Raw genomic sequence first — 224,081 nt, forward strand, 5'->3', positions numbered from 1 at the left:
GTCCTGGCGGCCAAGAGCCTGAGCGATATTGGCCGCCATATCGGGTTCGTCCTCAACCAGCAAAATCCGCACGGCCCCCCTCCTGTGTTCCTGTATGGCTTGCGACGCGGACATTGCCGCAATGTTGCGGAATCTGCGGGTAGGGCGCTGTCTTTGTAAGGTTCCTACAAAGTGATCGGACAGGCATCTGGATCGCGCAAGCCCGCCTTCAAAGCGGCCCTAATCGCCGGTTCTCGGCAACTGCCCGGACTCTGGCTCCATGCACAAGCTCGCGACTGGCGCCACGATCTCGTAGATCACGCCGCTTGGACGGAAGTCGATCCTCGTTGTCGCTCGTAACTCTAGCTGGACAAGCTCTCCGAGTATACGTGAGCCAAATCCACTTCGGACCGGAAAGACTACCTCCGGGCCACCGGCTTCGATCCAGCGGAAGCGCAGCATCAGAGTATCCTGCTGTTCAATGGTCCAGAACACCTCGACCGATCCGCCCGGGGCCGAAAGTGCGCCGTATTTGGTGGAATTGGTCGCAAGCTCATGGAGGGCCAGCGACAGAGTTGAAACAACTTTGGGGCCGAGTAGAACGTGCGGGCCGGCCGTATGGATGTTGTCCGCCTGGAACGGCAAGACGCTTTTCTCGACGACGTCAGCCAGATCCGCGCAACCCCAACCGAGGTCGGGAATAAGATCCTGAGCGCTGGCCAAGGCTTGCAGTCTACCCATGGAGCGAGCCTGGGCATCCTGCAGGGAAACGGCTGTCCTTATCGACTGAGCGACAACTGCTTGTGCAAGCGCGAAAAAGTTTTTAGCCCGGTGTCTGGCTTCGTTTGATAGCAGCTTTCGATGCTCGTCGGCTTCGCGACGGGTGGTGATATCGAGCAAGACCCCGGTGATGATGGGCGCGGTCTTGATCAAGGCGCCACTGACCTTTCCTCTGAGCTCGATCCAGCGAACCTGGTGCAAAGGGGTTTGCAGTTTTACCTCTACAACCAATTCCTCGCCGGTCTCGATGGCCTTGTCGAGGGCTTCGCGCCAGGTTCTGCGATGTTGACCATCAAGCGCATAGAGCATGTCGTCATAACTGAACGGGCTTTCCGGCCGGCGCCCGAACATGAGCTTGCATAGCTCTGAGGCAATGAGAGTTTCGGTGGCGACATCGAGGGCCCAGACTCCCACTCCAGCATCTTGCAAGACGGACTGAAGTACCGATCCCGCCGCAGCGGCGGTCCAGCCGCCAGTGTTCGGACTGGCGAAGTCGTAGTTATCGTTCATGTTCGCTCCATATGGGGCCGTAATGTGGAGGCATCTGACAGCTGCGGATCGCTGTAATCGTGTGTCGAACAGCAGATCGCCGGAGACGACTCCCCAGTTGGAAGAAGTGTGGCGGAGGCATCGCGCCTTATCGCGCTGCACTGGACAAGCTAGTCCTGGAACCGGCGGGGATGCCGTTTGTAGGCACCGCCTGGCGCCCGATGGGGCGGCTGCTGCATCAACGCTCTTTATTCGGACAGTCAGCTGGCCAGTGGCACCCCTGATCGCGGGGGACATCGTTCCTGAGCCTTTCCACGGGACGCGATTGCCAAGAGGTGGGAAGGCGCTCAGGTGGGCTGCAGCAGGGCAGGGCACTTGAGCGCTGGAACCCATTAATTCTCTTGTTCCTGGCCGACCAAGGATTCAGCGGTTGCGGCCGGGATTGGGGACCATTTGAAACCGGCGACCGGGCTCGTATGTTCTACGGCTGAGCGCTTGGGCGAGTTGCTCACCGGGCGAAGGGTGTCCTTCTCGAGCATGACGACGTAGCGCTCGCCATTGTCCTTGATCGCGTCGACACGAATGGAGTCGCCCCAGGCTTCGACGTGCTCGGCATCGATCCCACGGCTGTGCAACGTCGAAGTAAGATCAAGGACAGTTCTTCCATGAACCTCGCGGTCGGAGAGAAGGGATTCTGCTGCATTTGCGGAAGCCGTGGCCAGGAAGATTGCTGCAACGGCAGTGATGAACTTGGTGTGCATAGGATGTTCCTTTCTGTTTTGAACATCCCCATCATCTCGCTCGAGCATTGCGTCCAGATTGCGTGATTTCCACTTTCGCATTATCAGTGGAATTCTTTCCGCCGGGCGTCTCGGCCCCAACGCTGCACCGACGTGAGCCTTAGGGCGAGCTCAGGGCTGGCTGATTAGCGACGTCGACAGCCACCTTGCCGTCGAGAGCTTCCCCGGAGGGCTGCGCCCGTTGACGTCGCCCGAACTTGCCGTTTGGAAACCGATCTATTCGTCCCGTTTGTCGAAGTCGGCCTGGGCCTGCTGGAGTTCGGGACCACGCTCGAGCGCCCATGCGTAAAGCGCCTGGAACGGCTCCCGCAGTGAACGACCAAGCGGGGTGATCGTGTATTCGACGCCGACAGGCGTCGTTGGCAGAACTGTGCGCTTGACGAGCCCGTTTCGCTCCAGCCGCTTCAGGGCATCCGCCAGCGCCTTGTGGGTGATGCCCTCGAGACGTCGCATGATCTCGTTGAAGCGCGAGGGGCGCGTGCATAGGACGGTCAGGATCAGCACCGACCACTTGTTGGCGATCTGCTCCAGGATCGGCCGCGTCGTGCGCGCGTCGATCAGAGCTTCGTCGGGCACCTGCCGAGCAGGCGCACGGGGTTGTCGTTGGGAGCTGCGCATCTCCGTCGGGGCTTTGGACAAAGGTATACTCCGCGATATCTACGCTAAAGACAGTGCGTAATTGACCGTAGATATAGGATCTATATTGCTGCGTCCATCAACATCAGATGGATGAGACATGACGAAGCTCCAAGACAAGACAGTCCTCATCATTGGTGGCTCGGGAGGTATTGGTGGCGCGATCGCCCATCGCTTCGCGCAGGAAGGGGCAAACGTCTATGCCACCAGCCGATCGGCCAAGACTGAAGGGACCACCACGTCGGTGGAGACAGGCTCGATTCGATCCGTGTCGGCCGACGCCTCCCAGCCGGCCGATCTCGAAGCGGCGATCGCCCGGATCTACGGGGACGCCGGGCGTATCGACATCCTTGTGGTCAACGCGGGCCTTTCGGAGTTCGCGACCCTGGACGGCCTCACCGAGGAACACTTCGACCGCACCTTCGGGCTCAATGTCCGCTCACTTGTCTTCGCCGCCAAGGGCGCTGCAGGTTACATGGGCGCTGGGGGCTCAATCGTTCTGGTGGGCTCCATCGCCGGAGACATTGGCACCAAAGGCTATGGGGCTTACGGAGCGACGAAGGCGGCGGTCCGGTCCTTCGCCCGAACCTGGGCCAACGAGCTCGCACCGCGAGGCATTCGCGTGAACGTCGTCAGCCCCGGCCCGACCGACACGGCGATGTTTGCGTCCGCCTCCGACGAGATGCGGGCGATCCTGACGGGCATGATCCCGCTGGGACGCATGGGACGTGCGGACGAGGTCGCCGCCGCCGCTCTCTTCCTCGCCAGCGCCGAGGCGAGTTTCGTCACGGGAGCCGAGCTGCCAGTCGACGGCGGCATGGCACAGGTTTGAGGTTTATCACGATGTGCGGTTCTACGTTTCGCTGCCTCATCATAACCCTTGCGCGAGGCAGCGCAGTACGGATGCGCGGTTCGGCGAGCCGAGGCGGCCGCCGAAGACTGTGCATTTAAGCGCCGCGGCGGCATTGGCGAAGGCAACAGCCTCTGGAATGCTGCGGCTTTCGGCGAGGGCCAGCGTAAAGGCGCCGTGAAAAACGTCGCCCGCCGCCAGCGTATCGACAACATCCACCGCAGGGGGCAGCAGGTTGTGCAGGCTGCCGTTCTCCAGCCAAAAGCAACCTTGGGCACCGTCCGTAACTCCGACAAAGCCGGCAAAGCGGCCGGTCAACTCGCGTGTGGCCGCTGCAACGGAGTCGGTGCCAGAAACCAGCATTGCCGCTGGAGCCGAGAAAACCGTGTGGCTCGCCAAGGCAGCCAGAGCAAGGATCACCTCGGGCGGCCCGGTATCGGCGTCCAGCACGGCGATCTTGCCGGCTCCCCGCGCAAGGGAAAGCACTTTCGTGGCGGCTTCTGGCCAGCGGATGTCGACCTGGACGGCATCTGCCGACTGAATGAGAGTCTCGGGGATCCAATCCGGATCAACCCTGAGACCCTTGTCATAGTAGGGCAGGATCAATCGCTCGCCGCTGCGGTCGACAATGACCGCGCTGAGGGGCGTGGGAACGCCCTCAAAGCGCCGGATGTGTTCGCAATCGACGCCCTCTGCTGTGACTTGGGCAACGAACTGGTCGCCCATGCTGTCATCGCCGATCCGGGTGATGAGCGAAGTTCTTGCCCCAAGGCGAGTCGCAGCAATCGCGGCGCTCGTTGCCATGCCGTGTGCCGCCTGGATCATCGCCTTTGGCAGCACCTTGCCCGGCGCGGTGGGCAGGGCGTCGACAGCAAAGATCATGTCCATGGTTGCCGCGCCGGCGAAAACAATGTGGGGAACCTTGGTCATCAAGGGCAACTCAGGACCCGACGTTTGACACAGGATGGACCACCGGCCCCGAAGGGCCGGCGACCGAATTGCCGGTCATCATGCATGGAGCAGTTCAGGCACGGTTTGACTTTGCCATCGCACTGGCTGCCTGGGCGATGAGGTCGGAATCGTTAGCTGAAATGACAAAGCTCACCCCTTGGTCGCGCCAGTAGTGGGCCTGTTCGGGCCCGCCGCAATCGATGCCGACAATTTTGCCGGCAGCACGGCCGCGGGCAATCACATGCAGGATGGTTTCGCGCAATTTGTCGGACTCGAGATAGCCCTTTCGCTCGAGGCCGATGCTGAGGGAAAGGTCGTTGGGGCCGATATAGATGCCGTCGACCCCGTCGACCGCGAGGATCGCATCGACATTGGCGAGGCCCTCGGCCGTCTCGATCATAACGAGGCAAGTGGCGGCGGCATCGCCTTCGGGTGCCTGGGGTATGCTCGCGCGCACATTGCGCCAGATCGGCCCCCAACTGCGGTTGCCAGCGGGGGCATAGCGGCAGGCATTCGCGGCTGAACGAGCCTCCTCGGCATTATTGACCAAGGGCACAATGATCGCCTCGGCCCCCAGATCGAGCGAGCGCATGATGAGGTCCGGCGTGTTCCACGGCACGCGCACAACAGCAGGTGAGCCAGCCTTGTGCAAAGCGTCGAGCAAAGGGCTGAGCTGGGACATGGAAACGAAGCTGTGTTGTAGATCGACACAGATGAAGTCGAACCCGGCGCGCCCCATGATCTGCGCGACCTGCGGGTCGGCAAATCCGGTCCAGGCGCCATAGCTCATCTCGCCGCTGGTGAAGCGTTGCTTGAGGCTCATTGTGCGGGTGTCCCGAACCTGGTGTGGAGGGCCTCGATGGTGGCGAGGGCCTCGGCATCCGGCAGGCCGACAGCCATGCGCGCCCGGCCGGCCGGAATGCCTTGCAGGCGCAAGCCAGTCTTGAGCCGTTCGATGTCGCCGAGCAAACCATCCACAGCTGCCTCAACATCGGCCTGCAATTCCGCCCGGTCCGTTTCGCCGCGGGCAACCGCGCCCGCCATGGCGACGAAAGGTTCGGGATAGACCGAGGCAATGCCCGAGATCACGCCATCGGCCCCGACTTGGTCGAGATTGCCGATCTCGCGATCCGACCCGGTCAGCACCAGAAACTCGGGTGGCAAGAGCTGCCGATAGGTGCCGACCGTTTCGAGGGATTCGCCGCTGATCTTGACACCGATGATGTTGGGAAGCTTCGCAAGCTCGGCCATGAGCTGGGGTGACACGGTGATGCCGGTGCGGGCCTTGAAAATGTAGACAAATACGCCAATCCCGTCCGAAACCTCCGAAATGCGCGCATAGAATTGGCGCAAGGCCTCGTCTGTCGAGGGCAGGAAATAGGGTGTGATGGCGGCGACATACTTTGCGCCTTCGGCGCGCGCTTGCTGGATCAGCCGCTCGACCTGGTAAAGACTGGCGGCACCGACATGGACCACCACCTGCTTGTCGCCCAGAATGTCGAGGCTGAGGCGGGTGAGCGCCTGGCGCTCGTCTTCGCTGAGCGAGGGAAATTCACCCGTGGTGCCAAGTACAAAGGCGCCGTCCACGCCAGAGGCCGCGCATTTACGCAGAATGGCGGCGTTGCCTTCAGGCGATACCGAACCGTCTTCGGCAAAAGCGACAGGGAGCGCCGTCAGGATAATGGGCTTTTTGGGCATGGAGATACTTTCAGGTAAAATCAGGACGGATTGGTTTTGGCCCGCTTGGCCTTGCGGCGGGCCAGGAGTGGGGAGCCGAGAGCGGCGATAACGGCAATGATGGCGAGACCGATCAGCGTGGCCGAAATAGGCTTGTCGATGAGGCCCGTCGGGCCGTCGATCAGCAGCGAGCGCCGCAGATTGGATTCTGCGAGGGGGCCGAGGATAAGGCCGAGCACAATGGGGCCCGCGGGAATACCACAGCGCTTGAGGATCAGCCCGACTACACCGAAGAACAGCATCACCCAGACGGTGAACAGGTTGTTGGTCGTGGCGTAGGTGCCGACGATGCAAAAGACCAAGACCGTCGCCCAGATATAGGGTTTGGGCATGTCGAGCAGTTTCACCATCATGGGCATGCGCACCAGATTGATGGCGAGCGTGATGAAGGTGGCGAGAACCATGATGGCCGTGATGGTCGCGACCAGGGCCGGTTCATTGACGAAAAGGCTAGGACCCGGCTGGATGCCCCAGACGATCATCGAGCCGATCATCACTGCCATGACCGAGTCGCCCGGAATGCCGAGGGCCATCGTGGTGGTGAGCGAGCCGCCCAGCGTCGCGCTGGAGGCGGTATCGGCAGCCGCGACGCCCTCGATATTTCCCTTGCCGAAGGTTGCCTTGGTGCTGGAGGCAGCCTTGGCACGGTCCCAGCCGAGCAAGCCGGCAATATCACCGCCTGCTCCGGGAATGATGCCGACCACGAGGCCAACCAGACCCGATATGGCGGTGGGCTTGGCGATGCGCTTGTATTCGGCTTTGGTTGGCCACCACCGGCCCAGCGCCGAGATCGGCTTCACTTCATGATTGCGGTGAGTGAGCAATTGATCAAGCAGTTCGGCAATACCGAACAGGCCAATGATGACAGCGATGAAATCGAGCCCACCATTGAGTTCGCGGATGCCGAAGGTGAAGCGGGCGTCGCCAGTGATCGGGTCGCGTCCGATCGTGGCGATGAACAGGCCGATAATGCCCGCGAGCAAGCCCTTGGTGATCGATTTGGAGGAAATCGAGATCATGATGGTCATGGCCAGCACCACGACCGCGAACATTTCGCTCGGGCCGAACCGGAGGGCCAACTGCGCCAAGGGCACTGCAGCGCCGGCGAAGAGCACCATGCTGGCCACAATGCCGACGGCGGAAACCAGCGCTGAAACGATCAGCGCCAGGCCGGCCTGACCGTTCTTGGCCATGGGATAGCCATCGAAGGTGGTCGCTATGGAGGCGGGCGTGCCGGGCGTGTTGATGAGGATGGAGGGGATGCGATCCCCGAAATTCGCCGCCACGTAGATGGTGAGGAGGACGGCCAGCCCCTGCACGGGCTCCAGCGTCATGGTGAAGCCGCTGGCCAAGGCCACGGCCATCGTCGCCGTGATGCCGGGGAACATACCCACCAGCATGCCAACCACCACGCCGATGCTCAGGCACAGCATGACGCTTGGCTCAAAGACTGCAAGCACGCCGTCAAGAAGGGCGCTCATAGGGGAACTTTCAGCAGATAATGGAACAGGCCGTAAATGAACGCGGTCGTTGCCAGGGAAAAGATCACCAGCCCCTTCCAGCTGCGCAGCCCGAACAGGAACAACAGGGCGGCGGTGAACACGAGGGTCGGAATGACATAGCCGATGGCTGACCAGGCAAAGACGTAGATGGCGCTCAGGGTCAGAGCGACCAGCATCCGGATCCAGCCGTCTTTTTCGGTGGCTTCAACCTCGCCCCGGCTCATCGGCGGCGCGAATAATGACATGCCCACCAGGATGGCTGACAGGCCCGCGGCGAGCACGGACAACAGTGTCGGCCACCATTTGGGGTCGACCCCGCCGCTGCCCATCCGCAAATAGATATTGCGCGATAGCCACAGCGCCAGCAGCGACAACATCAGCGCCGCTACGGCGATGGCGATCTCAAGGCGCCGGGAAGGAGCGGCAGAGTAATCTGGCTCGGCAATTGTTTCGTCCAGCGGCGGGGTGCCGCCGGACAAAGTTGCGAGCTGTTCAAGCTCGGCCACGATCAGGGCGCCAGAACTTCGGCATAGCGAGCAGCTTCAGCGTCAACGAACGCCTTCCACTCATCACCAGTCTTGTAAACAGGCAGGATGCCGGCAGGCGTGATCGCATCGAGGAAAGTCTGCGAGGAGGCCGCTTTCTTGATGGATTCCTCGAGGATTGCCTTCACGTCGTCCGGAATCCCCGCCGGTCCATATACGCCGCCCCAAGCGCCGAACGTAAGATCGTAACCCTGCTCCTTGGCGGTGGGCACTCCTGGAAAGGCGGGATGCGCTTCCTCGGCAAAGATCGCCAGGACCTTGAGCGAGCCATCGGCAAAGGCGCTTGCGGTTTCGCCGGCACCGGCGGTTACTGCGTTGACATGGCCGCCAAGAGCGGCGGCCACGGCTGGTGCGCCGCCGTCAAAAGGTACGCCCACGAGCTTGGCTTCGGTCAGCTTGGCCAATGTGAAGGTCGTCGCAGCGAAGGAGGACGCGGCGCCTGAGTTGGATACCGACATTTCCGTGGTCTTGGCCGCTTCGATGAACTCGCTCAGCGTGTTGTAAGGGCTGTTAGCGGGCACTGCGAGAACTACCGGGCTGTTCATGACCTGAGCAAGGTACGTGTAGTCGGCGCGGTCGAAGTCATAGCCGAGGTGCTCGGCAATGGCGAATTCCACCGGACCGAAGCCAATCGTGTATCCGTCAGCCGGCTGCTCGGCCACATGGGCGAAGGCCACCGTGCCGGTCGCGCCGGGGCGGTTCTCGACGATGACGCTAACGCCAAGGTCCTTCTCAAGCTCTGCGGCGATGGCGCGCGAGGTCCGGTCAGAGGCGCCGCCGGCGGCAGCCTGAACGACAAACGTGATGTCTTTGGACGGAAAGCTGTCCTGCGCCCAGGCCGGAGCCGAAAAGGCGACGCCCATCAGCGCGGTGGCGGCAAGGGCCTTGATGATCAAACGACGGGTATTCATGGTTCTCTCCCTAGATAGAATTTTTGGATTTGTTGCCCTGACGGGTTCTCGCTTACGCTTGGGTGCCCCGATGCCTTTGCAGGGCGCGCTCCCATACCTTGACCATCCGCTCGCGTGAGCCGTCGAGATGGATGGCGAGTTCGGCTTCCGCCGGATCTGGATCACCGGCTTCAATAAGATTGAGCAGCTTGCGGTGCTTGTCCGTGCTGGCGTGAAGATTTTGGTCGAGGGATATCGTGAGGCGCAGAAGCGTCATCATGATTGCCTCGTATTGCTGCCAGACATCCGTCAGGCGCTTGTGTCCCGATAACAGGCAGATGGCGTTGTGAAAGGCAATATCGGCTTGCGCGAAGGCCGCCGCATCATTGACGTCCGCAGCGGCCTGCATGCCGTCCACATATCTGCGCAATTCGCTAAATCCCTCCTGCGGGCCACGACGAACAGCCAGGCGCACGGCAAGCCCTTCGAGGGCTCCTCGAAGGGAATAGAGTTCGCTGATTGCATCCTGATCGATGCCGATCACGGTCACACCGCGCTGTTGGCTTTCAACCAAGCCTTCGAGTTGAAGAATGCGAAAGGCATCGCGAATGGGACCCCGGCTAACGCCGTAAGCTTCGGCGAGCTCGGCCTCGATCAACCGCTCGCCACGGGCATATTGCCCAGCCGCAATGGCTTCGCGGAGCGCGGAGGCAACCTGCGATCCAAGCGCATCACGATTGATAACGAAGGCTGGCGCGTTGGCCACTATCCCGATCTCCCCCTCAGGCTTGTTAACGGTAAACCGTCAACCGAAAACAAGTCAACGACTTTAATGCCTGTGGGCTCCGGCTGAGGACGTCCCAACCAGTTGACGGTGAATCCCTAAGCAAACCGAATGATGTGCGGCGGCAAAGGGCGGCGCTTAGGGGAATGGGAGGTGGTGCTGCAACAAGCCTGTTGCGTTTGGAAGTAACTGCCAGGGGACCTTTGATAGGGCACCCAGTCCAGCATTGGCCGGGCTTACCTCAAGCCCCAGGACGTTGAGTCGGAGGGGCGATGCCGGCTTCGTTCGGTCCGACCACGCTGTCCTCCCTTGAGGAGGAGGGGCAGCGTGGTCGAGCAGAGGGTCTTAGCTGCGCGCCGCGAGCACGGCCAGCTTGGCGGGGATCGAAAGCACTTCGCGGATGGTCTGGAGGCGCTCGGGAGTGTAGTGGCCCGCGACGTCCAGCAGGTTCATGCAGCCGACCAGTTCGTCCTTGATGATGATGGGGACGTTGACGACGGACTGGCAGCCCAGCTGGTTGATCAGCTCATGGTCGAACAGGACCTTGGCGATGTCCTCGATGGTGTTGGCGACGAAATATTCGCGCTTGCCATGAACGATGTCGAACCAGGGGCCGTAGTTGAGCGGCTTGGTGGCCGAGGTCGGGTAGCTGACGGGATCGCTGGTATAGGCGCGGCGCGACAGCTCGGCTTCCATATCCACCAGCATGATGGTGAAGAGCTTGGCGCCCACGGTGGCGCGGGCGAGGTCCTGCAGGGCGGTGAAGGCCGCTTCGGCGGTGGTCGCCTTGGCAATGGCGGCGTCAAAGGCGAGCAGGGCCTGGGTGTGGTCAGTCATGGTTGGGTCCTTGGGGTCTTGGACGAGGCGCGGCGGCTAGCCTTCGGTTGCCGCCAAAAGTTCGCGCGAACAGGGCTCGCTGAGGTGGCGGGCCTTGAGATTGGCGACGTCAGCGATTTCCACGATGCGGCCACGTTGCATGACGGCAAGGCGATCGCAGAGGAAACTCACCACGGGCAGGTTGTGGGTGACGAGGAGATAGGTCAGTCCCTGTTCGCGGCGCAGGCGCTTCAAAAGATTGAGGATTTCAGCCTGCACCGACACGTCGAGCGCCGAGGTCGGCTCATCGAGCAGCATGACCTTGGGCTTGAGCATCAGGGCGCGGGCAATGGCGACGCGCTGGCGCTGGCCGCCCGAAAGCTGGTGGGGAAAGCGGAAGCGGAAGCGCTGGTCGAGCCCGACATCGCGCAACACCGCTTCCACCCGCTCGCCGCGATTGCCGAGGCCGTGGATGGCGAGGGGTTCGCTGAGCGCGGCGTCGATGGTCTTGCGCGGATGGAGCGAGCCATAGGGGTCCTGGAACACCATCTGCACCTGGCTCGAGACGGCGCGATCGACGCCATGGCTGCGCGGCTTGCCAATGACGGAGATGGCGCCGGTCCAGTCGGGGGCAAGCCCGGCAATGGCGCGCAGGATCGTTGACTTGCCCGAGCCGGATTCCCCCACGAGGGCAAAGCTCTCGCCTTCCGCAATGGCGAGATTGACGGCATGGACGACCTTGGTGTCGCCATAGGAGATGTCGAGGTTCTGCAGGTCGATGGCGTTCATGTGCCGGCCCATTGCGTGCGGTCGAGCACCGGGAGTTCGTCGCGGTTCTCATCGATAGTCGGCATGGCTGCAAGCAGGCCACGCGTATAGGGGTGGGTGGCGTTTTCGAGTTGCCCCGCGGCGCATTCTTCGACCACCCGCCCGGCATTCATGACGAGGATGCGGTCGCAATAGCGGCTGACGAGCGCGAGGTCATGGCTGATCAGGATCAGGCCCATGCCCTTGTCGCGCACGAGGGTGTCGATAATGTCCAGCACTTGCGCCTGCACCGACACGTCGAGCGCGGAGGTCGGCTCGTCGGCGATCAGCAGTTCGGGTTCGGGGATCAGCATCATGGCGATCATGATGCGCTGGCCCATGCCGCCCGACACTTCATGGGGATAGAGTTTGACCACCCGTTCGGGCTCGTTGATGCGCACGGCGTGCAGCATCTCGATAATGCGGGCCTGGACGGCGCTGCGCGTCAGTTTCTGGTGGGTGACGAGGGCCTCGGCGATCTGGTCGCCAATGGTCATCACCGGGTTGAGCGAGAATTTGGGATCCTGCATCACCATGGAGATGCGGGCGCCGCGGATGTCGCGCATCTGCCGCTCGCTTTGGGCTGTGATGTCGATGCCGGCAAAATGCAGCTTGTCGGCGGTGACTTCGCCCGGTTTGCGGATGAGTTTGAGGATCGAGCGGCCGGTCATGGACTTGCCCGAGCCGCTTTCCCCCACAATGCCGAGGCGCTCGCGCCCGAGGGTGAAGCTGAGGCCTTTGACGACCTCGACGCGACCCGAATTGGTAGGGAAGGAAACGCGCAGGTTTTCCACTTCGAGCAGGGGAGTGGTCATTGTGTGCCTCCCAAACTGCGGAGCCCGTGGAGGGACACCCCCCGCCTGGCCTCCCCCACAAGGGGGGAGGTAGGTATCGTGCGGAGGAGAGAATGTGCCAGCGAAGTCGCAGCCAACCTCCCCGTTGTGGGGTGGGGAGGGGAGCTTGGCCAGAGCCCTAGCGGAGCTGGAGTGGGGGTGGTGCGGTGGGTCGCTGAGGGACCCCCACCCTCGGTCAAGCCATTCGGCATAGCCTCATGGCCTTGTTCGCTCAAATCGCTCCACCGGAGCGATTTGTCCCGTTGGGCCGCTCGCAAGCCCCTCAAGGGGGAGGGAGGCAATAGAGCCGAGGCGTCGGTGCATGTTGCAAGCATAGGCATCAACTCTTGCCCTCGCTTTTGGGGTCGAGGACGTCGCGGAGGCCATCGCCGAGGAAGCAGAAGCCGAGGGAGACGATGATGATGGCAAAGCCGGGCATGGTGGCGACCCACCATTGATCGAGAATGAAGGTGCGCCCGCGCGAGATCATGGCGCCCCATTCCGGCAAAGGCGGCTGGGCGCCGAGGCCAATAAAGCCAAGGCCCGCTGCAGTGAGGATGACACCGGCCATGTCGAGGGTGACGCGGATGATCATGGAAGAGGTGCAGAGCGGCAGGATGTGCTGGACGATGATGCGGATCGGCCCGCCGCCGGCCAGCTGCACGGCGGAGATGTATTCGGCGTTCCGGACGGTCAGGGTTTCGGCGCGGGCGATACGGGCATAGGCCGGCCAGGAGGTGATGGCGATGGCGATGATGGCATTGTTGATGCCGGGGCCAAGCGCAGCGACGAAAGCCAGCGCCAGGATCAGCTTGGGCAGCGACAGGAAGATGTCGGTAAAGCCCATGAGGATGCGGTCGACCCAGCCGCCGAAATAGCCCGCGATGGCGCCGACCAGCAGGCCCAGTGGCGCCGAGATCAGCGCGACGAGCCCGACAATGGTGAGGGTGATCTGGGAGCCCCAGATCACGCGCGAAAAGATGTCGCGCCCCAGCTCATCGGTGCCCATCCAGTATTGGGAGGATGGGGGGAGCAGGCGAGCCGACAGGTTCTGCCCGGTGGGGGAATAAGGGGCGATCCAGGGGGCGAAAATGGCGGTGAGGATCAGCACGAGGATGATGATGCCGCCAAGGGCGGAAAGCGGATTGCGCAGCAGCGCGGTCAGCACGCGATAGGCGCGGCCGGCATTGGCCTGCAGGCGTGAGGTGGGGCTATCGGCAAGGAGCCAGGCGCGGGTGGTCATTGTGCGATCTCCAAAGGCCCGAACCCCCACCCCAGCCCTCCCCTCAAGGGGGAGGGGGCTGCAGCGGTGGTGTTGGAGATTATTGCGAAAGCCCACAGGTCCAAAGGCGCTTCCCCTTGAGAAAAGCGGTTGGAGAAGAGGCGAAGGAACATGGGTCGTGTTGCCAAGTCGGTCATCAGCGGGCCCTCGGGTCGAGGACGCGGTAAAGGACGTCGGAGACCTTGTTGATGACGATGAAGACCGCCCCGATCACGAGGGTGGCGCCGAGGACGGCGTTCATGTCGGCGTTGAGGAGGGCGGTGGTGAGATAGTTTCCAAGGCCGGGCCAGGAGAACACGGTCTCGATCATCACCGAGCCTTCGAGGAGGCCGGCATAGGAGAGGCCGATAACGGTGATGAGCGGCACGCGGATGGGCTTGAAGGCGTGGCGCCAGACGACGACGCGTTCGGGCACGCCCTTGACGCGGGCGGTGGTGACGAATTCCTGGCTCAGCTGATCGAGCATGAAGGAGCGCGTCATGCGCGCGATATAGGCGAGGCTGAAAAAGCCGAGCACCGAGGCGGGCAGGATGATGTGGCTGACCGCGTTCCAGAAGATCTCGGTTTCGCCGCGCAAGAGGCTATCGATCAGGATCATGCCGGTGACGGGCTGGACAAGGCCATCATAGAAGATGTCGAGCCGGCCGGGGCCGCCGACCCAGCGCAGCCGGGCGTAAAACAGGGCGAGGCCCACCAGCCCGAGCCAGAAAGCGGGGACGGAATAGCCGAGCAGGCCCACAACGCGGATGGCCTGGTCGAGCCAGCTGCCCTGGCGGGCGGCGGCGATCACCCCGAGTGGCCCGCCCAGCGCGACCCCGATCAGGATGCCGAGGGTCGCCATTTCAAAGGTGGCCGGGAAAAAGCGGCTGAGATCTTCGGCCACGGGCCGGCCGGTGGAAATGGAGCGCCCGAGATCCCCCTGCAGCACATTGCCGACATAGGCGATGAATTGCTGCCAAAGGGGCTGATCGAGCCCCATGGCGGCGCGAGCGGCGTCATATTGGGCCTGGGTTGCGCGATCGCCCACCACGGAAAGCACCGGATCGATCGGGATCACCCGGCCGATAAAGAAGGTGATGGCCAGAAGCCCCAGAAAGGTGAGGAAAAACGCCAGCAGGAAGCCGCCAATGGTCAGCAGGTTGCGGCCGAGGCGCTTGTTGCGCATGCCTGGAGCGAGGGCGGGAGAGGCCAATTGCTGATCGAGCGCCACGCAGATTTCCTGTTTCAGAACAAACCAATAGCGCCGATGAAGCCATTCACCGCCGTGTTGCAGAAGCTGCATATTTCGCTTCCACCATATAGAATTGTTTGCTTATATCAAAAAAATTTTGGTGGAGACGGGTTTGGCCGAGGCGCTGGCAACACGGGAAACGGGGCACCCCAAAGTGGGTGCGCTGATCCGTGCGCGGCGCCGGCAACAGCAGCTGACCCTGGTGGCGCTCGGGGAAGCGGCCCAGCTTTCAGTGGGTTATCTCAGCCAGGTCGAGCGTGACCATGCCACGCCATCGCTCGGGACCCTCGCGCAGATCGCCCGGGCGCTCGGGGTTTCCATGGAGTATTTCGTCGCAGCGCCCGCGGCGCAGAATGCGCTGACGCGCGCGGGCGAGCGCAACCGGTTCTCGCTCGATGGCTCCTCGATACTTTACGAGCGGCTGGGCGCCGATTTTGCGGGCAATCAGCTGTCGAGCTTTTTGATGATCGTGCCGCCCGGTTATCGCTCCGAAACGGTGGCGCATGAGGGCGAAGAGATCCTTTATGTGCTCGAAGGCTCCATCACCCAGCGGCTCGATGGCGAGGAAATGGTGATGGAAGCGGGCGATAGCCTGCATTTCCGCGGCAATCGCCCCCATTCCTGGAGCAATCATACTGCGCTACCAGCGCGCCTCTTATGGACGGGGACGCTGGCGCTGTTCCGGTCCACGGCCCGGCCGCGGCCGGCCATCACCAAAGCCAAAGCCGGCGCCAACAAGCCGGTCCGCAAAAAACCCATCCCCAAGGAGAAACGCCCATGAAGCTCTTCCGCGCTGCCCTTTTGGCATCCGCGCTGGCCCTGCCGCTCGCGGCCGGCGCCGCCACTGCGGCCACCCCGGCCAATGCGTTGGTGATCGCCCAGAATATCGACGATATCGTCGCGCTCGACCCCGCACAGGCCTATGAATTCTCGGCCGGCGAGATCAACGCCAATCTCTACGACAAGCTCGTGCAGTATGATGCGGCCGACACGACGGTGCTCGCGCCGGGGCTGGCGAGCGAATGGGTGGCCGATGAAGCGGCGAAATCGCTGACCTTCACCATGCGCGAGGGCGCGACTTTCGCCTCGGGCAATCCGGTGCGGCCCGAGGACGTCAAGTTCTCGTTCAAGCGCGTCGTGACGCTCGACCTCACCCCCGCCTTTATCCTGACCCAGCTGGGCTGGACGCCGGAAAACATCGACGAGATGGTCACGGTCGAGGGCAACACGGTCACCGTCAAGTGGACGGGCGATTTCGCCTCGGCCTTCGTGCTCAACGTGCTGGCAGCGCGGCCGGGTGCGATCGTTGATGAAGTGCTGGTGATGGAAAACGAAGTGGATGGGGACTGGGGCAATGCCTGGCTCAACACCCATTCGGCCGGCTCGGGCCCGTTCGTTCTGACCGACTATCGCCCGGCGGAGCTGGTGCGCCTCACGGCCAACGAAAACTACTGGAACGGCGCGCCGGCGATGAGCCAGGTGCTGATCCGGCATGTCGCGGAAGCCGCAACCCAGCAGCTGCTCTTGACCTCGGGCGATGTCGATATCGCCAAGAACTTGACGCCCGACCAGATCGGGGGCCTGGGCGAAAACGTCAAGGTCGAAGCCTATCCGCAGGCGGCGGTGCATTTCCTGTCGTTCAACCAGAAGACCGATGAGTTGACCGACCCGGCGATCTGGGAAGCGGCGCGGTACCTCGTGGACTATGACGGGATGACGCAGAGCTTCCTCAAGGGGCAAATGGAAAAGCACCAGGCCTTCTGGCCCAAGGGTTTTCCGGGCTCCTATGACGAGACGCCCTTCACCTATGACGTGGAAAAGGCCAAGGCGATCCTTGAGGAAGCCGGGATCGAAACGCCGATCAATGTGACGCTCGACGTGATCAATTCGGCCCCGTTCACCGATATCGCCCAGTCGCTGCAGGCCGGGTTCTCGGAAGCCGGGATCAATTTCGAGATCCTGCCGGGCACCGGCGCGCAGGTGATCACCAAGTATCGCGAGCGCACGCACCAGGCGATGCTGCTGTATTGGGGCCCGGACTTCATGGATCCGCACTCCAATGCCAAGGCGTTTGCGTACAACTCCAACAATGCGGACGACAACTACACCGCCACGACCACCTGGCGGAATGCCTGGGAAGTGCCGGCCGAGATGAATGACGCGGTCAATGCGGCGCTGGCCGAACCCGACCAGGCCAAGCGCAACGAGATGTACACCGAGCTGCAAAAGCAGGTGCAGGCCGAAAGCCCCATCGTCATCATGTTCCAGGCCGCGCTGCAGATCGCCATGGCCAACAATGTCGAGGGCTATGTGAACGGCTCGAACTCGGACTTCGTCTACTACCGCCTCGTGACCAAGGACTAACATCGCTCATGCCTGCGACGGCCCTTCCGGGGCCGTCGCTCCTCACCCCATCGGCTTGCCGGCTCTCAGCGCACGCGTAGTGCTTCGATCAGCGCCCGCAAGGCCGGAGGGCTTTGCCGCCGGCTGGAGTGATAAAGGTAGCAGCCCGGAAAGGTCGGGCACCACTCGTCCAGCACCTGCACCAGACGGCCGGAAGCCAGGTCTTCGGCAACATCCTGCTCCATCATGTAGCCTAACCCCGCGCCGGCCCGGACAGCTGCCGCCACCAGGGCGCCTTCATTGACGATCAGGGGCCCGGAGGGCTTGATCTTGATGTCTTTACCCTCATGCCGAAACTCCCATGGCAGCAGCCCGCCAGACGTGCTCAGGCGGTAATTGATGCAGGCGTGACGCTCGAGATCATAAGGGGAAACAGGCGGTGGATTGCGGTTGAAATAGTCTGGCGTAGCCACAACAATGGTGCGCAAGTCCGGCCCCACCCGCACCGCGACCATGTCCTTTTCAACCGTTTCGCCAAAGCGAATGCCGGCATCGAACCCGCCCGCAACGATATCGACCAGCGAGTTCTCGATATTGACCTCGACCCGTATATCGGGATTGGCCAGCAGGAAAGCGGGGAGCTTGGGCTCAAGCACTGTCTGCGCCACCCAGGCGAAAGTGGTGATCCGCACCAGCCCCGATGGATGATCGCGCCATTCGCTGAGCCCGGCCAAGCCATTCTCGATGGCCGAAAGGGCAGGGCCAAGGGACGCCAAGAGCTGCTCGCCGGCGGGAGTGGGCGACACGCTGCGGGTGGTGCGTGACAGGAGCCGGACGCCAAGCCGCGTTTCAAGCCCGCGCATGGCGTGGCTCAAAGCCGAGGTCGAGAGGCCCAGCACAGATGCAGCACGGGTGAAGCTGCCCTCGCGGGCAATGGCAGCAAACATGGCAAGATCGTTGAGCGGCGTTCGTTCCATTGTTGCAGGGTGCTCACAAGCTCATGCCATGGGCAAGGGCTAATCGGGTGCCACTCTTGGCTCTACTTGTCAGGTGCAGCCTCAAGCCTTGAAGGATAAGCCTCATGAGTCTCACTCAATACCGCACCCTTGGTGCATCCGGCCTTGTCGTCAGCCCACTCGCGCTCGGTACCATGACCTTCGGCACCGGACGCTGGGGCACCGACGAAACAAGCTCCCGCGCCATCTTTGACACCTATGTCGCCGCGGGCGGCAACTTCGTTGACACAGCTGACATCTATTCAGGCGGGCAGAGCGAAGAAATGCTCGGCCGTTTCATTGCCCAGAGCGGCTTACGCGACAAACTTGTTGTCGCCACCAAGTTCGGCTTTTCGCGCCAGCAGGGCACTGCGCTTGCCGGTGGCAATGGCAAGAAGAACATCCGGGCCGGCATCGAGGGATCGCTCAAGCGCCTGCAAACAGATGTTATCGACATGTACTGGATGCATGTCTGGGACCGCACCACGCCGGCAGAAGAGGTTCTGGGCACCTTGAGCGACGCCGTTCGCGCGGGCAAAATCCTGCACTATGGCTTCTCCAATACGCCAGGCTGGTATGTCGCCAAAATCGCCACCCTGGCTGCCGCGCATGGGCTGCCCAAGCCGATTGGGCTGCAATATTCCTATTCGCTGATCGATCGTGGCGTCGAACTTGAACTTGCCCCAGCCGGAGCGGAATTCGGGTTGGGCCTCGTACCCTGGAGCCCTCTCGGCGGCGGGTTGCTAACCGGCAAATATGGTCGCGACATGCTTTCGCGTGCCGAGCAGGCGCCCGCTATGCCCGACAGCGCCGGCGATGGCGGCGAGCAGGGGAGCGATGGTCGGCTTAACGGTGACAATCCTTTCGGCGGCATGCTGTTCACGGAGCGGAACTTCGGGGTGGTGGACGCTGTGCGCGAAATTGCTCAGGAAGCGGGCAAGTCCATGGCCCAGGTCAGCCTGGCCTGGGTGGCGGCACGGCCGGGCGTTTCCTCCGTGCTGATCGGCGCCAGCCGCCCCGATCAGCTGGTGCAGAACATCGCCTCGCTTGAGGTGAGGCTGTCCGCTGATCAGTTGCAGCGCCTTGAAGCGGCTACCGCCCTGCCGCTCCCAAGCCCGTACTTCATCTTCCAGTTGCCGCGCGGCGCGTTCTTTGGCGGCAATGAGGTTGCGCCCTGGAACGCTTCGGCACACTGAACAGCACGAGGGGAGCCATGGCTCCCCTCGGCGTATCTCGGTTCGAATTACCAGGGATAGGTCTCGTTGACCGATCCGGTGAAGGTGCCGGTTGGGCCCTCGCTGCCGAGGAGAGCGACGCGCACGGCTTCGGCCGCACCCTGCTCGACGGTTTCGTTGCCTTCGTAGTTGTTAAGCGCAGTGCTGGTATAGCCGGGGGTCACCGCATTGACCTTGATCCCTTCCGCTTCAAGATCGATGGCAAAGGCTAGCGTAATGGCATTGAGCGCGGTCTTGGACGCGCCATAGCCGGGGTTGAACGTTGCCCTATAGGGACCGGGTTTGGAGTTGATGGTGAGTGAGCCAAGGCTGCTCGACACATTGACGATGCTGGCATCTTTCGATTTGCGCAGCAGGGGCACAAATGCCTGGGTGACGGCGAGCACGCCGAAAACATTGGTTTCCCAGATGGAGCGCACTTCATCGACCGAAATCAGCGTTGCCCGTGAGCGCTTGATATAGTCCTGCATGGTCTCGGTTTCCTGGCCGTTGGCCCGGGAAATCGCGGCATTGTTGACGAGAACATCGAGGCGCCCGAACTGCTGTTCGACTTGCGCCGCGGCGGCGCGGATCGAAGCCTCGTCGGTGACGTCGAGCTGGATAGGATGCACATCGCCGGCAATAGTTTGCGCGGCTGCCTTGCCCCGTTCGAGATTGCGCGAGGCGAGCAGCACCGTCACGCCATTGGCGGCGAGATCGGTTGCGATCTGGAGGCCGATGCCCTGATTGGCGCCGGTAACGAGTGCGATGCGGGTATTTTCGGTCATGGCTTGATCCTGTTCTTGATTGGCCGAACAGGAGGTGGTCATCGGCTGGTGGACGTTCTATCTTCAAACGTCCAAGATTATTTCGATTGAGTCCAGAATGGCTGATCCCCTCGCGCAGATCGTTGGCTTGCTGCAACCGGGCGCACCTTTTTCCAAATGCGTCACCGGATCAGGACCATGGCGGGTGAGGCGGACCCAATCGCCCAATCCCTATTATGTCGCGATCCTCAAGGGGAGCCTGCGCTACCGGGATCACCAAAGCGGGGAGATCCTCGTCAATGCGGGGGACTTCATCCTGATCCCCTTTGCGCACGACTTCAGCATGTGGAGCGAAGCGCCAAGCAGCGACACCAATCTGGTGATCGATCCCGTTATCCTGCCCGGCGGTGGCTACCGCCTCGGCAGCATTGATGGCCCGACCGATATGCGGGCACTGGTGGGCTACTGCATATTCCAGTCGGACGATGCGAGCTTGTTGTCCTCGCTGCTGCCCGAAGTGGTTGTGGTGCGCAGCGAATATCGGCTGGCGATGCTGATGCAGTTGCTCGGCGATGAGGCTGTGGGCACCAAGCCGGGACGAGAAGTGGTGTTGCAGCATCTGCTCGAAGTGCTGCTGATCGAAGCGCTCCGCTCCACTGCCGATCTGGGAGATTCACCGGGATTGCTGCGCGGCTTGGCGGACGAGCGGCTCGCGGTGGCGCTCAGGGGCATGCATGCAAGACCGGAGCGCGGCTGGACCGTGGCCGAGCTGGCGCGAGAAGCCGCTTTGTCCCGGTCAGGTTTCCATGATCGGTTTCAAGGCGCTGTGGGCATGGCACCGATGGAATATCTCAAGTCCTGGCGACTGGCTCTGGCCAAGGACCTGCTGCGCAAGCGGGAAGCGAGCGTAAGCGAGATTGCCCGCCAGGTTGGATATCGCTCGGCCAGCGCCTTCAGCGTGGCCTTTATGCGCGAAGTCGGCGTATCGCCGGTGCGTTATGCGCGCGAGGTCGCTGCTGCGTCATCCGGCATGGCGGCAGAAGAATTCGAAGGCGCTATCGCCTGACGGAGAAGCTCAGGGAAACCTGGTCCGCGCTCAAAGGCGGCGTTGTGGAAGTGCCCTTCGTGCCCGAGTATGATGATGTCACCAGCAGCTATCGGCGGTATTTCCCGAGGCCATTGCTGGAGAACTCAAGCGGAAAGAACACTCATGCGCCGCTGGATAATCCTTCTTGCTACCATGGCGGTGTTGGTCGCGGGCTTCCTGGGCGTGCTGGAGTTGAGCAATGCGAGAGGTTTCCAGCTTTTTGGCGATATCGTCGCGCGCGTCGAGACTGATGCGCCCGTCGTGGCGCTCACTTTGGATGACGGCCCCACGCCGGCCTATACCCAAACGGTGCTCGACATTCTCAACGAACGCGACGTCAAGGCGACCTTCTTTCTCACTGGCCGGGAAAGCGCTGAGCATCCGCAGCAGGTTCAAGCCATCGCCGCGGCCGGTCACGAGATCGGCAATCATTCCTGGTCGCACAGGCGCATGGTCTTCATGTCGCCCGCAAGTATTGCCGAGGAAATCGAAAGCACCGATGTCGCCATCCGAAAGACCGGCTATGCGGGCCCGCTGCACTTCCGCCCGCCCTATGGCAAGAAACTCGTCGCCCTGCCTTGGTACCTCGCCCAACACGGTCGCACCACGATTATGTGGGACGTAGAACCTGAAGCTGATGCGGTTGATGCGGCCAGCTCCCGTAGCCTAGCCGACCATGCGATTGCCAAGGCGACAAACGGCTCCATCATTATCATGCACGTCATGTATGAGAGCCGAGCAGCAAGTAGACTGGCATTGCCTGCTATCATCGATGGCCTCAAGGCCCGTGGTTTCAAATTTGTTACGGTTTCCCAATTGCTGGCCGGCAGATAACAAAGCTCTGCAGCCAATTGATGGGCGTCTGGTCGGCGCATGGACCGGGAAAGCCGGGCGGTGTTTCGCGACGCCATCGAGGCCAGCGAGCTGGAGTGGCAGCGTGGCGCCGCTTGGGCGTTCCAGCAGGCCATGGGCCTCGTATGGTATTATCGGCAGTCCAATCCCACGATGAGCGCGCTCTGGCGGAGCACCATTTCGCGTCTCGTCGAACACTTAGCGCCCTAGTCCGACGATTCACGACGCTGCAGCGGGGTGGATCACGGCCATGATGTGGGTGTCGATCTCCTGGTTGTCGATCATGGCCCCCAACCGCCGGGTGCCCTCCAGGGCAAAGCCGTGCTTTCGATAAAGGGCGATGGCCCCGCTGTTGTTGGCGAAAACCTCGAGTTCCACCCGGCGAAAGCGCCTTGATCGCGCGGTTTCGAGCGTGGCAGCGAGCAGCCGGGACCCAATGCCCTGGCCGCGGAACTGCGTTACGAGGCCCATCCCCAGCACGCCGGAATGCTCAAATACGGGTTTGCTCTGCCGGCAAATGTCACACCAGCCAATGATTTGAGCACCCGCCAAGGCGACGAACTGTGGATTGCCGTTTTTGATGTTGCCGGCAACAAAGCTCGCTGTGCTCTCGATCGGCGGTGCCTGATGCGAGGACAAAAAGCGACGCTCCCGGGCTACGCTGTCGAGAGCAGCGTAGAAGCCGTCGAAATCACTCATTACGATAGGCCTGATCTCGACCTTCATGCTGCCCATCAGTCGCTCTTGTTGTTCTTAATTTCCGTTCAGCTGGGGTAGAACGCAAGCAAGCGTACCCAAGGCGTATCCCCCGGCCTTGCCAGGCTAAGCCGGCGCGACTGCACTTCGTTTTTCCAGCCGGATCATGCACAGGGCAGCCATCAGCCCGAAGGCGCAAAGAGCGCTGGCAAACAGGAAAACGCTGCCGCTGCCGGAGGCGTAGAGCTGCCCGCCCACAAGGATAAAGACGCTGCCGAGGAGCCCCCCTGCTGCCGCATAGGAGCCGGTAGCGCTGGCAAGAAAGTGCGGGGCAACATGTCGGCGCATATAGGCGGCGACGCCAACTTGGGTAAGGCCTAGTGTCGCGCCTTGCAGTAACTGCATCAACAGGGTGGGCAAGATGTCGGTCGAGTAGCCGAAGGTACCCCAGCGCAACACGCCGGCAAGACACCCGATGCTGATGATCATGCCGGGCGTCAGCCGCGTCGTGATGCGGCTGGCAAACGCGAAGGCAATTATTTCGGCGGCGACGCCGATGGTCCAGAAGATGCCGATTTCGAAGGTCGAATACCCAGCGCCCAGCCAGCGAAACGTGCTGTAGGCATAAAACAGGCCGTGGCAGGCCTGGGAAATGGCGGCACTGCCGATAAGCAGCAGGAAGCTGCGGTTGCGCAAGGCCTTGGCAATCGCCGCAGTCGAGATCGGGCCGATCGCTGCACCATCCCCGCGGCCGGGAAGGGCGCTTGAAAGCCCGGCCTGCAGTGCAAGAACCAGGATGAGCACGAGGACAATGACGGTGGGGCCCGACCAGTCGACCAGATAGCCGCAAAGCAGGGTCGTGACCACGACCGACGCCGAGCCCCAGGCTCGCACCCGGCCAAATTCCAGCCGGTATGTGGCAAGGTTGGCGATGAGGATCGACTCGCTGAGCGGAATGAGTGGCGCGCTGACGAACCGGAGGATGAGGTAAACGCCGGCCACGATGAGAGGGCCATCGGCGGCCAGCAAAGCGGCGGAAGCAAGCGTGGCGAGCACGACGAGGCCGAACAGGATCGCCTTGTTGCTCCGGGTGCGATCGGCCACACCGCCAACCACGGGATTGACCACGACCGCCAGCGCCGAGGCAAGCGCGAGGCAGACCCCGATCTCTTGTACCGAAAGGTCGCCTGATTTCAGCCAAAGCGGCATGAAGGTGATGCCGATCGCCACCTGCGCGTAAAGCGCAAAATAATACGCGTAGAACGCCATGCCCGAAACTGCCCACCCCGCTGCCACGTCAACGCGCTTGCGAGAGGCAACACCTTGTTGTCCCCCAACGGAGCGCGTCCTCCCCCCGGGCAGTCCGCCACTAGCCTTAAGCCGAGCGCCGCGGGATTTCTAGGAGCATCCAGCGGTTGGCACGCGCAAACGCATTACCTCCGTCGGGTGCACTGGGCGGCGATCATCCTCATCCCGTAACCCGGGATATCGCTGGGAAATCGTTGAGCGAGCGCAATCCACTTTCGCACGCGCATGAAGGCGGGGACTAACTCAACGCCGGCACGTTCGGCAAGCTCCACAAACTCCTGGTCGCCCGGAGCGGACAGCACCGCTTCCACACCGACCGCCTCGAGCGCGACTGCAAGCGCCACAATGGGTTCGACGTCACCCCGCGACCCATAGGTCGACAAAAGTACCCGCATCGATGCACTCCCTTTGCTTGGATACGGCAAGGGTTTTACGGCGGGTCCCTAGGCTTGAAGCAAGCCGCTTGTGATCTACATATCGAAGTGGGGGAGGGGTTGAAACCGATGTGTGTACCGAGGCCCAACTTAGCACGCCGAGGATCGACGTTCAGGCGGCCGCGGCAAACCCCAGTCGCCAAATGGCCGGCGCCGCCAGGGAAACACCTGATAGCAGCAGGAGCGAGAACGCCACGCGGCGCAGCGTGAGGACCGCAAATGGCGGCGGCCAGCGTTTTGCGGCATAGGTGGTGGCGGTAACCACGGGCGCCGCCAACAGCGCCCACCAACTTGCCTCATAGGGGAAGCTGCCGGTCAAGCCGACCAAGGACAGCCGGAACAAGGCGTTGACGCCAAAGATCAGCACCAAGGTGTCCCGGATGGCGGCCGCTGGCAGGGGTTGGCGATAGAAGTGATAGATCAAGGGCGGTCCGGCCGTGGAGAACATCCCGCCCAGAAAGCCGCCCAATGCACCCACCAGGACGAACGAACCCGAAGAAGACCGGTTGGGCAGCGGATGCGGCTGCAGGATCAACTGGATGCTGGCACCAACGATGACGGCGCCCAGCAGCAGGCGTAGTCCGTCCAGATTGGCGTCCGCAAGCCATTCGAGCATGAAATAACCCAGCACCACCAAAAGGAGGCTGGGGCCAATGGCGAGGCGAAACTCGCTCCAGGCCACGTTACGCCAGCCTCGGGCCAACACCTGAGTTGCATTGACCACCGTGAGGATGCTCACGATCACCGCGGCTTCGGGCAGGGGCAGCAGCCCGAGAATGCCGATACCGCCCATCATCAACAGGCCAAAGGCAAAGCCCGTCAGCGTCTGCACATAAGCGGCAGCGCCGGCAAGGACCAAGAGCATGGCGACATTCAACGGGTCCATTACCAGCCTGCAAACAGAATCAACGCCCGGGATAATAGCTGCATTCCCCGGGCGTGGCGCCGTGAGGCGGCGAATCACCGACTGATCGCTGCTCTCTGGACTTCGTTCTGCGCAACTGGGACGGCGAAGCGCCAGGCATTGTCAGCCAGATAATCGACGAGCCGCCGGCCCGGTCGCCCGGTGAGTTGGCTGAAATCGTCAGTGACCTGGCTGAAATGACCCGCGAGAGTGGCAGTAAAGATCGGCAGCATCTGTTCGACCAGAGCTGGCGCCAGTTTCATGCGCCCCGACTCGCGCTTGAACTGCGCCTCGTCGACACCATCGTAGGTGACGGTGCGGCCGCTGATCGCGGAAAGCGCCGCGGCGGCTTCGGCATAGCCCAGGCTGTCGGGGCCAGTCAGGTTGAAAGCCCGCCCATCCGCAACTGCCTGGGTCAAAGCGACAGCGGCAGCTTCGGCGATGTCGCGCGCATCAATCAAGCTGGTCGTGGCATCGCCCGCGGGAAGCGCAAGCCGGCCAAGCTCCATGATGCCGGCGTGCCAGCGCCCGTGGAAATTGTCGAGGAACCAGTTTGGGCGCAGGATCGCGTAGGGCGCGCCTGAGCTTTCGATCTGCCGCTCCAGTTGCCGCAGCGGAATGGCGTCATTGGCATCCACCCCCAGAGCTGATTGCAACACCAACTTAATGCCGCGCCGCGCTGCGGCCTCAACGAAGGGGCCAAGCAGTAAATGTGGTTCGGCCGAGGTCGGAACGACGAGGTAAGCCGCATCGGTGCCGGCAAGCGCCGCTTCAAAAGTCCGGGCCTGACTATAGTCCAGCAGCACTGTGTTGGCGTCACCTCCTCGCCTTGTGCCAATTTTGACGCTGTGCCCGGCGATCAGCAGCCGATTGGCCAGGTGCTGCCCAACTGTGCCGGTTCCGGCCGCAACAAGTATGGTCTTGAACATCACGTTCTCCTTTCTAACCAGGAGAAAGATGGCGCGCCCTGAGAGGACAAGCCATGTGAGCCGATCTCCCCTTTCTTGCAGATCGTCTTGAAAAGGTGCAGGAGAGCGGCATGAATGTGCTTGATCAATGGATCCGCATGTACGCCCGCAGCCGGATGACCCTCGTCCGCAGCCGGGTGGTTGAGCCTTGGGGCTTCCGGCTCGATCCGGGGGCAATGATCGCCTTTCACCTCGTCTGGCAGGGGACCGCTTGGCTTCGCCGGGCCGGCGAGGCGCCACTCCGGCTGGAAGAGGGTGATCTGGTGGTCCTGAGTGATGGAAAGGCCCACGATCTCGTGGCCAGCCCTAAGGGCGAGGCGCCCCCCGTCAGCCAGTTCGTGCAACAAGGATTTGATGTCACCAGCCAGTCTCCTGACGCGGTGATCTTTTGCGGGCGCTTCCAGGTGGATGGCACGCGGCGGCTGGGACAATCGGCGCTACCGCCCTGCATTCACCTGCCCGCGGCGGAGCTCCGCAAGGACCATGGCATTTTGCCGATCGTACTGCTGCTGGCCGAGGAACTGGAGCACCAGGGCTTGGGCAACGAAAGCCTGGTGGAAAGTCTTGCCGACAGTCTGCTGGTTTACGTGCTGCGCCGTGCAGCCGAGCGCGCCGGGCATTCCGCCGGATGGCTGCCGGCAATGAAGGATCCCAACCTTGCCAAGGTGTTCCGGGCGATCCATGCCGATCCCGCCGCCAAATGGACTGTCGAGGGCATGGCGAAGGTGGCGGGGCTGTCGCGCGCTGCCTTTGCCAGACGATTCCATGACCGGGCGGGAGAGCCGCCATTGACCTATCTCAAAGGTTGGAGGCTGACTCTGGCCGCCAGAAAGCTCGCCAGTGGCCCCACTTCGGTAGGGTCACTGGCGAGCGAAGCCGGCTACGCCTCGGAGGCGGCTTTCACGCGGGCGTTCAAGGACTATCACGGCCTCGCCCCCCGAGCTTATCTGCAGACGCTCCAAAGTGGCGCGCGCTTGCCTGATGGACAAGCAATCCAGGAACTGCGTCAAGCATCGCAAAGCGCCTGATAAAAGATCAACTCCGCCAATACAGACATGTGCTTGCATTTGCCGGCGATGCTGCCCTATGCTGGCCCTATCCACAGGGGTGCTCCGTATGGTCGGGGCTGAGATGAGGGCGGCAAGCCTTCGGACCCTATAGCTGATCTGGGTAATACCAGCGGAGCGAGGCGGGCCATGTTCTCAGGCGCACAGATTTCCCTTTATCCAATGACCGGCGACTTTGTCGGCGTGATCATGAACGCGCTGGGTGCGCTCGATCCCTATCGTGAACGCTTGCGCATCGAGACCGATGACATCTCGACCCTGTTGGTCGGTCCGCCCGAAGTGCTGTTTCCCGCCATGCGCGATCTGTTCAGTGCCGCCGCGCGCGCCGGCACCCATTGCGTGCTTTCGGCGACAATCTCGCGCGGCTGCCCGGGCGAGCCCGATGATGCCATCTGCCAGTCCAATTTGTTCGAGGGGCCGGTTGCGCCTCTTGAGGAGCGGCGCGCCAGTGCGCTTGCGGCAGTGCAGGATGCGCCCCACATCGGCGTCTTCGGGGTGGCCCAATTGTCTCTCTATGTGATGGGACAGGGCCATCACATAGACGAAATCTATGGCTGCATCGACTTCCTCAAACAGTCGGGCACCTTCGAAAAGTCCAAGCATTTCGCCACCAAGCTCAATGGCGACACCGGTGCGCTGTTCGCCACCATCGAGCAGGCCTTTTGCCGGTTTGGACCGCCCGAGGGACATGTCACCATCGACCTGACCGTGTCGGTTAACAGCCCCAGCGCGCGCTGAGCGGAAGGCCTGGGCATGGCGCAGTTGTTCTCCTTCGGGCGCCTTGTCGCCCGGTTTCTCAGTTACGCAGGGCCCGCCGTGTTTTCGGTGGTGACCCTGATCCTGGCCTGGGAAGCTTATGTGCAGCTTTCGGGCATCTCGCCCACGGCGTTGCCGGCGCCATCCCGCATTGTGGTCCAGGGCTACCAGAACCGGGACGCGCTGGCCGGGCACACATTAGCGACCTTGCAGGCCACCATTTTGGGTTTCGGCTGCTCGCTCTGCGCCGCATTGCTGTTTTCGGTCGTGGTGGACTTCTTTCGCCCGGTACGGCGGGCGTTGTTTCCGGTGTTCATTATCACGCAGACCCTGCCGCTGGTCGCCATCGCGCCGCTCATCGTGCTCTGGTTCGGCTTCGGGCTGACGCCCAAGATCGTGCTCGTGGCACTGGTGACCTTTTTCCCCATGCTGGTGGCGCTGGTGCAGGGCTATGACTCCACCGATCGCGATATCGAGGCGCTGCTGGCGTCCATGGGAGCCTCGCGCTGGCGCCGGTTCAGGATGTCGCGGCTGCCTTCGGCCTTGCCTTATTTCTTTGCCGGGCTGCGCATTTCCATCACCTATGCCGTAGTCGGGGCGATCTTTGCCGAATATGCCGGGGCGGTCCGCGGCTTGGGCATCTATATTCTCAATGCCAAGAACAATTTTCGCCCCGACCTGGTGCTGGCCGCCGTCGTCGTCAGCGCGACGCTGACCCTGCTCCTGTTTGGCGCTACCGTCTTGGTGCAGCGGCTGACGATGCCCTGGACCCGCTTGGCGCAGAGGCGCCCATGACCACGCCCAGGCTTGAACTGCGCAACTTGGGCAAGAGCTTTGGCGATTCCGAAGTTCTGGCCGACATCAACTTGAGCGTTGGAGCAGGAGAGTTCGTTTCGATCCTCGGCCCTTCCGGCGCTGGTAAATCCACCATCCTACAGCTGCTGACCGGAGCGGTGTCCACTGATGGTGGGGAAATGCTGTTTGATGGCACGCCACTCGCCCCAAAGAGCCACCCCTTTGCCTTCATGCCGCAACGCGATGCGCTGATGCCGTGGCGGCGGATCATCGACAATGCCACTCTGGGCCTTGAGGTGGCGGGCATGACGCGCAAGGCGGCGCGGGGGGCAGTCCAGCCGCTGTTCGCTGAGTTTGGTTTGGCCGGATTTGAAAACCATTACCCCGCGCAGCTTTCCGGCGGCATGCGGCAGCGTGCAGCGCTGCTGCGCACAGTGGTGCAGCATAAATCCATGCTGCTGCTCGACGAGCCTTTCGGAGCCCTGGATGCCCTGACCCGCACGCGAATGCAGCGCTGGCTCGCTGGGATGTGGACGCGCCATCGCTGGACCGTGTTGCTGATCACCCACGATGTCCGCGAAGCGGTGCTGTTGTCCGACCGGATCTACCTGTTGTCGCCGCGCCCAGCGCAGATCGTGCGCCGCATCGACGTGCCGCTTGAGCATCCGCGACCCCCAGCAGGGTCGGCGGTCATCGCCCAAATCGAAGCCGATATCCTGCAGACCTTGTTTGAACCGGAGGAATAATCATGCCGCTTTCGCGCCTGCTGCTGATCCTTGGCCTTGCCGCCGCCCTCGCCAGCCCACCCGCAATGGCTCAGCCGGTGCCGGTGACCATGGCGCTGGACTGGACGCCCAACACCAACCATGTCGGCCTCTTTGTTGCCCAGGCCAAGGGCTTTTATGAGGATGCGGGGGTCGCAGTTGAGATCCTGCCTTATTCCGACACTTCCGCTGGCACGCTCGTGGCCAATGGGGTGGCAGATTTCGGTATTCTTGGCTCCATCGGTCTGTTCACCCAGCGCACGGCCGGGGTTGATCTGGTCGCGACTTATGCACTGGTGCAGACCGAAACGGGGCGCCTTGTGTTCAACGGCGACCGGCAGGATATTCAAAGCCCCAAGGACCTCGACGGCAAGACCTATGCCGGCTTTGGCAGTGACTGGGAGAATGCCCTGATTGGCACGATCATCCGCGCCGATGGCGGCCGGGGGGAATTCGAGACGGTCACCTTGGGCACTTCGGCCTATGAAGCGCTGGCTAACGGCGCGGTGGATTTCACGCTCGAAGTTTATACCTGGGAAGGCGTCAAGGCGGAGCGAGACGGGCGCCCACAACGTGCCTTTCGCTATGCCGATTGGGGCGTGCCCGACCAGCACACCAACTTCATCGGCACCACTGGCGCCTTTCTGGCTGAGCACCCGGACACGGCCAAGGCGTTCCTTGGCGCGAGCCAGCGCGGTTACGCCTATGCCGTCGCCCATCCGGACGAGGCGACCGATATTCTGGTCGCAGCCAATAGCGACGCGCTGCTGGACCGGGACTTTGTGCGCGCATCGCTGCAGGCGCTGATCGATGGGCACTACCTGCAGGCCGAAAATGGGGCCGTGGGCGTCATCAACCCCGCCAAGATGGAGGCGATGGGCACGTTCCTGTTTGAAGCCGGCATCCTCAAGGATGGCGAAAGCAATCCTCTGGCCGCCAAGCCCGATTTCTCCGGCTACTACACCAGCGCCTATGTGGAAGCCGCGCCGTGACGGCAAGGCGGCGCATGGGGCTCAACGCGGTGATCTTTGGGCTGGGGAGTCACGAAGCAGGCTGGCGCATGCCTGAAAGCAATGCGTTGGCCTCGACCGATCTGGGCTATTGGACCGACATCGCTTGTCGGGCTGAAGCGGGTGGGTTCGATGCTTTGTTTCTGGGTGATGTGCTGGCGCTGCAGCAAAGCGCCGACCGGCACCTCTCGGACGCGATGGACCCCTTCATCATCCTTTCGGCGCTGGCGGCAGTGACCGAGCGGATCGGGCTAATCGGCACGGCCTCGACCAGCTTTGATCATCCCTTTCATCTCGCCCGCCGCTTTGCTTCCCTCGATCACCTCAGCGGTGGCCGGGCGGGCTGGAACATCGTCACCTCCTCCAATGCGCTTGAGGCCCACAATTTCGGGCTCGACGCCATGCCTGACCATGGCGAGCGCTATGCGCGGGCCGCAGATGTCACCGCGGCTGTGCTGGCACTTTGGAGTTCCTGGCAGGCCGATGCACGGATCGCGGACAAGCAGGCGGGCCGCTATCTTGATCTCGCAAAGGTTCGGACAGTAGATCATCACGGTCAGTTCGTGCGAACCCGCGGGCCGCTGAACGTGCCCCGCTCGCCGCAGGGCCGCCCTTTGCTGGCGCAGGCCGGCGCCTCCGAGGCCGGGCGTGATTTCGCGGCGCGCTATGCCGATCTGGTGTTCACTGTTCAGGCCGATCTTGCCGAGGCGCAACTGTTTTATCGCGACATAAAGGGAAGGGCTTCCCGCCACGGCCGGCCACCGGAAAGCCTGCTGATTTACCCTGGCATTGTGCCTATTGCTGCCCCGACGCGGGCGCAGGCGGAAGAGCGCTTGGTGCAGTTGAATGGGTTCATGGTGCCTGAGCACGCGCTGGCCAAGCTCTCCGAGTTCCTGGGCACCGACTTGTCTGCGGCACAGCTGGATGACCCCCTGCCTCCTTTTGTCGGGGCAGGGGCTCCCAGCCAGTCGAGCCAAAGCCGCGTGGCTGTTTTGGTTGGCATCGCCAAACGGGAGGGGCTCAGCCTGCGGCAGTTGCTGATGCGTCTTGCCAGCGGTCGAGGGCATCTGCTGGCGGTCGGAACGGGCGCCGAGATCGCGGCGACCATGCAAGAATGGTTCGACCAAGGGGCCGCGGACGGGTTCAACGTGATGGCACCGTTGATGCCGGCCGATCTGCAGAGCTTTGTGGATCTGGTGATACCAGAGCTCACCGCATCGGGCCTGTTTACCGCAAGCGGGGAAACGCTGCTGCGGCAGCGCGTCCAACTCGGTCCGGCATAGGTCAGTCCACGGCCTGCCGGTGCAGGCTCTTGGTGTAGAGCCGGTACATCGACAACGTTCCGGCGGCTTCAAGGTAAACCTTGGCCCGCAGGTCCCGCAATTGCCCGCCGCGTTGCAGCACCAGCCCCAGCGCCAGCCGCGCTGCTTCCTCGGGCGTCGCGGCGACCTGGATAAACTCTTCCGGTGCGCCTTCTGTCGGGGCGCAATCTACGACGCGATATTTCTTACTCAAACCGAGCACTCAGACGCATATCGGCGGCTCCCTTCGTATTGACCATTGCTGTTGGGACTGTCACCGAGGACCTGCTGACAAGCTCAAGGAAGCAACTTCCTGTTTGAGCCGCTCGATCTCCTGCTGGGCAGCTTCAAGCTGCCGCTCCAGGTCAGCGATCCTTATATCTGCCAGCTGGAGTTCGCTTTGCTCGGGCACCAGCTCACCATTGGGTACATCCTTGATCTTGTCGCTCATACCAGCTTTTCTTCGCACTTGGTGATTGCCGCTAGTCTAGCCCGTCCTATCCTCCCGGGACAATGGCATGGCGACCCTTATCGCCGCGCCGAAGCCAGGATGTGGAGAATGGACGCGAGCAGATGGCCCAGGGTGACCCGAATAAACCAACGGCGATGGGACGGATCGTCCCAATCACGGAACCGTGCGGAGGTCGAGGCGTTGGCCGCTAGCATGGTTAAATCGGAGGGGAACCATCGCCCCATGACCAGCCCACCCCGTCTGCCGCGATGGGATGCTCAGCTAAAGTCTTCAAGGCCGATGCCTCGGCAGGAGCTTCCTGGGAGGGTGTTCCGTGGATCCAGCAAGCGTTGAACCGCCTTTCAACCAAGGACATCAATGATTCCAGCGTCGTCCTTTTCCTTCGATATGAGCTTTTGCGGGCCGCCACCCACGCTGGCAACCCTGTGGGGGCGCTGGAACCTTGATCCCTTCATGTTGACCGCGCTGACGCTGGTTGCCGCTCTTGCAGCGATCAGCTTGCGGTCGGCGTCCCGGCCGCGCCAACTGGCAGCGGGCGCGAGTTGGACCCTGGTGGCAACGCTTTTCGTGTCGCCTTTATGCGCGCTGACCGTGGCACTGTTCTCGGCCCGGGTGGGGCACCACATCCTCCTCACCATGGTCGTGGCGCCCCTATTAGCGCTGGCGCTACCGCCTGAGTGGGGGCGGCGGGTGAAGCTTTTCCCGGCGCTGCTGGTGTCCACCGTGGCGCTCTGGCTCTGGCATGGGCCTGACTTCTATGCCGCGGCGTTCACCCATCCCGCGATTTATTGGGCCATGCAGGTGAGTTTGCTGTTGGCTTTCACCTGGCTATGGCTGGGCATGCTGCGGGCCGACAATGCCATGGCCGCCGGGCTGATGGCGCTGTCCGGCGCCATCCAGATGGGCTTTCTGGGTGCGCTGCTGGTGTTTGCCTCCGGCCCGCTCTACCTGCCGCATCTGGCCACGACCCTCGCCTTTGGCTTTTCGCCGATCGAAGACCAGCAATTGGGTGGGCTCATCATGTGGGTGCCTGCCAATCTGCCGCTGCTGGGCGTTGTGATCTGGCGACTGGTTGATGCGCTGCGGCCGGAACGCCGCCCGGCGGTGCAATGACCTGGGGTTTTGTCGTCGCCTGGCTCAAATTCATCCATGTTGGGGGGATCGCGCTCTGGTCGGCGGGGCTCCTGGCACTGCCGTTCCTTTACCGGCAGCGGCGGGGGCTGGAAGACGATGCGCTCCATCGGTTGCACGCCTTTACGCGCTTTTTGTACGTCAAGCTGGTGTCGCCCGGAGCTTTCGTAGCCATTGCTTCGGGAACTGCGCTGATCCTGATGCAGGGCACCTACCAGAACTGGTTTTCGGCCAAGCTGGTCGGGGTCGCAGTGCTGACAGGCATCCACATCTTTTCGGGTTTGGTGATCCTGCGCATTTTCGAGCGCAACGGCCACTATCCCACGGCGCGCTTCATGGTGATCGTGCCCCTGACCCTCACAGTTGTCTGCGCAATTCTGGCGCTTGTGCTGGGCAAGCCACGCCTGCAATGGCCACAAGGCCTGCAGGCGTTTTTCGCCCCCGGCGCCCTTTCCGAAATGGTCGGCCCCTTTATTGCCGGGTGGATATGATGAGGCCAACCCCATGATCGAACACCAGCTTGCCGCCATGCCAGCTTGCAAAAGCGGTGGCCATGCTCGCGAGCACCGAAAGCATCAGGCCGTTAGGCAGGATCTGTTCGGGGTAGAAAATGCGCAGGCCAGCATTGGCGCCGGCTATGGCGACCAGCACCATGGCGGCAACCGCATGGTTCCAGCTGGCGACGCGCACCCGAATGCCGGGCACGGCCAGAAGTTCGGCCGTGCCGGCAAGCGCCGCAAGGACGCCGAAGGCAAAGGCCGCGGAAGCCGACCAGGTGCCGACCTGCACCCAGAACGGATCAGCGCCCCACCAGTAGAAGATATCGATGCCCAAGGTTGCGATAATGAACGCGATCGGAAAGTGCACCATCATGGCGTGGATGGGATGGCCAGCCACAGCAATCGCAGAGCCGATATCCTTGTCGGCAATGGAGCGAATATAAGGATTGGGGTGATCGGAGCGGGCTTCTGGCGGGGTTTCTTCCCGCTGGGCTTCCTGTTCTTCTTCGCTCGATTGGCTCACCGCAGAGTTCCCTTGTTCAAGAGGCTGTTACTGGGGGCAACGCCAGCATTGCTGGCGGGTTGCAGCGGCGATTTGTCGGCGCTCGATCCAGCCGGGCCGCGCGCTGCCAATCTTGCCACCCTGTGGTGGGTGATGCTGATCGGCGCGGCGGTGTTGTTCGGGCTCGTCATGGCACTGTTCGCGCTGGCTTATCGCCGCCCTGCCTGGATCACGCGGGTGACGCCGGCGCAATGGATCGTGGGCGGGGGGCTCGTGCTGCCCATCCCCATCCTAATCGTGCTGACTGGAACCGCGCTGGTGCTCGGCGAGCAATTGCTGCCCAAGGGCGAGGCCCCGGTGCGGGTCGAGGGACGGGCGCAGCAATGGAGCTGGTACTTCACCCATCCCGAGAGCGCCCTTGCGCCCAGCGAGATCCTGCATATCCCCGCTGGAGAGCCGGTCGACATCGCCGTGACCTCCCTGGATGTTATCCATTCGCTCTGGGTGCCGCGGCTTGGGGGCAAAATCGACGCCATTCCCGGTAAGGTCAATGTCATCCGCCTCCAGGCCGATGAGCCCGGTGTCTATTGGGGACAATGCGCCGAATATTGTGGCGAGGGCCATGACGGCATGCGCTTCCGGGTGGAAGCGCATGAGCCAGAGGCATTTGCCGCCCTGCTGGAAGGGCGTGCGCCATGAACCATCATCAGCAGCAGAACCATCGGCATCAGCTCTCGCCCATCGCCCTCCATAAGGCCCTCGAGCGCATCTGGGGCACGCCACCCGGTTGGGGGCGCCTGTCCAGCGTCAACCACACTGTGCTGGGCAAGCGGTTCATGGTCGTGGCGCTGACCTTCTTCGCCATTGGCGGCCTCTTGTCCATGCTGATCCGCGCTCAGTTGGCGACGCCCAACAGCGCCTTTGTGGGCCCGGAAATCTACAATCAGATTTTCACCATGCATGGCACGGTGATGATGTTCCTGTTCGCCATTCCCATGTTCGAGGGCTTTGCGCTTTACATGCTGCCCAAGATGCTGGGGGCGCGGGACATGGCGTTTCCGCGCCTTACCGCCTATGGCTTCTGGTGCTACCTCTTTGGCGGCTCGATCCTGATCATCGCCATGTTACTGGGTGTGGCGCCCGATAGCGGCTGGTTCATGTATACGCCCCTATCGTCGCGCCCCTACACGCCCGGCATCAATGCCGATGTCTGGCTGCTGGGCATCACCTTTGTCGAAATCTCGGCGGTCACAGCCGCCATCGAGATGTTCGTTTCCATCCTCAAGATGCGCGCGCCCGGCATGTCGCTGGCGCGGATGCCGCTCTTTGGCTGGTATATGCTGGTGACGTCGGGGATGATGATCATCGGCTTTTCCCCGCTGATCCTGGGCTCGATCCTGCTCGAACTCGAACGCGCCTTCGACCTGCCGTTCTTTGATCCCACCCGCGGGGGCGATCCGCTGCTCTGGCAGCACCTGTTCTGGCTCTTCGGCCATCCCGAAGTCTACATCATCTTCCTGCCCGCTGCCGGGGCGCTGTCAACCATCATTCCCGTGTTTGCGCAGCGCCCGATCCTGGGCCATCGCGCCATCATCGCCGGCATTGTGGCCATGGCGTTCCTGAGCTTCGGGCTTTGGGTGCATCACATGTATACGGTGGGCATCCCCCATCTGGCGCTAGCCTTCTTTTCGGCCGCAAGCGCGCTGGTCGCGGTGCCGACGGCGATCCAGATCTTTGCCTGGATCGGCACGCTGGCCTCGGGCAAACCGCGCTGGGACGTGCCCATGCTTTATGTGGGCGGGTTCTTCTTCGTCTTCGTGATCGGCGGGCTGACGGGGGTCATGCTGGCCATGGTGCCGTTCAACACCCAGGCCCATGACAGCTATTTTGTGGTGGCGCATCTGCACTATGTGCTGGTGGGGGGCTTTGTGTTCCCTATGTTGGCCGCGCTCTACCACTGGCTGCCGCATTTGACCGGGCGAAAGAGCCTCTATGGGCTTTCGGTGCCCGCGTTCTGGCTGATCCTGATCGGCTTCAACCTCACCTTTTTCCTGATGCACCTGACGGGGCTGATGGGCATGCCGCGGCGCATCTCGACCTATCCCTCCAACTGGGGCTGGGATTGGCTGAACCTGCTGTCCTCGATCGGGGGCTTTATCCTCACCAGTGGCTTTATGCTGGTGCTGGCCGATCTCGTGCTGCAGTTCCGCTTCGGCAAGCGGTTCCGGCGTGACCCGTGGTCGGCTCAAACTCTGGAATGGGCGACCCCGACGCCGCCGCCGAGCTACAATTTTGCCTCGCTGCCGCAGATCGACCGGCGGGCGGACCTGCTTGAGCCGGCTTCGATCGGGCCGAAGCTGGCTGGTGGACACGGCTATCTCGGCTTTGTGCGCGACGATCACATGGAAACGCTCGGCGTCGATATCGTCACTGGGGCGGTCGAGCATGTGATGGTGCTGCCGCACCGATCCTTCCTGCCGCTCTGGACGGCGCTGGCGACCGGCAGCTTCTTTCTTGCGCTGCTGTTCGGGCAATATTGGCTGGCGCCGATCAGCGCGCTGCTGGTGGTGGGGCTGTTCCTCGTTTGGCCGATGAGCCTGGGGCAGAAGCGCGATCAGGGCCCGGTCGAGATCGGCATTAACGAGGCCGCGCCGTTCGATGGCGAAGTGGCAGCCAATGTCACCGTGCTCGCCAATGCCACCGGCCTTGTGACCAATGCGACGCTGTTTGCTTCCTTGCTGTTTGGCGGCCTGTTTCTTCTGGTGGTGGCGCCCAATTGGGAGACGGTCCCACCGCTTGTGCTGTCGCCCTTGCTGCTTGGGGTAGCGGGTGCGGGCGCCCTTCTAGCGGCAGGGCTAGCCTTTGCCGCGCAACGCCGTAACCGGGAGGGCCACAGTCCGGTCCCGCTGCAGGGCGGCGCCGTTGCGCTGCAACTTCTGGCCGGGGCGGCCCTCCTTGCCCTCATGGTTGGGGTGGGGGACGCAACCCTTCATGCCCGTTCGGCCGTGGTATTTGCCACGCTGGGCTATTGCGCACTGCATTGTGGGATCGCCGCGCTCATTGCCGGACACGCGATCTGGCGGCACGTGCAGGGCTTTGTCTCGGCCCGGCGGCAGACCGACCCCAACCTGGCGCTGCTGTGGAACCTTTATGCCGGCCTTGCCGCGGTGCCGGGGATCGGGCTTGCCCTCCTGCTTGCAGGTGCCGCATGAGCGCTTCCAACCGCCTCGCCTTGCTCCATCTCGTTGCCGGCTTTGTCGTCTGGTCGCTTGGCTTTGTGCTGCTCTATGGGCTTCAGGCGCTGGGCTGCGCCTATGGCTGGAGCCAGCACCGCTTGTGGCTGATATCAGCCTTTGTTGCCGTGCTGGTGCCGCTGGCCTGGCTGGCTTGGCGGCCCCTCCGCACCGGGCCGGAAGCGTCTAGTCTAGCAACGGCCGCGCTTTGGGTTAATCGGGCCGCGCTCGGGGCGGCAATATTGGTGTTCCTGCCCGTCACTTTCGCCTCCACCTGCATTTGAGTTAAAGCCTGCGCAAATATAACAGGCAGGCTGCTTGTTTTGTGTTCAACAGCATGCCGGGCTGGGCTAGAGCATTGCCCAGCTTTGTTTTGACTGTGAGGGGACTCCAATGATCGTCGAGAAGCTGCAACCTGTGCTTGATCAAGTGCTGCTGCGCAATGCAGGAGAGCCCGAGTTCCACCAAGCCGTTCGCGAAGTGCTGGAAAGCCTCGGGCCCGTCATTGCCAAGCATCCCGATTATCTCGAGCACGCGCTCATCGAGCGCATCTGCGAGCCCGAGCGGCAGATCATCTTCCGCGTGCCGTGGGTGGACGACAAGGGGCAGGTCCAGATCAATCGCGGCTTCCGGGTGCAGTTCAACTCCGCGCTCGGGCCCTATAAGGGCGGGCTGCGCTTCCATCCCTCGGTTAATGTCGGGATCATCAAGTTCCTCGGCTTCGAGCAGACCTTCAAGAATGCCTTGACCGGCATGCCGATCGGCGGCGGCAAGGGCGGCTCCGATTTCAACCCGCGCGGGCGCTCGGATGGCGAGATCATGCGCTTCTGCCAGTCGTTCATGACCGAGCTGTATCGGCATCTGGGCGAATATACCGACGTGCCGGCCGGCGATATCGGCGTTGGCGGCCGCGAGATCGGCTATATGTTCGGGCAATACAAGCGCCTGACCAACCGCTATGAGGCAGGCGTGCTGACGGGCAAGGCGCTGTTCTACGGCGGCTCGCGCGCCCGCACGGAAGCGACCGGCTACGGCAACACCTATTTCATCCAGTCCATGCTCGCCACCAAGGGGGAAAGCTTTGATGGCAAGCGAGTGGTGATTTCCGGCTCCGGCAATGTCGCCATCTATAGCGTCGAGAAGGTGCAGTCCTTTGGCGGCAAGGTTGTCGCCATGTCGGACAGCTCCGGTTATGTCGTTGATGAGCAGGGGATCGATCTCGAACTGCTCAAGCAGGTCAAGGAAGTGCGCCGCGGCCGCATCTCCGACTATCTCCAGCTCAAGGGTGGAGGGGGCGGCGCTTATTTCGTCGAGGCAGCCCAAGGCTCCATCTGGGATATTCCATGTGATGTCGCTATGCCATCAGCCACCCAGAACGAATTGACCGGCAAGGATGCCCGCGCGCTTGTCGCCAATGGGGTGATCGCCGTGGGCGAGGGGGCCAATATGCCCACGACGCCCGAAGCCATCGGCGTGTTCCGGCAAGCCAATGTGATGTTTGCGCCCGGCAAGGCAGCCAATGCCGGCGGTGTGGCCACCTCCGCGCTCGAAATGCAGCAGAACGCTTCGCGCGACAGCTGGAGCTTCGAGCAGACAGAAGCGCGCCTCGCCGAGATCATGCGTACGATCCACGATAATTGCGCCAGCACTGCCGACGAATTTGGCGCTCCGGGCGATTATGTGCTCGGCGCCAATATCGCGGGCTTTGTGCGGGTTGCCGAAGCCATGCGTGCCCTCGGCGTCGTCTGAGTCACAACAACCAGCAACGGAGTTGGACGCGCCCGGGCGCCTGACGCAAGGCGGCTCGGCAACGCGCTCAGTGCTGCCAGAGGACGAGGCCGGCGGCGGAGGCCATCATCAACCCGGCAGTCTTGTTGAGCCGGCGCAGCGCCGGCTCACTCTTGAAAAGGTCGCGCGCCGCCGAGGCCAGCAGCGCATAGCCGCAGCCCACGATCATCAGCACCACGACAACGATGGCCGTCAACTCGGCGAAAGCCAGCGGGTTCATCTGATCCAGCGGGATAACGGTGGGCAGGATTGCCAGATAGAACACAATGGTCTTGGGGTTGCCCATGGTTAGCGAGAAGCCGGCGAGAAAGGTCTTGAATGAAGCCTCGCTGCGCGGCTTCATTTGTTCGGCGCCCGGTGCGGCCGTCCAAAATTTGTAAGCGATGTAAAGCAGATAAGCCGCGCCAGCCCAGCGCACCAAGGTGAAAACCGGCCCGAGATAGGTGGCGACAGCGGCAAGGCCGAATACCGCAAAAATGAAATACACCATGTCGCCGGCGAGAATTCCCAGCACCATCGGGAAAGCTCCGCTAAAGCCCCCACCCAGTGCCCGGGCCACGACTGCGGCAACACCAGGTCCAGGCACCAGCACCGCGATGCCATAGGCGAGGGTAAAGGTGAGAAGGGTCCAAAGATCCATGATCACGCCCGGGGAAAGCCAGCAGGAAAGTCATCGGCCAGGGCGGTCTTATCGTCGCCCGTGGCCCTAGATGATGGCTATCTCGCACGAATTCCCACTTCGGCAAACCCTTCCCGGCTTGGCTGGTCGGATCAGGGGCTGGCCGGTTCGGGGGTCGTTGCGGCAAGGTCATCCGCGTCAGCTTCTGGACCCAGCAGCATGAGGCTGGGTTCAGTGGCAAAGATCTGCTGGGCCATGGCCTGCACATCCGCCGCTGTAACCGCTTCGATCAGCCCGGCGCGCTCCGTGATGTAGTCGACCGGCAGGTCGCGCAACTGCTGACCCACCATAGCCCGGGCAATAGATACCGACGAGCGGAGTTGGTTGATGGGGTAGGCGCCGATCAAATAGCGTTGGATACGTTCGAGTTCGACGGGGTCTGGGCCTTTTTCTGCGAAAGCCGCCAAGGTCGTCTTGATCACCTCGATGGTTTCATCCGCCTGATCGGAGCTGGTCGAGGTTCCGATGGTAATCGCGTGGGCATGGGCAAGATCGACCATGTTCCCCGAAACGCCATAGCTGAGCCCGCGTTTCTCGCGCACTTCCACATTAAGGAGCGACAGCAGGTTCCCTCCGGCGAGCAGTTCGGTCATCACATAGGCAGGGAAGAACTCCGGATCCTCCTGGGCAATGCCGGGAAAGGCCATGTTGATCGTGGTTTGTGGCAGGGGATAGCTGACCGCCAACTCCTGCCCAAAACTGAGTTGCGCGTCGGGGATCGGTATGAGCTCGGGTGCCTGAGGCAAGCCACCGAACACCACGTCGATCATCTCGCCAGCTTCTTGGGGAGTGATGGCCCCTACAATCCCGATCTTGAGGTTCTCGCGCGCAAAAACGGCATTGTGGAAGGCTCGCAGGTTTTCGATCGTGATCACGGGAAGGGTTTCAACCGTCCCCTCCACCGGGCGGCTATAGGGATGATCGCCAAACAAGGCTTCATTCCACATCAGCCTGGCGGCATAGCCAGGGTCCTGCGACTGGGCGACGAGCCCGGCCATGATCTGGGCGCGCATGCGGTCCACGGCGGGTTGGTCGAAGCGAGGCTCGTTAACCGCCAGCGCAAGAAGCTCGGTTCCGTCTTCTCGCGCTTCTGACAGCATTCGCGCAGCACCCGAGAAGTTATCCTGGTCGGCCGAGAACTGGATTTCGAGGCCCACCTCGTCCAACTGCGTCTGGAAGGCCTCGCTATCGAGATCGCCCGCGCCTTCGTCGAGCAGGGTCGACATCAAATTGGCCCGGCCGAGCTGGTCGTCCGGATCCTGCGTGGCACCGGCACCTTTGAAGGCAAAGCCAAGGGTGATGATCGGAATGGTGTGGTCTTCCACCATCCAGGCCGAGATGCCACCCGGCGAGGTGATGGGCACGAACTCGGTCTGTGCATTGGCTGGCAGGATCCAGGCAAGCAGCGCCAATGGCGCCAGCAGGAGGGTCAAGGCGCGGCGCTGAGGTCGAGGTGAAACGATCATGGTGCGGGTTCCTCGGCAGGGGGCAGCAGATAGCCGGTGACGGCATTGTCGGCGCCAAGATAGCGAGCAGCGACGTCCTGCACGGCTTGCGGGGTCACGGCGCGGATCCGATCTGGCCAGGTGTTGAGGCCCTCGATCGTGCCCCCATTGGCGAGCCACAGCCCGTAGCTCATCGCCAAATGTGTGGGGTCGTCGCGCTGGAATACGGTATCGCGCGCAAAACGGTCAGCCACGCGGTCCACGTCCTCCTGACTGACGCCATTGGTGATGATGTCCTCGATCTCGGCGGAGATCGCCGCAATCAATTCTTCAAGTGTTGCGTCCGGCCGTGGCGCGCCCGAGAGCGTGAAAGTGCCCATGTCAAAAGCGGCGCCATCATAGCTGGCATTGGCCTGGGCAGCGATGCCCAACTCCACCACAAGCTTTTGGTAAAGGATGCTCCTCGTGCCGTCGCTCAACAGCCCAGCCAGAACATCAAGAGCCTCGGCTTCGCCCGCCGCGCCGGTGCGATAGCTGGGCACGACCCAGCCGCGCGTGAAACTGGGCAGCGCCACCCGCGGGTCGGTCAGGGTGACGGTGCGGCTCGTGTCCTGCGGCGGCTCCTGGGGGCGGACGCGCTCAGGCAGATCGGGGCCGCGTGGAACTGCGCCATAGGTCTGCTCGGCGAGGGCGCGCACGGCTTCCGGTTCAACATCCCCTGCTACCACCACCAGCGCGTTGTTGGGCGCATAGTATTGGTTGTAGAAGCTGAGCGCGTCGTCGCGGCTGAGCTCTTCGATCTCATGGGCCCAGCCGATCACCGGCGAGCCGTAAGGGTGGTTCTGGAACTGGGTTGCAGCCAGTTCTTCCGCGAGCATCCCATCGGGGTTGGACTCGATGACCTGCCGGCGCTCTTCCATCACAACCGATCGCTCCGCATCGATTATCTCGGGCGGCAGCGCCACATTGCGCATGCGGTCCGCTTCGATCGCCATGATTTCTCCCAGTGCATCGGGGGGAATGGTCTCGAAATAGGCGGTTACGTCCCAACTGGTGAAGGCGTTCATGTTGCCGCCCAGCTCACTCACCAGGCGGTCGAGCGCACCGGCGGGATAAGTCTCGGTGCCGCGGAACATCAGGTGCTCAAGGAAATGGGCGACGCCCGATTGTCCAGGGGGCTCATCAGCAGCGCCCACGCGGTACCAGACGGTATGGGTCACGATCGGCGCCCTTGTGTCAGGCATCACCACCAACTGCATGCCATTGTCGAGGGTGAACTCGCTGATCACCGGCGGCGGAATCTCTTCCTGCGCCAAAGCCGGTGCCGCAAGCATTAGGCTTGTGAACAGCCCCAATGCGGATCGATGCATATTGCTGGTTCCCTTGGATAAAGGCGGGGTTTGGAGGTGAGGGGTACGCTTGCCTGCCGCGCGCATTCACACTGCAGCGCAGGAGCCGGACCGGCGGCGTCGAACAGATGCAACAGCTTGGTGGGCGGTTTGGTTGCCGGTAAATTCCCCGCTGTGGGGTTGCGGGAAACAAGAGTCCGGGAGGACGTGACCTAGTTCTCGAGCCAGTTATCCAGCAGGCCGGCAGCCACGACTTTGGCGCCTGCCAGGGTCAAGTGCGCGTTGTCGAACTGCATGGGTATGCCGTCCGGAGCAGTTTCGCGGCAGTTCCCGTCCGGGCAAATAATGCTGAGCGGTGAGCGGTAAGCAATTCCGGTCTTCACCAATCTTGCCGCAAGGGCATGGTCGACTGACACGGGCTCCGGCAGCATCGCGCGCGACAACACGCCGGCAGCCCCGCCCCAGACCTGTGCCCGCGCCAGAATATTGGGCACCGCACCGCCATATTCGGCGCTGGGCCCGACGATCATCACGGCCGGGCTGTGCTGGCCGGCAGAGTTGGCGAGGGCAACAATGCCGCCGACGTCTTCCTCGCGCCACCGGCCAGCGATGATGAGGCCGTCCAGGCGGGCATTTGGCAGAAACCGCTTGAGCACGAACTCGGTCAGATCAGCGCAACGCTTATCCTGCCAAGCCCCTTCAAGCGGTCGGCAGCCTGCCGCGGTGGCCTGCAGGAAATTGTAGTGCGGGTAGGCAGCGCGCAGCCCGCCGGACAGATGGGCGGCATGGCTATCGCCCAGCAGCAGGATATTGGGCCGCGTTGGATCAAGCCGTAGGCATGCTTCGCTATCCAGCACCGTGCCAGGCAAGTCGCGGTCGTCGAGAAAACAATGCCCCGCCTGGAAGTGCGCTCGATACTCTGCCGTCTGCGGATAGCGGGCATAATCTGCGAGTGCCAGGACTTCGCCGGAATAGTCGCGAGCCCCAAAGTCCATCCGTGTCAGGGTGAAGCCCGCGCCCGCAATGACCAGCAGTGCCGCAACCCCGCTCGCCAGCACGCGAGATGGCGGCATGTGCTGCAGTCCCTGGCGCGCCGGCATTTCGATCAAGGGACGTGACAGCGCCGCTAGCGCCAGCGACATCGCAACCACCCGCACCAGATCGAGGGCGTTCATGTCGGGCCCGGTGACGGCCCGATCGAACACGATCACCGGCCAATGCCAGAGATACAGCCCATAGGAGATGAGCCCGAGGTAAACCAGTGGCCGCCACTTGAGCATCGCTCCAACCGCGGTGCCCTCGCTCCAGGCAATCAAGAGGACAGCGCCGAGCACCGGGGGCAAGGCGTTGAGACCCGGGAACACACTGGTTTCCCTCAGGTACAACACGGGCGCGATTACAAGAGCGAGCCCAACCCAGCCCGCCGCTTCACGCCAGAGACGTGACGGGATGGGCGGTCCCGGTTTGAGCGCCAGCAGCGCGCCGGCGCCAAGTTCCCAGGCTCAGGTAGGCAGCAGGTAGAAGGTGAAGAAACGCGCCAGTTCGGCACCAAACAGGCTCAGCACAAAGGAGCTAAACATCAACGCCACCAGGATGGCGGCGAGATATCGCCGCGCCCAGCGATGCAGCGCCCATAGCAGCGCCGGAAAGGCGAGGTAGAACTGTTCTTCCACCGCCAGGGACCAGGTGTGGAGAAGCGGCACGCTGCGGGCCGGCGCGTCGAAATAGTCAGTGGTGAGATAGAAATAGATGTTGGACACGAACAGCGCTGCGGCAACCGCTGTTTCCCCAAGCGCCCGCAACTCGAAGGGAAACAAGACGAGTTGCGCGGCGACCAGCACCGCCAGGATAACAAAAAGGAGCAGCGGCCCGATGCGCAGAAAGCGGCGGCGGTAAAACTCCAGAAAAGAAAACTGGCCGCGTTCGAGATCGGCCGCAATAATCGAGGTGATCAGATAGCCCGAGATCACGAAAAATACGTCGACGCCAACAAAGCCGCCGCCCAGTGCAGTCACGCCGGAATGGCCCAACACCACCGGGACAATGGCGAGGGCCCGCAGTCCGTCGATATGGGGTTTGTACTGGATGGCCGCACCGGAATGGGCTGGATTGAGCTCCATTGTACTAGTCCATAAGCCCAGGGCCTTGTCCATCATCGGCGCCTTAGGCGGGCTGAACTTATCCCCGGGTGGTTTACGCGGGTGGATAACGCTCCTCTCGGCTTTCCTGGAGGATGTACATGACCGACCGCTTCGAACACCATGCCAAGGGCCTCGACAGCCCTGCCAGCCATGCCTTCACCATCACTCCCAACGACAGCGAGCCGCTGATCGAGGCTACCCGCGCCATCTATATCGGCGCTGGTGGAGCGCTCAGCGTCACGCTGTTATCGGGCGCACAGGTCGTCTTCGTTAATCTGTCCGGCGGGAGTGTGCTGCCCGTCCGGGTGGTTCAGGTGAAGGCGAGCGGCACCACCGCCAGTCAGATCCTGGGGCTCGTGTGATGCTTGGCATATCCCTCAGTGCAGCCATTCACCAGCGCACGGGTGCTGCGTTGCCGGTTCCCGTTCCGCCACCAGCGGGCCTGTCCTTCACGCCCGATATCGCGGTCTTTCGGGACCAATTCGGCGCCTATACTCACGATTTTGATGCCCAGGCCCGCAAGCCTGCGCCCACGCATACCGTTTATGTCGGCAAGGGCGGTGACAACACCGCTGACGGCCTGAGCTGGTCCAGCCGCGTTCGCTCCATCAAGCAGGGCCTGGTGCGCGCCGCAGGCCTGGGCAGTCCCGGCGCTTCGACGCGCGTCCGTCTGTTGGTCCAGGCCGGGGAGTATCGCTTTTCCGAACAGGACGTCAGTGGCATTCCCGATAGCTGGGCGGGCCAATCCTGCCAGCGCAATCTTATCATTGAACCCTGCGATGGGTTCGGATCGCCATCCATGATGGGCCGGATCCGTTCAGTCCATGATCAGGTGATGCCGCCATTCCTGCCCGTTGCCGGCTCCAGCACCGTTTACGCGTCCGTTTTCACCAGCGAACGCGTCACCTCCTGCGTTTGGGATCGGACTTATGCCGACGAGTGGGGCAATCCGCTTTGCGCCCACAATGCGCCGCCCCCTAGCGCCGCCTATGCCAATGAAGCGGCGGTTGTAGCGGGGCTCGAGGCCATGCATGCGGCCGAGGGCGAAGGCGCCTGCTGGCTCGATGCCACGGGAAAAAAGCTCTATGTGCGCCTGCGGGACGGCCGGGCCCCGGACGCCAACATGATCGTGGGCCGTGGCACCAATGACAGCGTAGCTAACCCTGCGGACTGGAACATCTATTACGGGGGCATCCATGGAACTCTGGCAACGCTTTGGGCAACGCGTCTCGATGCCTGGGGCGGCGGCGGTTTTTATCTGTATCCAGATTGGAGCGGCAACCGCCGCGCCAGTGTGGTCCTCGACCAGTGCGACGCACTTTACAGCGGCAATATGGGCTTTCTTGCCTACGACGCCACCAATGTGATCCTGCATCGCTGCCGGGCAGCCTACTGCCTCAATGATGGGGTGGCTTATGATCAGCCCGGCTTCGGCACCTACAACCCCGACGCGGCATTCACTGGCGCGATCATCGGCGCCAGCCTAACAGTTTCCGCCATGGCAGGGTCAGCCGCAGGGGTGCTCGGTATCGGCATGGTGATCGCGGGTGCGGGAGTCGCAGCCGGTACCCGGATCATCGGGAAAGGCAGCGGCACGGGTGGCGTTGGCACCTACCTCCTCGATCAAAGCCAAAGCGTTTCAAACACAGCCATGACCGGCACCGGTGGTTTGGGTGGCGCGCGCTTTCATGAACTCGATTGCCGCTTCCGCTGGTGCGGCAACAACAGCCAGTTCGACACCTCCCGCAATGCCAGTTCGGCCCATGTCAACTGCACCGGCCTGCGCATCAACAGCCATGCGCTGTCCACGCAGAACCGCGCCTTCCATGACATCCACAATGCCCGTTCGTGGAATTTGGGCTGTGTTGGAGAGAGTTGCCGCCAAAGCGGGGTGCAGAGCGCGGCCTTTACCGCCGGGCTGGAGCCGAACAGCAATGAAACCGCGCAGATGTGGCTGGATGGCTGCCAAAGCCTGGGCAACACCGCCGATCTGCAGGCGCACAAGGGAGCCGGACTCCGATTGCGCAATATGGGCGCGATCGCTGCCTTCCAAACGCTCGTCAGCGGTGGAGGCACGATCGCCCTTTATTGAACCACAAGGCTGCGGCAAGCCGATCATTGCCGCAGCCGAGCTGCCACCCCTTTGTCAAGGCAGCCACGAATCTGGCGGCGCCAGCCACGGGGAACACTCCAGATCGAAGCGTAGGCAAACAGCTGTCGCAGGGTCGGACTGCCATGGCGGAACGCGGCGGCAAGGAGCGGCAGGGCGGCCCGGTACGCCCCTTTGCCCTGAGCGTCGCGGGAAAGGTAACCGAGCAGGAAGCCGCTATGGGCGCGCCTTGTCAGCAGCGATCCCAAGCTCTGCGCCCATGTCACGGACTGTTGCCAGCGATATCGGCCCGAGAGCGAAGGGCGTGGATCATCGCGGTAATGCACCACCAGAGGCTGGGGAACAGTCAGCAACGGGTAGTTCAACTGCTTGGTCGCGCGCAGCACCAGTTCCCATTCTTCGTGCTGGCGCGCTGCAAAGCCAATATGCTCGAACACCGCCCGCGGCACCAGGAGCGAGGAGGTTTGGAGGAACCCCGCCCCGCGTCCCAGCCAGGTGTGCCGATCAAACAGCCATTCGTCAAAAGGCACTGCGCCATGATAAGGGCGCTCAGGCAGCAGAACGCTGGAGTGCGGGGTGACGACCCGGGACATGGTCATCACCACTGCCGGACGATTTGGGGCAAGTGCCAGTTGTTTTTCGAGCTTGTGGGGCAGCCATTCGTCGTCGTCATCGAGAAAAGCCAGCCAGTCACCGGTGCTCAGGGCTGCGCCACGATCCCGGGTTCGGGCCGCGCCCAGCTGTGCGGGGTTGGAGAAGACGCGCAGCCGCGGCTCCTTTATCGGCTCCAGAGCGGCAAGCGTCGCCCCGTCCTCCCCGTCGATCACGACCAGCAGTTCCAGATCAGCCATGGTCTGCGTCAAGACGCTCCGGACCGCCCGCAGCACCAGTTCGCTGCGCCCAAAGGTTGGAACAACCACGCTGACGGTCGGCATGTTGTCTCCATTTTGGCAAGCAGATGCGCTGGGCTGAGCCTAGCCAGCCGCTTGCCCCCGCGGCAACAGGCTTGTCGCTTCAGCCTTAACCGGGAAGCTGGCGCAGCAGCCCTTGTACCCGCATCCAGATGCCCATGGCGAACACCGCTTCCCCCAGTGCAATGCCGACGAGACTGAAGACCAGTTCACCCTGAGCCACGACGACGGCGACCACTGCAATGGAAATGGCGCAAGAAACCACGCTGGCGGCAGCGAGGGGGCGGAACTGCCCTGCTGCCTGCAGCAACACACTGTCGGGCATTCGCAGGCTGCGCAGCAGGGCAATGGCCAGCCATTGCAAGGCTCCCGCCCAGATGACAGGCAAACCATACTCGGGTGGAAACAAGAGGCGAGGCTGCCAAAGAAGAATGCTCAACCCGGCGCAGAGGCAGACGACCCAGATCAGCAGCAACGCCCGCCGGAAAAAACCCAAGGCGCCGCGCACCGCCCCAGTCTTGCCGCCTTGCGCCAGGATACGGGCGAGTTGCGGCCGCTCCAGATCACTCAGAGCATTCATCGCCAAGGCCATGGGGCGGATCAGCAGGGCGCTCGCCGCGAGGGGGGCAAAGCCGCTCGACCCTGCCACGAGCGTCACGATATAGGCGTGGGCATTGGCGGTGCCCTCCGTGGTGACAACCCCGAGCAGCGACCAGCGCGAATGGGCCTGCCAGATCTGTCGATAAGCAGGCATTGCGCGAAGCGAGAGCTGGGCCAATTGGCTGCGCAGGAAATCGGGCGCCAAGGCGAGCAGGCCAATGGTGGCGCTGCCGACGAGGGCCCAACCGGCGGCAAGCAGGCTTGCTGCATCCAGCAACTGGATCAGGACTATCCCACCGCCCAGGGCCAGCCCATAGGCCATGTCCGAAAGCACCACCCGACTTTGCTGCTGCTCATAGGCATGGGCGCGACCGAACCAGCGCAGGACGTTGATCGCGCCAAAGGCGGCAAACAGACCCGCTTCGAACGTCCCCAAGGCGAGCGACACGGCAATGACGCCCAGCGCCAGCCCAGTCGCAATCGCCAGCACCAGATTAACGGCAAACATCGAGGCCACCACTGTGGTCGTGGCGCCTCCCTGGCGCAGCAAAACCACAGGGTAGGGCGCACAAAGCAGTGCCACCGCAATCCCAAGGCTAAGCTGTGAGCACACCATTAAAAACGCAAAGCCGCCGAACTGCGCCGGTTCAACCGCGTGAAGCAGTTGCAGGGACAAAAGGAATTGCGCCCCCGCCGAGGCGATCGAGCCCATCGCGGCCAGGCCATAGGAGCGGGCGCGGGACGGAGTGCTATTCTGGCGGGTCTGGGGTGGAAGCAAGGCACGATTCAATTTGCTGCACACTCCGCGCGATGGCACACTCCATCCCGATCAACCCGAGCGCCTTGGCCCATGTACCTACGGCCTTTGACAGTTCAACCCTTAAGCGCTGCCGCTGCGCGCCCGGCTGGTCGCACCGGTTTTTGCGCGGCGGTGTGTCTTTTTACGGTGCTGCTGCTGGTCTGCATAGGGCTTCAGCCCCTCCCCCGCGGCGGGGATGCGGCGGGCGCGGAAGGCGATCTTATCCGGCAGGTCAGCTATCTCGCCCTTTTCGCGGCGACCATGGTGGTGACGCGCCGCCCAACCTGGTTCTCGATTGTGCCGTGGAGCTTTTTTCTCGTGTTCGGATGGTGCTGGCTCAGCCTGCTGTGGGCGATCGAGCCAAGCATCGCCCTGCGGCGGGTGGGCATAACCACGGTGCTTGCCGTGCTGGTCTTTGCCGCAGTGCATTGCGCTGGAGCGCGCCGCTCCTTTGCCGCCCTGTGGTGGGCGCTGGTGGGGGTTCTTGCCGTCAACTACGCGGCCGTCTTACTGAGCCCCGCCGGGGTCCACCACGCGGGCGAAACCGGCGATCTTGCCTTGGCCGGCAGTTGGCGCGGCGCGACGATGCACAAGAATTTTGCCGGTCCTATTTGTGCACTGACGGTTCTGGTGCTGCTGTTGGATCGCCGCCCGGTAAATGTCTGCCTGCGCTGGCCACTCCTCGCGGGCGCAGCATACTTTTTGTGGCGCACGCAGTCCAAAACCGCAATGGCACTGCTGCCCGCCGCCCTCCTTTGCGCGCTGGTTTACATGGCCCTGGGACGCCGGCAACGGGTCTGGATCCTACCTGCTGCCGGTTCTATCCTGTTGTTTTCGTTTCCATTTTGGGCTGAAATTCTTGGCGCCTTCAACCGATATTTGGCGCAACCTGAGGCCCTTACCGGCCGGACCCAGGTCTGGTCGCTGCTGCTGCGCTATGCGGGTGAGCACCCGTGGCTGGGCGCTGGATTTGGGTCGTTCTGGGGGGTGGGGGCGAGGGGGCCGGTGGGGGAGTTGGTGGAGGGGTGGGTGGCCGGGATATTCTCGGGGCACAATGGGTATCTGGATGTTCTGGTGCAGCTGGGGTGGCCGGGACTGGCCCTGGCGGTGCTGGCCTTTGCCATCGCGCCGCTCTCGCGCATCCTAGGGGCCAACGGAATTGCGAGGCGCGACGGGGGGTTAGTGGTGGGGGTGCTGGTTTTTACCCTGGGGCACAACCTGACGGAATCGAGTTTGCTGAACCGCGATCATCCCGGCTGGGTGTTGTTCCTTGTGGCGGTGGCGCTGGTCTGCCAGCTGCGATGGGAGCGCCAAACAGCCGCTTTGCCGGGTTTGCGCCATGTTGATGAACGGGTTCTGAACGGCTTCCCGGCCCTGGTTGCAGCGGGTGCGATGGCCTCGCGAGGAGCAGCCGCTACAGCATCAGTATTAATCCAGTAATTCTTATTCACCGGTTGAAATATCGTGCTAAGCTCACTCTGCGGTGCTGAAGAGTTCAAGCAGGATATAAGTTGTTGGGTGTGCCCGGCGGTTCTGGTTCGAGTTATCGCAGGTTAATTGCAGGTGCCGCTGCACAAGCATCTAGATGCTTGTCGCCGCATTCGAAAAATTCTACTGGAGCGTGCTCCCACGTAACTGCTGTCCGTCGTGGTGGTGCTGAAAAAGGCGTGTTGCTGCTGAGCGGGCATGACACGCAGGGCGGGATCACCAGTTTCATCGGATCGCTGCGGGCAGGGCTCGAGGGCGAGGGGCAGACTTGCCGCAGCGTGGCGCTCTACCAGGCGTTCATCTCGCAGCCGGGAGCTTATGAGCAGGTGCTCGTGCGCAAGCGGCAGATGTCGCCGCTCGATTATGCGGCGGCAGTGTTCCGATTGCTGCGGCTGGTGCTGCGCGAGCGCCCCGCTGCGGTGGTGACGGTGATGCCGCTGGCGGGGGTCGCGGCGGGGCTCGTAAGCCTGCTCACCGGCACGCCCGTGATCGCAACCAACCACAGCCCGTATCGGGAGAACGGGCGCATCGTGCGCTGGCTGGACCGGATGGTCGGGGGGCTGGGTGGCTACCGGCAGATCGTCTGTGTGTCCCAGGCGGTAGCGGATAGTTTTGCTGGGCATTCCAAGGCTTATCTCGCGCCGCTGCGGGTGATCGCCAACGGCGTGGCAGAGGTGCCGCCAGCGATGGGCCGAGCGCAGTGTTTTGCCCGGCTCTGCCTGCCGGCGGACCGACCGGTGCTGCTTATGGCGGGGCGGTTGGCGCGGCAGAAGAATGTGCTGACGGCCGTCAAGGCTGTAGCGAGACTTGAGGGCGTAGATCTGGCGCTGGCCGGTGATGGCCCCTTGCGCGAGGAGGTGCGGCGGCTTGCGCAGCAGCTGGGTGTGGCCGAGCGGGTGCATCTGCTGGGGCATCTGGGTCATCACGATGTGGTCGACCTGACCTTTGCTTGCGACGCGTTTGTGCAGATCAGTCTCTTTGAAGGGCAGAGCCTGGCGCTGCTGGATGCGGTGCGTGCCGGATCGCCGATTGTCGTCAGTGACATTGCGGTGCAACGAGAGGTGATCAAGACCCCGATCGGCGAACTGGCGGGTGTTACCTGCGATCCGCAGGACGCCGATGATGTGGCGCGCGCCATTGCCGAACTGTTGCGCGATCCCGCGCGACAGCAGCAGCTGCGGGCGCAGTTAGCGTCACGGGTGCGCAGCGAAGCGCAGATGGTGGCGGATTACCGTGAGTTGTTGCGGCCTTTACTCGGCCAAGAGGCGCATTCGTCCGTGGCCTGGGAAGGCGCGACCAGATGAGCGAGCCCGGCTCCCGCAAAAGGCTGCTGGCCGTATCGTCGAGCGGAGGCCATTGGCAGCAATTGCTGTTGCTTGGAGAGGCGTTTGCCGATTTCGACGTGGTTTATGCCAGCACAGTGGCCGAGAGCCGGCCGGCCGATGGCGGAACCAGCCTGAGGCTGCGCGAGGTCAACCGCACCCAGCCTTGGCTCGCCTTACCCGCCCTTTGGGAAGCGCTGCTGCTGGTGCGGGGGCTGCGGCCAGCGGTGATTGTCAGCACCGGAGCGGGGCCAGGCCTCCTGGTGCTGCTGGCGGGGCGACTGCTGGGCGTGCCCACTGTGTGGGTGGACAGTGTCGCCAATGCCGAGCGTCTGAGCATGAGCGGCTGGCTGGCGCGGCGCTTTGTGCAGCTCCATTGCAGCCAATGGGAGCACCTGGCAGACGGGGGCCGCACCAAGTTCCTGGGGCGAATGCTGTGATCCTCGTGACAGTTGGAACCCAGCTACCCTTTGACCGGCTGGTCGCGGCCGTGGACGAACTGGCGCCGAGCCTTGGCGTACCCGTGTTCGGGCAAGTCGGCCGGGGGGCGCACTTGCCCAGCAACATGGAATGGGCCCCTTTGCTTTCGACCGACGAGTTCGCACGCCATTTTGCTGCCGCGAGCACGATCGTGGCCCATGCCGGGATAGGCACGGTGCTGATGGCGCAGCGCTGGCGCAAGCCGATCATCCTCGTGCCCCGGCGCGCCGGGCTGGGTGAACATCGCAACGACCACCAGCTGGCAACCTGCTCCGAACTTGAAGGGCGGCCCGGCATCTATGTTGCGCGCCAAACAGCGGAACTGGCCGACTTGCTTGGCCAGCCATTGCTGCCATCGGGCAACGAGGACGACGCAGACAACCGGCAAGGCTTGATCGAGGGGCTGCGCCAGCAATTGCGCCGATGGAGTTAGCCCGCTGCACCTTTGTGGCGCAGGACCGCTCCCCCGCTTTGCCTAGCCCTAAGCCAAGCCGGGGCGGGGCCGGTTAACCTGCTATCAGCGACCCTGTGGCATGGTTGGAGAAGGCTTGGAGACCCCTGATGGGCGCAGCGGTTCGATTTGGGGTCACTTTGGCCTGCCTGGTGCTGCTTTATGCGCTGGCAGCCGGCGGCGGCTTGCGCTCCATCGATGCCGGCTTGCGCGATGTAAGGCTGGCGCTCAACGCCGTGCCGGCCAGCGGCAGCACGGTGGTGGTCGATATCGACAGCGAAAGCCTGGCCGAGATCGGCGTTTGGCCCTGGCCCCGCAGCCTTTATGCCCAGGCGCTGGATCGGCTGGTCGAGGCCGGAGCCGCCGAGGTGGCTTTCGATATCGATTTCAGCAGCGCCAGCACGCCGGCCGAGGATCAGCAACTGGCCCAAGCACTCGAGCGCGCTGGTGGCTATGCCTATCTTGCGGCGTTCCAGCAGTTGAGTGGGGCAGAGGGGGAACTCGCCCTGTCCATGCCCATGGCGCCCTTGCTGGAGCAAGCAAGCCCAGTGCTGGTCAACGTATTTCTTGATTCATCGGGGCAGGCCAAGTCATTCCTGTCGCGCGTCGAAACGGATCAGGGTGAGGTACGGGCGCTGCCGGTGGAACTGGTTCCGAGTGGGCAAGCCCTGCCGCGCAGCGTCAACATCGATTTCAGCATCGATGCGCGCACCATTCCGCGCATCCCCTTTGCCGATGTGCTGGCGGGACGGGCCGATCCAACACTGCTGCAGGGCAAGCAGGTGATCATCGGCGCCAGCGCCATTGAACTGCGCGACCTGTTTTCCATTCCCCGTTTCGGCATTGTCGCGGGGCCGGTGTTGCAGGCTGTTGCCGTCGAGACACTCAAATCGGGGCGCATCATCACCGATTTGCGGCTTGGCCCCTCTGCTATTGCGCTCGTCCTGATGGCGCTGGCCCTGCTGTTTCTGCGGTCGCGGTTGCGGTTGTGGCAGATCGGGCTCCTTGCGGCCGGGCTCGGTGCCGTTTGGGAAGTGGCGGCGCTCGTGACCTACCGCACCATGGCGGTGAGTTTTGATACCGGCTTTTTCCATGGCGGCATCGTGGTGTTGCTGGTGCTGGCTGTCGTGGACGAGGCCTTTATCCAATATCGGGGTCGCATCGCCGCCCTGCGCCGGCTGAGCCATCTGGCGCGCCATGACCAGACCACCGGGGCACTGTCGCGCGCCGGGCTGATCGAGGCGGCCGCGCCATGGGGCTTTGCGCCCAAGGCCGTGATCCTGGTGCGGGTGCAGCGCCTCAACCTGTTGCGCGCTTCGCTTGGGCACGAAGTGACCGACAGCCTGCTGCACGCCATCGGGGAGCGCCTGTCCGGCCAGGTGCCGGGGCTGGTCGGCTATGTGGCGGACGATAGTTTTGCCTGGGCCTACCGGCTGGAGCGCCCAGACATGGCGGTGATGGACGAGGCCTGCCGCAGCCTTTCCGCCCGGCTCGGCGGGATCTATGACACGATCGGTCACCGCATCCATGTCGAGGTCAGATGCGGTTATTCGGCTGGCCCGCTCAGCGTGGACGACCTGCTGAACCAGGCCGAAACAGCGCTGCTGCAAGCCGATGCCGAGCGCGCGCCATTTGTGGGCTATAGCCCGACCGACCAGCAGCGGCTCGAGGAGCGGCGCCAGCTCGATCTCGATCTGCGCCATGCCGTTGAAGACGGGCAGCTCGAAGTGGTGTTCCAGCCCCAGATCGACCTGCGCACCCGCACCATTGTAGGGGCTGAGGCGCTGCTGCGTTGGCGCCATCCGCAACTGGGGATGATTTCCCCGGCCCAGTTCATTCCCCTTGCCGAAGAAACCGGTCTCATCGTCGATCTGGGGCGCTGGATTCTCGAGGAAGCGTGCAGCCAGGCCATGGCCTGGCCCTGGGAAGGGCGGATGTCGGTCAATGTTTCGCCGGTGCAGCTGCAATTGTCGGATGTGCCGGCGATGGTGGCAGGCGCGCTGATCCTTTCGGGCCTGCCGCCGAAACGGCTTGATATCGAGATCACGGAAAGCAGTCTCGTTGCGGGGATCGGCGGGATCATCCGCACCTTTGCCGCGCTCAAGGGGATCGGGGTCGATGTGGCGCTGGATGACTTCGGTACCGGCTATAGTTCGCTGAGCTATCTCAAGGACCTGCCTTTCGACAAACTCAAGATCGACCAGAGCTTCGTGCGCGCCATGGGCGATGGGGCGGCGGGCGACGTGATCGTTGCCAGCATTATCGGGCTGGGGCGCAGCCTGGGCAAAACCACCGTGGCGGAGGGCATCGAGGACGAAGCCGCGGCCAGCGCGCTTGCGGCAATGGGTTGCTCGATCGGGCAGGGCTATTATTTCGGCCGGCCCGTCGACGGGCCGACCATGCGCGCATTGGTGGAAACAAACCTGCCTTTGCCGCAGGCCGCCAGCGCCTAGGCGCCGATCAGCACGGCAAAGCCGTGCGTCGCCAGCGAGCCGGCGGCCCCGACCGTGCCGGCTACGGGTTGGCCGGTCATGGCGTCGCGGTATTGACCGGGCGGCAGGGCCACCCCTGCGGCAGCCTGGCCGCCATGGCCCGGCGACAGATCGGCAATCACGACAAGGCGCTCGCTCCCATGGCTGCGGGCAAAGCCGAGCACCTGCTCGCTGCCGGTGGTTAGGGGCTCATAGTTGCCCCGGAGCATGAGCTCGGGATGGGCCTTGCGCAACTGCAGGAGCGCCCTTGTCAGCACGATCTTGTCGTCGCCCGCGGCGCCCGGGCCAGCGGCAACCCGCGTCAGCCGCTCGCGCAGTCCCGCAAAGTTGAGATCGCGCCGGTTGTCGGGGTCCACAAAGCTTTGCTCCCAATCTTCGGCGCCGCGATAGATATCGGGCACGCCGGGGACGGAAAGCTTGAGCGCCGCCTGGATGAGGCTTTTGCGCCGGCCGATATCTGCGAGCTGCTGCTGCACCTGCCGGAAGCTCGCAAGGAACGCCTCGTTGCGCAGCGCTGCCGCGACAAAGTCCTGAATGGCTTGCTCATAGGCCGGGTTGTTGACGCTCCAATCGCTGTGGAGCCGCGCTTCGCGCACCGATTTGAGCATGGCGGCCTGCAGGCGCTCGGTGAGGGTATCGAGCGATGGGGACTCGCTGCTATCGGCGGGGGGCCACCCGCCCAGCAGCAGTTGCAGGAAGAGGTAGATGTCGTTGTTGTCGATGGCCGGCTCGGTGCTGTTTACGAGCTGGTCGCGCCAGCCGAACACGGCCGCATCCCAGATTTCGGGGTGATCGGCGATGGCGCCAATATTGGCACGGGTGTCCTCGCCGCGCTTGGTGTCATGGGTCGAGGTGGTCAGCATGGTGGCGGGGTGATGCAGGAGGCGGCGCCGATTGGCATCGTGAAAGGCATCGATGCCGACTGAGAAATTTTGCGGATGGGCGCCCACTTCATTGAGCGAAACCAGCCGGTTGAAGCGATAAAGCGCCGTGTCTTCGAGGCCCTTGGCTATCACCGGGCCGGTATATTGCTGAAACTTGCCGAGCGCGCCCAGGGTCTCGGAGGGATCATACTGATGCGGCAGCCCGGCGGTGAGGAACTGGCCGAGAAAGTCAAAAAGCGAGGGATCGAAAAAGGGCTGCGACCGGCGCGCCTTCGCAACGGCATAGTTGATCTCGCGGATATCGCGCTCGTCGGCCTGGGGGCCATCGATATAGGTGCGGTAAACCTGCAGCCAGGCGATGATCTCGCGCAGGCCCTTGCGGATGGCGTTCTGCGTTAGGTCGCGGGTTTGCGGCACGGACTGGGCGACAAGAAAGACGCGGTGCGCCAGGCTGAAGAGCTCGGCGGCGAGCTCATTGTCCATGACGCGCAGCTTGCACTGATAAGCTTCGGTGACCGGGTCGACGACATCGCCCACGAAGCGCTCGTAGGTGGCGGAAAGCGGCGCTTCGGCGGCGGGATTGGTGAGGACGCGGGTAAGGAGGGCACCGAACTCGTAGCCCGTCGTGCCCTCGACGGGCCAATCGGCGCGCAGATCCTCGTGCGGGGCGAGGATCTTTTCGATCAGCAGATAGATCGGCCGCGGGGATGCGGCGCGCAGATCCTCGAGATAGCCCTTGGGATCAAGGAGGCCATCGACATGATCGATCCGCAAGCCATCGACGTGGCCTTCCGCGACGAGGCCAAAGATCAGGGCGTGGGCGTGGTCGAACACGTCTGGGCGGTCGATGCGGATGGCGCCGAGGTCGGAATTGATGAAAAAGCGGCGATAGTTGATGTCGTCGGCGGCGGCGAGATAATGGACGAGCCGCCAGTGCTGGGTGGCAATGAGGCTGTCGAGCGCCGCCCAGCTGCCGAAATGACCCGGCTCGCCGTTGAGGGCGGCGATGGCGGCCTGGGCGTCGCCGTAATGGGCGAGGAGCTGCCCCTCGTCCTCGGGGCGGAGGGGGAGCTTGTGGGTGCCGTGCGCCCAGACGGCAAGGCCATCGGCATCGGCTTTGAGCACGATCTCGCCGGCTTCAAGCGCCTGGGCGTAGGACGTGCTGAGGAACGGGATCATCAGCTTGCCCTCGAGCGCCGGATTGGCGGGGGCCCAGTTGATGTCGAACCAGTCGGCATAGCGGCTGCCGGGGCCGTGGCGCAGAACATCGAGCCAAAGCCAGTTATCGGCGCCACCCACGCCCATATGGTTGGGCACGAAATCGAGGAGGATGCCGAGGCCGGCGGCGCGCAGGGTTTGGGCGAGATCGCGGAACTCCTCGATCGTGCCGATCTCGGGATTGATCAGCGTGTGATCGACTGTGTCATAGCCGTGGGTGCTGCCCGGCTGCGCCTTGAGGATGGGGGAGAGATAGGCGTGGCTGACGCCCAGATCGGCGAGATAGGGCACGAGGGCCTTGGCGTGGGCGAAGGTGAAGCCCTTGTTCAACTGCAGCCGATAGGTGGAAAGAGGAATGGTGGAACTATCGCTCATGGGGCTCAACTGCTGGCGGCGCGGAGGGCGCGCGTCGGTGAAGGGGCCGCGGGGCCGGGAAAATGCCCCGGACAACGGTCCGTGCCAGCCTTTGTTCCCCGCTCAGGGATCGCGATAACCTAGCACTCTGAGCGTGAGATTGTCGGGGGTGACCGGGCGGTCAAACACCAGCGCCACCGGGCTTTGCGACTGGGCGGGGGCGTAATCAAGGGTCACGCTGCCGCTCACGGCGTCTTGCCCCGAACCCACAGTGCCTTCGATGCCCACTTCCGCAGCGGTGGCGTGGCCGAGATTGAGCACGGTGACATCAGCGACAAAGCCATCGGACGTTTGCCGAACGGCATCGAGCCGCAGCGTGAGCTCGGGATGGCTGCCGGTCTTGGTCAGGGCTTCCACCAGCAGAAAGCCGGCGAGCCCCAGGATCACGAGGGCGGAGATGGCGGCGAAAATCCACTCGATGGTGCCCGCTTTACGGCCGGCGGGGGATGGGGGCGGGTTGCTGGCTTGGTCGGACACGGCGGGAGCCCCTTACAAAATCAGCCGCGCGGCGGCGGCGCCAATGGCGGCAGGAAAGCCCAGCACCACCAGAACCCCCAGCGCCGTGCTGAAGGACAGGCCATCGAAACGGCCAAAGGTCCAGAGCACATAGCAGGAGATGGCGAGCGCGATGGCATAGCCTACGGTGGTGAAGCGCAAAAAGGCGCTCCACCAGGGGGTGTCGGGGGTCGCTTCGCTGCCCTTGAACTCGGATGCAAAAACAAAGCCGTGCATGAGCAGCAGCGACAGGGCGATCAGCGCCAGCGACTGCCAATCAGTCATGCGAAAGGCGATGAGGATCATTTCCTCGGTGGGGGCGACATTGAGCCCGAGATAGAGCGAGCCGGCGGCCATGATTCCCAGTTCGCTGCCATAACTCTGTTCACGCTCCTCCTCCTCGTCCTCGCTTTGCCCGAACTGGCTGCGGCCCAAAAGGGCGCCAAGAGCGGCAGGAATGGCGTGGATGACGATCTTGCCCACGAGTTCGGGCGGGTTCATGCCCGGCCCGATAACCCCGAGCACGGCGAGCAGGATGGCGGTGCTCACCAAACCAATGCCATAGGCAATGGCGACGTCGCGCAGATCCTCCTTCCAGCCCCAGGTGGCCTCAAAGCCGGAATAATGGGACAGGAACATCAGCATGGGCAGGCTGGAGGCCAGCAGGAGCAGCAAGCGCCAGCGATCCATGGCAAAGCCGAGCTCCCACATTTCCATGGTCATCAGCATGGGGAGCGAGAACACCAGCGCCCCGCCAAAGGCACGGCCAAGCCCGGTGACGAGATCGCGAAGCTCGTGGCCGCCCTCATCCGCCTTGTTGGCCGCTGCTGTGCTCATTCTGCTTACCCCGCGTCAGGCAGGCCGCCGCGGAAGCGGCGCTGGTAGTCGGCATCATAAAGGGCGCTGTCGCGGAAATCGTTGCTGGCAAGGGAGGGGCCGACAAAGATGATGGCAGTGCGCTCGATGGGATCGTCGGCCACTTGCGCGGCGATGGTGGACAGCGTGCCGCGCAGAATGCGTTCGCCCGGCCAGGATGCATGCACGACAATGGCGACGGGGCAGTCGGGCCCGTAAAGCGGGGTGAGTTCAGCGACCACCCGCTCGAGCGCATGGATGGCAAGGTGAATGGCTAGGGTCGCGCCCGTGGCGCCAAAGGCGGCCAAGGTTTCGCCCCCGGGCATGGGGGAGGCGCGGCCCGAAACGCGGGTCAGCACCAGGCTTTGCGCCTGGGCCGGAATGGTCAGCTCACGCCCAAGGCTCGCGGCTGCCGCGGCAAAGGCGGGCACGCCGGGGGTGAGCATATAGGGGATGGCGTGGCGATCGAGCCGACGCAACTGCTCGGCCACGGCGCTCCAGATGGAGAGGTCCCCCGAATGGAGCCGCGCCACATCAAGGCCCGCCGCGTGGGCGGTGATGTATTCGGCCTCGATGTCATCGAGGGAAAGGGATGCGGTGTCGACCAGCCGGGTGCCGGGGGTGCAGTAATCGAGCATCTCACGCGGCACGATGGAGCCGGCATAAAGGCAGACGGGGCAGCGGGCGAGGAGGTCGCGGCCGCGCACGGTGATGAGATCGGCAGCGCCGGGACCGGCGCCAATAAAGTGGACGGTCATGGCTTGCTCCAGCACCATTGCAGCAGCGGCATGGCCGGGCGCCAGCCGGTCATGGTGCCGATGGAAGACGCGCGGCTGAGCTCGATGCGGGTGAGCCTGCCGCCATGGGCGGCGTGATGGGCGAGCAGCACGGCTTCCATTTCGAGGGTGACGGCGTTGGCAACGAGCCGGCCACCGGAGCGGAGCGCCGCTCGAGCTGCATCCAGCACGCCCGGGTCGCTGCCGCCGCCGCCGACGAAGATGGCATGCGGAGGTTCGAGGCCGTCGAGCGCCGCGGGGGCGGTGCCTTCAATGAGCTGCAGGCCGGGCACGCCGAACTGGGCGGCGTTGCGAGTAATGCGGAGGGCGCGTTCGGGATGGCTTTCAATGGCAATGGCGCGGAGGCTCTGATGGGCCAGCATCCATTCGATGGCAATGGAGCCCGAACCCGCGCCGATATCCCAGAGCAATTCGCCCTGGCGGGGAGCGAGGGCGGCAAGGGTCAGGGCGCGCACTTCGCGCTTGGTGATCTGCCCGTCATGCTCGAAAAGGGCATCGTCGCGCCCGGGCGCCAGCGGCAGGACGCGCGCTTCGGGCAGGGCGACGACCGAGATGGCCACGACATTGAGCGGATTGATGTCGGCCAGGGTAAAGGCGCTGGCGGGCTGGGAGCGGACGCGCTCATCGGGGCCGCCCAGGGCTTCAAGCACGGTGAGAATGGAAAGGCCAAAGCCGCTGTCATGCAGCAGTTGAGCGAGCTGGAGAGGGGAATCTCCGTCGGAAGTCAGCGCGAGGATGCGTGCGCCGGGCTGCAGATGGGGGAGCAACAGATCCTGCGACCGCCCATGCAGCGACAGGGTGGTGATCTCACCCAAAGGCCAGCCGAGGCGCGCGGCGGCGAGGCTGAAGGCGGAAGGGTGCGGCAGGACCCGCATCTGGGCGGGATCGATGCGGCGGGCGAGGGTGGCGCCGACGCCGAACTGGAACGGATCGCCCGAGGCCAGCACGCAGACGGCGCGGCCGCGCGCGGCGACCACGGCATCAACGGAGCGCGAGAAGGGGCTGAGCCAGGGTTGCTGTTCGCCAGCGATCAAGGGGGCGGCAAGGCGCAGATGGCGTTCGCCGCCAAACACCAGTTCGGCCTGGCTGATGGCGGATTTCGCCGCATCGCCAAGGCCCGCGATGCCGTCTTCGCCGATGCCGACAATGGTCAGCCAGCTCATCGGGGTCCCCCGGCGGAACGGGGCGAATAAACGATCGGCGTGCGGCCGGGCCGTTCGATAACGCGGGTTTCGGGCGAGCCGATGATGACGCAAGTGGCCATATCGGCGGTGCTGGCATCGGCATCGGCGAGGGTGACGAGGCGCAACATCTCGTCAGGGCGACCAGCGGCGCGACCAAAGATCACCGGGGTGCTCCAGGGCAGAACTTCGCGCAGGATGGCAAAGGCGGTGCCGAGCTGCCAGGGGCGGGCGCGGCTGATGGGATTGTAAAGCGCGATCACGAGCCCCGCGCCGGCAACGGCACGCAGACGCTGCTCGATCAGCGTCCACGGCTTGAGATTGTCGGATAGCGAAATGGCGCAGAAATCATGGCCGAGCGGGGCGCCCATGCGGGCGGCAACGGCGAGCATGGCAGTGACACCGGGCACGACTTCGAGCTCGAGATGCCGCCAGGGCTCGGGGCCATCCTCGATGGCTTCGCAGACGGCGGCGGCCATGGCGAAAACGCCGGGATCGCCACCCGACACAACGCACACCGTCTCCCCCGCCGCAGCCGCCTGGAGCGCAGCGCGGCTGCGATCAAGCTCTTCGCGATTATCGGAGGCGACGCGCTGCTGGTCGGGGCGCAGCGCCAGGCGATCGAGATAAGGGCCATAGCCAAAGAACAGCCGGGCCTCGGCCACCGCCTTGAGGGCTTCGGGGGTGATCTGATCGGGATTGCCGGGCCCAAGGCCGACGACGCTGATCTTGCCAGTCATGGCCGCTCGCTCCAGCCGGGAACCAGAACGAGGGCAAAATAGGGGGCGGCGTCGTCGGGTTTGTCGCGCAGGCGCATGGACTGGCCGTTGCTCATGGTGCCGCGCTCCACATAAACGGCGGTTTCGAGCTTGCCGGCCGCGGCAATGGCGCGACGGATCTTGGGCAGGTTGCGCCCGACCTTCATGATCACGGCCCCTTGCGTGTCCCCTAGGCGGCGCTGCAGTTCGGCTTCCCCTAGCGTGCCGGGCAGGACCGCCAGCACATCATCGCCCTGCACCAGCGGCAGGCCGGCCATCGACCAGCAGCCCGACATCGCCGTGATGCCCGGCACGACCTCGGTAGGGTAGCGATGGGCGAGGCGCACATGCAGATGCATATAGGAACCGTAGAACAGCGGATCGCCTTCGCTCAGCACCGCAACCTTGCGCCCGGTATCGAGATGGGCGGCGATGCGCTCGGCCGCCTCGGCATAGAACTGCGCGGTGGCGGAGCGATAATAGGCGTGGTGGCGGTCGATCTCGGTGGTGACAGGATAAAGCAGGGCTTCCTCGTGCTGGGTGGGCGCAAGGAGATCGGCCACGATGGCGCGCGCATTGCTCCGATTGCCCGACTTCGCGAAATAGGCGACCACATCGGCGCCCTGGATGGCGCGCACGGCCTTGAGGGTCAGGAGCTCAGGATCGCCGGGGCCGGTGCCGACGCCGTAAAGGGTGCCGGTCATAGCCCGGGCCTTGCCAGCGCATTGAGCGCCGCGGCGGTGATGGCGCTGCCGCCGAGGCGGCCACGCACGATGGCATAGGGCACGCCATAGGAGTGTTCGGCGAGCGCGGCCTTGGATTCGGCGGCGCCCACAAAGCCGACGGGCATGCCCAGGATCGCGGCGGGGCGGGGGGCGCCGTCGCGCAGCATTTCAAGGAGGTGGAACAGCGCCGTCGGGGCATTGCCGATGGCGACCACGGCACCGGCCAGGCGCTCGCCCCAAAGATGGAGCGCAGCGGCCGAGCGAGTATTGCCGATTTCTTCTGCAATGGCGGGCGTCTGCGGATCGCGCAGGGTGCAGAGCACCGGATTGTTGGCGGGCAAACGGGCCGCAGTGACGCCGCGCACCACCATTTCGGCATCGCAAAGAATGGGGGCGCCAGCCTCGAGCGCTCCGCGGGCCGCCTGGACAAAGCCGGGGCCGAACTCGAAATGCTCGGCGGCTTCCACCATGCCGGCGGCATGGATCATGCGCACGGCGAGTTCCGCCTCATCGGGGGTGAAGCGGCGCAGATCCGCTTCGGCGCGGATGATGGCGAAGGACTGCCGGTAAATGGCGTCCCCCGCTTTGATGTAGTCGTATTCGATCATGGCAGGTGGGGTCCAAGAGCGGCGGCGATGCGCACCGGGCCAAGCGCGGCCAGAACCGCGGCGCTGGTTTGGCCAGGCGCGCGATGCGCATGGAGAAGGCCGGCTAGGCGGGCAAAGGCCGCGCTGGCATCGGCATGGGGAATGAGGAGCAGGGGTGCGTCGCTGGCGCGGCCCGATAGCACGAGGCCCCAGCCGCCGGGCTGGGCGACGAGGGTCAAATCGGCCGGCCGCGGATGGGCGCAACCCTTGGGGCAGCCGGAGACATGGAGAGTCGCGGTGCCATCAAAGAGGGTCGGGAACTCGTCGAGCAGCTGCGATGCCAAGGCGCGGCTGCCGGCAAAGCCCGAGGCGCAACCCTCATTGCCGATGCAGGCATGGGCACCAAGGCGCGGATCGGCGGGATTGGTGAGGAGGCCCAGCGCGGCGGCAGCGCGCCCGAAGGCGGCGAGCGCGGTGGGGGCGCCCAGGGCGAGGAGGGCGTGGCCGGGAGCAAGGCGCAGTTCGGTGATGCCGGCAGATGTGGCGTGCTGCGCGAGGGCGGCGAGCACGGGGGCGGCGATGCTGCCAAAGGGCAGGGCGACGGAGAGGGCCGCGCCATCGCGCACGGGAATGAGGCCGGCGAGCGGCGGGGGCGCGGGAAGGGTGGCGGGTGGAGACAGCCGGGTGGCGAGTTCGGCCTGGATCGCGGCGGGATCGAGATCGCGGGCGCGGGATGCGGGGCCGAGATCGGCGAGGCGGTGGAGGATCAGGCTGGCGGCAGGGAGTGCGGCGGGGGTCGGGAGGGTGCCGAGCGCGGTTTTGCCCAGCGTGAGGAGCCAGCGCTCGGCATCCAGGGCAGTGAGGCGCAGATCGGCGCCCAGCCGCGCCAGAGTGATGGCGCCACCGCCATCCACGACGACGGTGACCTTGGGGCCGAGGCGACGGGCGAGCGGGGCGGCCGCGATGCGGATGGCGGTTGCGAGGGGGCGCGGATCAACTGTTTCGAGCGGGTCGAGTCCGGCGAGCGGCGGGGTTTCCACGACGAGGCCGGTTTCGATGGGCAGGAACGCTTCGATGGCCTCGGCAAAGGGGGGGCCGGACTGCTCGGAGAGGCCCCGCACCTGCAGATTGCCGCGGGCGGTGATCTCGAGCTGGCCATTGCCGTGCCGGGCGGCGAGTTCGGCGATGCGGACCAGCTGAGCGGGACTGACACGCCGCTCGGGCAGGCGCAGGCGCGCGAGGAGCCCGTCGCCGGTCGCCATCGGCTCGCGCAGGCTCGGGCAGGCACCGCGGCGCGCGGGCGCTTGGGGGTCAGTGATGGGCAGCAGCTGGAGCAAGTTCGGGCTTCGTGTTGCGTGAAGCCCTGTCCTTATACGATCCCTCGGGCGGCACAAAGCGCTCTATGGTTCGCGTTGTCGCAGCAGGTAGATGTCCATGATCCAGCCATGGCGCGCGCGGGCGGCCTGGCGCGTCTCGATGATGGTGTCGCGCACATCCCCAAGGCGGCCGGCAATGGTGAGCTGGTCGGGGGTGCCGAGATAGGCGCCCCAGAAGATCTCGAGCTCTGGATCGGCATGGATAAAGGCGGTTTGCCCGTCGAGCATGACCACGCTGTCGTTCTGAAGGCCCGATTCGGCGAGGCGGCGGCCGGTGGTGATCTGGACGGGCTCGCCGATGCGATTAAGGGCAATGGCGTGGGCTGAGGTCAGCGCCTGGATGGAGGTGATGCCGGGGATGACTTCGACGTGGAAGGTTTCCGGCTGGGGCAATTGCGCGATGATGCGCAGGGTGCTGTCGTAGAGCCCCGGATCACCCCAGACGAGAAAGGCGCAGGAGCCGCCATCGGGCACACGGGTGGCGATGAGCTCGGCGAAGATGCCGGCGAGCGTGGCGTGCCATTCGGCCACGGTCTGGTTGTAATCGGGGCCGCTGCGGCGGGTGGGGACGCGATAGGGCACGAGATTGGGGGCCTCGAGATAGCGCTCGCAGATCTCGCGTCTGACCTGGGCGAGCTCGGCCTTGTCCTCGCCCTTGTCGGGGATGAAGAGGGTGCCGGCGCGCTGGAGGGCATTGATGGCCTGCACGGTCAGATGCTCGGGATTGCCGGTGCCGATGCCCACAAGGATGATGGTTTTCACGCGCGTTCTCCTGGCTGTGGGGGGAGATGGCATGAAGGGGCGGGGCGAACAAGCCACCGCGTCCGTGCGGACGGGGAACGGGGCTTGACCTTCCCATGTTGGAACGCCGCATAGCTCGTGCCCCGACCAATCAGGAGGTTTGAAAATGAAGTGTCTGGCTCTTTCCCTGTGCGTGGCTGCGGCCTTGAGCCTGCCGGTAGCGGCGCAGGATCATGCCGGCCATGGCATGGCTGGCGGCGACAGCCCGGCAACCGAAGCCTTCAAGGCGGCCAATATGCGCATGCACGAGGCGATGGACCTCGACTATAGCGGCGACGCCGATGTGGATTTCGTGCGCGGCATGATCCCACATCACCAAAGCGCGGTGGAGATGGCGCAGATCGTGCTCGAGCATGGCAGCGATCCCGAGATCAAGGCGCTGGCCGAAAAGATCATCGCCGACCAGGAAGGCGAGATCGCCCAGATGCAGGAATGGCTGGCCAAACACGGCCACTAAGGAAAGAGGGCCACGCTCGGAAAGGAGCGTGGCCCTTCGGGTTTATGCCGGCTCGGGGGTGTAGCCGGCTTCGCGGATGGCCGCTTCCGCCTTGGCGCGGTCGCCGGTGAAGCTGACGCGGTGGGTGTCGAGATCAACGGCGATCTCGGCGCCGGGGAGCGCTTCCTCGAGCGCCTTGCGCACGGTGCCCACGCAATGGGCGCAGCTCATATCCTCGACGCGCAGAGTGGTTGTTTGGCTCATTTCAATGTCCTTTCACGGGTTGCGGCCCGGCCAGATCATCGAGGATCGGGCAATTGGGCCGGTCGTCGCCGCCGCAGCAGTGAACGAGATGCTTGAGCGTCCCGACCATGCCCTGCAGTTCGGCAATCTTGGTTTCGAGGTCGGCGATATGGGCCGATGCCACCGCCTTGACCTCGGCGCTGGCGCGGCTCTTGTCCTGCCAGAGGCTGAGGAGGCGGCTGGTTTCCTCGACGGAAAAGCCCAGGGTGCGCGCCCGCTTGATGAAGCGCAGCACATGCACCTGATCGGGGTCGTAAACGCGGTAATTGCTGTCGGTGCGCGCGGGCGGCTCGATCAGGCCGATGGATTCGTAGTAGCGGATCATCTTGGCCGAAACGCCCGAGGCCTGGGCGGCCTCCCCGATATTCATGGGTTCACTCCTTGCAGGGTCGCGGGGCGCACGGTGCGCAGCCGCTGGGCGTTGCCGACCACGAACACGCTCGATAGGGCCATGGCGCCCGCCCCGATCATGGGGGACAGCAGGATGCCAAAGCTGGGATAGAGCACGCCTGCCGCCACCGGGATCAGGATGACGTTGTAGGCGAAGGCCCAGAAGAGGTTCTCGGCGATATTGCGCATGGTGGCGCGGCTGATGGTGAGGGCATTGAGCACCCCCTTGAGATCGCCGCCCAAGAGGACGACATCGGCGCTTTCGATGGCGACATCGGTGCCGGTGCCCACGGCAATGCCGATATCGGCGGCGGCCAGCGCGGGCGCATCATTGATGCCATCGCCGACAAAGGCGATCTTGCCTCCGCCGCGGCGTAGCGAATTGATGGCCTCGACCTTGCCGGCCGGCAGGATTTCGGCGCGCACTTCATCGATCCCGAGCTGGTCGGCAATGGCTTGGGCCGTGCGCTGGTTGTCGCCCGAGATCATGGCGGTGCGAATGCCTAAGCGGTGCAGTTCGGCGATCACCGCCTTGCTGGTGGGGCGGGCCCGATCGGCAACGGCGGCGACGGCGGCGAGCTTGCCATCGACACCCACCAGAATGGGTGTCTTGCCCTGGCTGGCGAGGGTGGCGAGCTGATCGGCAAACCGGGTTTGGTCGATCTCGGGCAGCTGGCCGGCATTGCCCACCAGCACCTGGCGACCGCCAACAACGCCGCTGATGCCGTGGCCGGCCGAGGAGGCGAACTGCTCGGCCTCGGCGATGGGCAGGCCGCGCTCGGTGGCGGCGGCAACGATGGCGGTGGCGATGGGATGTTCGGAGTAATGTTCCACCGCCGCCATCAGGGCAAGCACTTCGGGCTCGGCAAAGCCCTCGGCAACAACGAGATCGGTCAGCACGGGACGCCCTTCGGTCAGGGTGCCGGTCTTGTCAAAGGCGACGATATCGACGTCGCGCAGGCTTTGCAGGGCTTCGCTGCGGCGGAAGAGGACGCCCAGTTCCGCGGCACGGCCGGTGCCCACCATGATCGAGGTGGGGGTGGCCAGACCCATGGCGCAGGGGCAGGCGATGATGAGGACAGCCACGGCATTGACGAGCCCGAAGAGATAGCTGGGCTCAGGCCCCCAGAGCAGCCAGACCACAAAGGTGGCGAGGGCTGCCGCCATCACGGCGGGCACGAACCAGAAGGTGATGCGGTCCACCAGCGCCTGGATGGGGAGCTTGCCGCCCTGGGCGTCCTCGACCATGCGGATAATCTGGGCCAGCATGGTATCGGCCCCCACCTTGGTGGCGCGGAAGGTGAAACTGCCTTCGCCATTGACGGTGCCGCCGACCACACTGGCGCCTTCGGCCTTGCTCACCGGGATGGGCTCGCCCGAGATCATGGATTCATCGACATGGCTTTGCCCGCCCACGATCTCGCCATCGACAGCGATCTTTTCGCCGGGGCGCACCAGGAGGATATCGCCGACGACCACCTGATCGATGGGCACTTGCACAAAGCTGCCATTGCGCTGCACCTGGGCGGTCTTGGCCTGTTGCTGCACCAGCCGGGCAATGGCGGCGCCAGTGCGGCCCTTTGCCAGTGCTTCAAGGAGCCGGCCAAGCAGGATCAGCGTCACGATCACGGCCGCCGCTTCGAAATACACATAGCGGCTGGTGGCAGGCACGAGGTCGGGCGCGAAGGTAACGAGCGTTGAATAAAGATAGGCCGCGCCCGCGCCCAAGGCGACGAGCGAGTTCATCTCGGGGGCGCCGCGCAAGAGGGCCGGAATGCCATGCGCAAAAAAGCGGCGTCCGGGCACGAAGAGCACAATGGTCGTGATGACAAAATAGGCGATGTAAAGCCACTGAGTGGGCACCAAATGCATCACCGCCATATGCATGCCGGGGATCAGGTGGCTGCCCATTTCGAGCACGAACATCGGCCCCGTCAGAACCGCGGCAAGGATCACGTCGCGCCGGAGCACGGCGGCGTCCTCGTCATGGTGGTGGCCGGCATGGCTGCTGCGCTGTTCGGGCGCGGGCTGGCCGGAATAGCCGGCCTTGGTTATGGCGGCGAGAACGGGCTCGAGTTGCGCATCAGGAGTGAGCTCGACAGTGGCGCGCTCGGTGGCGAGATTGACGGAAGCCGCCTTGACGCCGGGGGTTTTGAGCAATGCGCGTTCCACCCTCGCCACGCAGGAAGCGCAGGTCATGCCTTCGATATCGATGGAAACGGGTCGGGTTTGGAGTGCCTGGTCAGTCATGATTTTCACCTCGTCCCACCCCATGTAGGGCTTCCCATCGTGGGAAGGTCAAGGGCTTCTGCCGCTTTCGCGCCATCAGAATGAATGGATTGTGAAGCCCGTGCTCATTTTGTTTGCACCTAGTGCATAAGAGGTGTGCAGCAAGGCGCGGTTCTCATCAGCCGGGGGTGCCACTACATAAGGCTCAGCAAAAGAGAGGACCCCAAGAAAATGAACATCCGTCAGTCGATCCGCAACTATGTCCAGTACCAGCGCACCCTGCGCGAACTGAACTCGCTTGACGCTCGCCAGCTCAATGATTTGGGCATTACCAAGGGCGACATCAAGAACATTGCGCAGGGCAAGGGCTTCTAAGCTCTTTCCAGCAGCATTCGAAGAAGAAGGCGTCCACTTGGGCGCCTTTTGTCTTTTCAGGAACTAACGGATGAGGTCGGCGGTCTTGCCGCCCAGGGCGCGGACGAGATCGTCGGGCGCCAGATTGATCTGCAGCCCGCGTTGGCCGCCATTGAGATAAACCCGGTCCTGCAAGGCGACGAGTTCTTCCACGCAAGTGGGCACGGCCTTGCGCTGCCCGAAGGGGCTGATGCCCCCGACCTTGTAGCCGGTGAGGCGCTCGGCGACGGCGGGCTTCATCATCTGCGCGGTCTTGCCGCCAAAGGCGGCGGCAAGCTTTTTCATGTTCACTTCCTCGTCCGACGGGACGACGACACAGACTGGCTTGCCATCCACCTCGGCCATCAGCGTCTTGAACACGCAGCCGGGATCAACGCCCATGGCTTCGGCAGCCTGCAGCCCCACCCGCTCGGCATCTGGATCGTAAGCGTAGGTCGCGAGCTCAAAGGGGATGCCGGCTTTGAGAAGGGCTGTGGTGGCAGGCGTGGTCTTGGACATGGAGCCGAGTTTACCGCTCCCATATTGGCTGGCAAGCGGGCCTAGCGCGGACAATGATCGCCCAGAATGGTTTCGGCGCCGATATCGCGCAGCAGATGGGGCGAGGCATGGAGCAGATCGAGGGTGACGCGGCGCCGGTGGCGACGGATCAGCCAGTTGCGCAGCGGATTCCACGGGCGGCGCGGGGCCGGATCGCGCGCTTCTTCGCAGCTTGAAACAACACTCATGGCATAACCAGCCTTATGCGGCTGCCTCCGGGGTGATCGGGATAGCCGCGATTATTGCTGGCGGGCCGGCGCGCTTCCAACTAAAGCTGCCAAGGCTCCCATAAGGAGGTTTGATGCATGAGCCCCTTGCCACCCCTGCCGGCGATCCGCGCCTTCGAAGCCGTGGCGCGTCATTTGAGCTTTACCCGTGCGGCCGAGGAACTGGGCATGACCCAGGCCGCTGTCAGCTACCAGATCCGCATTATCGAGGAGCGGGTGGGCACGCCATTATTCCTGCGCAAGCCGCGCCGCATTGAGCTCAGCCAGACTGGGGCGCAGCTGGCGCCTGAAGTTGCGAAGGGCTTTGCGGTGCTGCGGGCGGCTTTTGCCGAACTGGGCGGGCGGGTCGACGCCACGCTCGCGATCAGCGCGGTGCCCACTTTCGCCAGCCAGTGGCTGGCGGCCAACCTGGGGCTCTTTCAGGTCGGGCATCCCGATATTGCGGTGCGAATCGAAAGCGCGCCCGAGATCATCGATTTTGCCGGCACGGAGATCGATGTGGCGATCCGCGCCACGGGGCGGGTGGCGCCGGGACTGGTGGCGCATGGGCTGACCAAGGTGGAATATGCCCCCATGCTGCATCCGCGGCTGGTGGAGGAATATGGGGTGCGCGAACCCGCCGATCTGTTGCGGGTGCCCCAGATCACCCCCGATGATCCGTGGGTTGCGGCCTGGTTCAAGCGGGCAGGGGTGGCGGTGCCGCCCACGCCCGAGCGACCCTTCGCCCGGCTGGGCTTTCAATCCATGGAAGCGGTGGCCGTGATGGCCGGGCGGGGCGTCGCCATGCTGACGCCCCAGTTCTACCCCGAGGAAATCCGCGCCGGCCGTATGGTGCAGCCCTTTTCGACCGTGGGCTGGGACGGGCACTACTACTATCTCGTCTACCCCGAAGCGCGGCGCAACAACCCCAAGATCCGCGCCTTTCGCGACTGGATCCTCGAGGCGACTGCGCCGCTGCGGGCGCTGGAGCAGAGCTAGACAATACCGCCCGAGCCGCCTTCCACCGCCGGGCGGATGGCCGCGACCTTGGCGCGATAGCCAGAGGCCCGGTAGGCGCCGAGCAAGTCGATGGCGCCGCCCGCTTCGAGGCGCACCATGGCGAGGATCGGCTCCACATCGGTGCGATAGGCGAGGCGCAGGGCCTGGGTGGCGCCGAGGGCATCATTGCCCTGCTGCGCTGCTGCGAGCGCGGCGCGATCGACGAGGAGTGCTTGGGCATAGGCCCGCTGCACATCGGCGGCCGACAGCATCAGCGATTCGATGGGGTCGGTGACGTTGTGGGATTGGTCGAGCATATGGGCGGGGCGGAAGTCGGGGTAGCGGGCTTCGGCATCCACCAGCTCGTTGAAGACGAGGAACAGGCGGTAGGGATCGATCGAGCCGGCATCGAGGTCGTCGTCGCCATATTTGGAGTCGTTGAAGTGAAAGCCGCCGAGCTTGCCGAACTGGGCGAGGCGCGAAACGATCATTTCGATATTGGTGTTGGGCGCGTGGTGGCCGAGATCGACGAGGCAGAAGGCCTTGTCACCGAGCTCAGTGGCGATGAGGTAGTTGGTGCCCCAGTCCTGCACGACCGTTGAATAAAAGGCTGGCTCATACATCTTGTGTTCGGTGTAGACCCGCCAGTCAGCGGGGAGGGCGGCATAGATCGCCTTCATGGCGTCGAGATAATGCTCGAACTGGGTGGCGAAATTGACCTGGCCGGGGAAGTTGGAGCCGTCGCCGATCCAGACGGTGAGGGCCTTGGACCCCAGGGTCTGGCCGATCTCGATGCATTCGATGTTGTGCTCGATGGCCTGCTGGCGCGTCGCCGGGTCGGCAGCGGAGAGCGAACCGAACTTGTAGCTTTCCAGCTGGCCGCGGGCGTCCGAGAAGGTGTTGGAGTTCATCGCATCAAAGCCGAGGCCGAACCGCGAGGCAGCCTGCTTGAGGCGGTTGGGATCGGCCTTGTCCCAGGGGATATGGAGGGAAACGGTGCGGGTGGCTTGCGTCAGCTGGGCGATCACGGCGCAGTCTTCGAGCTTGTCGAAGATATCGCGCGGCTCGCCCTGGCCGGGGAAGCGGGCAAAGCGGGTGCCGCCGGTGCCGACGCCCCAGGAGGGGACGGCGATGTTGAAACTGGCGACCTTTTGTTTGATCGCCTCGATGGCGATGCCGCGCCGGTCGAGCCGCTCGCCGAGGGAGTCGTAGTCCGCCCGCAGATCGGCTTCGCGCTTGGCGTTGTCAGCTTCGATCGCGGTGGGGTCGATGATGTGATCGGTCATTTCTGGTGCCTCCCTCTGCGACCCTCTCCCTCGGTCCCTCCGCTCAAGGGGGAGGGAAGGGCAGGAGCCGCGTGTTTGTTGTTTTTGTTCTGCGTGAATCAGCGCGTAAAGGATTGGGCGTTGCCCGCGTCGACATTGAGGATGTTGCCGGTGGATTTGGCCGAGGCTTCGCTGGCAAAGAAATAGATGGCTTCGGCGATGTCCTCGGGGAACACGGAGCGCTTAAGCAGCGAGCGCTGGCGATACATGTCCTCCAGGCCCTCCTTGTCGGTCTTGTAGGTCGAGGCGCGCTGTTCGAGCCATTCGCCGGCCCAGATTTTAGAGCCGCGCAACACCGCATCGGGATTGACGACATTGACGCGGATCTGCGCTTCAGCGCCCTCGAGGGCCAGGCAGCGGGCGAGGTGGATCTCGGCGGCTTTCGCGGTGCAATAAGCGGCGGCATTGGGCGAAGCGGCAAGGCCGTTCTTGGAGGCGACAAAGACCACATTGCCGCCGATCTCTTGGGCGCGGAACAGGCGGAAAGCTTCGCGCGAGACGAGGAAATAGCCGGTGGACAGGATGTCCATGTTGCGGTTCCAGAGCTCGAGCGTCGTGTCCTCGATGGGCGCGGAGGAGGCGAGGCCCGCATTGGAGACAAGGATATCGAGCCCGCCGAACTCCACCACGGCCTGGGCGAAGCCGGAGATGACTTGTTCCTCGCGCGTGACGTTGATGTTGACGGGGCGTACAAAGTCGGCGCCGAACACGCCCGAGAGTTCGGCAGTGGCCGCGTCGAGCGCGGCCTGGTCGATATCGGCGAGGACCACGCAGGCGCCTTCGCGCAGCAGCCGGGCGGCAGTGGCCTTGCCGATGCCGCCGGCGCCGCCGGTGACGAGGGCGATTTTGCCGGCCAGGGACTTGGGCTTGGGCAAGCGCGCGAGCTTGGCTTCTTCGAGGAGCCAATATTCGATGTCGAAGGCCTCCTGCTCGGGCAGGCCCTGGTATTCGCTGACGGTCGAGGCGCCGCGCATCACATTGATGGCGTTGACATAGAACTCGCCCGAAATGCGGGCGGTCGCCTTGTCCTTGGCAAAGGTGAACATGCCGACACCAGGCATAAGGTAAACCACGGCATTGGGGTCGCGCATCGCCGGGGAATTGTCGTGCTTGCAGCGCTCGTAGTAGGCGGCGTAGTCGGCGCGATAGGCGGCGATCTGGTCGCCAAGGCCGGCGATAACGGCGTCGATATCGGGGTTGGTAGGATCGAAATCGATCACCAGAGGCCGAATTTTGGTGCGCAGAAAATGGTCGGGGCAGGAGGTGCCCAGCGCCGCGAGCGGGCGCAGATTGTTGGAGTTGACGAATTCCAGCACGGCCGGGGAATCGTCGAAATGGCCCAGCTTATGGCTGTCCTCGGAAATGAAGCCGCGGATTTTCGGCATCAGGCGGGCGGCGATGGCTCGGCGCTGTTCCGGCGGCAGCACCTGGACGGCCGCGCCACCAAAGATGGTCTTGCCCGCGGTTTGCGCTTCGAACCACTCGATGGCCTGGTTGATGATGGCGATGGTGGTTTCGTAGCACTCCCGAGGGGTGTCGCCCCAGGTAAAGAGGCCGTGGGATTCGAGGATCACTCCCTTGGCATTGGGGTTTTCTTCGCAGAACTTGCCCAGCCACAGGCCAAGCTCGAAGCCCGGCTTTTTCCAGGGCAGCCAGCCGATCGTGTCGCCGAAAATCTGGCGCGTGAGTTCGCGCGAGTTTTTCGAAGCCGCGATGGCGATGATGGCGTCGGGGTGCATGTGATCCACAAAGGGATGGTTCACATAGGCGTGGAGCGGAGTGTCGATCGAGGCGGCGCGCGGGTTGAGGTTGAAGGTGGCATGGGGGAGATAGCCCACCATCTCGTCTTCGAAGTCGACCCCGCGGTAGAGGTTCTTGAGAGCCCGCAGCTTGTCCATATACAGGGTGGCAAAACCATCGAGCTTGATCGAGGCGCTGTCCCCGCCCGAGCCCTTGACCCAAAGCACCTCGACCATCTCGCCGGTGAGGGGATCCTTTTGCATGATCTTGGAGGAGGTATTGCCGCCGCCATAGTTGGTGACCCGCTTGTCGCTGCCCAAAATGTTGGAGCGGTAAACCAGCCGCTCGGGCTCGCTCATGGCGGCGGCCTTGGCATCATCCCATAAATTCTGGAGGCGCTTGGGGGCGGGGGCGGACATGGGGTTCCTCTCAGATCGGGCAAAACTCCTGCCGAACTGGCCATGATTGAAATGCGCTGTCAATCACAAACGATCAACAGCAAGCAGAACTGCGCAATGCTGAGTAATTCAGGTGGGTCAATGATTGACACTGATTGAAAAGCGCGCAAGGAATGCTGACGGGAGGAGTGCTGCCGTGCATGAAACAGAGCGCCATAGAGTCATCGGGGCTGCGCTGCGGACGCGTTCCTTCGTGAGCGTGGCTGAACTCTGCGACGTCACCGGCGCTTCGGAAGCCACGATCCGCCGGGACATTGCGGCGCTGCATCTGAGCGGGCAGTTGCGGCGGGTGCGGGGTGGCGCGGAAGCGGTGAACCCGCCCGAAGAAGGCGCGCTGATGGGGCGGCCCTTCTCGGTCAATGAAACGCTCAATATCGCGCAAAAGCAGGCAATCGCCCGCGCTGCGGCGCAGCTTTGCCGCGACGGCGAGCCGATCATCATCAATGGCGGCACCACGACCTATCAGATGGTGCATCATCTGACGGGCAAGCGGCTGACCGTGTTCACCAACAGCTTCGCCATCGCCGAACACCTGATCCACAATTCGCGCAACAGCGTGGTTATTCCGGGCGGAACCATCTATCGCGACCAGAATGTAATCCTGTCGCCCTTTGGCGGGGTGGTGGCCTCGCATTTCTACGCCAAGCGCATGTTTATCGGCTGCCAGGGAATTGGCGAGCACGGGCTGATGGAAGCCGACCCGATGGTCGTGCAATCGGAACTGGCGCTGATCGGGCAGGCCGAGGAGCTGATCGTGCTCGCCGATTCATCGAAGTTTTCGGGCCGCTCGAGCCTGATCCTGTGTGAACTCAACAAGATCGCCGCGGTGATCACCGACAGCGGCATCCGTGACGAAGACCGCCAGATGCTCGAAACGGCAGGCGTGCGGTTGATCGTGGCCGAAACAACTACTCAGGTCCAAGCGCAATCCAGCAGGGCCTGAGCCAACAACTAGCTGATATCAAAGCATTCCAGGGAGGGAATACCGCATGAAACTGATCAAGATCCTGGCCGCATCCACGGCTGTCGCCGTGCTGCTCGCCGCACCAGCCTATGCCCAGACGCGCATTGCGCTGGTGGTCAAATCGCTGGGCAACGGCTTTTTCGATGCCGCCAACAAGGGCGCGCAGGAAGCGGCCGCCGAATTGGGCGATGTCGAGGTGATCTATACCGGCCCAACCGCCGCCACGGCCGAAGCGCAGATCGAAGTGGTCAATTCGCTGATTGCCCAGCAGGTCGACGCCATCGCCATCTCGGCCAATGACCCCGACGCGTTGGTGCCGGCACTGCAGCGCGCCATGCAGCGCGGCATCAAGGTGGTGAGCTTTGACTCAGGCGTTGCCGAGGAAGGCCGCCAGATCCACCTCAACCCATCCGACACCGCGCTGATCGGGGAAACCATCATCAAGCTGGCCGCAGACCACCTGCCTGAAGGCGGCGATGTGGCGATCCTGTCGGCCGCATCCACCGCCACCAACCAGAATGCCTGGATCGAGGCGGCCAAGGCGGCACTGCCCGAGAAATTCCCCAACATCAATCTCGTCGCGACGGTTTACGGCGATGATGACTCGGTCAAATCCACCGAGGAAGCCAAGGGCCTGATCGCCGCCCATCCCGACCTCAAGGCCATCATTGCCCCCACTACGGTGGGTGTTGTCGCGGCGGCCCAGGTGGTGACCGACCAGAACCTGATCGGCAAGATCAATGTGACGGGCCTCGCGCTCCCCTCCGAATTCAAGCAGTTCATCGACAATGGCGCGTCCCAGGCCGTGGCGCTGTGGAACCCCATCGATCTGGGCTATTCGGCGGTGATGCTGGCCGACCAGTTGATCGACGGCAAGGAAGCGGCGCCGGGTGAAACATTCTCCATCGGCCGGGTCGGCGAAGTGACGCTTGACGACACCAACGCGGCGGCAATGGCCGTGCCGTTCCAATTCGACAAGACCAATATCGAAGAGTTCTCCAAGATCTATTGAGCTCCGTGCGCGCAGGGCGATAGCACCCCGTCAAGGCAGGGTAGCTGCAGTCTGCCCTCCCTACCCCTTGAGGGGAGAGGAGGGCCGGGGTGGGGGTCCTTCAGTGATCACCAGCCGACCCCCTCCCTCGATCCCTACCCTCAAGGGGGAGGGAAGCACAAAAGCCGGTGGTTCCGCGCATGGCGGGTACCCCCGGCGCCACCATCGGGAACGTAGATGACGCAGCCCATCCTGACCCTTTCTGGCATCGGCAAGAGCTTTCCCGGCGTGCGGGCGCTCAATGGCGTGGCGCTGGAGCTTTATCCGGGCGAGGTGACGGCGCTGATCGGGGAGAACGGAGCCGGCAAATCCACCCTGGTCAAGATCCTGACCGGGATCTACCAGCCCGATGCGGGGGAAATTGCCATTGCGGGCAAGCCCGTGGTGCTGCCCACGGCACATGCCGCCTTTGCGGCGGGGGTGACGGCGATCCACCAGGAAACGGTGCTGTTCGACGAGCTGACCGTGGCCGAAAACATTTATCTGGGCCATGCGCCGCGCACGCGGCTGGGGCTGATCGACTGGCGCACCATGCGCAGTGAGGCCAAGGCGACGCTCGATGCCATGGCGGCCGGGATCGAACCCGATCTCAAGCTCAAGGAACTGGGGATCGCCAAAAAGCACCTGGTGGCGGTGGCGCGCGCGCTGTCGATCGACGCGCAGGTGGTGATCATGGATGAACCCACCGCCGCGCTCAGCCAAAAGGAGATCGAGGAGCTTTATGTGCTCATCGAGCTGCTTAAGGAAGACGGCAAGGCGATCCTCTTCATCTCCCACAAATTCGACGAGATCTATCGCATTGCCGACCGCTTCACCGTGTTTCGCGATGGCGAAATGGTGGGCAAGGGGCTGATCCGCGACACCAGCCAGAACCAGATCGTGCAGATGATGGTGGGCCGGGCGGTGGACCAGATCTTTCCCGCCCGCACGCCCGAGATCGGAGAGGTGGTGCTCGAGGCGAGGGGGCTGTCGCACCCCACCGAGTTCGAGGATGTGTCGTTCAGCCTGCGCCGGGGCGAAATCCTCGGGTTTTATGGCCTCGTGGGGGCGGGGCGCAGCGAGGTGATGCAAGCGGTGTTCGGCATGACGGCCCTATCGGGCGGTACGCTGAGGCTGAACGGCAAGCCGATCAAGCCGCGCTCGGCTGCCGATGCGGTGGAAGCGGGTATTGTTTATGTGCCCGAGGAACGCGGGCGGCAGGGGGTGATCACCAACCTGCCCATTTTCCAGAATGTGTCACTGCCCTCGCTGCGCCGCACGAGCAAGAGCCATGTGCTGCAGCTGGCTCAGGAATTTGCGCTGGCACGCTCGTTCACCGGGCGGCTCGATCTGCGCGCCTCCTCGCTCAGCCAGGATGTGTCGACCCTTTCGGGCGGCAACCAGCAAAAGGTGGTTATCGCCAAATGGCTGGCGACCGGGCCACGGGTGATCATTCTCGACGAGCCCACCAAGGGCATCGATATCGGCTCCAAGGCGGCGGTGCATGGCTTCATGGGCGAGTTGGTGAGCGGGGGACTGAGCGTGATCATGGTGTCGTCCGAGCTGCCTGAGGTACTGGGGATGAGCGACCGCATTGTGGTGATGCGCGAAGGGCGGGTGGTGGCCGTGCTCGACAACAAGGGGCTGCAGCCCGAAACCCTGGTGCGCCTTGCGGCGGGGATCGCGCCAGAGGAAGCGGCGGCATGAGGAGCATCGCCAAGCAGCGCGAGATCTGGCTGGCCGGCGCGATCGTGCTGGTGATTGTGCTGGTGACGCTGCGCTTTCCCCGCTTTGCCCTGCCGGGCAATCTGCTGACCATTTTCAACGACACCTCCATCCTGATCATGCTGGCGCTCGGGCAGATGGCGGTGATCCTGACCCGCTCCATCGACCTGTCGCAGGCCGCCAATTTGGCGCTAACCGGCATGATCGCGGCGATGTTCAATGCCGCGTTTCCGGGGGTGCCGATCCCCGCGGTGATGGCGATGTGCCTACTTGTGGGTGCAGTTTTGGGCGGGGTGAATGGGCTCCTGGTGTGGAAGCTCAATATCCCCTCCATCGTCGTGACCCTGGGGACGCTGACGATCTTTCGCGGGCTGGTGTTCGTGCTTTCGGGCGGGGCCTGGGTCAATGCCGCCCAGATGAGCCCCGATTTCATCAATCTGCAGCGCGCCGTGGTGCTGGGGCTGCCGGTGCTGAGCTGGATCGCCATTGCGGTGGCGGCGCTTTTTTACGTGCTGATGACGCGCACCCCGCTCGGGCGCGCGATCTATGCCATCGGGGTCAATCCGACCGCGGCGGTTTATACCGGCATCGATGTGGGGCGCACCAAGTTCCTCGCCTTCACCATTGCCGGCGCGGTTGCCGGGCTGTGCGGTTATCTCTGGGTGTCGCGCTATGTGATCGCCTCGACGGAGGTCGCGAGCGGCTATGAGCTGACTATCATCGCGGCTTGCGTGATCGGCGGCGTGTCGATTGCCGGTGGCATCGGCACCGTGGGCGGCACGTTGCTGGGGGCGTTGTTCTTGGGCGTGATCAACAATGCGCTGCCGGTGATCAATATTTCCCCGTTCTGGCAGATGGCGATCTCCGGTGGCGCGATCCTGTTGGCGGTGGTGCTCAATGCCCGGGGAGAGCGCTCGGCAGGGCGGGTGATCTTGCGAAAGGCGGAGGCGTGATGGCTTCCATGCCGGGTTCTGGCGCTCCCTCCCCCCTTGGGGAGGGTCGGGATGGGGGGTGGTGCAGTGGGTCGCTGGATCTGCAACTATCGGAAGCTATGAGATGACCGACACCGTAACAACCCGCCAATTGCCGGACCGGCTAGACCATCCCTTGCGCTCAGCGCTGCTGAGCTGGGAGTCGCTGCTGGTGCTGGTGGCGGTGGGGATTTTCATCGCCAATTCATTGGCTTCGCCTTACTTCCTCAATGAATGGTCGCTGTCGGACCTGACCTTCAACTTCACTGAAAAAGCGCTGATTGCGCTGGCCATGGCGCTGCTTATCATTTCGGGCGAGATCGATCTGTCGGTAGCGGCGATCATTGCCCTGGCCTCGACGTTGATGGGTTTGGCGCTGCAATGGGGCGTGGATACGCCCGGGCTGGTCGCGATCGGGGTTGGGGTGGGGCTTTTGTGCGGCGCCTTCAATGGGGCGCTGGTGACCGGGCTCAAACTGCCCTCGATCGTCGTTACCATCGGCACGATGAGCCTTTTCCGCGGCATCGCCTTCATCATCCTGGGGGATGGCAGCTTCAAGGGTTACCCCGCCAGCTTCAGCTTTTTCGGGCAGGGCTATGTGTGGTGGGTGATCTCGTTTGAACTGGTGCTGTTTGTTGTGGCGGCAGTGATCTTCTGGTTCATGCTGCACCGCACCACCTTTGGCCGCCAGATCTATGCCATCGGCAACAATGCCGTGGCGGCGCGCTTTACCGGCGTGCGGGTGGATCGCATCAAGTTCGTGCTGTTTTGCCTGACCGGGCTGATGAGCGGCATTGCCGCCGTGCTGCTGACGGCGCGGCTGGGCTCCACCCGGCCATCCATTGCCGAAGGCTTCGAGCTCGAGGCCATCACCATGGTGGTGCTGGGCGGGGTCAATATCCTGGGCGGCGGCGGCTCGATTATTGGCGTCGTACTGGCCGCCGTAATCATGGGGCTGGTGACCTTCGGGCTTGGGCTGCTCAATGTTCCGGGCATCGTCATGTCGATCTTTATCGGCACGCTGCTGATCGTGGTGATCGCGCTGCCCATCCTGTTCCGCCTGTGGAGAACGCGCAGCCAATGAGCGACTGGGAAAAACACGCCTTCAAGATGCAGCTCAATCCCGGCATGGCGGCCGAATACAAAAAGCGGCATGACGAGATTTTTCCCGAACTGGTTGACCTGCTCAAGCAGGCCGGCGTGCGCGATTATTCCATCCATCTCGATGAGGAAACCAATATCCTCTTTGGCGTGCTGTGGCGGCGCAAGGATCACACCATGGACGCGCTGCCCGACCATCCGGTGATGCAGCGCTGGTGGGCCCATATGGCCGATGTGATGGCCACCAATGAACGGAACGAGCCGGTTTCGGTCGACCTCAAGCCCATGTTCTGGATGGAGTAGCCGCGCGCCGTTTCAATGCAGCGAGGAGGGGGTGTGGGCTTTCCTGACCGCACGCGCCATCAGCCACACCGCCAAGACGACAAAGGGCGCTGCGATGGAGAGCGCCATGGTCTTGTGCAGGTGCAATTCCTCGAGCGGGCCGGCTAGCAGATAGCTCAGGATACCCAGCAGGTAATAGCTGATGGCGATGGTCGACAGCCCTTCAACCGTGCGCTGGAGCAGGAACTGGCTGCGCGAGGTCTGGGCGATGTTGTCGAGCACGGCGGCGTTTTGCACCTGCATGTCGACGCCGATGCGCACATTGAGCAGCCCGATGGCGCGTTCGAGCTTGGCCGACAGTACGGCGAGGCGCTTTTCCATTGCCGCGCAAGTGGCGAGACCCGGATCGACCCGGTTGCCAATATAGCTGCCCAGGGTCGAGCCGCGATCGGTGCCCGATTCCCGGATGCCCTGCACCCGCACGCGCAAGATGTCGCCATAGGCGTGTCCGGCGGCAAAACGATAGCCGAGGCGTTCCGACATCTGGCTGGAGCGCACCGAAAGCGCATGGAGGGCATCAAGGGCCGCCTGGACCGCAGCGGGCGTAGTCGCCTCGGAAAGCTCTTCCATCAGCGCGGTGAGTTCGGTTTCGATACGCCGCAATTCGGGCGCGGTGCTGCGCGCCAGGGGCAGGCCAAGCAGCGCCATGGTGCGATAGGTTTCGATCTCGAGAATGCGGCGCACGATGATGGAGCGGCGCAGCGGCGTCAGGCCGCCGGCCGCCAGCTCGAAACGGGTGAAGCGGTCCGCATCGGGCACGAAATCGGTGGCGATCTGGGCCTTGCCCGCTTCCACATTGGCAAGGCACAGGCTGGGCAGACTGAACCCGGGCACCAGGCGGTCGGGTATGGTGGTTTCGGCAATGACATCAAGCCGCATCGCCCCGATCAGGAGCCCATCGGCCAGAACCTCAAGGCCAAGCCCATCGGGACGATTGTCGTTGTCGTCCAGCTCGCTGCGCCAAGTGACGGTGACGAACTCGGTGTGGAACTCCCAGGTGACCTGCCGTCCGGCGCCGCCAAAGCTGTGCTGGCGCGTATCGGGCTGGGGCATCGGCAGGCCTTGTTCGGCGCAAAAGGCCGCGAAGCGCTCGAACACGGCCAGCATGGCGCCGGCCACGGGCGGCATCACCACGACGAGGCGGCGCAATCGGCAGGTCTCGGGCACGATCTCGACGGGACGGGCATGGACCTCCGCCATGATGGCGTCGCGGTAGGGGTGATCAGCAATGGTGGTTTGAACCATGAAAGGGCTCCGGCCCGGCCCGAATGCCGGTCGGCCATGTGGCGCTACCCGGCCGCGCTTGGCAATGAGGCGTTCGGGCGCGCTACTTTGGTCGAAGAGGCGGGAACGCTAGGGCGGGGTAGCGCTTATCATGGATAGAAGCGCGGCGCAGAGCCGTGTTTTCGCTCGCGCTCGGTTTGCCCGGATACGAGGAATATTGGGCGAGTTTTTCCGAGCTGTTTCCTTTGCCGCCAATTTCGCCCTAGCTCATTTTTGCAGGCGCGCTAGGTTAACCCGACTGGGTCGAGCGCCCGCACACACGGAGAATCGCCATGCGTCTTGCCGTTAAACTCCTGAGCGCCGTCGCCGCGCTTGCTGTTTCCATCACCGCCGCCCAGGCGCAGGTGGTGGTGTCCTCCAAGATCGACACCGAAGGGGGCGTGCTGGGGAACATCATTCTCCAGGTGCTGCAGAATAACGACATTGCCGTGGAAGATCGCACGCAGCTGGGCGGTACGCCGATCGTGCGCGAAGCCATCATTGCCGGCGAAATCGACATCTATCCCGAATATACCGGCAATGGCGCCTATTTCTTCGAGGGGACCGATCCCGCGCTCTGGAACGACGCGGCCAAGGCCTATGCCGAGGTCAAAAAGCTCGACTATGACGCCAACAAGATCGTCTGGCTGAGCCCGTCGCCGGCCAACAATACCTGGGCGGTGGCACTGCGGGGCGATCTGGCGGAAGCCAATAACCTCAAGACCTTCTCCGAGTTCGGGGAATGGGTGGCTGGTGGTGGCGAGGTCAAGCTCGCCGCTTCGGCCGAGTTCGTCAACTCGCCCGCGGCGCTGCCCAAGTTCCAGGAAGTCTATGGCTTTGCCCTGTCGCCTGACCAGCTGATTACCCTTTCGGGCGGTGACACGGCGGCCACCATCGCGGCGGCAGCCCAGCAGACCAATGGCGTCAACGCTGCCATGGTTTATGGCACCGATGGGGGCATCGCGCCTTCGGGCCTGGTGGTGCTGGAAGACGACAAGGGCGTGCAGCCCGTTTATCAGCCCGCCCCGATCATCCGCGAGGAAGTTCTGACCGAGTATCCACAGATCGAGGAACTGCTGACGCCGGTGTTTGAGGCGCTGACGCTCGAAACGCTACAGGAGCTTAATGGCCGCGTGCAGGTGGGCGGTGAAGCCGCGTCGGCGGTGGCCACCGACTTCCTGACGCAGGGCGGGTTCCTGAACTAGGCCCGTGCGCGAAGTGGGGATGCGCATGCACCCCACTTCTGGCCTGCCATGGCGCAAGGGAGCCGCATGAGCACTGCCACTGCCGCTCCAGCGAGCGGGCTCCGTTGGCTCGGCCTCGACAAGCTTGGCGTTCTCATCGCGGCGATCGCCGCGGCGGGGACGGTTTTGCCGTTTGCGCTGTTTCGCGCCAACCGCATTGTGCCGGGGGAGGCGCGCGGAATCCTCGAGGCCCTGCCGCCCGCCGAGGGCGCGGTGCTGCTCGCCGTGCTGGTGGGTGGGATCGTCGCGGCATTGCTGCGCCTGCCGCGCCGGATCAAGCTGGGAGCGGCGACGCTGGCGCTGGTAGCGCTGGCGGTGATGATCGGGCGCTCGGCGGAGTTTCTGACGCCGCCGGAGAACACTTTTGCCCGGGTGTCCCCGGGTGCCGGGTTCTGGCTGCTGGTGTTTGCTTTTGCCCTGCTGCTGGCCGATTGCCTGACGCGATTGCGCCTGGCGCCCTGGCTGCGCATCGCCGTGCTCGCCGGCGTGGCCTTGGCGATGGCGGCGTGGCTGTGGTCGGGCGCGTGGAACGACCTCGCCCTGCTCAAGGAATACAGCACCCGCGCCGCCGCGTTCTGGAACGAGGGGCGCACGCATCTGGCGCTGGCCTTCGGCTCGGTGGCGGCAGCGATTGCCGTGGGCGTGCCGCTGGGCGTGTTGTGCTTCAAGGTCAAGCCGCTGCGCGCGGGCGTGCTGGGCGTGCTCAACATCATCCAGACCATTCCATCCATTGCCCTTTTCGGCCTCCTGATTGCGCCGCTCGCCTGGGTGGCGGCAACAGTGCCAGGAGCGGCGCGGCTGGGGATTTCGGGCATTGGTGCGGCGCCGGCGCTGGTAGCGCTGTTTGCCTATGCGCTGCTGCCCATCGTTTCCAACACCGTGGTGGGGCTGGTCGGCGTGCCACCGGCGGCGGTGGATGCAGCGCGCGGCATGGGCATGACGGTAAGGCAGCGCCTGCTCGGTATTCAGTTTCCGCTGGCTTTCCCGGTTATTCTGACCGGGATCCGCATTGTGCTGGTGCAAAATATCGGCCTTGCGACTATCGCCGCGCTGATCGGGGGCGGGGGCTTTGGCGTCTTTGTGTTCCAGGGCATCGGACAAACCGCCATGGACCTGGTGCTGCTGGGCGCCATTCCAACCGTGGCGCTGGCCTTTGCGGCGGCAGTGGTGCTCGACGCGCTGATCGAAATGAGCGGAGGGCGGGGGCGGCCGGCATGATCGAGATCGACAATGTTTCCAAGATCTATGACGGCACCGCGGTGGTCGATGGGGTGACGCTGACCGTGGCGCCGCGCACGATCTGCGTGATCGTGGGCACATCGGGCTCGGGCAAGACGACGCTGCTGCGCATGATCAACCGGCTGGTGGAGCCCAGCGCCGGCACGATCCGCATCGATGGCGAGGATACGCGCAGCATCGAGGCCTATCAGCTGCGCCGGCGCATGGGCTACGCCATCCAGGGGCATGGGCTGTTTCCCCATCGCACGGTGGCGCAGAACATCGCCACCGTGCCCAAGCTCCTCGGCTGGGACAAGGCCCGCCGCAACGCGCGGGTCGATGAACTGCTCGAGCTGTTCCAGCTCGATCCCGGCCAATATCGCGACCGGCTGCCCCATGAACTGTCGGGTGGCCAGCAACAGCGCATCGGGGTGGCGCGGGCGCTGGCGGCCGAGCCCAATATCTTGCTGATGGACGAGCCCTATGGCGCGCTTGATCCCCTGATCCGCGCCAAGGCGCAGGAGGATCTGCTGGCGATCCAGCGGCGGTTCAAGACCACGATCGTGCTCGTGACCCATGACATGGAAGAAGCCATTCACCTGGGCGACACGATCGCGGTGATGGACAAGGGCCAGCTGTTGCAATGCGCCGCGCCCGCCGAGATCATCGCCCGTCCCGCGAGCCCCTTTGTAGCCGAGCTGATCGGCACCAGCGAGCGCCCGTTCCGCCTGCTGTCGCTCGAGCGGGTGGGCGATCATCTCGAGCCCGGCACCGGAACGGGCGAGCCGATCGAGGCCGGCGCTTCGCTGCGGGACGCCTTGGCTGAATTGCTATGGTCGGGGCGGGCGGCGCTGCCGGTGCGCCGGGACGGGCAGATCGTGGGGCAGGTGACGCGCGAGGCGCTGTCGCGGCTGGCGGCGCGACCGCAATGACAGCGGGCAATGGGGTGCGGCTGCTGGCGCTGGCGGTGCTGGTGCTGTTTTTGATCCAGCCTGAGCTGTTCAGCCCGTTTTTTGCGCTGTTCACCAAGCCGGGGCAGCCGGCGATCTACAACCAGGGCGGTCTGCTCGACATCACGTTCAACCATCTGGCGATCGTGCTGGCGGCCACCATAGCCGCCACCATTGCGGCGGCCGGGCTGGCGATCGTGGTGACCCGCCCGTTCGGGGCCGAGTTCCTGCCGCTTTGCCGTTCGCTGGCCAATATCGGCCAGACCTTTCCGCCGGTGGCGGTGCTGGCGCTGGCGGTGCCGGCGCTTAACAGTTTCGGCACGGCGCCGACGCTGCTGGCGCTGTTTTTGTATGGGCTGCTGCCCATCTTCGAAAATACCCTCACGGGTCTCACCAATCTGCCCGCCGCGGTGACCGATGCGGCCAAGGGCATGGGGATGACGGGCTGGCAGCGGCTCATGAAGGTCGAGCTGCCGCTGGCGCTGCCGGTGATCCTCGCGGGCATTCGGCTCTCGACAGTGATTTCGCTCTCGACAGCGACCATCGGCTCGACCGTGGCGGCGCGCACCCTGGGCGAAGTTATCATCGCCGGCCTATTAACGGGTAATACTGCCTTCGTGCTGCAGGGCGGGCTGATCGTGGCTGTTCTTGCGGTGCTGATTTATGATGGGCTTTCGGCGCTCGAGCGGATGCTGATGGTGCGGACGGGGCAGGCGGGCCGGGCGGAGGGGTGAAGGATGGCGCGCGATCACGAATTGGAGCAGCGGGTGCTCGACGATCTCGGCCCGCTGCCGGGGTTGAGTGAGAAAGCCATGTTTGGCGGGCTGGTCTGGCTACTCGATGGGCACATGTTGTGTGCGGCCACCGGCGAAGGTCTGATGGTGCGGCTGGGCAGGGGCAATGACGCCTGGGCGCTGCAAGAGCCTGATATTGCTGCCGTAGTGATGTCGGGCAAGCCGATGCCGGGCTGGGTGCGGGCGGGCACCGGGGCATGTGCCGACGAGCTATTGCGGCGGCGCCTGCTCGATGCGGCGGTTACTTTCGTGGGCGCGCTACCGCCTAAAAGCTGAGGGTTTTTGCCTTCGAGCGGACACAAAGATGAACCCCAGCTGAACGGGGTTTTAATCATGAGTTCAATGGTCTGCGCTAAAGTGCTCATGTCCAGCCAGTTGAAAGCCGAACCACCATGAACAAGCGACAGGAAAAGGTGTTGATCGCGACGCTGTGCGGCTTGGTCGTGACCGCAGCGGCAGGCTTTGTAATTCAGCCGGCCAATGCGGCCAGCACGCCGGTGCAGGTGACCGATCTTGCCGGCGAACCGGTGGCGCTGCCGAGAGCGCCAACGCTGCAGGTCCTGACGCAGCCGCTGGCGCCTCCCGGCCTCTGGCATTGACTTTTCCGGCTGGCTGCTATTCGCAAGAAGCGGTCAGTTGGAGTGCGTTGCGATGGATGCCAATCCCGTTCTTGCCGAAACCACCCGCGGCAACTGGATCGAGAACCGCCATCGTGGCGCCTTTGCCGTGGTGGATGCCAATGGCACGCTGATCGCCTCGGCCGGCGATATCGACTTTCCCATCTTTCCCCGCTCAGCCATTAAATCCATGCAGGCGCTGGCCATCTTTGGCAGCGACGCCATTGGCGAGTTCCATCACACCCCTCAGGAGCTGGCGCTGGCCTGCGCTTCCCACCATGGCGAGGAGCCGCATGTGGAAGGGGTCGCCCATCTGCTGGAGCGACTGGGGCTGTCTGTGGATGACCTGGAATGCGGCGCCCATCCGCCTACCAATCCCGCGGCGCGCGACGCGCTGCGCCAGGCGGGGCTCAAGCCCACGGCACTGCACAATAATTGTTCGGGCAAGCATGGCGGCATGCTGAGCGTGGCGCTGGCCATGGGCGTGCCGACCAAGGGCTATGTGGAGCGCGAGCACCAGGTGCAGCGCGCGGTGCGCGATGCCATCGAAATGGTGATTGGCGAACCGCTGAGCGAAGAGCGCTGCGGCACCGACGGCTGTTCCATCCCCACTTTTGCCGCGCCCTTGCGCGCCTTTGCCCGTGGATTTGCCGTCATGGCGACGGGCCAGGGGCTCCCGGCCGACATGGCGGCGGGCGCGCGGCGGCTGTTTGATGCGGCCACGCAGTATCCGCTGCTGGTGGCGGGAACGGGCCATGCCGATACGCGCATCATGGCCGCCTTTGGCGGGCGGGTGATGCAAAAGATCGGCGCCGAAGGGGTGCAGTGCGGCGCCATTCGCGACAAGGGCTGGGGCTATGCCCTCAAATGCGATGACGGCAACATGGCCGCGTCGCAATCCATGCTGGCAGGCCTGTTGCTGAACTATTCCGATCCCGAGGCCGACCAACTGGCCGTGCTGCAATCCATTGCCAACCGGCCGATCAACAGCGTCCGGGGTGCTCAGGTGGGGTGGCTGCGCCCGGCTGGTCCCCTGGCTTAAACCATGGCGCGGCTTGTCCCTGCCGCCCGCGCACCGCTATAAGGACCCTCCTTAGTCAAGGCGAGGCCGATGCGCGACAGTGATCAAATCTTTCTCGGGGCCAGCACGCAGCCCGAAACCCTGGCGCTGCGCTATGCCAATCGGCATGGGCTGATCACCGGGGCGACGGGCACCGGCAAGACGGTGACCCTCCAGGTGCTGGCGGAAGGATTTTCGCGCGCCGGGGTGCCGGTGTTCTGCGCCGATATCAAGGGCGATCTATCGGGGCTCGCCGTTGCGGGCGAGGCCAAGCCGGCGCTGATCGAGCGGGCCGACAAGATCGGGCTGCCTGGGGGACTGGTATTCGAGGGCTCGCCCACCATTTTCTGGGACCTGTTCGGCAAGCAGGGTCATCCCGTCCGCACCACGATTTCCGAAATCGGCCCGCTGCTGCTGAGCCGCCTGCTCGATCTCAACGACACCCAGGAAGGCGTACTCAACATCGCCTTCAAGGTGGCCGATGATGAAGGCCTGCTGCTGCTCGACCTCAAGGATTTGCGCGCGCTGCTGACTGATCTCGGGCAGCGCAGCAAGGAGATCTCGCTGCGCTATGGCAATGTGAGCTCGGCCAGTATCGGCGCGATCCAGCGCGACCTGCTGGTGCTCGAGCAGCAAGGGGCGGAAAGCTTTTTCGGCGAACGGGCGCTCGAGATCGCCGATCTCATGCGCACCGACCGCGACGGGCGCGGTTTTGTGTCGGTGCTGGCAGCCGACGAGCTGATGCGCTCGCCCCGGCTGTATTCAACCTTCCTCCTCTGGCTGTTGTCGGAGCTGTTCGAGGAACTGCCCGAAGTGGGCGACCCGGAAAAACCGCGGCTGGTGTTCTTTTTCGATGAAGCGCATTTGTTGTTCGACGATGCACCCAAGGCGCTGATCGACAAGGTGGAGCAGGTGGTCAAGCTCATTCGCTCCAAGGGCGTGGGCGTGTATTTCGTGACGCAGAATCCGGCCGATATCCCCGAAGCAGTGCTGGCGCAGCTGGGCAATCGCGTGCAGCACGCGCTGCGCGCCTATACGCCGCGCGAGCAAAAAGCTGTGCGGGTGGCGGCCGAGACCTTCCGGTCTAACCCGGCTTTTTCGACCGAAGAAGCCATTACCCAGCTGGGGACCGGCGAGGCGCTGGTCTCGACCCTGGGAGACAAAGGTGTGCCCTCGATGGTTGGGCGCACGATGATCCGCCCACCCGGCGGGCGCATCGGCCCGCTGACCTCAGCCGAGCGACAGGCGGTGATCGCCGATTCTCCCGTCGGCGGGCTTTATGATGCGGTGATCGATCGCGAGTCGGCCTTTGAAGTGCTGGCACGCCGGGCCGAGCAGCACCAGCGCGATGCCGCCCAACAGCAGGAAGCCGCCCGTCGCGATGCTCCGGCCCCCCGGCGTTCCTCACGCCAGACTCCGGCGGAAGCGGCGATGAATTCACTGGCCCGCACCGTGGCCAACCGGCTGGGCAGTGCGCTGGTGCGCGGCGTGCTTGGCAGCCTGAAGCGGGGATGGTGATGATGGCGGATTCGGTTTCCCCCACAGTGACATTGGCGGTTTTCGCGTCTGACCGGGGGCCGGGCGATCCCGAGCGCTCGAGCATCATGAGCCAGGCGGGAAGCCTGTTTGCCCGCAGGGGCGCCGCGATCGTGTGCCTGGCCGAGCAAGGCGTACTGCCGGTGCCGCTGATCACCGCGGCGCGCGCTGCTGGCGGGCGGGTGCAGATCATTGGGGACGACACCATTGTGCTGCCGCCAGCGCTTGACGGCGTGCCGCTTGAGATCATTGCCGATCGCAGCGAAAGGGCGGCCCGGGTCGGGGCGCTTGCCGATGCCTTCGTGGCGCTGCCGGGGTCGCTGGCTTCGATTTCGGCCCTTTTCACCACCTGGTCCGCCGCCAAGGAAAAGGGACTGGTGCGGCCCGTGGTCATGCTCAACCGGCACAAGGCCTTTGATGTGGTGCGCGGTTATGCGGCCGATGTGCTGTCGCACAGCCTGCAGGGCCATGATCGCCTGCTGCAGTTTTCCGACTCGGTCGAGGATGTCTGGACGCGGGCGAGCCGGCTGGTGGGCGAGCGCTAGTTCGGCGAGAGCTGGGGCGCGCTGGGCTGCGCTCGCTTGGGAAACAGCTGCACCACATTGTCCGAAGCGCGCCGGTTAAAAAGCGGCTGGGGCGAGATGCCGGGCAGGTTTTTACGGCGCTCCGGGCCGCGGTAGACAGGCACGGGGCTATAACCGGTGCCGGCGGCGGCCCGCAGGCGGGCCTGCACCCGCTGCAGCAGATGGCGGGGCGACATTGGCTTGATCACCACTTCATCAATTCCGGCGCTGATGGCCTGATGGCGCATGGGCGGGGTGATGGCACGGGTCAGCGCGATCACCGGCACCTCGCGGCAGAGAATGGTGAGGTCGAGCCGGATCGCTTCCACCATTTCATAGGCGGGGCGGCCTTCCCGGTCGAAATCGACGATCAAGACATCAATGGGGGCAAGGCGCATATAAGCAAAGAGCGCGGCTTCGCAATCGAACTGGCGCACGCGCAGCCGCAGGTCACCAGCCAGAACCATCGCCAGCAGGGATGACAGCGCGTCATTGGCTGCAAAAACGGCGACAAGTTTGCCTGATGAAGACACGCACACAACCCCCAATGGTAAACAAAGGGTTAGCAGGTGACATTGAGTCGGGCGAAGCAAAGCCGCAGCGCCCACAGCATTTCTTGTGGAAAGCACAGATGAAGGCTTGGGGGCGGGGCGAGGCCCAAAGCAAAAGGCCCGCCGCAATCAAGCGACGGGCCCACTGGCTGGAAGCGGAAGCGGAAGCGATCAGCCGCGCGCTTCGGTGAACATCTGCTCGACATGTTCCCAGTTCACGAGATTGTCGAACCAGGCTTCGAGATATTTCGGGCGGGCATTGCGGTAGTCGATGTAATAGGAGTGTTCCCACACATCGACGCCCAGGATCGGCTTGCCGCCATGCACGAGCGGGGACTCGCCATTGGCGGTCTTGGTGACTTCGAGCTTGCCGTTCTTGACCGACAGCCATGCCCAGCCCGAACCGAACTGGGTGGTGCCGGCATTGATGAAATCGGCACGGAACTTGTCAAAACCGCCCAGATCGGAGTCGATGGCTGCCTGCAGCGCGCCGGGCAGCTTGTTGCCGCCGCCATTGGGCTTCATCCACTGCCAGAAATGCACGTGGTTGTAGTGCTGGCCGGCATTGTTGAAGAGGCCCTGATTGGTGCCAAAGCTCGCCTGCACGATTTCTTCGAGGCTCTTGCCTTCCAGCCCCGAGCCTTCCAGCAGCTTGTTGCCGTTGGTCACGTAAGCCTGGTGGTGCTTGTCGTGGTGAAACTCCAGCGTTTCGGCCGACATATAGGGGCCAAGCGCGTCCTTGGAATAGGGCAGTTCGGGCAGTTCAAAAGCCATGAGTAGCCTCCTGTTGAATCGATAAGTCCGGGCCGGGTCCAAGCCTATAAGAGCTTGCCGGCATTGCTGCAATCAGCCCTGCGCTGATTGAGTTGATTGCGCCAGCCCGACGCAATCGAGCGCAAAGGCATAGCACATGGCGGTCTCCTTGATACGGTCGAACCGTCCCGAAGCGCCGCCATGCCCCGCGCCCATATTGGTCTTGAGGTAAAGCGGCGCCGCGCCGGTTTTGGTTGCACGCAATTTGGCGACCCATTTGGCGGGCTCCCAATAGGTGACGCGCGGATCGGTGAGGCCCGCAAGCGCAAAGATGGGCGGATAATCCTGGGCCGCGACCTGCTCATAGGGCGCGTAGCTGGCGATGCGCCGATAATCCTCGGCCGACAGCAGCGGATTGCCCCATTCGGGCCATTCTGGCGGGGTGAGGGGGAGGGTGTCGTCGAGCATGGTGTTGAGGACATCCACGAACGGCACCTGCGCGAGGATCCCGCCCCACAGATCGGGCCGCATATTGGCGACGGCACCCATCAGCATGCCGCCGGCCGAGCCGCCTTGCGCGACGATCCGGCCCTTGGCGGTATAGCCTTGCGCGATCAGCATTTCGGCGGCGGCGATGAAATCGGTGAAGGTATTGGTCTTGTGCTCGCGCCGGCCCTGGGCATACCAGCGATAGCCCTTTTCCATGCCGCCGCGGATATGGGCGGTGGCGTGAATGAAGCCGCGATCCACCAGCGACAGGGCGGATACGGAAAAGGCAGCGGGCATGGACATGCCATAGGCGCCATAGCCGTAAAGCAGGGCCGGGGCAGTGCCATCGAGCGGGGTGCACTGGCGATAAAGGACGGTGACCGGGACCTGCTCGCCATCGGGGGCGGTGGCAAACAGGCGCCGCGTCACGTAATCGGCGGGGTTGTGGCCCGAGGGCACTTCCTGCTCTTTCAGCAGCGTGCGCTCGCCGGTCTCGAGATCGAGATCATAGGTGCGCGAGGGGGTCGTGGGCGAGGAATAGGTGAGGCGGAAGGTCGAGGTATCGAACTCGTAGCCCACCGACATGCCCAGCGAATAGGCTTCCTCGTCGAACCCGACGGTGTCCTCGGCTGAGGTGCGCAGGTCGCGCACGATGATGCGGGGCAGGCCTTCGAAACGCTCGAGCCGCAGTAGGTGGTTCTTGATCACCGTGGTGTCGAGGATCAGCACCCCCTGCTGGTGGGGCACGAGATCGGTCCAGTGCTCGGGGCCCGGATTGTCGGCCGGGGCGGTGACGATCTTGAAGTCTTCCGCGCCATCGGCATTGGTGCGGATGTAAAGCACGCCGTCGCGCTCATCGACGTCATATTCGCGCTCGGTTACGCGCGGGGCAACGCAGCGGAGTTCGCCCGCGCCGGTGGCGTCGAGCAGCCAGACTTCGGAGGTCTGGTGGTCATGGGCATCAACGACGATGAACTTGCCGGACAAGGTGCGCCCGACCCCGACGAAAAAGCCGGGATCGCTTTCCTCGAAAACAATGCGATCGCTCTCCTGGGCCGTGCCGATGCGATGTTCGCGCACGCGGAAGGGGCGGTGGTTGTCGTCGTATTCGGTGTAGAAAATCGCCGTGCTGTCGTTGTTCCAGACATAGGAACCGGCGGTTTCGGCAATCACTTCCGGGCTGTCCGTGCCCGTATCGAGATCGCGCACCACGATGTCGTAATATTCCGAGCCGGCGCGGTCGGCGGCCCAGGCGAGATAGCGGTGGGAGGGGTCGTGCTCGGCCCCGGCAAAGCCAAAATAGCCGTCGCCTGCCTCGATATTGCAGTCGAGGAGCACGGTTTCGGGCCCGCCATCGCGCGGGGTGCGCACGACCTGCGGATATTGCTTGCCCTCGAGCATGCGCGAATTATAGGCGAAGGGGCCATCGGGGGAGGGGATGCCGCTGTCGTCTTCCTTGATGCGGCCGCGGATCTCGCGATAGATCGTTTCCTGCAGATCAGCGGTCGGGGCGCCGAATTCGGCCTCGAAAAAGCTGTTCTCGGCCTCGAGATAGTCGCGGATTTCCCCATCCAGCGTTTCGGGCTGCTGCATCACTTCCTGCCAGTTGGGTGCGCGCAGCCATTGATAGGGGTCCTCGCGCCGATCATTGTGATGCGTGGCGGAGAAGGGCTTGCGGGCGGCGACGGGTGGGGAAAGCTTGGGCATGAAAGTTCCAGATGGGGCGAAAGCATCGGCCAAGGTGGCGGCTGCCCTCGCAGGGAGATGAAGGCAAGGTAGGGCTCCCGCCCGGTGATTTCCAGAGCGCAGCGGCAAAGCTGCAGCAACTCTGCAGCCAATTGTCACGCTCCCGTGATTTTAACTTGTCCCAGCAAGTCCATCCGCTAAGGTCGCCGCCCAAACAAACCGCCGGAATCGGCACTCAACTGGGGCGGACACTTGGAGTTCTGGACACCGGCAAGCTTGTATCTGGCAGTTGGGGCGCCCGCCCTGGCCGCACTCCTGGCGCCGCTGCTCGTGCGCTGGATGGGGGGAGCGGCCGGCTGGCTGCTGGCCCTGGTGCCTGCCGGCGTGTTCGTGCTGCTGTTGGGCGGGCTCGAAGCCGTGGCGGCCGGTCTGCCACTGCGCCAAGGCTTTGACTGGGTGCCGACCCTGGGGCTGCGCCTGTCCTTTGCGCTGGATGGGCTGAGCCTGTTGTTCAGCCTCACCATTGCGGCGGTGGGCACGCTGGTGGTGCTGTATTCCGGCGCTTATCTCAACGGGCATCCCCATCAAGGGCGCTTTCTCGCCTTTATCCTTGTTTTCATGTCGGCCATGCTCGGCGTGGTGCTCGCGGATTCCACGCTGGCGCTGTTCGCCTTTTGGGAGCTGACCTCGGTCACCTCTTTCCTTTTGATCGGGTTCGATCATCGGCGCGAGGCGGCGCGGCGGGCGGCCATCCAGGCACTGGTGATCACCAATATTGGCGGGCTAGCGCTGCTGGTCGGCGTGCTGCTGCTGTGGCAGGCGACGGGCAGCTGGGAGCTGAGCGCGCTGGCCGGAACGGATATTCGCGGGCATGGGCTCTATGGCGCAATCCTGGGCTGTATCCTTCTGGCCGCCTTCACCAAATCGGCGCAGTTCCCGTTCCACTTCTGGCTGCCCAATGCCATGGAAGCGCCAACGCCGGTGTCGGCTTTCCTGCATTCGGCAACCATGGTCCAGGCCGGCGTTTATCTGCTGGCGCGCCTGTCCCCGACCTTGGGCGACACCCCGATCTGGACCTTGCTGCTGATCGTTTTTGGCGGCTTGACCCTGCTTTGGGGCGCTTTTGGCGCCTTGCGGCAAACCGATCTCAAGCAGATGCTGGCCCAATCCACCATCGCGTCGCTCGGGCTACTGGTGCTGTTGATCGGCATCGGCAACGAGGCGGCGATCTCAGCCATGGTGATCTATTTCTTCGCCCATGCCTGCTACAAGGCCGGCCTCTTCATGGTCGCCGGCGCGGTGGACCATGGCACCGGCACCCGCAATCTGCCCGCGCTAGGTGGCCTTGCCGACCAGATGCCGGTGAGCTTTATCGGCGCGGCGCTGGCGGCCCTGTCCATGATCGGCCTGCCGCTGACGCTGGGCTTTTTCGGCAAGGAAGAAATGTATCTGGCCCTGTTCACCCCACGGCTCGACTCGCTGCTGGTGTTGGTGGTGCTGATCCTGGGCAATGCACTGCTGGCCGGCGTCGCCATGGTGGTGATGATCAAGCCGTTTCTCGGGCCGCTCTTGCCCACGCCCAAATCGCCCCATGAGGCACCCATTGCCATGCTGGCTGGCCCCATTCTGCTGGGCGGGGTGGCCATTTTGGGCGCAGTGGCGGTGGAATGGCTGGGCCATGACATCGTCGCACCCGCGGCGAGCACTATCCTGGGCGAACCGGCGCTGAGCCATCTGGGGCTCGCCATCGATCTGCGCAGCCCCATCGTGTGGTTGTCCATCCTGACCTGGGGACTGGGCGTCGCCGTGTATTGGCAGGCCGCCACCATCCGAACCGTGCTGCGGCGCGGCGGGCGGGCGATGGGCTGGACCGCCGACCATGTGTTCGACCACGCCATGTTTGGCCTGATCCGCTTCGCGGCCGACGTCACCCGCTTCTTCCATCACGGCCGGCTTGAGGTTTACCTGCTGGTCGTGTTTGCCAGCCTGGCCCTCGTATTGCTGGTGCCGGTGATCGGCCTGGGTGGGCTCGATGTTCTGGGTTCATGGGCGCAGGGCAATTGGCCCGCCAATCTGCAGCCGACCATGCCCTATCTGCATGAATGGGTGGTGCTGGCGCTGGCGGTGACCGGGCTGGGCGCGGTGCTGCTCGCCCCCAGTCGGCTGGTCGCCATCCTGGCGCTGGGCATCCAGGGCACGGCCGTAGCGCTGCTTTATCTGCTGTTCGGCGCGCCCGACCTCGCCTTTACCCAATTCATGGTGGAAGTGCTTTCGGTCGTGATCCTCACCCTCGTGATGACGCGGCTGCGGCTCGATGAGCGCGATCACCGCCCGCTCGGGGAGGCGCTGCGCGATGGCGCGGTGGCGCTGGCCTGCGCTGTTGGCGTGAGCCTGACGCTGCTGTTGGTGCTGACCGGCACGCTCGACCCCACGCTCAGCGATTTCTTCACCGCCACCAGCGTGCCGATCGCGCATGGGCACAACATCGTCAACGTGATCCTGGTCGATTATCGCGGCTTTGATACGCTAGGCGAAATCTCGGTGCTGATGGCGACCGGCATTGCCATTCTGGCGCTGATCCGCGGCACGGCCAAGGCCGGCAGCGGCGCCAAGCGCCGGGCCGCCAAACCCGTTGAAGACGGCCTGGAGGGCGAGGCATGAACACCGTTATCTTCCGCACCACCGCCCCGGTGGTGATTGCCGTCATGCTGGTGTTTTCGGTGTTTATTTGCCTGCGCGGGCATAACGAGCCGGGCGGCGGCTTTATCGGTGGGCTGATCGCGGCTTCCGCCATCGCCATTTATGGCATGGCTGCGGGCGTGGACCGGGTGCGGCGCGCCATGCGGATCGATCCGCTGGCACTGGCGGGCGCTGGCGTTCTGCTTGCCGCGGGCACGGGCGTGCTGTCGCTGTTTACCGGTTCACCCTTCATGACCAGCATCTGGTACGAGCTCAACCTGGGGGAATCGTCCGTGGCTCTTTCCACCCCGATGTTCTTTGATATCGGCGTGTATCTGGTGGTTTTTGGCAGTGTTTCGGCCATCGCCCTGGCCCTGGAAGCCGGTCGGGAGGAGGACCTCTGATGAATTTCTTTCTTGCCGTGCTTGTTGGCGTTTTCGTCGGTTGCGGCGTTTATCTGCTGCTGTCCCAATCGGTGATCCGCATGCTGCTGGGCCTGACCGTGCTGGGGAACGGCATTAACCTCTTGATCTTCACCGCCGGCCGGCTGACCCGCGAAGTGGCGCCCATCGTGCCGCCCGGCCTCGATGTGCCGGTCGGGCCGATTGCCAATCCGCTGCCCCAGGCGCTGATCCTGACCGCCATTGTCATCAGCTTTGCCATGTTCAGCTTTCTTCTCGTGCTGGCTTTCCGCGCCTATCAGACGCTGGACGCGGACAACACCAACACCATGCGCCTGGCCGAACCGCCCGGGGCGCCCCAGCCGCCGTTGAGTTATTGAGATGGCAGAGCCTTTTTCCCTGATGATCGGGATGACGCCCGCCAGCGAATGGCTGGTGGTGCTGCCCCTGGTGCTGGCGCTGATGGGCTCGGCATTCCTGCTTGTGCTGCGCCGGGCACCCGGCGCGCCGGCGATTGCCGCCATGCTGGTGGTGATCGGCATCATAGTCTGCGAGATCACCTTGATCGCGCGCATCCTGCGCGAAGGGCCGGTCAGCATGACCATGGGTGGCTGGCAGCCCCCATTTGGCATCAGTTTTACCGCCGACCTGCTTGGTGCCGGCTTTGCCCTCGCAGCCGCGATCGTCGCCCTGATCGTGCTGGTTTATGCCGAAGCGGAGCGAGATCCCGGCGAAGGCGCTCGCGATGGCTTTCACGCTCTGGTGCTGTTGCTGCTTGGCGGGGTGACCGGTTCCTTCCTGACCGGGGACCTGTTCAATCTTTATGTGTGGTTCGAGGTGATGCTGATCGCATCCTTCGGGCTGCTGGTGCTGGGCGGCAAGCCGCTGCAGCTCGACGCCGCAGTGAAATACGGCTTTCTCAACATCATGGCGGCGAGCTTTTTCTTGCTCGCGCTGGGGCTGTTGAACGGCCTGCTCGGCACGCTCAACATGGCCGACATCATCGGCGAGGCGCCGGGCGCGAACCCGGCGGCGATGACGGCGGTGGCGGCCTTGCTGATGCTGGCCTTTGCCATCAAGGGCGCGGCCTTTCCGGTCAATGCCTGGTTGCCGGCGTCCTATCATGCGCCCTCGGCCGCAGTATCGGCGCTGTTGGGCGGCTTGTTGACCAAGGTGGGCGTTTTTGCCCTGTTGCGCACCATGATCGTGCTGCTGCCCGGCAGCTATGGCTTGCTGCAGCCCTTGCTTGCCACCGCGGCGATCGCGAGCCTGATCTTGGGGCCGCTTGGCGCCATTGCTGAAACCAATCTGCGCCGCGCCATCGGCTTCATGCTGATTGGTGGCATTGGCGCGGTGCTGGCCGGCATCGCCATGCCAACCCCCGAAGGCATTGCCGGTGCCGGGCTTTATATCTTCCACGCCATCTTCACCCTCACGGGACTGTACCTGGTGGCGGGCATGATCGAGCGCCGTACCGGGCAAACCGATACGCGCCAAATGGGTGGGCTTTATGCAGCCTCGACCCCCATGTCGATCCTGTTCTTATTGCTGGTGCTGGCCGTTGCCGGCGTGCCGCCGCTGCTGGGCTTCTGGCCCAAATTGCTGCTGCTGCAGGCCGCAACGGCGGGGTTCGAGGGCGGAGTTGATCCGGCGCGGCTGCTGTTGATGCTTGCCCTGCTGGGCAATGCGGTGCTGACGCTTATTGCGGGCACCCGGATCTGGGCGCATGTGTTCTGGCGCGGCGGCTGGGAAGGGGCGGGTTCCGAGCACCAGAATGCGCCGCTTGTGATAGTGCCTCGCCGCTCGAGCCTGCTGACCTTTGGAGCCACTGGCGCCCTGGTGGTGCTCGTGGTTGCGGCCGGGCTTTGGCCCAATCCACTGCTCGACGCGGCGCGGATCGGGGTAGCCGACATGATTGATCCGCAACGCTATATCGCGGCGGTGGAACTCGCGGGAGAAGCACCATGAAGCTGCCACTGCTGGTGATCGTCCTGGCGCTGCTTTGGCTGGCCATAACCGGCAATTTCAGTGGTGCCAATCTGGTGTTTGGCGCCCTGATTGCCGCGGGCGCCATGTTCCTGCTGCGCGACTCGGTGGCGCCGCCTCGCGCGCTCAAGCGCCTGCGGCGGATCGTCTCGCTGGCGGTCCTGTTCGTGTATGAACTCAATCTCAGCGCCATCCGCGTGGCTATTCTGGTGCTGACGCCTGACCTGAAATCGGCGCTCCGCCCGGCGGTGGTTGCGGTGCCGCTCAAGGTCAAGAGCGATGCCGAGATCACCCTTCTGGCCAATCTCATCACCCTGACGCCGGGCACGCTGAGCATCGATCTGTCGCCCGACCGCAGCCATCTCTATGTGCATGCGCTGTCGGTATCCGACCCGCAGGCAGTGATCGACGATATCGCTTCGGGCTTTGAAGCGCGCATCCGCAAGGTGTTCCAATGATGCCGGCAACCGAGTTCCTGGCCCATGCCACTACGGCGGCGCTGGTGCTGCAGGCTGCAGCCTTGTTGTTGTCGGTGGTGCGGATCATCATCGGGCCGACCCTGGCCGATCGGGTGCTGGCGCTTGATCTCTTGACGGTGGTGGCGCTGGGCTTTGTCAGCATCATTGCCATTCGCACAGGGCTGATGCTGTATCTCGATATTGCTATCGCTCTGGGGCTGCTGGGCTTTCTGGCAACCATCGCCCTGGCGCGCTATCTGCTGGCCCGCCGCAAGGCCACCACCATCGCCGCGGTGGAGAGCAAGCCATGATTGTTGAGCTGGCGCTTTATCTTGCGGCGTTGCTGATGCTGGTGGGGGCGGTGTTCAGCCTCCTCGCCACGATCGGCGTGCTGCGCTTTCCCGATCTGCTGACCCGCATGCATGCCGCCTCCAAGGCGGGGGCGGTTGGTGGTGGCTTGCTGCTGCTGGCCGTGGCGCTGGTGAGCCAGGATGCGGCAGTGGCGCTGCGGGCCATCCTGGGCATCCTGTTCCTGTTGCTGACCACCCCGGTTGCGGCCCATTTGCTGGCGCGCGTCACCTACCAGCCCGCCGAGGAAAGCGGGCAGCAGGTCACTCCTCCCCCGGAGTAGTATGGTAGTAATTGCTCCGAGGCCTTGAGACCGCCCAAATTGTCGCAACAGTTAGGCGGTAGGTATCATTGCGCCTGCGCCTAAAGACGCATAAGTAGACAGTACGGCGGTGAGTTAGGCTCACCCAAAAACAATAACAGAAAGGTTAACAAATGAACGATACCGCTGAGGCGGCGAGCGGCTACGAGACCGATCTAATCGAACTCAGTTCAGATATCGTATCGGCTTACGTCAGTCATAATGCCGTGAGTCCTACTGATCTGACGAAATTGATCTCGGAAGTTCATGGTGCCCTGCGCTTGTTGCAGAGCAACGAAGTACCCGCGCCCCCGCCCGAAGAACTTAAGCCTGCTGTGTCGGTCCGCAAGTCTGTGGCGCCTGACTACATTATTTGTCTTGAAGACGGCAAGAAGTTCAAGTCGCTCAAGCGCCATCTGCGTACCCACTACAATATGTCTCCCGAAGAATATCGCGAGAAGTGGGGTTTGCCTGCAGATTACCCAATGGTCGCGCCGAACTATTCTGCGACCCGCTCCAAGCTCGCCAAAGATAACGGGCTCGGCCGCAAGGCTGTCTAAGCCCAGCTAACCGCTACGACTGGTCGCGTTCGCATCGCTCACGAGCGATTCAGGACGGCGGCTATGATCTGCCCCTCAAACGGCCGCTCCTGGAGCGGCCGTTTGACTTTGGGGGGTTTGTGCGCCCAACTTATCCCCGCCCGGGCTTTACCGATGCAGTATCTAGGAATAAATTCCTTGATGCGCGGAGGTTGCAAGATGTCAGGGCAAACAGCACAACGGACTCAAGGCCGGCCCGACCCCGCGTGCGAGCAGGTGATTGCCTTGGTGGCGCGGCGGAAAAACGTGCCAGACGAACTGCTTACCAGCCGCTCGCGCTGTCGGTTCGCTGCGTCGCGGGCCCGGCAACTGGCCATGTATCTGGCGCATGTAAGCCTGGGGCGCAGTTTGACCCAAGTGGGCGCAGTGTTCGGACGCGATAGGACAACAGTCTCGTATGCTTGCGCGCTGATCGAAGATCTGCGCGATGATCCGCGTTTCGACGACGAGGTCTGCGACCTCGAGCAGCGAATCGCCGGCCTGGTGGTGGGAGCGTCCGCTCATGAGCACTAAGCCACGCGAGGCCAGCGCACCCCGATCGGCGGACCATCCCCTGCAGCGGCTGGGTGCGGGCAAGGATGGCGAAGCCTTTCTCCAGGCTCATCACCTGCTGGCCGCCGAGCGGCTGATGCGGCTGGTGGACCGGGCGCGGCTCACCCCGCGCGTGACCATGTCCTATGATCCGGCGCGAGTGGGTGGGGGCAGAGGTGGGGGCAACGCCGCGCTCGAGATGTCCGATGCGGCCGCGGACGCGCGCAAGCGCCTCGGGCAGATCGCCGGGGCCATGCCCGGCGATTGCTGGGGCGTGGTGATCGATGTGTGCGGCTTCAGCAAGGGGCTGCAAGCCGTGGAAACCGAGCGGCAATGGCCCCGGCGCAGCGCCAAGCTGGTGCTGCGGATTGGGCTCGAGCAGCTCGCGCGGTTGTGGGGCTTGTCGGGCAGTGCCAGCGGGACGGAGCAAAGTCCGGCGCGGGGATGGCTGGCGGAAAGGCTGCCGTTGATCGGGGAGGAGGAGGAGGATACGCCGGCGCGCTAGCTTGCGCTCAGCGCCCGCCCTTCGGAGCGGATGCGGTTGACCATGGCAACGAGCCCATTGGAGCGCTGCATCCCCAGATGCTCGCTCAGCCCGATCTTTTCGAACCAGGAGACCGCATCGGTTTGCGCGACCTCAGCGGCTGGACGGCCCGAATAAAGCGCGATCAGGATCGCCACCAAGCCTTTGGTGATGATGGCATCGGACTGGCCCTTGAAGGTCATGGTGGCAGAATCGCCCCCGCGATTGGCCTCCGACACCAGCCACACATTGGACGCGCAACCCTTGACCTTGTTTTCCGGGGTCTTGTCGGCGTCCGGCATGGGGGGCAGGGCTTGGCCAAGCTCGATAACGTAATTCAGCCGATCCTCCCAGTCGTCAAGGAAGGAAAGGTTTTCGGCAATGTCCTGGAAGGCTTGTGGCTCGCTCATGCCTTTTAACTAGGGTACCGCAAGCGCCTTTTCCAGATGCAATGCGCTAGCTGCGGCGCGGGCGTGGCCGCGGCAGGGGCACGGCGTCGGCCATCGACGGGGCAGGGGCCAGCGCGGGTGGCGTTGCTGGTGCAGAAGCCGCGAGGGCTCCCGACAGCAGTGACTTGCCGCCGGCGCATTCAAGGCTGGTGCAGGTGATTTGTGCGACGCCGTGGGAGGCGGCCTCGCGACCGGCCGCAACAGCCGTGGCTGACAGGTCCGAGCCCATGCGCGCGAGATCGGCACCGGGCTTGATCACCATATAGGCCAGACACAGCCAGAACATTGAGCGCAGCAAGAACATCATGTTTTCCGCGGTTGCCCGAAAGGGCCTGCCTCCGCGCGCCATTAAACCACAGCTGGGGTGATCGATAAGCTTTGATGCAAATGCTGCTTAACAGATTTCCCATGCACACACCTTGTTTACGCTACCGGGAGAAAGCCGCCCCGGATCGGCGCCAAAGCTCCGCGTCACACCGGTCATTTAAGGCGCTCTTAGCTCTTGGGTTGCAGGGTGCAGTCAGTATCCAAGCCAGTGGCGAGCTGCCCCGGCGCGGTGTCCCGGTACCCTTCCCCGGGACCTTAAGTGCGAGTGTAAGTATATGCGTAGCCTCTACTCTTTCGGCGCAAGCAAAGAGATGAGCCTGGCCGTTGCCGGATCCGGGCACCGCCCGGAAATGCTGCGCCGCAAGACCATTGGCGACAATGCCCGGCTGCTGCTGCTGGCCTCGGTGCTGGCCATGCCCTTCGCCGTGTTCTGGCTGGTCGGTGGGCAGGCGCTCCCCTTTGTCGTGGCCGCGATCGGCCTCGGCATTGGCATGGCAACCTTGGCCTTCCATGCCAGCCGCCAATATGAGCAGGCCGCTGCCGGCCAGGTATTCGGCATTCTGGGCGCTGGTCTGATCCTGACCCTGGTCGACCCGATGCTGGTCGATACGGGGCTCACCATTGCCTTGATCGCCCCGGTCCATGCTTCGCTGCTGGCGCGCTCTTCGCTGCGCAAGCTGAGCTGGCTGTTGCTGGCCGGCGTGCTGGCTTGCGGGATGGCGGCTTCAGTGGCCGGCTTTGGTGGCGCCGATGTGCCTCAAACCATGCTGGGGATCGTTTCGGGCCTCGCCTTCATCACTTGCGCCGGGATGGTTGCCTATACCGCCCACGGCATCGGGGCGGCATTCGAGGTTTACGACAAGGCCCAGGTCACTGCTTACCGGCACCTGATCGAGCATGTGCGTGATTCGGTGATTCGCTTTTCGAGCGAGGGCGACGTGCTGCTCGCTTCGCGCTCCTCGGAAACGCTGTTTGGTTGCCGGCGCTATGAACTGAGCGGCGCTTCGCTGAGCGAACGGCTTCATGTGCTGGACCGCCCGATCTACCTCACGGCATTTTCCGACGCCAACAAGGCCGGCAAGTCGCGCGTCGTGGAAGTGCGCATGCGCCAGGACGATCCGGTCGGTGGCACCAAGCTGCCCCGCTATATCTGGGTGGAAGCCAGCTTTTCGCCGGTGCGCGAGGATTTGCCTAGCGAAGGCGGCTATGAAGTTGTGGCGCTGTTCCGCGACATCACGGCTCGCAAGGACAATGAAGTAGCCATGCGCGAAGCCCAGCGAATCGCCGAGGAAGCCTCCACCGCCAAGTCGCGTTTCCTTGCCACGATCGGCCATGAGCTGCGCACGCCGCTCAATGCCGTGGTTGGTTTTTCCGAAATGATGACCAGCGGCATCGGCGGCGAATTGTCGCCTACGCATCGCGAATATGCCGGCCTGATCCACCAGGGCGCGCGGCATCTGCTCGAAGTGGTGCGTATGCTGCTCGACATGAGCAAGCTTGAGGCGGGCAAGTTCGAGCTGCAGACCGAGCCCTTCGTGGCGGCCGATATCATCGAACCCTGCATGCAAATGGTGGAAGCATCGGCGCGCCAGCGGGGCATCAAGATCGTCGCCGATATTGCGCCCAAGCTTCCCGCCCTGGTTGGCGATGAGCGCGCCTGCCGGCAGATCCTGCTGAACCTGCTGTCGAACGCCATCAAGTTCAGCCATGACGGCGGCACCGTCACCGTATCGCTCAAGCGCCAGGGCCAGTGCCTCAATTTGTCGGTCAGCGACACCGGCGTCGGTATGGCGCCCGAGGCCCTGAGCCGGCTGGGTGAAGCCTTCTTCCAGGCCCATGAAGGGCTGACCCGACGCTATGAGGGCACGGGGCTGGGGCTCTCCATCGTCAAGGGTTTGGTGGAATTGCATGAAGGCACGCTGCGGGCACTTTCCGAAATTGGAGCGGGGACAACCGTTACGGTCTTGCTGCCGGTAAACGGTCCGGCAATAAAGGTAGAGGACACTGCCGCCGTAACGCCCCTCCATCGTGAGCCGGTCTCTTCCCCAATCAGTTTATGGCAAGACGAAAAAAGAAAAGCGCAATGACGGCAACGACCATCTCGCGCCTGCCTCTCCTGGCGGGCAGCGCCGTGGCGACCAGTTTGGGTCGCGCGGGGCTCTGGACACTTTCTCGCTATATGCGCGCTCCGCTGGCCTCGACAGGCCTGTTGGCGCTGGTCACCCTGACGGCGCTGGCGGCCAGCAACGCGCTTTATTTCCAGACCAAGCACCATCCTGCGCCGTTCTTTGGCGAAGCGGGCGGCGAGCTGGCCGAGGAGGTGCCTGTGCCGGTGCCAGTCGCAGCACGACCCGAACCGCAACTGCGGGCGATACCCGAATCGGTGCCGCAAACCACGGGCACCGTGTCCCAGCGGGTGGCTGCACCCCAAGTGCCCGACCAGCCGGTGGGCAATGCCGAAGTGTTCGAGCTGCAAAAGCGGCTGGTCGAACTCAAGCTCTTTGACGGGATGGTCGACGGCTACTATGGCCCGCGCACGGCGCGGGCGATTCGCGCCTTTGAAGAACGCAACGGCATGACGCCGACCGGTGCCATGACCCGCGCGGTGATCGAGGCCATTCTCCAGTCCGACAGCAACGGCGTGGCCCCCAAGGTGCAGCCGGCGGCGCAGATGCAGCCCACGCCCGCGCCGGCACCATCGCCGGTGGCCCCCGTGCAGGTTGCTGCGGCACAGCCCCAGCCGCAAACCGGCTTGCCGCCGCTGGCGCCTGTTGCGCCGGTGACGCGGAAGGCCGATCCTGTGGTGACCGCCGCCGCGCAAAGCATCGATTCCATCGTTGCCGCCGCCGACGGTGGCAGCCAGCCTGCGCCCACCGCTGTTGCCGCACCCGCACAGGTGGCGGCCGCCGCCCCCGTGCAGGCCCCGCCCGCCCAGCCCATGCCCGAGCCGATCCAGGTCGCTTCGCTCGAAGAGATCGCGCCGCCTGCGCAATCGGGTTTGGCGGGCAGCGACCCGGCCGACCAGGTGATGGCGGCCACGAGCCTGCCACCAGCCAACAACAAGCAGCTGGTGAGCCAGATCCAGCGCGGGCTCGCGAGCCTTGGGTTTTTCCATGCCCCCATCGACGGGCACCCTGGCGCCGAAACGGCCAAGGCCATCCGCGAATTCGAGAATTTCCACAATTACCGCGTGACCGGACAGGTCAATCCCGACCTGCTCGGCCTGCTGCAAGAAGCGGGCGCTTCGATCTAAGTGGGACCGCTGCGCAGCGATCTATGGTGTGGAGCCTTTGTGCGCCGGCACAATGATCTGGGCCATATCTGCGTAGTGTCGCGCAGGGGCGACCCGATTGCCGGGCAGGTGTTCATCGAGGTGGATCATCTCGATGGCACCGGCTCGCTGTTTACCCCCGCGCCCATGGCCAGCAGAGGCGACGAGGCGGGGCTGGTGTTTCAACGTCGCTTCAGCCGCGTGGAGCCCGCCAAGATCCGCGAGCGCATCGCCCAGGAAGCTCGGTTCGATCCCGATCTGTGGGTGTTGAGCCTTGATCTGCGTGGCGATGATCCCGGGATCGAGATCGTCCCCTAGCTTGCCCGCTTGATGCCGAGGCGCGCGGCGCTTTCGACGGCGCCGTTGACCGCTGACGATTGGCTGGCCGACAGCAAGCGGCGCTGCGATTGCGGCTGGTATTGTGGCTTGTTGAGCTCGAGCAGGTTCACTTCACCGCGCCAGGCACTCATCAGATAAGCCATGGCGTCGGCCGGCACGGTGCTGAAAAGGGTGGCAAAATCACCCAGGGCGCGCGAGCGATCGCTGTCGTGGCTGGTGGCGTGGATGAGCACTTTGAGACCCTCATAGGCCGAGCAGCCGAAGGCACGCAGGATCACGAACAGCGATGCGCCCGTGACGTCATGGGCGATCTGGCCGCAGCGCACTTCATCGAGCCCGGTGATCTGGCTGAGGAGGCGCGTCACTTCCGGGCGGCGGTTTTCGGAAAACAGCTTCATCAGCGCCCGGGTCAGTTCCTGGTTGGCGACCGAGATCTGCTCGATGGTCTTCTTGATCGGCGCCAGCGGAGTGGGTCGGTTGGCAAAGGACTGGATGACCTTGATGCGGTCATCGTCCGACAGATCAAAGAAGGCCGGCGCCAAAAGGCCAGCATCGAAATCCTCGCGCTTGGCGAGGGTTTGGGCGACCACATGGTCCATTTGCGCCGAACGGGCCAGGGCGCTGAGATAAGCGCCGCGCGGCACAATGGCAGTGTTGGCGGCGAGGGCGCGGTAGACCTTGCGCGAATTGAGGCTAAAAAGCTTGGCGAGCGCGGCATTGGACAGATCGTCCCGGCCCGCAAGGATGGCGGCGGCGCCGACATCCCCGTCCGCGATGATCTCGAGAATGGTGTCTTCGGACAGCGCCGGCACCGCTTCGAGAAAGGCCTCCAGGTCGTCCCCGATATGGGCCGTCACGAGCCGCTCAAGGGCAGGGGACAGGAGATCGGCCTTGCCCAGGATGGCGGCGCCCTTGGCACGCGCCTGGGGGCTGGCTGCGGGGAAAAGGCGGCTTGCCAGCGCCTCGAACTGGTCCAGTTCCACCGGGGTGGGCTTGCCGCGGCGGGCATAAGCGTCGCAGGCGGCAATCAGCAGCGTATTGGTGCGCTCGATGCCGCCGTTTTCGACCAGGAGCTGAAAGGTTTCGTAGGGCTGGAAGCCAAGCATGTTCGCGGACCGTCAACTGCTGCTGCGCACAAATCGGGCGTGTTTCCACTTTTGCCCCCAATTCGTTAGCGGACTATTAACCATGATGTTCGCTAAGTGGGCCCAGGCGCGAGGGGCGTTTCGCCGATACAGATTTAGCCGTGCATGCTGCCCCCGCTAGGGACGGGGGAGCCGAACACATTGGAGGCTAGCTTGGGAAAGCTCGTCAAATTCGAACTGCGCGAACGACCAGCGGCGGCGGCGGGCAAACCCTGCGGCAACGCCCAGATTTTGCTGTTTACCGGCGTGCGCTATGAACGCGGCACCACCTGCCCGCCGGCGGACCTGCGCGATCCGTCCCGGCCCAAGCGCCGTCGTGGCTAGCAGCGCCATCGGCAAATTTGGTTGGTCCTGCCTCTTGGTTGCCGCGCTGCTGGGAGGCTGTGCGCCGCGGCCCACGGGCGATTTCGGTCGCGCACGCCCGAGCTATACCCATGACGTGTTGCTGCCCGAAGCGGGAAAGGTTTTGGCCGATGCCCGCGACGAGCCGGTCTCCAGCTTCAACCTTACGGACCAGGAAACGCAGATGCATAACCGCGTCTGGCGGTTCCTCGTGGCGCCCCATGCCAAGGACTGGTTCTTCGATTATGCCACCGAGCTGCAGCGCACGCGCATTGCGGTGGACCTCGACACCCGCTTCGACATCGATCGCTATTACAATTGGCTGCGCCGCACCGAGTACCAATCATCGCGCGTGCGCTACAGCACGGTGGGCCGGCATATCGAGGCCGATCTGGATACGGTGCCCGGCACATTCCTCGCGATCTGCGCGGTGATCGAGGTGGATCGCCAGCGCGCCATTGCTGCGGCGAGCTTGAGCAGTGTCGGGGCGGGGGAGCGGGCCGATGTAGCGGCGCGCAAGGCCGAGAACACGGCGCGGATCAACTGGTTCGTGCGCGCGCTCGATTACCGCTTCCAATCCTACAATTTCGCGCTCAACCAGTTGCTGGTGGAAACACCCCATGAGCAGTCAGTGGAAGTGGATGCGGTGCTGCGCCGGATGGCGGACTTTGTCAGCCGGGCCAAACGCTGGGATTTCTGCGGGGGCGCCGGAGCGCTGATTGTCGGCCGCAGCCAAGGCACGATCCCCTCGCGCTACCAGACCCAGCATATCGACCGGGAAGTGGTGCTGCCCAAATAGGCCAGCCTAGGACGGCGTGCCGCGATTGCCGCACTGCACCTTGGCGAGCTCGGCTTCAAAGCGCGGCCGCATCACGCCATGGGGTGGGGCGAGGCGAATAACGACGAAGAGCTGGTCGGAGGTGGCTTCCACCACCAGCAGCCCTTCGGCGATATCGAGCTGCTGCTGGGCAAGGAGGCGTGTTTGGGCGGCATTGAAGACGCCCAATTCGAGCGTTTGCCCGATGCCATCGCGATTGGTGGTGGCATAGGTCACGACACCAGCGGAATTGAAAATGGCCAGCGACCAGAAGGCGTCGGGCAGCAGGCCGCTCATATAGGCGGGGCCGTCAGCCAGATCGATGCGGCAGATGCCGTAAACCAGCTCGGGATCGAGTTCGAGCGGATTGGGCTGGCCGGCAACGACCGGGGGCAGGATGACGATGCGGTTTTCGGCGCCCAGCGCTTGGAGCCGCGTCCACAAGGTTTCCTCGGCGACAAGCGGCAGGGACAGGATCACCACGATATGGATGATGCCCCCCAGTAGCACGCCCGCTATGGCCCAGATCAGGGTGCGGATCATGTGCATGCCCCCCGCTGGATCGCGGGCATGGTATCGCCGGTGGCACCAAAGCCGGTGAACACGGCAGTGTCGTAGAGCGTCAGCCCCAGGGTGAACGGTCCTTCGCCCGCAAGTTCCAGCCAGTTGCCAGGGGCAAGCGTGGTGCCGACATGGATGCGGAACGAGCCGTCATTTTCGCGCACGATACCGGTGGAGCGCAGCGCCAGCGGGCCATCGGGCACGGCAACATTGATGCCGGCGGGGTCGGTCGCCACGAGGGTCCAGAACGTCGCCTGCGGCGTGCGTCCTTCAATGAGATAGCTGCAGTTGCGCCACAAGGGCTCGCCGGCGCTGTCGACATTGGCGACGAAGTGGAGGCCTTCTGCCTGGCCAAGCTGCAGGGCCGCTTCGCGGGTCAAATGGGCTCTGGTATAGGGATTGGGGTTGGGCGAGCCCACATCGGGCCAGGCCGTCCAGGGGCCGAGCTGGCTGACGGTGAACATGCGCCCATCGGTCAAGGCGTAATAGCTCAGCCCGAAGCCAACCCCCAGGGCGATGACGCACAACAGCAGCAAGCGAAACACAAAGCGCACGGGTCAGCGGCTCGGAACGGGACGTGACGGCATGGACGGCTGAACCTGTGCGGGTCGAAGGACCTGCATGGCTATAGCAATGAGGCCGGGGCGGCGAAAGCGCATAGTGTCGCGTTCCCGGCATTTGATTGCCGGCACCCGCCCGCTACAGCGCCTGGGTGGGAACAGTCGCTGGCGCGGCTGCCTGGTCCGTGACGGGCTGGTTGGCCCGCAGGGTGGAGCCCAGCCGGTCGGCCATATCGATCAGCTTGCGCGCAGCTTCGGGCGTGAGGCTTGGGGGGCGCTGCTCGGGCGGCTCTTCGAGCGCGGCATCGGCATCCGCGATCACCACGTTTTCGGGCGTGAAATCGACGCCAAATACCGGCAGCACCTCGATATTGGTGTGGGCATAAGCCATGAATTTTTGCCAGGCCATAGCGGGCAGGGTGCCGCCGGTGAGGTCATTGGTGGGCCGGTAGTCGTCATTGCCGAACCAGACAGCGGCAACGAAATTGCCGGTAAAGCCGCAGAACCAGGCATCGCGATAGGAGGATGTAGTGCCCGACTTGCCGACGGCGGGAACGCCGGGCACATCGGCGCGACGGCCGGTGCCGCCAGTGACCACGGTGCGCATCATGTGGTTCATGTTGGCCGCAGTGGTTTCGCTCAAGATGCGTTCGCGCGGCGCTTCGGGATCGGCCTCGAACACGACCTCGCCAGTCAGCGTCGACATGCGGGTGATGCCATAAGCGGGGGTCTTGAGCCCGCCGCTGGCCAGCACCGCATAAGAGGAGGTCATGTCGAGCACGGAAACCGAGGCCACGCCCAGGGCCAGCGATCGGGTCACGGGGTAATCGGCACGCAGGCCCATGCGGTGGGACAGGTCGGCAATAGGCTCGCGCCCGGTCTTGATCGAAAGCGTCACCGGCACCGTGTTGAGCGACTGGGCAAAGGCCGATTCCAGCGAGACATTGCCCTTGTAGTTGCGGCCATAATTCTGCGGGCACCAGTCGCCGATGCAGACGGGGCGGTCGGTGATCGTGTCCTTGGGCGTCAGGCCCAGCTGCTCGAAGGCCTCGGCATAAACAAAGATCTTGTAGGCGGAGCCGGGCTGGCGCGTGGAGACAATGGCGCGGTTGAACTGTGACTTGCCGTAATCGGTGCCGCCCACCATGGCGCGAATGGCGCCATTGGTGTCGGTAACGACCATCGCCGCCTGATCGACGTCATATTGCTCGCCATTTTCGCGCACCACCGAGGTGACCGCTTCCTCCGCGTATTTCTGCAAAGTGGTGTCGATCGTGGTGCGGACGATGAAATTGTTGGAGGTGTGGTTGGACGCTTCGATCAGGCGCTTGGCTTCTTCAAAGGCCCAATCGAGGAAGTAATTGGGCGAGTTGATGTCCTCGCTGCGATCGATCGGCGCGGCGGGGTGGCGGCGGGCCGCGGTGACCTGCCCTTCGGTCAGGAAACTGGAGGCCACGAGATTGGTCAGCACCAGATTGGCGCGACCGCGCGCGGCGGCCAAATCCACATGCGGGGCATAGCGGGTAGGAGCCTTGAACATGCCCGAAAGCATTGCGGCTTCGGCGAGGGTGATATCCTGCACCCGCTTGCCGAAATAATATTCGGAAGCCGCCGTCACGCCGAAATTGCCGCCGCCCATATAGGCGCGGTCGAAATAAAGCTTGAGGATCTCGTCCTTGGTATAGTGCCACTCGAGCCAGAGGGCGAGATAGGCCTCGATGATCTTGCGCTCGAGCGTGCGCTCAGAGGACAGGAACAGGTTCTTGGCGAGCTGCTGGGTGATGGACGAGCCGCCCTGGGTGGAGTTTTCGCCCGCGGCATTGCTGACCAGGGCGCGCAGTGTGCCCACGATATCTATGCCGAAATGCTCGTAAAAGCGCCGGTCCTCGGTCGCGAGGGTCGCCTTGATCAGATAGTCCGGCATATCAGCGAGAGCCACGGAATCGTCCGAGCGGATGCCGCGGCGACCGATTTCGTTGCCGAAACGGTCCTGGAAGATCACCGAGTAGTCCTCGGCCTTGTTGTATTCACCCGAAGCGGTGGCATTGAAGGCGGGCAGCGCGAGGGCTGTCATCAGCACGGCGCCAATGGCACCAAAACTGAAGGCGTCCGAAAGGATCTCGACAAAGAAGCGCTTGATGCCCGCGACATGGAAAATGGACATGAAGTCCTGGAAGCGCGTATAGCCGCGCCCCAGCCAGTGCCAGAATTCATAGAGCGAGGAATCCAGCCAAGCATCGGCGGCGAGCATGCCACCCTTGGTGCGACGCTTCTGCTTGGTGTAGAATGGATCGGACAAGAGGCAACCCCAACTGGCTCACGCAGTGTTGTCCGCCTTTGCACCGCAAGGCAACACAATCGCTGGAATATGATTGCGTCGCCGCGCCCGCAAGGGCAAACCCGCAACACGCTCAACCAAGCACTAGATCGCATGGCCTTCTGGGAAGAAAAAACGCTCGCAGAAATGAACGACGCCGAGTGGGAAGCCCTCTGCGACGGGTGCGGTCGTTGCTGTTTGATCAAGCTGGAGGATGAAGACAGCGGGCTGTTGATAACCTCCGATGTGCGCTGCCAGCTGCTCGATGGCGACAGCTGCGCCTGCACCAATTATCCCGGCCGGCAAGCCGTGGTGCCCGACTGCATCAAGCTGACGCCCACCAATGTCACCGAGATCAAGTGGATCCCCACGACCTGCGCTTATCGGCGGCTGGCCGAGGGCAAGGGTCTGGCCTGGTGGCATCCGCTGATTTCGGGCGATCCGCAGACCGTGGTGGATGTGGGCGTCTCAGTGAAGGGTCGCACCTTTGACGAGCGCTCGGTGGCGCCCGACGAATGGGAAGAACATGCGGTGGACTGGCCCGAATGGGAGCCGCCGGAAAGCCTTTAACGCTCTATTCACCATACTGGCTGACCCTGCCTTAACCATGACTGGTGCAACAAGGCGGCAGTTCAACTGGGTACGGAGCCGGGCATGACCGACCTTCTTTCTGGCGGGGATACAGGGTTTTACTGGGACCGCGTGCGCGTGGCCCTCGAGAGCCTGACGCGAGCATGGTCGCAAGCCTCGGCGAAACAAGGCAGCAAGCTCGTCACTTTGTCCCGCCCGGCGGTCGACCAGCAGGCCGAGGCGGCCCTGCACTGGGCCTGGCGATCCGCACAGCGTGCAGGCGGGCCGGTGAGCCTGCTCCTGCTGGCGATCGACCGCAAGGACGATTTTCTGGCCGCTTATGGCCCCGCAGCCGCCGAAAACTGTGCCTTGCTGGTGGGCGAGGCAATCAGCTCCGCCTTGCCGCAGGGCGAGATCGGTTTCCTGCGCTTTGGACCCAATGAATTTCTGGTGCTGCTGCCCGGCGTTGAGCGGCGCGCGGCCCGCAAGCTGGCGCGCCATCTGGTTGGTGCCGTGCGCGCCTGCCGGTTGAATCACAAGGAAAGCCATGCCGGCGTGGTGACCACCAGCGTCGGGCTGGTGAGTGCGGCGCCGGAGCATTGGCCGGCAAGCGAAGTGCTGCGCCGGGCCGCCAACGGCTTGCACAAGGCGCAACGCGGCGGCCTGGCGCGAATTGCGGTGGCCGAGTTGCGCGCTTTGTCGCGGCGTGCGGCATAGGGGAGGGTTCCCCTCGGCCCGCTAAGCCCTTAAGGAAGCCGTCCCCGCTTTTCCCCCCGCGCTCGGCTTTCGGTTATTTTCCAATGATACACGCTTGTGGCCTCGATTTTGGCACGTCCAACTCGACTTTTGCGCGGGTGGACGCGAACGGCGTGCCGCATCTGTTGCCGCTCGAAGGCGCCAACGAAACCATCCCCAGCGTGCTGTTCTTCCCGTTCGACGACGAGCCGGTGCAGTTCGGGCGGGCGGCAGTGGCGCAATATGTCTCGGGCGCCGAAGGGCGGCTGATGCGCTCGCTGAAGAGTGTGCTGGGCACCAGCCTTTTTGCCGAAAAAACGCGTATCAAGGCCCGCAGCATGGGGTTCGACGAGATCCTTGGGATCTTTATCGCCGAGCTCAAGCGGCGCGCCGAACTGGCGCTGGGCGAACCGGTCGAGCAGGTGGTGCTGGGCCGGCCGGTGCAGTTTGTCGATGACGATCCGGTGGCGGACCGCCAAGCGCAGGACCAGCTGGAAGCCGCCGCGCGGGCGCAGGGTTTTGCCGAGATCGCGTTCCAGTTCGAACCCATTGCCGCCGCCCTCGACTTTGAGCGCGGCGTCGTGCGCGAGCAGCTGGCGCTGATCGTCGATCTGGGCGGCGGTACCTCGGACTTTTCGCTGGTGCGGGTCGGGCCCGAACGGGCGCGGCGGGCCGAGCGGGGCGACGATATTCTGGCGACCGGCGGCGTGCATCTCGGCGGCACCGATTTCGACCGCTTGCTGGCCGTCGCCAAGGTCATGCCCCATCTGGGTTTGGGCACGCAAACCAAGGATGGCAAGCGCTTCCTGCCGGTGGCGCCCTATCATGAACTGGCGACCTGGCACCGGATCAACCGGCTGTACACCACCCAAAGCCTGCGCGACCTGCGCGGCACGGCCCGCGAAGCGCGCGAGCCAGAAAAGGTCGAGGCGCTGATCGGGGTGGTCGAGGACCGGCTGGGGCACCAATTGGTAGGGGCGGTGGAAGCGGCCAAGATCGCGCTCTCGAGCGAGCCCGAAACGCGGTTCAGCTTTCCCGTGCGCGACCGACGGATCGAAACCGAGATTGGTAGCAGTGAGCTATTCGATATTCTTAATGGTTCGGCTGAGCGGCTCGAAGCGGCGATTGCCGAAGTGCTGCGCCGCGCCGGTGTAGGGGCGAGGGCGATAGATAGTTTGATCCTGACGGGCGGCTCAACGCAGGTGCCCGCCATTGCCGGACGGCTGGAAGCGCTGTTTCCGGAGGCGGAACTGGTGCGCACCAATGTGCTGGGCAGTGTGGGACTGGGCCTGGCGCTCGATGCTGCGCGCCGGTTCGGCCCGGCGCGCTGACGCCTCACGCCAACAACTTATCCCCGCGTGACGGTGCCGTGCTATGTTTAGGGCATGATCAGAAAAGTGGGTGAAACGGAGGGCGGCGACGGCGGCTTCAGGCCGAACGGATCGCCTGCCAGCGCCGCATCCGCTTTTCACTGGAATCGACCAGGGCGGCAGGATAATGCCCGCGGATCTGGGTGTTGAAGAATTTTCCGCGCGAGGGGGCCTCGGCAAAGGCCGCGAAGACCTCAGCGGGCACATCGGCATATTTATAGCGCCGTCCCTCGGGGCCGAACCACACCGATAGCTCCCTCAGCTCGGGCTTGTAGTGGATATGGCGAATGGCGGACGACATCGGAGCCTCCCGGGGCCTGTGTGTTCCGCACGAGTGAATCCAGCGAGGATTCAAGCCGTTCCGCACAAAAGTTAAGATCGATTCACAAATGAGTCATTGATGGATGAACCAAGCACGGCAGCCCTGCCGGGCCTCGAGATCGACTGGCCGGCGGTGCGGATCGATTACGAGGAACTGGCGCTCACCCGCAACGCGATCTGCCGCAAGCATGGCGTGCCCATGGCGCAGCTTCTGGAGCGGGCCTGGAAGTCGCGCTGGGAGCGGCCCGATGGCGAGGTGACCGACCGCAATATCCTGATCAACAAGCTTCTGGCGCTGCTGGAAGCCCAACTCGACGGACTGGAGCAAAGCATAGGTGGCGGCGTGGACAAGGAAGTCAATGTGCTGGGCGGTCTCGCGAAAAACCTCAAGGAATTAATCGCCATGCAAAAGGCCGAACGCGCCGGCAAGGTGGACGACGCCGAAACGCGCGAAATGCAGGACCTCAGACGCAAGCTGGCCAAGCGCATCGATGCTCTCACCAAAGGCTGAGCTGCAAAAAGCCGCGGCCAAGCTGGGCGACGTTTCGACGAGGAAGCTGTTGCTGGACTGGCCGGCCTGGGCGCGGACGGCGCAATTGCCCCCTGATGGCGAATGGACGACCTGGCTGCTGCTGGGTGGGCGAGGTTCGGGCAAGACGCGGGCCGGCGCCGAATGGGTCAAGCAACTGGCGCAAAGTGGGGTGTCTCCCATTGCGCTGGTGGGTGAAACCATCACCGAAGCCATGGCGGTGATGGTGAAGGGGGAAAGTGGGCTCTTGGCCGTGCATGCCCGGGCCGAGCGGCCAACCCTCAAGGGCACGGTGCTCACTTGGCCCAATGGCAGCGAGGCACATCTGATGTCCGCCTCCGACCCTGATCGGTTTCGTGGGCCGCAATGGGCGGCGGCCTGGTGCGACGAGATCGCGAAATGGCCCGATGCGGAAGCGGCCTGGGACATGCTGCAGTTCGGCTTGCGGCTGGGCGACTGGCCGCGCCAATTGGCGACAACCACGCCCAAGCCGACGCGGCTGTTGAAACGCCTGCTGGCTGATCCGCTCACGGTGGTGACACGGATGCGGACCGCGGAAAATGCCCCGCACTTGGCCCCGCAATTCCTGAGCGCGGTGGTGGGGCGCTACGAAGGCTCGGTGCTGGGACGCCAGGAGCTGGATGGCGAGATGATCGAGGACTTGCCCGATGCGCTCTGGCAACGCAGCATGTTCCGCTCCTATGACGGGCAGCCACCCAGCCGCGTGATCGTGGCAGTGGATCCGCCGGTGACCGGCACGGCCCGCTCGGATGCCTGCGGCATCGTGGTGGCGGGGCAGGTGGGCGAGGGGGCGGTGGTGTTGGCCGACCATACAGTCAAGGCTGCGGCGCCCTTGGTCTGGGCCCGGCGGGCAGTGGCGGCCTACGAAGCCAGCCGAGCCGACGCCATCCTGGTCGAGGTCAACCAGGGCGGCGATCTCGTGCGCTCGGTGCTGGCGCAGGTCGACCCGCTGGTGCCGGTGCGCGAAGTGCGCGCGAGCCGGGGCAAGTGGCTGCGCGCGGAACCCGTGGCCGCGCTTTATGGAAGGGGGCTCGTCAGTCATGCCAAGGGGCTGGACGCGCTCGAGGACGAGATGTGTGCCTTTGGCGCCGATGGGCGCAGCAACGGCCATTCGCCCGATCGGGTGGATGCGCTGGTGTGGGCGCTCACCGAATTGCTGCTCGCCGAAGGGGTGCGGCCACGGATACGCGGTTTGTAGGTTGATTGTTGCGGACCATTAGCCAGCCCGCGCGGGAGGTACGACGCTGTGATTGCGTCGCCGCCCCGTTCGGGCAATCTGGGTAACGGGAGGAATCGCCTTGAGTTTGATCTTCAACGAGCGGACGAAATTGCTCGCCAATGCCATGGATCGGGCATCCACCGCATGCCTGACGGTCGGCGTATTTGCGCCCGTGGCGGCGATCGTTTATGGTGCGACCGGAACAGCGATGGCCAGTTGGGCGTTTGTTCTGGGCACGATCAGTTGGCTTTCTGCGGCAGCGATACTACATATTGTGGCGAGGCTAACTTTGGGACGGTTGAAGCCATGACATTTCTGGAAGTTTTTGCATTCCTGATCTTGCCGGCGCTGGTCGCGGGCATGGGCGGCGTGGCCTATTGGCTGCATGGCCGCGATGCAGACATGCACGAGCCGCGCCCGACCAAATAAACCACCAACTACCGCAGATCTAAGCCGACCCCGGAGCCCCGCTTCGGGGTTTTCTGTTTTCAAGGACATCCGATGGCCAACTGGTTCAACCGCCTCGCCGGCGGGCGCACAAACACGCCTCCTGAACGCAAGGAAAGCGGTGGGCACACCATGCTCAGTTTCAGCCAGCTTGGGGCCGCCAATTGGAGCGGGCGCGGCTTCGGTAGCCTCGTCAACCAGGGTTTTGCCCGCAATCCCGTCGTCTATCGCTGCATCCGGCTGATCGCCGAAGCGGCCAATCGCGTGCCGCTGGTGGTGAGCGAGGGCGGGCAAAAGCTCGACGACCATCCGTTGGCGCGATTGCTCGGGCGGCCCAATGGGCGCCAATCCGGCGGGGAGATGCTCGAAGCGGTTTATGCGTACCTCCAAACCGCGGGCAATGCCTATCTGCAGGCCGCGGTAGTGGAGGGGCAGGTGCGTGGACTGTTTTGCCTGCGGCCCGACCGCATGAAGGTGGTGGCGGGCAGCGATGGCTGGCCGGTGGCTTACGACTATACCGCCGGCGGGCGCACGGTGCGGCTGCGCCAGGATGGGGCGCCGCTGCCGGCCGTGTTGCATATGGCGCTGTTTCATCCCGCCGACGACCATTATGGGATGGCGCCTCTGGAGGCCGCGCAAACCAGCCTCGACATCCACAATGCCGCGGGGGAGTGGAACAAGGCGCTGCTCGACAATGCCGCTCGACCCTCCGGGGCGCTGGTGTATTCGAGCGCTGCCGGCAATCTGAGCCCCGACCAATTCGAGCGCCTCAAGGCCGAACTCGAGGCCGGGTTCGCGGGGGCTGCCAATGCCGGCCGCCCCATGGTGCTCGAAGGCGGGCTCGACTGGAAAACCATCGCCCTGTCGCCCCGCGACATGGACTTCATCGAGGCCAAGCACGCCGCGGCGCGCGACATTGCGCTCGCTTTTGGCGTGCCGCCCATGCTGCTCGGCATTCCGGGCGACAACACCTATGCGAACATGGCCGAAGCCAACCGCGCCTTGTGGCGGCAAACGCTGATCCCGCTCGTCGTGCGGGTGGCCGACGATCTCAGCAACTGGCTGGCGCCGGCCTTTGGCGGAGCGGTGATCACCCCCGATTTCGACGGGGTGGAAGCGCTGTCGGAAGACCGCAAGGCGCTGTGGGCGCGGGTCGGCGGCGCCGATTTTCTGAGCGCCGCGGAGAAGCGGGCAATGCTGGGCGTCGACTAGGCCCCCCTCAGCCAGACCCAACCTTTCCGATCCTCGGGAGACCGCAATGGACCTGACCAAAACCGTCGTGGAGCGGGGGGATCTGGCGCATTTGGCGCTGTTCCTGTGGGCGACCAGTTCCAGCACGCTGCTGGTGTGGACGCTCAAGGAACTGGCAGCGGCCAATCGCCGGTTCAACGACTTCGTCACCGAAATCGCCAACCTCAACCGCCTGTTCAAAAAGGGAGACTGACCCATGGCCACCAAACCAAGCCGCGGGCAAGCACAGCACACCTTCCGGCAATTTGCCTGGAACCTGGCGGGCACGCTCGCCACCGGCAAATCGGGCGAGCGCCCGGCCCAGCCCACACCGCGCAAGGATGCGGGCGGCGGCAAGCGCTGATGGCAGCCATTCCGATCGACGGTGATGGGCGTTTTTCCGGCTATGCCAGCCTCTTCGGCCGGCTCGATGGCGGGGGCGACATCGTCATGCCCGGCGCCTTTGCGCGCAGCCTCAAGCAGCGGCGCGAGCGCATCCGGCTGTTGTTCCAGCACGACCCAACCGAGCCCGTGGGCATCTGGGAAACCATTGGCGAGGACAGCCATGGCCTCTTTGTTGCCGGGCGTCTCGTGGGCGGGGTGCCGCGCGCTGACGCGCTGCGCCGGCTGATCGAGGCGCGGGCGCTCGATGGCCTGCTATCGGCTTTCGCACCGTCAAGGCCACCCGCGACCGACCGAGCGGACACCGCCGGCTCTGGCAGATCGAGCTGTTCGAAATCTCGATCGTCACCTTTCCCATGCTCGAGGAGGCGCGGATTGCGCGCTCGCACGAGCTGACCACCGGCGCGGCCATCATGGCGGCGACGCAAACCCTTCGCAGCAACTGAAAAGGACACGGCATGGACCGTATCGAGCAGCAGGCAATGGAAACCAAGGCGGGCACCGGCGGCGATGTCGCGGCCCTGTTCGCCGACTTCTCCTCGGCCTTCGAGGAATTCAAGCGCACCAATGACCAGCGCCTGGGCGAGCTGGAACAGCGCGGCGCGGCCGATGGCTTGCTCGAGGGCAAGCTCGACCGCCTCAATGCCGTGCTCGACGGGCAAAAGCAGGCCATGGACCGCGCCCTGGCCGAGCGGGCGCGACCGTTGCTCGACGGCCAGGCTGGCACGGAGGAGGGCGGCGAATACAAGCAGGCCTTTTCGGCCTATGTGAAGCGGGGCGAGGAAAAGGCGCTCTCGAGCGGCGTTGGCGCCGACGGCGGCTATATCGTGCCGACCCAGACCGAGATCGAGATCGGGCGGCTGATGACCGCCGTTTCGCCCATTCGCGCCATTGCCGGGGTGCGCCAGGTATCGAGCGCGGTTTACAAGCGGCCCATTTCGCTGACCGGGCCGACTGTGGGCTGGGTCGGTGAAACGGGGGCGCGGCCCACCACGGCGAGCCCGGTGCTGGCGGAGCTGAGCTACCCCACGATGGAGCTTTACGCCATGCCGGCCGCGACCGCATCGTTTCTGGACGATGCGGCAGTGGATGTGGGGCAGTGGATCGCCGAGGAGGTCAACGCCGCCTACGCCGCCCAGGAAGCCACGGCCTTCGTCAACGGCGATGGCGTCAACAAGCCCAAGGGCTTTCTCGCCGCGCCCACTGTGGCGAAAGCCAATTGGAGCTGGGGCAATCTAGGCTATCTCGCTACCGGCGTCGCCGGGGCGCTGCCGGCCAGCAATGCCAGCGACGTGCTGATTGACCTCGTTTATGCGCTCAAGGCCGGGTACCGCCAGAACGCCAGCTGGGTGATGAACCGCAAGGTGCAAGGCGCGCTGCGCAAGCTCAAGGATGCTGACGGCAACTATCTCTGGCAGCCCGCGGCATCGGCCGAAGGCAAGGCGCGGTTCATGGGCTTTGACCTGGTGGAAGCCGAGGACATGCCCAACATGGCGGCCAATTCGTTCTCGGTCGCCTTTGGCGATTTCCGCCGCGGCTATCTGATCGTTGATCGCCAGGGGGTGAGCGTCTTGCGCGACCCCTTCTCGAGCAAGCCCTATGTGCTGTTCTACACCACCAAACGTGTTGGCGGCGGGATTGCCGACTTTGACGCCATCAAGCTCCTGAAATTCGCCACCGCGTAAAGTCCGTGAGCCTGGCCAGCTAGGGCGGAGGCTCTGCGCTCCGGTGCTCACGTACTCAAGTACGCTGCGCGCCGGTGCTCGCGCCTCCACCCCATCTGACTCAGGCTGACGGACTTTAGGGTGCCGTACTGTTGGGGCCTGGATAGCCAAATTCAGTGTGAGGCAGATCGGTGCGCTGCCGGAGCACCCTCGCCCTCCACACCCCACCCTTGATCCCTCCCCCACAAGGGGGAGGGTGTCGACTGGCCATTCGGCAAACCAACCACAAGGCAATCAATGATGACGTCCTATCTTCTCGCGGGGCCCGCGGAGGAGCCGGTTTCGCTTGCCGAGGCCAAGGCTTTCCTGCGGGTCGACGATGGCGCCGAAGATGCGCTGATCACCACCCTGATCGGTGCGGCGCGCGTGCATCTGGAAGGGGTGACGGGGCGCGCGCTCCTCGCCCAGACCTGGCGCATTGTGCTCGACGACTGGCCGACAACCCGCTGCGTGCGGCTGCCGGTCACCCCCTTTATCAGCCTGCTCGACATCAATGCGGTCGATGATGTCGGCGGGTTGCATCCCATCGCGCTGGCGCAGTTTTTGAGCGAGCCCGACCGGCTGCTCCTGCCTGCCACCGTCAGCGGCATGCCCCGGCTGCGCGAGCAGCAGGGGCTCGAGATCGACTATGTCGCAGGCTTTGGCACCGAGCCGGAAGATGTACCCGCTGATATTCGCCAGGCGCTGCTGGTGCTGGTGGCCCACTGGTTCGAACATCGTGATGCGGTGATCATCGCGGGGTCCGGCGCCGTCGTGCCGAGCGGGTTCGACCGGCTGGTGCACCGACACAAACAGGTGCTGCTGTGAGCGAGCGGGTGCCACCGGTCGGCACGCTGACGGACCGGGTAACCCTCAAGCGCCGCGAACTAGTCGACGAAGGCGGGGGCGGGCATGCCAGCCTCCTCGTGCCGCTCGGCAATGCCTGGGCGCGGGTGCGCAGCCATGCCGGTCGGGAGGGCCAAAGCGCCGATGGGCGCGTCGTCGTCATCTCCCACACCGTGGTATTGCGCTTTCGCCGGGATCTGGGGCCGGGCGACCGCATCATCTATCGCGGCCAGCCGCTCGAAGTGGTGAGCGCGGGTGATCTCAATGGCAAGCGCGCTTTTCTCAGCTGCGCCTGCACGCAACTGGCCAGGGCGGGCTGAAACCATGCACCCGATCACGATCTTGCAGGGGGCGCTGGTGGCGGCCTGGCTCGCCGATCCCGCTTTGCTGGCGCAACTGGGACCTGACGGGGTGGTGGACGCGCCCCCCAAAGGCCGGGCGCCGCCCTTCATTGTCGTGCTGCGCCACGACCTGTTGGCGCGCGACGGGGATGCCGCGCCCGGCTTCGAACATCGGTTGCGGCTCCATATCTGGTGGGGCGAGCCGAGCCGGCGGGGCGTGCTGGCGCTGGCTGAACGCACGGTGGCGGTGGCACTGGGGGCAGCGCTGGAGAGCCCCGGCTTGCTGGTGACCCATCGCGCCCATCAGCGCACCGACAGCACCATCGACACCAAGACCGGCCAGGCCCGGGCAGCGATCACGCTGCGCTTTTTCACCGAGCCGACCGGCTGAGCCGGTCGCGGCCTTTTCACCATTTTCGGGGAGATTTTGCATGGCGGCCCAGAGCGGCAAGAACATGTTGCTGAAGCTCGACCAAACCGGGTCGGGCAGTTTTCTGACGGTGGCGGGACTACGCACCCGCCAGTTGGCGCTCAATGCCGCGGCGGTGGACACCACTGACAGCGAAAGCGCCGGACGCTGGCGCGAATTGCTCGCTGGCGGCGGGATCAAGCGCGCTTCCGTTTCGGGCTCGGGCATCTTCAAGGATGGCGCTTCGGACGCGCAGATCCGAACGCTGTTCTTTGGCGGCACCATCCGCAACTGGCAGCTGCTGATCCCCGATTTCGGCACCGTGACCGGCCCCTTCCAGATCGTGGCGCTGGAATGGGCGGGCGATCATGCGGGGGAAGTAACCTTCGAGCTGGCGCTGGAAAGCGCAGGCGAGCTCAGTTTTGCCGCGGTCTAGCTTGGGGGAGAGAGCAATGGCGATTGAGCAGCGGGGTGAGATTGACGCCACGATCGGCGGCGAGCGGCGGGTGCTGTGCCTGACGCTGGGGGCGCTGGCGGAACTCGAAGCGCGGCTGCAGGCCGGGGACCTCGTCGGGTTGGCCGAGCGCTTCGAGGCGGGGCGGGTTTCGGCACGCGATCTCCTCGCGATCCTGGGGGCAGGGCTGCGCGGTGGCGGCAATGCCGTCAGCGACGAGCAACTGTCCGGTATGCCCATTGAAGGCGGGCTCAAGGGCGCGGCCGAGATCGCGGCGCGCCTGCTGCGCGCGACTTTTGGGGACGCGACATGACGCCATTCCCATGGGAGGCAGCGATGGGCTTTGGCTTTGGCGTGCTGCGCCTGGCGCCGGCGCAATTCTGGGCCCTGACGCCGCGCGAACTTGCGGCCGCCTACAAGGCGCTGGTTGGCGAAGGGCGCTCGGCGCCAGGGCGCAATGAACTCGAGCAGATGATGGAGCGCTATCCCGATGGCCGATGAGCTTTTTTCCGATGGATTTGGCGACGAACTGGGCGCGGTGACGCTCGAGCTGGAGCGCATCGGCGCGCTGGCCGACGGGGTGGCGCGCTCGATCAGCACGGCGTTTCGGGGGGCGCTCAGCGATGGCAAGTCGTTCAAGAGCGTGTTGGGCGACATCGCCCGGGCCTTTGCCGATTTGGCGCTCAAGGCGGCGATCAAGCCGCTGGGCAGCATGCTAGGCGGCTTGGTCGAAAATCTCTTCACCGCCACCAACCCGGCGCTGGGCGGAGTGACGCCGTTTGCCAAGGGTGGGGTGATCGCGAGTCCGAGTTTTTTCCCCCTGCGCGGTGGACTGGGGCTGGCCGGAGAAGCGGGACCCGAAGCGATCATGCCTTTGCAGCGGGGCGCCGATGGACGGCTGGGGGTTGCGGCCGGTGCTGGCGGTGGGCCGGTGCAGGTGACGTTCAATGTTACGGCCAGCGATGCGCGCAGCTTTGTGCAAAGCGAGGCGGAGGTGAGCGCCATGCTGTTGCGCGCGGTGCGGCGGGGCAGCCGGGGGAGTTGAGGGGGCGTTTTGCTGAGGCATCCGGATGCCTGGTGGGGCCTGAACCCCACCCTGTCCCTCCCCTCAAGGGGGAGGGGCGCTCTCGGTCACCTTCGCCTTCCTATCTTCATCGATAGTGCGGCTCCGCCCGTTCCTCATCCTGAGGGCGGTGGGCTGTTGTCTTGTTCAAGGAGCCGTTCATGTCCTTTCACCCCGTTCGCTTTCCGCTCGATATTGCGCTGGGGGCGCGGGGTGGGCCGGAGCGCAGGACCGATGTGGTTCAGCTCGCCGGTGGCGGGGAAGCGCGCAATGGGCGCTGGGCGCAGTCCCGGCGGCGATACAATGCGGGCTATGGCGTCAAATCGCGCGCCGACATGCAGGCCGTGCTGCAGTTCTTCGAGGAACGGCGTGGACGCCTGCATGGCTTTTTGTGGCGGGACGGGCTCGATCATTCCTCGGGCGGCGACCCGCCAAGGCCGCTCGACCAGACCATCGGCACCGGCGACGGCGTGCGCACCAAGTTCGCCTTGTGCAAGCGCTATGGCGCCAATTTCGATCCCTATCTGCGCCCCATCACCAAGCCGGTGGCGGGCACGGTGCGGTTGTCGGTGGGCGGGGTGGAGCGCACCAGCGGCTGGAGCTGCGATGCAGCAACTGGCGTGGTGCAATTTGCCGTGGCCCCAGCCGCTGGGGCCGCGATCACGGCGGGGTTCCTGTTCGATGTGCCGGTGCGCTTCGACACCGATCGGCTCGATGTCGAGCTGACGAGCTTTGATGCCGCCTATCTGCCCGACATTCCCCTGGTGGAGATCTTGCCGTGAAAGTTCTGGATGCCGGACTGGCCGCCCATCTTGATGGGGGCGAAACCACGCTCGCCCACTGCTGGCGGATTACCCGAAGCGATGGGCTGGTGCTCGGCTTCACCGATCACGATCTGACCCTCGATATTGACGGCACCAAGTTTGTGCCCGCCCATGGGCTCGATGGCGGCGAAGCGCCGGCGCGGCTGGGGGCGGGAGTGGATACCAGCGAAGTGCTGGGTGTGCTCCATGCCGATGCGATCACCGAGGACGATATTCTGCTCGGGCGCTTTGATGGCGCCGAGGTCGAGACCTGGCGGGTGAACTGGACCGCACCCGAGCAGCGACTGCTGCTGCGGCGCGACACGATCGGGGAGATCGTGCGCGAGGATGGCGTGTTTCGCGCCGAACTGCGCTCACCCCAAAGCGGGCTCAACCGGATGGTGGGGCGCATCTATGGCGCGCTCTGCGATGCCGAACTGGGGGACGGCAGGTGCCGCGTCGATCTCGATGCGCCGGCCTTTCGCGCCGAGGCCACGGTGGTGAGGATCGAGGATGCCAACCGGCTGGTGGTAGCTGGGCTGGAAGGCTTTGCCGAGGGCTGGTTCGCCTTTGGCACGGCGCTGTGGGGCGGCGGCCCGCGCGTGGGCCTGCGCGATCGCGTCATTAGTCATGCGCGGGTGGGCAGCACGGATGTGCTGGGCTTTGCCGCGCCAGTCGGTGAATTGGTAGTGCCGGGCGAGGCGCTGGAGCTTTGGGCCGGGTGCGACCGGCGCCTGGCCAGCTGCCGGGACAAGTTCGGCAATTCAGCCAATTTCCGCGGCTTCCCGCATATTCCCGGCAGCGACTTCGTGCTCCGCCATCCCCGCTCGGGTGATGCGCTGGATGGCCGGGCGGTGGTGCGATGAACCCAAATCTGGTGGTCGGGGCGGCGCGGCTGTGGCTGGGCACGCCGGCAGAACATCGGCAAGGTATTGAACCAAGGCACCGCTGACCTATTCATGTGACATTCAGTTATATGTTTTTAAGGTGGCGTTATGAGAACCATGAGTCCCAAACCACCCATGTCCGCCGCCCTTGCTTTAGCTGTTGTGCTTGCGCTTGCCTGGGTGGGTCCGGCCAGCGCCCAGGCGTGCCTTGATAAGCGCGAGATCCAGGAGGCGGTTTCGAGCGGGCAGATCATGTCGCTCAATGCCGTGCTCGCCTCGGCCGGGGTTGACCGTAATGCCGAAATCCTGAGTGTGCAGGTCTGCGACCAGGGCGGCAGGCTGGTTTATGTCATCGGTGTGCTCAGTCCCGATGGCGCCGCGCAGAACCTGGTTGTATCAGCGCAGTAACGGCAGCATTAGGGGCACTCCATGCGAATTTTAGTGGTCGAGGACGACACCAGTCTCAATCGCCAGCTCAAGGAAGCGCTGACTGACGCAGGCTATGCGGTGGATGTCGCCTTTGACGGCGAGGAAGGTCATTATCTCGGCGATACCGAGCCATACGACGCCGTGTTACTCGATATCGGCCTGCCACAGATGGACGGACTCTCGGTGCTGGAAAGCTGGCGGCGCGGGGGCAAGACCATGCCGGTATTGCTGCTGACGGCGCGCGATCGCTGGAGCGACAAGGTGCAGGGCATCGATGCGGGTGCCGACGACTATGTGGCCAAGCCCTTCCATATGGAAGAAGTGCTGGCACGGCTGCGAGCGCTGGTGCGCCGGGCGGCCGGGCTGGCCTCAAACGAAATCACCGCCGGCCCCGTGCGGCTCGATGTGCGTTCAGGGCGGGTAACTGTGGATGGGCAGGCGGTCAAGCTCACCAGCCATGAATTGCGGCTGCTGAGCTATCTGATGCACCACAAGGGCAAGGTGATCTCGCGTACCGAATTGACCGAGCACCTCTATGATCAGGACTTCGACCGCGACAGCAACACGATCGAAGTGTTTGTGGGGCGGCTGCGCAAGAAGCTGCCGGAGGATTGCATCCAGACCGTGCGAGGACTGGGTTATCAGATCGCCGAGGACTAGTGGGTGAGCACTGCTGCGGCAACGCTGAAGCGCAAGGGCTCGATAACGGCGTCCTTGTTCTGGCTGTCGGCCGGCTGGCTGGTTGTGGCGCTGGTCGCAACGGGCTTTTTGCTGTCCGATCTGTATTCGCGCGCGCTCGACACTAGCCTATCGGACACGCTCGATTTCCATCTGGAGAGCCTGGCCGGCGCCTTGCTGGACTCAGGTGATCCGACCAGCAACGCCATTTCCCTGGCCGATCCCCGCTTTGATCGGCCCCGCTCGGGCTGGTACTGGGTAATTCGCGATGCCAACGGCACCCTGTACAATCTCTCGACCTCGGTCGTGGGTATTGATCTGCCGGTGATGATGGGCCCGCCCGATGCGCTGGGCCGCCGCACGGCGGTGATGGATGACGCCTTTGGCACCAATATGCGGGTGGTGGAGCGCACGATTACGCTTGCCCCGACCACTTACCAGGTGGTGGTGACCGGCAATCTCAGCGAAATTTTGCAGCTGGTGGATGAGTTTCGCGGCCAGGCCTTTGTGGTGCTGGGCGCGGTCGGAGTAATGCTGGCGATCATGAGCGCCATTGTGGCGCGCATTGCCATGCGCCCGATTGCTCGCCTGAGCCAGTCGATCGAGGCCGTGCGCTCTGGCGAGAGCGGAGCGGTGACCGGCACCTATCCGGTGGAAATCGCGCCGCTGGCCGAAGAGGTCAACGAATTGCTGCGCTCCAATACGCAGATCATCGAGCGCGCCCGCAATCAGGTGGGCAACCTAGCGCACGGGCTCAAGACCCCTATTGCCGTCTTGCGCAACGAGGCCGAAACTCGCCAAGGCGCGCTGGCCGATGTGGTGCTCGCCCAAACCGACAAGATGAGCGGCCTCGTGGCCACTTATCTCGACCGGGCGCGACTGGCGGCGCGCACCTCGGTGGTTGGCAAGCGGGCCGACCCGGCGGCCGTCCTGTTGCGGTTGACGCGGGTGATGGGCAAGATCCACCCCAATATCGATGTGCGCTACGATCCGCCCGGTGGGGCAGTCCCGTGGTTCCGCGGCGACGAAGCCGATCTCGAGGAGATCACGGGCAATCTACTGGATAATGCCTGCAAGTGGTCAAAGGGGGAGGTGCGGGTTCGGCTGGCCAGCGAGCAGGGCGACACCGCTACGAGCCTGTTGATCCGCATCGAGGACAACGGCCCCGGCCTGTCCGAGGAGGATGCTCAGAAAGTGTTGCGCCGCGGCGTCAGATTGGACGAGAAGACGCCGGGAAGCGGGCTAGGGCTGGATATCGTCAAGGAACTGGTTGATGTGTATGGCGGCAGCCTGCAGCTCAAGCGTTCGGCGCTGGGCGGGTTGCTGGCAGAACTGCGGTTGCCGACGGTGCGCTCCTCGAGTGCCGCCAAAGGCTGACGCATTTCCGCCACATTGCGTCCCAACAAGCACTTACCCCTTCGCGAGAGCCCGCAGATGAACCGTTTAGCATTCCTGGCACTGCCGTTATTGCTGTCGAGCCTTGCCGCTTGTTCAAGCACCGGAACCACGACCCAGGCGGTGCAAACAGCCCCCGTTGTCCAAGCGCCAGTAATCGCCGCGCCAACCACGCCAAGCCCGGCGCAGACTACCCAGCAGGCGATGCTAACCACCAGCATTGCCAATGGCTTTGTGGATCCGGCAGCGCTGGCCCTGATGTCCTCGAAGGATTCGGCAGAAGCCAACAGCGCCCAGTTCTATGCGCTACAGTTCGGGCGCCCTGGCGCACCGCGCCAGTGGGCGGGCGACAAGGGTGCAACCGGTGCGGTGAGCGTAGGCCCCTATGTGCGGGTCAACAACCTCGATTGCCGCGACTTCACTCACTCGGTCAAGATCGGTGGGCAGGACTATACCCGCAAGGGCACAGCCTGCCGCGAGCAGAACGGTAACTGGGTCGTCGAGCGCGGCGCGGCCTGATCGCGTCGGTGCAGCAGGGATTGTTTACCGAACGCGGTTAGCATTGGAGGGTCATTCCTCCAATGCACGCCCGTTTCATGGCCCAAGCTGCTTTGCGCACCGACCCCACGGCCCCGCCATCGCGATTGGGCGGCGACGCGGTCATGCCGGCGCCCGTTTTTGGCGGCCTGCTCGATCCGGTACTGGTTGAGCATCGGCTGGCCTTTGCGTCATCAAGTTGCATTGCGCGGCAAGACGCCAGCACAATATGGCGCTTTGTTGTTCGCGACCTTTGTCCCGACCTGATCCCGCTCGCTGCGCTTGATGGACAGCCCTACGGAGCTGACGAGTTCCTGGCTGTAGTGGCTGTGGTAGCTGACCGCATCCGCGCTGCGATGACGGCAGCGGCGCGCGACCCCGAAGCGGCCCGGCGCCTTGGAGCGCAGTTGGGCGGCGAGGCTGGTTTGGCGGCGCTGCCCCTGGTGCTGACAGGCTTGCGGGGCTGGCCGCTGCTCGGCAAGGCGCACGCGCTAGGTCAGGCGATCAACGCCATCAGCGATGATGGGGCGATGGAGAGGGCCCTTGGGGCGCTGCCGCTCGCCGATCCACCGCTTGCGGCGCTGCTGTTTCACGCCATCCTCACCGGGATCAGCAATCCAGCGCGAATGGTGTTGGCGGCGATCAAGGCCGCGGGCGGGGCAGGAGAGGCGCGTCACAGCCAGGCGGGGTTTGCCCCGCTGGTAGAAGCCTCGTTCGCCCATGCCCAGCAGCAGGCGCTGGGCCTGCTGCCGCAAAGCGGGTTCGCCGACATGGATCTGGCGTGTCAGCGTCTTGAGCGCTACCACCGCTTGCTCCGGGCCTTGACCGCCAATATCGAATTTGCCCGGGCCAGTCGCTGGAGCGGGATGCTGAACGGCATTGTCAAGCTAGCATCGGAGCGGGTCGAAGACCGGCTGCGCGACGTGGTGCCGGACCTGAATTCTGCCCTGCGACGCGCCCGGTCGGGGGCGGATCGCCTAGATGCCGATCGCATGCTGGCGGCGATCAATGGGATCTATCTCGTCGCGGCAATCCGCGCCTGTAGGGAGTCGCTGGCGGTCAACGCGCTTTTCGATCAGGTTTGGGCGCAATCGGGCGAAGCGCTTGAGCTGCACTGCAAGCACAATCTTGAACTGCTGCAGACAGATCCGCATGACCTCATCATTGCCGCGCGGCTGGATGGCGCCATCACCATGGCGCAGGTGCGTTTCAATCCCGCCTATGCCGAAACGCTACGCCGCGCCCGTGCCACGGCCGAGCGCCGCAGCTAGATCCATGTCGTCGCGATAGGGCGCGATAAGGCGGATGGGGATGGCCCCGCCATGATCGCGCAGGCTGGCCCACTCACCGACTTGCGCCCCCGGCTTGCCGATCAGGGCGATGGCGCCACCATCGAGTGCGGCCACGACAACCCCGATGGCGTTCCGCGGATCGCTCCGGTCCGAGGCGAGATGGATCAAGGCGCCCCGATCCAGCGCCCGAGCTTCGCCCGGCGCCACTAGCCAGAGCTTGGGGTCGTTGCCAAGGCGCCCGGCAAGGAATGGTGGTACCAGTCCAGCCTGGCTCTGCCGACCAGGTGGCACTGCTGGTGTGGCGTCCCCCAAAGGAATCACCGCCGCGCGCTCTTGGGCGACGTGGCCGGCGCTTTCGGCTGGAATTGTTCCGAGCTGAACCGCGGCCGCGACTTCCGCCACGCCAAGAGACTGGGCATCGGCCAAGCTCCCCTTAGGGCGGGGACGATGCAGGAGCCAGCCTCGCAAATTGTCAGTGGCGGAGTCAGCGGCAGGCGCAACCACATGCAGCCCACTTTCGCTCAAAAAAGCCTTGTCCGGCAGGGCTGCGGCTTGCAGCGAGATAGGCGTTGGCGCATCGGGGGTTTCATACAAGGGGTCGATCAGGCGCTCCTCCACCTTGGGGCGCTGCTGCCCGGTCAGCGCATAAACAGCATCGGCGCCACTCATCATGCAAGCCTGCCGGCTGAGATATGCGCCTGCCGCACCTGCAAGCGCGATGCCGGGCAAGGTGCCCTTGGGCACGAGGCGCGCGGTGGTTCCATCCCAGGTGCTGGCCCCGCCCGCCATGTGCCAAAGGCCCAGGTCTGGCTGGAAGCCGCCACAGACCAGGACGCGGTCAACGGCAAAAGGAGCCTCTTGCCGGCCCAAGTTGCCAAGTGCGAGTTGGGGAACGGCGCGCAAACCGCGCTCGCGTTCGCCCGGCTCAATGCTCCCGAGCAGGGTGCCCGGTGCCATGGTGATGCCATAGGCCTTGCAGAATTCAATGAAGCGCGATTGCGGCTGCGGGCGCGCGTCAAGCGTGCGGCGCACTGTTATGCCCGCATCGCTGGCCAGCATGGCCAAGCGATAAGCTGCATTGCTGACGGTCGCCACCAAGGCCGACTGGCCCGGCCAAACCCCGTAGCGGTACGCAAGTTCAAATGCGTCAAGCGTCGTCATGACGCCAGGCAGCCGGTTGCCCGAAAAGATCGGCAGGCGTTCAATTGTTCCGGTGGCCAGCACGATGTGCGGAGCCGCAAAATCCAGCACCTGGCTGGTCCAACTCCCCCCATCCTCCTCCACCACATGCGCCCGTACCAGGCCCGGTGCTGCGGCAAAGGCTTGGGCGCGTGTGACAATGCGGATTTTGCCGGTTTGCTGAATGGCCGCGACAAGCCGGGAAATGCTCTCGTCGGGAGTTTCCTCGCCCTCTTGCGTGCCAAACAGGCGCGCCGAACCGCCAAGACAAGGCGATGATTCCACCAAGGTGACGCCAAGGCCCAGAACCAGGCCCGTCAGTGCCGCCGTCATCCCCGCGACCCCACCGCCCACCACAAGGAGATCAGACGGGGCAGCAGGCGTGGGACCCTGATTGCGCCAGGCTTCGGGCAAGGCGTCCAGGCGATCCAGCTGCAGGTCCAGCGAGCGGGAAGGGCCGAGCAGGCGACGAACCCTGCCGAGCGGTGACGTGCCTGAGGGCCCTGCGGGATCGGTGACCATCTCGGCGCCATTGACCGCAGGCGCATGCTGCATCGGCACGGCCGGCCCGCGCGAGCCCGTGGAACTGATAACCGAAACGGCAGGAGCAAAGCGCGGGCCAAGCCCCAAAGGGCGTCCGCCCAAGCGGCCTATCGCCTCAATGCCACTCGCGAGGGCCGCGCTGAGCACAGTGTCGCCTTCAAAGCCCTCCACCTCATATCCGTTGAGCTGGAACTGCACAGGGCGGCTTCGATCGATCTGGGTGCCGGCAAAACTGTGGCCGCCTGCAGGGTCGAGCCTGTTGGGTTGTTGGCTCAAGACGTCGCCTCCAATGCAGCAGCACCTAACTCCGTTACAACTGAGCTTTGCGTCGGGCGCGCCGGGGTGCGGGCCTCGATCCAGCTTGCTTCCTGGGGCCTCGCCACGCCAGCTAGCCAGCGCGCGAACGCCGGAGCGAGGAACGCACCCGCCGTGCCAAGCCCTGCCAGGATGGTGGGTCCGGTTTGGCTGATGCGACCGAGCAGCGGAGCACTATCGGGGCCAGCGACAGCATGGTAGCGGGCCTGGCCTACCTGTACCCAGCCCGATTGTGGGCCGGTGACCTGGCGCAGGGACGGGGCAAGCTCATCAACCCCGCCGTCGCCTACTCCCGAAACGCCCCCACCGGCTGTTTGCACCACAACCATGTCTCGATCCAGTTGAAGCACCAGCGGCGCCGCAAGTTGCGGCAGCGCCCGGAGCAGCAGGGTAGCGCGCGGACGCAAAGCCGCGAAGGTCGCAAGCTCGGCAGGCGGCACATTGCCCAAAATGGCTTCATCATCGGCAAGGACAAGATGATTCGCCCGCGCCTGCCACTCCTCGCTCCACAGGGTGCCTCCGCCATCCCCGTCAACGGAGATATGCGCCAACGATGCCTCGAGATAGGTCACTCCTTGCGCGGCCCCCCAGCTCGCAAGGCCCGGCTGCAGCGCCGGCCGGTGCAGCAGGGCGACGTCGCGCAAGATCCAGCCTTGCTGGCTGCCACGCAAGCTCGAAAGGGGCACCGGCTCGACCTCGTGGCCAAAACCCTGCGCTATGTGCCGGATATGGTCGAGCGCCGCCACTCCTTCGGGCTCCTCGCTGATGAACAGCGGATTGGCGCGCGACCAGCTTTCGCGCCCGGCTGCCTTGCTGATCGTCCGAAGGGTTTCGGGCACGGTTTGGTCGAGCAGCGCCCATGTTTCTGGCCGGGTCAGGGCACCCGCCGAAAGGTCAAAGCCCCGCGGCAGGCGCAGGCCGGACTGTCGTTCGCCGACCTGGATCACGCGGCGCCGATGTTGACCCGCCAGCAGGCCGGCCAACAGCATGGCCAAAGGGGTCGAGCCCACGATGGCAATGTCGAATTGTGTAGCGATCATTGGCGGTCACCGACCAGGGCCTGTGGCAAACCGTCCCCCTCAAGCCTGCGTGTTTTGGTGGTTTTTCCCCACAGTGCGCTTATAGATGACTCTCCCGTGCCGCGTGCCGGCGCCAAGCATCCAGGGCCCATGCTTTTCTGGTTCATCGCCACTGCCGTTACTGCCATTGCCTGCGCTGCGCTGTTTTACGCAGGGGCAGGTCACAGGGTCAACGCGACGCGGCCCCAATTCGCCGCAGCCGATTCACACTTTGCTACAGTTCTGGCGCGCATCGAGGCCGATGAGGCTTCCGGTCTGCTCGGCGCTGCCGAAGCGGCAGGCGCCAGGGCGGAACTGGCGCGCGAAGTGCTGCGCGCAGAGAACGAGGCCCGCCGCCCTGCAGCTGGCAGGGGCGAGCTGACCCGCACTCCCTTGTTGCTCGGGCTCGGGGTAATCGCTGCAATTTCGCTGGGGACCTATGGATTTCTAGGGAGTCCCAACCTGCCGAGCCAGCCACTGGCTGGGCGCGCTGCGCCGGTAGCGGAGCCAGTCGATATCAACGCTGCAGTCGCGCGCATTGAAGCACAACTCGCCCAGCGGCCCGACGATCTGCGGGGCTGGACCGTGATTGCGCCCGCCTATGTTGATCTTGGCCGGTTGGAAGATGCGGAGCGGGCCTATCGGCGCGTTCTTGAGTTAGGCGGAGCAACGCCCGATGTGCAAACCAAGCTAGCCGAGGTGCTGATCCTGCAGGCTGACGGCGCGGGGTCGGCAGAATCGATGCAACTGCTACGAGCGGCCGCGGCGAGCGATCCCAACCATGTGCTGTCGCGCCTTTATCTGGCGGCCGAACTCACCCGCACGGCCAAGTACGAGGAAGCTGTGGCGGCTTGGCGCGAAGCGCTTGCATTGTCGCAAGGCGGCGAAGGGTGGCTGCCGGCGGCCCAGCAGGGGCTGGCAGTAGCGTTGAACGGCGGACAAGCTCCGGCCGAGGCCGCTCAATCGGAGATGATCGGGCAAATGGTTTCCGGCCTGGCCGCGCGACTGAACGCCGATGGCGGATCGCCCGAAGAGTGGACGCAGTTGGTGCGCGCCTATCTGGTGCTGGAGGACCGCGAGGCGGCTCAGAGCGCCTATGACGCGGCCGTAGCGGCTTATCCGCAAGCCTTTGATCGTGGCGAACTCGACACCATTGCCCTGGATGCCGGGCTGACAACACCGGGAGCCACGCGATGACAGTGTCCGCAACCCTGCGCAAAAAAGGCTGGAGTCGCAAGCAGAAGCGCCTCGCGGTGATTGGGGGGCTGGCTGTTGTGGTCGCGCTCGCAACCACCTTGGTGCTGGTCGCATTGCGCGACCAGATCGTGTTTTTCTATGCGCCGTCCGATATTGTTGCCCGGCAGGTGCAGCCCGGCCAGGCGATCCGCGTGGGTGGTCTAGTCAAGGAAGGCAGTTGGGTGCGGGACGGGCAGAACAATAGCTTTGTGGTAACCGATAACCAGAACGAGATTGCCGCCAACTATACTGGCATCTTGCCCGATCTGTTCCGGGAAGGGCAGGGCGTGGTCGCTGAGGGCAGCCTTGGACCCGATGGCACCTTCAAGGCCAGCAATGTTCTGGCCAAGCACGACGAGAATTATGTTCCCAAGGAGGTGGTCGAAGCGCTCAAAAAACAGGGCGAGTGGCGGCCCGAACCAGCGGTCGCAAACTGATGGCGATTGAACTCGGACATTTCGCGCTAATACTTGCCTTTGCCATCGCCACCGTTTCGGCGGTGGGCGGGTTCGCGTTGCGTCCGGGCGGAGAACGGCTGGCGCTGGTGTTGAGCCAGGGCGCCGTGCTGCAGTTCGTGCTGGTCGCGGTGGCCTTTGCAGCCCTGATCGAGGCCTTCGTCAGCTCCGATTTCTCGCTGGCACTGGCAGTCAACAACTCCCATTCGCTCAAGCCGCTCTTGTTCAAGATTTCAGGGGTTTGGGGCAATCATGAAGGCTCCATGGTCCTCTGGATCCTGATTCTTGTGCTGTTTGGCGCTCTCGTCGCTGCCTTCGGCCGGGGGTTGCCGCCCGACCTACTGGCGCTGGTGCTGGCTACGCAAAGCCTGTTGGCCGCCGCCTTCGGGGGCTTTACGCTCTTTACCTCCAACCCCTTCGCGCGGATGGTGCCCGCGCCGCTGCAGGGCCGCGACCTCAACCCGGTGCTGCAGGATATCGGGCTCGCCATTCATCCGCCGCTGCTCTACGCAGGCTATGTGGGCTTTTCGATCTGCTTTTCCTTTGCGGTTGCGGCGTTGATTTCGGGCCGCATCGACCAGGCCTGGGCCCGTTGGGTGCGGCCCTGGACCATGCTCAGCTGGACCTTTTTGACCTTGGGCATCGCTATGGGCTCCTACTGGGCCTATTACGAGCTGGGTTGGGGTGGCTGGTGGTTCTGGGACCCGGTGGAAAATGCCAGCTTCATGCCCTGGCTCGCGGGCACGGCGCTGCTGCATTCCGCGCTGGTGATGGAAAAGCGCAACGCGCTCAAGATCTGGACGATCTTTTTGTCCATCATCACCTTTTCCCTGTCACTGCTTGGCACCTTTCTGGTGCGCTCCGGCATTCTGACATCGGTGCATACCTTTGCCAGCGATCCGACCCGCGGGCTGGTGATCCTGACGCTGCTAGCTGTAGTGATCGGTGCCGCATTCACGCTCTTTGCGCTGCGCGCTTCGACGCTGCGCCAAGGTGGGCTGTTTGCGCCGGTCAGTCGCGAAGGCGCGCTGATCCTCAACAATCTGTTCCTTGCGACGGCAGTGGGTGCCATTCTCGTCGGCACGCTTTATCCATTGGTGCTTGATGCGCTTGGCGGCACAACCATTTCCGTGGGTGCCCCCTTCTTCAACCTGACCTTTGGTGCATTGATGTCGCCGCTCCTGCTGATCCTGCCTTTCGGGCCGCTGCTGGCCTGGAAACGGGCCGATGTGGTGAACGCCGCACAGCGCTTGCTGGGCGCCGGGGCACTAGCGATTTTCGTCACCATCCTGGTTGCTTCCCTGAGCGGCCGCTCGATCTCGCTAGCCCCGCTTGGGCTGCTGCTTGGCTTCTGGGTGGCTTTCGGGGCCGTCGCCGAGCTGGTCGACCGCGGGCGGATCGGACGCATCCCGCTGCGCGAAAGCGTACGGCGTCTGGTGGGACTGCCGCGTTCGGCCTGGTCAACAGCCATCGCGCATTTCGGGGTTGGCGTGACCGTGCTGGGCATCGTGGCGACATCCGCTTGGCAGACCGAACTCGTCACCACCCTTGACCCGGGCGAAACCGCCGAACTGTCCGGCTACAAGGTCGGGTTCGACGAGTTCGCCGTGCTAGCGGGTCCAAACTACCGCGCCGAGCAGGGGCATTTCACCATCACGGCACCCAATGGTGGCACCCGTCCGCTGGTGGCCGAACGGCGCATCTACAGCGCCAGTGGCATGACCACCACGGAAGCGGCGATCGGCACTTATGGGTTTTCCCAGCTCTATCTGCAGCTGGGTGAGCCGCTGGACAACACGCATGTGGTTCGGATCTGGCACAAGCCTTACATCACCCTGATCTGGCTGGGGGCCGTGCTGATGGCTGGGGCAGGGGTCTTGTCCTTGTCCGACCGCCGCCAGCGCATCGGGGCTCCACGCCGTACTGCCAAGGCAGTGCCGGAGCCAGCCGAATGAGTTGGTTGCGTGTGCTCATGGTGCTGTCTGGATTGCTGCTGGCACTGCCCGCAGCTGCGGTAGGGCCGGATGAGATTCTACCCGACCAGGCGCTGGAGAGCCGGGCCCGCGACATCTCGGGGGGCCTGCGGTGCCTCGTATGCCAGAACCAATCCATTGACGACAGCGATGCCGACCTCGCCCGGGACTTGCGGCTTCTCGTGCGTGAGCGTCTGGTGGCGGGGGACAGCGACGAGGCGGTGCGGCAGTTCGTTGTCGATCGCTATGGGGAGTATGTGCTACTGGCCCCGCGTTTTGGCGCCCATACGCTGCTGTTGTGGGCAGCCGGGCCGCTGCTGCTGCTGGTGGGCACGGCCGGAGTCTGGCTTGCCGCTCGCGGACACCGGGGTGCAGGGGAGGGCGGCGATCTTACTGATGACGAAGTGGCAGCACTGGAGCGGCTGCGGCAGTCCAAAGCTGACCGTTAGCGAGCTCTCACCTTACGAAAGTTTAATCCGAGCGCAACGTCGCCGAAAGGCGGTGCATTCCATATGTATCGCACAGGCTTATGAAACGGCCTTTCCATGGAGACGAATCCCAATGCGCTCAACTATTCTTACTCGGACGCGGCGTTGGCTCGGGGCCTCGGCCCTGGCACTGACGGTAGCTGTCGGCGGCGTATCCACCGCTTTCGTGATGACCGGCCAGGCAGCTAATGCCCAGGTTCAGAACAGTGCACAAATCATCGTACCACCCGTGGAGCAGCCGCAGCAGGGCTTTGCCGACCTGGTGGAAGCGGTCAAGCCAGCGGTGGTTTCGATTCTGGTTGAGGCCGAAGCGGCTGGCCAGGCAGCTCAGCGGGGCGGTCAGTTCAATTTCAACATGCCGGACCTGCCAGAAGGGCATCCATTCCGTGACTTCTTCGACCAGTTCAGCGACCGCTTCGGGTCTGATGGTCGAGGGCAGGGCTCCGAAAACATGCCGAGGCCGCGGCCCTATATGGCGGCGGGTTCTGGCTTTGTGATCTCGGGTGACGGCTATGTCGTTACCAACAATCACGTGGTCGAAAATGCCACCAAGGTGACCGTCGTTTTCGATGACGGCACCGAGCAAACGGCCGAGATCGTCGGCACCGATGAGCGCACCGACCTTGCCGTGCTCAAGATCGAGGGTACGGACCTGCCCTTCGTGAACTTCGAAGGCGAGCCGAGCCGCGTTGGCGACTGGGTGGTTGCTGTCGGCAATCCCTTTGGTCTGGGCGGCACCGTGACCGTTGGCGTGATCTCCGGTTCGGGCCGCAATATCGGCGGCTCCGGCTATGGCGATTTCCTGCAGATCGACGCGGCCGTCAACACCGGCAACTCGGGCGGCCCTGCCTTTAACACCAGGGGCGAAGTGGTGGGCGTCAACACCGCCATCTACTCCCCCAATGGCGGCAATGTCGGCATCGCCTTTGCCATTCCCGCAGCCACGGTCAAGACCATTGTCGGCCAACTGATCGAGGACGGTTCGGTGACCCGCGGTTATCTGGGCGTGTCCATTCAGGACGTGACCAAGGATATCGCCGACAGCGTGGGCCTGCCTAATGCTGCGGGGGCGATCGTGCGTGATGCCGCTCCCGATGGACCAGCCGCCCCCGCAGGCGTTCGCTCTGGCGACATCATCATCCAGGTGGATGGTGAGCCCATCGACGACGCACTGGACCTGAGCCGCACGATTGCGGGCAAGGCGCCGGACTCCACGGTTGAGCTGACGATTTGGCGCGATGGCGCTGAAACCAAGCTTTCCGTCCAGCTCGAGACCTTGACCGAGGAAACGGCCCAGAACGACACCGAACAGGCGCCAACCACTCCCGAGCAACAGCCAGCGCAATCGAGCGAGGGCCTGACCCTGGTGCCCAATGGTGACGGCTCGGGCGGTCTGCTGATCCAGGAGGTTGATCCCGAAAGCCCTGCGGCGGAACGTGGTTTTGCAGTTGGCGACGCAATCCTCGAAGTCGACAACAAGCCTGTCGAAACCGTTGAGGATTTCCAAGCCGCCATTGCCGGCGTCAAGGATCGCGGGCTCAATACTGCCCTGGTCAAGGCCAGCCGTGATGGTGAAGCCCGCTTCATCGGTCTGCCACTAAGCGAATAAACCCGCTACGGTCCCGGGGCAGCCGCTCCGGGACCCTTTTCTCAGCGCTGCGCCGGGAGCGTCACGGTGAAGATTTTGCTGATTGAAGACGATCGTGAGGCAGCAAGTTACCTGATCCAGGCGCTTGATGAATCCGGTCACGTGACCCACCACGCCCCCGATGGGGAAACCGGCCACGCCATGGCGTCGGATATGGAATATGACGTGCTGATCGTTGATCGCATGCTGCCTCGCCGGGACGGTCTTTCCATTGTCGAGTCGCTAAGGGCCAAGGGTGACAATACGCCCGTATTGATCTTGTCGGCACTCGGCGAGGTTGATGATCGTGTCACCGGGCTGCGCGCCGGCGGCGACGATTACCTGACCAAGCCTTATGCCTTCACCGAATTGCTGGCCCGGGTTGAGGTGCTTGCCCGCCGCTCGAGCCCCTCTGAAGCCGCCACGACCTATGAGGTTAGTGGCCTGACGCTGGACCGCCTGTCACGCAAGGTGGAACGGGATGGCGAATCTATCCTGCTCCAGCCGCGGGAATTCAGACTACTGGAATACCTGATGAGAAATGCCGGTAAGGTGGTGACCCGCACCATGCTGCTGGAAAATGTCTGGGATTATCATTTCGACCCCCAGACCAATGTCATCGATGTGCATATGTCGCGCCTGCGGGCCAAGATCGACAAAGGCTATGCCAATCCACTGCTCCACACGGTGCGGGGCGCCGGTTACATGATCCGCGAGTAGCGCGTGCACCGTCTTGCCCAACTCTGGCGCACCTCCACGGTCCGGCTGACCGCCGCGTTTATCCTGATCTTCATCCTGTTTGCCGTGCTGCTGCTGGGCTTTATTACCTGGCAGTCCAGCGTGCAGATCCAGCGCCAGCAGGCTGATGATATCGATCGCGAAGTGCGCTTGTTCCAGCGGATCGATGCGAACCAGGGGCTTCGTGGCCTCGCCATAGCCGTGGACCGGCTGTCGCGCCAGCCGGGCCCGGGCGTATACTTTCTGGGCGACGCATCCGGCCAGTACCTCTTGGGCAATGTCGTGCAAATTCCCGCGGGAGTGCTAGTGGAGCCTGGCGTTTATAGCTTCGACTATGAACGGGCCAGCCCATTGGGAGACGACGGCCAGTCCGATGCAGGTCCCCGTCGGGGCGTTGCCGTGGTGCGCTCCCTTGAACTCAGCAACGGGCTGCGGCTGGTGGTTGGCCGTGACGTGCTGGAACGGCGGGGCTACTCGGCCATCATTGTGCGAAGTTTCCTCGTGGGCGTCGCCGGAATCATCTTCTTTTCCATGGTGGCGGGGGGCCTCACCGCCAGAAGAGTGCTGCGGCGTATCGATTCCATCCGCGATACCTCGACCAAGATCATGTCGGGCAATCTCTCCGAGCGCGTGCCGATCACCCGGCGCAATGACGAATTCGATGGGCTGGCCACCAATCTCAACGCCATGCTCGACCGCATCGAACAGTTGCTGCAGGGCCTCAAGGAAGTCACCGACAACGTCGCGCACGACCTCAAAACCCCGCTGACTCGCCTGCGCAATCAGGCAGAAGCGGCACTGCGCCCCGGGGCAAGCGACATGACTCGCGAGCAGGCACTCGAAACCACCATTGCAGAAAGCGATCGCCTGATCCGGACCTTCAACGCTCTTCTGATGATCGCCAGAGCGGAGGCGGGTGCCCCATCGGGCGCATTCGCCGAGGTCGATGTCAGCGCCGTTGTGACCGATCTCGCCGAGCTCTATGGCCCAGTGGCCGAGGACGAGGGAATTGCCGTTGAAACCGCGATTGCCCCATCCGTTCACCTGAAGGGCAATCGCGAGCTGATTGGGCAAGCCATGGTCAACCTGCTCGAAAACGCTTTGAAATATGCCAAGCCCGAGCAGGGCGGGCAGGGGCGCATCACGATCAGTTTGCGCGAAGAGCGCGGTCGGGTCCTGATCGAGGTTGCCGATAATGGTCCCGGCATCGCAGAGGAAGATAGGCTGCGCGTTGTCGAGCGCTTTGTGCGACTGGAAAAAAGCCGGTCCGAACCGGGGTCAGGGCTTGGGCTTTCGCTGGTGGACGCGGTGGCGCGCCTGCATGGCGGCAGCTTCCGGCTCGCCGACAATGCTCCTGGGGCACGGGCGATCATCGACCTGCCCGCAGGGTAACGGGGACCGGCTTGCCGCGGCGAAACGTCCCATATATCACATAGGTTTATGGCTACTGCCCTCCAACAACTGCCCCCGACGCCAACGCCGCGCTTCGATGAATGGCTCGGCAGCCTTCCCGAGGCCGAGCGCGTTCCGCTGGCAGCAGCTGCCAGTGCCCTCGGCCCTTTGCTGGAAACAGCGCCATATCTCTTGGGCCTAGCCCAAGCCAATGCGGGATGGTTGGGTCAGGCGCTGGGGCAAGTGCCAAACTCAGTGTTTCATGCCATCCTCGATGATGTCGCTGAGGCCGGGCGAACCGCGGCTGACGAAGCGGCGCTGGCGCCCATACTGCGTCGCGCCAAGGCGCGCACCGCCTTGTGGGCGGCGGTCACCGAAACCGGGCGAGCTCTAAGCACCGCACAGACCACTGCTGCCCTGTCCGACCTTGCCGATGCTGCCCTTGAAGCCGCACTGGACCTCTTGATGCGCCAGGCTGCCGGCCGGGGCTTGCTGGCCATTCCAGTCGAAGAGGCCACGGCGGCCAATTCTGGCCTCGCCCTTTTCGCGCTGGGCAAGCATGGCGGACAGGAACTGAACTACTCTTCCGACATCGACATTGTCGCGTTTTTTGATCCGGAGAAAGGCGTGCTCGCTGAGCCGGCCGAAGCGACGAGGTTCTATTCACGCGTTGTGCAGCGGCTGATGGGACTGATCGAGGATCGCACGCCCGATGGTTATGTGTTCCGCACTGACCTGCGGCTGCGGCCCGATCCGGGTTCGACCCCGGTCGCGATCTCGGTTGATGCGGCCCTCGCCTATTATGAAAGCCGCGGGCAGAACTGGGAGCGGGCCGCCTGGATCAAGGCGCGAACTTGCGCCGGCGATGGGGAAGTTGGCGCCAGTTTCCTCAAGGAACTGGCGCCCTATATCTGGCGCAAGCATCTCGATTTCGCGACCATTGCCGATATCCAAGCCATGAAACGCCAGATCAACATTGCCAAGAACGTTGGCGAGATCCGCGTGGAAGGTCACAATGTCAAGCTCGGGCGGGGCGGCATTCGCGAGATCGAGTTCTTCACCCAGACCCAGCAGCTGATTGCCGGCGGCCGGGACAAAAGCCTGCGCGCCAAGCCCACGGTTCTCGCGCTGGCGGCGCTGGCCGACGCGAACTGGATCACGCTCACCGCCGCCTCGGAGCTAAGCCATACCTACTGGTTCTTGCGGGCGGTCGAGAACCGGCTGCAAATGCTCCGCGACGAACAAACCCACACCATGCCGACGAACGCCGAGGACCTGGCCAGCATTGCCCGCCTGATGGGCGAGGACAGCCTGTTGCGCTTCGAGGCTGAATACCGCTCCGCGCTCGAGCTTGTTTCGTCCTATTACGGCGAGTTGTTCACCGAAGGCGAAAGCCTGGGCAGTGCCGAAGGCAATCTGGTGTTTACCGGCAGCGATGATGATCCAGGTACGCTGGAGACCCTGTCCCAGATGGGCTTTGCCGATCCCCATCTCGCCATCGCCACTGTCCGCAAATGGCACTATGGCAGTTACCCAGCCACGCGCGCTGCGGCCGCTCGGGCGCATCTGACCGAATTGCTGCCGGCGCTGCTGTCGACGTTGGGCGCGGCTGGCAATGCCGATCTGGCGCTGGTGCGTTTCGACAATTTCCTCTCCCGCCTGCCGACGGGCGTGCAGCTCTTTGCGCTGCTGCGCACACATGCCGATCTTCGGACATTGCTGGTGCAATTGATGGCGTCGGCGCCGCGCATGGCCGAGGCGGTGATCCATCGCACCCATGTCATGGATGCGCTGATTGATCCCGCCTTCGCCAGCGAGGTGACGCATCGCGATGTCCTGATTTCCAAGGTCGACGCCTTCATGGCAGAGGCGCGCTCCTATGAGGAAAGCATCGATCGGGCCCGCATCATCGGGCAGGAACAACGCTTCCTGATTGCCGCGGGCCTGTTGTCCGGCACGGTGAGCGCCAAGGGGGCCGGCGAGCAGTTCACCGCGTTGGCCGAGACCTTGCTCAATCGCTTGTTCGCAACCGTCAAGGTCGAGTTCGAGCGCCGCCATGGCCGCATTCGTGATGGCCGTGTGGCGTTGCTCGCCTTTGGCAAGATGGCGAGCCGGGAGATGACGGCTACCTCCGACCTCGATTTCATTCTCCTCTATGATGCGCCAGACGTGGAATCCGATGGCGAAAAGCCGCTCAGCGCCAGCCACTACTATACAAGGCTAACCCAGCGCCTAGTGGCCGCCATCACTGCCCCGACCGCCGAAGGCGTGTTGTATCAGGCCGATATGAGGCTGCGGCCTTCGGGTAATGCCGGCCCGCTCGCAACGAGCCTACAGGGTTTTGTGGACTATCAGCTCGAACATGCCTGGACGTGGGAGCATCTGGCACTCAGCCGGGCGCGCATTGTGTTTGCCGATGGCACTTTTGGCGAACAGATGAACGCGGCCATTGCCCGCGTTCTCGCAACCCGGCGCGACAGCGCCAAGGTCATCGAGGATGTTCGTTCGATGCGGGCGTTGCTGGCCAAGGAACGGCCACCCCGCCACCCATTTGACCTTAAGCTCGCGGCGGGCGGACTGGTGGACCTGGAGTTCATCGCCCAGTCAGGGTTCCTGTCGGTCGGCTCCCAACTGGGCTTGCCGCAGGCGCTCACGGCGGAGGTGCTGACCCGGCTCGACGAGCTTGGCTTGCTGCCCAGCGGCACACGGCTCGCCCAGATCCATGGGCTTTATTCGGAAGTGATCCAGGTGATGAGCTCTGCCTTGCTCGACCCGTTCAAGGAGGAAGGCTGGAATGGGGCCTTCCGGGAATTGCTAGCGCAACTGACCCACTACCCCGATTTCAGCCGGCTTGAGCTGGATCTTGCTGAAATGCGCGCCGAGGTCTCGGCCGCAGCGCAGGCCTGGTACGAGCGAGCCGCAGCCCTATAGATGCCTATTCGGCCGCCCGAATGCCTTCTTCGCTGCGCAACGGCAGGGATATGGCCACCGTCGTGCCCAGGGAAGGGCTGGAGTCAATGGCCATGTGCCCGCCGCTGAGCTCGGCAATGGCGCGCGAAATCGAAATGCCAAGGCCGTGACCAACCCCTTCGCGAGTGAAGGTCGCGTCACCAAGGGCGAAAGGCTGGGAAAGACTGGCCAGCCGCTCCTCGTTCATGCCGAGCCCGGTATCGGTGATTTCAATAACAACGCCATCATGGGCAGCAAAGGCTGCCAGCGTGACTCGGCCCCCGCTCGGCGTGAAGCGGATCGCGTTCTCGACGATATTGCCGATCATGCGCAACAGCCCTAGGCGGTCGCCATGCACAACCGCGCCGCAACCTTCGCCGCGCACAAAGCTCAGCCCGGCTCGCGCAGTTTGTCCACGGAAGCGCTGCCCGACCTCGTCGAGGAGCTCGTCCACGCTGAGTGGATCGGAGCGCAGCATCTTCTGCCCGCCTTCAAGCTCCGCGAGATCAAGAATGGTCGCAAAGGAATCCAGCAGGTGTTCGCCAGAGGACTTGATCGACTGCACGTAATCCTTGTAGCGGCGATCGCCGAGCGGGCCATAAGCCTCATGCCGCATCAGTTCGGCAAAGCCGATGATGTGGTTGAGCGGCGTGCGTACGTCATGGCTGAGATGAGCCAGGAAATTGGTCTTGGAGCGGCTGGCGGCCTCGGCCTTGAGCTTTTCCTCATGATAGCGGCGGGCGAGCAGCCGCTGCTCCTCCCGGATGGAGTTCAGCAGTGAATCGGCTTTCTTGCGCTCGGTGACATCGGTCACGAGCGTAAGGAAATTGCCGTCGCCCAAGGGACGTTCCTCGATCAGCATGCAGCTGCCGTCTTCGCGATGCAGCTCCATCAAGCGGGTGTTGTCCGCGTCATTGACCAGCTTCATGTATCCGCCGGCAATCAGTCGCTTGACCATTTGGGGGTAGGTCACGCTTGTACCCTCCAGGTCCAGGCGCTCGCGGTACTGTTGATTGCAGACCACCAGCTGGCCCGATTTGGTCCAGCACGCCATCCCCATCGGCACAGCCGAAGCAAGGGTCTGGTAGGCAAAACGCTGCATGCGATCGGGCATTTCGTTGAAGTGGCTGCGGCGCCAGGAGAGGCCTGTCATCAGCGCAGCCACGGCAAGGGCGGCCAGGGCCCGGACCAGCAGGCCGGGCCATATCAGGTCCTCATTGGCTTCAAGCAACAAGATACCGTGCTGACCAACGGGGAACTGCTCGCTGACGAGCGTTCTCTGGGGAGCAGTGGAAGGATCGGCGTGTAGCCGCGCATGAACGACACCGCCCGACAGCCTTACCGCTTGTTGCAGCTGCGGCAACGGAGCGGTGGTTGCGGCAATCTCGTCTGCCATCAATGCGCCGATGGCGGTCAGGTCGCGACGGGCCTCATCAAGGGTCCTTGCCGTGTCATAGATAATGAAAAGCGTCGCGGCCAGGATGGCGGTGAGTGCGACGGTCCTCGTCACGGGCGAAACCTTGCGGAAAAGGGACCCTGTATGGGTGTTCTCGCCTTCTGGCCGATGAGCTGAATTCTGACCTTTGCCCACGCTGAATCCATCAGCGCCGACGCCGGATTGCTCCGCCGACCGCATGAATAACTCCGTAATGTGAGGCTAATTGCCCCGCCCGATACCCTTAACGAACAATGAATCAGGCGGTGGCAGCTTGTCCATACCTCTCCGGCCAGCGCTAAAGCGAGACCCGCCAAAAGGCGAGTCTCTTGAGTCACTTAGAGGCGGAGAAATATTCTTCCACAGGCACGCGCATTTAGCTTCCCAACATGCGTGAAAGTATGTCAGCCGTGTTGCGGCTCAGCTCGGTCGAGGCCTGCAACTGCCGGAGCGCCGCGTGTGCTGCCTCGCGCCGGTTTGGCTCCAGAATCTGCCAGATTCTGAAGCCTGTCAGCACCCGCGCAGCCACCTGCGGGTTGACCGAATCCACCTCCGCCACGAAGTCCGTCACGAAGCGGAAACCCGCGCCGTCGGCACGGGCAAACTGAGTCGGGTTGCCCATCGCAAATGTCCCCACAAGCGAGCGCAAGCGATTCGGATTGGTCTTGGGGAAGCCGGGATCGGCAAGGATGGCACGCATGCGCTCGATCACCCCATCGTCGGTGGCGCTGGCCGAAACACTGAGCCATTTGTCGAACACTAAGGGGTCCCCGGCAAAGCGCAGGCGGAAGTCAGCGAGAAGGGCAGGGGCGTCGGCGGTCCACTGCGCCCCACTGACCGCGAGCGCCGCCAGGCGATCGGTCATGTTGGTGGCTTCATGGTACTGCCGGGCTGCGAGCGCGGCCCCATCGGGGCTCGCTTGGACCAGGAGGGACAGCAGGCGATTGCGCAAGGAGCGCTGGCCGGACTGCGCCGTGGTGGGGGCATAAGTCTCCGTGATGGCGAGGCCCTCGTAGGCGGCCTGCAGCATTGCAGCAACCGGTCCGAAGACTGCGCCGATCAAAGCCTGGCGCACCTGATGGATGCGATCCGGATCGACATCCCGGCCGATGGCCCGGGCAACAAGCGACTCGACGGGCAGACCAAGTGCCTGCGCCTTGAAGGCATGGTCGAGCCCGGGGTCACCCAGCGTCTCCATCATGGCTTCGCGCAGTGCGGCGATCGCTTCATCGCGCCAGGTCGTGCCTAGGGCAGCTGCCACCATCAGCTCGGTGCTGACCGATTGCAGCGCTTCCCAGCGGTTAAACGGATCGCTGTCATGCCGGGCCAGGAACAGATTGTCCGCCGCGGACCAGTCGGCATGGACCTGCACCGGCGCCGAAAAACCACGGAACAAGGAAGGGGTGGGCTGGTTGGCAACCCCGCTGAACTCGATGACCGCTGTTTCGGTGTCGAGGATGATGAGGTCGTCGCGCACCGTTCCGCCAGCTACGCCCGTCCAGCTTAGTTCGCTGCCGTTGGGTCCGAGCAGGCCGAACTTGACCGGGATGACCAGCGGCGACTTCTCCGGTTGCCCCGGAGTTGGTGCGGTGTGCTGCTTGAGCGTCAGCCGATAGGTGCGACTGATGGGATCATAGCTGTCCGAAACCGTGACCTGAGGCGTGCCAGCCTGCAGATACCAGATCTTGAATTGCTCCAGATCGATATCGTTGGCTTCCGAGAAGACCGCGAGGAAAGCCTCGATGGTCGTGGCTTCACCATCGTGCCGCTGGAAATAAAGGTCCATGCCCTTGCGGAACCCGGCTTCGCCCAAGAGGGTCGCCAGCATCCGCACGATTTCGGCACCCTTCTCGTAGACGGTGGTCGTATAGAAGTTGTTGATTTCGCGATACTGGTCGGGACGGGGTGGATGGGCCAGCGGCCCACCATCTTCGGGGAACTGCGACACGCGCAAATTCTGCACGTCATGGATCCGCTGCACCGGACGGCTGCGCTCGTCCGAGGAAAACTCCTGATCTCGGTAAACCGTCAAGCCTTCCTTGAGGCAGAGCTGGAACCAGTCGCGGCAGGTGATGCGATTGCCCGTCCAGTTGTGGAAGTATTCGTGAGCGATGACGCGCTCGATCGAGGCGTAATTGGCGTCGCTGGCCGTGTCCGGCCGGGCAAACACCAGCCGATCGTTGAAGATGTTGAGGCCTTTATTTTCCATGGCGCCGAAGTTGAAATCCGACACCGCGACGATGTTGAAGATGTCGAGGTCGTATTCGCGCCCAAACCGCTTCTCGTCCCAGGCCATCGAGCGCTTGAGGCTGTCCATGGCCCAGCCGCACTGGTCTTCCTTGCCTGGCTCGCAATAGATCGCCAGTTCCACCTTGCGGCCGGACATGGTGGTGAAGCTGTCGCTGACCGAGGCGAGCTTGCCGGCAACAAGGGCAAAGAGGTAGGCCGGCTTGGGAAAGGGGTCCTCCCAAATTGCATAATGCAGGCCATCGCCAGCATCGCCGCGTTCCACCAGATTGCCATTGGAGAGCAGCACCGGCGCCACAGCCTCGGGCGCCGTCATGCGCACCTTGAATGTGGCGAGATTGTCGGGGCGATCGAGGTAATAGGTGATGCGCCGGAACCCCTCGGGCTCACATTGCGTGCACCAGGTGCCGTTAGAGCGATAAAGCCCCATCAGCTTGGTGTTGTTCTCGGGCTGCAGGGTAACCTCGGTTTCCAGCACGAACCGACGCAGTGGCGGCTCGACGAGAGTCATCCCGTTGGCATCGGCTGCATAAGCGGCCTCCACCAGCGGCAAGCCGTCGAGGGCCACCGACTGCAGGCGCAAACCATCGCCATCCAGCACCAGCGGCGTACCTGCAGCCGTATCCGGGCGCGGCTCGACCGTCAGCAGCGAGCGAACGCGTGTCCCCTCTTCGAGGATGCGAAAATCCAGGTCTACCGCCGTGATGCGATAAGGACTGGGCGCGTAATCTTTGAGATAGATGGTGTGCTCGGTTTCAGTACGCATGATTTCGGTCCAGGTGTGAACCTTAGTCTTCAATCGATTGTGGCCGTGCCGCAACAGCAGACTTCGGTTAGATATGCGATCAGTGCGGCTCGCGGCCGCCTCCCTCCTTCTACGTCAAATTGGACGTCAATGGGGAGGGAAACCAGTTATGTGGCTGGCGTCCCGCGCAAGATTTCCCCCGGTTGACGTTGCAGCGTCATCTATTTCTGGGACTCAGCGTCGTGACAGGGCGCTTTTGAACGTCTGTTGCTTGTTGAAGGGGTGACCGCATGTTGCGCTGGTTTGAACAACGTCTGAACCCATATCCTGCCGAAGAGCCCAGTGAACCACCCCGTGGCTTGCTCGCCTTTTGCCTCTATTACAGCCGCGGCGCCAAGAAGTGGCTTGCCCTGATGGCTGTGACCGCAGCGCTCATCGCAGCGGGCGAAATCTTGCTGTTCGGCTTTATTGGCGATGTGGTGAACTGGCTGGCCGATGCGGACCCCCAGACTTTCCTGGCCACGGATGGCTGGAAGCTGGCCATCATGGGCGCGATCGTCGTTCTCGTGCTGCCGGGGCTGGTGTTGCTCTCAACGCTCACGATGCACCAGACTCTTCTGGGCAATTTCCCGCAGCGCATTCGCTGGATGAGCCATCGCTATCTCATCCGCCAGTCGATGAGCTACTTCCAGGACGAATTTGCCGGCCGGATCGGTGCCAAGCTGATGCAGACCTCGCTCGCCGTGCGCGAAGTGGTCATGAAGCTGCTCGACATGCTGGTATATGTGAGCGTTTACTTCACCGGCGCGGTTGTGCTTGCCGCCTCGACCGACTGGCGGCTGGCACTGCCATTTCTGGCCTGGGTGGTCTGCTACATCCTGTTGATGTGGTACTTCATTCCGCGGCTCGGCAAGATCTCCGAGCAACAGGCCGATGCCCGCTCGACCATGACGGGCCGCATCGTCGATAGCTATACCAATATCGCGACGGTTAAGCTCTTCTCCCATTCCAATCGGGAGGAGCGTTATGCCCGCGAAGCCATGGATGGCTTTCTCGACACCGTTTATCGGCAGATGCGCATGTTCACCGTGCTCAACGTGGCCGTGAATTTCTCCAATGCGCTGCTGCTGTTTTTCGTTGGTGCCACGGGCATCTGGCTTTGGTTACAGGGGACGATGTCCCCAGGCGCCTTGGCGGTGTCGCTGGGGCTGGTGATGCGGTTCCAGGGCATGAGCCAGTGGGTCATGTGGGAAATGTCGGCGCTGTTCGAAAACATCGGCACGGTGCGCGACGGCATCGCCTCGATTTCGCTTCCGCGCGTTGTGTCCGATGCCGAGGGGGCGCAGCCAATCGGCAAGGTCACTGGCGACATCCGCTTTGAAAATGTCAGCTTCCATTATGGCAAGAACAGCGGTGTCATCGAGGGGCTCAACCTGCATATCCGTCCGGGCGAGAAGATTGGCCTGATCGGCCGGTCAGGCGCGGGCAAGTCCACCATCGTCAACCTGCTGCTCCGCTTCTATGATCGTCAGGGCGGCAGCATCCTCATCGATGGCAAGGATATCGCGACAGTTACCCAAGACTCCCTGCGCGCCAATATCGGCGTAGTGACCCAGGACACGTCCTTGCTGCACCGCTCCGTGCGCGACAACATCGCCTATGGCCGCCCCGATGCCACGGAAGCGGAGATCCGCCAGGCGGCCGAACTCGCAGAAGCCGCCGATTTCATCGAGACCCTGAGCGACGCCCAGGGCCGCAAGGGTTACGACGCCCATGTCGGGGAGCGTGGGGTAAAGCTCTCCGGCGGGCAGCGGCAGCGCATCGCCATTGCGCGGGTGCTGCTCAAAAACGCACCAATCCTGGTGCTCGATGAGGCCACCTCGGCTCTCGACAGCGAAGTGGAAGCGGCCATCCAGAGCCAGCTGCAACTGCTGATGCGCGGCAAGACCGTGATTGCCATTGCTCACCGGCTGTCGACCATCGCTGCCATGGATCGGCTGGTGGTGCTCGATCGCGGACGGGTGGTCGAGCAAGGCACCCATGCCGAGCTCCTCGCGCAGGGCGGGCTTTACGCTCAACTCTGGCAGCGGCAATCCGGCGGCTTCATCGAAGCCGACCAAAGCGAAGAGGCCGCTCAGTAGAGCGGCCTTTTTGACCGGCACGCCGGTGCCGGCGCTCCTGTGATCATTCTGCGCCTCGAGGCAAAAAGTCTTGCACAGCCAGACCACCCCCATTGGAGCTATCCGGCAGACTCTGTAGAAGGCTGAAATCGATTGCAGCGATGCTTACGCTGCTTTGAACGACGTCTACTGGGAGGAACCGGATGTCCACTGCCCCCGCTTATTCTGTGCTTGAACTTGGAGGGACATTCCGCCTTTCCTCGCCAACCTATCACACCTCGGCTCCCATCACCTTGCCTGGCGACGTGCATGGCGCACTGCTGGCGAATGGGGAGATTCCCGATCCGTATTTCGGGGAGAACGAGAAGGAGGTCATGTGGGTCAACCGCACCGAATGGTCAGTCGAGCGCAGCTTCGAAGCGAGTGCAGCCGATATCGATGGCTATTTAACTTTGACGCTGGCCGAGGTGGACTGCATCGCCACCATTTTCCTCAACGGTGAAGCGATCGCCTGCACCGACAATTCCTTTGTTCGCCACGATATCGATGTGACCGGCAAAGTCCGGGAAGGCAGCAACACGCTGCGCATTGAATTTGCCGTCACGCGCGATGTCGCCAAGGCGCGCGCCGAGGCCCATTCATTCCCGCTGCCTTTTACCAAGAACTACCAGACCAATGGTCTGGAGGGCATTCACCTCAATTTCGTGCGCAAGGCCCAGTGCCATGCCGGCTGGGACTGGGGCATTTGCCTGATGCCGATCGGCGTATATGGCAGGATGCAGCTGCGCCGCTCGCGTCTGACGCGCCAGGAAAGCGTGCAGGTCGATCAGCTGCACCGCGATGGCGCTGTTGAGCTGACCATCCGCACCCGCATCTTCGCCTTCGCGGCTGGAGAGGTGACCATCAGCCACGTGATCGACGGGCAGAGCGTTCGCGAAACCGTGCCCGTCCACCGCGGCGAAAACCTGCTTATCCATGGTGTTCGCATTGAAAACCCGCGCCTGTGGTGGCCGGCTGGGCAGGGCGAGCAGCCCCTTTATGAGCTGGAAACCGAACTCGATGGCGAGCGCACCACCCGCAAGCTTGGCTTGCGGCAGCTCGAATGGGTAGTAGAGCCCGACGAGATCGACCACACCTTCAAGTGCCGTACCAATGGGCGCGACATCACCATGATGGGGGCCAACTGGATCCCGGCGGATGCCATTCCGAGCCGCATTACGCCTGAGGTTATTCGCGATCTCCTGGGCAGCGCCAAGGCCGCGAATATGAATATGCTGCGGATCTGGGGCGGTGGGCAGTATGAGCCCGATTACTTCTATGATCTGTGCGATGAGCTTGGGATCCTCATCTGGCACGACTTCATGTTTGCCTGCATGAGCTATCCGTCCGATCGGGCGTTCCTTGCCAGCGTGCGCGAGGAGGTGACCCAGCAGGTGCGCCGGCTGTCCCATCACGCCTGTATTGCCTTGTGGTGCGGGGACAATGAGGTGATCGGCTCGCTGGGCTGGTACCCGGAAACGCGTGCCGCGCCAGAGCGTTACGTGGCGAACTATGACCGGCTCAACCACATGCTCGGCACCATTGTCGAGGACGAGGATCCGGCGCGGCGGTTCTGGCCCTCATCGCCCTCAATGGGTTATCTCGATTTCTCTGATGGCTGGCATGCCGATACGCGGGGCGACACGCATTACTGGGATGTCTGGCATTCGGCCAAGGCCTTCGAGGCCTATCGGACGGTCAATCCGCGGTTTGCTTCCGAGTTCGGCTTCCAGTCGTTCACCTCGATGAACGTCATTGAAACGTTCTCTGAACAGAAAGACAGGAATCCCTCTTCGCCCGTAATGGAGAACCATCAGCGCAATGACGGGGGCAATGCGCGTATCCTCGAGACCATGACGCGCTACTTCCGCTTCCCGCGCGATTTCGACCAGATGGTGTTCCTGTCCCAGATCCAGCAGGGCCTGGCGATGAAGACCGCCATCGAATACTGGCGCTCCACCAAGCCGCGCTGCATGGGCACGCTTTATTGGCAGATCAACGATATCTGGCCGGTCGCGAGCTGGGCGAGCCTTGATTACGGCGGGCAGTGGAAGCTGCTGCAGTATATGGCCAAGCGCTTCTTCTTGCCGGTCAAGGTCGTCGCGGTACCCCGGCAGGCGGAACTCAAGACCAATTCGCGCGGATTGCCGGTCGAGGGTGCGGCGCCAACCCAGATTGTGCTCAAGGCCGTCAATGATACTGGCGCCGAGGTGACGGTCAGCCTCGAGGTCCGGGCGGTCAAGGTCGGCGGGGGCGATCGAGTGGTGTTCTCCGGCAGTAGCGCCGTTGACCCGGCTGCTGCAATGGCCGTGGCGACCCTCGACGTTGCCGATCTCGCCGCCGACGAGTTCCTGTTGTTCACCTGGCGCGATGCAGCGGGCAAGGTGCTGGGTGAAAACGACTACTTCCCCAAGCCCTACAAGGCCTATGAGCTACCGCCCGTCACGGTGTCAGCCAGCTGGGCTGACGGACCCGATGGCCCCGTGCTGACCCTTGAGGCCGACAAGCCCGGCCTGTTCACCACCGTGACCGTCGATCAGCCCGGCTATTTCTCCGACAACGCGTTCACCCTGCTGCCGGGTCGGCCCGCTGTGCTGGGCTTTACGCCCCGCCATGGGGGCAAGTTCAGCGCCCAGGAACTTGCGGCCACGCTCAGCATCCGTACGCTGGCAGATACGTTCTAGCTCCGGCCAGCCCCTTGTCTCGTGGCAAGGGGCTGACTCTGCAGCCCTGTTCGCGCCCGGATCAATGGTTGACAGGGCGCGGTGGGTGCGGCCAACCTGCCGGTGCCGCGTTCTCCTGCGGCGCTCCGGATCCGCTTCATGTCGACGACTATTGCTCCCCTCGAGGAGCGCCGCCTGTTTGGCATCGGCCTCGTGCTGTGCGCCAATCTGCTGTTTACCTGCCTTGATGGCTCAGCCAAATGGCTCGGCCTGGTTGGCTTGCCAGCGATGCAGATCATCTTTGCCCGCTATTTCGTGCACCTCGTGATTGTTTCAGCGGTCAACCTGCCCAATGGTGGTCGCGATCTGGTGCGCACCGCCAATCTCCGGATCCAGATCGTGCGGGCACTCGCGCTGCTCGGATCGAGCCTGTGTAACTTCACGGCGGTGCGCTATCTGCCACTGACGGTCACCGGCGCTATCGGCTTTACAACACCGCTGATCATCTGCCTGCTCTCAGTCGTGTTTCTGCACGAGCAGGTGGGCTGGCGACGCTGGACCGCCATTGGCGTGGGGTTCATCGGCATCCTGATCATCGTCCATCCGGGCAGTGAAGCCTTCCAGCCGGCCACGCTGCTGTCGCTCGCCGGTGCTGGGTTCTACGGTGCCTATGTGCTGCTGACCCGGCGCCTGGCGGGGGTGGACTCGGCCGCAACCCAGCAGTTTTATACCGGCGCCGTGGCGGTGGTCTTGCTGTTGCCCTTCGCCTTTGCCGATTGGATCTGGCCAACGACAACGCTCGACTGGGTGGTTTTTGCCGCTGTCGGGGTGATCGGTTTTCTCGGCCATCAGTTTGTGACGGTGGCGCATCGCTTTGCGCCGGCCTCCACCCTCGCACCGTTCTCTTATGTGCAGATCATCTTCATCGCCGCGCTGAGCTGGATCGTCTTCAACCAGCCGCCTGACATCTGGTTCTTGCTTGGCGCGCCCATTGTTGTCGGCAGCGGCTTTTACATCTGGCTGCGCGAGCGCGCCTTGTCCAAGCCGGTGGGTCCCGTCACGGAGCAACGCTGACGGGGCGGGCCGCCATGGCTCGCTCACGCCAGGTGGCGGCATAGGTATCCAGTTGCGGCAGGGCCAAGGGCGCGATGGGCTTTCCACGGCTTGAGCCCGGCTTGGGGCCGCCAAACAACATGCTGGCTCCAAGACTGGTGCCGGTGCTGTCGGCCGAAGCGCTGACGGGCACGCCGGTGAGCTGGGCGAGCGCCGCCGCGAACAGCCCATTGCGCGCAAAGGGCCCCTCGATGATGATCTCCTCGCCCAGCCCGCAGAGTTCAAAGCAGGTCTGCGTCACCAGCGCGAGATAGAGCGCGGTGGCAGCCGATCGTTCGCCCGGCGACAATCGGTCGGGATCGGTTGTCCAGCGCCCCGTAGCCGCCGGGAAGGGGCCAACGCCGGGAGCAAAGCTGGGCAGGGCCTGTATGTCGCCGGCGATCACCGCAGGGAGCTCGGCGCTTGTGGGTTCGACATAGGTGCCGACAAGAGCGTCAAATTCCCGACCGCCCATAAAGCGGGCGGTGGGTACCGGCCGGCCGAACGCGTCCACATTGGCGAGGCTGTCGCGGCGCTCATCGAGCCGTTGGGTCTTGCCGCCGATTGTCATAGCGATCGTCCAGGTGCCGGTGGAAAGGATCGTGACCGGCGCCTGCTGCCGACCGAGATGCGGCAGCAGCGAAGCGTTGGAGTCGTGAATGCCTGAGGTGACCGGCGTGTCCGGGGGCAGTCCGGTCTGGGCGCTGATCTCTGCCTTGATCGTACCGATAATGCTCGCGGCAGGGCGGATGGGGGCGAAAAGTTTTTCCCAACCCTGGCTCGTCACCAGCGATGAGAACTTGCCCTGCGCCGGCGCCCACAGATCGGTGTGGCAGCCGAGCGAGGTGACCTCGCTGGCGAGAACCCCGGTGAGCCGCCAGGCCCAGTATTGCGGATAGGGTAGGATATGGGTCACGCCGGCAAACGCATCGGGGAATTTGCGGGCTTGCCAGAAGAGCTGCGCCCCCAGGTTCAGTCCACCGGGCAGACTGGGCGACAATGTCTCGGCAAAAACGGGGCGTACAGCCCGGTACTGGGTGGCGAGGGCATCGGGCCCGGCATATTCATAATCCAGTACAGGGAGGGCCAGCTCGTTCCCGGCCAGCAGGGCAGCCGTCGCGCCATGGGTGGTGATCGAAATGCCCTCGACGCCGTGCTCGGCATGCATTGCTTGAAGGCTCGCGAGGATAAAGGACCAAAGCCGGTCCAGATCGGCATGGGGGTAGGGCCCGCCGCGGACCACGCTGTTGGGCGTGCTGCGGCTCGCCACTTGTGCAGCGTTCACCGTATCGATCAGCACCAATTTGGCGTTGGTCTTGCCAATATCGATGACGGCTACCAGTCGAGGATCGGGCATTGCAGCAGTTCCAAGCAGACCCTCCTGCAGTACTGCAGAAGGTAGACGCGCGCTAGTTGGTGCGATCGGCAACGCAGTTTTGAGGGCCCGGTTTGCCCTTGGCGGTTGAAGAACGCGGGCAAGCGCGTAAATAGGGCCCATGAACACTGCCCCTTCGCCAGCCCAAGTCCCCACCGTACCCGTCTCGCTGCGCGAAGCCCGCCGCTTTTCCGTGGCACCGATGATGGAATGGACTGACCCCAGGTGTCGATATTTTCACCGCCTTCTGACCAAGCGCGCGCTGCTGTTCACCGAAATGGTGACGAGCGCGGCGCTGGTGCATGGCGATGCGAGCCGACACTTGCGGCTCGATCCGGTCGAGCAGCCGGTGGCCGTGCAACTGGGTGGGTCGGACCCGCACGAGCTTGCGGCCGCCACGCGCCTTGCGGATGCGGCAGGTTTCGCCGAGATCAATCTGAATGTGGGATGCCCCTCTGATCGGGTGCAATCGGGCCGGTTCGGCGCCTGCCTGATGGCCGAGCCGGAACTGGTGGCGCAATGCGTGCGGGCCATGCGCGATGCCACCGACCGGCCGGTGACGGTCAAGTGCCGCATCGGTATCGACGACCAGGACACCGAAACCGGTTTGGATCGCTTTGCCGATGCCATGGTGGAAGCGGGCGTTGACGCGCTTTACGTGCATGCCCGCAAGGCGTGGCTGAAGGGGCTGTCACCCAAGGAAAACCGTACCATTCCACCACTGGACTATGATCGGGTCTATCGGCTGCGGGCGCGCCTATCGCCGCTGCCGGTGATGATCAATGGTGGCATCGAGACCCTGGAACAGGCCGAGGCGCATCTGGCCCATACCGACGGGGTAATGCTGGGGCGGGCCGCTTATCATACGCCCATGCTGCTGGCCGAGGTGGATCGGCGCTTCTTTGGCGCAAGCGAACCGGCGCCCGGGCTGGCCGAGGTGATGCAGGCAATGGCCGACTATGCCGCCCGCGAGCGCCGCACTGGCATGCGGGTCAATGCGGTGACCCGGCATATGCTGGGCCTGGCAAATGGACTGCCCGGGGCGCGGCAGTTCCGGCAGATCCTGAGCGTTGATGCCTGCCGGGCAGGAGCGGACGAAGGCGTCATCCTGCGCGCGCTCGATGCCCTCGAAGCTTCGGCCCTGCGGATGGCTGGCTAGTCGACCAGTTCGAGCGAGTTCTGGGACACGCTGTAGCGGCTCAGGGTTTCGAGATAAGTCATGCCCAGTAGACTGGTCTCGAGCGCGTTGCGCTCGGCCACAAAGGCGGTGACCCCCTCGCGCACGATACCGCCCACTTCGATCTGATCGAGCCGCACCCGCGCCGCCTGGCCGGTGCCGTTGGCGGTGGCGACGGGGATCGAGTAGCGCAGCCTGCTGGTGTCGATGCCGGCGGCTTCCGCATCGGCCTCGGTCAAGACCACCGCGCTGGCGCCCGTATCGAAGATCATCGGGGTGGTGTGGCCGTTGATCGTGGCGGCGATTTCGAAATGCCCGCCCATGCCGCGCCGGAAGGTAGCGGTACCGCGCTCGGCATCTACGACGGCAACCCCCGGGCGCAACTCGCCGGCAACCCGCCCGGCAATGCCCACCAGTTCATCGCGGTAACTATAGGAGACGGCCGCTATCGCGAAGATCGCGACCCATAGACCAATGGCACCGAAGAGTTCGGACGCGCGCCGGCGCCGGCCAAAGGCGCCGCCGGCAAAAACAACGAGCAGGATCAGGAGCGGCAGGAGTTGGGCCGTTTGCGCCTGGGTGAGGCCCAGAAGGGCACCCGCATCACTGCTGACGAGAGCGGCCAGGCCAACAGCAACCAGAAGGGCGATGCCGATAAAGATCATGCCTGCGCCCTGTTCCTAGCTGTGCAAATCATCTCACAGCATAAAGGAAAACTCGGGGGCGATTTCAAGGCCCGGCGGCAAAGCACACGAGAACCGCGAGTGCGACAATCTCGAGAAGCGCGACGAGGCCACCAACCACGTCGCCGGTCTGGCCGCCCAGCGAACGCCGGCAAAGCCCCGCCCAAGCCAGCGTGGCTACGCCAGCAAGCGGCAGGGCGAGGAGCGGAGCGAGCCAGTTGCCCAAAGGCCAGGTGCTGAGGGTGAACAGCACTAGGGCGAGGGCCAGCCCAATGGCAAACGCCGCGCGGCTGAGGCTGCCCGCCGTGGCCGAGGCACCGTCGCGCCGGGCGGGTGGCAGGGCCACGGCGAGCCACAATGCTCCCGAACGGGCCAGCACTTGCGCCCCCAGCCAGAGGATGGCGGCCCCAAGCGGATCGACAGCCACAAGGCTCGCCAGCGCCGCGACCCGCATCAGGAGCAAAAGGCAAAGGCCAGCGACGCCATAGGTGCCGTGCCGGCTATCCTTCATGATTTCGAGCCGGCGCTCGACCGTGTGGCCGCCAAACAATCCGTCGGCGCTGTCAGCCAGCGCATCCTCGGCCATGGCGCCGCCGGCAATCACCAGCACGGCAACGGCAAGAGCGGCGGCAAGCAAGGGCGGCATGCCCAGATGCGGGGCGACAAGGAGGGTGAAAGCGGGTCCAAGCCCGATCAGGATGCTGGCGAGCGGCAGGACCGGGGCCATGCGATCGAGCTGTGGCAGCTCGTGGGGTGCAGATCCGGTGGGCAGGCGCGAAAAGAAGCGGATGGCCATCAGCAGATCGGCCCGCACCGTGGACCAGCGGCGCGGTCGCGCTCCGTTCAATTGCATTTCGCTCCCATCTGCGCCAGAAGTCCGGCCTTCCCTACCACTCGTTGTCCGGTTTCTCCATGCCCCTACACCCAGCCTATGCCGATGTGCTCGAACTGCTGACGATCCTGCCCGAAGGCGACGAGCAGGCAGTCAGCGCAGTGCGCGAGCGCGAGCGGCACCTGACCAAGCCCGCGGGCTCGATGGGCAAGCTCGAGGAGTTGGTGGAATTCCTGGCGCGCTGGCAGGGTCGGGCCAAGCCGCGGCTCGACAATCCCATGGTCACGATCTTTGCCGGCAATCATGGGGTGACCGACCAGGGCGTGTCGGCGTTTCCGCGCGAGGTGACCGCGCAGATGGTCGCCAATTTCACGGAAGGAGGGGCGGCGATCTCCCAGATCTGCGCCCTGCACGAGATCAATCTGCGCGTGTTCGAACTGGCGCTGGAACTGCCCACGGGCGACATCACGCAGACCGCGGCGCTTGACGACAAGATGTGCGCGGCAACCATCGCCTATGGCATGGAAGCAATCGCCGGCAAGCCCGACCTGATCTGCATCGGAGAAATGGGCATCGGCAATACCACGGTGGCGGCCGCGATCTATGCGGCGCTTTATGGCGGCAGCGGGCGCGACTGGGTGGGGCGCGGCACCGGCGTGGACGATGCGGGCCTGGCGCGCAAGGCGGATGCCGTGGACCGCGCGCTGGCTTTGCACAAGGGCGACCTGGATCATCCGCTGGCGATCCTTGCTCGGCTTGGCGGGCGCGAGATTGCGGCCATGCTGGGCGCGATCATTGCCGCGCGCCATCAAAAGGTGCCGGTGATCGTGGACGGCTTTGTGGCAACGTCAGCGGCGGCGATAGCCCATGCCGTGCATCCCAATGCCATCGATCATTGCCTCTTTGCCCATGTGTCGGCCGAGCCGGGGCACCGCCGGGCACTTGAGGCGATGGGGCAGACGGGGCTGCTCGATCTTGGCATGCGGCTGGGTGAGGGGAGTGGGGCCGCGCTGGCGGCAGTGCTGGTCAAGACCGCGCTGCACCTGCACAACAACATGGCAACCTTTGAAAGCGCGGCGGTTACCGACCGCTCCTGACGCGCAAGAACGCCGAAGCGGGTCAGCCCGCTTCGGAATAGATCTGCAGCCGGTCTTTTTTCTGCACCACGGGCGCCAGGGCATCCATGACCCGGGCGCGGGGGAAGGTCGCGATCACTTCGGTGCCAAAGCGCACCTTGGAGAAGAGATCAAAGCGCCCCTGGTGCAGTTCCATGATCTTCTGGACGATCGGCAGCCCAAGCCCCGCGCCTTGTTCGGCGGTCTTTTGGGCCAGCGAGCCCTGGCCGAACGAGGACAGCACGGTGGCAATCTCGTCCTCGGGAATGCCGGGGCCGTTGTCCTTGACCGAGATCAGCTGCCCGCCATCGCCGCTCCGCGTCACGACGAGAGTGATCTTGCCGTTCTGGGGCGTGAACTTGATGGCATTGCTGAGCAGGTTGAGGATCACCTGGCGGATGGCGCGCTCATCGCCCCATAGGCGGGGCAGGTTGTTGCCGACATTGAACACCAGCTCGATGCCCTTCGCCTTGGCGCGCAGCTCCATCATGCGGCGGCAATCCGCGGCAATATCGACGAGCGAGACGATCTCTTCGTTGAGCTCGTATTTGCCCGCCTCGATGCGGCTGAGATCGAGCAGTTCGTTTATGAGATTGAGCAGGTGCTGGCCGCTGGCGTGAATGTCCCCGGCATATTCCTTGTATTGCGGCACCTGATGGGGGCCAAGCAATTCGGACTGCAGCACTTCGGAAAAGCCGATGATCGCGTTGAGCGGGGTGCGCAGTTCGTGGCTCATGGTGGCAAGAAACTGCGACTTGGCGATATTGGCCTGCTCGGCATGGCGCCGGGCTTCATCGGACATATGCCGGGCTTCTTCGAGCTCGCCGATCAGCGTGTCTTTTTCCGCCTGGTGGGTGACGGTTTCGAGTTCGGACGCGTGCAGCTGACGCGCCAGGTAAACAAAGAAAACTTCGCCACAGACCGCAACGGCCGCCAGCATGAAGTTGAGCGTGCCGCCCAGGGCGATGAGGTTGATGGAGACGGTGAGCGTCACCGGCAGCGTGCTCATCAAGGTGGCGGGCGGCAGGGTGTGGGTGGCCACAGCATTGGCCGCCACGCTCACCAGCACCATGGCGAACATCACCGGCGTCAGGCTCTCGGGACTGGCTACCAAGGTAAAGAGGGCCAGCAGCGACCAGGCGAGACCATAAACAGTCTCGCAAGCGACAAAGCTTGCCGTCCACTGACCGGCATTGAACTTGGCGGGATCACTCGCTTTGAAGCGCCGCGCGACCAGCACGATCACGAGAAGGCTGAGCAGGACCGTCCCTGCCCAGAGGGTGGCAAAGAGCGGCGGCACCCAGAAACTGGAGACAAAGGACAGGATGACCACGATGGCGGCCATTGGCAATGCCGCAGCGAGCCGGGCGCTGGCATAGTCATGCAGCAGCTCGAAATCGAACGCTGCGCGGGTGCCCGAACTGGACGTCAGGCGTTGGCGCGCATCCAGCACGGTCTTTTGTGCGTTGCGCTTGGTGTCACGCCCCATAAGCGAGCGGACGTCAGCGTCGATCGTGGCCCAGGACGGCATTGAACTCTTACTCGGTACTAAGTGATGCGAACCAGAAACGCATTCGCTACGCTCACAGCTGAACACTAGCGATGGCGTAGTTAACGGGCGGTGAAGTCCTGAATCGATATCTAAGGCAAAGGCGAGTGTTCGCCGGACGACGCGGCTCGCTTGCGGCAATGATGATTCTCGCCCTCGTGGCGGGGTTGGCCGCATGGCTCGAGCCCGATCTCCCGCCGGTGGGCGGCGCCGGGCGCGCCAGCGATGGCGACAGCTTGCGCTTGGGCGAGCAACGTGTCCGTTTGCTCGGCCTCGACGCTCCCGAACTCAACCAGACCTGTCGCCGCGACGGAGCGAACTGGCCCTGCGGACAAGCGGCTCGCGACCGCATGGCGCAATTGCTGCGCTCGGGTGACCTCGACTGCCGCGCCGAAGGCCGGGACAAATATGATCGCTTGCTCGCGCGCTGCAGCATCGGATCCCAGGATCTTGGCGGCCGGATGGTCGCCGAGGGCTGGGCGCTTTCGTCGGGTGACTATGATCGCGAGCAAAGGGCCGCCCAGGCCGCCGGGCTGGATATCTGGAGCGGCTCCTTCGTGCCCCCGCGCGAATGGCGGGACCAGCAGGACCGTCCCGAGGCGGTCTGGGACTGGTTGCCGTTCTTCTAATCCGCGAGGCCAATCAGTCGTTGGCGCAAGATTATTGCGGCGCTCGCCGGAATGTGGCAGTTAACAACCTAAATCGAGCCGACAAACTGGCTTGAGACGGAATAGGTTTTCGCGGGGGCGAGATGGCGCTGGACAAGATCGATCGTAAAATACTGACCTTGCTGCAGAAAGACGCGACCATGCCGGTTGCTGAAATCGGCCGCAAAGTGGGTCTGTCAACGACCCCATGCTGGCGTCGCATCCAGAAAATGGAAGAAGAAGGCGTGATCAAGCGGCGCGTTGCCGTTCTGGATCCCGTCAAGGTCAATGCTGGGGTCACGGTGTTCGTGTCGGTCAAGACCAATGAGCACAGCGAAGGCTGGCTGCGCAAATTCGCAGCGGTGGTGGAAGATTTCGCCGAGGTGGTCGAGTTCTATCGCATGAGCGGAGACATCGATTATCTCCTGCGCATCGTGGTGCCCGATATTGCCGCCTACGACACCTTCTACAAAAAGCTCATCACCAAGATTGCCCTCACCGATGTGAGCTCGAGCTTTGCCATGGAGCAGATCAAGTACACGACCGCCTTGCCGCTGGACTTCGCCCTCGTTGTCGATGACGATAAATAGCCATGCTGCAGGGGTTCGAACATATCGGCATGACTTCGGGCGATCTTGATCGGACCATCTGGTTCTATTGCGATCTGCTGGGATTGCGCCTGCATCTGCGCAAGCCGGCATCCTCTGGCGAAGTGGCCTTCCTTGATGCCGGCGGCGGCATGCTCGAAATCTTCGCGCCGGCCGAGCCGGTGACCCGAGCCCAGGATGTGCCGCCGCAAACGGCGGGCATGCGCCACATGACCTTTGCCTTCTCCGACATCGACCCCGTGGTGCAACGGCTCGAGGAAGAGGGGCTCGAAATCATCGAGCGTCCACGTCTCGCGCATAACCAAGACGTGTTCAAGCGGGTGGCGTTCTGCCGTGATCCCGATGGGATCATCGTCGAACTCGCGGAACGGGCGGCTAGCCGCCCGTAACCGACATGTGCCGCCCCAGTGCCGGTGCAGGCCGCGCCCGGTCGATCACGAAGTCATGGCCCTTGGGCTTGATCAGCATGGCATGGTCCAGCGCCGCATCGAGCGCTTCAGCACCGCCCTCGCGCAGCGCGTCGCGGAGATTAACCTGATCTTCCTGCCCTAGGCAGAGGAAAAGCTGGCCAGTCGCGGTCAGGCGGACCCGGTTGCAGCTTTCGCAGAAATTGTGGCTCATCGGGGTGATGAAGCCCAGAACACCCCCAGTTTCAGCGACATGCAGATAGCGGGCGGGGCCACCGGTACGCTGGTCGAGCTTGCTCAAGGTCCAGCGGCGAGCCAGCCGGTCGCGTAGCTCACGCAGGGGCAGATAGCTGTCGACCCGGTCGAGCCCAACTTCCCCCAGTGGCATGCCTTCGATCAGTGTCAGCCCCATGCCCCGGCCATGCGCCCACTCCATCATGGGCTCGATCTCGTCTTCGTTGACGCCGCGCATCGCCACCATGTTGATCTTGATCTGCAGGCCCGCCGCTTGCGCGGTGTCAATGCCGGCCATCACATCGGTCATCCGGCCCCGGCGAGTGATTTGCGCAAAGCGGTCCGGATCGAGGGTATCGAGGGACACGTTGATCCGCCGCATGCCCGCCTTGAAGAGGTCGTCGGCAAAACGGCTGAGCTGACTGCCATTGGTGGTCATGGTCAGCTCTTCAAGGCCATGCTCGAGATGTCGGCCCAGGCTGCGCACCAGATCAAGAATGTCGCGCCGCACCAGGGGTTCGCCGCCCGTCAGGCGCAGCTTGGTGACGCCGCGTTGCACGAAAGCCGCGGCAATGGTCTCGATTTCCTCAAAGCTCAGTACTTCCCGCTTGGGCAGGAAGGTCATGTTTTCCGCCATGCAATAAACGCAGCGGAAATCGCACCGGTCCGTGACCGAAATGCGCAAATAGGAAATATGGCGGCCGAAGCGATCAACAAGCGGTCGCGCAACGGAGACGGGGCTGGTCATGGCGCCAACCTAATCGTCTTCGCGCTCATTTCAAAGCGTGCTCGCCCGGAATTGCTTGGGCCGCAGCATTGATCCCTCTGGCGACCTGCTTTGGTCTGGGTTGACACGGGGCAGTATTGCCCGGCATCACCGCCGCAAAAGCAGGGGATGTGCCGGTGAGCGATGATCTGAAACGAGAAGCGGCTCGCATGGCCTTGTTGCAGGTTCAACCCGGCATGCGGCTCGGCCTGGGCACCGGTTCGACCGCTTGGCACTTTGTTGATCTGCTCGGCGAGAAAGTGGCCCAGGGGTTCGAGTGCATCTGCGTGCCCACTTCGGAGCGCACCGCCGAGCAGGCGATGGGCCTCGGCATCGCGCTCAGCGACCTTGATCATCTCGATCGCCTTGACCTCACCGTCGACGGTGCCGACGAGATCGACCCCCACCTCAATTTGATCAAGGGCGCCGGCGGGGCCTTGCTGCGCGAAAAGATCGTAGCGGCGGCCTCGGATGCAATGATCGTAATTGCCGATGGCTCCAAGGTCGTGGAGCAATTGGGCAGGTTTGCACTTCCGGTGGAGGTCAACGCCTTTGGTTTTGGCGCCACCATGCGAGCCCTCAACGCAGTAATGACTGCCCATGGCGCCGAGGGCCAAGCCAAGCTGCGCCATATTGCCGACGGTCAGGCCTACCATACGGATGGCGGTCACCTGATCGTTGATGCTTGTTTTGGCCGCATTTCGACGCCAGAAGCGCTGTCGCGCGATCTCCTTGACATACCAGGGGTGGTGCAGCATGGGCTTTTTCTTAACATGTGCAAAACCGCTTATGTGGCGACGCCGGATGGCGTAAGAACCATGCAGCGCGGGGACTGACCAACAGCGAGGTTCGATCAGGATGGCATTTTCGACGAAACGGGGTTTGACTGGGCGCGCTAAAGCGCTGCTCGCGGTGACACTCAGCGCCGGGCTGTTTGCCCTGGCCGCTCCCGCCATGGCCCAGGAAGTGCCGCCTGAGCAACTGGCTCTGGCGCGCAAATATGTGGAACTGACGGACCGCTCTGCCATCTATGAAGTGACCCTGGTCGAAACTGGCGTGCAGACCATGCGCCAGATCATCCAGCAGAACCCCGAACTGGTCGACGCCACCGACAAGGCCATTTCCAAGGTGTTGGAAGAGTACAAGGGCCGCAAGGGCGAACTGATGGACCAGTTTGCCCGCGTTTATGCGGTGCGCTTCACCAACGAAGACTTGCAGCAGATCGTCGCCTTCTACGAATCGCCAGTCGGCCAGAAGCTGGCGCAAGCCAATTCAGAACTGAATACCGACCTACAACGGGTCTTGATGGTGTTCACCAACAATGTGCAGCGTGAGTTCTTCGCCAAGGTGCGAAGCGAGCTTCGCGCCAATGGCGTCGAGATCTGATCCAGACGCATATGACCCCGCCTTGTGCGGGGTCTTTTTGTATGCAATGCGCCGCTCCATATCTAGGGGCGGTACTTGTGGGGCGTTGCAATGAGCGAAGCATATGATCTGGTCGTGATCGGCGGGGGCTCCGGCGGTGTCCGCGCCGCACGGATGGCCGCCAGCTATGGCGCGCGAACCGCTATCATCGAAGAATTCCGCGTTGGCGGGACCTGCGTGATCCGGGGTTGCGTACCCAAAAAGCTCTATGTCTATGCCAGCCGCTTCAACGAGCTGTTCGACATCGCCTCCAGCTTTGGCTGGCAGGTGGATGCTTCCTTTGATTGGCCCACGCTTGTGGCTGCCAAGGAAAAGGAAATCAGCCGTCTCGAGCACGCCTACACCACCAATCTGGAAAACCCCGGCGTCGAGGTGATCAAGGATCGGGCGGTGGTGACCGGGCCCAATGGCGTGCATCTGCTGAGGTCCAATCGCGATCTGCAGGCGCACCATATCCTTGTGGCCACCGGCGGGCAGCCCATTGTTCCCGATATTCCGGGCGCCGAGCTTGCCATCACGTCCAACGAAGTCTTCGACCTGCCGCGCTTGCCCCATTCGATCCTGATTGCAGGCGGCGGCTATATCGCGGTGGAATTTGCCACCATCTTTGCCGGACTTGGCGTCAACACCAGCATCGTTTATCGCGGCGACTGCGTGATGCGCGGCTTCGACGACGACCTGCGGCGCGGCCTTGAGGCCGGACTGCAGGAACGCGGCATCCGGCTGATCTACCAGACCACGATCAAATCGCTGGTGCAGCAGGGGGATGATATCGCCGCGACCTTCAGCGACGGGGTCACGGCGCCCTTTGGCGCGGTGATGTTCGCTGTGGGGCGGCGGCCCAATGTCGAGGGGCTGGGTCTCGAAACGGCCGGTGTCGAGCTGACGGCCGGCGGCGCCATTGCGGTGGACGAATATTCGCGCTCGTCCTGCCCATCCATCTATGCTGTGGGCGACGTCACCGGGCGGGCGGCGCTTACCCCAGTGGCAATCCGGGAAGGCTGGTATTTCGCCGAAACGGTGTTCAACAACAATCCCATGGCCGTGGATCATTCCCTGATTCCGACGGCGGTTTTCAGCGAGCCGGAACTCGGCGCCATTGGCCTGACCGAGGCTGAAGCGGCGACCCATGGCGATATCGACGTTTATATCGCGCGCTTCCGCCCGATGATGAACAGTCTCTCGACGCGGACGGAGCGCATGATCCTCAAGCTTATCACCGAGGCCAATGGCGGCAAGGTGCTGGGCTGCCACATCCTCGGGCCGGGGGCAGGGGAGATGATCCAACTGGTCGCCATCCCGATGAGCATGGGTGCCAGCAAGGCCGATTTCGACCGGGCCATTGCCGTTCATCCCACCGCGGCCGAGGAACTGGTGACCTTCAAGGGCCCAACCTATGTTTACCGCGATGGCACCAAGGTCTGAGCCGATAAAGCTTGGCAGGCCCGCGCGGCCTTGGTAGACCGCGCCTGATCTGGATAGCGGGAAAGCGAGACAACCCATGACCACTTGGACCCCCGGCAGCTGGCGCGACAAGCCCATCCTGCAGGTGCCCGCTTATCCCGATCCCGTGGCGTTGGCAGAAGCCGAGCGCCAGTTGGCGACCTTTCCGCCGCTGGTATTTGCCGGCGAGGCACGGGACCTCAAGACCAAGCTCGCGGCAGTCGCGCGCGGCGAAGCCTTCCTGCTCCAAGGCGGGGACTGTGCCGAAAGCTTTGCCGAGCACGGCGCCGACCATATCCGCGATTTCTTCCGCGTGTTTCTCCAGATGGCCGTGGTGCTCACCCATGGCGCCTCCAAACCCGTGGTCAAGGTCGGGCGCGTTGCCGGCCAGTTCGCCAAGCCCCGCTCCGCTGATACGGAGGTCATTGATGGGGTGGAGCTGCCCTCCTATCGCGGCGATATCATCAACGCCATCGAGTTCACCGAAAACGCCCGTCTGCCCGACCCCGATCGCATGCTGCAGGCTTATCGGCAATCGGCGGCAACGCTGAACCTGCTGCGGGCCTTTGCCTCGGGCGGCTATGCCGAACTGACCCGCATCCATGAATGGACCGTCGGGTTCATGAAGGGCTCGAACTGGTATCCGCGCTACGAGGAAGTAGCGCGCAAGATCGACGACGCCATCACCTTCATGGCCGCGCTCGGCCTTAACCCGGACAATACCCCGGCCTTGCGTCAGACCAGTTTCTTCACCAGCCATGAAGCGCTTCTCCTTGGTTATGAAGAAGCGCTGACCCGCCGCGATTCCATTACCAATGACTGGTACGCCACGTCGGGTCACATGCTCTGGATCGGCGATCGCACCCGGCAGCCGGATGGCGCCCATGTGGAATATTTCGCCGGCATCCACAACCCGATCGGCATCAAGTGTGGCCCTTCGCTCTCGAACGAGGATTTGTTGCGGCTGTTGGATCGCCTGAACCCGACCGATGAGGCCGGCCGTATCACGCTGATCTGCCGCTTTGGCGCCGAAAAGGTGCATGAGCATCTGCCGCGGCTGATTGAAACCGTGCAGCGCGCCGGGCGTACCGTCGTTTGGTGCTGTGACCCGATGCACGGCAACACCATCAAGGCCTCCACGGGCTACAAGACGCGGCCCTTTGATCGCGTGTTGTCCGAAGTTCGCTCCTTTTTCGAAGTGCATCGGGAAATGGGCACTTACGCCGGCGGGGTCCATATCGAGATGACGGGCGATGATGTCACCGAATGCGTGGGTGGCGTTTCGGCAGTAACCGAGGCCTCGCTGTCAGATCGCTATCACACTTATTGCGACCCTCGCCTCAACGCCAGTCAGGCGCTGGAGCTGGCCTTCCTGGTCGCCGAAGAGGTGCATGCGCAAAAGCCGCCACGGCAGCACGCGCTGGCGGGCGAGTAACAGCCGCGTGATCTGCCGCGATCAACACTGACCGGGTGTTGATCGACGGGCGGGCTTGCTGTCCTATGCCAGCGCTTCGCTGACCCTGCTGAAAGTCGTTCATGCCAAGATCCCTGTTCCCTGCGGCATCGCCAGAGGTGCGCGCCCGCCTCGAACTGGACCCGACGATCAAACTGATCAATCATTATGATTGGGCTTCCAACCTGCTGGGTCCAATTCCAGCTTGGCCGGAAAGCCTCAAGGGCGCCGTCCGGGTCATGCTCGCGACCTCCACGCCAATGGCCATGCTGATCGGCTCTCAGGGCATCCTGATCTACAACAACGCCTATGCGGTCTTCGCCGGCGAACGGCACCCACACATCTTCGGACTTCCCGCCGAACAGGCCTGGCCCGAAATTGCCGAGTTCAACCGCCACAAGATTGACTTGGGACTGCGCGGGGAAACCCTGCATCTCGAGGAGCAGGAACTGCTCCTCAATCGCAACGGCACGCCTGAAGCGGTGTGGCTGGACCTGCATTATAGCCCTGTGCTGGCGGAAGACGGCACCCCTTTGGCGGTGCTTTGCATAGTTCAGGAAACGACCACCCGAGTGCTGGCCGAGCGTGCCGTGGCTCGCAGCGAGGAGCGACTGTCGCTTGCCTTGAACAGCTCAACCCTGGTGGGAACCTGGGATTGGGACATTGTGGCCAACAGCGTCACCGCAGACGAAAAATTCGCCACCATGTATAATCTCGATGCGCCCACGGCCAAGACCGGGATCGCGCTTGAAGGCTTCATGCAGGCCATTCACCCCGAGGACGTGGAACGGGTGGGCGTCGAGATCAGGGCCGCCTTGGCGGACGGCTCACCCTTCCGCTCGCAATATCGCCTGCTTGGACCTGATGGCACGATAAGGTGGGTTATCGCTTCGGGGCGTCCTCGTTTGGGCGACGATGGCAATGCCATCCGCTTCCCCGGGGTCGTGGTGGATGTCACCGAGCAGCGCCGTGCGTCGGATGCGCTGGCGGAAAGCGAGCTGCGCTTCCGCACCCTGACCAATGCCATGCCACAAATGGTGTGGTCGACCCTGCCTGACGGCTTTCACGACTATTACAATGACCGCTGGTACCAGTTCACTGGAGTGCCGCAAGGGTCCACTGATGGGGAAGGTTGGAACAACCTGTTTCACCCCGATGATCAGCAGCGAGCCTGGGCGATCTGGCGCAACTCCCTGGAAATGGGCGAGCCATACCAGATCGAGTACCGACTGCGGCATCATACCGGCGAGTACCGCTGGACCTTGGGTTTGGCGCTGCCGATCCGTGATAGCCAGGACCGTATCATACGCTGGTTCGGCACCCTCACCGATATCCATGAGACCAAGCTTGCAGCGACCGAGCGGGACCTGGTGGCGCAGGAGCTGAGCCATCGAATCAAGAACATCTTTGCGGTATTAACCGGCATCATCAGCCTGTCGGCGCGCAGCCAGCCGGAGATCAAGCCCTTTGCCGATCAGCTGCGCCAGCGCATCTTCGCTCTGAGCGAGGCGCATGATTTTGTCCGGCCCCATGCTGCCCGCTTACAGGACACCGAACACCAGGGCTCACTCTGGGCCTTGATCGAGCGCCTCCTGCAAGCCTACCACCGGGAGGGTACCGCGCGGGTCAGCTTCCGCGGTGAGGACGCTCCGATCGATGATGGCGCGGCTACTCCACTTGCACTCCTGTTCCATGAGCTGGGCACCAATGCCGCCAAATACGGCGCGCTGAGCGTTGCCGATGGGGAGGTGGTGCTGGAAGGCCGGGTAAGCGAGGATGGCTACCATCTCTCCTGGAAGGAGCGGGGCGGTCCGGTTCTTGATGGCGCGAGGCGACCGGAAGGTTTCGGCTCACGCCTCGTGAGCCTGAGCGTGGAAGGCCAGATGCGTGGCAAGGTCGAGCGGATCTGGGAAGCGGACGGGCTGAGGGTCGAGGTCGACCTTCCTGCTACGGCTCTGCGCCGCTCCGGGCGGTTGCAGAGCTAGAGCAACGGCTTGGTCAGCACTTCGTAGGCTCGGGCGTTGGGTCGAGCCAATCAAACAGCTGTAAACGACGGGGCGGGGCAGCTTCCTGCGCCTGGCGCCGAGCCACGGCATACCCGACAGCGTCCCGTAGTTCCTTATCCGTGACCGGCTTGGGCAATACGCCCAGAGTGCCGGGAATGCCGGTGCCAAGCTGCGAAGGGTTGGCCGTCATGAACAGTACGGTGACGCCATGAGTTTGGCTGAGAGCCCGGCCAATGGCCGCCCCGGTAGGACCATCCTCAAGATTGAGGTCCACGAGGGCAACGTCAGTCGTTGCCGCGAGGCTAAGGGCCGTACGCTGGTCGGCAGCAATGCCCACCGGCTGGTGCCCCATTTCCGCGATGACATGCTCGATTTCGGTGGCAACGAAGATCTCGTCTTCAACTACCAGTATTCTGCAACTCATCACGCAAACTCTCGTCGGGTACTGGAGGGCAACTCGCTCGACCGGCTTCGGTTGCGCCGTGATTGGTCGCCGCCAGCCCTATACCCGATTACACCTTAAGATAGTTAGCGAAAAGTCTCTGTCTTCACTTAGCGGACTGTTAACCCTAATGAGGCATCAATGTGGCGTTGGGCTGAACGGCCCGGGTCTCAGAGGTTCCGATGAAGCGCACCCTCACCATTGCCTCCCTGCTTGCCGGAAGCGTTGCTTTGCCGGCAACTGCGGCTGACTACGGCTATGGGGGAATGCGGACCGCCTATCCCACCAACTGGCAGATTGGCGAAGACAATCCGCTGCGTTTCGAAGCGGGCGTGCGCTACTGGTATTCGCTCGGCGAGCAATCCTTGTCCCTTCAGGGCTACGAGCAGGACATCAAAAGCACCTCCCATTCGGGGGAGGCCTTTGTCCGCATCGATGACGACAGCACGCGCTCCTTCTTGGAGGCCAATGTCGGTTACGCCTTTGCTACGAGCGGGGACTACTCCACGGATGGCATCGGGGGGACCTTCGATCTCCCTGGCGCGCGGTTGGGCTATGTCGGTGCTGACTTCGGCATGATGCCGTTCGGCAATGAGAGCTTTGGCGTCGGGGCTGTGATCGGCTACCAATACTTCAATGAATCGCCCGATACTGGCCGCGCTTCGTTCACTACGGCTCGTTCAGCCAGCGACATCGCCTGGTCCAGTTCCACTGGAGACTGGTCCATAGGGTTCGACAGCGAGCCCAACAACTTCGACATCCACGCGGCCAAGATCGGCCTGGTTAGCCGCTTCGAAGTGGCGGATGCTTTCGACATCACTGCAGAAGCTGCAGCATTGCCCTATGCATGGGTGGACGGTACTCTCGGGACTCTGGACCTGGTGCCCGAAGATTTCGGCGGCAACACTTTCCTCGCCTCGGCGGCCAGCGTCGGTGGCTACGCCTATGGCGCTGCGGGCAAGTTAATGGTTGGCTTTCACCCAACCGAGAACCTGACGGTTCGGATCGGCGGCCGGGCTTCCTATCTCCAAGGTGAGTACGACGCGACCTTCGAAACTGCAACGGTGACGCCGCCGCAACCGTCCTTCCAACCCGATGGCACGCCAGCGGACCCGGCATACACGGCGCCCAATCTTTCGCGGCAGTCCTATATCTCGACCAACAATCCCTTTTCATTCTTCCGCTACGGCGCCCTGTTTGAGCTGGCCGGCCGCTTCTGAACCATCGGCCGTGATCAGCCGTTACCGGCTTGTTCTGCCGGGGGCGAGTGGGTAAGGCTTGCGCGCGCTTCGTTCGCCCTGGAGGGAGCGTATCCGCGTCAGCTATAGGCCTATATCGTGACCGACCACCTGCGTATCGCGCTTGCTCAGCTCAATCCCAAAGTGGGCGATCTGGATGGAAACCTGGTGCTGGCGCGTGGCGCGCTGGCGCAGGCGGGGGCCGCAAAAGCCGATATCCTGCTGCTCTCCGAACTCTTCCTGACCGGCTATATTGCGGACGATCTTCTGTTCAAGCCGCAATTCGTGGCCGATGCCATCAAGGCGGCGCAGGATCTGGCAGCCGACACGGCCGGCACCGATGTGGCGCTGATCATTCCCACCATTTGGCAGGCGGCAACCGGCTTCCACAACGCGCTTATCGTCGCCGAAAAAGGCGAGATCACCGCCATCCGCTTCAAGCGCGAACTGCCGCGCAACGACGTTTTCTACGAGGAGCGCTACTTCACCTCCGGACCGCTCCCGCTACCAGTGACGATCAAGGGCGTGCCGATCGGGTTGCCGATCTGCGAAGACATCTGGCACCCTTGGGTGTGCCAGCATCTGATCCAGGCTGGCGCGGAATTGCTGCTTTGCCCCAACGGGTCGCCTTACTGGTCGCAGAAGCACGAAGTCAGGGACCGGCTGGTGCGCGCCCGTACCTCCGAAGACGATGTGCCCATGCTGTATCTCAACCAGATCGGCGGGCAGGACGAACTGGTTTATGATGGCGCTTCCTTTGGCATGGAGCCCGGGGACAAGCTGGTATTCCGCGGCGAAACCTTCGCGCCGGACTTTATCCTGTCCGATTGGGAACGCCGCGACGGGCGCTGGACCTGTGTGGAGGGTCAGATCAAGCCGCAGCTTTCCCCGGAGGAAGCGCCGTGGCGTGCCTGCGTGCTGGCACTGCGCGACTATGTCCGAAAGAACGGCTTCAAGCAGGTGGTGCTGGGGCTGTCCGGCGGCATCGACAGCGCGGTGGTGGCGGCGATGGCGGTGGATGCGCTTGGCGCCGAGAATGTCCACTGCATCATGCTGCCCTATCACTACACTTCCGAGGCAAGCCTTGTGGACGCCAAGCAATGCGCCGAACTGCTGGGCGTGCGCTATGACGTCGTTGCTATCGGCGGGCCGGTGGATCAGGCGCTCAAGGAACTCGAACCGATTTTTGCCGGCCGCCCCGCTGATCTTGCCGAAGAAAATATCCAGTCGCGCATGCGCGGCGTGATCCTGATGGCGGTGTCCAACAAGCTGGGCTCGATGCTCCTGAGCACGGGCAACAAGTCGGAAATGGCCGTGGGTTACGCCACCATCTATGGCGACATGAACGGGGGCTTCAACCCGCTCAAGGATATGCTCAAGATGCAGGTCTATAAGCTTGCGGATTGGCGCAACAAGCACCTGCCGGGCGATTGCCTCGGACCGGCGGGCCCGGTTATCCCGCAGAACATCATCGACAAGGCGCCAAGCGCAGAACTGCGTCCCGATCAGACCGACCAGGATAGCCTGCCGCCCTATCCGGCGCTCGATGCCATCATCGAGGGGCTGGTCGAGGATGAGCTGTCGATCGCCGAAGTTACAGCGAAGGGACATGATCTGGCGCTGGTGCAGCGCATCGACCGGCTCATCACCATCGCCGAATACAAGCGCCGGCAATCGCCGCCCGGACCCAAACTGACCTGGCGTGCCTTTGGCATGGGGCGCCGCTATCCCATCACCAATGGCTATCGCGATCGGACCGGCGCATGAGCGCACCTGTTGTACGCTGGGCCCCCTCACCCACGGGGCGCATTCACCTGGGCAATGCGCGGCCGGCGCTGCTGAACTGGTTCTTTGCTCGCCAGCATGGCGGTCGCTATGTGCTGCGCATGGACGACACCGATGCGGCGCGCTCCACCCGTGAGTTCGCCGACGGCATTGAGGTGGATCTGGCGTGGTTCGGCGTGAAGCCCGATCTGCTGGTGCGCCAATCGGAGCGGACGGCGCTTTACGAGGCGGCGCGCGAGCAGTTGATCGCCGCGGGTAGGTTGTATCCCTGCTACGAAACCGAGGACGAGCTAGATCGGCGGCGCAAGCGGGCTCGGGCCATGGGCAAGCCTCCCATCTATGATCGGGCGGCGCTAAAACTCACGGCCGAAGATCGCGCGCGGCTCGAGGCCGAAGGACGGCGCCCGCATTGGCGCTTCAAGCTCGATGGCAAGCCGGTTCAGTTCGATGACCTGATCAAGGGGCCGCAGACCGTCAACACCGCCTCCATGTCCGATCCGGTGCTGGTGCGCGAAGATGGCTCCTACCTTTATACGCTGCCCTCAGTCGTCGATGACATCGACCTGGGCATCACCCATGTGATTCGGGGTGAGGACCATGTGTCCAATACGGGCACGCAGATCGAGATCTTCGAAGCCTTGAGCGGGGCCGTGCCGCAGTTCGGGCACCACAATCTGCTGACCGATGCCGAAGGGCAGGGCTTTTCCAAGCGGCTTGGCTCCCAGTCGATCGCGGACTTCCGGCAGGAAGGCTATGAGCCCCTGGCGGTGGCCATCATGGCGACGCTGACCGGCACGAGCATTCCTGTGGAACCCTATGCCTCATTGGACGCCGTGGCGGAATTGCTCGACTTTGCGGCCATCTCGCATGGACCGGCCCGGTTCGATCCGGCTGAACTGGACACGCTCAATTCGCGTATCCTACACGCCATGCCTTATTCCGAAGCGCAGCCGCGCCTAGCGCAATTGGGTCTCGATAGCGAGCCGCTCTGGCTGGTGCTGCGCGAGAACCTGGCCAAGTTCGGTGATGTGGTGGAATGGGCCAAGCTGATCCGCGGCCCGGTGCAGCCGGTGATCGCCGATGAAGACCGCGACTTCCTCGTGGCCGCGCGCGAGTTGCTGCCAGCTGAGCCCTGGTCAATCGAGACCTGGGGCGAGTGGACGGGGGCCGTAAAGGCCCAGACCGGCCGCAAGGGCAAGGGCTTGTTCCTGCCCCTCCGCCTTGCACTGACCGGTCGCCACGATGGGCCCGAGCTTAAGAGCCTGCTGCCGCTGCTTGGGCGTAAGGCGTGTCTGGACCGACTACCCTGACCACCTTGTCGCCGAACTGAACCAGCCGCAGGCTTTTGTCTTCGGCGGTTTGCGGCGCAGGCCGGGTGACCGGGGTCTCGCCGGGGCCGGCAGGACGCGGCCGCGGCAGAGGAACATCGATCAGCGTGGCCGTTTGCAATGGCGCCTCGACCGGCGCGACGGCTGCTGGCATCTGCCGGCGGGGATCGCGCGGGGGCAGGGGGAAGCTCACGCCTGATACTTCAGCGATGGTCCGGTTCTGGCCGTCAGCTGATACGGCGTTCCGGATCGTGCCCCCGCCAGCCGGGGTAGCACGGCAGCTGCTTTGCATATCCACCGCCTCGCGATATTTAAACGCGTTGGGCAAGGCGGAATAAGGCTGGCCACTGACGTTGCGCATCTGCTCAACTTCCTGACCCGGATTGTCGTAGAAGTAGAGTTCCACCGGTGTGTTGGGACACATCGCCTGGCATTGCTGGGCGTCATTGCCGACATAATCGGTCAAAGTGGCGTAGCTGATTGGCCAGAAGTAACCATCGCTCAACCGCACGCAAAGCGTTCGCACAGTGTTGGAGCCCTGACTGCCCCAATAAGCGCCATCGTCGACCAGGTCGCCATCGGTGAAATCGCCCTGGGTGGTGGTGCCGAACACGCGATCAAAGATCGACTGCCGCTCGCGCGAGAAATCGGCGCTCGAGCCGCGGCCGGCGCCGCAACCAAAGCGGGCCAGTTCCTGCAGGATGGCTTCGCGCTGCTGGGCGACCGCACCGGCGCTATTCACCGACTGCGAGACCTGGGCATATTGTTCGCGTAAGTCCAGCACATCGCGTCCAATGCTCTGGCAGCGCGGTGACAGAGTGCGGCCAGCCCGCGCGTCATCATTGCAGCCTTCGCGGATGTAACGGCTTTCCGCGCTCTGCACCTGATCAGCGAGGCGACGGGCCGAGCGCGAATTGCCCTGCCGCTGCTGGAAGTCCGCGTTCCGATCGAATTGCCGCAGCGAGTCTTCCAGCCGGGCGCAAGCGGCGGCCTGAGCATGCGCGGTGCCAACATCGAGCAGCAGGCAGACAGCTGCCACGAGCAAAAGGAGAAACGGGCGCAGGGTTGTTCTGCTCAAAGTCAATGCGTGGTCCTTGCTTGCGGCTGGAAGCGGCGGCGTTGCAAAAGCCGCATAGGCCAGCGCCGATCTGGTGGCAACACTATAGTCCTCGGCCAGATGGCGTGATAGCGCTGGCGCAACACTCGAGCGGGAGATTGCGCCACGATGAAGCTTGCTACCCTTAGAAACGGTCGCCCCGATGGCCAGCTGGTGGTGGTTTCCGCAGATGGACAGCGCTGTGTTGCCGCAGGCCGCATTGCGCCCCATCTGCAGGCGGCGCTCGATGACTGGGACAACGCGGCTCCTCAGCTGGCGGCACTCGCGTCCGAGTTGAACGCGGGTGCGATTGCCGGTAAGGTGTTCGAGGCCATTCAAGCGCTCGCGCCGCTCCCACGCGCCTATCAGTGGATCGATGGCTCGGGCTATATGAGCCATCTCGAACGCGTCCGCACGCTGCGGGGCAGCAAGGACGCCGAACTGCAATCCACCCGGCCGCTGCTGTACCAGGGTGGTTCGGATACGCTGCTGGCGCCTACCGCCCCCATTCTCGTGCCCGAAGGCGATCTTGCGCTCGACTTTGAGGCCGAGATCGCGGTGATCATCGGGCCCGTGCCGATGCAGCCCTCGCGCGAGCAGGCTGCCTCTGCCATTCGTCTGGTCACGATCTGCAACGACGTGTCCCTGCGCCGCCTCGTCGCCGAGGACCTGCAGGGTGGGTTTGGCTTTTTCCACGCTAAGCCTTCCACCAGCTTTGGCCCGGTCGCGATAACGCCAGAAGCCTTGGGCGACACCTGGCGAGACAACCGGCTGCATTTGCCGCTGCGGGTGGAGGTCAACGGGAATTTGATCGGTCAGCCCAATGCAGGGCTGGACGTGGAGTTCGATTTTGCCGACCTGATCGTGGAGGCCGCCCGCACGCGCAGCCTGGCTGCTGGCACCATTGTCGGCTCGGGCACCGTGTCTAATAGGCATGACGAAACCCTGCCTACCAAGCGGGACGGGATCGGCTTTGCCTGCCTTGCCGAGTTGCGCACTGTCGAAAAAACCAAGTTCGGGCGGGCGCGCACGCCTTTCCTGCAACCCGGTGACGCCTTGCGCATCGCTGCGGTGGACACGGCAGGGCGGGCGCCGTTCGGCGAAATCAATCAACAAGTGGCCCTGCTCGAGCGTCAGGCTTGAGCGAATGTGCACGAAGGGCTTGATTTGGCGGCGGCTTGGGCCGAAAGTGGCGCCATGAAGATCGACGTTAATCCGATTAACGGCTGCGTTATTACCTGCTAACCACGATTTGGCAGCGCGGTCTTCTTTATCCAAAAAACCCGATACTCGAAGCGCCCGCAGCCAGTGCCCATCCGCATGGCCAGGACGTCAACATGAACTCGGGACTGCCGCCGCTTTCGCTCTACAACACACTGACGCGCCGGGAGGAGCTCTTCGAGCCTCTCGATAGCAGCAATGTGCGGCTCTATGTCTGCGGCCCCACCGTCTATGACTTCGCCCATATCGGCAATGCTCGGCCGGTGATCGTCTTTGATCTGCTGTTCCGCCTGCTGCGCCACATCTATGGCGCCGAGCACGTCACCTATGTCCGCAACATCACGGATGTCGACGACAAGATCAATGCGAGGGCGGCACGCGATTATCCCGACCTGCCGCTCAACGAGGCCATCCGGCAGGTGACGGAAAAAACCGCCGCGCAGTTCGCGGCCGATGTCGAGGAATTGGGCACGCTCGCCCCCACCTACCAGCCCCGCGCCACCGACTTTGTGCTGCCGCGGCCCGATGGCAAGCCCGATATGGTCAGCCTTATCGAAAAGCTCATCGCCAAGGGCCATGCCTATGACGCCGCCGGCGAGGTGCTGTTCGATACCACCTCCATGCCCGATTATGGCCGTCTCTCCGGGCGCAATCTGGAGGACAATCTCGCCGGCGCGCGCGTCGCCGTCGACACGCACAAGAAGAACCCGGCCGACTTCGTCCTTTGGAAGCAGTCGAGCGCCGATGAGCCGGGCTGGGAGAGCCCCTGGGGACGTGGGCGCCCGGGCTGGCATATTGAATGCTCGGCAATGAGCGCCGCTTATCTCGGCGAAGTCTTCGATATCCATGGCGGCGGACTAGACCTGATCTTCCCGCACCACGAGAACGAGATCGCTCAATCCCGCTGTGCTCACGGCACCCATCAAATGGCGCGGGTCTGGATGCATAACGGCTTTCTGCAGGTGGAAGGGCAGAAAATGTCCAAGAGCGTGGGCAATTTTGTCACCATTAACGAGTTGCTCGCCACCGACAAATTCGGCGGCCGGTGCTGGCCCGGCGAGGTGCTGCGCCTTGCCATGCTGATGACCCACTATCGCGAGCCGATCGATTTCAGCGTGCGGCGCCTGGAAGAAGCCGAAACCAAGCTGCGCGACTGGCAGCGCGCCACCGGGGGCGTGGCGGTGGAGGATGGTGCGGCGCCGGATGCGAGCGTTGTCGGCGAACTGGCCAAGGACCTCAACTTCCATCGCGCTTCGGTGGCGCTCGATTTCATCGCCAAGCGTGCGAACCGGGGAGAGGGCGAGGCCCGGCACTGCCTGGCGGCAACGCTGCGCTTCCTCGGCTTCAGCCTTGATGGGTTGCTGGCCGGGAGCAGCGAGGAGGAACCCGCCCATATCGCGACCGCCGTTGCTGCACGTCTTGCCGCCCTCAACAGCAAGGACTTTGCCGAGGCCGACCGCATCCGCACCGAACTGGCCCAGCAGGGCATTGCGCTGATGGACTACAAGGACCCACAAAGCGGCGAGCGTCGCACCAAATGGGAGCTCAAGCGATGATCAGCTCGGAAGGCAATATCGAGGCGCATGCCGGAGGTTGCCAGTGTGGCGCGGTGCGGTTCCGCGTCAAGCTGCTGGGGCGACCGTCCATTTGTCACTGCCGCATGTGCCAGAAGGCCTTTGGTGGTTTTTTCGGGCCCTTGGTCACCGCCCATGATGCGGTCTGGAGCCGCGGTGAGCCGAAATGGTACCAGAGCTCCAACGCGGCACGGCGCGCCTTTTGCGGCGATTGCGGCACTCCGCTCGCTTATGAAACCCGGTTTGGCCTTGAATTGGCGATCGGTGCTTTCGATGACCCGACGGTTGCTACCCCGGCGTTGCAGGTCAACCTCCATGACAAGTTGCCCTTCTTTGATGATCTGACTAGCCTCCCCGTGCGCACCGAAGACAGCGACGAGTGGCGCGACTTCCTGGCCGGCATCCACTCCAACCAGCATCCGGACCACGACACTTCGGATTGGCCACCGCGGGAGAGTTCACATGAGTGAAAGCTGGAGCGGCGGCTGCCAATGTGGCGCAGTGCGTTATCGGTTCACCGAGCGCCCGAGCAATGCCCATATCTGCCATTGCCGCATGTGCCAGAAGGCCTTTGGCGCGTTTTATGCGCCACTCGTGGGCGGCGCCCGCTCGACCTGGGAGCTGACGCGGGGGACACTCGCCACCTTCATGTCCTCCGATCGCGCCGAGCGTGGCTTTTGTGCCCGTTGCGGCACGCCGCTGACTTTCCGCTACACCGAGGGCGACCGCATTGCCGTGTCGATTGGCTCGCTGGACCATCCAGAAGCCTTCCCGCCGCTTGACCAGCACGGCATTGAAAGCCGCATCAGTTGGGTGCCTGCGCTTGGCGGCCTGCCTGATTGCCCGCCCAGCGAAGCGGAGGACGCCGAAGGCGCTGCAAGGATTGCCGCCAGCAATCACCAGCACCCCGATCACGACACCGCCACCTGGCCCGAACAGCACTAGAGTTCCATGTCCAAAGACCGCCTCTTTCTCTACGACACCACCCTGCGGGATGGCGCCCAGACCGCGGGCATCGAGTTCTCGCTGGAGGACAAGATTTCCATTGCGGCCCTGCTGGAGGAGCTTGGCGTCGACTACATCGAGGGCGGCTATCCCGGCGCGAACCCGGTGGACACAGAGTTCTTTGGCGAACAGCGCACCAACAAGGCCCGGTTCACCGCCTTTGGCATGACCAAGCGGGCCGGGCGCTCCGTTGCCAACGATCCAGGGGTACAGGGTTTGCTGCAGTCGCGCGCCGAAGCTGCGTGCTTTGTCGCCAAGGCCTGGGATCGGCAGGTGGAAACGGCGCTGGAAATCACGCTGGAGGAAAACCTCGCCAATCTGAGCGAAACCGTGGTGGCAACTGTTGCGGCCGGCAAGGAAGCTCTGGTTGACTGCGAGCACTTCTTTGATGGCTTTAAGTCCAACCCGGACTATGCGCTGTCTTGCGTGCGCACCGCGCTCGAGGCTGGCGCCCGGTGGGTAGTGCTGTGCGACACCAATGGCGGCACCATGCCCGCCGAAATCCGCGAGATTGTTACAGCGGTTCTTGGGGTGGCCCCAGGCGACAAGCTCGGCATCCACGCCCATGACGATACCGGCCAGGCCGTGGCGAACACATTAGCCGCCGTGGAAGCGGGCGTTCGCCAAATCCAGGGCACGCTCAACGGCATCGGGGAGCGCTGTGGCAACGCCAATCTCGTCACCATCATCCCTACGCTCTTACTGAAGTCCCATTACGCGGAGCGGTTCGCAACGGGCATCGATGCGGGCCGCCTTGAGCGCCTGACTCAGCTTTCCCGGGCGTTCGATGATCGGCTCAACCGCGCACCGGCCCGGCAGGCGCCCTATGTCGGCGCCTCCGCCTTTGCAACCAAGGCCGGCATTCACGCTTCGGCGCTCGCCAAGGACTTTTCCAGCTACGAGCACGTTCCACCCGAGAGTGTGGGCAATGAGCGCTCGATCATGGTGAGCCAGCAGGCGGGCCGCTCCAATCTGCTGACGGCGCTTGCCCGTCACGGCATCGCCATCTCCAAGGATGACCCGCGCCTCGAGCGGCTATTGGCCACCGTCAAGGAACGCGAGGCGCGTGGTTATTCCTATGACGGCGCCGATGCATCCTTTGCCGTGCTGGCGCGAGAAGTATTGGGCACCTTGCCCAACTTCTTTGCTGTCGAAAACTATCGCGCCAGTGTCGAGCGGCGCCATAATGCGCAGGGCGAAGAGGTCACGGTCACCGAAGCGGTGGTCAAGATCCGGGTCGATGGCGAATTGTTGATGTCGGTGGCCGAGGGCAATGGCCCTGTCAACGCGCTTGACCTCGCCCTGCGCAAGGATCTTGGCAAATTCTCCAGCCGGATCGAGGACTTGGTGCTCGTTGATTTCAAGGTTCGTATTCTGGACGGGGGCACGGGCGCGGTCACCCGTGTGCTGGTGGAAAGCCGCGATGGCACGGGCGAACGGTGGCACACTATTGGCGTGTCGCCCAATATCATTGATGCTTCTTTTGAAGCGTTGTATGAATCTATTACCTATAAGCTCTTGAAAACTGAGGCCACAGCCGCCAAGGCCGTCAAGACTGCCTAACCGGGCTGCCCATAGAGCGGCGCAGCTCCAATCGTCCTGGAGGACAAACTGGCCGACCCCGTCCCGAACAAGCCACTCGCGCTCACCATTGGCGCCGCTGCGCTCACGCTCGTAGTTGTTGTCGGTGTCCTTTCGGGGCCCTCGCTGGTTGCTTGTTTCAACAGCAGCGATGGAATGGGCCATTGTCTTCGCGGCAAGATGAGCGATGCCGGCATTCTGCCTGCCCCAGCCGTGGCCGCCACCGATGTTTCCGCCCCCGCGTCTGCCACGGAGGCGGTCGCGCTCGCTCCGGCTCAGTCCACTCCAGCAACAGAGACGTTAGCAGAACCTAATGCGTCTAGCCAAACGCCCCCGGCCCCGGCCGACAGCGTGGTTGCCGCGAACTTTGGTTTGCTTCGCGCGGAGCCCGATGGTTCGGTGGTGATCGCTGGCAGCGGCAAGCCTGGCAGCGAAGTTGAAGTGTTTTCCGATGGCGCGTCGATTGGCCGGACCAACGTTGAGGCAAGCGGCGATTGGGTGCTGGTGCCTGAAGCGCCGCTGCCTCCAGGCGGAACTGAGCTCACCCTCGCCGAAGTTGGCGAGAAGGGGCAGTCGGGCCAGTCCTTTGTGGTTGTCATTGACGAGGCCCGCACGGCTGAGCCCTTGGTCGTAGCCAGTACACCAGGTCAAGCTAGCGAAGTATTGCAGGGCCTTGAACGCCCCATTGCGGGCGCCGAGACTACAACCGCTGCGGCCCAGTCCGTGACAGAGCCGGCGGCCGCCACTCCGGAAACGCCTGCCGCGGCGACATCATCCAGTCCATCTGCCGCCGTCTCTCGGGCAGAAGCTCAAGCTGCGCCGGCCGATGCTCAGCCGGAAGCTCAAGCCGCGACCGCTGCCACGCCCGGCACCTTGCCCATTGGTGCGAGCACGACCGCACCGCCTGTCGAGATCGCTGCCGCTCCAGAACAAGAACCCACCGCCCAACTGCCGGCTCAGCCCAAGTCCGTGGCGGCTCCGGCGCAAAACTCAGACCGACTTGCTGGAGCCCCGCCATTGCCGAGTGGGAGCACGGATCCCGGTTCGCCGGGAGCAACGGTTCCGACGGCGGTACCCTTCGCTGCGCAGGCGCCAGCTAACCCACATGTCGCCGCCGTCCCGGGGTCGACAGCACCATTTGGGGCCGCTGCGCCAGAGGCATTTGTGGCGGCAACGCCCTCCGTTCCATCTGTTCAGCCGGGCGAGGAACCGTCATCCCTTTCTGCACCAACGCAGCCAAGCATTGATGCCATCGAAGTCGAAGGGGAGCGGGCATTTTTCGCCGGCGCTGGCCCGGAGGGTGGCACGGTGCGGCTTTATGTTGATGACGTCTTCATTGCCGACGCCATAGTTTCGGACGGCCGCTGGTTGGTGGAGGGCGGCAATGTACTGACCAAGCCCAATCAACGCATTCGCGTTGATCTCCTCGACCCCGCCGATGCGAGTGTTTCGGCCCGAGCAGAAGTGAATTTCGTTCTCGAGGTCCCCACCGCCGACGCGCCGGCGGCAGTAGCCCAGGCGCCTCTTTCGTCGTCAGCACGCCCGGCCGCAGCGCCAACACCTTCAGCGGGCGCAACAGGACAACAGGCACCCGTCAATACGCAGCAGCCTGGGCCGGTAGCAGAAGCAGGCTCCTCGGCCCCGCAGGTCGCCAACCCTCCTGCCAGTGAGCGGCCCCCCACAACCGCTTCATCAAGTGCTGCCGCTGTAAACCCTCAACCGGCGGCGGCTGAGGCTCCGACCGCGGCTGGCTCCGTTGCCTCAGCAAGAAGCGCGGCGGAATCAGGTCCCGCAGATGCGGCGGTACGCCCCGATACCACTCTGGCGACAAAGCCAATGGCTGACCAGGTGTCGGCGGCCAACCCTGCGGCGCCTTCTGCTGCGTCCCCAACGGTGGAGACGCCCGTATCCGCTCCGGCCGTCGCTGCCTCTCCCCGGCCTTCGAAGGTGGCGCCCGGCCCGGCCGCACCAGACGAGGTGCCAACTATGGTTGGGGTCCAGGTCGGCAATGCCGAAGAGCAGCGTTTTGCCTCTGGCAAGGCCATAATCCGGCGCGGTGATAACCTTTGGACCATCGCGCGGCGCGTCTACGGTGCCGGGATCAAGTACACGACGATCTACCAGGCCAATAATGGTCAGATTCGCGATCCCAACCGGATCTATCCAGGCCAGGTGTTTGATCTGCCCGCCGGGGAGCAGTAGCGGACAGGGCCGCTTCTGCTCGGTAAGCCGCAGGCAATTGCCCTTGCGCCGTAGCACACCATCTTCTATCGCTTGTTGACGATCAAAGAAGTGGCCTTCATGCAAGACGACGATTTCGCGACCATCATGCGGGCGCTCGGCCATCCGGTCCGCCTCAGCATATTGCGTATCCTGGCACGGGAGCAGCAGCGGGAATGCTGCTGCGCCGATGTCACAGAATCCTTGCCGCTGGCACAGTCCACCGTCTCCCAGCACATCAAGGTATTGCTTGATGCCGGGCTGATCGAACGCAAGCCACGTGGCACCCGGAACTGCTATGTGGTGCAGCATGATCGCCTGCAGGCGCTTGGAAGCGCTTATGCAAGCATGCTGGAGGGTCTTGCGCCCGTGGTCCCAGCTATCCGGAAAACGGAACCAGTCTGATGTCAGTTGATCAAAGCCGGAAGGCAAAATCGTCCGTAAACGCGGACGAGGGTTCTGTGTTCGCCACAGTGCGCAATCTGTGGACCTATATGTGGCCAGCGGATCGGCCTGATTTGCGGCTGCGGGTGGTGCTGGCGATTGCGGCTTTGCTGCTGTCCAAGGTCGCAACGACGCTTATTCCCTTCGCCTATAAAGGTATTGTCGACAGCCTTGACGGCTCCCAGCCGAACAACACCTTGGTCATGGGCCTGGCTGTCCCAATTGTGCTGGTGATCGCCTATGGTCTCGGCAACATCATCGATGCTGGCTTCCAGCAATTGCGCGACGTGCTGTTCGCCAGCGTTGGCCAGAATGCCGTGCGTAAACTGGCCTACCGCACCTTCAATCACGTGCATCAACTCTCGCTCCGTTTCCACCTAGCTCGCCGCACGGGCGGCTTGAGCCGGGTGATCGAGCGCGGCACCAAGGGCATCGAAGCCATCGTGCGCTTCACCATGCTCAATATCGTGCCGACTCTGGTGGAGTTCGTGATCACCGCGGTGATCTTTGTCTACATGTTCGGCGTCAGCTATCTCGGCATCCTCGTGGTGACTATCTGGGGCTATCTCTACTTCACCATCAAGGCGTCCAACTGGCGTATCGCCATTCGCCGGGACATGAACAACAGCGACACCGATGCCAATTCCAAGGCCATCGACAGCATGCTGAACTTCGAAACAGTGAAGTATTTCGGCAATGAGAAGATGGAGGCCGAACGCTACGACCGCGCCATGGCCGGTTACGAGCGCTCAGCGATCCGGATTTGGACCTCGCTTGGCGTGCTCAACTTCGGCCAGGCGGTGATCTTTTATGCCGGCTTCATCATCATCAGCGTCATGGCCGTGAACGGGGTGATGAACGGCACCCTGACTTTGGGTGACTTTGTCCTGCTCAACACTTTCCTGATGCAGATCTATCGGCCGCTCAATTTCATCGGCTTTGTGTATCGAGAGTTGCGGCAGGGCCTGACCGATATCGAGGAGATGTTCAAACTTCTCGAGCAGCCCGCCGAAATCGTCGACAAGCCCAATGCCAAGCCGCTGGTGGTGACGGGCCCGGTCATTCGCTTCGATCACGTCAGCTTTCATTATGATCCCGACCGGCCGATCCTCAAGGATGTGAGCTTTGAGGTTCCGGCCGGCAAGACCGTCGCCATCGTTGGGCCGACCGGCGCCGGCAAGTCGACCATTTCACGGCTGCTGTATCGCTTCTATGACGTGACGGGCGGCGCCATTACCATCGATGGGCAGGACCTACGCGACATCACGCAGGATAGTCTCCGAGCGGCCATTGGCATGGTGCCGCAGGATACGGTGCTGTTCAACGACACCATTGGTTACAACATCGAATATGGCCGCCCCGGCGCCAGCCATGAAGAGGTCCGCAAGGCCGCCGCAATGGCCCAGGTCGGGCCATTCATCGAAACGCTGCCCAAGGGCTATGACACGCCCGTTGGCGAGCGTGGCCTCAAGCTGTCGGGCGGCGAGAAGCAGCGCGTGGCGATCGCCCGCACCATCCTGAAGGCGCCACCGATCCTGATCCTCGATGAAGCGACCTCGGCCCTCGACACCAAGACCGAGCGCGACATCCAGTCGGCACTGGACATTGTTTCGGCCAATCGCACCACGGTCGTGATCGCCCACCGGCTTTCCACCGTTATCAATGCGGACGAAATCCTCGTGCTGCGCAGTGGCACCGTCGCCGAGCGCGGCAATCATCGCGATCTGCTGGCGCAAGGTGGCCTTTACGCGCAGATGTGGAACCGCCAGCGCGAAGCCACCGAGGCCGAAGAAAAGCTGCGGCAGACCGCCAACGACCCCGATGGTTTTGTCAAGACTGTGGCGCCGGCGGCGGAATAGGGCAGGGGTCGTCCCAGCTTCGGCACCAAGCTTTTCGTCCTAACAAAGAAAAGGCCCGCATCGCTGCGGGCCTTTTTGTGTTTCTCAGAGCCGGGGCTATTCGGCTGCGTCCCGTCGGTCGACGCGCGGGCCGTTGGCGCCATCTTCCTTGAGGCCAGCGTCCTTGGAGACGATGTAGCGGCGGGCGCCATCGGCTTCCTCTGGGACTTCCACGGCCATGCCGTCGAACCCTGCTGGCACCGCCAGGGCGGTCTTGCGGCGGCCGAACCGGGAGAAGATAGAGCCCATCTGCTGCTTGATCACGCTGGGGGCGGTGATCATCACCGGCACCATGATCAGGGTCAGCAGCGTTGAGAAGAACAGGCCCGACACCAGGGCCGCCGAAAGGTGGATGAACCACGAGCCGGCTAGGCCCCCGATCACGATCTCACGGCGGATGAAGTCGAACTCCACATTCGCCCACATCGGGATCACGCCCAAGGCTGTGAGGAACGCGGTGAGAAGCACCGGGCGAACGCGCTGGCCCACAGTCAGCAACATAGCCCTGACCGCCTCGACACCTTGATGCCGGTGGTAGTCATTATAGGTGTCGATCAACACGATGCCGTTCTTCACCACAATGCCTGCCAAGGCCACAATCCCCAGGCCGGTCATGATCGCCGAGAAGGTCATTCCCGTCGCCAGCATGCCCAAAAGCACGCCCGCGACCGACATGGCGACTGTCGAGAGGGTCACCAACACCTGGTAGAAGCTGTTATACTCGAGCAGCAGCACGAAGAAGATGATGGCCATGGCCATACCCATCGCCTGCACAATGAAGGCGTTTGCGTCGCCCATCTGCTCTTCAGCCCCGCCAAATGCCACATTGACGGTTTCAGGAAAGTTCTGCTCGCCGATCCAGGCCTGCAGTTCAGCCACCTTGTCCGCCGGAAAAACGCCTTCGGGAAGGTTGTTAAGACCTGCGGCCACGTTCATCACGTAGACCTGGTTGCGCCGTTCGATATTGGCGACCTTAGGCACCGGCTGACGGTCGATGAAGTTCGACACCGGGATCAGGCCTTGGGCTGTAGCAATACGCATGCTTTCCAAGGCATCGAAGGTGCGCTCGTCCTCGGGCAGGCGAACGCGGATATCGAGCTCGTCGCCGGTTTCCGCGTCACGATAGGTGCCCAGCTTTACGCCGGAGGTGATCAGCTGAACATAGGGGGACAGCTCGCGCACGCCGATCCCGTAACGCCCCGCTTCCACGCGGTCGATGGTGATCTGCCAGTCGATACCGCGGGAGGGCCGACCGTCCTCCAGGTCAACGGTTTCGGGCCAGCTGGCCAGCTCGTTGCTGATGGCAGTGACCACGGGTAGCAGGTCATCATAGTTGGTGCTTTCCACCCGCATATTGATGTCCTTGCCCGCCGGCGGGCCGTTCTCGAGCGGCAGCACCTGTACGTCAAGCCCGGCAATGGAGCTCACGCGCTGGCGAATGTCGCCAAAGATCTGCTCGGCGGGGACCCGCTCGCTCCAATCAGTCAGCTGCAGCTGGAAGTTGCCCAGGGTATTGGGCGGCATCGTGCCCGCGGCGCCGGTATCGCCGAACTGCATGATGACGTCCTGGATGCCTTGAACATGCAGGATTTCGTCCTGCACCTCGACCAGCATGTCGCGTACTTCTTCGGGGCTGTAGTTGCCCTGGCCGACCACCGCCACAGTGGCATACTCAGGCTCCGATGCCGGGAAAGCCTCAGTTCCCGTGGGGTTGTTGCTATACAAGATAAAGATGCCGACGATGATGCCGAACCCAACAGCCAAGGTCGGGATCGGCCAGTGCATCAGCTTTTCCATCAGCCGCACATAAACGCCCGTAACGCCGCTTACCTTCTTGGCGTCGAACTTCTCGGGATACATCACCAGGTCGGCCTTGGCCTTTTCCTTCTCGTCCACATGGGTCGAGGCGATCACCGAGCCAATCACCGGCATGAAGATCAGCGCCGAGATGAAGGACGCGACCATCACGATGATCACGATCGTGGGCAGGTAACTCATGAACTTGCCGATAATGCCCGGCCAGAACAGGAGCGGGATAAAGGCGCCCAGGGTCGTGGCGGTAGCGCCTACCACCGGCACGAACATCTTGCGCATCGCCATGATGAAGGCTTCCTTCTTGGGAACGCCCTCCATCAGTTTTCGCTCGGCATATTCAACGACCACCACGGGGTCGTCCACCAGAACGCCCACCGCGATCACGAGACCGAACATCACCATCATGTTGATGGTCATGCCCAGCATTTCGGCCACGAGGAACGCCATCATGAACGAGAGCGGAATCGACAACCCGATCATGAGGGCAGGGCGCAGGCCCAGCGTCGCGATACAGGTGATCAGCACCAGCGCCACGGCCGTGAGCACGGCCGCTTCCAGGGAGCGGAATAGGTTGGTGGTGGTTTCCGCCTGATCGAGGAAGAAGCTGTAGCCAACACCGCCCGACCAGTTGGCCGCAACATTCTTGGTTGTTTCGCGCACCTGATTGGATACGTCGATGATGTTAGTGCCGGTCTTTTTGGCGACACTCAGGATCAGGGCTGGAGAGCCGTTCACCTGGGTATATTCGGTGGCGTCAGCCAGCGACCGGGTGATGGTCGCCACGTCCCCGAAGGTGACCACGGTATTGCCGTCGGTCTTGAGCGGCAGGTCATATACGTCCTGTGCCGTGGTGATCAGCCCGGGCACTTCGATGTTGAAGGCGCCTTGGCCGGAATTATAGGTACCGCCAGGCACCACCATGTTGTTGCGCGCCAGCGAATCCAGCAATTGGCCAGCGGTGAGGCCATAGGCTTCAAGCCGGGTCTGGTCGATGCGGATTTCGAGCTGCTCGTCGCGTGCGCCTGACAGGGTCACTTCGCGCACGTCGCCAAGCGCCTCGAGCGCGTCTTGCAGTTCCTCGGCGCGGCGGATCATCTCCTTGTCGGGGGCGCTGCCATAGATAGCCACCGACATGATGGGGCCGATGAAATCGATCTCGGTGACGGTGGGATCGTCGGCTTCGCTTGGCAGCTTGGCGCGCACGGCATCCATCCGGGCGCGCGTATCGGCGAGGGCCTGGTCCTTGTCGGTGTTGATGTCGAACTCGAGCAGCACGGAGGCGTGCCCGGTTGTCGAGGTTGTGGTGATGTTTTCAAGCCCGGTCAGGGTCGCCAGTTCTTCTTCTGCCGGCTTGGCCAGAAGATTTTCGGCGTCAGCCGGCGACACACCAGTCTGCGTGATCGACACATACAGATAGGGAATCTCGATAGCCGGGAAGCTTTCCTTGGGCATGGAGACATAGGCCACCGAACCCGCGCCGAGCACGAGCACCATGATCGTGAGGACGACGCGGGGCATCCGCAGAATGCGTTCGATGAAGTCGAGCATGGATGCGCTCCTTAACTGGCCGTCGCTTCAGCGCTTGCAGTGTCGGCGGGAGTCGCCTGCACCTGGTCGCCGGTGGTTACGCTTTCCTGGCCTACAGTGATCACCTCTGCCGTTTCCGGCAGGCCGCTCACCCAGGCACCGTCGCGGGTGTCGCTGACCACAGTGACGGGATAAAAGGCCACCTTGCCGTCCTCCACTGTGCGCACGCCCAATACTCCATCATCACCCAGCGTCAGGACAGATTGTGGCAGCAGGTGCCCCGGAACCGTTCCGACGTTGACGATTGCGCGTGCGGTGATGCCGTCGCGAATGGCGAAGTCTTCGTTGGGGATCTCGATCTCCGCTTGGAACGAGCGGGTGGCGTCGTCAGCCACTGAAGAAATGTAACTGACCTTGCCTTCCACCGTGTCACCGGTGACGGTCGTCACCGTTGCATCGAGACCGGTCTTGGCCCTGGCAATGTCGCCTTCTGCCACCGAGCCGCTGAACACGATAGGGTTGAGCTGCACGATGGTTGCGCAAGGCGAGCCGGCACTCAGCATGGAACCGGCAACAGCGACGGGGTCCTGAACCAAGCCGGCAACCTTGGCCTTGATCTCGGTCCGGGCCAGTTCTTCGCGGGCATTGTCAATGCCCGCCTGAGCCTGGGACACTCCCGCACGAGCCTGGGCCAAGGCCACTTCGGCTTCATTGGCCGTGTTTGTGGCGGCAAGGCCGCGCTTACGCAGGTCGGCATTGGTCGCATAATTGAGTTCGGCTTGCGCCAGTGCTGCCTCGGCTTGCGCCAAGCTGGCTTCGGCCTGAGCGACGGCCGCGGCGCGCGTGCCCTGATCGAGCGTGCACAGCAGCTCGCCAGCTTCGACGCGCTCGCCCTTGGTTACATGCACCACATCCACTGTGCCGGTTGTTTCCGCGACGGCAGCAACCGTGGACTTGGCCTGGGTGCGCCCGCGCACCGGCACTTGGATGGTCATCGGTTGTGCCGTGAAGGTCTGCGTACGTACGGATTGAACCGGCGCGTTGGCGCCAGTTACCGCCTCGGTACGTTGTGCAATGGTGAGTTTGGGATCGACCTCGGCCTCGTGATGCTCCGCCAAGACGCCAGCCTCGGCCAGAGCAGTGTGGATCGGACCGTGGTCTTCGCCCTCGATGACGGCAACGATTGGCTGCACGCCATTGCCCGGGCCTTGCCCGCCCTGCACCAGAGTACCGGTCGCCAGCCAGCCACCGGCCAGCAGCAGAATGGCGAAGGCCAACCCAAAGGAAAAGAATGCACGCATCGTACTTAGCCCCTTACTCAGCCGCGTCTTTGTTTCGCTCGGTCTTCGCCAAGCCGATCAACTCGTGCATATGCGCACGCAAATACTTTTCCGAAGCTTCCATGATGGCCCGGCCAAAGCCGACCACCCAGCAATCGGCTGCGCTCATCTCGCGCTCGGTAGCAGCAGTTTCCATGCCGCTTCGGCAGTCCAGGGTGCGCTGCAGATACTCAGAGCCGCGCTGCTCCACAAGGTCTGCCGGCATCAGATGGGCGTAGCGGGCAAACAGCAGAAAAGGGCTGCGCAGCACATCTTCGCCGAGAGGTTCTGCCAACTCCTTGGCAAATGCATGGCGGCCTTCGATTGTGATGGCATAGACCTTCTTGGCCGGCTTGCCTTCTTGCTGCTCGGTGCGGCTGGTGACGAGCCCTTCTTCTTCAAGCTTGGCCAGCGCGGGATAGATCGAGCCGAAGCTGGCTTCGATAAAATAGGAACATTCACCCTCCACACATCGGCGGCGGATCTCGTATCCGGTCGCTTCGCCCTCATAGAGGATCGAAAGGCACAAGGTTCTGACGTTCATGGAAGGCTCCAGCAGACCTATTCAGGTCCGATATATGCTGGAGCTATATAGGGGGGAGGAGCAGCAAAGCAAGTGTGATTGCGACAGAAGGACGCAAACCAGTTAAGAAGGCCTCGCATGGCTGTTAGCCGTCCGGCTAAGCAGCACCTTTATAGTGCGCAAGGGCGTTATGGCGCCAGTGGCAATGTAATAGGGGCAAGATCAAAGATCACGCCCCTTTAATTACTATGATTTAGCTCGAATTATCGGATCAGACTTTGCGCCCCGTCAATCCAGAGCGGCGTGCCGGTGATATGGCGCGACTGCTCGGATGCAAAGAACAGAATGGCGTTGGCCACGTCCTCTGCTTCGCCGGGTTCACCGCCGGTCAGGGGGATGTCGCCCTCAGGAAACTCAGCCGGTACTTCGGCCGCTTCGCTGTTGCGTTTTTCGGTATTGTCCGAAATTTCGGATTCTATGGCACCCGGGCAGATCGCGTTGATGCGGATGCGATGCTGCCCGAGTTCTACAGCCAGTTGCTGCACCATGGCGACTTGCCCTGCCTTAGTCACGGAATAGGCGGTGGCGCCGGGATTGGTGAAGGTGCGCGTCCCATTGATCGAGGAGATCACGACGATCGATCCGCCGCCCGCCTTGATCAGGTGCGGCACCGCATAATGGATGGTCAGGTAAGTGCCGCGCAGATTGATGGCGATGGTCTTGTCCCATTCCGCCGGCTGCAGCTCGGCTATCGGGGCCCAAACCCCGTTCACGCCTGCATTGGCCACCACGATGTCGAGGCGCCCATGCTCCTGCACCAACTGGCTGAACAGCTCTGCCATCGCCACATCGTCAGAGGTGTCGGCGGTCATGGCCGTGGCTGTGCCGCCGGCCTGCTTGATCTCCTCGGCGGTTTTTTCAACCTCCTTGGCCGTGCGGCTCATCACCACCACGCTGGCGCCCGCTTGGGCGAGCGTCAGCGCTGCGGCCTTGCCAATACCCGAACCGGCACCAGTCACCAGCGCCACCTTGCCCGAAAGATCCTGCGTCATGTGCTTTCTCCGTTTTGCCCTTAACGCTTGAAGCGCGCAAAACGTGGCAGGGCAGGTCCCGATTACCTAGGTCAAGGCGGCGGTATCGTCGGTCTGGATGATCGCATGCGAGAGCGAACCGATCGCTGGATAAAGCGGAATAAGGCAGGCTTGCAGGGCATGGTAGATATCAGGCTTACCCACGAACAGGCGCGATGTGGGCTGCAAGTCCTCCGTCAGTTCCGAATGCCAGCCGCCACGCTCATGGTCGATCATGTGATTGGCCGCAAAGTCCCAGAACCGGCGATACCAGTGCTGGAAATAGAGGTCCCGATCGTAATGAGAGAGGAACGCCGCCGCACCGATCGCCTCGCTTACCGGCCACCAGAGCTTCTCGCGCATCGCTGGCTGGTTGTTCCAGTCCAGCGTGTAATAGAAACCGCCATGCTGCTTGTCCCAGCCCAGCTCGATGGCCTGGCGGAAGAGACTGCGCGCCGCTTCGGTCATCCATGAGTTGCGCTTGTCGCTTAGAACCCAAAGCTGGAGCAGCAGCCGCGACCACTCCATCCAATGTCCGGGCGTGGTGCCGGAGGGCCGGAACATCTCCGAGCCGAGGTAATCCCTGTCTAACACCCAGTCCTGCGTGAAGTGCTCTGCCACCCGGTAATCGAGTGCGCTGGCATGCTTGCCGATGATGAGTTCGGCAATCCGTTCGGCTTTGTTCAGGTAAGCGCGGTCGCCAGTGGCCTCAAAGGCGGCCATCAGCGCTTCGGTCATGTGCATGTTGGAGTTCTGGCCGCGATAGGTGCTGATCGCGGACCAGTCAGCGCCGAACTCATCTCGCACCGCCCCGACCTCAGCGTCCCAGAATTGGCGGTTGATGATTTCGGTGACGTCAGCCAGCATGAGGTCGGCAAGGGGGTGGCCGGCGAGCTTGGCGCTCGATGCGGCCAGCAGCACAAAGGCGTGGCCATAGGCCTGCTTGCTGCTGTCCTTGAGCCCGTCATTGTCGAGCGACCAGCTATAGCCGCCATGCGTGCTGTCGCGGTGCCGCTCCCAAAGATAGCGCATTCCGTGGTCAACGATCTCGTCCGACCCCGGCCGGCCCAGCAAGCTCCCAAGCGCAAAGCAGTGCACCATGCGGGCGGTGGTGTGGATTGCCCGCACCGGGTTGTCGGCATTGAGCGGGTGACCATTGTCATCTAGTTCAAAGAACCCGCCCGCGGCGTTGATCGAGGCACCTTCAAAAAAGTCGAAAAGGTCATTGGCCTGCCGCATCAACCACTGCCGATGGAATGGGCGGTTGCTCCAAAGGCTTCTGTTGCTCGGTGGCAAAATCGGATGCGTCTCGCTCATTTGGCTCCCCCAGCCGACGCACAGAGGCCGGCTCCTCTGGGGAATGTATAAGGAGCCGCACCCGCGCTCGTAAACCCAGTTCTATAGCCTTTGGTAATGCGCCTCAACGCGCGCCACTTCCTCGGCCGACCCCAGGATCACTGGTACGCGCTGATGGATGGAGGTGGGCTGGACCTCAAGGATCCGCTGGGGTCCGGTGGTGGCGCGTCCCCCCGCAGCCTCGACAAGAAACGCCATGGGGTTGGCTTCATAGAGCAGGCGCAGGCGACCGCCCTTGCTCGCAGTTTCACTATCGAGCGGGTAGAGGAAAATGCCGCCGCGCATCAGGATGCGGTGGATGTCGGCGACCATGGAGCCGATCCAGCGCATGTTGTAGCGCTTGCCCGCGACACCCGTTTCGCCCGCGACGTTCTCGGCAACATAAGCGCTGGTGGCCTGGTCCCAGAAGCGGGCACGGGCCGTATTGATGGCGTATTCTGCTGACGCTGAGGGTACGGACACCCCGTCCTCAACCAGGGCAAACTGCCCGCTTGCGTCAATGGCGAAGGTCGCCACCTTATCTCCAAAGCTCAAGACGAGGCTGGTCGCCGGACCATAAGCGGCATAGCCCGCTGCAAGCTGACGCGTGCCGGGTTGCAGCAGGTCAGGAGCCTTGGGGTCAACGGCCAGGATGGAGAAAATGGTGCCCACGGTGACGTTCACATCCAGATTGGACGAGCCATCCAGTGGATCGCAGGCGACCATAAACCCGCCCTCATCGTTCAGGTGAAGCGCTTCATCCAACTCTTCGGACACTAGAATCGAAACAGCCGCATTTGCCCGCAAGTGCCTGACAAATATGTCGTTGGAGATTACGTCCAACTGCTTTTGCGCCTCGCCCTGGACATTGGTGGCCCCCGCAAGGCCCGTTTGTCCCGCGAGCGGCGCCAGGCGCAGCACTGCGGCGATCTCGGCACAAGCTCCAGCCACGGTATCGACAACCCATGCGAGTTCCGGGCTGGAGGTGGCAGTGGCAAGCCACTGCTTAAGCGTCTGGGTCATTGGCGCACTCGCGGTTGGTAGGGCTTGCTGCAAGTGTCGCAACCTCCGTGAGGCTGGCAAAGGCAGACTTTCGCCTAAGGCGGAGATGTTAATGCAGTGTGGTGGGATAGAACGGCGTGCCGCCGGGGGCAAGGGGCGGTCCCGCCCAGAACACGACATAAAGCAACTCCGCGCCGGCGGCATCGGTGATCTCGATCGAGCCGCGCAACTCGGCGTCTTCATCCTCGGCGGCCAGCCGCTCGACAATGGCGCGGCCGATTTCGCCGGCCCGCAATTCGGCAGCATCAAGATCGGGGTGTTCGCTGCCATCAAGGTCACGGATCAACCGGTCATCGGTGCGGTAGTGAAAAAAGAAGCGGGGCAAGGGGGACCTCCCTGGGTGAAAGGGAAATGCAGGCGGCGCCTGGCAGTTGCCGAGCCATACCCTGCATGCAACGCTTATTGGTGTCTTGTTAACGAATGGTAGTGATGCCGCTGCCAAAGCAAAGGCGAGCGCGTGGTGGTCGTTTCCGCCTCAATGATCGCACCCGCAAACAGTACATGGGTACCCGTCTCAATGGCGCCGATCACTTCGCAGTCGATGGCAGTGACGGCGCCCAGCAGCATAGGGTTGCCAGAAGGCCAGCTTCCCCATTGTCCAGAGGCGAAGCGATCCAGCGGGTCCATCCGGCCCGCAAAAGCATTGCCGATCTCGCTTTGATCATCGGCCAGCATGGCAAGGGAGAACCCACCGGTCTTGGCGATCACATCGGCCAGCCGGCTCACCATGTCGATGGACACCAGGATCGAAGGCGGCGCCGCCGACAGTGACAGCATGGAGGTTGCTGTGCGTCCGACGCGTTCCTCGCCGCGCCGTGCTGTCACCACATGGACCGTGGATGCCATCGCGGCCATGGCGGCGCGGAACTCGGCATCGCCGACTGTGGGGCGACGGGGGGCGCGGAGACGCAAGGCGTCGGGATAGTCAAAGTCAGCCATCCAGCCGTCCACCATTTGCCGTCGTCCGTCCTACTGCAATCCTCGCGCACACGCGCCGGTTCCATCTGCTGGATCGGCGTGAGCCGCTTTGGCGGGCTGCCGATTCCGGAGCGAGCTTGATCTAAGCGCTGGTTCCGGGTATTTTCCAAGTAGTTCCTTTGAAAACCCGCTCGCCCTCGATGTCAAGCCACGACATGCAAGACCACCAGTGGTCCCCTCGCAGCCCAGGGGAGCGGCTGCTCATGGCTATAAAGATGCATGGCTCGCTGAGCACCGCAGCTTTGGGTGCCCTGCTTGGCACCAGTGCAGAAGCGGCTCGCCAACAATTGCTCAAGCTGGCAAACCAGGGTCTGGTCAGCGCCACCAGCGAGCCCAAGGGTGTGGGTCGGCCTGGCCAAAACTGGAGCCTCACTTCCCAAGCCATGGCACGGTTTCCCGACACGCATGCGGCGCTGACGGTGCAATTGCTTGAATTGATCCGCAGCCAGTTGGGTGAGGCGGCACTCGACACCGTGATCTCGGGCCGGGAGATGGCGACAACCGCAGCCTACCACGAGGCTATGCTTGACAAGGCAAACCTCAGCGAGAAAGTTGCCACCTTGGCCCGGCTCCGTTCGGATGAAGGTTACATGGCGGAGTGGCGCCAGGAGGAGGACGGCGGTCTGTTGCTGATGGAAAACCATTGCCCGATTTGCGCCGCCGCCACGGCCTGCCAGGGTTTTTGCCGGGCCGAGCTCGATGTGTTCCGCCATGTGCTAGGGGAGGGTGCTCAAGTGGAGCGAACCGAGCACATCGTCTCGGGCGGCCGGCGCTGCTCCTATTCCATTCGCCCGGCGTTACGCGATGTCTGATACAGAGTTTCCCGCAAGCGCCAGGCTGTCCCGCATCGGCTGGGACATGCCGGTGGGACTGGACGAGGCACTGATCCGACGCGTGGTGAACGCATTTTATGCCGATGCCCGATCCGACCCGTTGATCGGGCCGGTCTTCAACCGCCTCATCCCCGAGGACCACTGGCCGCGGCACCTCGAACTCATCGCGGATTTCTGGTCGTCCATGCTGTTGGGCACGGGGCGCTATGGCGGACGGCCGCTGCCCAAGCACATCGCCATTCCCGAGCTTTCCGACGTGCACTTCCAGCGCTGGCTGCGGTTGTTTCGGCAAACGGTTGTGCGGATCTGCCCCGCTGAGATCGCTGCAGTCTTCATCGAACGCTCCGAGCGGGTCGGGAACAGCTTCCGCATGAACATCGCCATGCGGCGGGGTGAGGACATCACCACTATGGGTCCGCTGCAGCGCGAAGAAATTTAGTGCGGCCGTGCTGCCCGAGGAGGTCAAGGTCGCCGCGTGCTGCCGGGGCGGCCCCCGCGAGTATTATTTTTCCAGACGCTCCTGCAATGCGGCAGGTAAAGGCTTGTTAATCCCGACCGACCCGCTAGGTTTTCCGCGCAACGGCACGGGGGCGCGAGATGAGTATCGATTTTCCGATAAACGCCAGCGGCGTTAGCCAGCGTGATCCCGCTACCAGTGGCGGGGCTCCTTGTTGAGTACGCTGACGGCAACGACACCGGTGCGCGCCCGCTGGCGCTTCCGTCAGTCCAGCGTAATCCCCGGGTTTGGCCTGACCCTCGGTTTCACGCTGACCTATTTCTCCTTGATAATCCTCGTGCCGCTGGTCTTTCTCGTTTTGCGCTCCACCGGGCAGGGGCTCGGCGTGTTCTGGGCCGCAGCGGTTGATCCGCGGGTGGTGGGAGCACTGCGGGTCAGCTTTTTGACCGCGCTGTTTGCCGCGGTAGTGAATGTGATCTTCGGCACGCTGATTGCCTGGGTCCTGGTACGCTATCGCTTCCCGGGTCGGCGGCTCCTCGACGCAATGGTTGACCTGCCCTTTGCCCTCCCAACGGCGGTGGCTGGGGTGGCCCTGACGGCGATCTACGCGCCGAACGGCTTTGTTGGCGCCTTGCTCACGCCGCTGGGCATTCGGGTCGCCTATACGCCGACGGGCATCATCATTGCGATGATCTTCATCGGCTTGCCTTTCGTGGTGCGTACCATCCAGCCCATCCTTGAGGAGGTCAGCCGCGAAGTAGAAGAGGTGAGTGCCACCCTGGGGGCTAATCGCTTTCAGACCATCACGCGCGTCGTGCTGCCGAGCTTGACGCCGGCCATCCTCACTGGGTTTGCGTTGGCATTCGCCCGAGCGGTAGGGGAATATGGCTCCGTGATCTTCATTGCCGGTAACATTCCTTTTGTTTCGGAAATTGCGCCGCTGCTGATCGTCATTCGGCTGGAAGAGTTCAACTATACCGGCGCCGCCGTGATCGCGACCGTGATGCTGCTGATCTCCTTTGCCCTCCTCTTTGCCATCAACCTGATCCAAGCCTGGAGCCGAGCGAGGTATGGCTATGGCAATTAGCCGACACTCCCCCATTTCAGAAAGCATCGGGGTCCGGCTCGCGCTGATCGTCATCAGCGTCCTGTTCATGGCGCTGTTTTTGCTGTTGCCGCTGGTGGCAGTGTTTTCGGAAGCGTTCCGGGCCGGGTTTGGCCCCTACCTCGCGGGGCTAAGCAGCCCGGACGCGCAGGCTGCGATCCGCTTGACCCTGCTGGTTGCGGCGATTGCAGTGCCGCTCAATGTCGTCTTTGGCATCTGCGCCTCCTGGGCTATCGCCAAGTTTGAGTTCAAGGGTAAGGCCTTCCTCATCACGCTGATCGACCTGCCATTCTCCGTGTCGCCCGTGATCTCGGGCCTCGTTTATGTGCTGCTGTTCGGTGGCGGCAGCCTGCTGGGCCCGTGGCTAAAGTCCCACGGCATCGAAGTGCTGTTTGCGGTGCCGGGCATTGTCCTCGCCACCATCTTCGTCACCTTTCCCTTTGTCGCCCGTGAACTCATTCCCTTGATGCAGGATCAAGGCACGGGGGATGAGGAAGCGGCGCTGTCGCTCGGTGCCGATGGGTGGCAGACCTTCTGGCGCGTCACCTTGCCCAATATAAAATGGGGCCTGCTCTACGGCGTGCTGCTCTGCAACGCCCGTGCGATGGGCGAGTTCGGGGCCGTTGCGGTGGTGTCTGGCCGGATCCGCGGCCAAACCACGACCATCCCGCTGCAAGTCGAAATGTTCTACAACGAGTATAATGCCACGGCTGCTTTTGCGCTGGCGTCCCTCCTGGCTATGCTGGCCCTCGTGACGCTCGTGCTCAAGACCGCCCTGGAATGGCGCTTTGGCGATGAAATCGCCGCCAGCGGCCACTGATCGGAGATCGAGATTTAATGGAAGTTCGCGTTAGCAATGTGCGCAAGGAGTTCGATGGCTTTGCCGCGCTCAAGGACGTGTCGCTCGATATCCGTTCAGGCGAGTTGATCGCCTTGCTGGGGCCCTCCGGCTCCGGCAAGACCACGCTGTTGCGCTTGATCGCTGGGCTGGAAATGCCGAGCCAAGGCAAGATCTTCTTTGGCGACATGGACGCCTCGGAAAAGACGGTGCAGGAGCGCAATATCGGCTTTGTGTTCCAGCACTATGCGCTGTTCCGGCACATGACCATTCTCGAAAACATCTCCTTTGGCCTCAAGGTGCGCCCACGAGCCACGCGACCGCCAGCAGGGGAAATTCGACGTCGCGCCATGGAACTGCTCGATCTCGTCCAGCTTTCCGGCCTCGAAAAGCGCTACCCCAATCAGCTTTCGGGCGGGCAGCGCCAGCGCGTGGCTCTCGCCCGCGCCCTGGCCATTGAGCCCGGCGTATTGCTGCTCGATGAACCTTTTGGCGCGCTCGACGCACAGGTCCGGCGCGAGCTGCGTCGGTGGCTGCGGGAAATGCATGACCGCACCGGTCATACCACTGTCTTTGTGACGCACGACCAGGAAGAAGCGCTCGAGCTGTCTGACCGCCTTTGTGTCATGAGCCAGGGGGCCATCGAACAGGTGGGCACGCCCGATGAGGTCTATGATCACCCCGCCTCGCCCTTTGTGTTCGGCTTTATCGGGGAGTCCAGCGAACTGCCGGTGACGGTGGACAAAGGGGAACTGCTGGTTGCCGGTCGCGCGATCGGCGTGCCTGCTCCTGGGGTGCAGCCCGGTCCGGCGCGCATGTTCTTCCGGCCGCACGACGTGGATCTGGTGGAAGGCGATGCGACGCTCGCTGGCACGGTGCACACCAGCCGCCGCGTCGGGGGAACACGACGGGTTGAAGTTGATCTCGGTCCGGCCAACCACAAGGTGGAACTGGACCTTCCCTTCGACCATCCGGCTGGTGAACGCAGCCAGCTCACTTTCCGGCCGCGCCGCTGGCAGCTGTTCCCCGCCACCTGACGCTATGGTCAAAACAAGCGTTGGCATGGGGGGAACACGGGCACCTCACCCGCGTTGCCGGAGTCCAGTTGTTTCGAGTGACCTTCCCATGACCACCCCTGCTGCCGAGGCTATTCCCTCGCGCCGGCTCGCCCCTCGGGGCAATCCAGCATCCATTGAGCAAGATCGGTCGGCGCCTTCCCGGCAGCCGCCCGCCGCCGCAACCGCGTTCCGCCTGGCGGCCACGCTTGGTGCGGACAGCTCGGTCCTCCTGATTGTCTCAAGTGAGCGTCGAGCTGAGGAAACCACTCGAGCACTGCGCAGTTTTGCCCCCAAGGCCCAGGTGCTGTTGCTGCCCCCCTGGGATTGCCTCCCCTATGACCGGTCTTCCCCCAGCCATGAGAGCATGGGCCAACGGATGTCCGCCCTTCGGCAGTGCCTGGGCGAACGGGCCGGGGGCCGCGTCCTGGTGACGTCGGTGGATGCCGCGTTGCAGCGGGTTCCGCCATCTGAAGCCGTCAGTGGCTGTGTGCTTGAACTGCGCCGCGGTGAAACGCTGGACCGCCAAGCGCTCGAAGCCTTTGCCGGGCGCGCTGGCTACGAGGTTGACGACCGGGTCGATGAGCCCGGCGAGATTGCGCTCAGGGGCAGCGCGATCGAGATTTTTCCAGCCGACGGCGAAGCCCCATTCCGCCTGATGCTCGACGAAGCCGACCGGATCGAGAGCATTTTTGCCTATGATCCGCGCAGCCAGCGGACCGAACAGGAACAGGACAAGCTGCTTTTGGGCGCCGCCTCCGAACTGATCGGCGATGATGTCGAGCGGCTCCCCGGAGCCGAGCATCGGCTGCCACAGCAATACGAGCGGCTGCAGACCGTCTTCGATTACCTTCCGGACGCCACCCTTTGGCTCAGCGAGATTGCGGCGGAGCGCGCTCCCACCTTGATCGAGCAGATCAGGGAAGCCCACCAAGCCGCAACTGACTTCGGCGCTGAATCAAGGCCGCTGCCTCCGGAGGCGCTTTACCTCTCCGCGGAGGAGTGGACCACAGCCCTCGCCAGCCGCCAATTACAGGAGCTCGACCTGGAAGGGCTCGAGCCAGCACCGCGCTTTACCTTGGAGCGGAATCCATCCCGCGCCTTTGCAGGCTTCACGCGCGAGCAGCTGGAGGGTGGGCAACGGGTAGTGCTGACAGGCACCGACGGCGAACTGGAGCGGCTGCGAACAATGCTGCGCCGCTCCCGCGGGCCCTCGCCAAAGCTGCTGGCCACCTGGCACGATGTAGACGCGGAGCCAACGGACCAGCCTTTGGCACTGCCCTTCGACCTCGACGCTGGCTTTGTGGACCGGGCCAACAACCTTGTTCTCATCGCCGCCCCTGACGCCTTGGGCACCCGCCTTGCCGACGCGGAACAAACCGATGCTGCCGTGCTGCTGGGCCAAACCGAGCTGCGGGTCGGCGACGTGGTAGTGCATGAGGACTATGGCGTCGGCATTTTACGTGACCTTGATCGTGTCGAGGTAGAAGGGAGCGAGCAAGACACCGTGCGCCTGGAATACCATGGCGGTGCGTCCGTGCTGGTGCCGGTGGAGGACTTCGGTCGGTTGTGGCGCTATGGCGCCGACGCCGAGGCTGTCACACTGGACCGGCTGCACACCGATGCCTGGAAAAATCGGCGGGCGGAAGTCAGCGCTCAGATTGATGCCGCCGCCGAGGGATTGGCGGCAGCTGCCAAGGCCCGGGCACAGGCCACGGCCGAGCCGATCGAACCCCCCGCGGCAGCTTTTGCGCGGCTTGCAGCCCGGTTCCCCTACCCAGAAACACCCGACCAGTCGGCCGCGATCCACGCAGTGCTGGAGGACCTAGCTTCCGGCCGGCCGATGAACCGCCTGGTCTGTGGCGATGTAGGGTTTGGCAAAACTGAAGTCGCATTGCGAGCAGCCGCGGCAGCGGCCTTGGCTGGCCGGCAAGTGGTGCTGGTCGCTCCCACGACGGTGCTGGTCCGCCAGCACCTGCAAAGCTTCGAGCGGCGCTTCGCGGGCACCGACATCAAGGTTGCCCAGCTCTCGCGTTTGCTGACGCCGGCGCAGAGCAAGGCGGTTAGGGAAGAGCTTGCGAGCGGAGAGGTCCAGGTCCTGGTGGCAACCGAAGCCGTGGTGGGCAAGGACGTGGCGTTCAAGGACCTTGCCCTCGTGATCATCGATGAGGAGCAGCGGTTTGGTGCCAAGCTCAAGGCCCAGTTGCGCGCGCTCGCACCCGATCTGCACGTGCTGATGATGAGCGCGACGCCGATCCCGCGCACCCTCCAGGCGGCCCTGGTGGGTTTGCAGGATGTGAGCATTATAGCGACCCCTCCCGCTCGCCGCCGGCCCATCCGCACTTTCCTCGCGCCCTTTGATGCGGGCTCGTTGCGCACCGCTTTGTTGCGCGAGCGGCGACGCGGCGGGCAAAGCTTCATTGTCGTGCCGCGCATCGAAGATATTCCTCCATTCGCCGAGGAACTGGCCCGCATCGTCCCGGAACTCACGGTGGCGATCGCCCATGGCGATCTGCCCCCGGCCGAGATTGACCGGGTATTGGTGGATTTCGCTAATGAGGTGGGGGATATCTTGCTGGCCACCACCATTATCGAAAGTGGTCTCGATGTGCCGCGCGCCAACACCATGCTGGTCTGGCACGCCGACCGCTTCGGCCTATCGCAGCTGCACCAGTTGCGGGGTCGCGTGGGTCGGGCCCGGGCCCAGGGGATCGCCTATCTCCTCACCGATCCCAACGATGAGATCCCCGAAGCTACACGGGCCCGTCTCTCGACGCTTGAGGCCTTTGACCGCCTGGGCTCGGGATTTGAAATAAGCGCCCGTGATCTTGACCTGCGCGGTGGCGGCGATTTGCTTGGCGACGAACAGGCCGGACACATGAAGTTGCTCGGGGCGGGGCTTTACCAGGATCTGCTGGAGCGCGCCGTCACCGCCGCCAAGGGGGAGGGCGGCAAACAAAGCGGCCCCATTCATCTAAATCTGGGTGGCGGCGGCTCAATCCCGCCCGACTACGTTCCGGAAGCCGTGGTTCGCATCAATCTATACGCCCGGCTGCAACGGCTGCGCACCACCGAAGCCTTGGATGCCTTTGCCGATGAATTGGCGGATCGTTTCGGCGAACTGCCTGAGGCGACCCGCACCCTGCTGGGTGCTGCTCGCATCGCCATCGCGGCGCCTGCCTTGGGCATCAGGAAGATCGAAGCCGGTCCCCTGGCGATCGCCCTGACCGCCCCGGAACGCAGCGCCCAGAGGCTCGCCAAAAAAAGCGGAGGCGTACTGGAGTTGAGCGATGGACGGCTCATCTCGCGCCAGGAAACGCAAACACCCGCCGAGCGGGTGCGCATCATTGGTGAACTGCTGGAAAGCCTGGCCGCCTAGGTGGCCAGGAACAATCGGATCACGAGGCCAAGAGCGGTCACAACCGCAACCCCCGCGATCCACAGGCCAACGAACCACAACCATTGGCTGGCCCTTGAACGGGGGCCGGTCAATGGTAGCCCTCCTCCGGGTCGATCTTGCCGCGAAACACCCAATAGGCATAGGCGGTGTAGGCCAGGATAATTGGCACCAGAACAACAGCGCCAACCAGCAGGAACAGCAAGGAGCTATCGGGCGCCGCGGCTTCCTCGATAGTAAAGCTGCCCGGCACGATATAGGGGTAAAAGCTGATGCCGACCCCGGCAAAGCTCAACACAAACAGCCCCAACGCGGCGAGAAAGGGTTGCAAGTGCTTGTCGGTTACGAGCCCCTGCCAAAGGGCAAAGGCGCAGGCGGCCAGCAGCAGGGGAACCACGCCCGAAAACAACATCGTGGGCCAGCCAAACCAGCGCTCGAAATAAACCTGGTTGATGAAGGGGCTCCACAGCGAAACCACCCCGATCAGGACAAGCAGGCCCGCGCCCGACCACATCGCCACTTTGCGCGCATGGGCCTGCAGTTCCCCCGAGGTCTTGAGGTTGAGCCAGGTTGCGCCCAGCAAGGCATAGCCAACCACAACTGCGACGCCGCACAGCACGGAAAAGGGCGACAGCCAGTCCCACCAGCCTCCGGCGTAGGAGCGGCCCTCGACCCGGATACCTTGCACCAGTGCACCCAGCGCAATGCCCTGGGTAAACCCGGCCAAGGTGGAGCCGATCCAGAACCCCTTGTCCCACCAGGCAGAGCCGCGATGGGTGCGCCAGCGAAACTCGAAGGCAACGCCGCGAAAGATCAGGCCGAGCAGCATCAGAATGATCGGCATGTAGAGGGCCGGCAGCACGGTGGCATAAGCCACCGGGAACACCGCCATCAGCCCGCCGCCGCCCAGCACCAGCCAGGTTTCATTGCCGTCCCATACCGGGGCGACCGAATTGGTCATCACATCGCGGTCGTGCCGCTTGGGGAAAAAGGGAAACAGGATCCCGATCCCCAAATCAAAGCCGTCCAGCACTACATAGGCCAGCACCGCAAAGGCGATGATCCCGGCCCAGATTGTTGGCAGATCAAGGTCAATTGGCACCGGCGCCTCCTGATCGGATCGGGTCTTCCTGCGCGGGGCCCGGCATGATGCCCGCGGCGCGGTGCGGGCCCTTGTCGAGCTCGTGATCCTCCTCGAGGACCGGCGGTCGGCGCATCAGCCGGAACAGGTAGAACACGCCCGCGCCGAAGACGACGAAGTAAACGATGATGAACGCGGTTAAAGAGGCGCCCACTGCCGGTGCCGCTACGGGTGACAAGCTGTCGGCGGTGCGCATGACCCCGTAAACAGTGTAGGGCTGGCGGCCAACTTCCGTGGTGTACCAGCCCGCAAGCACGGCAACATAGCCGGACGGTCCCATCACCAGCGCTGCGCGATGCAGCCATGAATTGGTGAAAAGGGTCTTGCGCCAGCGCGCCCATAGTGACCACAGCCCGATGCCGAGCATCAAGAAGCCGATGCCGACCATGATCCGGAAGGTAAAGAACGGGATCAAGGCTGGCGGACGGTCTTCGGGCGCCCACTCCTTGAGGCCTTTGACCTCCCCGTCGAGCTTGTGGGTCAGGATTAGCGAGCCGAGCTTGGGAATTTCAATCGCATAATGGGTCGTTTCAGCCTTGTCGTCGGGGATCCCGAACAGGATCAGCGGCGCGCCGTCGGTATGGGTCTCATAATGCCCTTCCATGGCGGCGATCTTCGCCGGCTGATACTCAAGCGTATTGAGCCCCTGCAGGTCGCCAGCAAATATTTGCAACGGGGTGACCACGGCCGCCATCCACATGGCCATGGAGAACATGATCTGTGCCTGACGGTTCGATCTGTCCCGCAGCATATGCCAGGCCCCCACGGCACCGACGGTGAATGCGGTGGTGAGATAGGCGGCGAGCACGGTATGAGTGAGACGATACGGGAACGAGGGGTTGAAGATGATCGCCCACCAATCCTCGGGCAGGAAGATGCCATTCTCAGCGATCGAGTAGCCCGCCGGAGTATGCATCCAGCTGTTGGCTGAGGTGATCCAGGTGGCGGAGATCAGGGTGCCCAACGCCACGGCACACACGGCAACCATGTGGAGCGTATCGCCCACGCGCTGACGGCCAAACAGAGCAATGCCGAGGAAACCGGCTTCGAGGAAAAACGCCGTCAGCACTTCATAGCCCATCAAGGGGCCAATAACCGCGCCTGCACGGTCGGAGAACACGGACCAGTTCGTGCCGAACTGATAGCTCATCACGATGCCTGAAACCACGCCCATGCCGAAGGTTACGGCAAAGATGGTCTTCCAATATTCAAACAGGCGTAGATAGGCGTGGTCGCGCTTCCACAGCCAGAGACCATTGAGGACGGCAAGAAAGCTGGCCAGCCCGATGGAAAATGCTGGGAAGATGAAGTGGAATGATACCGTGAACGCGAACTGGATGCGCGCCAGGAGCTCTGCTGTAAGGCCGTAGGTCATGACAACGCTCCGCCAGGACGCCGAACTACTCTATTTCAGCCCAGCTTCAACGCCCCCGTTTTCGGGAAAGAAGCTGGTGCCGGAGCGCGGTGCCTAACCGGTATCTAGGCACCAAGTGCGCAGCAGCACAATCCGCCGGGGCCGCGGCAAAACGGCCCGCATGTTCGCGTGTGGACCTCCATGGTCCAAAGACAGGAAAGCCGCCCGGGAGGAGGGGGGCGGCTTTCGGGAAGGGGAGCGGACTGGTCCGCTCCCGATCTTGAAAAGGGCTTACTGGCCCGCAACCACCGTACCAGGCGAGTAGATCACGGCGCGGTTGCCCAGATCCACGAAGTAGACGCGATCTTCGGTGTAGAAGTAACCGAGATTGTCGCGGCCCTCGACCGGAGCGATCACGACAGTTTCTGGAACCACATACCCAACGTCGACGTCGCCATCGATCACCACTGGTTCGGTTGGGTTGAGGCGGACATAATCAATGTCGCTAGCCTCGACGCCGGCTTCCGCGCCGATTGTGGCACCCGTAAAGCCGCCGATGATGGCCCCGATCGGCCCGAAGATCAGCCCACCGGCAACGGCGCCGGCAACACCGCCTGAGGTGGCTCCAACAGCTGCGCCAGCATCCGTGTTGTTCTTAAGGATCTGGGCAAATGCCGGGCTCACGCCCATTGCGATAACAGCCACCGAAGCCAAGAGAATCTTCTTCATTGTTATACTCCAAATTGTTCCGGTGCCCCGTTCGTGCACCTTGGTTCGCGCTATAAAAAACTGCGCTCTTGCCCCGCGGCAGACAGAACGGCCCAGCCTGAACTCGGTTCCTTTGCCGCGCGCTGGCTCGTGGGATGGTTATGCCTTCCTTCTCCCGAAGGGTGGCATTGTTGTCCGCCAAGATCCGGGCCAGACTGCATCCTTCGATGCTGCAATCACCAAGGACATCAAGGATGCTAAAAGGGATTGATCCACTGCTGAGCCCCGAGGCGCTGCTGGCACTACGGGCGATGGGGCATGGCGACGACCTGATCATCGCCGATTCCAACTTCCCGGCCGATTCGGTGGCGCGCAGCACGGTCTTCGGGCGGGCGATCCGCATGGACTGCGGCATTGTGCGTGCTGTCCAGGCCGTGCTCTCGGTAATGCCGATCGACACTTATGTCACCGATGCTATCGCCCGGATGGAAGTGGTCGGCGCGCCAGACGAGATCGTGCCGGTGCAGGCGGAGGTCATGCAGTTGCTGGAAGGCACCGAGTTCCGCATGATCGGTATCGAACGCTATGCGTTTTACGAGCGGGCCAAGCAGGCCTACGCTGTGATCTGGACGCAGGAGCGCCGGCCCTATGCCGATTTTGCCATCCGCAAAGGTGTGCTTGGCCCTGACGAAGTCTTGCCCAACAGCTGAAAGTCTTAGCTGAGGGATAGTTTCTCACCCAAAGCCTTCAGGCTGGCAAGGGCGGCGCTGACGTTGGGTGCTGTGCCGTCCAGCCGCTGCAGGAACGGGCAGGTGAGGGCGGCAATGGCAAAGCCGTCCGGCGACAGCACGGGCACGCTGATGTCTTCCACCCCCACCAGCTGCTGGCTTTGTCCGACGCGGAAGCCCTGCGCCTTGTACGCCGCAAGCACCTTTTCGCTGTGGAGTAGCCGCGCCGGCTTGTCAGTGCCTCCCCAGCGCACCAGCAGTTCCTCGCGCGCAAGTGGGTCCTGAAACGCCAGCAGCAGCAGTCCTGACCCGGTGGACAGCAGGTCGAGATGGGTGCCTACCCGGATGCCAAATTCCCAATTGCCCGGACAACTGGCCTGCGCCACGACAATCCCGCTATCGGCGTCCGGCGCCACGAGGTGGCAAGACTGCCCTATCTCCCGGGCAAAGCCGTCCATCAGTGGCATGGCCCGAGCTACCAGCCGCCGCACGGGGGGATGGCGATGGGCAAGCACAAAGAGCTTCATCGTCAGCGCGTAGCGATCGCCCTCAGCCGAGCGGCTGACATAGTCGCGCACGACGAGCCGCTCGAGCATGCGATAGATTTCGCCCGGGCTGCGGCCCATCGCCTTGACAATCTCGCCGCGGGTCAAGCCGCTCGCCTGGTCCGAGAGCAGCTCCAGAATATCGAGGCCCTTGTCCAGCGCCGGGGCGCGATAACGGTCCTCGCGATCATCAGCAAGCGCAGCGGCAGGTTTGGTCATGGCGTGCTCCCCTCCCTTGTTTTCTATTGCAGGTTTGGTTCATTTGTGAACACATGATTTGTATATGAGACGCGTCGGCGTCCGAGATTGAACTGGAGGGGGCAATCAATATGCGGCTGCAAGGCAAGCGGATCTTCATTTCGGCGGCGGCTCAGGGCATGGGGCGCGCCAGTGCGCTGGCCTGCGCGGCGCAGGGCGCTGAAGTGATCGCCGTTGACATCAATGCCGAAGGGCTCGCGAGCCTCGAAGTCGAGAATGCGGCCATCACCACCCATGTGCTCGACATGCGTGATGGTGCGGCCATTAAGGCGCTGGCCGCTCAGCTGCCGCCGCTCGATGGCCTCTTCAACTGCGCCGGCTATGTTCACAACGGCACCGTGCTCGATTGCACCGACGAGGACTGGGAATTCAGCTTCTCGCTCAATGTGCAGAGCATGTTCCACACCATCCAGGCATTCCTGCCGGGCATGCTGGAGCGCGGCAAGCAGACCGGCGGTGGCGCCATCCTCAACATGGCCTCGATGGCCTCCTCGGTAAAGGGTTTCCCGAACCGGTTCCTTTACGGCACCACCAAGGCTGCAGTGATCGGCCTGACCAAGGGCATTGCCGCCGATTTCGTTAAGCAGAACCTGCGCTGCAATGCGCTGTGCCCCGCGACCGTGGATACGCCCTCGCTGCGCAGCCGCATCGCCAGCGCTGCCGACCCGGTGCAGGCCGAAAAGGACTTCATCGCCCGCCAGCCCATGGGGCGCTTGGCCACTGTTGATGACATTACCCCCATGGTGGTGTTCCTGTTGTCCGATGAATCGCGCTTCGTCACCGGTCAGGCGGTCGTCGTCGACGGCGGCGTAACGATCTAGGCGGCTCAGATCATGTCCGGGCGCATCGATTCCCACAGTCACTTCTGGCAATTGGGGCGGGGCGATTATGGCTGGCTGCAGCCAGACAACGCCGCCCTTGCTCCCATTTATCGCGATTGGGGCCCGCAGGACCTCGAGCCGCTCGCGCAAGAGGCGGGCATCGAGAGGCGTATCCTGGTTCAGGCGGCTCCGACGGTCGCTGAAACCCGCTTCCTGCTGGACGTCGCCGCTGCCGATCCGCGCGCCGGTGGGGTCGTTGGCTGGGTAGACCTGGCGGCGCAAGATGCTGCCGAAACCATCGCGCAATTGGCCACCTTCCCCCTGTTCAAGGGGGTCCGCCCCATGCTGCAGGATATCGATGAGGACGACTGGATCGCGACGCGTCCGCGTCCAGACGCCGTCGAGGCTCTGCTCGAGCATGGTCTGGGCTTCGATGCCCTTGTCTTGCCGCGCAATCTCGCACCGCTGCGGCAATTCACTGCCCGCTACCCAGATCTGCCGGTGGTGATTGACCATGCCGCCAAGCCCTCGGCCCCTGCAGACGATCCGCGCCACGCGTTGTGGCGTGACGGCATGGCGGAACTCGCACAGGATCCGCGTATCTGCTGCAAGCTTTCGGGCCTCCTCACCGAGATGGTGCCCGAGCAACGCAGCACAGTCGAGCTGGCGGTGCAAACGCTCCGACCCGTGCTGGACCGACTGCTGGACTGGTTCGGCCCTGAGAGGTTGCTCTGGGGCTCGGATTGGCCAGTGCTGACGCTGGCGGCGCCTTTCGCGTTCTGGACCGAGGTCACTGATCGCCTCCTTGCCGATCTCTCCAAAGCGGAACGAGCCGCCATTCTCGGGGGCAACGCCGCCCGGTTCTATCGACTGCCAGAGGGAGCTACGACGTGAGCGTCCTTGTGGCCATGACCGGGATAGACAAGTCGTTTCCCGGCGTACGGGCGCTCAAGGGGGCTCAGTTTGAACTGCTGTCGGGAGAAGTGCATGCGCTGATGGGGGAAAACGGCGCCGGCAAGTCGACGCTGATGAAAATCCTGTCCGGTGTTTACAGCGCCGATGCAGGGACAATCCTCGTCGATGGCCAGGCCGCCAGCATTGCCAGCCCGCGCGAAGCACAGGCGCTGGGCATCAGCATCATCCATCAGGAACTGGCGCTGATGCGAGATCTGACCGCGGCGCAGAACATCTTCATCGGCCGCGAACCCCGCCGCGGGCTGCTGCTCGATGAAAGCGCGCTCAACCGGCAGGCCGAGGCCATTTTCCGCTCCATGAACCTGGCGCTCGATCCGCGCGTGCCGGTGGAAAGCCTCACCATCGCCAAGCAGCAGATGGTCGAAATTGCCAAGGCGCTGTCCTATCGCTCGCGCGTCCTCATCATGGATGAGCCGACCGCCGCCCTTAACGACGCCGAGATCAGCGAGCTTTTCATCATTATTGGGCGGCTGAAGGCCGAAGGGGTGGGGATCGTCTACATCTCCCACAAGATGGACGAGCTCAAGCGCATCGCCGACCGCGTCACCGTGATGCGCGATGGCGAATATGTCGGCACGGTCCCGGCGGCCGCAACGCCGATCGAAACCATCATCCAGATGATGGTTGGCCGCACTCTGAGCAACGAAACCGCAGTGGTGCCCGATACGCAGGCAGCGCCGGTGGCGCTCGAAGTGCGTAATCTTACCCGCGGCCGCGAAATCCGCGATGTGAGCTTTTCCGTGCGCAAGGGCGAGATCCTCGGCTTTGCCGGCCTGATGGGGGCCGGGCGCACCGAAGTGGCCCGCGCCATTTTCGGCGCCGACCCGATCGAAGCGGGCGAGATCCTTCTCGATGGTAAGCCGGTCCGTATCCGCTCTCCCCAGGACGCAGTGCGCGCCGGCATCGGTTACCTCTCGGAGGACCGCAAGCATTTCGGCCTCGCCACCGGAATGGACGTGCGCAACAACATCGCGCTTGCGACCCTGAAGCGCTTCACCGGCGCCGCGGGTGTGCTGCGGGACGGCGTGATGCGCCAGACGGCGCAGGGCTTTATCAAGCAGCTCGCGATCAAGACGCCCTCCGATACCCAGGAAGCGCGGCTGCTTTCGGGCGGCAACCAGCAAAAGGTGGTGATCGCCAAATGGCTGCTGCGCGATTGCCCGATCCTGATCTTTGACGAGCCAACGCGCGGCATCGATATCGGGGCCAAGTCCGAGATCTACAAGCTGCTCAATGCCCTCGCGGCGCAAGGCCGGGCCATCATCGTCATCTCCTCGGAACTTCCCGAAGTGCTGCGCCTCAGCCACCGCATTGCGGTGATGTGCGAGGGGCGACTGACCGGTTTTCTACCCCCGGGTGCCCCGCAGCAAGATATCATGCGTTTGGCAACGCTCCGGCCCAGTGCCGTTGGCGCAGATGAACTCGAGCGAAAGGCTGCATCATGAGCACAATTGGCACTGCCGACCGGCCAGCCCTGCTTGCGGGCATCCGCTCATCGGGGGCCTACCACAAGCTGCTGGCTTTCTCCGGGTTGATCGCGCTTCTCGTCGTGTTCAGCCTTGCCTCGCCCAATTTCCTGCAAACCGCCAATGTGCTGGCCATCCTGCAGGCCACCTCGGTCAATGGCGTGCTCGCCATTGCCGCCACCATCGTCATCATCACCGGCGGCATCGACCTGTCCGTGGGTACGCTCATGACTTTTTGCGCGGTGATCGCCGGTGTGCTTCTCACCAATCTTGGCCTGCCGCTGCCCATTGGGGTGGTCGGCGCCATTCTGGCGGGCACCGCGAGCGGGCTGATCTCGGGTACGATCATCGCCAAGCTCAAAGTGCCGCCCTTTATTGCGACCCTGGGCATGATGCTGATCCTCAAGGGTTTGTCGCTGGTGATTTCTGGCACCAAGCCAATCTATTTCAACAACACGCCCGGCTTCACCCAGATCGCGCAGGGCTCGCTGATCGGCTCGGTGATCCCGGCGCTGCCGGTGCCCAATGGCGTGCTGATCCTGTTCCTTGTCGCCATCGTCATCAGCTTTGTGCTGAGCAAGACCGCGCTCGGGCGCTATACCTTTGCGCTGGGCTCCAACGAGGAAGCGGTGCGCCTGTCCGGCGTCAATGTCGATCGCTGGAAGATCGGCGTTTACGCCCTTGCCGGCAGTGTCGTGGGCATCGCCGGTCTGCTCATCGCTTCGCGCCTCAACTCGGCCCAGCCGGCACTGGGGCAGGGCTATGAGCTCGATGCCATTGCGGCGGTGGTGATTGGGGGCACTTCGCTCAGCGGCGGGCGGGGCACCGTGCTGGGCACCCTGATCGGTGCGCTGATCATCTCGGTGCTCGCCAATGGCCTGCGCATCCTTTCGGTCGCGCAGGAATGGCAGACCGTCGTCACCGGGCTCATCATCATTCTCGCCGTTTACGCCGATATCCTGCGGCGCCGCAAATTATAGGCGCCGAGCAAGCGATCGCGCCGCGGCGCCAACACCAAGAAGGCGAGCAACGCCTCTGGCTGCATACATAACCAGTTCCCTCCGGGAGGAAAAAACATGACGACCAGACGTACCCTGCTTGCGGCCATCAGCGCCCTTGCTCTCTTGGTTTCCGGCGGCGCCAGCTTTGCGCAGGAAACGCGCGAGATCGCGCTGATCTCCAAGGGCTTTCAGCACCAGTTCTGGCAGGCGGTGAAGGCCGGCGCCGACAAGGCCGGTGCAGAATTTGGCGTAACGGTGACCTTTGAAGGCCCGGACAATGAAACCCAGGTCGATCGTCAGATCGACATGCTGGCAGCCGCCCTGTCGCGCAATCCCGCTGCGATCGGCTTTGCGGCGCTCGACAGCCAGGCGGCAACGCCCCTGCTGCAGCAGGCCAAGGATGCCGGCATCCCGGTGATCGCCTTTGACTCGGGCGTCGACAGCGACATCCCGCTGACCACCGCAACCACCGACAACGTCGCTGCCGCAGCGCTTGCAGCCGACAAGATGGCCGAGCTGATCGGTGGTTCCGGCAAGATCGCCGTTGTCGCCCATGACCAGACCAGCCGCACCGGCATTGATCGGCGCGATGGCTTCGTCAACCGCATCGCCGAAGCCTATCCCGATATCGAGATCGTGTCGGTTCAGTATGGCGGCGGCGACCAGCTGCAATCGACCGAGATCACCAAGTCGATCCTCCTCGCCAATCCGGACCTCAAAGGCATCTTCGGTACCAATGAAGGCTCGGCGATCGGTGTTGCCAATGGCAAGCAGGAATTGGGCAGCCAGGTCGTGGTGATCGGCTTTGACTCAGGTGCGGCCCAGAAGGGGATGGTTGAAAGCGGGCTGATGGCCGGCGCCATCACCCAGAACCCGGTGGGCATCGGCTATGAAACCGTCAAGGCGGCGGTGACGGCGCTCGATGGCGGCGAACTGCCCGAGGTAATCGACACCGGCTTCTTCTTCTATGACGCCAGCAACATGAACGATCCCGAGATCGCGGCGGTGCTCTACAACTAGGGGCCAAGACCCTGCACCTAGCTGCCGGGGGCGCTTTGCCTCCGGCATGATCTTCGGCCAAGCGCCTTCCTTCGGAGTTTCTCGTGACCAAGATAGTCAATCTGCAGGTGCTCGACCTGCGCTTTCCAACTTCCGAGCAACTGGACGGCTCGGACGCGATGAACCCCGATCCCGATTACTCGGCCGCCTATGTGATCCTCGAAACCGACGCCCAGGAGCTGGCCGGCCACGGGCTGACCTTCACCATCGGGCGGGGCAATGAAGTTGTCTGCGCCGCCATCGAGGCCCTGCGTTCACGTGTCCTGGGGCTCGAGCTTGATTGGATCCGCGAGAATCCCGGCCGCTTCTGGCGGCATGTGACCGGCGACAGCCAGCTGCGCTGGATCGGCCCCGACAAGGGCGCCATGCATCTGGCGACCGGCGCGGTGGTCAACGCTGTCTGGGACCTGCTCGCCAAGGAGGCCGGCAAGCCGGTGTGGCAGCTTGTGGGCGAGATGAGCCCCGAAGAGCTCGTCTCGATCATCGACTTCCGCTATCTCACCGATGCCGTCACGCCCGAAGAGGCCCTGGCGATCTTCCGCAAGGCGGAAGCGGGCAAGGCGGAGCGCATGGCGACCCTGCGGGCCGAGGGCTATCAGTGCTACACCACCAGCGCTGGCTGGCTGGGCTATTCCAACGAAAAGCTGACGCGCCTCGCCACCGAGGCGGTCGAGCAAGGCTTCAACCACATCAAGATGAAGGTCGGGCGCGATCGTGACGACGATATCCGCCGCCTCGAAATCGTGCGCTCGATAATGGGACCTGACCGCTTCCTGATGATCGATGCCAACCAGGTGTGGGAAGTCGGCGAAGCCATCGAGTGGGTCAATGCCCTCTCACGCTTCAAGCCCTATTTCATTGAGGAGCCCACGAGCCCCGATGATGTTTCAGGGCACAAGGCGATTCGCGAGGGGGTCTTCCCGGTCAAGGTGGCGACCGGCGAGATGTGCCAGAACCGCATCATGTTCAAGCAGTTCATCAAGGACGGTGCCATCGACATCGTCCAGATCGATGCCTGCCGCATTGGCGGGCTCAATGAGGTTCTGGCCGTCCTGCTGATGGCGGCCAAATACGACCTGCCGGTGTGGCCGCATGCCGGGGGGGTGGGTCTCTGCGAATATGTGCAGCACCTCTCCATGATCGATTACCTCGTCGTGTCGGGCACCAAGGAGGGGCGGGTGATCGAGTATGTCGATCATCTGCATGAGCATTTCCTCGATCCCTGCGTCATCGAGAACGCCGCCTATATGCCGCCCACGGCACCGGGTTTTTCCATCGAGATGAAGCCCGCTTCCCTTCAAACCTATCAGTTCAGGAACTGAGCATGGATCTGCAGCTCAAAGACAAGGTCTTCATCGTCACCGGGGGCGGGGCCGGCATCGGCGGTGCCATCTCGCTCTGCCTCGCCGAGGAGGGCGCCATTCCCGTGATCTTCGGGCGCAGCGAGCTTTCGGAGGATTTTCGCGCTCGCCTGCTCGCACTGGCGCCCAAGGCGCGCTTGATCAAGTTCGATCTCAGCGATGATGCGGCCTGCGAGGCGGCGGTTGACGAAACGCTCGCCGCTTACGGGCGGCTCGATGGTCTCGTCAACAATGCCGGCCTCAATGATGGGGTCGGGCTCGATGCAGGGCCCGACGACTTCCGGCAATCGCTGGAAAAGAACCTGATCCATTATTTCGCCCTTGCCCATCACTGCCTCGACGCCCTGCGCCAGAGCAAAGGGGCCATCATCAATATCTCGTCCAAGACCGCGCTCACCGGACAGGGCAACACCAGCGGGTATACCGCCGCCAAGGGGGCGCAGCTGTCGCTGACGCGCGAATGGGCGGCGTCGCTGCGCAATGACGGCATCCGGGTCAATGCCGTTATCCCTGCCGAGGTGATGACGCCCATGTATGCCAACTGGATCCAGTCGGCGGCCGATCCAGAGGCGCGGCTCAAGGAGATCACCGAGCGCATTCCCCTGGGCAAGCGCATGACCACGGCCGAAGAGATCGCCGATACGGTGGTGTTCCTCTTGTCACCGCGTGCCAGCCACACGACGGGGCAGTGGCTGTTTGTGGATGGCGGCTATACGCACCTGGACCGGGCTCTGATGTAACAAGGACTTGGCCGGAACAATGGGGGCCGATCCGAGTGGTCCGCCCCTGTTGTTTGTTCAGTCGAGATAGCCATTGGCTTGCAGGTGGGTGACCGCGGGCCGCGGTAACCAGCCCGAGCGAGGGGCCGGAGGCGGCTCAACAATCTGCTTAGATTGCGCGGCCCAGAAAGCAGAAAAGGCTTGTAAGGCTAAGCCCGTAAGGCACTATGGGCCCATGCCGGAGCCTGTGCCTTCGGCGTCGGCGCACGGGCAGGCGCGCCACTGGGGGGAGCGCGCATGAGCATGTTCAGCCAGGAGGTGCCAGCCGAGGATGCCCCCATCGATGTGCGTGCCATTGTGGGGCTGCTGCGGCGGCAAACGCGGCTGATCCTCCTGATCGCAGCCCTCGTTGCGGGTGGGGCGGTGCTGGTGAGCCTCTTGCTGCAGCCGGTTTATACGGCGAGCGCGCTGGTACAGGTGGATCCGGCGAGCAAGGATCTGCTGAACCCGCAAAATCAGTCGGCCACGGCCAGCAGCGACAATGCGCGGGTGGAAAGCGAAGTGGAGCTGGTGCGCTCCGACCGGGTGCTGCTGCAGGTGATCGAGGACGAGAATTTGCTCGCCGATCCGCAATTTGCGCCGGGTCTGGGGCTGCGGGACAGCATCATGGCCTTTCTGCGCCTAGGGCCGCCCGCCCCGGAGGGGCGCGAGGTGCAAGGCGAGGTGCTCAACACGCTGCGCGCGGCGGTGAGTGCGGAGCGGCGGGGCCTGACCTATCTCATTGCCGTCGAGGCGCGCTCGAGCGATCCCGCCGCCGCGGCGCAACTCGCCAATGCGGTGGCCGAGGCCTATATCGAGCAGCAGGTGCGCGGCAAGATCGACAGCACGCTTGTGTCGCGCGACGTGCTGCAGGAGCGCATCAACCAGGGGCGGGCTGCCATCCTTGCCAGTGAGGGTGCGTTCGACCAGTTCATTGACGACAACCTTATCCGGATCGATGCCGAGGGCGCGGGAAGCACAATTGCACAGTTGCGTGCGCAGATCGACCAATTGCAGGCGGAGCGGAGCCAGCAAGCGGGCCTGGCGGATCAGCTGTCCCGGCAGGTAGCTTTGGCCGATTGGCAGGGCAGCGCGGAGCTGCTGGGCTCGGATGCGTTGCGCGATCTGGAGCGCGAAAGGGTGGAGATCAGCGCCTCGCTCGCCACGACGGCGCCGGAGTCACCCGCCTTCCCGCAAATGCGCTCGCAACTCGATGACGTGGAAGGCCGCCTGCAGCAAACCGCGACCGCAGCGCTTGGCACACTGCGCACCCAGATGACCCGGGCCGAGGGCCGCGAACAGGTGCTGCGCCAGCAGATGCGCCAGAATGTGCTGGGCACCCAATTGCCCGCCGACGTGGTCACGGGCATGTATGAACTCCAGCAAGGGGCGGCACTGGCACGACGCCAATACGAAATGCTGCTGGCGCGCGTCCAGGATTTGGATGCACAGGCGTCGCTGCAGGTCGCCGATAGCCGTATCGTGTCGCCCGCACTTGAGCCGACCCGCCCCAGCTTTCCCAACCCGGGGACAACTTTGTTTCTTGCGGCATTTGCGGGGCTGGGGCTCGGCGTCGGCTGCGCCTTTCTTTACGAGAATTTTCTTGGCGGCTTCACCTCCGAGCAGCAAGCCGAGGCGGTGCTGCGCCACCGCGTGGCGGCGGCACTCCCAATGCACAAGCCGGGTCGCCGGGGCATCACGGCGCCGGCCGATGCACTGGTCCATGCGCCCTTGTCGGCGTTCTCGGAAGCGGTGCGCCGCATCCAGGGCTCGATCGACCAGTTCGCCGGCAACACCAAACCCGGCACCAGCGAGATTGTGGTGGTAACCTCCACGCTCCCCGACGAAGGCAAGACCATTGCCGCCCTAGCGCTGGCGCGCTCCTATGCGCTGGCGGGGCGCTTGACCCTCTTGATTGACGGGGATCTGAGAAAGCCCAGTATCCACAAGGCGCTTGACTTGGAGCCATCCGAGGGATTGCTCGACTTCCTGGCTGACAAGAGCGAAAGCCTCAGCATTGCTTCGCTGATCCGCAAAGACCCGCACACTGAATTAACCGTGCTGATGGGCGCCCGGCGCAGCGATATTCCGACGGACCAGCTGGTAGCGGGGGGCGGCTTCCGGCGGTTAATCGAGGCGGCAGCGGAGTCCTTCGAGGTCGTGGTGATCGATTCGCCCCCGCTCGCCCCGGTGGTGGACGGGCTTTATCTGGCGCGCTTTGCCACGGCGGCTATCTTTGTGGTGCGCTGGGCGAGCACGCCACAGACTGATGCCAAGAAGGGGCTCGCCGCGCTCGATGAAGCGGTGCGGCCCGGTGCGCCCGTACTGGTCGTGCTCAACGGAGAGGAGGTGCCGCGCTCGCGCTATGAGGCCCATTATGGCGGCTATTATGTCGATCCGGCTTGAGCCCAATCGTGCCGGTCAGCCCGGGGCGGCAATGTTGCGGGTCTTCGCGTATCTTGATAGAATTACCTAAGTAACGAAACAAGCCGCGCGCTTCTCGGACCGGCACTGTTTAGCCAACCGTTTCAGCCGGGTTTTGGTGGCGCGCACGCCGAGGCCATGCCCAATTGGCACTTTGTTCTCAGCACCTGCACCAAGTCAGCCGCAGCGGGGGTTAACGCAAGTTTAATGATTAAGCCGGATCCTCATGCCCTAGCCAAGCCGCCGTCCGAAACGGCCGGAGAACCGGGCATGACGACGCAAGCCCTGAGCAAACGAGAGCGGTTGCCCATTCCGCGAGGCTGGATCGTGCTTGGCTTTGTGGCCCTGAGCTGGATCGTGCTGGCGCTTTGCATCATTGGCTTTTGGGCCGTGCTGCAGCTGTTCTTTTAGCCCGACTGGCATCCCATTCGGTTCCCGCCCAAACGGCGAAACTACGGCATAGCCCGCCCGCAAACAGCGACACTTCTACCGGTACTCTGGCTCTGCTAAGTGATCCCTCACTGTTGCGTGGGGATTGTTGATGCATATTGCTGTTGTGGGAACCGGTTATGTGGGGTTGGTCAGCGGCGCGTGCTTTGCCGATTTTGGCCATACGGTGACCTGCGTTGATCTGAACGAAACCAAGATCGAGGCGCTCAAGCGCGGGGAAATCCCGATCTTCGAGCCGGGGCTGGACCAGTTGGTGGTGGACAATGCCGCCGCCGGGCGCCTGCTGTTCACGACGGACCTCGGGGACGCTGTGCGGGATGCCGATGTGGTGTTCATTGCGGTAGGCACGCCGGCGCGCAATGGCGATGGCCATGCCGACCTGTCCTATGTTTATGCCGCCGCTGCCTCCATCGCCGAAGCGGTAACGGGCTTTACCGTCGTTGTCACCAAATCCACCGTGCCGGTAGGGACGGGTGACGAGGTCGAGCGCATTATCCGCGAAACCAATCCGGAGGCGGATGTGGTTGTTGTGTCCAACCCCGAGTTCTTGCGCGAGGGGGCGGCGATCCACGATTTCAAGCTGCCTGACCGCATCGTCATCGGCATCGAGGACGAGCGGGCCCGCGAGCCGATGACCGAGGTTTATCGCCCGCTTTACCTCAACCAGGGGCCGCTGATGTTCACGGGTCGGCGCACCTCCGAGCTGATCAAATACGCCGCCAATGCGTTTCTGGCGATGAAGATCACCTTCATCAACGAGATGGCCGATCTCTGCGAAAAGGTCGGCGCCAATGTGCAGGACGTCGCGCGCGGCATGGGGCTCGACAACCGCATCGGCACCAAGTTTCTCCATGCCGGACCGGGCTATGGTGGCTCGTGCTTTCCCAAGGACACGTCGGCCCTCGCCAAGTCCGGCCAGGACCACGAGGCGCCCTTGCGGCTGGTGGAAACCACTATCGCCATCAATGACGGGCGCAAGCGCGCCATGGGGCGCAAGGTGATCGCGGCGATGGGTGGGGAAGTGCGCGGCAAGACTGTGGCAGTGCTGGGCCTGACCTTCAAGCCCAATACCGACGACATGCGCGACGCGCCATCGCTCTCCATCGTGCAGTCACTGCTCGATGCGGGCGCCAAGATCCGCGCCTATGACCCCGAGGGCATGGAAGCGGCCAAGGCGATGATGCCCGACATCCATTATGCGCGGGATGCCTATGACGCGGCAGACGGCGCCGAGTGCCTGGTACTGGTGACGGAGTGGAGCGAGTTCCGCTCGCTCGATCTCGAGCGGCTCAAGGGGGCGATGAACGCCCATACTCTTGTGGACCTGCGCAATGTGTATCGCGGCAAGGAAGTGGAGGCGGCCGGCTTCCGCTATGCGAGTGTCGGGCGCCCCTAAGGGCGCCCGCACGGGCCTATTCGGCGGCCAGTGGCTGCTGCTCGATGGTGTCGCGGAAAAACGCGATGGTTTTTTCCAGACCCTCGCGCAGCGCCACATTGGGTTCCCAGCCCAGCACGTCGCGTGCCTTGCTGATATTGGGCTTGCGCTGCTTGGGGTCATCCACCGGCAGATCGGTGTACACCACCTCGGAGCCGGAATTGGTCAGCTCCACCACAAGCTCGGCCAGTTGGCCAATGGTGAACTCCACGGGATTGCCGGTATTGATCGGGCCGGTGACTTCCGGTCCAGTATTCATCATGCGGTGCATGGCGTCCACGAGGTCGCTGACATAGCAGAATGAGCGGGTCTGGTTGCCGGTGCCGTAAACGGTGATCGGCTTGCCCTGCAGCGCCTGGACGATGAAGTTGGACACGACGCGACCATCGGCCGGGTGCATGTTGGGGCCATAGGTGTTGAAGATGCGGATCACCTTGATCTGCACATCATGCTGGCGGTGATAATCAAAGAACAGGGTTTCGGCGCAGCGCTTGCCTTCGTCATAGCAGGAGCGCGGGCCGATCGGGTTCACATGACCCCAATAGCCTTCGTGCTGGGGATGCACTTCCGGATCGCCATAGACTTCCGAGGTCGAGGCTTGCAGCACCGGCACGCGCAGGCGCTTGGCGAGCCCGAGCATGTTGATGGCGCCCATGACGCTGGTCTTGGTGGTCTGGACCGGATCGAACTGGTAGTGCACCGGCGAAGCGGGACAGGCCAGGTTGTAGATCTGGTCCACTTCCACATAAAGGGGGAAGGTCACGTCGTGGCGCATGAACTCGAAGCGCCTGTTGTCGAGCAAGGCTTCGATATTGCGGCGCCGGCCGGTAAAGAGATTGTCGACGCACAGCACTTCATTGCCTTCGTCGAGCAGTTTTGCGCAAAGATGCGAGCCGATGAACCCGGCGCCACCCGTGACCAAAATGCGCTTGCTCATGCAGACTCCGTCAAATTCGAGGTTTGTAGCTTGCGCGTAAAGCCTCCGGGCGGTGCCAGCAAGGACTTTTGCGCGCTGGTGGCCGCTGCGCCGGTTCAGCGTCGCACGCGGCGGCTGAGCGAACTGGCTGAAACGGCGAGGAGAATGATGCCACCGACAAGGATTTGGCGGACATAGCTATCGACGCTGAGTTGGGTCAGGCCGTTGTCGAGAATACCGAGGATCAGCACGCCGACGATGGTGTAGAGCAGGCGTGGCTCGCCGTGCTCGGAAAGGGTGGAGCCCAGAAAAACGGCGGCAATGGCGTTGAGCATAAGCCCGCTGCCCTGGGTCGGGTTGGCCGAGGCAACGCGGCTGGCATACATGATGCCGGCGAGCGCCGCCGAGCCGCCAGTGAGGGCAAAGGCAATGAGCTTGAGCTTGCGCACGGCCACGCCGCTGAGATGGGCCGCCTCCATATTGCCGCCCATGGCGTAAAGGCGCCGGCCAAAAGTGGTCTGCTCGAGGAGGACCCAGGCCAGCGCGGCCACGGCAATGGCGAGGAGGGTGAGGTTCGGGATGGCGATGGCAACGCCCTCCCATTCGCCCAAGGGGAGCCCGCCGCGGGCGAAATCGCCGAATTCGGCAGGGATCGCGCGGCCCGAAATGGTCTTGCCGCCGCTGACGACGAAAGCGGCGCCCGACAGCATGGTGAGGGTGGCAAGGGTCGCGACAAAGGGCAAGATGCCGACATAGGCGATCAGGGCCCCATTGATGGCGCCGCCCACGACCCCAACCAGCAAGCCAATGCCCACCGCGGCCCAGATCGGCACGCCAAAGGTGAACAGAATGGCGACCACAATGCCGGCGAGGCTCGCCATGGAGCCGACGCTGAGATCGAAATCGCCCATCACCATGACAACAGTCATGCCGGCGGCGACCACGATCAGCATGCTCATCTGCTGGCTGATATTGAGCCAGTTGCGGGCAGTCATGAAGGTGTCGGGCAGCAGGACCCAGAAGGTGACGAGGATCAGCGCAAAACCAAGGAGGGTGCCATAGCGGCGAAGGAGGGTGAGCATCGAATTATCCTGTGGCGCGGCCATAGCAGAGATTGAGCAGCTTTTCCTCGTCGAGGGCTGAGGCGGGGAGGATGTCGCTGATGGCGCCCTCGCGCATCACGGCGATGCGGTCCGCCATGCCCAAAAGCTCAGGCAGGTCGGAAGAGACCAGCACCACGCCCATGCCACGGGCGGTCATGGCGCGGATGATTGCATAGATGTCGAACTTGGCGCCGACATCGACGCCCCTTGTGGGCTCGTCGAGCAGCAGGAGGCGCGGATTGCCGACCAGCGCCTTGGCAAAAATGACCTTCTGCTGGTTGCCGCCGCTGAGCTCCTGCGCCCGCTGCCGGGGGCCAGCGGCTTTGAGGCGTACCAGTTCCCCCTGTTGGGCGGCCAGCGCCATCTCGTGGCGGGGCGTGAGGAAAGTGCCCCAGCGGCTATGGTCGGCCAGGTGGGGCAGGGTGGTGTTCTCGAAAATGGGGCGGCTCAGGACCAGACCTTCGGAGCGCCGCTCGCGCGGGATATAGCTGACGCCGGCACGCCAGGCATCGGCCGGGCTGCGGGGGCGATAAGGGGCGCCATCGAGGGTCATGGTGCCGCCGCTGGCGGCAAGATCGCCAAACAGGGTGCGCAGCAATTCGCGCTGGCCGGCATTGGCGATGCCGGCGATCCCCAGCACCTCCCCGGAATGAACGGCAAAGCTCAGCGGCTTGCCGCCGCGCGGGGTGAGCGCTTCCGCGGCGAGCACCACGGCTTCCCCCGGGGCGGTGGTGCGCGGCGGATAGGCCTCCTCGACGCGGCGGCCGATCATCAGGGAAACGAGATCGTCATGCGTGATGTCGGCGATGCGGCCAGTATCGATGCTGCGCCCGTCGCGGATCACCGTGGCCATGTCGCAGATGGCCATGACCTCGTCCAGCCGGTGCGAGACATAGAGCACGGCAGCGCCTCGGGCACGCAGCTGACGCAACACGGTGAAGAGGCGCTCGGATTCGCCGCGGCTGAGGGCGGCGGTGGGCTCGTCGAGCACGTAAAGGCGCGCGGGGGCGTCGGCTTCGCCGATAAAGGCGGCGGAGATGCGCACCAGCATCTGGTCGCCCAGCGACAGGCGCCCGAGCGGGGTGGCGGGATCGAGATGGGTGATACCGAGGAGCGCGAGGGTTTCGCTTGCGGCCTGGTTGAGGCGCCGCCAATCTACAAAGGCACCGGCGCGGCGCGGATAGGGGCGCCCCAGAAAGATGTTTTCCGCCACCGACAGCGCCGGAACGACATTGAATTCCTGGTGGATGAAACGAAAGCCGAGCCGATAGGCTTCGCGCGGGCTGCCGATGCGGATCGGGACGCCGTCGAGCACGATCTCGGCGGTGTCGGGGGCAACGACGCCGGCGAGGATCTTGATCAGGGTGGATTTGCCCGCCCCGTTCTCGCCCATCAGCGCATGGATTTCCCCGGCGCTGATATCGAGATCGACACCGCGCAGGGCGGGCACGCCGCCATAGGCCTTGGCGACGCCGCGCAGCCGCAGCAAGGGCGAAGAGGAGGGAACCGGCGGCGCGGGGTCGCCGGGCAGGGGATGGCTCAGCGTTTATTCCTCGCCCACATTGGCCGAGGTGATGAGCTTGGAGGGCACATAGATGACGCCCTGGACAATCTCTTCGCCTGCCAGCACACGTTCGACGGCGTCCACGGCAGCGGTGCCGATGCCGGCAAAATCCTGGGCGACGGTGGCTTCGAAATTGCCGCCGGCGCGGATGGCGTCGCGCGCCTGGGGATTGGCATCGATCCCGGTCACGACAATGCCCTCACCTTCTCGGCCGGCCGCCTCGATGGCCTGCAGCGCGCCCAGCGCCGGCTGGTCCCAGGCGGCCCAGACCGCCTTGATGCTGCCCGGCTCGGGATTGGCGGCAAGGATGGCTTCCATCTTGGCGCGCGAATCGGCAATGCCGCCATCGGACACATCGGGGGTGACGCGATCGAGCACGGTGATATCGGGGAAGTTGCCGAACACCGCATCGGCCACGACGCCGCGCACCTGGACGGGCGGGAAGGCCTCGAAGACGAACATCACGATACTGCCTTCGCCATCGATCCGGTCAGCGACATAGGCGGCGGTTTCGGCAGCCATGGCATAGCCATTGCTCGTAACATTGGTGACGAGCAGCGGATCGGAGCCGGCATCCATGCCGATCACCGGAATGCCGGCATCCTCGGCGGCGCGCAGACCGGCGGTCACCTGGGTTGGATCGACATTGAGCACGATGGCATCAACGTTCTGGTTGACCATGTCTTCCATGCGGCTGATCACGGCCGCGACGTCGCCGGCGGTGTCGATCACATTGACGTCCCAATCCTTGCCTTCTGCGGCTGCCTCAAAGGCTTCCACATAGAACTGCGTGCCGGGCTGGGCGAGATAGGGGGTGATCACCGCAATCTTGGATTGGGCGAGGGCAGCGCCCGCGCCAAGGCTGGCGGCAAGCAGGACAGTGCCGGCGAGCAGGCGCCGCGTCGTTGCCCGGGTAATGGTCATATGCTGGTGTCCCCCATGCGGCGGGCGGCAAGGGCCCGCGCGTGTTTCCTTTTTCTCGCCGGCACCATATGGGAGAGCCCAGGGATCGGCTAGAGTTTTGAGGACCGGCGCGTGGCGAAAAGCACACTTATCGGCGTGGATGTGGGGACAACCGCCACCAAGGCCGTGCTGATCGGGGAAGGGGGCGAGCGGCTGGCCGCCTTTTCGCATGCGCACCCTACCAACCGCCCGCAGCCGGGCCATG

The 224,081-nt window shown here is 63.6% G+C and carries 221 protein-coding genes, 1 pseudogene and 1 riboswitch (1 of these 223 running past the window's edge); of the genes and pseudogenes, 135 read left to right on the top strand and 87 right to left on the bottom strand.

Annotated elements, in window-relative coordinates; translation table 11 throughout:
- Positions 1–219: 219 nt before the first annotated feature.
- The 3 genes from AC3YMN_RS12195 to AC3YMN_RS12205 all read right to left on the bottom strand — a co-directional run bounded on the left by AC3YMN_RS12195 (position 220) and on the right by AC3YMN_RS12205 (position 2,666).
- The gene (locus tag AC3YMN_RS12195; RefSeq protein ID WP_489890206.1) at positions 220–1,269 is read right to left on the bottom strand and encodes a sensor histidine kinase; all 1,050 of its coding nucleotides are present in this window, start codon (positions 1,267–1,269) and stop codon (positions 220–222) included.
- 371 nt (positions 1,270–1,640) lie between these two features.
- Positions 1,641–2,009, bottom strand: a complete 369-nt coding sequence (locus AC3YMN_RS12200; protein ID WP_489890207.1) for a hypothetical protein — start codon at positions 2,007–2,009, stop codon at positions 1,641–1,643.
- Positions 2,010–2,264: 255 nt separating this feature from the next.
- Positions 2,265–2,666, bottom strand: coding sequence for a winged helix-turn-helix transcriptional regulator (locus AC3YMN_RS12205; protein ID WP_489890538.1), 402 nt, complete (start codon positions 2,664–2,666; stop codon positions 2,265–2,267).
- 118 nt (positions 2,667–2,784) lie between these two features.
- Here AC3YMN_RS12205 and AC3YMN_RS12210 point away from each other — a divergent pair, with 118 nt between their 5' ends.
- Entirely contained in the window at positions 2,785–3,516 is a 732-nt protein-coding gene (locus tag AC3YMN_RS12210) for an SDR family NAD(P)-dependent oxidoreductase (RefSeq protein ID WP_489890208.1), read from the top strand.
- 39 nt (positions 3,517–3,555) lie between these two features.
- Here AC3YMN_RS12210 and AC3YMN_RS12215 read toward each other — a convergent pair whose 3' ends face one another.
- The 12 genes from AC3YMN_RS12215 to AC3YMN_RS12270 all read right to left on the bottom strand — a co-directional run bounded on the left by AC3YMN_RS12215 (position 3,556) and on the right by AC3YMN_RS12270 (position 14,846).
- Entirely contained in the window at positions 3,556–4,464 is a 909-nt protein-coding gene (locus AC3YMN_RS12215) for a PfkB family carbohydrate kinase (RefSeq protein WP_489890209.1), read from the bottom strand.
- Between the two features lie 94 nt (positions 4,465–4,558).
- A complete protein-coding gene (locus AC3YMN_RS12220; protein ID WP_489890210.1) occupies positions 4,559–5,308 on the bottom strand; it encodes an HpcH/HpaI aldolase family protein in 750 nt (249 codons plus the stop codon).
- Positions 5,305–6,183, bottom strand: a complete 879-nt coding sequence (locus AC3YMN_RS12225; RefSeq protein ID WP_489890211.1) for a dihydrodipicolinate synthase family protein — start codon at positions 6,181–6,183, stop codon at positions 5,305–5,307. Before AC3YMN_RS12225 ends, AC3YMN_RS12220 begins: the two co-directional genes overlap by 4 nt.
- Before the next feature lie 20 nt (positions 6,184–6,203).
- Positions 6,204–7,703 (bottom strand): tripartite tricarboxylate transporter permease, encoded by a 1,500-nt coding sequence (locus AC3YMN_RS12230; protein WP_489890212.1) that lies wholly within the window; start codon positions 7,701–7,703, stop codon positions 6,204–6,206.
- A complete protein-coding gene (locus AC3YMN_RS12235; RefSeq protein WP_489890213.1) occupies positions 7,700–8,230 on the bottom strand; it encodes a tripartite tricarboxylate transporter TctB family protein in 531 nt (176 codons plus the stop codon). The genes AC3YMN_RS12230 and AC3YMN_RS12235 overlap by 4 nt, the downstream gene beginning before the upstream one ends.
- Before the next feature lie 2 nt (positions 8,231–8,232).
- Positions 8,233–9,180: a Bug family tripartite tricarboxylate transporter substrate binding protein gene (locus AC3YMN_RS12240; RefSeq protein WP_489890214.1), complete on the bottom strand. Its 948-nt coding sequence runs from the start codon at positions 9,178–9,180 to the stop codon at positions 8,233–8,235.
- A gap of 52 nt (positions 9,181–9,232) precedes the next feature.
- Positions 9,233–9,925, bottom strand: a complete 693-nt coding sequence (locus tag AC3YMN_RS12245; RefSeq protein WP_489890215.1) for a GntR family transcriptional regulator — start codon at positions 9,923–9,925, stop codon at positions 9,233–9,235.
- Positions 9,926–10,288: 363 nt separating this feature from the next.
- Positions 10,289–10,780 carry a GAF domain-containing protein gene (locus AC3YMN_RS12250; protein WP_489890216.1) on the bottom strand — a complete coding sequence of 164 codons (492 nt, stop codon included), beginning with the start codon at positions 10,778–10,780 and terminating at the stop codon, positions 10,289–10,291.
- A 36-nt stretch (positions 10,781–10,816) separates the two neighbouring features.
- Complete coding sequence (locus tag AC3YMN_RS12255; RefSeq protein WP_489890217.1) at positions 10,817–11,548, bottom strand: ABC transporter ATP-binding protein; 732 nt, start codon at positions 11,546–11,548, stop codon at positions 10,817–10,819.
- On the bottom strand, positions 11,545–12,381 hold the full coding sequence (locus AC3YMN_RS12260) for an ABC transporter ATP-binding protein (protein WP_489890218.1): 837 nt from the start codon (positions 12,379–12,381) through the stop codon (positions 11,545–11,547). The genes AC3YMN_RS12255 and AC3YMN_RS12260 overlap by 4 nt, the downstream gene beginning before the upstream one ends.
- Before the next feature lie 358 nt (positions 12,382–12,739).
- Entirely contained in the window at positions 12,740–13,642 is a 903-nt protein-coding gene (locus AC3YMN_RS12265) for an ABC transporter permease (protein WP_489890219.1), read from the bottom strand.
- Positions 13,643–13,817: 175 nt separating this feature from the next.
- Positions 13,818–14,846: an ABC transporter permease gene (locus AC3YMN_RS12270; protein WP_489890539.1), complete on the bottom strand. Its 1,029-nt coding sequence runs from the start codon at positions 14,844–14,846 to the stop codon at positions 13,818–13,820.
- 178 nt (positions 14,847–15,024) lie between these two features.
- Here AC3YMN_RS12270 and AC3YMN_RS12275 point away from each other — a divergent pair, with 178 nt between their 5' ends.
- Together AC3YMN_RS12275 and AC3YMN_RS12280 are read left to right on the top strand one after the other, a co-directional pair.
- A complete protein-coding gene (locus AC3YMN_RS12275; RefSeq protein WP_489890220.1) occupies positions 15,025–15,693 on the top strand; it encodes a helix-turn-helix domain-containing protein in 669 nt (222 codons plus the stop codon).
- Positions 15,690–17,276 (top strand): ABC transporter substrate-binding protein, encoded by a 1,587-nt coding sequence (locus AC3YMN_RS12280; RefSeq protein ID WP_489890221.1) that lies wholly within the window; start codon positions 15,690–15,692, stop codon positions 17,274–17,276. Before AC3YMN_RS12275 ends, AC3YMN_RS12280 begins: the two co-directional genes overlap by 4 nt.
- A gap of 65 nt (positions 17,277–17,341) precedes the next feature.
- Here AC3YMN_RS12280 and AC3YMN_RS12285 read toward each other — a convergent pair whose 3' ends face one another.
- Positions 17,342–18,232 (bottom strand): LysR family transcriptional regulator, encoded by an 891-nt coding sequence (locus AC3YMN_RS12285; protein WP_489890222.1) that lies wholly within the window; start codon positions 18,230–18,232, stop codon positions 17,342–17,344.
- A gap of 104 nt (positions 18,233–18,336) precedes the next feature.
- On the opposite strand from AC3YMN_RS12285, the gene AC3YMN_RS12290 reads away from it, so the two are divergent.
- Positions 18,337–19,446, top strand: coding sequence for an aldo/keto reductase (locus AC3YMN_RS12290; protein ID WP_127752273.1), 1,110 nt, complete (start codon positions 18,337–18,339; stop codon positions 19,444–19,446).
- Between the two features lie 47 nt (positions 19,447–19,493).
- Here the strand turns inward: AC3YMN_RS12290 and AC3YMN_RS12295 are convergent, their stop codons facing one another.
- On the bottom strand, positions 19,494–20,252 hold the full coding sequence (locus AC3YMN_RS12295) for an SDR family NAD(P)-dependent oxidoreductase (protein WP_489890223.1): 759 nt from the start codon (positions 20,250–20,252) through the stop codon (positions 19,494–19,496).
- 97 nt (positions 20,253–20,349) lie between these two features.
- On the opposite strand from AC3YMN_RS12295, the gene AC3YMN_RS12300 reads away from it, so the two are divergent.
- From AC3YMN_RS12300 to AC3YMN_RS12310, 3 genes are all read left to right on the top strand, one after another.
- Complete coding sequence (locus AC3YMN_RS12300; RefSeq protein WP_489890224.1) at positions 20,350–21,297, top strand: AraC family transcriptional regulator; 948 nt, start codon at positions 20,350–20,352, stop codon at positions 21,295–21,297.
- A gap of 75 nt (positions 21,298–21,372) precedes the next feature.
- Positions 21,373–22,152, top strand: a complete 780-nt coding sequence (locus AC3YMN_RS12305; RefSeq protein WP_489890225.1) for a polysaccharide deacetylase family protein — start codon at positions 21,373–21,375, stop codon at positions 22,150–22,152.
- A gap of 39 nt (positions 22,153–22,191) precedes the next feature.
- Positions 22,192–22,380, top strand: a complete 189-nt coding sequence (locus AC3YMN_RS12310; protein ID WP_489890226.1) for a hypothetical protein — start codon at positions 22,192–22,194, stop codon at positions 22,378–22,380.
- A gap of 9 nt (positions 22,381–22,389) precedes the next feature.
- On the opposite strand, the gene AC3YMN_RS12315 is transcribed toward AC3YMN_RS12310, so the two are convergent.
- The 5 genes from AC3YMN_RS12315 to AC3YMN_RS12335 all read right to left on the bottom strand — a co-directional run bounded on the left by AC3YMN_RS12315 (position 22,390) and on the right by AC3YMN_RS12335 (position 26,441).
- Positions 22,390–22,905: a GNAT family N-acetyltransferase gene (locus tag AC3YMN_RS12315; protein WP_489890227.1), complete on the bottom strand. Its 516-nt coding sequence runs from the start codon at positions 22,903–22,905 to the stop codon at positions 22,390–22,392.
- An 87-nt stretch (positions 22,906–22,992) separates the two neighbouring features.
- Positions 22,993–24,135: an MFS transporter gene (locus AC3YMN_RS12320; protein WP_489890228.1), complete on the bottom strand. Its 1,143-nt coding sequence runs from the start codon at positions 24,133–24,135 to the stop codon at positions 22,993–22,995.
- Between the two features lie 164 nt (positions 24,136–24,299).
- Positions 24,300–24,569, bottom strand: coding sequence for a glycosyltransferase (locus tag AC3YMN_RS12325; protein WP_489890229.1), 270 nt, complete (start codon positions 24,567–24,569; stop codon positions 24,300–24,302).
- Between the two features lie 151 nt (positions 24,570–24,720).
- The gene (locus tag AC3YMN_RS12330; RefSeq protein ID WP_489890230.1) at positions 24,721–25,494 is read right to left on the bottom strand and encodes a TSUP family transporter; all 774 of its coding nucleotides are present in this window, start codon (positions 25,492–25,494) and stop codon (positions 24,721–24,723) included.
- A gap of 74 nt (positions 25,495–25,568) precedes the next feature.
- Complete coding sequence (locus AC3YMN_RS12335; protein WP_489890231.1) at positions 25,569–26,441, bottom strand: NmrA family NAD(P)-binding protein; 873 nt, start codon at positions 26,439–26,441, stop codon at positions 25,569–25,571.
- A 110-nt stretch (positions 26,442–26,551) separates the two neighbouring features.
- Here AC3YMN_RS12335 and AC3YMN_RS12340 point away from each other — a divergent pair, with 110 nt between their 5' ends.
- The 6 genes from AC3YMN_RS12340 to AC3YMN_RS12365 all read left to right on the top strand — a co-directional run bounded on the left by AC3YMN_RS12340 (position 26,552) and on the right by AC3YMN_RS12365 (position 32,155).
- Entirely contained in the window at positions 26,552–27,508 is a 957-nt protein-coding gene (locus AC3YMN_RS12340) for an AraC family transcriptional regulator (protein ID WP_489890232.1), read from the top strand.
- A gap of 65 nt (positions 27,509–27,573) precedes the next feature.
- Positions 27,574–27,686, top strand: a riboswitch (TPP riboswitch).
- Positions 27,677–28,285: a YkoF family thiamine/hydroxymethylpyrimidine-binding protein gene (locus tag AC3YMN_RS12345; protein ID WP_489890233.1), complete on the top strand. Its 609-nt coding sequence runs from the start codon at positions 27,677–27,679 to the stop codon at positions 28,283–28,285. Its footprint overlaps the riboswitch before it by 10 nt.
- A gap of 15 nt (positions 28,286–28,300) precedes the next feature.
- Complete coding sequence (locus AC3YMN_RS12350; protein ID WP_489890234.1) at positions 28,301–29,098, top strand: ABC transporter permease; 798 nt, start codon at positions 28,301–28,303, stop codon at positions 29,096–29,098.
- Entirely contained in the window at positions 29,095–29,844 is a 750-nt protein-coding gene (locus AC3YMN_RS12355) for an ABC transporter ATP-binding protein (protein WP_489890235.1), read from the top strand. Before AC3YMN_RS12350 ends, AC3YMN_RS12355 begins: the two co-directional genes overlap by 4 nt.
- Positions 29,845–29,846: 2 nt before the next feature.
- Positions 29,847–30,854 carry an ABC transporter substrate-binding protein gene (locus AC3YMN_RS12360; RefSeq protein ID WP_489890236.1) on the top strand — a complete coding sequence of 336 codons (1,008 nt, stop codon included), beginning with the start codon at positions 29,847–29,849 and terminating at the stop codon, positions 30,852–30,854.
- A complete protein-coding gene (locus AC3YMN_RS12365; protein WP_489890237.1) occupies positions 30,851–32,155 on the top strand; it encodes an LLM class flavin-dependent oxidoreductase in 1,305 nt (434 codons plus the stop codon). Before AC3YMN_RS12360 ends, AC3YMN_RS12365 begins: the two co-directional genes overlap by 4 nt.
- A 1-nt stretch (position 32,156) precedes the next feature.
- On the opposite strand, the gene AC3YMN_RS12370 is transcribed toward AC3YMN_RS12365, so the two are convergent.
- Positions 32,157–32,387 carry a hypothetical protein gene (locus tag AC3YMN_RS12370; protein ID WP_172122677.1) on the bottom strand — a complete coding sequence of 77 codons (231 nt, stop codon included), beginning with the start codon at positions 32,385–32,387 and terminating at the stop codon, positions 32,157–32,159.
- Between the two features lie 60 nt (positions 32,388–32,447).
- The gene (locus tag AC3YMN_RS12375; RefSeq protein WP_489890238.1) at positions 32,448–32,624 is read right to left on the bottom strand and encodes a hypothetical protein; all 177 of its coding nucleotides are present in this window, start codon (positions 32,622–32,624) and stop codon (positions 32,448–32,450) included.
- 378 nt (positions 32,625–33,002) lie between these two features.
- Between AC3YMN_RS12375 and AC3YMN_RS12380 the strand changes: the two genes are divergently transcribed.
- Together AC3YMN_RS12380 and AC3YMN_RS12385 are read left to right on the top strand one after the other, a co-directional pair.
- Complete coding sequence (locus AC3YMN_RS12380; RefSeq protein WP_489890239.1) at positions 33,003–33,758, top strand: cytochrome c oxidase assembly protein; 756 nt, start codon at positions 33,003–33,005, stop codon at positions 33,756–33,758.
- Positions 33,755–34,267 (top strand): CopD family protein, encoded by a 513-nt coding sequence (locus tag AC3YMN_RS12385; RefSeq protein ID WP_127752292.1) that lies wholly within the window; start codon positions 33,755–33,757, stop codon positions 34,265–34,267. Before AC3YMN_RS12380 ends, AC3YMN_RS12385 begins: the two co-directional genes overlap by 4 nt.
- On the opposite strand, the gene AC3YMN_RS12390 is transcribed toward AC3YMN_RS12385, so the two are convergent.
- Complete coding sequence (locus tag AC3YMN_RS12390) at positions 34,248–34,799, bottom strand: DUF2231 domain-containing protein (protein ID WP_248305246.1); 552 nt, start codon at positions 34,797–34,799, stop codon at positions 34,248–34,250. The two genes, AC3YMN_RS12385 and AC3YMN_RS12390, sit on opposite strands and share 20 nt — an antisense overlap.
- Positions 34,800–34,811: 12 nt before the next feature.
- Between AC3YMN_RS12390 and coxB the strand changes: the two genes are divergently transcribed.
- The 4 genes from coxB (at position 34,812) to gdhA (ending at position 39,760) form a co-directional block, all read left to right on the top strand.
- Positions 34,812–35,477, top strand: a complete 666-nt coding sequence (gene coxB, locus AC3YMN_RS12395) for a cytochrome c oxidase subunit II (RefSeq protein WP_489890240.1) — start codon at positions 34,812–34,814, stop codon at positions 35,475–35,477.
- Positions 35,474–37,990, top strand: a complete 2,517-nt coding sequence (gene ctaD / locus AC3YMN_RS12400) for a cytochrome c oxidase subunit I (RefSeq protein ID WP_489890241.1) — start codon at positions 35,474–35,476, stop codon at positions 37,988–37,990. Before coxB ends, ctaD begins: the two co-directional genes overlap by 4 nt.
- Entirely contained in the window at positions 37,987–38,295 is a 309-nt protein-coding gene (locus AC3YMN_RS12405; protein ID WP_489890242.1) for a hypothetical protein, read from the top strand. The genes ctaD and AC3YMN_RS12405 overlap by 4 nt, the downstream gene beginning before the upstream one ends.
- 109 nt (positions 38,296–38,404) lie before the next feature.
- Positions 38,405–39,760 carry an NADP-specific glutamate dehydrogenase gene (gene gdhA, locus AC3YMN_RS12410; protein ID WP_489890243.1) on the top strand — a complete coding sequence of 452 codons (1,356 nt, stop codon included), beginning with the start codon at positions 38,405–38,407 and terminating at the stop codon, positions 39,758–39,760.
- A gap of 67 nt (positions 39,761–39,827) precedes the next feature.
- On the opposite strand, the gene AC3YMN_RS12415 is transcribed toward gdhA, so the two are convergent.
- From AC3YMN_RS12415 to AC3YMN_RS12435, 5 genes are all read right to left on the bottom strand, one after another.
- Positions 39,828–40,439: a LysE family translocator gene (locus tag AC3YMN_RS12415; RefSeq protein WP_489890244.1), complete on the bottom strand. Its 612-nt coding sequence runs from the start codon at positions 40,437–40,439 to the stop codon at positions 39,828–39,830.
- Between the two features lie 131 nt (positions 40,440–40,570).
- Positions 40,571–41,944 carry a M16 family metallopeptidase gene (locus AC3YMN_RS12420; RefSeq protein WP_489890245.1) on the bottom strand — a complete coding sequence of 458 codons (1,374 nt, stop codon included), beginning with the start codon at positions 41,942–41,944 and terminating at the stop codon, positions 40,571–40,573.
- Positions 41,941–43,293: a M16 family metallopeptidase gene (locus tag AC3YMN_RS12425; protein ID WP_489890246.1), complete on the bottom strand. Its 1,353-nt coding sequence runs from the start codon at positions 43,291–43,293 to the stop codon at positions 41,941–41,943. Before AC3YMN_RS12425 ends, AC3YMN_RS12420 begins: the two co-directional genes overlap by 4 nt.
- 191 nt (positions 43,294–43,484) lie before the next feature.
- Positions 43,485–44,636, bottom strand: coding sequence for an acyltransferase family protein (locus tag AC3YMN_RS12430; protein WP_489890247.1), 1,152 nt, complete (start codon positions 44,634–44,636; stop codon positions 43,485–43,487).
- Between the two features lie 138 nt (positions 44,637–44,774).
- Entirely contained in the window at positions 44,775–45,392 is a 618-nt protein-coding gene (locus AC3YMN_RS12435) for an acyltransferase family protein (RefSeq protein ID WP_489890248.1), read from the bottom strand.
- A gap of 119 nt (positions 45,393–45,511) precedes the next feature.
- Here AC3YMN_RS12435 and AC3YMN_RS12440 point away from each other — a divergent pair, with 119 nt between their 5' ends.
- The gene (locus AC3YMN_RS12440; RefSeq protein ID WP_172122687.1) at positions 45,512–45,775 is read left to right on the top strand and encodes a spike base protein, RCAP_Rcc01079 family; all 264 of its coding nucleotides are present in this window, start codon (positions 45,512–45,514) and stop codon (positions 45,773–45,775) included.
- Entirely contained in the window at positions 45,775–47,505 is a 1,731-nt protein-coding gene (locus AC3YMN_RS12445) for a hypothetical protein (RefSeq protein WP_489890249.1), read from the top strand. The genes AC3YMN_RS12440 and AC3YMN_RS12445 overlap by 1 nt, the downstream gene beginning before the upstream one ends.
- A gap of 23 nt (positions 47,506–47,528) precedes the next feature.
- On the opposite strand, the gene AC3YMN_RS12450 is transcribed toward AC3YMN_RS12445, so the two are convergent.
- On the bottom strand, positions 47,529–48,458 hold the full coding sequence (locus AC3YMN_RS12450; RefSeq protein ID WP_489890250.1) for a glycosyltransferase family 2 protein: 930 nt from the start codon (positions 48,456–48,458) through the stop codon (positions 47,529–47,531).
- 85 nt (positions 48,459–48,543) lie between these two features.
- Entirely contained in the window at positions 48,544–49,824 is a 1,281-nt protein-coding gene (locus AC3YMN_RS12455; RefSeq protein ID WP_489890251.1) for a hypothetical protein, read from the bottom strand.
- Between the two features lie 141 nt (positions 49,825–49,965).
- Between AC3YMN_RS12455 and AC3YMN_RS12460 the strand changes: the two genes are divergently transcribed.
- The 5 genes from AC3YMN_RS12460 (at position 49,966) to AC3YMN_RS12480 (ending at position 56,027) form a co-directional block, all read left to right on the top strand.
- Positions 49,966–51,273 carry an O-antigen ligase family protein gene (locus AC3YMN_RS12460; protein WP_489890252.1) on the top strand — a complete coding sequence of 436 codons (1,308 nt, stop codon included), beginning with the start codon at positions 49,966–49,968 and terminating at the stop codon, positions 51,271–51,273.
- A gap of 227 nt (positions 51,274–51,500) precedes the next feature.
- On the top strand, positions 51,501–52,625 hold the full coding sequence (locus AC3YMN_RS12465; RefSeq protein WP_489890253.1) for a glycosyltransferase family 4 protein: 1,125 nt from the start codon (positions 51,501–51,503) through the stop codon (positions 52,623–52,625).
- On the top strand, positions 52,622–53,083 hold the full coding sequence (locus tag AC3YMN_RS12470) for a glycosyltransferase family protein (RefSeq protein ID WP_173087434.1): 462 nt from the start codon (positions 52,622–52,624) through the stop codon (positions 53,081–53,083). The genes AC3YMN_RS12465 and AC3YMN_RS12470 overlap by 4 nt, the downstream gene beginning before the upstream one ends.
- A complete protein-coding gene (locus tag AC3YMN_RS12475; protein ID WP_489890254.1) occupies positions 53,080–53,556 on the top strand; it encodes a glycosyltransferase in 477 nt (158 codons plus the stop codon). Before AC3YMN_RS12470 ends, AC3YMN_RS12475 begins: the two co-directional genes overlap by 4 nt.
- Before the next feature lie 128 nt (positions 53,557–53,684).
- Entirely contained in the window at positions 53,685–56,027 is a 2,343-nt protein-coding gene (locus tag AC3YMN_RS12480) for a putative bifunctional diguanylate cyclase/phosphodiesterase (RefSeq protein WP_489890255.1), read from the top strand.
- Here AC3YMN_RS12480 and treY read toward each other — a convergent pair.
- The 10 genes from treY to cobF form a co-directional block, all read right to left on the bottom strand.
- A complete protein-coding gene (gene treY, locus AC3YMN_RS12485; protein ID WP_489890256.1) occupies positions 56,024–58,543 on the bottom strand; it encodes a malto-oligosyltrehalose synthase in 2,520 nt (839 codons plus the stop codon). The genes AC3YMN_RS12480 and treY overlap by 4 nt on opposite strands.
- Positions 58,544–58,645: 102 nt before the next feature.
- Entirely contained in the window at positions 58,646–59,059 is a 414-nt protein-coding gene (locus AC3YMN_RS12490) for a hypothetical protein (protein WP_489890257.1), read from the bottom strand.
- Between the two features lie 12 nt (positions 59,060–59,071).
- On the bottom strand, positions 59,072–59,914 hold the full coding sequence (locus AC3YMN_RS12495) for a TIGR02587 family membrane protein (RefSeq protein ID WP_489890258.1): 843 nt from the start codon (positions 59,912–59,914) through the stop codon (positions 59,072–59,074).
- A gap of 5 nt (positions 59,915–59,919) precedes the next feature.
- A complete protein-coding gene (gene cobM, locus AC3YMN_RS12500) occupies positions 59,920–60,690 on the bottom strand; it encodes a precorrin-4 C(11)-methyltransferase (RefSeq protein WP_172122699.1) in 771 nt (256 codons plus the stop codon).
- On the bottom strand, positions 60,687–61,892 hold the full coding sequence (gene cbiE, locus AC3YMN_RS12505; RefSeq protein ID WP_489890259.1) for a precorrin-6y C5,15-methyltransferase (decarboxylating) subunit CbiE: 1,206 nt from the start codon (positions 61,890–61,892) through the stop codon (positions 60,687–60,689). Before cbiE ends, cobM begins: the two co-directional genes overlap by 4 nt.
- Positions 61,889–62,650 (bottom strand): precorrin-3B C(17)-methyltransferase, encoded by a 762-nt coding sequence (locus AC3YMN_RS12510; RefSeq protein ID WP_489890260.1) that lies wholly within the window; start codon positions 62,648–62,650, stop codon positions 61,889–61,891. Before AC3YMN_RS12510 ends, cbiE begins: the two co-directional genes overlap by 4 nt.
- Positions 62,647–63,372, bottom strand: a complete 726-nt coding sequence (locus AC3YMN_RS12515) for a precorrin-2 C(20)-methyltransferase (protein WP_489890261.1) — start codon at positions 63,370–63,372, stop codon at positions 62,647–62,649. The genes AC3YMN_RS12510 and AC3YMN_RS12515 overlap by 4 nt, the downstream gene beginning before the upstream one ends.
- The gene (locus AC3YMN_RS12520) at positions 63,369–64,001 is read right to left on the bottom strand and encodes a precorrin-8X methylmutase (protein WP_489890262.1); all 633 of its coding nucleotides are present in this window, start codon (positions 63,999–64,001) and stop codon (positions 63,369–63,371) included. Before AC3YMN_RS12520 ends, AC3YMN_RS12515 begins: the two co-directional genes overlap by 4 nt.
- Positions 63,998–65,317, bottom strand: coding sequence for a precorrin-3B synthase (gene cobG / locus AC3YMN_RS12525; RefSeq protein WP_489890263.1), 1,320 nt, complete (start codon positions 65,315–65,317; stop codon positions 63,998–64,000). Before cobG ends, AC3YMN_RS12520 begins: the two co-directional genes overlap by 4 nt.
- 63 nt (positions 65,318–65,380) lie before the next feature.
- Positions 65,381–66,118: a precorrin-6A synthase (deacetylating) gene (gene cobF / locus AC3YMN_RS12530; protein ID WP_489890264.1), complete on the bottom strand. Its 738-nt coding sequence runs from the start codon at positions 66,116–66,118 to the stop codon at positions 65,381–65,383.
- 139 nt (positions 66,119–66,257) lie between these two features.
- On the opposite strand from cobF, the gene copM reads away from it, so the two are divergent.
- A complete protein-coding gene (gene copM, locus AC3YMN_RS12535; RefSeq protein WP_489890265.1) occupies positions 66,258–66,614 on the top strand; it encodes a CopM family metallochaperone in 357 nt (118 codons plus the stop codon).
- Between the two features lie 42 nt (positions 66,615–66,656).
- Here copM and AC3YMN_RS12540 read toward each other — a convergent pair whose 3' ends face one another.
- The 3 genes from AC3YMN_RS12540 to AC3YMN_RS12550 are packed head-to-tail and all read right to left on the bottom strand — an operon-like array spanning position 66,657 to position 69,536.
- Positions 66,657–66,857 (bottom strand): heavy-metal-associated domain-containing protein, encoded by a 201-nt coding sequence (locus AC3YMN_RS12540; protein WP_127752322.1) that lies wholly within the window; start codon positions 66,855–66,857, stop codon positions 66,657–66,659.
- 1 nt (position 66,858) lies between these two features.
- Positions 66,859–67,266 carry a Cu(I)-responsive transcriptional regulator gene (gene cueR, locus AC3YMN_RS12545; protein WP_489890266.1) on the bottom strand — a complete coding sequence of 136 codons (408 nt, stop codon included), beginning with the start codon at positions 67,264–67,266 and terminating at the stop codon, positions 66,859–66,861.
- Positions 67,263–69,536 carry a heavy metal translocating P-type ATPase gene (locus tag AC3YMN_RS12550; protein ID WP_489890267.1) on the bottom strand — a complete coding sequence of 758 codons (2,274 nt, stop codon included), beginning with the start codon at positions 69,534–69,536 and terminating at the stop codon, positions 67,263–67,265. Before AC3YMN_RS12550 ends, cueR begins: the two co-directional genes overlap by 4 nt.
- 210 nt (positions 69,537–69,746) lie before the next feature.
- Between AC3YMN_RS12550 and AC3YMN_RS12555 the strand changes: the two genes are divergently transcribed.
- A complete protein-coding gene (locus tag AC3YMN_RS12555; RefSeq protein WP_127752325.1) occupies positions 69,747–69,890 on the top strand; it encodes a DUF1127 domain-containing protein in 144 nt (47 codons plus the stop codon).
- Positions 69,891–69,953: 63 nt separating this feature from the next.
- On the opposite strand, the gene ybaK is transcribed toward AC3YMN_RS12555, so the two are convergent.
- Positions 69,954–70,427, bottom strand: coding sequence for a Cys-tRNA(Pro) deacylase (gene ybaK, locus AC3YMN_RS12560; protein ID WP_489890268.1), 474 nt, complete (start codon positions 70,425–70,427; stop codon positions 69,954–69,956).
- Between the two features lie 41 nt (positions 70,428–70,468).
- Positions 70,469–70,654: a hypothetical protein gene (locus tag AC3YMN_RS12565; RefSeq protein ID WP_127752327.1), complete on the bottom strand. Its 186-nt coding sequence runs from the start codon at positions 70,652–70,654 to the stop codon at positions 70,469–70,471.
- A 117-nt stretch (positions 70,655–70,771) separates the two neighbouring features.
- On the opposite strand from AC3YMN_RS12565, the gene AC3YMN_RS12570 reads away from it, so the two are divergent.
- Positions 70,772–71,671, top strand: coding sequence for a LysR substrate-binding domain-containing protein (locus AC3YMN_RS12570; protein WP_489890269.1), 900 nt, complete (start codon positions 70,772–70,774; stop codon positions 71,669–71,671).
- Here the strand turns inward: AC3YMN_RS12570 and rhaI are convergent.
- Positions 71,668–72,957, bottom strand: coding sequence for an L-rhamnose catabolism isomerase (gene rhaI, locus AC3YMN_RS12575; RefSeq protein WP_489890270.1), 1,290 nt, complete (start codon positions 72,955–72,957; stop codon positions 71,668–71,670). The two genes, AC3YMN_RS12570 and rhaI, sit on opposite strands and share 4 nt — an antisense overlap.
- A gap of 98 nt (positions 72,958–73,055) precedes the next feature.
- A complete protein-coding gene (locus tag AC3YMN_RS12580) occupies positions 73,056–75,155 on the bottom strand; it encodes a bifunctional rhamnulose-1-phosphate aldolase/short-chain dehydrogenase (protein ID WP_489890271.1) in 2,100 nt (699 codons plus the stop codon).
- A gap of 175 nt (positions 75,156–75,330) precedes the next feature.
- On the opposite strand from AC3YMN_RS12580, the gene AC3YMN_RS12585 reads away from it, so the two are divergent.
- The 6 genes from AC3YMN_RS12585 (at position 75,331) to rhaM (ending at position 81,288) form a co-directional block, all read left to right on the top strand.
- Positions 75,331–76,137 (top strand): DeoR/GlpR family DNA-binding transcription regulator, encoded by an 807-nt coding sequence (locus tag AC3YMN_RS12585; RefSeq protein ID WP_489890272.1) that lies wholly within the window; start codon positions 75,331–75,333, stop codon positions 76,135–76,137.
- A 46-nt stretch (positions 76,138–76,183) separates the two neighbouring features.
- Positions 76,184–77,170, top strand: a complete 987-nt coding sequence (gene rhaS, locus AC3YMN_RS12590) for a rhamnose ABC transporter substrate-binding protein (RefSeq protein ID WP_127752332.1) — start codon at positions 76,184–76,186, stop codon at positions 77,168–77,170.
- 216 nt (positions 77,171–77,386) lie between these two features.
- Positions 77,387–78,895 (top strand): sugar ABC transporter ATP-binding protein, encoded by a 1,509-nt coding sequence (locus tag AC3YMN_RS12595; RefSeq protein ID WP_489890273.1) that lies wholly within the window; start codon positions 77,387–77,389, stop codon positions 78,893–78,895.
- Positions 78,892–79,866 (top strand): ABC transporter permease, encoded by a 975-nt coding sequence (locus AC3YMN_RS12600; RefSeq protein ID WP_489890274.1) that lies wholly within the window; start codon positions 78,892–78,894, stop codon positions 79,864–79,866. Before AC3YMN_RS12595 ends, AC3YMN_RS12600 begins: the two co-directional genes overlap by 4 nt.
- 103 nt (positions 79,867–79,969) lie before the next feature.
- Positions 79,970–80,968 (top strand): ABC transporter permease, encoded by a 999-nt coding sequence (locus tag AC3YMN_RS12605; RefSeq protein ID WP_172122717.1) that lies wholly within the window; start codon positions 79,970–79,972, stop codon positions 80,966–80,968.
- Positions 80,965–81,288, top strand: a complete 324-nt coding sequence (rhaM, locus tag AC3YMN_RS12610; protein ID WP_489890275.1) for an L-rhamnose mutarotase — start codon at positions 80,965–80,967, stop codon at positions 81,286–81,288. Before AC3YMN_RS12605 ends, rhaM begins: the two co-directional genes overlap by 4 nt.
- 12 nt (positions 81,289–81,300) lie before the next feature.
- Here rhaM and AC3YMN_RS12615 read toward each other — a convergent pair whose 3' ends face one another.
- Positions 81,301–82,572, bottom strand: a complete 1,272-nt coding sequence (locus tag AC3YMN_RS12615) for a DUF3422 family protein (protein WP_489890276.1) — start codon at positions 82,570–82,572, stop codon at positions 81,301–81,303.
- Positions 82,573–82,883: 311 nt separating this feature from the next.
- Between AC3YMN_RS12615 and osmF the strand changes: the two genes are divergently transcribed.
- From osmF to AC3YMN_RS12660, 9 genes are all read left to right on the top strand, one after another.
- Positions 82,884–83,795, top strand: coding sequence for a glycine betaine ABC transporter substrate-binding protein OsmF (gene osmF / locus AC3YMN_RS12620; RefSeq protein ID WP_489890277.1), 912 nt, complete (start codon positions 82,884–82,886; stop codon positions 83,793–83,795).
- Between the two features lie 66 nt (positions 83,796–83,861).
- Entirely contained in the window at positions 83,862–85,052 is a 1,191-nt protein-coding gene (locus tag AC3YMN_RS12625; RefSeq protein ID WP_489890278.1) for an ABC transporter permease, read from the top strand.
- Positions 85,049–85,984 carry an ABC transporter ATP-binding protein gene (locus tag AC3YMN_RS12630; protein ID WP_489890279.1) on the top strand — a complete coding sequence of 312 codons (936 nt, stop codon included), beginning with the start codon at positions 85,049–85,051 and terminating at the stop codon, positions 85,982–85,984. Before AC3YMN_RS12625 ends, AC3YMN_RS12630 begins: the two co-directional genes overlap by 4 nt.
- On the top strand, positions 85,981–86,736 hold the full coding sequence (locus AC3YMN_RS12635; protein WP_489890280.1) for an ABC transporter permease: 756 nt from the start codon (positions 85,981–85,983) through the stop codon (positions 86,734–86,736). Before AC3YMN_RS12630 ends, AC3YMN_RS12635 begins: the two co-directional genes overlap by 4 nt.
- A gap of 3 nt (positions 86,737–86,739) precedes the next feature.
- The gene (locus AC3YMN_RS12640) at positions 86,740–87,072 is read left to right on the top strand and encodes a TfoX/Sxy family protein (protein ID WP_489890281.1); all 333 of its coding nucleotides are present in this window, start codon (positions 86,740–86,742) and stop codon (positions 87,070–87,072) included.
- Between the two features lie 116 nt (positions 87,073–87,188).
- The gene (locus tag AC3YMN_RS12645; RefSeq protein WP_489890282.1) at positions 87,189–87,395 is read left to right on the top strand and encodes a hypothetical protein; all 207 of its coding nucleotides are present in this window, start codon (positions 87,189–87,191) and stop codon (positions 87,393–87,395) included.
- A 52-nt stretch (positions 87,396–87,447) separates the two neighbouring features.
- Positions 87,448–88,455 carry an asparaginase gene (locus AC3YMN_RS12650; RefSeq protein ID WP_489890283.1) on the top strand — a complete coding sequence of 336 codons (1,008 nt, stop codon included), beginning with the start codon at positions 87,448–87,450 and terminating at the stop codon, positions 88,453–88,455.
- Between the two features lie 69 nt (positions 88,456–88,524).
- Complete coding sequence (locus AC3YMN_RS12655; protein ID WP_489890284.1) at positions 88,525–89,991, top strand: helicase HerA-like domain-containing protein; 1,467 nt, start codon at positions 88,525–88,527, stop codon at positions 89,989–89,991.
- A 2-nt stretch (positions 89,992–89,993) separates the two neighbouring features.
- The gene (locus AC3YMN_RS12660) at positions 89,994–90,554 is read left to right on the top strand and encodes an LOG family protein (RefSeq protein ID WP_127752346.1); all 561 of its coding nucleotides are present in this window, start codon (positions 89,994–89,996) and stop codon (positions 90,552–90,554) included.
- Here the strand turns inward: AC3YMN_RS12660 and AC3YMN_RS12665 are convergent.
- The 3 genes from AC3YMN_RS12665 to AC3YMN_RS12675 form a co-directional block, all read right to left on the bottom strand.
- Positions 90,551–91,105 carry a response regulator gene (locus AC3YMN_RS12665; protein WP_172122728.1) on the bottom strand — a complete coding sequence of 185 codons (555 nt, stop codon included), beginning with the start codon at positions 91,103–91,105 and terminating at the stop codon, positions 90,551–90,553. The two genes, AC3YMN_RS12660 and AC3YMN_RS12665, sit on opposite strands and share 4 nt — an antisense overlap.
- Before the next feature lie 189 nt (positions 91,106–91,294).
- Entirely contained in the window at positions 91,295–91,897 is a 603-nt protein-coding gene (locus AC3YMN_RS12670; protein WP_172122729.1) for a superoxide dismutase, read from the bottom strand.
- A 72-nt stretch (positions 91,898–91,969) separates the two neighbouring features.
- Positions 91,970–94,072 carry a S9 family peptidase gene (locus AC3YMN_RS12675; RefSeq protein WP_489890285.1) on the bottom strand — a complete coding sequence of 701 codons (2,103 nt, stop codon included), beginning with the start codon at positions 94,070–94,072 and terminating at the stop codon, positions 91,970–91,972.
- Positions 94,073–94,390: 318 nt separating this feature from the next.
- On the opposite strand from AC3YMN_RS12675, the gene mbhE reads away from it, so the two are divergent.
- The 10 genes from mbhE to AC3YMN_RS12725 all read left to right on the top strand — a co-directional run bounded on the left by mbhE (position 94,391) and on the right by AC3YMN_RS12725 (position 101,859).
- Positions 94,391–96,712: a hydrogen gas-evolving membrane-bound hydrogenase subunit E gene (mbhE, locus tag AC3YMN_RS12680; protein WP_489890540.1), complete on the top strand. Its 2,322-nt coding sequence runs from the start codon at positions 94,391–94,393 to the stop codon at positions 96,710–96,712.
- Positions 96,709–97,134, top strand: coding sequence for a Na+/H+ antiporter subunit B (locus AC3YMN_RS12685; RefSeq protein WP_127752350.1), 426 nt, complete (start codon positions 96,709–96,711; stop codon positions 97,132–97,134). Before mbhE ends, AC3YMN_RS12685 begins: the two co-directional genes overlap by 4 nt.
- Positions 97,134–97,511, top strand: a complete 378-nt coding sequence (locus tag AC3YMN_RS12690; RefSeq protein ID WP_489890286.1) for a Na+/H+ antiporter subunit C — start codon at positions 97,134–97,136, stop codon at positions 97,509–97,511. The genes AC3YMN_RS12685 and AC3YMN_RS12690 overlap by 1 nt, the downstream gene beginning before the upstream one ends.
- Before the next feature lies 1 nt (position 97,512).
- The gene (locus AC3YMN_RS12695) at positions 97,513–99,099 is read left to right on the top strand and encodes a proton-conducting transporter transmembrane domain-containing protein (RefSeq protein WP_489890287.1); all 1,587 of its coding nucleotides are present in this window, start codon (positions 97,513–97,515) and stop codon (positions 99,097–99,099) included.
- Complete coding sequence (locus AC3YMN_RS12700) at positions 99,096–99,575, top strand: Na+/H+ antiporter subunit E (protein ID WP_489890288.1); 480 nt, start codon at positions 99,096–99,098, stop codon at positions 99,573–99,575. The genes AC3YMN_RS12695 and AC3YMN_RS12700 overlap by 4 nt, the downstream gene beginning before the upstream one ends.
- Positions 99,572–99,886, top strand: a complete 315-nt coding sequence (locus AC3YMN_RS12705; protein WP_127752354.1) for a cation:proton antiporter — start codon at positions 99,572–99,574, stop codon at positions 99,884–99,886. The genes AC3YMN_RS12700 and AC3YMN_RS12705 overlap by 4 nt, the downstream gene beginning before the upstream one ends.
- Positions 99,883–100,206: a monovalent cation/H(+) antiporter subunit G gene (mnhG, locus tag AC3YMN_RS12710; RefSeq protein ID WP_127752355.1), complete on the top strand. Its 324-nt coding sequence runs from the start codon at positions 99,883–99,885 to the stop codon at positions 100,204–100,206. Before AC3YMN_RS12705 ends, mnhG begins: the two co-directional genes overlap by 4 nt.
- A gap of 152 nt (positions 100,207–100,358) precedes the next feature.
- Positions 100,359–100,784 carry a Ros/MucR family transcriptional regulator gene (locus tag AC3YMN_RS12715; RefSeq protein ID WP_127752356.1) on the top strand — a complete coding sequence of 142 codons (426 nt, stop codon included), beginning with the start codon at positions 100,359–100,361 and terminating at the stop codon, positions 100,782–100,784.
- 198 nt (positions 100,785–100,982) lie between these two features.
- On the top strand, positions 100,983–101,336 hold the full coding sequence (locus AC3YMN_RS12720; RefSeq protein WP_172122735.1) for a helix-turn-helix domain-containing protein: 354 nt from the start codon (positions 100,983–100,985) through the stop codon (positions 101,334–101,336).
- Positions 101,326–101,859, top strand: a complete 534-nt coding sequence (locus AC3YMN_RS12725; protein WP_489890289.1) for a DUF6456 domain-containing protein — start codon at positions 101,326–101,328, stop codon at positions 101,857–101,859. The genes AC3YMN_RS12720 and AC3YMN_RS12725 overlap by 11 nt, the downstream gene beginning before the upstream one ends.
- Here AC3YMN_RS12725 and AC3YMN_RS12730 read toward each other — a convergent pair.
- Together AC3YMN_RS12730 and AC3YMN_RS12735 are read right to left on the bottom strand one after the other, a co-directional pair.
- Positions 101,856–102,287: a SufE family protein gene (locus AC3YMN_RS12730; protein ID WP_127752359.1), complete on the bottom strand. Its 432-nt coding sequence runs from the start codon at positions 102,285–102,287 to the stop codon at positions 101,856–101,858. The genes AC3YMN_RS12725 and AC3YMN_RS12730 overlap by 4 nt on opposite strands.
- A gap of 46 nt (positions 102,288–102,333) precedes the next feature.
- Entirely contained in the window at positions 102,334–102,630 is a 297-nt protein-coding gene (locus tag AC3YMN_RS12735) for a hypothetical protein (protein ID WP_489890290.1), read from the bottom strand.
- 334 nt (positions 102,631–102,964) lie between these two features.
- Here AC3YMN_RS12735 and AC3YMN_RS12740 point away from each other — a divergent pair, with 334 nt between their 5' ends.
- The 3 genes from AC3YMN_RS12740 to AC3YMN_RS12750 are packed head-to-tail and all read left to right on the top strand — an operon-like array spanning position 102,965 to position 106,242.
- On the top strand, positions 102,965–104,740 hold the full coding sequence (locus AC3YMN_RS12740) for a PAS domain-containing sensor histidine kinase (protein ID WP_489890291.1): 1,776 nt from the start codon (positions 102,965–102,967) through the stop codon (positions 104,738–104,740).
- Positions 104,737–105,906: a peptidoglycan-binding domain-containing protein gene (locus AC3YMN_RS12745; protein ID WP_489890292.1), complete on the top strand. Its 1,170-nt coding sequence runs from the start codon at positions 104,737–104,739 to the stop codon at positions 105,904–105,906. Before AC3YMN_RS12740 ends, AC3YMN_RS12745 begins: the two co-directional genes overlap by 4 nt.
- On the top strand, positions 105,907–106,242 hold the full coding sequence (locus tag AC3YMN_RS12750; RefSeq protein ID WP_127752363.1) for a DUF1491 family protein: 336 nt from the start codon (positions 105,907–105,909) through the stop codon (positions 106,240–106,242).
- Here the strand turns inward: AC3YMN_RS12750 and AC3YMN_RS12755 are convergent.
- Positions 106,239–107,369 carry a DUF2336 domain-containing protein gene (locus tag AC3YMN_RS12755; RefSeq protein ID WP_489890293.1) on the bottom strand — a complete coding sequence of 377 codons (1,131 nt, stop codon included), beginning with the start codon at positions 107,367–107,369 and terminating at the stop codon, positions 106,239–106,241. The two genes, AC3YMN_RS12750 and AC3YMN_RS12755, sit on opposite strands and share 4 nt — an antisense overlap.
- Positions 107,370–107,561: 192 nt before the next feature.
- Between AC3YMN_RS12755 and AC3YMN_RS12760 the strand changes: the two genes are divergently transcribed.
- Complete coding sequence (locus AC3YMN_RS12760; RefSeq protein ID WP_164854748.1) at positions 107,562–107,732, top strand: hypothetical protein; 171 nt, start codon at positions 107,562–107,564, stop codon at positions 107,730–107,732.
- Positions 107,725–108,549 carry a hypothetical protein gene (locus AC3YMN_RS12765; protein ID WP_489890294.1) on the top strand — a complete coding sequence of 275 codons (825 nt, stop codon included), beginning with the start codon at positions 107,725–107,727 and terminating at the stop codon, positions 108,547–108,549. The genes AC3YMN_RS12760 and AC3YMN_RS12765 overlap by 8 nt, the downstream gene beginning before the upstream one ends.
- 6 nt (positions 108,550–108,555) lie before the next feature.
- Here the strand turns inward: AC3YMN_RS12765 and AC3YMN_RS12770 are convergent, their stop codons facing one another.
- The 3 genes from AC3YMN_RS12770 to AC3YMN_RS12780 all read right to left on the bottom strand — a co-directional run bounded on the left by AC3YMN_RS12770 (position 108,556) and on the right by AC3YMN_RS12780 (position 111,987).
- A complete protein-coding gene (locus AC3YMN_RS12770; RefSeq protein ID WP_172122744.1) occupies positions 108,556–109,110 on the bottom strand; it encodes a DUF1254 domain-containing protein in 555 nt (184 codons plus the stop codon).
- Positions 109,107–109,682: a DUF1214 domain-containing protein gene (locus AC3YMN_RS12775; RefSeq protein WP_127752367.1), complete on the bottom strand. Its 576-nt coding sequence runs from the start codon at positions 109,680–109,682 to the stop codon at positions 109,107–109,109. The genes AC3YMN_RS12770 and AC3YMN_RS12775 overlap by 4 nt, the downstream gene beginning before the upstream one ends.
- A 145-nt stretch (positions 109,683–109,827) precedes the next feature.
- Positions 109,828–111,987, bottom strand: coding sequence for a transglycosylase domain-containing protein (locus AC3YMN_RS12780; protein ID WP_127752368.1), 2,160 nt, complete (start codon positions 111,985–111,987; stop codon positions 109,828–109,830).
- A 69-nt stretch (positions 111,988–112,056) separates the two neighbouring features.
- On the opposite strand from AC3YMN_RS12780, the gene AC3YMN_RS12785 reads away from it, so the two are divergent.
- The 3 genes from AC3YMN_RS12785 (at position 112,057) to AC3YMN_RS12795 (ending at position 114,641) form a co-directional block, all read left to right on the top strand.
- Positions 112,057–112,575, top strand: coding sequence for a YcgN family cysteine cluster protein (locus AC3YMN_RS12785; RefSeq protein WP_489890295.1), 519 nt, complete (start codon positions 112,057–112,059; stop codon positions 112,573–112,575).
- An 84-nt stretch (positions 112,576–112,659) separates the two neighbouring features.
- Positions 112,660–113,292 (top strand): GGDEF domain-containing protein, encoded by a 633-nt coding sequence (locus AC3YMN_RS12790; RefSeq protein WP_489890296.1) that lies wholly within the window; start codon positions 112,660–112,662, stop codon positions 113,290–113,292.
- A gap of 83 nt (positions 113,293–113,375) precedes the next feature.
- Entirely contained in the window at positions 113,376–114,641 is a 1,266-nt protein-coding gene (locus tag AC3YMN_RS12795; RefSeq protein WP_489890297.1) for an Hsp70 family protein, read from the top strand.
- A 97-nt stretch (positions 114,642–114,738) separates the two neighbouring features.
- Here the strand turns inward: AC3YMN_RS12795 and AC3YMN_RS12800 are convergent, their stop codons facing one another.
- Positions 114,739–114,981, bottom strand: coding sequence for a KTSC domain-containing protein (locus tag AC3YMN_RS12800; RefSeq protein ID WP_489890298.1), 243 nt, complete (start codon positions 114,979–114,981; stop codon positions 114,739–114,741).
- Between the two features lie 99 nt (positions 114,982–115,080).
- Here AC3YMN_RS12800 and AC3YMN_RS12805 point away from each other — a divergent pair, with 99 nt between their 5' ends.
- The 23 genes and pseudogenes from AC3YMN_RS12805 (at position 115,081) to AC3YMN_RS12915 (ending at position 129,665) form a co-directional block, all read left to right on the top strand.
- Complete coding sequence (locus AC3YMN_RS12805) at positions 115,081–115,512, top strand: hypothetical protein (protein WP_489890299.1); 432 nt, start codon at positions 115,081–115,083, stop codon at positions 115,510–115,512.
- Complete coding sequence (locus AC3YMN_RS12810; protein ID WP_489890300.1) at positions 115,493–116,749, top strand: DNA-packaging protein; 1,257 nt, start codon at positions 115,493–115,495, stop codon at positions 116,747–116,749. Before AC3YMN_RS12805 ends, AC3YMN_RS12810 begins: the two co-directional genes overlap by 20 nt.
- Positions 116,750–116,849: 100 nt before the next feature.
- Positions 116,850–117,080, top strand: coding sequence for a hypothetical protein (locus AC3YMN_RS12815; RefSeq protein WP_172122753.1), 231 nt, complete (start codon positions 116,850–116,852; stop codon positions 117,078–117,080).
- The gene (locus AC3YMN_RS12820; protein WP_282567733.1) at positions 117,077–117,199 is read left to right on the top strand and encodes a hypothetical protein; all 123 of its coding nucleotides are present in this window, start codon (positions 117,077–117,079) and stop codon (positions 117,197–117,199) included. Before AC3YMN_RS12815 ends, AC3YMN_RS12820 begins: the two co-directional genes overlap by 4 nt.
- A 72-nt stretch (positions 117,200–117,271) precedes the next feature.
- Positions 117,272–118,429: a phage portal protein gene (locus AC3YMN_RS12825; RefSeq protein WP_489890301.1), complete on the top strand. Its 1,158-nt coding sequence runs from the start codon at positions 117,272–117,274 to the stop codon at positions 118,427–118,429.
- A gap of 46 nt (positions 118,430–118,475) precedes the next feature.
- Positions 118,476–118,661: a hypothetical protein gene (locus AC3YMN_RS12830; RefSeq protein ID WP_172122755.1), complete on the top strand. Its 186-nt coding sequence runs from the start codon at positions 118,476–118,478 to the stop codon at positions 118,659–118,661.
- A gap of 3 nt (positions 118,662–118,664) precedes the next feature.
- A complete protein-coding gene (locus AC3YMN_RS12835) occupies positions 118,665–118,811 on the top strand; it encodes a hypothetical protein (RefSeq protein WP_489890302.1) in 147 nt (48 codons plus the stop codon).
- Positions 118,812–118,897: 86 nt separating this feature from the next.
- Positions 118,898–119,295 (top strand): annotated as a pseudogene (locus AC3YMN_RS12840) (HK97 family phage prohead protease).
- A gap of 12 nt (positions 119,296–119,307) precedes the next feature.
- Positions 119,308–120,534, top strand: coding sequence for a phage major capsid protein (locus tag AC3YMN_RS12845; RefSeq protein ID WP_489890303.1), 1,227 nt, complete (start codon positions 119,308–119,310; stop codon positions 120,532–120,534).
- A 279-nt stretch (positions 120,535–120,813) separates the two neighbouring features.
- Positions 120,814–121,380 (top strand): head-tail connector protein, encoded by a 567-nt coding sequence (locus AC3YMN_RS12850; protein WP_489890304.1) that lies wholly within the window; start codon positions 120,814–120,816, stop codon positions 121,378–121,380.
- Positions 121,377–121,718 carry a phage head closure protein gene (locus AC3YMN_RS12855; protein WP_489890305.1) on the top strand — a complete coding sequence of 114 codons (342 nt, stop codon included), beginning with the start codon at positions 121,377–121,379 and terminating at the stop codon, positions 121,716–121,718. Before AC3YMN_RS12850 ends, AC3YMN_RS12855 begins: the two co-directional genes overlap by 4 nt.
- Positions 121,719–121,722: 4 nt before the next feature.
- Positions 121,723–122,130 carry a DUF3168 domain-containing protein gene (locus tag AC3YMN_RS12860; protein WP_489890306.1) on the top strand — a complete coding sequence of 136 codons (408 nt, stop codon included), beginning with the start codon at positions 121,723–121,725 and terminating at the stop codon, positions 122,128–122,130.
- 40 nt (positions 122,131–122,170) lie between these two features.
- Positions 122,171–122,584, top strand: a complete 414-nt coding sequence (locus AC3YMN_RS12865) for a phage major tail protein, TP901-1 family (protein WP_172122762.1) — start codon at positions 122,171–122,173, stop codon at positions 122,582–122,584.
- A gap of 16 nt (positions 122,585–122,600) precedes the next feature.
- Complete coding sequence (locus AC3YMN_RS12870) at positions 122,601–122,915, top strand: gene transfer agent family protein (RefSeq protein WP_489890307.1); 315 nt, start codon at positions 122,601–122,603, stop codon at positions 122,913–122,915.
- Complete coding sequence (locus AC3YMN_RS12875) at positions 122,912–123,103, top strand: rcc01693 family protein (RefSeq protein WP_489890308.1); 192 nt, start codon at positions 122,912–122,914, stop codon at positions 123,101–123,103. The genes AC3YMN_RS12870 and AC3YMN_RS12875 overlap by 4 nt, the downstream gene beginning before the upstream one ends.
- On the top strand, positions 123,093–123,647 hold the full coding sequence (locus AC3YMN_RS12880) for a phage tail tape measure protein (protein WP_489890309.1): 555 nt from the start codon (positions 123,093–123,095) through the stop codon (positions 123,645–123,647). Before AC3YMN_RS12875 ends, AC3YMN_RS12880 begins: the two co-directional genes overlap by 11 nt.
- A 179-nt stretch (positions 123,648–123,826) precedes the next feature.
- Positions 123,827–124,447: a phage distal tail protein, Rcc01695 family gene (locus AC3YMN_RS12885; RefSeq protein WP_489890310.1), complete on the top strand. Its 621-nt coding sequence runs from the start codon at positions 123,827–123,829 to the stop codon at positions 124,445–124,447.
- The gene (locus tag AC3YMN_RS12890; RefSeq protein ID WP_489890311.1) at positions 124,444–125,334 is read left to right on the top strand and encodes a DUF2163 domain-containing protein; all 891 of its coding nucleotides are present in this window, start codon (positions 124,444–124,446) and stop codon (positions 125,332–125,334) included. The genes AC3YMN_RS12885 and AC3YMN_RS12890 overlap by 4 nt, the downstream gene beginning before the upstream one ends.
- Positions 125,335–125,472: 138 nt before the next feature.
- Positions 125,473–125,763 carry a PepSY domain-containing protein gene (locus tag AC3YMN_RS12895; RefSeq protein ID WP_172122771.1) on the top strand — a complete coding sequence of 97 codons (291 nt, stop codon included), beginning with the start codon at positions 125,473–125,475 and terminating at the stop codon, positions 125,761–125,763.
- A gap of 21 nt (positions 125,764–125,784) precedes the next feature.
- Positions 125,785–126,444: a response regulator transcription factor gene (locus tag AC3YMN_RS12900; RefSeq protein ID WP_489890312.1), complete on the top strand. Its 660-nt coding sequence runs from the start codon at positions 125,785–125,787 to the stop codon at positions 126,442–126,444.
- 3 nt (positions 126,445–126,447) lie between these two features.
- Entirely contained in the window at positions 126,448–127,839 is a 1,392-nt protein-coding gene (locus AC3YMN_RS12905; protein ID WP_489890313.1) for a sensor histidine kinase, read from the top strand.
- 57 nt (positions 127,840–127,896) lie between these two features.
- The gene (locus AC3YMN_RS12910) at positions 127,897–128,376 is read left to right on the top strand and encodes an RT0821/Lpp0805 family surface protein (protein ID WP_489890314.1); all 480 of its coding nucleotides are present in this window, start codon (positions 127,897–127,899) and stop codon (positions 128,374–128,376) included.
- Positions 128,377–128,453: 77 nt separating this feature from the next.
- Positions 128,454–129,665 (top strand): hypothetical protein, encoded by a 1,212-nt coding sequence (locus AC3YMN_RS12915; RefSeq protein WP_489890315.1) that lies wholly within the window; start codon positions 128,454–128,456, stop codon positions 129,663–129,665.
- Here AC3YMN_RS12915 and AC3YMN_RS12920 read toward each other — a convergent pair.
- Positions 129,627–131,684, bottom strand: coding sequence for an FAD-dependent oxidoreductase (locus AC3YMN_RS12920; protein ID WP_489890316.1), 2,058 nt, complete (start codon positions 131,682–131,684; stop codon positions 129,627–129,629). The genes AC3YMN_RS12915 and AC3YMN_RS12920 overlap by 39 nt on opposite strands.
- Positions 131,681–132,763, bottom strand: coding sequence for an FAD-binding oxidoreductase/lyase (locus AC3YMN_RS12925; protein WP_489890317.1), 1,083 nt, complete (start codon positions 132,761–132,763; stop codon positions 131,681–131,683). Before AC3YMN_RS12925 ends, AC3YMN_RS12920 begins: the two co-directional genes overlap by 4 nt.
- A 129-nt stretch (positions 132,764–132,892) precedes the next feature.
- On the opposite strand from AC3YMN_RS12925, the gene ccmI reads away from it, so the two are divergent.
- The 8 genes from ccmI to AC3YMN_RS12965 all read left to right on the top strand — a co-directional run bounded on the left by ccmI (position 132,893) and on the right by AC3YMN_RS12965 (position 143,621).
- Positions 132,893–133,978 carry a c-type cytochrome biogenesis protein CcmI gene (gene ccmI, locus AC3YMN_RS12930; RefSeq protein WP_489890318.1) on the top strand — a complete coding sequence of 362 codons (1,086 nt, stop codon included), beginning with the start codon at positions 132,893–132,895 and terminating at the stop codon, positions 133,976–133,978.
- Entirely contained in the window at positions 133,975–134,454 is a 480-nt protein-coding gene (ccmE, locus tag AC3YMN_RS12935) for a cytochrome c maturation protein CcmE (protein ID WP_127752383.1), read from the top strand. Before ccmI ends, ccmE begins: the two co-directional genes overlap by 4 nt.
- Positions 134,454–136,427, top strand: a complete 1,974-nt coding sequence (locus AC3YMN_RS12940) for a heme lyase CcmF/NrfE family subunit (RefSeq protein ID WP_489890319.1) — start codon at positions 134,454–134,456, stop codon at positions 136,425–136,427. Before ccmE ends, AC3YMN_RS12940 begins: the two co-directional genes overlap by 1 nt.
- Positions 136,424–136,894 (top strand): cytochrome c-type biogenesis protein, encoded by a 471-nt coding sequence (locus tag AC3YMN_RS12945; RefSeq protein ID WP_489890320.1) that lies wholly within the window; start codon positions 136,424–136,426, stop codon positions 136,892–136,894. The genes AC3YMN_RS12940 and AC3YMN_RS12945 overlap by 4 nt, the downstream gene beginning before the upstream one ends.
- 112 nt (positions 136,895–137,006) lie before the next feature.
- The gene (locus AC3YMN_RS12950) at positions 137,007–138,542 is read left to right on the top strand and encodes a Do family serine endopeptidase (RefSeq protein ID WP_172122779.1); all 1,536 of its coding nucleotides are present in this window, start codon (positions 137,007–137,009) and stop codon (positions 138,540–138,542) included.
- 66 nt (positions 138,543–138,608) lie between these two features.
- Positions 138,609–139,280, top strand: a complete 672-nt coding sequence (locus AC3YMN_RS12955) for a winged helix-turn-helix domain-containing protein (RefSeq protein ID WP_489890321.1) — start codon at positions 138,609–138,611, stop codon at positions 139,278–139,280.
- Positions 139,281–139,283: 3 nt separating this feature from the next.
- Positions 139,284–140,690 carry a HAMP domain-containing sensor histidine kinase gene (locus tag AC3YMN_RS12960; protein ID WP_489890322.1) on the top strand — a complete coding sequence of 469 codons (1,407 nt, stop codon included), beginning with the start codon at positions 139,284–139,286 and terminating at the stop codon, positions 140,688–140,690.
- A 48-nt stretch (positions 140,691–140,738) separates the two neighbouring features.
- On the top strand, positions 140,739–143,621 hold the full coding sequence (locus AC3YMN_RS12965; protein ID WP_489890323.1) for a bifunctional [glutamine synthetase] adenylyltransferase/[glutamine synthetase]-adenylyl-L-tyrosine phosphorylase: 2,883 nt from the start codon (positions 140,739–140,741) through the stop codon (positions 143,619–143,621).
- A 4-nt stretch (positions 143,622–143,625) separates the two neighbouring features.
- On the opposite strand, the gene AC3YMN_RS12970 is transcribed toward AC3YMN_RS12965, so the two are convergent.
- Both AC3YMN_RS12970 and pepN read right to left on the bottom strand, forming a co-directional pair.
- On the bottom strand, positions 143,626–145,149 hold the full coding sequence (locus tag AC3YMN_RS12970; protein WP_489890324.1) for a sensor histidine kinase: 1,524 nt from the start codon (positions 145,147–145,149) through the stop codon (positions 143,626–143,628).
- Positions 145,150–145,450: 301 nt separating this feature from the next.
- A complete protein-coding gene (gene pepN / locus AC3YMN_RS12975) occupies positions 145,451–148,087 on the bottom strand; it encodes an aminopeptidase N (protein WP_489890325.1) in 2,637 nt (878 codons plus the stop codon).
- A gap of 269 nt (positions 148,088–148,356) precedes the next feature.
- Here pepN and AC3YMN_RS12980 point away from each other — a divergent pair, with 269 nt between their 5' ends.
- From AC3YMN_RS12980 to AC3YMN_RS12990, 3 genes are all read left to right on the top strand, one after another.
- The gene (locus AC3YMN_RS12980; protein ID WP_489890326.1) at positions 148,357–150,207 is read left to right on the top strand and encodes an ABC transporter ATP-binding protein; all 1,851 of its coding nucleotides are present in this window, start codon (positions 148,357–148,359) and stop codon (positions 150,205–150,207) included.
- A gap of 182 nt (positions 150,208–150,389) precedes the next feature.
- Positions 150,390–152,909 (top strand): beta-mannosidase, encoded by a 2,520-nt coding sequence (locus tag AC3YMN_RS12985; protein WP_489890327.1) that lies wholly within the window; start codon positions 150,390–150,392, stop codon positions 152,907–152,909.
- A 138-nt stretch (positions 152,910–153,047) separates the two neighbouring features.
- Entirely contained in the window at positions 153,048–153,962 is a 915-nt protein-coding gene (locus tag AC3YMN_RS12990; protein WP_489890328.1) for a DMT family transporter, read from the top strand.
- Here AC3YMN_RS12990 and AC3YMN_RS12995 read toward each other — a convergent pair.
- Positions 153,946–155,337 carry an FGGY-family carbohydrate kinase gene (locus AC3YMN_RS12995; RefSeq protein WP_489890329.1) on the bottom strand — a complete coding sequence of 464 codons (1,392 nt, stop codon included), beginning with the start codon at positions 155,335–155,337 and terminating at the stop codon, positions 153,946–153,948. The two genes, AC3YMN_RS12990 and AC3YMN_RS12995, sit on opposite strands and share 17 nt — an antisense overlap.
- Before the next feature lie 139 nt (positions 155,338–155,476).
- Between AC3YMN_RS12995 and dusA the strand changes: the two genes are divergently transcribed.
- Positions 155,477–156,514: a tRNA dihydrouridine(20/20a) synthase DusA gene (gene dusA / locus AC3YMN_RS13000; RefSeq protein WP_489890330.1), complete on the top strand. Its 1,038-nt coding sequence runs from the start codon at positions 155,477–155,479 to the stop codon at positions 156,512–156,514.
- Here the strand turns inward: dusA and AC3YMN_RS13005 are convergent.
- Positions 156,511–157,197: a retropepsin-like aspartic protease family protein gene (locus AC3YMN_RS13005; RefSeq protein WP_489890331.1), complete on the bottom strand. Its 687-nt coding sequence runs from the start codon at positions 157,195–157,197 to the stop codon at positions 156,511–156,513. The genes dusA and AC3YMN_RS13005 overlap by 4 nt on opposite strands.
- 64 nt (positions 157,198–157,261) lie before the next feature.
- Positions 157,262–158,068, bottom strand: a complete 807-nt coding sequence (locus AC3YMN_RS13010) for an adenosylcobinamide-GDP ribazoletransferase (RefSeq protein WP_489890332.1) — start codon at positions 158,066–158,068, stop codon at positions 157,262–157,264.
- Between the two features lie 59 nt (positions 158,069–158,127).
- On the opposite strand from AC3YMN_RS13010, the gene cobT reads away from it, so the two are divergent.
- A complete protein-coding gene (gene cobT, locus AC3YMN_RS13015; protein ID WP_489890333.1) occupies positions 158,128–159,144 on the top strand; it encodes a nicotinate-nucleotide--dimethylbenzimidazole phosphoribosyltransferase in 1,017 nt (338 codons plus the stop codon).
- A gap of 22 nt (positions 159,145–159,166) precedes the next feature.
- Here cobT and AC3YMN_RS13020 read toward each other — a convergent pair whose 3' ends face one another.
- Positions 159,167–160,693, bottom strand: a complete 1,527-nt coding sequence (locus AC3YMN_RS13020) for a sensor histidine kinase (protein WP_248305248.1) — start codon at positions 160,691–160,693, stop codon at positions 159,167–159,169.
- A gap of 125 nt (positions 160,694–160,818) precedes the next feature.
- On the opposite strand from AC3YMN_RS13020, the gene AC3YMN_RS13025 reads away from it, so the two are divergent.
- From AC3YMN_RS13025 to AC3YMN_RS13035, 3 genes are all read left to right on the top strand, one after another.
- Positions 160,819–161,340, top strand: coding sequence for a thermonuclease family protein (locus tag AC3YMN_RS13025; protein ID WP_489890335.1), 522 nt, complete (start codon positions 160,819–160,821; stop codon positions 161,338–161,340).
- Positions 161,341–161,468: 128 nt separating this feature from the next.
- Positions 161,469–161,948: an Lrp/AsnC family transcriptional regulator gene (locus tag AC3YMN_RS13030; RefSeq protein ID WP_127755172.1), complete on the top strand. Its 480-nt coding sequence runs from the start codon at positions 161,469–161,471 to the stop codon at positions 161,946–161,948.
- Between the two features lie 2 nt (positions 161,949–161,950).
- The gene (locus tag AC3YMN_RS13035) at positions 161,951–162,355 is read left to right on the top strand and encodes a VOC family protein (RefSeq protein WP_127752401.1); all 405 of its coding nucleotides are present in this window, start codon (positions 161,951–161,953) and stop codon (positions 162,353–162,355) included.
- On the opposite strand, the gene moaA is transcribed toward AC3YMN_RS13035, so the two are convergent.
- Positions 162,342–163,355 (bottom strand): GTP 3',8-cyclase MoaA, encoded by a 1,014-nt coding sequence (moaA, locus tag AC3YMN_RS13040; RefSeq protein WP_489890336.1) that lies wholly within the window; start codon positions 163,353–163,355, stop codon positions 162,342–162,344. The two genes, AC3YMN_RS13035 and moaA, sit on opposite strands and share 14 nt — an antisense overlap.
- A gap of 155 nt (positions 163,356–163,510) precedes the next feature.
- Between moaA and rpiA the strand changes: the two genes are divergently transcribed.
- From rpiA to AC3YMN_RS13065, 5 genes are all read left to right on the top strand, one after another.
- The gene (gene rpiA, locus AC3YMN_RS13045; protein ID WP_489890337.1) at positions 163,511–164,209 is read left to right on the top strand and encodes a ribose-5-phosphate isomerase RpiA; all 699 of its coding nucleotides are present in this window, start codon (positions 163,511–163,513) and stop codon (positions 164,207–164,209) included.
- A 46-nt stretch (positions 164,210–164,255) separates the two neighbouring features.
- Positions 164,256–164,759, top strand: coding sequence for a DUF2059 domain-containing protein (locus AC3YMN_RS13050; protein WP_164854754.1), 504 nt, complete (start codon positions 164,256–164,258; stop codon positions 164,757–164,759).
- A gap of 90 nt (positions 164,760–164,849) precedes the next feature.
- The gene (gene gorA / locus AC3YMN_RS13055; RefSeq protein ID WP_489890338.1) at positions 164,850–166,223 is read left to right on the top strand and encodes a glutathione-disulfide reductase; all 1,374 of its coding nucleotides are present in this window, start codon (positions 164,850–164,852) and stop codon (positions 166,221–166,223) included.
- Positions 166,224–166,299: 76 nt separating this feature from the next.
- The gene (locus tag AC3YMN_RS13060; protein ID WP_489890339.1) at positions 166,300–167,676 is read left to right on the top strand and encodes a class II 3-deoxy-7-phosphoheptulonate synthase; all 1,377 of its coding nucleotides are present in this window, start codon (positions 166,300–166,302) and stop codon (positions 167,674–167,676) included.
- A gap of 101 nt (positions 167,677–167,777) precedes the next feature.
- On the top strand, positions 167,778–169,679 hold the full coding sequence (locus tag AC3YMN_RS13065) for a PAS domain-containing protein (protein WP_489890340.1): 1,902 nt from the start codon (positions 167,778–167,780) through the stop codon (positions 169,677–169,679).
- Between the two features lie 13 nt (positions 169,680–169,692).
- Here AC3YMN_RS13065 and AC3YMN_RS13070 read toward each other — a convergent pair whose 3' ends face one another.
- Positions 169,693–170,187 carry a response regulator gene (locus AC3YMN_RS13070; protein WP_489890541.1) on the bottom strand — a complete coding sequence of 165 codons (495 nt, stop codon included), beginning with the start codon at positions 170,185–170,187 and terminating at the stop codon, positions 169,693–169,695.
- Between the two features lie 137 nt (positions 170,188–170,324).
- Here AC3YMN_RS13070 and AC3YMN_RS13075 point away from each other — a divergent pair, with 137 nt between their 5' ends.
- The 3 genes from AC3YMN_RS13075 to gltX all read left to right on the top strand — a co-directional run bounded on the left by AC3YMN_RS13075 (position 170,325) and on the right by gltX (position 174,475).
- On the top strand, positions 170,325–171,362 hold the full coding sequence (locus AC3YMN_RS13075; RefSeq protein WP_489890341.1) for a hypothetical protein: 1,038 nt from the start codon (positions 170,325–170,327) through the stop codon (positions 171,360–171,362).
- 117 nt (positions 171,363–171,479) lie between these two features.
- Positions 171,480–173,147, top strand: a complete 1,668-nt coding sequence (locus tag AC3YMN_RS13080; RefSeq protein WP_489890342.1) for an NAD+ synthase — start codon at positions 171,480–171,482, stop codon at positions 173,145–173,147.
- Entirely contained in the window at positions 173,144–174,475 is a 1,332-nt protein-coding gene (gltX, locus tag AC3YMN_RS13085; RefSeq protein ID WP_489890343.1) for a glutamate--tRNA ligase, read from the top strand. The genes AC3YMN_RS13080 and gltX overlap by 4 nt, the downstream gene beginning before the upstream one ends.
- Here gltX and AC3YMN_RS13090 read toward each other — a convergent pair.
- Positions 174,420–175,571 carry a DUF2865 domain-containing protein gene (locus tag AC3YMN_RS13090; RefSeq protein ID WP_489890344.1) on the bottom strand — a complete coding sequence of 384 codons (1,152 nt, stop codon included), beginning with the start codon at positions 175,569–175,571 and terminating at the stop codon, positions 174,420–174,422. The genes gltX and AC3YMN_RS13090 overlap by 56 nt on opposite strands.
- Positions 175,572–175,718: 147 nt before the next feature.
- Between AC3YMN_RS13090 and AC3YMN_RS13095 the strand changes: the two genes are divergently transcribed.
- The 8 genes from AC3YMN_RS13095 to AC3YMN_RS13130 all read left to right on the top strand — a co-directional run bounded on the left by AC3YMN_RS13095 (position 175,719) and on the right by AC3YMN_RS13130 (position 185,493).
- Positions 175,719–176,732: a fumarylacetoacetate hydrolase family protein gene (locus tag AC3YMN_RS13095; protein ID WP_489890345.1), complete on the top strand. Its 1,014-nt coding sequence runs from the start codon at positions 175,719–175,721 to the stop codon at positions 176,730–176,732.
- 194 nt (positions 176,733–176,926) lie between these two features.
- Positions 176,927–178,366, top strand: a complete 1,440-nt coding sequence (gene cysS / locus AC3YMN_RS13100) for a cysteine--tRNA ligase (protein ID WP_489890346.1) — start codon at positions 176,927–176,929, stop codon at positions 178,364–178,366.
- A complete protein-coding gene (locus AC3YMN_RS13105) occupies positions 178,363–178,854 on the top strand; it encodes a GFA family protein (RefSeq protein ID WP_172122804.1) in 492 nt (163 codons plus the stop codon). Before cysS ends, AC3YMN_RS13105 begins: the two co-directional genes overlap by 4 nt.
- Positions 178,847–179,329 (top strand): GFA family protein, encoded by a 483-nt coding sequence (locus tag AC3YMN_RS13110; protein WP_489890347.1) that lies wholly within the window; start codon positions 178,847–178,849, stop codon positions 179,327–179,329. The genes AC3YMN_RS13105 and AC3YMN_RS13110 overlap by 8 nt, the downstream gene beginning before the upstream one ends.
- 6 nt (positions 179,330–179,335) lie before the next feature.
- Positions 179,336–180,952 (top strand): citramalate synthase, encoded by a 1,617-nt coding sequence (gene cimA, locus AC3YMN_RS13115; protein ID WP_489890348.1) that lies wholly within the window; start codon positions 179,336–179,338, stop codon positions 180,950–180,952.
- A 2,004-nt stretch (positions 180,953–182,956) separates the two neighbouring features.
- A complete protein-coding gene (locus AC3YMN_RS13120) occupies positions 182,957–183,172 on the top strand; it encodes a LysM peptidoglycan-binding domain-containing protein (RefSeq protein WP_164854756.1) in 216 nt (71 codons plus the stop codon).
- A 99-nt stretch (positions 183,173–183,271) separates the two neighbouring features.
- Entirely contained in the window at positions 183,272–183,595 is a 324-nt protein-coding gene (locus AC3YMN_RS13125) for an ArsR/SmtB family transcription factor (RefSeq protein ID WP_489890349.1), read from the top strand.
- Positions 183,595–185,493, top strand: coding sequence for an ABCB family ABC transporter ATP-binding protein/permease (locus AC3YMN_RS13130; RefSeq protein ID WP_172122807.1), 1,899 nt, complete (start codon positions 183,595–183,597; stop codon positions 185,491–185,493). The genes AC3YMN_RS13125 and AC3YMN_RS13130 overlap by 1 nt, the downstream gene beginning before the upstream one ends.
- A gap of 96 nt (positions 185,494–185,589) precedes the next feature.
- Here AC3YMN_RS13130 and AC3YMN_RS13135 read toward each other — a convergent pair whose 3' ends face one another.
- The 8 genes from AC3YMN_RS13135 to AC3YMN_RS13170 form a co-directional block, all read right to left on the bottom strand.
- On the bottom strand, positions 185,590–188,895 hold the full coding sequence (locus AC3YMN_RS13135) for an efflux RND transporter permease subunit (RefSeq protein WP_127752419.1): 3,306 nt from the start codon (positions 188,893–188,895) through the stop codon (positions 185,590–185,592).
- Positions 188,896–188,906: 11 nt separating this feature from the next.
- Positions 188,907–190,175, bottom strand: coding sequence for an efflux RND transporter periplasmic adaptor subunit (locus tag AC3YMN_RS13140; protein ID WP_489890350.1), 1,269 nt, complete (start codon positions 190,173–190,175; stop codon positions 188,907–188,909).
- A gap of 13 nt (positions 190,176–190,188) precedes the next feature.
- Complete coding sequence (locus AC3YMN_RS13145; protein ID WP_127752421.1) at positions 190,189–190,737, bottom strand: PadR family transcriptional regulator; 549 nt, start codon at positions 190,735–190,737, stop codon at positions 190,189–190,191.
- A 242-nt stretch (positions 190,738–190,979) separates the two neighbouring features.
- Positions 190,980–191,768 (bottom strand): SDR family oxidoreductase, encoded by a 789-nt coding sequence (locus tag AC3YMN_RS13150; protein ID WP_489890351.1) that lies wholly within the window; start codon positions 191,766–191,768, stop codon positions 190,980–190,982.
- Positions 191,769–191,834: 66 nt separating this feature from the next.
- Positions 191,835–193,025, bottom strand: coding sequence for an AGE family epimerase/isomerase (locus tag AC3YMN_RS13155; RefSeq protein ID WP_348983129.1), 1,191 nt, complete (start codon positions 193,023–193,025; stop codon positions 191,835–191,837).
- Positions 193,026–193,184: 159 nt separating this feature from the next.
- On the bottom strand, positions 193,185–194,144 hold the full coding sequence (locus tag AC3YMN_RS13160) for a class 1 fructose-bisphosphatase (RefSeq protein ID WP_127752424.1): 960 nt from the start codon (positions 194,142–194,144) through the stop codon (positions 193,185–193,187).
- Positions 194,145–194,232: 88 nt separating this feature from the next.
- The gene (locus tag AC3YMN_RS13165; RefSeq protein WP_127752425.1) at positions 194,233–194,508 is read right to left on the bottom strand and encodes a DUF6894 family protein; all 276 of its coding nucleotides are present in this window, start codon (positions 194,506–194,508) and stop codon (positions 194,233–194,235) included.
- A gap of 74 nt (positions 194,509–194,582) precedes the next feature.
- The gene (locus tag AC3YMN_RS13170; protein ID WP_127752426.1) at positions 194,583–195,122 is read right to left on the bottom strand and encodes a flavin reductase family protein; all 540 of its coding nucleotides are present in this window, start codon (positions 195,120–195,122) and stop codon (positions 194,583–194,585) included.
- Positions 195,123–195,364: 242 nt separating this feature from the next.
- Between AC3YMN_RS13170 and AC3YMN_RS13175 the strand changes: the two genes are divergently transcribed.
- The 6 genes from AC3YMN_RS13175 to AC3YMN_RS13200 all read left to right on the top strand — a co-directional run bounded on the left by AC3YMN_RS13175 (position 195,365) and on the right by AC3YMN_RS13200 (position 202,828).
- On the top strand, positions 195,365–195,973 hold the full coding sequence (locus AC3YMN_RS13175) for a helix-turn-helix transcriptional regulator (RefSeq protein ID WP_248305249.1): 609 nt from the start codon (positions 195,365–195,367) through the stop codon (positions 195,971–195,973).
- Positions 195,966–196,433: a group III truncated hemoglobin gene (locus AC3YMN_RS13180; RefSeq protein ID WP_348983130.1), complete on the top strand. Its 468-nt coding sequence runs from the start codon at positions 195,966–195,968 to the stop codon at positions 196,431–196,433. Before AC3YMN_RS13175 ends, AC3YMN_RS13180 begins: the two co-directional genes overlap by 8 nt.
- A gap of 241 nt (positions 196,434–196,674) precedes the next feature.
- On the top strand, positions 196,675–197,538 hold the full coding sequence (cysT, locus tag AC3YMN_RS13185; protein WP_172124889.1) for a sulfate ABC transporter permease subunit CysT: 864 nt from the start codon (positions 196,675–196,677) through the stop codon (positions 197,536–197,538).
- Complete coding sequence (gene cysW / locus AC3YMN_RS13190) at positions 197,522–198,376, top strand: sulfate ABC transporter permease subunit CysW (protein WP_172122811.1); 855 nt, start codon at positions 197,522–197,524, stop codon at positions 198,374–198,376. The genes cysT and cysW overlap by 17 nt, the downstream gene beginning before the upstream one ends.
- Before the next feature lie 17 nt (positions 198,377–198,393).
- Entirely contained in the window at positions 198,394–199,431 is a 1,038-nt protein-coding gene (locus AC3YMN_RS13195) for a sulfate/molybdate ABC transporter ATP-binding protein (protein ID WP_127752429.1), read from the top strand.
- A gap of 88 nt (positions 199,432–199,519) precedes the next feature.
- Entirely contained in the window at positions 199,520–202,828 is a 3,309-nt protein-coding gene (locus AC3YMN_RS13200) for a DEAD/DEAH box helicase (RefSeq protein ID WP_489890352.1), read from the top strand.
- Between the two features lie 109 nt (positions 202,829–202,937).
- On the opposite strand, the gene cydB is transcribed toward AC3YMN_RS13200, so the two are convergent.
- From cydB to AC3YMN_RS13215, 3 genes are all read right to left on the bottom strand, one after another.
- Complete coding sequence (gene cydB / locus AC3YMN_RS13205; RefSeq protein ID WP_172124891.1) at positions 202,938–203,942, bottom strand: cytochrome d ubiquinol oxidase subunit II; 1,005 nt, start codon at positions 203,940–203,942, stop codon at positions 202,938–202,940.
- A complete protein-coding gene (locus AC3YMN_RS13210; protein WP_489890353.1) occupies positions 203,938–205,362 on the bottom strand; it encodes a cytochrome ubiquinol oxidase subunit I in 1,425 nt (474 codons plus the stop codon). The genes cydB and AC3YMN_RS13210 overlap by 5 nt, the downstream gene beginning before the upstream one ends.
- 270 nt (positions 205,363–205,632) lie before the next feature.
- Positions 205,633–206,070, bottom strand: coding sequence for a DUF1236 domain-containing protein (locus AC3YMN_RS13215; RefSeq protein WP_489890354.1), 438 nt, complete (start codon positions 206,068–206,070; stop codon positions 205,633–205,635).
- Between the two features lie 233 nt (positions 206,071–206,303).
- Here AC3YMN_RS13215 and AC3YMN_RS13220 point away from each other — a divergent pair, with 233 nt between their 5' ends.
- A complete protein-coding gene (locus AC3YMN_RS13220; RefSeq protein WP_489890355.1) occupies positions 206,304–206,759 on the top strand; it encodes an RbsD/FucU family protein in 456 nt (151 codons plus the stop codon).
- Between the two features lie 5 nt (positions 206,760–206,764).
- Here the strand turns inward: AC3YMN_RS13220 and AC3YMN_RS13225 are convergent, their stop codons facing one another.
- Positions 206,765–207,541: an IclR family transcriptional regulator gene (locus tag AC3YMN_RS13225; RefSeq protein WP_489890356.1), complete on the bottom strand. Its 777-nt coding sequence runs from the start codon at positions 207,539–207,541 to the stop codon at positions 206,765–206,767.
- Between the two features lie 110 nt (positions 207,542–207,651).
- Here AC3YMN_RS13225 and AC3YMN_RS13230 point away from each other — a divergent pair, with 110 nt between their 5' ends.
- The 10 genes from AC3YMN_RS13230 to AC3YMN_RS13275 all read left to right on the top strand — a co-directional run bounded on the left by AC3YMN_RS13230 (position 207,652) and on the right by AC3YMN_RS13275 (position 219,291).
- Positions 207,652–208,401 carry an SDR family oxidoreductase gene (locus tag AC3YMN_RS13230; RefSeq protein WP_489890357.1) on the top strand — a complete coding sequence of 250 codons (750 nt, stop codon included), beginning with the start codon at positions 207,652–207,654 and terminating at the stop codon, positions 208,399–208,401.
- A gap of 12 nt (positions 208,402–208,413) precedes the next feature.
- Entirely contained in the window at positions 208,414–209,295 is an 882-nt protein-coding gene (locus tag AC3YMN_RS13235; protein ID WP_489890358.1) for an amidohydrolase family protein, read from the top strand.
- 14 nt (positions 209,296–209,309) lie between these two features.
- Positions 209,310–210,821, top strand: a complete 1,512-nt coding sequence (locus AC3YMN_RS13240) for a sugar ABC transporter ATP-binding protein (RefSeq protein WP_489890542.1) — start codon at positions 209,310–209,312, stop codon at positions 210,819–210,821.
- A complete protein-coding gene (locus tag AC3YMN_RS13245) occupies positions 210,818–211,822 on the top strand; it encodes an ABC transporter permease (protein ID WP_127752437.1) in 1,005 nt (334 codons plus the stop codon). The genes AC3YMN_RS13240 and AC3YMN_RS13245 overlap by 4 nt, the downstream gene beginning before the upstream one ends.
- A 96-nt stretch (positions 211,823–211,918) precedes the next feature.
- Positions 211,919–212,863: an ABC transporter substrate-binding protein gene (locus AC3YMN_RS13250; RefSeq protein WP_489890359.1), complete on the top strand. Its 945-nt coding sequence runs from the start codon at positions 211,919–211,921 to the stop codon at positions 212,861–212,863.
- Between the two features lie 83 nt (positions 212,864–212,946).
- On the top strand, positions 212,947–214,224 hold the full coding sequence (locus AC3YMN_RS13255) for an L-fuconate dehydratase (RefSeq protein WP_127752439.1): 1,278 nt from the start codon (positions 212,947–212,949) through the stop codon (positions 214,222–214,224).
- Between the two features lie 2 nt (positions 214,225–214,226).
- Positions 214,227–215,003, top strand: a complete 777-nt coding sequence (locus tag AC3YMN_RS13260) for an L-fucose dehydrogenase (RefSeq protein WP_489890360.1) — start codon at positions 214,227–214,229, stop codon at positions 215,001–215,003.
- Between the two features lie 276 nt (positions 215,004–215,279).
- Positions 215,280–217,427, top strand: coding sequence for a GumC family protein (locus AC3YMN_RS13265; RefSeq protein WP_489890361.1), 2,148 nt, complete (start codon positions 215,280–215,282; stop codon positions 217,425–217,427).
- A 288-nt stretch (positions 217,428–217,715) separates the two neighbouring features.
- Positions 217,716–217,856, top strand: coding sequence for a hypothetical protein (locus AC3YMN_RS13270; RefSeq protein ID WP_489890362.1), 141 nt, complete (start codon positions 217,716–217,718; stop codon positions 217,854–217,856).
- A 130-nt stretch (positions 217,857–217,986) separates the two neighbouring features.
- Positions 217,987–219,291: a UDP-glucose dehydrogenase family protein gene (locus AC3YMN_RS13275; RefSeq protein ID WP_489890363.1), complete on the top strand. Its 1,305-nt coding sequence runs from the start codon at positions 217,987–217,989 to the stop codon at positions 219,289–219,291.
- A gap of 16 nt (positions 219,292–219,307) precedes the next feature.
- Here the strand turns inward: AC3YMN_RS13275 and AC3YMN_RS13280 are convergent, their stop codons facing one another.
- The 4 genes from AC3YMN_RS13280 to AC3YMN_RS13295 form a co-directional block, all read right to left on the bottom strand.
- Complete coding sequence (locus AC3YMN_RS13280) at positions 219,308–220,267, bottom strand: UDP-glucuronic acid decarboxylase family protein (RefSeq protein WP_489890364.1); 960 nt, start codon at positions 220,265–220,267, stop codon at positions 219,308–219,310.
- A gap of 95 nt (positions 220,268–220,362) precedes the next feature.
- On the bottom strand, positions 220,363–221,328 hold the full coding sequence (locus AC3YMN_RS13285) for an ABC transporter permease (RefSeq protein WP_489890365.1): 966 nt from the start codon (positions 221,326–221,328) through the stop codon (positions 220,363–220,365).
- Positions 221,329–221,332: 4 nt separating this feature from the next.
- Positions 221,333–222,838, bottom strand: coding sequence for a sugar ABC transporter ATP-binding protein (locus AC3YMN_RS13290; protein WP_489890366.1), 1,506 nt, complete (start codon positions 222,836–222,838; stop codon positions 221,333–221,335).
- A gap of 57 nt (positions 222,839–222,895) precedes the next feature.
- Positions 222,896–223,837, bottom strand: coding sequence for a substrate-binding domain-containing protein (locus tag AC3YMN_RS13295; protein WP_489890367.1), 942 nt, complete (start codon positions 223,835–223,837; stop codon positions 222,896–222,898).
- A 111-nt stretch (positions 223,838–223,948) separates the two neighbouring features.
- On the opposite strand from AC3YMN_RS13295, the gene AC3YMN_RS13300 reads away from it, so the two are divergent.
- A protein-coding gene (locus AC3YMN_RS13300; protein ID WP_489890368.1) for a xylulokinase crosses the window boundary here: on the top strand, positions 223,949–224,081 show its start. The gene runs 1,313 nt beyond the window's last position; only the first 133 of its 1,446 coding nucleotides appear in the window; the start codon lies at positions 223,949–223,951; its stop codon lies beyond the right edge, outside the window.

Source organism: Devosia sp. Z11_6 (assembly GCF_058133665.1).

Excerpts from the sequence above, each read along its gene's own strand:
- AC3YMN_RS12195 (WP_489890206.1), bottom strand. The coding sequence starts at position 1,269 with ATGAACGATAACTACGACTTCGCCAGTCCGAACACTGGCGGCTGGACC.
- AC3YMN_RS12200 (WP_489890207.1), bottom strand. The coding sequence starts at position 2,009 with ATGCACACCAAGTTCATCACTGCCGTTGCAGCAATCTTCCTGGCCACG.
- AC3YMN_RS12205 (WP_489890538.1), bottom strand. The coding sequence starts at position 2,666 with ATGCGCAGCTCCCAACGACAACCCCGTGCGCCTGCTCGGCAGGTGCCC.
- AC3YMN_RS12210 (WP_489890208.1), top strand. The coding sequence starts at position 2,785 with ATGACGAAGCTCCAAGACAAGACAGTCCTCATCATTGGTGGCTCGGGA.
- AC3YMN_RS12215 (WP_489890209.1), bottom strand. The coding sequence starts at position 4,464 with ATGACCAAGGTTCCCCACATTGTTTTCGCCGGCGCGGCAACCATGGAC.
- AC3YMN_RS12220 (WP_489890210.1), bottom strand. The coding sequence starts at position 5,308 with ATGAGCCTCAAGCAACGCTTCACCAGCGGCGAGATGAGCTATGGCGCC.
- AC3YMN_RS12225 (WP_489890211.1), bottom strand. The coding sequence starts at position 6,183 with ATGCCCAAAAAGCCCATTATCCTGACGGCGCTCCCTGTCGCTTTTGCC.
- AC3YMN_RS12230 (WP_489890212.1), bottom strand. The coding sequence starts at position 7,703 with ATGAGCGCCCTTCTTGACGGCGTGCTTGCAGTCTTTGAGCCAAGCGTC.
- AC3YMN_RS12240 (WP_489890214.1), bottom strand. The coding sequence starts at position 9,180 with ATGAATACCCGTCGTTTGATCATCAAGGCCCTTGCCGCCACCGCGCTG.
- AC3YMN_RS12250 (WP_489890216.1), bottom strand. The coding sequence starts at position 10,780 with ATGACTGACCACACCCAGGCCCTGCTCGCCTTTGACGCCGCCATTGCC.
- AC3YMN_RS12255 (WP_489890217.1), bottom strand. The coding sequence starts at position 11,548 with ATGAACGCCATCGACCTGCAGAACCTCGACATCTCCTATGGCGACACC.
- AC3YMN_RS12260 (WP_489890218.1), bottom strand. The coding sequence starts at position 12,381 with ATGACCACTCCCCTGCTCGAAGTGGAAAACCTGCGCGTTTCCTTCCCT.
- AC3YMN_RS12265 (WP_489890219.1), bottom strand. The coding sequence starts at position 13,642 with ATGACCACCCGCGCCTGGCTCCTTGCCGATAGCCCCACCTCACGCCTG.
- AC3YMN_RS12270 (WP_489890539.1), bottom strand. The coding sequence starts at position 14,846 with ATGCGCAACAAGCGCCTCGGCCGCAACCTGCTGACCATTGGCGGCTTC.
- AC3YMN_RS12280 (WP_489890221.1), top strand. The coding sequence starts at position 15,690 with ATGAAGCTCTTCCGCGCTGCCCTTTTGGCATCCGCGCTGGCCCTGCCG.
- AC3YMN_RS12285 (WP_489890222.1), bottom strand. The coding sequence starts at position 18,232 with ATGGAACGAACGCCGCTCAACGATCTTGCCATGTTTGCTGCCATTGCC.
- AC3YMN_RS12290 (WP_127752273.1), top strand. The coding sequence starts at position 18,337 with ATGAGTCTCACTCAATACCGCACCCTTGGTGCATCCGGCCTTGTCGTC.
- AC3YMN_RS12295 (WP_489890223.1), bottom strand. The coding sequence starts at position 20,252 with ATGACCGAAAATACCCGCATCGCACTCGTTACCGGCGCCAATCAGGGC.
- AC3YMN_RS12300 (WP_489890224.1), top strand. The coding sequence starts at position 20,350 with ATGGCTGATCCCCTCGCGCAGATCGTTGGCTTGCTGCAACCGGGCGCA.
- AC3YMN_RS12305 (WP_489890225.1), top strand. The coding sequence starts at position 21,373 with ATGTCACCAGCAGCTATCGGCGGTATTTCCCGAGGCCATTGCTGGAGA.
- AC3YMN_RS12310 (WP_489890226.1), top strand. The coding sequence starts at position 22,192 with ATGGACCGGGAAAGCCGGGCGGTGTTTCGCGACGCCATCGAGGCCAGC.
- AC3YMN_RS12315 (WP_489890227.1), bottom strand. The coding sequence starts at position 22,905 with ATGGGCAGCATGAAGGTCGAGATCAGGCCTATCGTAATGAGTGATTTC.
- AC3YMN_RS12320 (WP_489890228.1), bottom strand. The coding sequence starts at position 24,135 with ATGGCGTTCTACGCGTATTATTTTGCGCTTTACGCGCAGGTGGCGATC.
- AC3YMN_RS12325 (WP_489890229.1), bottom strand. The coding sequence starts at position 24,569 with ATGCGGGTACTTTTGTCGACCTATGGGTCGCGGGGTGACGTCGAACCC.
- AC3YMN_RS12330 (WP_489890230.1), bottom strand. The coding sequence starts at position 25,494 with ATGGACCCGTTGAATGTCGCCATGCTCTTGGTCCTTGCCGGCGCTGCC.
- AC3YMN_RS12335 (WP_489890231.1), bottom strand. The coding sequence starts at position 26,441 with ATGTTCAAGACCATACTTGTTGCGGCCGGAACCGGCACAGTTGGGCAG.
- AC3YMN_RS12340 (WP_489890232.1), top strand. The coding sequence starts at position 26,552 with ATGAATGTGCTTGATCAATGGATCCGCATGTACGCCCGCAGCCGGATG.
- AC3YMN_RS12345 (WP_489890233.1), top strand. The coding sequence starts at position 27,677 with ATGTTCTCAGGCGCACAGATTTCCCTTTATCCAATGACCGGCGACTTT.
- AC3YMN_RS12350 (WP_489890234.1), top strand. The coding sequence starts at position 28,301 with ATGGCGCAGTTGTTCTCCTTCGGGCGCCTTGTCGCCCGGTTTCTCAGT.
- AC3YMN_RS12355 (WP_489890235.1), top strand. The coding sequence starts at position 29,095 with ATGACCACGCCCAGGCTTGAACTGCGCAACTTGGGCAAGAGCTTTGGC.
- AC3YMN_RS12360 (WP_489890236.1), top strand. The coding sequence starts at position 29,847 with ATGCCGCTTTCGCGCCTGCTGCTGATCCTTGGCCTTGCCGCCGCCCTC.
- AC3YMN_RS12375 (WP_489890238.1), bottom strand. The coding sequence starts at position 32,624 with ATGAGCGACAAGATCAAGGATGTACCCAATGGTGAGCTGGTGCCCGAG.
- AC3YMN_RS12380 (WP_489890239.1), top strand. The coding sequence starts at position 33,003 with ATGATTCCAGCGTCGTCCTTTTCCTTCGATATGAGCTTTTGCGGGCCG.
- AC3YMN_RS12385 (WP_127752292.1), top strand. The coding sequence starts at position 33,755 with ATGACCTGGGGTTTTGTCGTCGCCTGGCTCAAATTCATCCATGTTGGG.
- ctaD (WP_489890241.1), top strand. The coding sequence starts at position 35,474 with ATGAACCATCATCAGCAGCAGAACCATCGGCATCAGCTCTCGCCCATC.
- AC3YMN_RS12405 (WP_489890242.1), top strand. The coding sequence starts at position 37,987 with ATGAGCGCTTCCAACCGCCTCGCCTTGCTCCATCTCGTTGCCGGCTTT.
- gdhA (WP_489890243.1), top strand. The coding sequence starts at position 38,405 with ATGATCGTCGAGAAGCTGCAACCTGTGCTTGATCAAGTGCTGCTGCGC.
- AC3YMN_RS12415 (WP_489890244.1), bottom strand. The coding sequence starts at position 40,439 with ATGGATCTTTGGACCCTTCTCACCTTTACCCTCGCCTATGGCATCGCG.
- AC3YMN_RS12420 (WP_489890245.1), bottom strand. The coding sequence starts at position 41,944 with ATGATCGTTTCACCTCGACCTCAGCGCCGCGCCTTGACCCTCCTGCTG.
- AC3YMN_RS12425 (WP_489890246.1), bottom strand. The coding sequence starts at position 43,293 with ATGCATCGATCCGCATTGGGGCTGTTCACAAGCCTAATGCTTGCGGCA.
- AC3YMN_RS12435 (WP_489890248.1), bottom strand. The coding sequence starts at position 45,392 with ATGGAGCTCAATCCAGCCCATTCCGGTGCGGCCATCCAGTACAAACCC.
- AC3YMN_RS12440 (WP_172122687.1), top strand. The coding sequence starts at position 45,512 with ATGACCGACCGCTTCGAACACCATGCCAAGGGCCTCGACAGCCCTGCC.
- AC3YMN_RS12445 (WP_489890249.1), top strand. The coding sequence starts at position 45,775 with ATGCTTGGCATATCCCTCAGTGCAGCCATTCACCAGCGCACGGGTGCT.
- AC3YMN_RS12450 (WP_489890250.1), bottom strand. The coding sequence starts at position 48,458 with ATGCCGACCGTCAGCGTGGTTGTTCCAACCTTTGGGCGCAGCGAACTG.
- AC3YMN_RS12470 (WP_173087434.1), top strand. The coding sequence starts at position 52,622 with ATGAGCGAGCCCGGCTCCCGCAAAAGGCTGCTGGCCGTATCGTCGAGC.
- AC3YMN_RS12480 (WP_489890255.1), top strand. The coding sequence starts at position 53,685 with ATGGGCGCAGCGGTTCGATTTGGGGTCACTTTGGCCTGCCTGGTGCTG.
- treY (WP_489890256.1), bottom strand. The coding sequence starts at position 58,543 with ATGAGCGATAGTTCCACCATTCCTCTTTCCACCTATCGGCTGCAGTTG.
- AC3YMN_RS12495 (WP_489890258.1), bottom strand. The coding sequence starts at position 59,914 with ATGAGCACAGCAGCGGCCAACAAGGCGGATGAGGGCGGCCACGAGCTT.
- cobM (WP_172122699.1), bottom strand. The coding sequence starts at position 60,690 with ATGACCGTCCACTTTATTGGCGCCGGTCCCGGCGCTGCCGATCTCATC.
- cbiE (WP_489890259.1), bottom strand. The coding sequence starts at position 61,892 with ATGAGCTGGCTGACCATTGTCGGCATCGGCGAAGACGGCATCGCGGGC.
- AC3YMN_RS12510 (WP_489890260.1), bottom strand. The coding sequence starts at position 62,650 with ATGACTGGCAAGATCAGCGTCGTCGGCCTTGGGCCCGGCAATCCCGAT.
- AC3YMN_RS12515 (WP_489890261.1), bottom strand. The coding sequence starts at position 63,372 with ATGACCGGCACCCTTTACGGCGTCGGCACCGGCCCCGGCGATCCTGAG.
- AC3YMN_RS12520 (WP_489890262.1), bottom strand. The coding sequence starts at position 64,001 with ATGATCGAATACGACTACATCAAAGCGGGGGACGCCATTTACCGGCAG.
- AC3YMN_RS12540 (WP_127752322.1), bottom strand. The coding sequence starts at position 66,857 with ATGAGCCAAACAACCACTCTGCGCGTCGAGGATATGAGCTGCGCCCAT.
- cueR (WP_489890266.1), bottom strand. The coding sequence starts at position 67,266 with ATGAATATCGGGGAGGCCGCCCAGGCCTCGGGCGTTTCGGCCAAGATG.
- AC3YMN_RS12550 (WP_489890267.1), bottom strand. The coding sequence starts at position 69,536 with ATGACTGACCAGGCACTCCAAACCCGACCCGTTTCCATCGATATCGAA.
- AC3YMN_RS12555 (WP_127752325.1), top strand. The coding sequence starts at position 69,747 with ATGAACATCCGTCAGTCGATCCGCAACTATGTCCAGTACCAGCGCACC.
- ybaK (WP_489890268.1), bottom strand. The coding sequence starts at position 70,427 with ATGTCCAAGACCACGCCTGCCACCACAGCCCTTCTCAAAGCCGGCATC.
- AC3YMN_RS12565 (WP_127752327.1), bottom strand. The coding sequence starts at position 70,654 with ATGAGTGTTGTTTCAAGCTGCGAAGAAGCGCGCGATCCGGCCCCGCGC.
- AC3YMN_RS12570 (WP_489890269.1), top strand. The coding sequence starts at position 70,772 with ATGAGCCCCTTGCCACCCCTGCCGGCGATCCGCGCCTTCGAAGCCGTG.
- rhaI (WP_489890270.1), bottom strand. The coding sequence starts at position 72,957 with ATGACCGATCACATCATCGACCCCACCGCGATCGAAGCTGACAACGCC.
- AC3YMN_RS12580 (WP_489890271.1), bottom strand. The coding sequence starts at position 75,155 with ATGTCCGCCCCCGCCCCCAAGCGCCTCCAGAATTTATGGGATGATGCC.
- rhaS (WP_127752332.1), top strand. The coding sequence starts at position 76,184 with ATGAAACTGATCAAGATCCTGGCCGCATCCACGGCTGTCGCCGTGCTG.
- AC3YMN_RS12595 (WP_489890273.1), top strand. The coding sequence starts at position 77,387 with ATGACGCAGCCCATCCTGACCCTTTCTGGCATCGGCAAGAGCTTTCCC.
- AC3YMN_RS12600 (WP_489890274.1), top strand. The coding sequence starts at position 78,892 with ATGAGGAGCATCGCCAAGCAGCGCGAGATCTGGCTGGCCGGCGCGATC.
- AC3YMN_RS12605 (WP_172122717.1), top strand. The coding sequence starts at position 79,970 with ATGACCGACACCGTAACAACCCGCCAATTGCCGGACCGGCTAGACCAT.
- rhaM (WP_489890275.1), top strand. The coding sequence starts at position 80,965 with ATGAGCGACTGGGAAAAACACGCCTTCAAGATGCAGCTCAATCCCGGC.
- AC3YMN_RS12615 (WP_489890276.1), bottom strand. The coding sequence starts at position 82,572 with ATGGTTCAAACCACCATTGCTGATCACCCCTACCGCGACGCCATCATG.
- osmF (WP_489890277.1), top strand. The coding sequence starts at position 82,884 with ATGCGTCTTGCCGTTAAACTCCTGAGCGCCGTCGCCGCGCTTGCTGTT.
- AC3YMN_RS12625 (WP_489890278.1), top strand. The coding sequence starts at position 83,862 with ATGAGCACTGCCACTGCCGCTCCAGCGAGCGGGCTCCGTTGGCTCGGC.
- AC3YMN_RS12630 (WP_489890279.1), top strand. The coding sequence starts at position 85,049 with ATGATCGAGATCGACAATGTTTCCAAGATCTATGACGGCACCGCGGTG.
- AC3YMN_RS12635 (WP_489890280.1), top strand. The coding sequence starts at position 85,981 with ATGACAGCGGGCAATGGGGTGCGGCTGCTGGCGCTGGCGGTGCTGGTG.
- AC3YMN_RS12640 (WP_489890281.1), top strand. The coding sequence starts at position 86,740 with ATGGCGCGCGATCACGAATTGGAGCAGCGGGTGCTCGACGATCTCGGC.
- AC3YMN_RS12645 (WP_489890282.1), top strand. The coding sequence starts at position 87,189 with ATGAACAAGCGACAGGAAAAGGTGTTGATCGCGACGCTGTGCGGCTTG.
- AC3YMN_RS12650 (WP_489890283.1), top strand. The coding sequence starts at position 87,448 with ATGGATGCCAATCCCGTTCTTGCCGAAACCACCCGCGGCAACTGGATC.
- AC3YMN_RS12655 (WP_489890284.1), top strand. The coding sequence starts at position 88,525 with ATGCGCGACAGTGATCAAATCTTTCTCGGGGCCAGCACGCAGCCCGAA.
- AC3YMN_RS12660 (WP_127752346.1), top strand. The coding sequence starts at position 89,994 with ATGGCGGATTCGGTTTCCCCCACAGTGACATTGGCGGTTTTCGCGTCT.
- AC3YMN_RS12670 (WP_172122729.1), bottom strand. The coding sequence starts at position 91,897 with ATGGCTTTTGAACTGCCCGAACTGCCCTATTCCAAGGACGCGCTTGGC.
- AC3YMN_RS12675 (WP_489890285.1), bottom strand. The coding sequence starts at position 94,072 with ATGCCCAAGCTTTCCCCACCCGTCGCCGCCCGCAAGCCCTTCTCCGCC.
- mbhE (WP_489890540.1), top strand. The coding sequence starts at position 94,391 with ATGGGGGGAGCGGCCGGCTGGCTGCTGGCCCTGGTGCCTGCCGGCGTG.
- AC3YMN_RS12685 (WP_127752350.1), top strand. The coding sequence starts at position 96,709 with ATGAACACCGTTATCTTCCGCACCACCGCCCCGGTGGTGATTGCCGTC.
- AC3YMN_RS12690 (WP_489890286.1), top strand. The coding sequence starts at position 97,134 with ATGAATTTCTTTCTTGCCGTGCTTGTTGGCGTTTTCGTCGGTTGCGGC.
- AC3YMN_RS12695 (WP_489890287.1), top strand. The coding sequence starts at position 97,513 with ATGGCAGAGCCTTTTTCCCTGATGATCGGGATGACGCCCGCCAGCGAA.
- AC3YMN_RS12700 (WP_489890288.1), top strand. The coding sequence starts at position 99,096 with ATGAAGCTGCCACTGCTGGTGATCGTCCTGGCGCTGCTTTGGCTGGCC.
- AC3YMN_RS12705 (WP_127752354.1), top strand. The coding sequence starts at position 99,572 with ATGATGCCGGCAACCGAGTTCCTGGCCCATGCCACTACGGCGGCGCTG.
- mnhG (WP_127752355.1), top strand. The coding sequence starts at position 99,883 with ATGATTGTTGAGCTGGCGCTTTATCTTGCGGCGTTGCTGATGCTGGTG.
- AC3YMN_RS12715 (WP_127752356.1), top strand. The coding sequence starts at position 100,359 with ATGAACGATACCGCTGAGGCGGCGAGCGGCTACGAGACCGATCTAATC.
- AC3YMN_RS12720 (WP_172122735.1), top strand. The coding sequence starts at position 100,983 with ATGTCAGGGCAAACAGCACAACGGACTCAAGGCCGGCCCGACCCCGCG.
- AC3YMN_RS12725 (WP_489890289.1), top strand. The coding sequence starts at position 101,326 with ATGAGCACTAAGCCACGCGAGGCCAGCGCACCCCGATCGGCGGACCAT.
- AC3YMN_RS12730 (WP_127752359.1), bottom strand. The coding sequence starts at position 102,287 with ATGAGCGAGCCACAAGCCTTCCAGGACATTGCCGAAAACCTTTCCTTC.
- AC3YMN_RS12735 (WP_489890290.1), bottom strand. The coding sequence starts at position 102,630 with ATGTTCTTGCTGCGCTCAATGTTCTGGCTGTGTCTGGCCTATATGGTG.
- AC3YMN_RS12740 (WP_489890291.1), top strand. The coding sequence starts at position 102,965 with ATGAGCCTGGCCGTTGCCGGATCCGGGCACCGCCCGGAAATGCTGCGC.
- AC3YMN_RS12745 (WP_489890292.1), top strand. The coding sequence starts at position 104,737 with ATGACGGCAACGACCATCTCGCGCCTGCCTCTCCTGGCGGGCAGCGCC.
- AC3YMN_RS12755 (WP_489890293.1), bottom strand. The coding sequence starts at position 107,369 with ATGCTTGGCTTCCAGCCCTACGAAACCTTTCAGCTCCTGGTCGAAAAC.
- AC3YMN_RS12770 (WP_172122744.1), bottom strand. The coding sequence starts at position 109,110 with ATGATCCGCACCCTGATCTGGGCCATAGCGGGCGTGCTACTGGGGGGC.
- AC3YMN_RS12785 (WP_489890295.1), top strand. The coding sequence starts at position 112,057 with ATGATTGCGTCGCCGCGCCCGCAAGGGCAAACCCGCAACACGCTCAAC.
- AC3YMN_RS12790 (WP_489890296.1), top strand. The coding sequence starts at position 112,660 with ATGACCGACCTTCTTTCTGGCGGGGATACAGGGTTTTACTGGGACCGC.
- AC3YMN_RS12795 (WP_489890297.1), top strand. The coding sequence starts at position 113,376 with ATGATACACGCTTGTGGCCTCGATTTTGGCACGTCCAACTCGACTTTT.
- AC3YMN_RS12800 (WP_489890298.1), bottom strand. The coding sequence starts at position 114,981 with ATGTCGTCCGCCATTCGCCATATCCACTACAAGCCCGAGCTGAGGGAG.
- AC3YMN_RS12805 (WP_489890299.1), top strand. The coding sequence starts at position 115,081 with ATGGATGAACCAAGCACGGCAGCCCTGCCGGGCCTCGAGATCGACTGG.
- AC3YMN_RS12810 (WP_489890300.1), top strand. The coding sequence starts at position 115,493 with ATGCTCTCACCAAAGGCTGAGCTGCAAAAAGCCGCGGCCAAGCTGGGC.
- AC3YMN_RS12820 (WP_282567733.1), top strand. The coding sequence starts at position 117,077 with ATGACATTTCTGGAAGTTTTTGCATTCCTGATCTTGCCGGCGCTGGTC.
- AC3YMN_RS12825 (WP_489890301.1), top strand. The coding sequence starts at position 117,272 with ATGGCCAACTGGTTCAACCGCCTCGCCGGCGGGCGCACAAACACGCCT.
- AC3YMN_RS12830 (WP_172122755.1), top strand. The coding sequence starts at position 118,476 with ATGGACCTGACCAAAACCGTCGTGGAGCGGGGGGATCTGGCGCATTTG.
- AC3YMN_RS12835 (WP_489890302.1), top strand. The coding sequence starts at position 118,665 with ATGGCCACCAAACCAAGCCGCGGGCAAGCACAGCACACCTTCCGGCAA.
- AC3YMN_RS12845 (WP_489890303.1), top strand. The coding sequence starts at position 119,308 with ATGGACCGTATCGAGCAGCAGGCAATGGAAACCAAGGCGGGCACCGGC.
- AC3YMN_RS12850 (WP_489890304.1), top strand. The coding sequence starts at position 120,814 with ATGACGTCCTATCTTCTCGCGGGGCCCGCGGAGGAGCCGGTTTCGCTT.
- AC3YMN_RS12860 (WP_489890306.1), top strand. The coding sequence starts at position 121,723 with ATGCACCCGATCACGATCTTGCAGGGGGCGCTGGTGGCGGCCTGGCTC.
- AC3YMN_RS12865 (WP_172122762.1), top strand. The coding sequence starts at position 122,171 with ATGGCGGCCCAGAGCGGCAAGAACATGTTGCTGAAGCTCGACCAAACC.
- AC3YMN_RS12870 (WP_489890307.1), top strand. The coding sequence starts at position 122,601 with ATGGCGATTGAGCAGCGGGGTGAGATTGACGCCACGATCGGCGGCGAG.
- AC3YMN_RS12875 (WP_489890308.1), top strand. The coding sequence starts at position 122,912 with ATGACGCCATTCCCATGGGAGGCAGCGATGGGCTTTGGCTTTGGCGTG.
- AC3YMN_RS12880 (WP_489890309.1), top strand. The coding sequence starts at position 123,093 with ATGGCCGATGAGCTTTTTTCCGATGGATTTGGCGACGAACTGGGCGCG.
- AC3YMN_RS12885 (WP_489890310.1), top strand. The coding sequence starts at position 123,827 with ATGTCCTTTCACCCCGTTCGCTTTCCGCTCGATATTGCGCTGGGGGCG.
- AC3YMN_RS12895 (WP_172122771.1), top strand. The coding sequence starts at position 125,473 with ATGAGTCCCAAACCACCCATGTCCGCCGCCCTTGCTTTAGCTGTTGTG.
- AC3YMN_RS12900 (WP_489890312.1), top strand. The coding sequence starts at position 125,785 with ATGCGAATTTTAGTGGTCGAGGACGACACCAGTCTCAATCGCCAGCTC.
- AC3YMN_RS12910 (WP_489890314.1), top strand. The coding sequence starts at position 127,897 with ATGAACCGTTTAGCATTCCTGGCACTGCCGTTATTGCTGTCGAGCCTT.
- AC3YMN_RS12915 (WP_489890315.1), top strand. The coding sequence starts at position 128,454 with ATGGCCCAAGCTGCTTTGCGCACCGACCCCACGGCCCCGCCATCGCGA.
- AC3YMN_RS12925 (WP_489890317.1), bottom strand. The coding sequence starts at position 132,763 with ATGATCGCTACACAATTCGACATTGCCATCGTGGGCTCGACCCCTTTG.
- ccmI (WP_489890318.1), top strand. The coding sequence starts at position 132,893 with ATGCTTTTCTGGTTCATCGCCACTGCCGTTACTGCCATTGCCTGCGCT.
- ccmE (WP_127752383.1), top strand. The coding sequence starts at position 133,975 with ATGACAGTGTCCGCAACCCTGCGCAAAAAAGGCTGGAGTCGCAAGCAG.
- AC3YMN_RS12940 (WP_489890319.1), top strand. The coding sequence starts at position 134,454 with ATGGCGATTGAACTCGGACATTTCGCGCTAATACTTGCCTTTGCCATC.
- AC3YMN_RS12945 (WP_489890320.1), top strand. The coding sequence starts at position 136,424 with ATGAGTTGGTTGCGTGTGCTCATGGTGCTGTCTGGATTGCTGCTGGCA.
- AC3YMN_RS12950 (WP_172122779.1), top strand. The coding sequence starts at position 137,007 with ATGCGCTCAACTATTCTTACTCGGACGCGGCGTTGGCTCGGGGCCTCG.
- AC3YMN_RS12965 (WP_489890323.1), top strand. The coding sequence starts at position 140,739 with ATGGCTACTGCCCTCCAACAACTGCCCCCGACGCCAACGCCGCGCTTC.
- pepN (WP_489890325.1), bottom strand. The coding sequence starts at position 148,087 with ATGCGTACTGAAACCGAGCACACCATCTATCTCAAAGATTACGCGCCC.
- AC3YMN_RS12980 (WP_489890326.1), top strand. The coding sequence starts at position 148,357 with ATGTTGCGCTGGTTTGAACAACGTCTGAACCCATATCCTGCCGAAGAG.
- AC3YMN_RS12985 (WP_489890327.1), top strand. The coding sequence starts at position 150,390 with ATGTCCACTGCCCCCGCTTATTCTGTGCTTGAACTTGGAGGGACATTC.
- AC3YMN_RS12990 (WP_489890328.1), top strand. The coding sequence starts at position 153,048 with ATGTCGACGACTATTGCTCCCCTCGAGGAGCGCCGCCTGTTTGGCATC.
- AC3YMN_RS12995 (WP_489890329.1), bottom strand. The coding sequence starts at position 155,337 with ATGCCCGATCCTCGACTGGTAGCCGTCATCGATATTGGCAAGACCAAC.
- dusA (WP_489890330.1), top strand. The coding sequence starts at position 155,477 with ATGAACACTGCCCCTTCGCCAGCCCAAGTCCCCACCGTACCCGTCTCG.
- AC3YMN_RS13005 (WP_489890331.1), bottom strand. The coding sequence starts at position 157,197 with ATGATCTTTATCGGCATCGCCCTTCTGGTTGCTGTTGGCCTGGCCGCT.
- AC3YMN_RS13010 (WP_489890332.1), bottom strand. The coding sequence starts at position 158,068 with ATGCAATTGAACGGAGCGCGACCGCGCCGCTGGTCCACGGTGCGGGCC.
- cobT (WP_489890333.1), top strand. The coding sequence starts at position 158,128 with ATGCCCCTACACCCAGCCTATGCCGATGTGCTCGAACTGCTGACGATC.
- AC3YMN_RS13020 (WP_248305248.1), bottom strand. The coding sequence starts at position 160,693 with ATGCCGTCCTGGGCCACGATCGACGCTGACGTCCGCTCGCTTATGGGG.
- AC3YMN_RS13035 (WP_127752401.1), top strand. The coding sequence starts at position 161,951 with ATGCTGCAGGGGTTCGAACATATCGGCATGACTTCGGGCGATCTTGAT.
- moaA (WP_489890336.1), bottom strand. The coding sequence starts at position 163,355 with ATGACCAGCCCCGTCTCCGTTGCGCGACCGCTTGTTGATCGCTTCGGC.
- gorA (WP_489890338.1), top strand. The coding sequence starts at position 164,850 with ATGAGCGAAGCATATGATCTGGTCGTGATCGGCGGGGGCTCCGGCGGT.
- AC3YMN_RS13060 (WP_489890339.1), top strand. The coding sequence starts at position 166,300 with ATGACCACTTGGACCCCCGGCAGCTGGCGCGACAAGCCCATCCTGCAG.
- AC3YMN_RS13065 (WP_489890340.1), top strand. The coding sequence starts at position 167,778 with ATGCCAAGATCCCTGTTCCCTGCGGCATCGCCAGAGGTGCGCGCCCGC.
- AC3YMN_RS13075 (WP_489890341.1), top strand. The coding sequence starts at position 170,325 with ATGAAGCGCACCCTCACCATTGCCTCCCTGCTTGCCGGAAGCGTTGCT.
- gltX (WP_489890343.1), top strand. The coding sequence starts at position 173,144 with ATGAGCGCACCTGTTGTACGCTGGGCCCCCTCACCCACGGGGCGCATT.
- AC3YMN_RS13095 (WP_489890345.1), top strand. The coding sequence starts at position 175,719 with ATGAAGCTTGCTACCCTTAGAAACGGTCGCCCCGATGGCCAGCTGGTG.
- cysS (WP_489890346.1), top strand. The coding sequence starts at position 176,927 with ATGAACTCGGGACTGCCGCCGCTTTCGCTCTACAACACACTGACGCGC.
- AC3YMN_RS13105 (WP_172122804.1), top strand. The coding sequence starts at position 178,363 with ATGATCAGCTCGGAAGGCAATATCGAGGCGCATGCCGGAGGTTGCCAG.
- AC3YMN_RS13110 (WP_489890347.1), top strand. The coding sequence starts at position 178,847 with ATGAGTGAAAGCTGGAGCGGCGGCTGCCAATGTGGCGCAGTGCGTTAT.
- cimA (WP_489890348.1), top strand. The coding sequence starts at position 179,336 with ATGTCCAAAGACCGCCTCTTTCTCTACGACACCACCCTGCGGGATGGC.
- AC3YMN_RS13120 (WP_164854756.1), top strand. The coding sequence starts at position 182,957 with ATGGTTGGGGTCCAGGTCGGCAATGCCGAAGAGCAGCGTTTTGCCTCT.
- AC3YMN_RS13125 (WP_489890349.1), top strand. The coding sequence starts at position 183,272 with ATGCAAGACGACGATTTCGCGACCATCATGCGGGCGCTCGGCCATCCG.
- AC3YMN_RS13130 (WP_172122807.1), top strand. The coding sequence starts at position 183,595 with ATGTCAGTTGATCAAAGCCGGAAGGCAAAATCGTCCGTAAACGCGGAC.
- AC3YMN_RS13135 (WP_127752419.1), bottom strand. The coding sequence starts at position 188,895 with ATGCTCGACTTCATCGAACGCATTCTGCGGATGCCCCGCGTCGTCCTC.
- AC3YMN_RS13140 (WP_489890350.1), bottom strand. The coding sequence starts at position 190,175 with ATGCGTGCATTCTTTTCCTTTGGGTTGGCCTTCGCCATTCTGCTGCTG.
- AC3YMN_RS13145 (WP_127752421.1), bottom strand. The coding sequence starts at position 190,737 with ATGAACGTCAGAACCTTGTGCCTTTCGATCCTCTATGAGGGCGAAGCG.
- AC3YMN_RS13150 (WP_489890351.1), bottom strand. The coding sequence starts at position 191,768 with ATGACGCAGGATCTTTCGGGCAAGGTGGCGCTGGTGACTGGTGCCGGT.
- AC3YMN_RS13155 (WP_348983129.1), bottom strand. The coding sequence starts at position 193,025 with ATGCGGCAGGCCAATGACCTTTTCGACTTTTTTGAAGGTGCCTCGATC.
- AC3YMN_RS13160 (WP_127752424.1), bottom strand. The coding sequence starts at position 194,144 with ATGACCCAGACGCTTAAGCAGTGGCTTGCCACTGCCACCTCCAGCCCG.
- AC3YMN_RS13170 (WP_127752426.1), bottom strand. The coding sequence starts at position 195,122 with ATGGCTGACTTTGACTATCCCGACGCCTTGCGTCTCCGCGCCCCCCGT.
- AC3YMN_RS13175 (WP_248305249.1), top strand. The coding sequence starts at position 195,365 with ATGGCTATAAAGATGCATGGCTCGCTGAGCACCGCAGCTTTGGGTGCC.
- AC3YMN_RS13180 (WP_348983130.1), top strand. The coding sequence starts at position 195,966 with ATGTCTGATACAGAGTTTCCCGCAAGCGCCAGGCTGTCCCGCATCGGC.
- cysW (WP_172122811.1), top strand. The coding sequence starts at position 197,522 with ATGGCTATGGCAATTAGCCGACACTCCCCCATTTCAGAAAGCATCGGG.
- AC3YMN_RS13195 (WP_127752429.1), top strand. The coding sequence starts at position 198,394 with ATGGAAGTTCGCGTTAGCAATGTGCGCAAGGAGTTCGATGGCTTTGCC.
- AC3YMN_RS13200 (WP_489890352.1), top strand. The coding sequence starts at position 199,520 with ATGACCACCCCTGCTGCCGAGGCTATTCCCTCGCGCCGGCTCGCCCCT.
- AC3YMN_RS13210 (WP_489890353.1), bottom strand. The coding sequence starts at position 205,362 with ATGACCTACGGCCTTACAGCAGAGCTCCTGGCGCGCATCCAGTTCGCG.
- AC3YMN_RS13215 (WP_489890354.1), bottom strand. The coding sequence starts at position 206,070 with ATGAAGAAGATTCTCTTGGCTTCGGTGGCTGTTATCGCAATGGGCGTG.
- AC3YMN_RS13220 (WP_489890355.1), top strand. The coding sequence starts at position 206,304 with ATGCTAAAAGGGATTGATCCACTGCTGAGCCCCGAGGCGCTGCTGGCA.
- AC3YMN_RS13225 (WP_489890356.1), bottom strand. The coding sequence starts at position 207,541 with ATGACCAAACCTGCCGCTGCGCTTGCTGATGATCGCGAGGACCGTTAT.
- AC3YMN_RS13230 (WP_489890357.1), top strand. The coding sequence starts at position 207,652 with ATGCGGCTGCAAGGCAAGCGGATCTTCATTTCGGCGGCGGCTCAGGGC.
- AC3YMN_RS13235 (WP_489890358.1), top strand. The coding sequence starts at position 208,414 with ATGTCCGGGCGCATCGATTCCCACAGTCACTTCTGGCAATTGGGGCGG.
- AC3YMN_RS13240 (WP_489890542.1), top strand. The coding sequence starts at position 209,310 with ATGACCGGGATAGACAAGTCGTTTCCCGGCGTACGGGCGCTCAAGGGG.
- AC3YMN_RS13245 (WP_127752437.1), top strand. The coding sequence starts at position 210,818 with ATGAGCACAATTGGCACTGCCGACCGGCCAGCCCTGCTTGCGGGCATC.
- AC3YMN_RS13250 (WP_489890359.1), top strand. The coding sequence starts at position 211,919 with ATGACGACCAGACGTACCCTGCTTGCGGCCATCAGCGCCCTTGCTCTC.
- AC3YMN_RS13260 (WP_489890360.1), top strand. The coding sequence starts at position 214,227 with ATGGATCTGCAGCTCAAAGACAAGGTCTTCATCGTCACCGGGGGCGGG.
- AC3YMN_RS13265 (WP_489890361.1), top strand. The coding sequence starts at position 215,280 with ATGAGCATGTTCAGCCAGGAGGTGCCAGCCGAGGATGCCCCCATCGAT.
- AC3YMN_RS13270 (WP_489890362.1), top strand. The coding sequence starts at position 217,716 with ATGACGACGCAAGCCCTGAGCAAACGAGAGCGGTTGCCCATTCCGCGA.
- AC3YMN_RS13275 (WP_489890363.1), top strand. The coding sequence starts at position 217,987 with ATGCATATTGCTGTTGTGGGAACCGGTTATGTGGGGTTGGTCAGCGGC.
- AC3YMN_RS13280 (WP_489890364.1), bottom strand. The coding sequence starts at position 220,267 with ATGAGCAAGCGCATTTTGGTCACGGGTGGCGCCGGGTTCATCGGCTCG.
- AC3YMN_RS13285 (WP_489890365.1), bottom strand. The coding sequence starts at position 221,328 with ATGCTCACCCTCCTTCGCCGCTATGGCACCCTCCTTGGTTTTGCGCTG.
- AC3YMN_RS13295 (WP_489890367.1), bottom strand. The coding sequence starts at position 223,837 with ATGACCATTACCCGGGCAACGACGCGGCGCCTGCTCGCCGGCACTGTC.